Origin of the sequence: Veillonella sp. ZSJB6, from assembly GCF_051549505.1 — a bacterium.
Taxonomy (GTDB): domain Bacteria; phylum Bacillota; class Negativicutes; order Veillonellales; family Veillonellaceae; genus Veillonella.
Map to the genome: position 1 here is coordinate 57,672 of NZ_JBPUGE010000001.1, position 230,686 is coordinate 288,357.

212 protein-coding genes, 2 tRNA genes, 2 other RNA genes and 1 other annotated feature (1 of these 217 running past the window's edge) are annotated in these 230,686 nt (G+C 38.1%); of the genes, 197 read left to right on the top strand and 19 right to left on the bottom strand.

Annotated elements, in window-relative coordinates:
• Positions 1 to 24: 24 nt before the first annotated feature.
• The 67 genes from ACSV5T_RS00265 to ACSV5T_RS00595 all read left to right on the top strand — a co-directional run bounded on the left by ACSV5T_RS00265 (position 25) and on the right by ACSV5T_RS00595 (position 72,524).
• The gene (locus tag ACSV5T_RS00265; protein ID WP_370816177.1) at positions 25 to 588 is read left to right on the top strand and encodes a hypothetical protein; all 564 of its coding nucleotides are present in this window, start codon (positions 25 to 27) and stop codon (positions 586 to 588) included.
• 3 nt (positions 589 to 591) lie between these two features.
• Positions 592 to 1,797: an acetate/propionate family kinase gene (locus ACSV5T_RS00270; protein WP_119209371.1), complete on the top strand. Its 1,206-nt coding sequence runs from the start codon at positions 592 to 594 to the stop codon at positions 1,795 to 1,797.
• A gap of 151 nt (positions 1,798 to 1,948) precedes the next feature.
• Positions 1,949 to 2,572: a hypothetical protein gene (locus ACSV5T_RS00275; RefSeq protein WP_105089433.1), complete on the top strand. Its 624-nt coding sequence runs from the start codon at positions 1,949 to 1,951 to the stop codon at positions 2,570 to 2,572.
• Positions 2,573 to 2,686: 114 nt separating this feature from the next.
• Entirely contained in the window at positions 2,687 to 3,253 is a 567-nt protein-coding gene (locus tag ACSV5T_RS00280) for a Maf family protein (protein ID WP_316061835.1), read from the top strand.
• A gap of 177 nt (positions 3,254 to 3,430) precedes the next feature.
• Complete coding sequence (gene radC, locus ACSV5T_RS00285; protein ID WP_005386030.1) at positions 3,431 to 4,129, top strand: RadC family protein; 699 nt, start codon at positions 3,431 to 3,433, stop codon at positions 4,127 to 4,129.
• A 327-nt stretch (positions 4,130 to 4,456) separates the two neighbouring features.
• Positions 4,457 to 5,494, top strand: coding sequence for a rod shape-determining protein (locus ACSV5T_RS00290; protein ID WP_005386031.1), 1,038 nt, complete (start codon positions 4,457 to 4,459; stop codon positions 5,492 to 5,494).
• 1 nt (position 5,495) lies between these two features.
• Positions 5,496 to 6,413 carry a rod shape-determining protein MreC gene (mreC, locus tag ACSV5T_RS00295; protein WP_105089430.1) on the top strand — a complete coding sequence of 306 codons (918 nt, stop codon included), beginning with the start codon at positions 5,496 to 5,498 and terminating at the stop codon, positions 6,411 to 6,413.
• Positions 6,410 to 6,901, top strand: a complete 492-nt coding sequence (gene mreD, locus ACSV5T_RS00300) for a rod shape-determining protein MreD (protein WP_105085900.1) — start codon at positions 6,410 to 6,412, stop codon at positions 6,899 to 6,901. The genes mreC and mreD overlap by 4 nt, the downstream gene beginning before the upstream one ends.
• A gap of 23 nt (positions 6,902 to 6,924) precedes the next feature.
• The gene (gene mrdA / locus ACSV5T_RS00305) at positions 6,925 to 8,847 is read left to right on the top strand and encodes a penicillin-binding protein 2 (RefSeq protein ID WP_303930182.1); all 1,923 of its coding nucleotides are present in this window, start codon (positions 6,925 to 6,927) and stop codon (positions 8,845 to 8,847) included.
• Between the two features lies 1 nt (position 8,848).
• Positions 8,849 to 9,772, top strand: coding sequence for a P-loop NTPase (locus ACSV5T_RS00310; RefSeq protein WP_438319942.1), 924 nt, complete (start codon positions 8,849 to 8,851; stop codon positions 9,770 to 9,772).
• Positions 9,773 to 9,780: 8 nt separating this feature from the next.
• Complete coding sequence (rodA, locus tag ACSV5T_RS00315) at positions 9,781 to 10,884, top strand: rod shape-determining protein RodA (protein ID WP_438320219.1); 1,104 nt, start codon at positions 9,781 to 9,783, stop codon at positions 10,882 to 10,884.
• A gap of 57 nt (positions 10,885 to 10,941) precedes the next feature.
• Positions 10,942 to 12,825, top strand: a complete 1,884-nt coding sequence (locus ACSV5T_RS00320) for a TIGR03960 family B12-binding radical SAM protein (protein ID WP_298698180.1) — start codon at positions 10,942 to 10,944, stop codon at positions 12,823 to 12,825.
• The gene (locus ACSV5T_RS00325; protein WP_060923975.1) at positions 12,797 to 13,492 is read left to right on the top strand and encodes a TIGR03936 family radical SAM-associated protein; all 696 of its coding nucleotides are present in this window, start codon (positions 12,797 to 12,799) and stop codon (positions 13,490 to 13,492) included. The genes ACSV5T_RS00320 and ACSV5T_RS00325 overlap by 29 nt, the downstream gene beginning before the upstream one ends.
• 116 nt (positions 13,493 to 13,608) lie before the next feature.
• Complete coding sequence (locus ACSV5T_RS00330) at positions 13,609 to 15,036, top strand: Rne/Rng family ribonuclease (RefSeq protein ID WP_060923974.1); 1,428 nt, start codon at positions 13,609 to 13,611, stop codon at positions 15,034 to 15,036.
• Between the two features lie 26 nt (positions 15,037 to 15,062).
• Entirely contained in the window at positions 15,063 to 15,635 is a 573-nt protein-coding gene (locus ACSV5T_RS00335) for a manganese efflux pump MntP (protein ID WP_105094526.1), read from the top strand.
• Between the two features lie 204 nt (positions 15,636 to 15,839).
• Complete coding sequence (gene rplU / locus ACSV5T_RS00340) at positions 15,840 to 16,151, top strand: 50S ribosomal protein L21 (RefSeq protein WP_004698652.1); 312 nt, start codon at positions 15,840 to 15,842, stop codon at positions 16,149 to 16,151.
• A 2-nt stretch (positions 16,152 to 16,153) separates the two neighbouring features.
• Positions 16,154 to 16,468: a ribosomal-processing cysteine protease Prp gene (locus ACSV5T_RS00345; protein ID WP_438319945.1), complete on the top strand. Its 315-nt coding sequence runs from the start codon at positions 16,154 to 16,156 to the stop codon at positions 16,466 to 16,468.
• 12 nt (positions 16,469 to 16,480) lie between these two features.
• A complete protein-coding gene (rpmA, locus tag ACSV5T_RS00350) occupies positions 16,481 to 16,765 on the top strand; it encodes a 50S ribosomal protein L27 (protein ID WP_004696430.1) in 285 nt (94 codons plus the stop codon).
• Positions 16,766 to 16,978: 213 nt separating this feature from the next.
• Positions 16,979 to 17,635 (top strand): ABC transporter ATP-binding protein, encoded by a 657-nt coding sequence (locus tag ACSV5T_RS00355; protein WP_105085891.1) that lies wholly within the window; start codon positions 16,979 to 16,981, stop codon positions 17,633 to 17,635.
• A complete protein-coding gene (locus tag ACSV5T_RS00360) occupies positions 17,632 to 18,396 on the top strand; it encodes an ABC transporter permease (protein ID WP_105085890.1) in 765 nt (254 codons plus the stop codon). The genes ACSV5T_RS00355 and ACSV5T_RS00360 overlap by 4 nt, the downstream gene beginning before the upstream one ends.
• A 289-nt stretch (positions 18,397 to 18,685) precedes the next feature.
• Positions 18,686 to 20,104 carry a [FeFe] hydrogenase H-cluster radical SAM maturase HydG gene (hydG, locus tag ACSV5T_RS00365; protein WP_060923969.1) on the top strand — a complete coding sequence of 473 codons (1,419 nt, stop codon included), beginning with the start codon at positions 18,686 to 18,688 and terminating at the stop codon, positions 20,102 to 20,104.
• A 195-nt stretch (positions 20,105 to 20,299) separates the two neighbouring features.
• Positions 20,300 to 22,282, top strand: coding sequence for a single-stranded-DNA-specific exonuclease RecJ (recJ, locus tag ACSV5T_RS00370; RefSeq protein ID WP_438319946.1), 1,983 nt, complete (start codon positions 20,300 to 20,302; stop codon positions 22,280 to 22,282).
• A gap of 11 nt (positions 22,283 to 22,293) precedes the next feature.
• A complete protein-coding gene (locus ACSV5T_RS00375) occupies positions 22,294 to 24,534 on the top strand; it encodes a RelA/SpoT family protein (RefSeq protein WP_438319947.1) in 2,241 nt (746 codons plus the stop codon).
• Positions 24,534 to 25,169: an MBL fold metallo-hydrolase gene (locus ACSV5T_RS00380; protein ID WP_295868240.1), complete on the top strand. Its 636-nt coding sequence runs from the start codon at positions 24,534 to 24,536 to the stop codon at positions 25,167 to 25,169. Before ACSV5T_RS00375 ends, ACSV5T_RS00380 begins: the two co-directional genes overlap by 1 nt.
• A gap of 41 nt (positions 25,170 to 25,210) precedes the next feature.
• Entirely contained in the window at positions 25,211 to 25,702 is a 492-nt protein-coding gene (locus ACSV5T_RS00385) for a Fur family transcriptional regulator (protein ID WP_105089417.1), read from the top strand.
• Positions 25,695 to 27,122, top strand: coding sequence for a coproporphyrinogen dehydrogenase HemZ (gene hemZ, locus ACSV5T_RS00390; RefSeq protein ID WP_438319948.1), 1,428 nt, complete (start codon positions 25,695 to 25,697; stop codon positions 27,120 to 27,122). Before ACSV5T_RS00385 ends, hemZ begins: the two co-directional genes overlap by 8 nt.
• Complete coding sequence (hisS, locus tag ACSV5T_RS00395; protein ID WP_295804711.1) at positions 27,122 to 28,393, top strand: histidine--tRNA ligase; 1,272 nt, start codon at positions 27,122 to 27,124, stop codon at positions 28,391 to 28,393. Before hemZ ends, hisS begins: the two co-directional genes overlap by 1 nt.
• An 8-nt stretch (positions 28,394 to 28,401) precedes the next feature.
• Positions 28,402 to 30,207, top strand: a complete 1,806-nt coding sequence (gene aspS / locus ACSV5T_RS00400) for an aspartate--tRNA ligase (RefSeq protein ID WP_438320220.1) — start codon at positions 28,402 to 28,404, stop codon at positions 30,205 to 30,207.
• 80 nt (positions 30,208 to 30,287) lie between these two features.
• Positions 30,288 to 30,460, top strand: a non-coding RNA gene (gene ssrS, locus ACSV5T_RS00405) — 6S RNA.
• 176 nt (positions 30,461 to 30,636) lie between these two features.
• Complete coding sequence (locus ACSV5T_RS00410; protein WP_438319949.1) at positions 30,637 to 31,938, top strand: replication-associated recombination protein A; 1,302 nt, start codon at positions 30,637 to 30,639, stop codon at positions 31,936 to 31,938.
• 81 nt (positions 31,939 to 32,019) lie between these two features.
• Positions 32,020 to 34,764 carry a DNA translocase FtsK 4TM domain-containing protein gene (locus ACSV5T_RS00415; RefSeq protein ID WP_438319950.1) on the top strand — a complete coding sequence of 915 codons (2,745 nt, stop codon included), beginning with the start codon at positions 32,020 to 32,022 and terminating at the stop codon, positions 34,762 to 34,764.
• Positions 34,765 to 34,812: 48 nt separating this feature from the next.
• Positions 34,813 to 35,265 (top strand): helix-turn-helix domain-containing protein, encoded by a 453-nt coding sequence (locus ACSV5T_RS00420; protein WP_105089411.1) that lies wholly within the window; start codon positions 34,813 to 34,815, stop codon positions 35,263 to 35,265.
• 30 nt (positions 35,266 to 35,295) lie between these two features.
• The gene (locus tag ACSV5T_RS00425) at positions 35,296 to 37,254 is read left to right on the top strand and encodes a YgiQ family radical SAM protein (protein ID WP_295824171.1); all 1,959 of its coding nucleotides are present in this window, start codon (positions 35,296 to 35,298) and stop codon (positions 37,252 to 37,254) included.
• A gap of 61 nt (positions 37,255 to 37,315) precedes the next feature.
• The gene (locus tag ACSV5T_RS00430) at positions 37,316 to 38,353 is read left to right on the top strand and encodes an ABC transporter substrate-binding protein (protein ID WP_295824168.1); all 1,038 of its coding nucleotides are present in this window, start codon (positions 37,316 to 37,318) and stop codon (positions 38,351 to 38,353) included.
• A 64-nt stretch (positions 38,354 to 38,417) separates the two neighbouring features.
• Positions 38,418 to 39,764: a 30S ribosomal protein S12 methylthiotransferase RimO gene (gene rimO / locus ACSV5T_RS00435; protein WP_105089408.1), complete on the top strand. Its 1,347-nt coding sequence runs from the start codon at positions 38,418 to 38,420 to the stop codon at positions 39,762 to 39,764.
• Between the two features lie 37 nt (positions 39,765 to 39,801).
• Complete coding sequence (locus ACSV5T_RS00440) at positions 39,802 to 41,049, top strand: competence/damage-inducible protein A (RefSeq protein ID WP_438319951.1); 1,248 nt, start codon at positions 39,802 to 39,804, stop codon at positions 41,047 to 41,049.
• 4 nt (positions 41,050 to 41,053) lie between these two features.
• Positions 41,054 to 42,094 (top strand): recombinase RecA, encoded by a 1,041-nt coding sequence (gene recA / locus ACSV5T_RS00445; RefSeq protein WP_005386086.1) that lies wholly within the window; start codon positions 41,054 to 41,056, stop codon positions 42,092 to 42,094.
• A 2-nt stretch (positions 42,095 to 42,096) separates the two neighbouring features.
• A complete protein-coding gene (locus ACSV5T_RS00450; RefSeq protein WP_438319952.1) occupies positions 42,097 to 42,540 on the top strand; it encodes a regulatory protein RecX in 444 nt (147 codons plus the stop codon).
• A 176-nt stretch (positions 42,541 to 42,716) separates the two neighbouring features.
• A complete protein-coding gene (rny, locus tag ACSV5T_RS00455; RefSeq protein WP_255403550.1) occupies positions 42,717 to 44,261 on the top strand; it encodes a ribonuclease Y in 1,545 nt (514 codons plus the stop codon).
• A 251-nt stretch (positions 44,262 to 44,512) separates the two neighbouring features.
• Positions 44,513 to 46,285 carry a DNA primase gene (gene dnaG / locus ACSV5T_RS00460; RefSeq protein ID WP_295781662.1) on the top strand — a complete coding sequence of 591 codons (1,773 nt, stop codon included), beginning with the start codon at positions 44,513 to 44,515 and terminating at the stop codon, positions 46,283 to 46,285.
• A 23-nt stretch (positions 46,286 to 46,308) separates the two neighbouring features.
• Entirely contained in the window at positions 46,309 to 47,472 is a 1,164-nt protein-coding gene (gene rpoD, locus ACSV5T_RS00465; RefSeq protein ID WP_298695718.1) for an RNA polymerase sigma factor RpoD, read from the top strand.
• A 195-nt stretch (positions 47,473 to 47,667) separates the two neighbouring features.
• Positions 47,668 to 48,006, top strand: a complete 339-nt coding sequence (queD, locus tag ACSV5T_RS00470) for a 6-carboxytetrahydropterin synthase QueD (RefSeq protein WP_004696395.1) — start codon at positions 47,668 to 47,670, stop codon at positions 48,004 to 48,006.
• A complete protein-coding gene (locus ACSV5T_RS00475) occupies positions 47,993 to 48,736 on the top strand; it encodes a 4Fe-4S cluster-binding domain-containing protein (protein ID WP_438319953.1) in 744 nt (247 codons plus the stop codon). The genes queD and ACSV5T_RS00475 overlap by 14 nt, the downstream gene beginning before the upstream one ends.
• Positions 48,737 to 48,840: 104 nt before the next feature.
• Positions 48,841 to 49,404: a GTP cyclohydrolase I FolE gene (gene folE, locus ACSV5T_RS00480; RefSeq protein WP_005386093.1), complete on the top strand. Its 564-nt coding sequence runs from the start codon at positions 48,841 to 48,843 to the stop codon at positions 49,402 to 49,404.
• Positions 49,405 to 49,466: 62 nt separating this feature from the next.
• Positions 49,467 to 49,541, top strand: a tRNA-Ile gene (locus tag ACSV5T_RS00485).
• A gap of 172 nt (positions 49,542 to 49,713) precedes the next feature.
• The gene (locus ACSV5T_RS00490; RefSeq protein WP_438319954.1) at positions 49,714 to 50,445 is read left to right on the top strand and encodes a tRNA (adenine(22)-N(1))-methyltransferase; all 732 of its coding nucleotides are present in this window, start codon (positions 49,714 to 49,716) and stop codon (positions 50,443 to 50,445) included.
• Between the two features lie 15 nt (positions 50,446 to 50,460).
• Positions 50,461 to 51,564 (top strand): Nif3-like dinuclear metal center hexameric protein, encoded by a 1,104-nt coding sequence (locus tag ACSV5T_RS00495; protein WP_438319955.1) that lies wholly within the window; start codon positions 50,461 to 50,463, stop codon positions 51,562 to 51,564.
• Between the two features lie 50 nt (positions 51,565 to 51,614).
• Positions 51,615 to 51,965, top strand: an RNA gene (gene rnpB, locus ACSV5T_RS00500) — RNase P RNA component class A.
• Between the two features lie 57 nt (positions 51,966 to 52,022).
• Complete coding sequence (locus ACSV5T_RS00505) at positions 52,023 to 52,352, top strand: thioredoxin family protein (protein WP_005386100.1); 330 nt, start codon at positions 52,023 to 52,025, stop codon at positions 52,350 to 52,352.
• A gap of 277 nt (positions 52,353 to 52,629) precedes the next feature.
• Entirely contained in the window at positions 52,630 to 53,769 is a 1,140-nt protein-coding gene (locus ACSV5T_RS00510; protein WP_303938152.1) for a hydrogenase small subunit, read from the top strand.
• Positions 53,769 to 55,670, top strand: coding sequence for a nickel-dependent hydrogenase large subunit (locus tag ACSV5T_RS00515; RefSeq protein WP_438319956.1), 1,902 nt, complete (start codon positions 53,769 to 53,771; stop codon positions 55,668 to 55,670). Before ACSV5T_RS00510 ends, ACSV5T_RS00515 begins: the two co-directional genes overlap by 1 nt.
• Before the next feature lie 14 nt (positions 55,671 to 55,684).
• Positions 55,685 to 56,494 carry a Ni/Fe-hydrogenase, b-type cytochrome subunit gene (gene cybH / locus ACSV5T_RS00520; RefSeq protein ID WP_105089396.1) on the top strand — a complete coding sequence of 270 codons (810 nt, stop codon included), beginning with the start codon at positions 55,685 to 55,687 and terminating at the stop codon, positions 56,492 to 56,494.
• Positions 56,487 to 57,065: a HyaD/HybD family hydrogenase maturation endopeptidase gene (locus ACSV5T_RS00525; RefSeq protein ID WP_295820132.1), complete on the top strand. Its 579-nt coding sequence runs from the start codon at positions 56,487 to 56,489 to the stop codon at positions 57,063 to 57,065. The genes cybH and ACSV5T_RS00525 overlap by 8 nt, the downstream gene beginning before the upstream one ends.
• Positions 57,066 to 57,111: 46 nt before the next feature.
• A complete protein-coding gene (locus ACSV5T_RS00530; protein ID WP_295825490.1) occupies positions 57,112 to 57,489 on the top strand; it encodes a hydrogenase expression/formation C-terminal domain-containing protein in 378 nt (125 codons plus the stop codon).
• 523 nt (positions 57,490 to 58,012) lie between these two features.
• Entirely contained in the window at positions 58,013 to 59,023 is a 1,011-nt protein-coding gene (locus tag ACSV5T_RS00535) for a glycosyltransferase family 2 protein (protein ID WP_295825493.1), read from the top strand.
• Between the two features lie 83 nt (positions 59,024 to 59,106).
• Positions 59,107 to 59,916, top strand: a complete 810-nt coding sequence (locus ACSV5T_RS00540; protein WP_295805345.1) for a C40 family peptidase — start codon at positions 59,107 to 59,109, stop codon at positions 59,914 to 59,916.
• A gap of 216 nt (positions 59,917 to 60,132) precedes the next feature.
• Positions 60,133 to 62,748 (top strand): alanine--tRNA ligase, encoded by a 2,616-nt coding sequence (gene alaS / locus ACSV5T_RS00545; RefSeq protein ID WP_438319957.1) that lies wholly within the window; start codon positions 60,133 to 60,135, stop codon positions 62,746 to 62,748.
• Between the two features lie 154 nt (positions 62,749 to 62,902).
• The gene (locus tag ACSV5T_RS00550) at positions 62,903 to 63,163 is read left to right on the top strand and encodes an IreB family regulatory phosphoprotein (RefSeq protein ID WP_009351224.1); all 261 of its coding nucleotides are present in this window, start codon (positions 62,903 to 62,905) and stop codon (positions 63,161 to 63,163) included.
• Positions 63,163 to 63,582, top strand: coding sequence for a Holliday junction resolvase RuvX (gene ruvX, locus ACSV5T_RS00555; RefSeq protein ID WP_105085864.1), 420 nt, complete (start codon positions 63,163 to 63,165; stop codon positions 63,580 to 63,582). Before ACSV5T_RS00550 ends, ruvX begins: the two co-directional genes overlap by 1 nt.
• 26 nt (positions 63,583 to 63,608) lie before the next feature.
• On the top strand, positions 63,609 to 63,905 hold the full coding sequence (locus ACSV5T_RS00560; protein WP_105085863.1) for a DUF1292 domain-containing protein: 297 nt from the start codon (positions 63,609 to 63,611) through the stop codon (positions 63,903 to 63,905).
• Positions 63,906 to 64,075: 170 nt separating this feature from the next.
• Positions 64,076 to 65,482, top strand: coding sequence for an endolytic transglycosylase MltG (mltG, locus tag ACSV5T_RS00565; RefSeq protein ID WP_295794339.1), 1,407 nt, complete (start codon positions 64,076 to 64,078; stop codon positions 65,480 to 65,482).
• Positions 65,483 to 65,505: 23 nt separating this feature from the next.
• Positions 65,506 to 66,114 carry an O-methyltransferase gene (locus tag ACSV5T_RS00570; protein ID WP_024066665.1) on the top strand — a complete coding sequence of 203 codons (609 nt, stop codon included), beginning with the start codon at positions 65,506 to 65,508 and terminating at the stop codon, positions 66,112 to 66,114.
• On the top strand, positions 66,114 to 67,355 hold the full coding sequence (locus tag ACSV5T_RS00575) for a peptidase U32 family protein (RefSeq protein ID WP_005386127.1): 1,242 nt from the start codon (positions 66,114 to 66,116) through the stop codon (positions 67,353 to 67,355). The genes ACSV5T_RS00570 and ACSV5T_RS00575 overlap by 1 nt, the downstream gene beginning before the upstream one ends.
• A gap of 2 nt (positions 67,356 to 67,357) precedes the next feature.
• Positions 67,358 to 67,633 (top strand): DUF4911 domain-containing protein, encoded by a 276-nt coding sequence (locus ACSV5T_RS00580; RefSeq protein ID WP_438319960.1) that lies wholly within the window; start codon positions 67,358 to 67,360, stop codon positions 67,631 to 67,633.
• 10 nt (positions 67,634 to 67,643) lie between these two features.
• Positions 67,644 to 68,633 carry a hypothetical protein gene (locus ACSV5T_RS00585; RefSeq protein ID WP_438319962.1) on the top strand — a complete coding sequence of 330 codons (990 nt, stop codon included), beginning with the start codon at positions 67,644 to 67,646 and terminating at the stop codon, positions 68,631 to 68,633.
• Between the two features lie 247 nt (positions 68,634 to 68,880).
• Positions 68,881 to 69,112 (top strand) — a binding site (T-box leader).
• A gap of 74 nt (positions 69,113 to 69,186) precedes the next feature.
• Entirely contained in the window at positions 69,187 to 71,097 is a 1,911-nt protein-coding gene (thrS, locus tag ACSV5T_RS00590; protein WP_438319964.1) for a threonine--tRNA ligase, read from the top strand.
• A 221-nt stretch (positions 71,098 to 71,318) separates the two neighbouring features.
• Entirely contained in the window at positions 71,319 to 72,524 is a 1,206-nt protein-coding gene (locus ACSV5T_RS00595; RefSeq protein WP_005386135.1) for an MFS transporter, read from the top strand.
• A gap of 132 nt (positions 72,525 to 72,656) precedes the next feature.
• On the opposite strand, the gene ACSV5T_RS00600 is transcribed toward ACSV5T_RS00595, so the two are convergent.
• A complete protein-coding gene (locus ACSV5T_RS00600; protein ID WP_438319967.1) occupies positions 72,657 to 74,150 on the bottom strand; it encodes a DASS family sodium-coupled anion symporter in 1,494 nt (497 codons plus the stop codon).
• Positions 74,151 to 74,584: 434 nt separating this feature from the next.
• Between ACSV5T_RS00600 and infC the strand changes: the two genes are divergently transcribed.
• From infC to ACSV5T_RS00625, 5 genes are all read left to right on the top strand, one after another.
• The gene (gene infC / locus ACSV5T_RS00605; RefSeq protein WP_005386139.1) at positions 74,585 to 75,103 is read left to right on the top strand and encodes a translation initiation factor IF-3; all 519 of its coding nucleotides are present in this window, start codon (positions 74,585 to 74,587) and stop codon (positions 75,101 to 75,103) included.
• A 21-nt stretch (positions 75,104 to 75,124) separates the two neighbouring features.
• Positions 75,125 to 75,322 carry a 50S ribosomal protein L35 gene (gene rpmI / locus ACSV5T_RS00610; protein WP_004696338.1) on the top strand — a complete coding sequence of 66 codons (198 nt, stop codon included), beginning with the start codon at positions 75,125 to 75,127 and terminating at the stop codon, positions 75,320 to 75,322.
• A 46-nt stretch (positions 75,323 to 75,368) separates the two neighbouring features.
• Complete coding sequence (rplT, locus tag ACSV5T_RS00615; RefSeq protein WP_005376311.1) at positions 75,369 to 75,719, top strand: 50S ribosomal protein L20; 351 nt, start codon at positions 75,369 to 75,371, stop codon at positions 75,717 to 75,719.
• 122 nt (positions 75,720 to 75,841) lie between these two features.
• Positions 75,842 to 76,387: a hypothetical protein gene (locus tag ACSV5T_RS00620; protein ID WP_438319970.1), complete on the top strand. Its 546-nt coding sequence runs from the start codon at positions 75,842 to 75,844 to the stop codon at positions 76,385 to 76,387.
• 145 nt (positions 76,388 to 76,532) lie between these two features.
• Entirely contained in the window at positions 76,533 to 77,174 is a 642-nt protein-coding gene (locus ACSV5T_RS00625; RefSeq protein ID WP_438319972.1) for a DUF3298 domain-containing protein, read from the top strand.
• Positions 77,175 to 77,296: 122 nt separating this feature from the next.
• Here ACSV5T_RS00625 and ACSV5T_RS00630 read toward each other — a convergent pair whose 3' ends face one another.
• A complete protein-coding gene (locus ACSV5T_RS00630) occupies positions 77,297 to 77,563 on the bottom strand; it encodes a hypothetical protein (RefSeq protein WP_438319974.1) in 267 nt (88 codons plus the stop codon).
• Positions 77,564 to 77,674: 111 nt separating this feature from the next.
• Between ACSV5T_RS00630 and ACSV5T_RS00635 the strand changes: the two genes are divergently transcribed.
• Together ACSV5T_RS00635 and ACSV5T_RS00640 are read left to right on the top strand one after the other, a co-directional pair.
• Complete coding sequence (locus tag ACSV5T_RS00635) at positions 77,675 to 78,904, top strand: hypothetical protein (protein WP_438319976.1); 1,230 nt, start codon at positions 77,675 to 77,677, stop codon at positions 78,902 to 78,904.
• Positions 78,905 to 78,910: 6 nt separating this feature from the next.
• A complete protein-coding gene (locus ACSV5T_RS00640; RefSeq protein WP_438319977.1) occupies positions 78,911 to 79,270 on the top strand; it encodes an MmcQ/YjbR family DNA-binding protein in 360 nt (119 codons plus the stop codon).
• 86 nt (positions 79,271 to 79,356) lie between these two features.
• Here the strand turns inward: ACSV5T_RS00640 and ACSV5T_RS00645 are convergent, their stop codons facing one another.
• Positions 79,357 to 81,336, bottom strand: coding sequence for a DNA/RNA helicase domain-containing protein (locus ACSV5T_RS00645; RefSeq protein ID WP_438319978.1), 1,980 nt, complete (start codon positions 81,334 to 81,336; stop codon positions 79,357 to 79,359).
• A gap of 253 nt (positions 81,337 to 81,589) precedes the next feature.
• On the opposite strand from ACSV5T_RS00645, the gene ACSV5T_RS00650 reads away from it, so the two are divergent.
• The 3 genes from ACSV5T_RS00650 to ACSV5T_RS00660 all read left to right on the top strand — a co-directional run bounded on the left by ACSV5T_RS00650 (position 81,590) and on the right by ACSV5T_RS00660 (position 88,671).
• Complete coding sequence (locus ACSV5T_RS00650) at positions 81,590 to 82,438, top strand: Abi-alpha family protein (protein WP_438319979.1); 849 nt, start codon at positions 81,590 to 81,592, stop codon at positions 82,436 to 82,438.
• Between the two features lie 301 nt (positions 82,439 to 82,739).
• Positions 82,740 to 84,932 carry an SEC-C domain-containing protein gene (locus ACSV5T_RS00655; protein ID WP_438319980.1) on the top strand — a complete coding sequence of 731 codons (2,193 nt, stop codon included), beginning with the start codon at positions 82,740 to 82,742 and terminating at the stop codon, positions 84,930 to 84,932.
• A gap of 388 nt (positions 84,933 to 85,320) precedes the next feature.
• Positions 85,321 to 88,671, top strand: coding sequence for an AAA domain-containing protein (locus tag ACSV5T_RS00660; protein WP_438319981.1), 3,351 nt, complete (start codon positions 85,321 to 85,323; stop codon positions 88,669 to 88,671).
• Positions 88,672 to 88,947: 276 nt separating this feature from the next.
• On the opposite strand, the gene ACSV5T_RS00665 is transcribed toward ACSV5T_RS00660, so the two are convergent.
• Entirely contained in the window at positions 88,948 to 89,082 is a 135-nt protein-coding gene (locus tag ACSV5T_RS00665) for a hypothetical protein (RefSeq protein ID WP_438319982.1), read from the bottom strand.
• 175 nt (positions 89,083 to 89,257) lie between these two features.
• Here ACSV5T_RS00665 and ACSV5T_RS00670 point away from each other — a divergent pair, with 175 nt between their 5' ends.
• On the top strand, positions 89,258 to 90,469 hold the full coding sequence (locus ACSV5T_RS00670; protein WP_438319983.1) for a hypothetical protein: 1,212 nt from the start codon (positions 89,258 to 89,260) through the stop codon (positions 90,467 to 90,469).
• Positions 90,470 to 90,666: 197 nt separating this feature from the next.
• Here ACSV5T_RS00670 and ACSV5T_RS00675 read toward each other — a convergent pair whose 3' ends face one another.
• Positions 90,667 to 90,801: a hypothetical protein gene (locus ACSV5T_RS00675; protein WP_303931476.1), complete on the bottom strand. Its 135-nt coding sequence runs from the start codon at positions 90,799 to 90,801 to the stop codon at positions 90,667 to 90,669.
• A gap of 176 nt (positions 90,802 to 90,977) precedes the next feature.
• Here ACSV5T_RS00675 and ACSV5T_RS00680 point away from each other — a divergent pair, with 176 nt between their 5' ends.
• On the top strand, positions 90,978 to 91,574 hold the full coding sequence (locus ACSV5T_RS00680) for a hypothetical protein (protein WP_438319984.1): 597 nt from the start codon (positions 90,978 to 90,980) through the stop codon (positions 91,572 to 91,574).
• 117 nt (positions 91,575 to 91,691) lie between these two features.
• Here ACSV5T_RS00680 and ACSV5T_RS00685 read toward each other — a convergent pair whose 3' ends face one another.
• From ACSV5T_RS00685 to ACSV5T_RS00700, 4 genes are all read right to left on the bottom strand, one after another.
• The gene (locus ACSV5T_RS00685) at positions 91,692 to 92,303 is read right to left on the bottom strand and encodes an acetate uptake transporter (protein ID WP_438319985.1); all 612 of its coding nucleotides are present in this window, start codon (positions 92,301 to 92,303) and stop codon (positions 91,692 to 91,694) included.
• A gap of 338 nt (positions 92,304 to 92,641) precedes the next feature.
• Entirely contained in the window at positions 92,642 to 93,877 is a 1,236-nt protein-coding gene (locus ACSV5T_RS00690; protein WP_438319986.1) for a threonine/serine ThrE exporter family protein, read from the bottom strand.
• 14 nt (positions 93,878 to 93,891) lie between these two features.
• Complete coding sequence (locus tag ACSV5T_RS00695; protein WP_438319987.1) at positions 93,892 to 95,295, bottom strand: YkvI family membrane protein; 1,404 nt, start codon at positions 95,293 to 95,295, stop codon at positions 93,892 to 93,894.
• A 225-nt stretch (positions 95,296 to 95,520) separates the two neighbouring features.
• Positions 95,521 to 96,180 (bottom strand): HAD family hydrolase, encoded by a 660-nt coding sequence (locus ACSV5T_RS00700; protein ID WP_438319988.1) that lies wholly within the window; start codon positions 96,178 to 96,180, stop codon positions 95,521 to 95,523.
• Between the two features lie 124 nt (positions 96,181 to 96,304).
• On the opposite strand from ACSV5T_RS00700, the gene ACSV5T_RS00705 reads away from it, so the two are divergent.
• Together ACSV5T_RS00705 and ACSV5T_RS00710 are read left to right on the top strand one after the other, a co-directional pair.
• Positions 96,305 to 97,648 (top strand): hypothetical protein, encoded by a 1,344-nt coding sequence (locus ACSV5T_RS00705; protein WP_438319989.1) that lies wholly within the window; start codon positions 96,305 to 96,307, stop codon positions 97,646 to 97,648.
• Between the two features lies 1 nt (position 97,649).
• Positions 97,650 to 98,489: a hypothetical protein gene (locus ACSV5T_RS00710; protein WP_303929991.1), complete on the top strand. Its 840-nt coding sequence runs from the start codon at positions 97,650 to 97,652 to the stop codon at positions 98,487 to 98,489.
• 150 nt (positions 98,490 to 98,639) lie between these two features.
• On the opposite strand, the gene ACSV5T_RS00715 is transcribed toward ACSV5T_RS00710, so the two are convergent.
• Positions 98,640 to 99,947, bottom strand: a complete 1,308-nt coding sequence (locus ACSV5T_RS00715; protein WP_105089368.1) for an APC family permease — start codon at positions 99,945 to 99,947, stop codon at positions 98,640 to 98,642.
• A gap of 15 nt (positions 99,948 to 99,962) precedes the next feature.
• The gene (locus ACSV5T_RS00720) at positions 99,963 to 100,703 is read right to left on the bottom strand and encodes a gamma-glutamyl-gamma-aminobutyrate hydrolase family protein (RefSeq protein ID WP_438319992.1); all 741 of its coding nucleotides are present in this window, start codon (positions 100,701 to 100,703) and stop codon (positions 99,963 to 99,965) included.
• A gap of 238 nt (positions 100,704 to 100,941) precedes the next feature.
• On the opposite strand from ACSV5T_RS00720, the gene ACSV5T_RS00725 reads away from it, so the two are divergent.
• Both ACSV5T_RS00725 and ACSV5T_RS00730 read left to right on the top strand, forming a co-directional pair.
• The gene (locus ACSV5T_RS00725; RefSeq protein ID WP_438319994.1) at positions 100,942 to 101,979 is read left to right on the top strand and encodes an AEC family transporter; all 1,038 of its coding nucleotides are present in this window, start codon (positions 100,942 to 100,944) and stop codon (positions 101,977 to 101,979) included.
• Positions 101,980 to 102,251: 272 nt separating this feature from the next.
• The gene (locus ACSV5T_RS00730) at positions 102,252 to 103,589 is read left to right on the top strand and encodes a hypothetical protein (protein ID WP_438319995.1); all 1,338 of its coding nucleotides are present in this window, start codon (positions 102,252 to 102,254) and stop codon (positions 103,587 to 103,589) included.
• 115 nt (positions 103,590 to 103,704) lie between these two features.
• Here ACSV5T_RS00730 and ACSV5T_RS00735 read toward each other — a convergent pair whose 3' ends face one another.
• The 3 genes from ACSV5T_RS00735 to ACSV5T_RS00745 all read right to left on the bottom strand — a co-directional run bounded on the left by ACSV5T_RS00735 (position 103,705) and on the right by ACSV5T_RS00745 (position 107,345).
• The gene (locus ACSV5T_RS00735; protein ID WP_438319997.1) at positions 103,705 to 105,261 is read right to left on the bottom strand and encodes a putative polysaccharide biosynthesis protein; all 1,557 of its coding nucleotides are present in this window, start codon (positions 105,259 to 105,261) and stop codon (positions 103,705 to 103,707) included.
• Positions 105,262 to 105,264: 3 nt separating this feature from the next.
• Entirely contained in the window at positions 105,265 to 106,194 is a 930-nt protein-coding gene (fba, locus tag ACSV5T_RS00740; RefSeq protein ID WP_077708526.1) for a class II fructose-1,6-bisphosphate aldolase, read from the bottom strand.
• A 251-nt stretch (positions 106,195 to 106,445) separates the two neighbouring features.
• Positions 106,446 to 107,345: an RluA family pseudouridine synthase gene (locus ACSV5T_RS00745; protein ID WP_438319999.1), complete on the bottom strand. Its 900-nt coding sequence runs from the start codon at positions 107,343 to 107,345 to the stop codon at positions 106,446 to 106,448.
• A 205-nt stretch (positions 107,346 to 107,550) separates the two neighbouring features.
• On the opposite strand from ACSV5T_RS00745, the gene ACSV5T_RS00750 reads away from it, so the two are divergent.
• From ACSV5T_RS00750 to ACSV5T_RS00810, 13 genes are all read left to right on the top strand, one after another.
• Entirely contained in the window at positions 107,551 to 109,155 is a 1,605-nt protein-coding gene (locus ACSV5T_RS00750; protein WP_438320000.1) for a WG repeat-containing protein, read from the top strand.
• A gap of 152 nt (positions 109,156 to 109,307) precedes the next feature.
• Positions 109,308 to 110,036: a hypothetical protein gene (locus tag ACSV5T_RS00755; protein ID WP_438320001.1), complete on the top strand. Its 729-nt coding sequence runs from the start codon at positions 109,308 to 109,310 to the stop codon at positions 110,034 to 110,036.
• Between the two features lie 314 nt (positions 110,037 to 110,350).
• A complete protein-coding gene (locus ACSV5T_RS00760; RefSeq protein WP_004696277.1) occupies positions 110,351 to 110,845 on the top strand; it encodes a YajQ family cyclic di-GMP-binding protein in 495 nt (164 codons plus the stop codon).
• A gap of 72 nt (positions 110,846 to 110,917) precedes the next feature.
• A complete protein-coding gene (gene cbiD / locus ACSV5T_RS00765) occupies positions 110,918 to 112,036 on the top strand; it encodes a cobalt-precorrin-5B (C(1))-methyltransferase CbiD (protein WP_296007218.1) in 1,119 nt (372 codons plus the stop codon).
• The gene (gene cbiE / locus ACSV5T_RS00770; RefSeq protein ID WP_298632213.1) at positions 112,012 to 112,638 is read left to right on the top strand and encodes a precorrin-6y C5,15-methyltransferase (decarboxylating) subunit CbiE; all 627 of its coding nucleotides are present in this window, start codon (positions 112,012 to 112,014) and stop codon (positions 112,636 to 112,638) included. The genes cbiD and cbiE overlap by 25 nt, the downstream gene beginning before the upstream one ends.
• Positions 112,635 to 113,222: a precorrin-6Y C5,15-methyltransferase (decarboxylating) subunit CbiT gene (gene cbiT / locus ACSV5T_RS00775; protein WP_054748358.1), complete on the top strand. Its 588-nt coding sequence runs from the start codon at positions 112,635 to 112,637 to the stop codon at positions 113,220 to 113,222. The genes cbiE and cbiT overlap by 4 nt, the downstream gene beginning before the upstream one ends.
• 1 nt (position 113,223) lies before the next feature.
• Positions 113,224 to 113,985 (top strand): precorrin-4 C(11)-methyltransferase, encoded by a 762-nt coding sequence (cobM, locus tag ACSV5T_RS00780; protein ID WP_024064141.1) that lies wholly within the window; start codon positions 113,224 to 113,226, stop codon positions 113,983 to 113,985.
• 4 nt (positions 113,986 to 113,989) lie between these two features.
• The gene (locus ACSV5T_RS00785) at positions 113,990 to 115,135 is read left to right on the top strand and encodes a cobalt-precorrin 5A hydrolase (RefSeq protein ID WP_287514961.1); all 1,146 of its coding nucleotides are present in this window, start codon (positions 113,990 to 113,992) and stop codon (positions 115,133 to 115,135) included.
• A 29-nt stretch (positions 115,136 to 115,164) separates the two neighbouring features.
• Positions 115,165 to 115,854: a precorrin-3B C(17)-methyltransferase gene (gene cobJ, locus ACSV5T_RS00790; RefSeq protein ID WP_004696265.1), complete on the top strand. Its 690-nt coding sequence runs from the start codon at positions 115,165 to 115,167 to the stop codon at positions 115,852 to 115,854.
• Positions 115,851 to 116,639 (top strand): precorrin-6A reductase, encoded by a 789-nt coding sequence (gene cobK, locus ACSV5T_RS00795; protein WP_438320002.1) that lies wholly within the window; start codon positions 115,851 to 115,853, stop codon positions 116,637 to 116,639. The genes cobJ and cobK overlap by 4 nt, the downstream gene beginning before the upstream one ends.
• The gene (locus ACSV5T_RS00800) at positions 116,626 to 117,291 is read left to right on the top strand and encodes a precorrin-8X methylmutase (RefSeq protein ID WP_024045186.1); all 666 of its coding nucleotides are present in this window, start codon (positions 116,626 to 116,628) and stop codon (positions 117,289 to 117,291) included. The genes cobK and ACSV5T_RS00800 overlap by 14 nt, the downstream gene beginning before the upstream one ends.
• Positions 117,292 to 117,430: 139 nt before the next feature.
• The gene (locus tag ACSV5T_RS00805; protein ID WP_438320003.1) at positions 117,431 to 118,426 is read left to right on the top strand and encodes a FecCD family ABC transporter permease; all 996 of its coding nucleotides are present in this window, start codon (positions 117,431 to 117,433) and stop codon (positions 118,424 to 118,426) included.
• A complete protein-coding gene (locus tag ACSV5T_RS00810) occupies positions 118,426 to 119,208 on the top strand; it encodes an ABC transporter ATP-binding protein (protein ID WP_295822918.1) in 783 nt (260 codons plus the stop codon). Before ACSV5T_RS00805 ends, ACSV5T_RS00810 begins: the two co-directional genes overlap by 1 nt.
• 67 nt (positions 119,209 to 119,275) lie before the next feature.
• Here the strand turns inward: ACSV5T_RS00810 and ACSV5T_RS00815 are convergent, their stop codons facing one another.
• Positions 119,276 to 120,217 carry an ABC transporter substrate-binding protein gene (locus tag ACSV5T_RS00815; protein ID WP_298632221.1) on the bottom strand — a complete coding sequence of 314 codons (942 nt, stop codon included), beginning with the start codon at positions 120,215 to 120,217 and terminating at the stop codon, positions 119,276 to 119,278.
• A gap of 51 nt (positions 120,218 to 120,268) precedes the next feature.
• Positions 120,269 to 121,258, bottom strand: a complete 990-nt coding sequence (locus tag ACSV5T_RS00820) for a sirohydrochlorin cobaltochelatase (protein WP_295805181.1) — start codon at positions 121,256 to 121,258, stop codon at positions 120,269 to 120,271.
• Between the two features lie 434 nt (positions 121,259 to 121,692).
• Here ACSV5T_RS00820 and ACSV5T_RS00825 point away from each other — a divergent pair, with 434 nt between their 5' ends.
• The 29 genes from ACSV5T_RS00825 to ACSV5T_RS00965 all read left to right on the top strand — a co-directional run bounded on the left by ACSV5T_RS00825 (position 121,693) and on the right by ACSV5T_RS00965 (position 158,002).
• A complete protein-coding gene (locus ACSV5T_RS00825; protein WP_438320005.1) occupies positions 121,693 to 122,574 on the top strand; it encodes a sirohydrochlorin cobaltochelatase in 882 nt (293 codons plus the stop codon).
• Between the two features lie 207 nt (positions 122,575 to 122,781).
• Positions 122,782 to 123,636, top strand: coding sequence for a sirohydrochlorin cobaltochelatase (locus tag ACSV5T_RS00830; RefSeq protein ID WP_438320006.1), 855 nt, complete (start codon positions 122,782 to 122,784; stop codon positions 123,634 to 123,636).
• An 86-nt stretch (positions 123,637 to 123,722) separates the two neighbouring features.
• Positions 123,723 to 124,430: a precorrin-2 C(20)-methyltransferase gene (gene cobI, locus ACSV5T_RS00835; protein WP_105085826.1), complete on the top strand. Its 708-nt coding sequence runs from the start codon at positions 123,723 to 123,725 to the stop codon at positions 124,428 to 124,430.
• Between the two features lie 29 nt (positions 124,431 to 124,459).
• The gene (locus ACSV5T_RS00840; RefSeq protein ID WP_438320009.1) at positions 124,460 to 125,839 is read left to right on the top strand and encodes a cobyrinate a,c-diamide synthase; all 1,380 of its coding nucleotides are present in this window, start codon (positions 124,460 to 124,462) and stop codon (positions 125,837 to 125,839) included.
• A 2-nt stretch (positions 125,840 to 125,841) separates the two neighbouring features.
• Positions 125,842 to 126,384 carry a cob(I)yrinic acid a,c-diamide adenosyltransferase gene (gene cobO, locus ACSV5T_RS00845; RefSeq protein WP_438320010.1) on the top strand — a complete coding sequence of 181 codons (543 nt, stop codon included), beginning with the start codon at positions 125,842 to 125,844 and terminating at the stop codon, positions 126,382 to 126,384.
• Positions 126,385 to 126,532: 148 nt separating this feature from the next.
• Complete coding sequence (locus tag ACSV5T_RS00850) at positions 126,533 to 126,922, top strand: class II SORL domain-containing protein (RefSeq protein ID WP_438320011.1); 390 nt, start codon at positions 126,533 to 126,535, stop codon at positions 126,920 to 126,922.
• A gap of 221 nt (positions 126,923 to 127,143) precedes the next feature.
• Positions 127,144 to 128,373 (top strand): aspartate kinase, encoded by a 1,230-nt coding sequence (locus ACSV5T_RS00855; RefSeq protein ID WP_227720151.1) that lies wholly within the window; start codon positions 127,144 to 127,146, stop codon positions 128,371 to 128,373.
• 7 nt (positions 128,374 to 128,380) lie between these two features.
• Positions 128,381 to 128,698, top strand: coding sequence for a hypothetical protein (locus ACSV5T_RS00860; RefSeq protein ID WP_005386222.1), 318 nt, complete (start codon positions 128,381 to 128,383; stop codon positions 128,696 to 128,698).
• A gap of 139 nt (positions 128,699 to 128,837) precedes the next feature.
• Complete coding sequence (locus tag ACSV5T_RS00865) at positions 128,838 to 131,747, top strand: insulinase family protein (RefSeq protein WP_438320013.1); 2,910 nt, start codon at positions 128,838 to 128,840, stop codon at positions 131,745 to 131,747.
• Between the two features lie 110 nt (positions 131,748 to 131,857).
• Positions 131,858 to 132,823, top strand: a complete 966-nt coding sequence (gene gluQRS, locus ACSV5T_RS00870; RefSeq protein WP_438320014.1) for a tRNA glutamyl-Q(34) synthetase GluQRS — start codon at positions 131,858 to 131,860, stop codon at positions 132,821 to 132,823.
• Positions 132,824 to 132,951: 128 nt separating this feature from the next.
• On the top strand, positions 132,952 to 133,326 hold the full coding sequence (locus tag ACSV5T_RS00875) for a CoA-binding protein (protein WP_005386225.1): 375 nt from the start codon (positions 132,952 to 132,954) through the stop codon (positions 133,324 to 133,326).
• 9 nt (positions 133,327 to 133,335) lie between these two features.
• Positions 133,336 to 133,656, top strand: coding sequence for a thioredoxin (gene trxA, locus ACSV5T_RS00880; protein ID WP_438320016.1), 321 nt, complete (start codon positions 133,336 to 133,338; stop codon positions 133,654 to 133,656).
• Between the two features lie 379 nt (positions 133,657 to 134,035).
• A complete protein-coding gene (locus ACSV5T_RS00885) occupies positions 134,036 to 141,700 on the top strand; it encodes an ESPR-type extended signal peptide-containing protein (RefSeq protein WP_438320017.1) in 7,665 nt (2,554 codons plus the stop codon).
• Positions 141,701 to 142,083: 383 nt separating this feature from the next.
• A complete protein-coding gene (gene mraZ, locus ACSV5T_RS00890; RefSeq protein ID WP_438320018.1) occupies positions 142,084 to 142,515 on the top strand; it encodes a division/cell wall cluster transcriptional repressor MraZ in 432 nt (143 codons plus the stop codon).
• Between the two features lie 9 nt (positions 142,516 to 142,524).
• Entirely contained in the window at positions 142,525 to 143,457 is a 933-nt protein-coding gene (gene rsmH / locus ACSV5T_RS00895) for a 16S rRNA (cytosine(1402)-N(4))-methyltransferase RsmH (protein ID WP_227720166.1), read from the top strand.
• A 21-nt stretch (positions 143,458 to 143,478) separates the two neighbouring features.
• Positions 143,479 to 143,883 (top strand): cell division protein FtsL, encoded by a 405-nt coding sequence (gene ftsL, locus ACSV5T_RS00900; RefSeq protein WP_005386230.1) that lies wholly within the window; start codon positions 143,479 to 143,481, stop codon positions 143,881 to 143,883.
• Between the two features lie 55 nt (positions 143,884 to 143,938).
• A complete protein-coding gene (locus ACSV5T_RS00905) occupies positions 143,939 to 145,423 on the top strand; it encodes a UDP-N-acetylmuramoyl-L-alanyl-D-glutamate--2,6-diaminopimelate ligase (protein ID WP_438320020.1) in 1,485 nt (494 codons plus the stop codon).
• A 1-nt stretch (position 145,424) separates the two neighbouring features.
• A complete protein-coding gene (locus ACSV5T_RS00910) occupies positions 145,425 to 146,783 on the top strand; it encodes a UDP-N-acetylmuramoyl-tripeptide--D-alanyl-D-alanine ligase (protein WP_438320021.1) in 1,359 nt (452 codons plus the stop codon).
• A 58-nt stretch (positions 146,784 to 146,841) separates the two neighbouring features.
• A complete protein-coding gene (gene mraY, locus ACSV5T_RS00915) occupies positions 146,842 to 147,828 on the top strand; it encodes a phospho-N-acetylmuramoyl-pentapeptide-transferase (protein ID WP_438320022.1) in 987 nt (328 codons plus the stop codon).
• 84 nt (positions 147,829 to 147,912) lie between these two features.
• Complete coding sequence (gene murD, locus ACSV5T_RS00920; RefSeq protein WP_295867734.1) at positions 147,913 to 149,283, top strand: UDP-N-acetylmuramoyl-L-alanine--D-glutamate ligase; 1,371 nt, start codon at positions 147,913 to 147,915, stop codon at positions 149,281 to 149,283.
• Positions 149,283 to 150,392, top strand: coding sequence for an undecaprenyldiphospho-muramoylpentapeptide beta-N-acetylglucosaminyltransferase (gene murG / locus ACSV5T_RS00925; protein WP_295867732.1), 1,110 nt, complete (start codon positions 149,283 to 149,285; stop codon positions 150,390 to 150,392). Before murD ends, murG begins: the two co-directional genes overlap by 1 nt.
• A gap of 14 nt (positions 150,393 to 150,406) precedes the next feature.
• On the top strand, positions 150,407 to 151,789 hold the full coding sequence (gene murC, locus ACSV5T_RS00930; protein WP_295867730.1) for a UDP-N-acetylmuramate--L-alanine ligase: 1,383 nt from the start codon (positions 150,407 to 150,409) through the stop codon (positions 151,787 to 151,789).
• The gene (locus ACSV5T_RS00935; protein WP_295867728.1) at positions 151,786 to 152,718 is read left to right on the top strand and encodes a D-alanine--D-alanine ligase family protein; all 933 of its coding nucleotides are present in this window, start codon (positions 151,786 to 151,788) and stop codon (positions 152,716 to 152,718) included. The genes murC and ACSV5T_RS00935 overlap by 4 nt, the downstream gene beginning before the upstream one ends.
• Before the next feature lie 27 nt (positions 152,719 to 152,745).
• Positions 152,746 to 153,600: a cell division protein FtsQ/DivIB gene (locus ACSV5T_RS00940; RefSeq protein ID WP_438320024.1), complete on the top strand. Its 855-nt coding sequence runs from the start codon at positions 152,746 to 152,748 to the stop codon at positions 153,598 to 153,600.
• Between the two features lie 28 nt (positions 153,601 to 153,628).
• Positions 153,629 to 154,324: a DUF881 domain-containing protein gene (locus ACSV5T_RS00945; RefSeq protein WP_005386244.1), complete on the top strand. Its 696-nt coding sequence runs from the start codon at positions 153,629 to 153,631 to the stop codon at positions 154,322 to 154,324.
• Positions 154,321 to 154,665, top strand: coding sequence for a small basic family protein (locus ACSV5T_RS00950; RefSeq protein WP_005386246.1), 345 nt, complete (start codon positions 154,321 to 154,323; stop codon positions 154,663 to 154,665). The genes ACSV5T_RS00945 and ACSV5T_RS00950 overlap by 4 nt, the downstream gene beginning before the upstream one ends.
• 138 nt (positions 154,666 to 154,803) lie before the next feature.
• Positions 154,804 to 155,844: a cell division protein FtsZ gene (gene ftsZ / locus ACSV5T_RS00955; protein ID WP_295231840.1), complete on the top strand. Its 1,041-nt coding sequence runs from the start codon at positions 154,804 to 154,806 to the stop codon at positions 155,842 to 155,844.
• An 81-nt stretch (positions 155,845 to 155,925) separates the two neighbouring features.
• The gene (locus tag ACSV5T_RS00960; protein ID WP_295231837.1) at positions 155,926 to 156,495 is read left to right on the top strand and encodes a porin family protein; all 570 of its coding nucleotides are present in this window, start codon (positions 155,926 to 155,928) and stop codon (positions 156,493 to 156,495) included.
• 259 nt (positions 156,496 to 156,754) lie between these two features.
• Positions 156,755 to 158,002: an aminotransferase class I/II-fold pyridoxal phosphate-dependent enzyme gene (locus ACSV5T_RS00965; RefSeq protein ID WP_296006614.1), complete on the top strand. Its 1,248-nt coding sequence runs from the start codon at positions 156,755 to 156,757 to the stop codon at positions 158,000 to 158,002.
• Positions 158,003 to 158,154: 152 nt separating this feature from the next.
• Here ACSV5T_RS00965 and ACSV5T_RS00970 read toward each other — a convergent pair whose 3' ends face one another.
• Positions 158,155 to 158,424 carry a DUF896 domain-containing protein gene (locus ACSV5T_RS00970; protein WP_005386262.1) on the bottom strand — a complete coding sequence of 90 codons (270 nt, stop codon included), beginning with the start codon at positions 158,422 to 158,424 and terminating at the stop codon, positions 158,155 to 158,157.
• A 123-nt stretch (positions 158,425 to 158,547) separates the two neighbouring features.
• Here ACSV5T_RS00970 and nth point away from each other — a divergent pair, with 123 nt between their 5' ends.
• The 40 genes from nth to ACSV5T_RS01170 all read left to right on the top strand — a co-directional run bounded on the left by nth (position 158,548) and on the right by ACSV5T_RS01170 (position 197,983).
• The gene (nth, locus tag ACSV5T_RS00975; RefSeq protein ID WP_005386264.1) at positions 158,548 to 159,183 is read left to right on the top strand and encodes an endonuclease III; all 636 of its coding nucleotides are present in this window, start codon (positions 158,548 to 158,550) and stop codon (positions 159,181 to 159,183) included.
• A 1-nt stretch (position 159,184) separates the two neighbouring features.
• Positions 159,185 to 160,624, top strand: coding sequence for a hypothetical protein (locus ACSV5T_RS00980; RefSeq protein WP_295803931.1), 1,440 nt, complete (start codon positions 159,185 to 159,187; stop codon positions 160,622 to 160,624).
• 114 nt (positions 160,625 to 160,738) lie between these two features.
• Positions 160,739 to 161,008 carry a YdbC family protein gene (locus ACSV5T_RS00985; protein WP_005386267.1) on the top strand — a complete coding sequence of 90 codons (270 nt, stop codon included), beginning with the start codon at positions 160,739 to 160,741 and terminating at the stop codon, positions 161,006 to 161,008.
• A gap of 79 nt (positions 161,009 to 161,087) precedes the next feature.
• Positions 161,088 to 161,285 (top strand): 50S ribosomal protein L31, encoded by a 198-nt coding sequence (gene rpmE, locus ACSV5T_RS00990; RefSeq protein ID WP_004696185.1) that lies wholly within the window; start codon positions 161,088 to 161,090, stop codon positions 161,283 to 161,285.
• Positions 161,286 to 161,342: 57 nt separating this feature from the next.
• Positions 161,343 to 162,248 carry a DUF1385 domain-containing protein gene (locus tag ACSV5T_RS00995; protein ID WP_295803935.1) on the top strand — a complete coding sequence of 302 codons (906 nt, stop codon included), beginning with the start codon at positions 161,343 to 161,345 and terminating at the stop codon, positions 162,246 to 162,248.
• Between the two features lie 2 nt (positions 162,249 to 162,250).
• Positions 162,251 to 163,333, top strand: a complete 1,083-nt coding sequence (gene prfA, locus ACSV5T_RS01000; protein WP_005386269.1) for a peptide chain release factor 1 — start codon at positions 162,251 to 162,253, stop codon at positions 163,331 to 163,333.
• Positions 163,326 to 164,195 carry a peptide chain release factor N(5)-glutamine methyltransferase gene (prmC, locus tag ACSV5T_RS01005; protein WP_295231082.1) on the top strand — a complete coding sequence of 290 codons (870 nt, stop codon included), beginning with the start codon at positions 163,326 to 163,328 and terminating at the stop codon, positions 164,193 to 164,195. The genes prfA and prmC overlap by 8 nt, the downstream gene beginning before the upstream one ends.
• 1 nt (position 164,196) lies before the next feature.
• The gene (locus tag ACSV5T_RS01010; RefSeq protein ID WP_295869276.1) at positions 164,197 to 165,228 is read left to right on the top strand and encodes an L-threonylcarbamoyladenylate synthase; all 1,032 of its coding nucleotides are present in this window, start codon (positions 164,197 to 164,199) and stop codon (positions 165,226 to 165,228) included.
• Between the two features lie 112 nt (positions 165,229 to 165,340).
• Complete coding sequence (locus tag ACSV5T_RS01015) at positions 165,341 to 165,787, top strand: low molecular weight protein arginine phosphatase (RefSeq protein ID WP_295869279.1); 447 nt, start codon at positions 165,341 to 165,343, stop codon at positions 165,785 to 165,787.
• An 11-nt stretch (positions 165,788 to 165,798) separates the two neighbouring features.
• Positions 165,799 to 166,236 carry a ribose 5-phosphate isomerase B gene (gene rpiB / locus ACSV5T_RS01020; RefSeq protein WP_227720191.1) on the top strand — a complete coding sequence of 146 codons (438 nt, stop codon included), beginning with the start codon at positions 165,799 to 165,801 and terminating at the stop codon, positions 166,234 to 166,236.
• A 45-nt stretch (positions 166,237 to 166,281) separates the two neighbouring features.
• The gene (gene glyA, locus ACSV5T_RS01025) at positions 166,282 to 167,514 is read left to right on the top strand and encodes a serine hydroxymethyltransferase (RefSeq protein ID WP_105089322.1); all 1,233 of its coding nucleotides are present in this window, start codon (positions 166,282 to 166,284) and stop codon (positions 167,512 to 167,514) included.
• Between the two features lie 173 nt (positions 167,515 to 167,687).
• A complete protein-coding gene (upp, locus tag ACSV5T_RS01030; RefSeq protein ID WP_295231092.1) occupies positions 167,688 to 168,314 on the top strand; it encodes a uracil phosphoribosyltransferase in 627 nt (208 codons plus the stop codon).
• 209 nt (positions 168,315 to 168,523) lie between these two features.
• The gene (locus ACSV5T_RS01035; RefSeq protein ID WP_438320025.1) at positions 168,524 to 169,549 is read left to right on the top strand and encodes a sugar-binding transcriptional regulator; all 1,026 of its coding nucleotides are present in this window, start codon (positions 168,524 to 168,526) and stop codon (positions 169,547 to 169,549) included.
• Between the two features lie 58 nt (positions 169,550 to 169,607).
• Positions 169,608 to 170,618, top strand: a complete 1,011-nt coding sequence (gene gap / locus ACSV5T_RS01040; protein WP_005386278.1) for a type I glyceraldehyde-3-phosphate dehydrogenase — start codon at positions 169,608 to 169,610, stop codon at positions 170,616 to 170,618.
• Between the two features lie 14 nt (positions 170,619 to 170,632).
• On the top strand, positions 170,633 to 171,811 hold the full coding sequence (locus tag ACSV5T_RS01045; protein WP_438320026.1) for a phosphoglycerate kinase: 1,179 nt from the start codon (positions 170,633 to 170,635) through the stop codon (positions 171,809 to 171,811).
• Position 171,812: 1 nt separating this feature from the next.
• The gene (gene tpiA, locus ACSV5T_RS01050; RefSeq protein WP_005386282.1) at positions 171,813 to 172,583 is read left to right on the top strand and encodes a triose-phosphate isomerase; all 771 of its coding nucleotides are present in this window, start codon (positions 171,813 to 171,815) and stop codon (positions 172,581 to 172,583) included.
• A gap of 13 nt (positions 172,584 to 172,596) precedes the next feature.
• Positions 172,597 to 174,123 (top strand): 2,3-bisphosphoglycerate-independent phosphoglycerate mutase, encoded by a 1,527-nt coding sequence (gene gpmI / locus ACSV5T_RS01055; protein WP_438320027.1) that lies wholly within the window; start codon positions 172,597 to 172,599, stop codon positions 174,121 to 174,123.
• Between the two features lie 122 nt (positions 174,124 to 174,245).
• Positions 174,246 to 175,529: a phosphopyruvate hydratase gene (gene eno, locus ACSV5T_RS01060; protein ID WP_105089317.1), complete on the top strand. Its 1,284-nt coding sequence runs from the start codon at positions 174,246 to 174,248 to the stop codon at positions 175,527 to 175,529.
• A gap of 187 nt (positions 175,530 to 175,716) precedes the next feature.
• Positions 175,717 to 176,727, top strand: coding sequence for a GspE/PulE family protein (locus tag ACSV5T_RS01065; protein ID WP_438320029.1), 1,011 nt, complete (start codon positions 175,717 to 175,719; stop codon positions 176,725 to 176,727).
• The gene (locus ACSV5T_RS01070; RefSeq protein ID WP_295823849.1) at positions 176,711 to 177,730 is read left to right on the top strand and encodes a type IV pilus twitching motility protein PilT; all 1,020 of its coding nucleotides are present in this window, start codon (positions 176,711 to 176,713) and stop codon (positions 177,728 to 177,730) included. Before ACSV5T_RS01065 ends, ACSV5T_RS01070 begins: the two co-directional genes overlap by 17 nt.
• A gap of 8 nt (positions 177,731 to 177,738) precedes the next feature.
• A complete protein-coding gene (locus tag ACSV5T_RS01075) occupies positions 177,739 to 178,914 on the top strand; it encodes a type II secretion system F family protein (protein ID WP_438320030.1) in 1,176 nt (391 codons plus the stop codon).
• A gap of 52 nt (positions 178,915 to 178,966) precedes the next feature.
• Positions 178,967 to 179,413 (top strand): competence type IV pilus major pilin ComGC, encoded by a 447-nt coding sequence (locus ACSV5T_RS01080; protein ID WP_295231116.1) that lies wholly within the window; start codon positions 178,967 to 178,969, stop codon positions 179,411 to 179,413.
• A gap of 206 nt (positions 179,414 to 179,619) precedes the next feature.
• Complete coding sequence (locus ACSV5T_RS01085; protein ID WP_295212631.1) at positions 179,620 to 180,186, top strand: prepilin peptidase; 567 nt, start codon at positions 179,620 to 179,622, stop codon at positions 180,184 to 180,186.
• On the top strand, positions 180,141 to 180,602 hold the full coding sequence (locus ACSV5T_RS01090) for a hypothetical protein (RefSeq protein ID WP_119206198.1): 462 nt from the start codon (positions 180,141 to 180,143) through the stop codon (positions 180,600 to 180,602). The genes ACSV5T_RS01085 and ACSV5T_RS01090 overlap by 46 nt, the downstream gene beginning before the upstream one ends.
• A gap of 7 nt (positions 180,603 to 180,609) precedes the next feature.
• A complete protein-coding gene (locus ACSV5T_RS01095; RefSeq protein ID WP_438320031.1) occupies positions 180,610 to 180,966 on the top strand; it encodes a hypothetical protein in 357 nt (118 codons plus the stop codon).
• 29 nt (positions 180,967 to 180,995) lie between these two features.
• On the top strand, positions 180,996 to 181,538 hold the full coding sequence (locus ACSV5T_RS01100) for a hypothetical protein (RefSeq protein ID WP_438320032.1): 543 nt from the start codon (positions 180,996 to 180,998) through the stop codon (positions 181,536 to 181,538).
• A gap of 34 nt (positions 181,539 to 181,572) precedes the next feature.
• Positions 181,573 to 181,926 (top strand): hypothetical protein, encoded by a 354-nt coding sequence (locus ACSV5T_RS01105; protein ID WP_232013653.1) that lies wholly within the window; start codon positions 181,573 to 181,575, stop codon positions 181,924 to 181,926.
• A 9-nt stretch (positions 181,927 to 181,935) separates the two neighbouring features.
• Positions 181,936 to 182,790: a hypothetical protein gene (locus tag ACSV5T_RS01110; RefSeq protein ID WP_438320033.1), complete on the top strand. Its 855-nt coding sequence runs from the start codon at positions 181,936 to 181,938 to the stop codon at positions 182,788 to 182,790.
• Positions 182,774 to 183,364 carry a fimbrial assembly protein gene (locus tag ACSV5T_RS01115; protein ID WP_438320034.1) on the top strand — a complete coding sequence of 197 codons (591 nt, stop codon included), beginning with the start codon at positions 182,774 to 182,776 and terminating at the stop codon, positions 183,362 to 183,364. Before ACSV5T_RS01110 ends, ACSV5T_RS01115 begins: the two co-directional genes overlap by 17 nt.
• Positions 183,333 to 183,761: a hypothetical protein gene (locus ACSV5T_RS01120; protein WP_438320035.1), complete on the top strand. Its 429-nt coding sequence runs from the start codon at positions 183,333 to 183,335 to the stop codon at positions 183,759 to 183,761. The genes ACSV5T_RS01115 and ACSV5T_RS01120 overlap by 32 nt, the downstream gene beginning before the upstream one ends.
• Before the next feature lie 125 nt (positions 183,762 to 183,886).
• A complete protein-coding gene (locus ACSV5T_RS01125; RefSeq protein ID WP_438320037.1) occupies positions 183,887 to 184,801 on the top strand; it encodes a shikimate kinase in 915 nt (304 codons plus the stop codon).
• Positions 184,773 to 185,687, top strand: coding sequence for an ATP-dependent 6-phosphofructokinase (locus ACSV5T_RS01130; protein ID WP_438320221.1), 915 nt, complete (start codon positions 184,773 to 184,775; stop codon positions 185,685 to 185,687). The genes ACSV5T_RS01125 and ACSV5T_RS01130 overlap by 29 nt, the downstream gene beginning before the upstream one ends.
• A gap of 166 nt (positions 185,688 to 185,853) precedes the next feature.
• Positions 185,854 to 186,936 (top strand): efflux RND transporter periplasmic adaptor subunit, encoded by a 1,083-nt coding sequence (locus ACSV5T_RS01135; protein ID WP_005386310.1) that lies wholly within the window; start codon positions 185,854 to 185,856, stop codon positions 186,934 to 186,936.
• Between the two features lie 12 nt (positions 186,937 to 186,948).
• Complete coding sequence (locus tag ACSV5T_RS01140; RefSeq protein ID WP_303880328.1) at positions 186,949 to 187,671, top strand: ABC transporter ATP-binding protein; 723 nt, start codon at positions 186,949 to 186,951, stop codon at positions 187,669 to 187,671.
• A complete protein-coding gene (locus ACSV5T_RS01145; protein ID WP_295823976.1) occupies positions 187,664 to 188,875 on the top strand; it encodes an ABC transporter permease in 1,212 nt (403 codons plus the stop codon). Before ACSV5T_RS01140 ends, ACSV5T_RS01145 begins: the two co-directional genes overlap by 8 nt.
• A gap of 226 nt (positions 188,876 to 189,101) precedes the next feature.
• The gene (locus ACSV5T_RS01150; protein ID WP_295203159.1) at positions 189,102 to 189,566 is read left to right on the top strand and encodes a PaaI family thioesterase; all 465 of its coding nucleotides are present in this window, start codon (positions 189,102 to 189,104) and stop codon (positions 189,564 to 189,566) included.
• Between the two features lie 36 nt (positions 189,567 to 189,602).
• Positions 189,603 to 190,625 (top strand): phenylalanine--tRNA ligase subunit alpha, encoded by a 1,023-nt coding sequence (gene pheS, locus ACSV5T_RS01155; protein WP_438320038.1) that lies wholly within the window; start codon positions 189,603 to 189,605, stop codon positions 190,623 to 190,625.
• Positions 190,626 to 190,634: 9 nt separating this feature from the next.
• Positions 190,635 to 193,079: a phenylalanine--tRNA ligase subunit beta gene (gene pheT / locus ACSV5T_RS01160; RefSeq protein ID WP_438320039.1), complete on the top strand. Its 2,445-nt coding sequence runs from the start codon at positions 190,635 to 190,637 to the stop codon at positions 193,077 to 193,079.
• 88 nt (positions 193,080 to 193,167) lie between these two features.
• On the top strand, positions 193,168 to 195,591 hold the full coding sequence (locus ACSV5T_RS01165) for a DUF3656 domain-containing U32 family peptidase (RefSeq protein ID WP_438320040.1): 2,424 nt from the start codon (positions 193,168 to 193,170) through the stop codon (positions 195,589 to 195,591).
• A gap of 13 nt (positions 195,592 to 195,604) precedes the next feature.
• The gene (locus ACSV5T_RS01170) at positions 195,605 to 197,983 is read left to right on the top strand and encodes an endonuclease MutS2 (protein ID WP_438320041.1); all 2,379 of its coding nucleotides are present in this window, start codon (positions 195,605 to 195,607) and stop codon (positions 197,981 to 197,983) included.
• A gap of 182 nt (positions 197,984 to 198,165) precedes the next feature.
• Here the strand turns inward: ACSV5T_RS01170 and ACSV5T_RS01175 are convergent, their stop codons facing one another.
• The gene (locus tag ACSV5T_RS01175; protein ID WP_438320042.1) at positions 198,166 to 200,253 is read right to left on the bottom strand and encodes a transglycosylase domain-containing protein; all 2,088 of its coding nucleotides are present in this window, start codon (positions 200,251 to 200,253) and stop codon (positions 198,166 to 198,168) included.
• Between the two features lie 162 nt (positions 200,254 to 200,415).
• Here ACSV5T_RS01175 and tyrS point away from each other — a divergent pair, with 162 nt between their 5' ends.
• The 6 genes from tyrS (at position 200,416) to ACSV5T_RS01205 (ending at position 207,522) form a co-directional block, all read left to right on the top strand.
• Positions 200,416 to 201,624 (top strand): tyrosine--tRNA ligase, encoded by a 1,209-nt coding sequence (gene tyrS, locus ACSV5T_RS01180; RefSeq protein ID WP_295212656.1) that lies wholly within the window; start codon positions 200,416 to 200,418, stop codon positions 201,622 to 201,624.
• A gap of 251 nt (positions 201,625 to 201,875) precedes the next feature.
• Positions 201,876 to 202,517, top strand: coding sequence for an NUDIX hydrolase (locus tag ACSV5T_RS01185; protein WP_287500146.1), 642 nt, complete (start codon positions 201,876 to 201,878; stop codon positions 202,515 to 202,517).
• A gap of 77 nt (positions 202,518 to 202,594) precedes the next feature.
• Positions 202,595 to 204,976 (top strand): phosphoenolpyruvate synthase, encoded by a 2,382-nt coding sequence (gene ppsA / locus ACSV5T_RS01190; protein WP_438320044.1) that lies wholly within the window; start codon positions 202,595 to 202,597, stop codon positions 204,974 to 204,976.
• A 98-nt stretch (positions 204,977 to 205,074) separates the two neighbouring features.
• Positions 205,075 to 205,704 (top strand): helix-turn-helix transcriptional regulator, encoded by a 630-nt coding sequence (locus ACSV5T_RS01195; RefSeq protein ID WP_295203132.1) that lies wholly within the window; start codon positions 205,075 to 205,077, stop codon positions 205,702 to 205,704.
• Between the two features lie 10 nt (positions 205,705 to 205,714).
• Positions 205,715 to 206,536, top strand: coding sequence for a pyruvate, water dikinase regulatory protein (locus tag ACSV5T_RS01200; protein WP_105089295.1), 822 nt, complete (start codon positions 205,715 to 205,717; stop codon positions 206,534 to 206,536).
• Positions 206,533 to 207,522, top strand: coding sequence for a deoxyguanosinetriphosphate triphosphohydrolase (locus ACSV5T_RS01205; protein WP_438320045.1), 990 nt, complete (start codon positions 206,533 to 206,535; stop codon positions 207,520 to 207,522). The genes ACSV5T_RS01200 and ACSV5T_RS01205 overlap by 4 nt, the downstream gene beginning before the upstream one ends.
• 107 nt (positions 207,523 to 207,629) lie before the next feature.
• On the opposite strand, the gene rpmB is transcribed toward ACSV5T_RS01205, so the two are convergent.
• On the bottom strand, positions 207,630 to 207,818 hold the full coding sequence (gene rpmB / locus ACSV5T_RS01210) for a 50S ribosomal protein L28 (protein ID WP_005386334.1): 189 nt from the start codon (positions 207,816 to 207,818) through the stop codon (positions 207,630 to 207,632).
• A 223-nt stretch (positions 207,819 to 208,041) separates the two neighbouring features.
• Here rpmB and recG point away from each other — a divergent pair, with 223 nt between their 5' ends.
• The 26 genes from recG to ACSV5T_RS01340 form a co-directional block, all read left to right on the top strand.
• Complete coding sequence (recG, locus tag ACSV5T_RS01215) at positions 208,042 to 210,084, top strand: ATP-dependent DNA helicase RecG (RefSeq protein ID WP_438320046.1); 2,043 nt, start codon at positions 208,042 to 208,044, stop codon at positions 210,082 to 210,084.
• A 131-nt stretch (positions 210,085 to 210,215) separates the two neighbouring features.
• Entirely contained in the window at positions 210,216 to 210,401 is a 186-nt protein-coding gene (locus ACSV5T_RS01220) for a 4-oxalocrotonate tautomerase (RefSeq protein ID WP_105089292.1), read from the top strand.
• A 76-nt stretch (positions 210,402 to 210,477) separates the two neighbouring features.
• Positions 210,478 to 211,932, top strand: coding sequence for an IMP dehydrogenase (gene guaB / locus ACSV5T_RS01225; RefSeq protein ID WP_314050515.1), 1,455 nt, complete (start codon positions 210,478 to 210,480; stop codon positions 211,930 to 211,932).
• Positions 211,933 to 211,947: 15 nt separating this feature from the next.
• Entirely contained in the window at positions 211,948 to 212,670 is a 723-nt protein-coding gene (locus ACSV5T_RS01230; RefSeq protein WP_295820922.1) for a WecB/TagA/CpsF family glycosyltransferase, read from the top strand.
• Positions 212,671 to 212,684: 14 nt separating this feature from the next.
• Positions 212,685 to 213,326 carry a phosphatidylserine decarboxylase family protein gene (locus ACSV5T_RS01235; RefSeq protein WP_005386340.1) on the top strand — a complete coding sequence of 214 codons (642 nt, stop codon included), beginning with the start codon at positions 212,685 to 212,687 and terminating at the stop codon, positions 213,324 to 213,326.
• Positions 213,319 to 213,990 carry a CDP-diacylglycerol--serine O-phosphatidyltransferase gene (gene pssA, locus ACSV5T_RS01240; RefSeq protein ID WP_005386341.1) on the top strand — a complete coding sequence of 224 codons (672 nt, stop codon included), beginning with the start codon at positions 213,319 to 213,321 and terminating at the stop codon, positions 213,988 to 213,990. Before ACSV5T_RS01235 ends, pssA begins: the two co-directional genes overlap by 8 nt.
• Positions 213,991 to 214,009: 19 nt before the next feature.
• The gene (locus tag ACSV5T_RS01245; protein WP_005386342.1) at positions 214,010 to 215,272 is read left to right on the top strand and encodes a glycosyltransferase family 2 protein; all 1,263 of its coding nucleotides are present in this window, start codon (positions 214,010 to 214,012) and stop codon (positions 215,270 to 215,272) included.
• A gap of 17 nt (positions 215,273 to 215,289) precedes the next feature.
• A complete protein-coding gene (surE, locus tag ACSV5T_RS01250; protein ID WP_438320047.1) occupies positions 215,290 to 216,051 on the top strand; it encodes a 5'/3'-nucleotidase SurE in 762 nt (253 codons plus the stop codon).
• A 54-nt stretch (positions 216,052 to 216,105) separates the two neighbouring features.
• Positions 216,106 to 216,189, top strand: a tRNA-Leu gene (locus tag ACSV5T_RS01255).
• A gap of 102 nt (positions 216,190 to 216,291) precedes the next feature.
• Complete coding sequence (locus ACSV5T_RS01260) at positions 216,292 to 217,083, top strand: hypothetical protein (protein ID WP_438320048.1); 792 nt, start codon at positions 216,292 to 216,294, stop codon at positions 217,081 to 217,083.
• Between the two features lie 67 nt (positions 217,084 to 217,150).
• On the top strand, positions 217,151 to 217,522 hold the full coding sequence (gene acpS / locus ACSV5T_RS01265) for a holo-ACP synthase (protein ID WP_438320050.1): 372 nt from the start codon (positions 217,151 to 217,153) through the stop codon (positions 217,520 to 217,522).
• A 1-nt stretch (position 217,523) separates the two neighbouring features.
• Positions 217,524 to 219,095: an NAD(P)H-hydrate dehydratase gene (locus tag ACSV5T_RS01270; RefSeq protein ID WP_438320051.1), complete on the top strand. Its 1,572-nt coding sequence runs from the start codon at positions 217,524 to 217,526 to the stop codon at positions 219,093 to 219,095.
• A gap of 2 nt (positions 219,096 to 219,097) precedes the next feature.
• The gene (locus tag ACSV5T_RS01275) at positions 219,098 to 220,042 is read left to right on the top strand and encodes a ComEC/Rec2 family competence protein (RefSeq protein WP_438320052.1); all 945 of its coding nucleotides are present in this window, start codon (positions 219,098 to 219,100) and stop codon (positions 220,040 to 220,042) included.
• Between the two features lie 245 nt (positions 220,043 to 220,287).
• Positions 220,288 to 221,385: an N-acetylmuramoyl-L-alanine amidase family protein gene (locus tag ACSV5T_RS01280; RefSeq protein WP_370816068.1), complete on the top strand. Its 1,098-nt coding sequence runs from the start codon at positions 220,288 to 220,290 to the stop codon at positions 221,383 to 221,385.
• Between the two features lie 3 nt (positions 221,386 to 221,388).
• A complete protein-coding gene (locus ACSV5T_RS01285) occupies positions 221,389 to 221,949 on the top strand; it encodes a GerMN domain-containing protein (RefSeq protein WP_005386352.1) in 561 nt (186 codons plus the stop codon).
• 114 nt (positions 221,950 to 222,063) lie between these two features.
• Positions 222,064 to 223,044, top strand: coding sequence for a thiamine-phosphate kinase (thiL, locus tag ACSV5T_RS01290; RefSeq protein ID WP_438320054.1), 981 nt, complete (start codon positions 222,064 to 222,066; stop codon positions 223,042 to 223,044).
• Positions 223,034 to 223,528 (top strand): tRNA (adenosine(37)-N6)-threonylcarbamoyltransferase complex ATPase subunit type 1 TsaE, encoded by a 495-nt coding sequence (gene tsaE / locus ACSV5T_RS01295; protein WP_438320055.1) that lies wholly within the window; start codon positions 223,034 to 223,036, stop codon positions 223,526 to 223,528. Before thiL ends, tsaE begins: the two co-directional genes overlap by 11 nt.
• Positions 223,512 to 224,270, top strand: coding sequence for a tRNA (adenosine(37)-N6)-threonylcarbamoyltransferase complex dimerization subunit type 1 TsaB (tsaB, locus tag ACSV5T_RS01300; RefSeq protein ID WP_438320056.1), 759 nt, complete (start codon positions 223,512 to 223,514; stop codon positions 224,268 to 224,270). The genes tsaE and tsaB overlap by 17 nt, the downstream gene beginning before the upstream one ends.
• Positions 224,270 to 224,719, top strand: a complete 450-nt coding sequence (gene rimI, locus ACSV5T_RS01305; protein ID WP_303931868.1) for a ribosomal protein S18-alanine N-acetyltransferase — start codon at positions 224,270 to 224,272, stop codon at positions 224,717 to 224,719. The genes tsaB and rimI overlap by 1 nt, the downstream gene beginning before the upstream one ends.
• Positions 224,716 to 225,747 carry a tRNA (adenosine(37)-N6)-threonylcarbamoyltransferase complex transferase subunit TsaD gene (tsaD, locus tag ACSV5T_RS01310; RefSeq protein ID WP_438320057.1) on the top strand — a complete coding sequence of 344 codons (1,032 nt, stop codon included), beginning with the start codon at positions 224,716 to 224,718 and terminating at the stop codon, positions 225,745 to 225,747. Before rimI ends, tsaD begins: the two co-directional genes overlap by 4 nt.
• A gap of 2 nt (positions 225,748 to 225,749) precedes the next feature.
• Positions 225,750 to 227,138: a sensor histidine kinase gene (locus ACSV5T_RS01315; RefSeq protein WP_438320058.1), complete on the top strand. Its 1,389-nt coding sequence runs from the start codon at positions 225,750 to 225,752 to the stop codon at positions 227,136 to 227,138.
• Positions 227,139 to 227,705: an ANTAR domain-containing response regulator gene (locus tag ACSV5T_RS01320; RefSeq protein WP_370816060.1), complete on the top strand. Its 567-nt coding sequence runs from the start codon at positions 227,139 to 227,141 to the stop codon at positions 227,703 to 227,705.
• Between the two features lie 201 nt (positions 227,706 to 227,906).
• The gene (gene groES / locus ACSV5T_RS01325) at positions 227,907 to 228,188 is read left to right on the top strand and encodes a co-chaperone GroES (RefSeq protein ID WP_004696047.1); all 282 of its coding nucleotides are present in this window, start codon (positions 227,907 to 227,909) and stop codon (positions 228,186 to 228,188) included.
• Between the two features lie 110 nt (positions 228,189 to 228,298).
• Complete coding sequence (groL, locus tag ACSV5T_RS01330) at positions 228,299 to 229,924, top strand: chaperonin GroEL (RefSeq protein ID WP_105089275.1); 1,626 nt, start codon at positions 228,299 to 228,301, stop codon at positions 229,922 to 229,924.
• Positions 229,925 to 230,172: 248 nt separating this feature from the next.
• The gene (locus ACSV5T_RS01335) at positions 230,173 to 230,589 is read left to right on the top strand and encodes a DoxX family protein (protein ID WP_438320059.1); all 417 of its coding nucleotides are present in this window, start codon (positions 230,173 to 230,175) and stop codon (positions 230,587 to 230,589) included.
• Between the two features lie 58 nt (positions 230,590 to 230,647).
• Positions 230,648 to 230,686 carry the 5' end (the start) of a diaminopimelate decarboxylase family protein gene (locus ACSV5T_RS01340; RefSeq protein ID WP_438320060.1) on the top strand. Its footprint extends 1,218 nt past the window's final position, so only the first 39 of its 1,257 coding nucleotides appear in the window; its start codon is at positions 230,648 to 230,650; its stop codon lies off the right edge, out of view.

Sequence of the window (230,686 nt, forward strand, 5' to 3'; positions counted from 1 at the left end):
TGCTGAATTGATGTGAGGTATATGATGAAACAAAATTGGAAACGTACATTACAAGGGGCTCTGCTCGGTGCTGCGCTACTAGCAATGGCGGGATGTGGCTCTACAAATGTAATGGATACATATAGTTTTGGCCATCAAGTTATCCGTGTTGGTCAATCTGAAATTACCATTGCTTTACCTTATGAAATGGGTAAAAGTACAAAAAATATGTCTGATGATGGGTATCCTATTGATATTTATGGATCTGTTACAGAACATATGGTAATTGAGGTTGAGGCTTTGCGTGCTGGTGAAAACAAACCTTTGCCAACGGTAGATGAGTATGTTAACCGCAGCAAATCTGAGTTTACTAAAATTGGTGGCACCATCAAGGAAGAGTCTGTAGCTTTAGATGGCGCATCTGCTAAAAAGCTTGATGTGACCTATACGACTCAAGGGCAAACATTTAGATTTTCTCAATACGTATTCTTAGATCATGGCGTATTGTGGAATATAGTCTACCAATATCCTGAAAAGGATCAGGTAGGTGCTGATATCAGCAAAGAAATTCAAAACAAGATTCAAGTTACACAACAGAAAGAGGGTTAATCGATGAACGTATTAGTAGTTAACTGCGGTAGTTCTTCCTTGAAGTATCAATTACTTGATATGACAACTGAAACAGAATTGGCAAAAGGTCTTTTTGAGAAGATTGGTGATCAAGATGCTATCTTCACTCATAAACGTCCTAACGCTGACAAATTAGAACGCGTTGAACCAATTTTGAACCATAAAGAAGCTCTTCGCATTTTGCTTGATATTTTAGTTGATGCTGAATATGGTGTAATTAAGTCCATGGACGAAATCGACGCTGTTGGTCACCGTGTAGTACATGGCGGTGAAAAATTCGCTGACTCCGTATTGATCACTCCAGCTGTTATGGAAGCATTAGAAGAATGCTGCGCATTGGCTCCATTACATAACCCACCAAACATTCAAGGTATCGAAGCTTGCCAAGCTATCATGCCAAACGTACCACAAGTAGCTGTATTCGATACTGCATTCCACCAAACAATGCCTAAAGAAGCTTATATGTATGCGCTTCCTTACGAATACTATGAAGACTATGGTATCCGTCGTTATGGTTTCCATGGTACATCCCATAAATACGTTGCACAACGTTGCGCTGAATTGATGGGTAAACACATGTCTGACCTTCGTATCATCACATGTCACTTGGGTAATGGTTCTTCCGTTTCCGCTATTAAAGGTGGTCGTTCCATCGATACAACAATGGGCTTCACTCCATTGTCCGGTTTGATCATGGGTACTCGTACTGGTGATATTGACCCAGCTATCGTTCCATTCTTGATGAATAAAACTGGCATGAACTACGAAGAAGTAGACACTGTAATGAACAAAAAATCCGGTGTACTTGGTATTTCCGGCGTGTCCAATGACTTCCGTGTTATCGAAGAAGCAGCAGCTAATGGTAACAAACGTGCTCAATTAGCATTGAACATGTTCCATTACAAAGTTCGCCGCGTAATTGGTGCATTCGCAGCAGTTATGGGTGGTGTTGATGCTATCGTATTCACAGCTGGTATCGGTGAAAACGGTATCGGTAACCGTGATGCAATCTGCAACGGTTTAGAATACTTGGGTACTCGTATTGACTCTGAACGTAATAATATCCGCGGTAAAGAACAAGAAATCAGTGCTGAAGGCTCCAAAGTTAAAATCTTCGTAATCCCTACAAACGAAGAAATCATGATTGCTCGCGATACTCAACGTATTACAGCATCCTTGAAAAAATAATATAGTTCGTATCTGAACTAGGTGACTAATAGAGTCATAAAACCCCGTCTATATCTTAGGTATAGACGGGGTTTTTGTAGTTTTTATACCTAGAATACCTTATAATAGAATGTATAGTTATAAAGTAGTAGTTCTTTTAAAGGGGTAACACATGACAGTATTATATGAAGAAAAATCTCAACGTGCTAAAAGTGCAGAGTGGTTAGTATTATGTTTTGTCATTCTATTATTATGCGGTGTAGCATACACTACATATCGTAGCATTAATTTACATACTGTGCTAATAGCTGAATACTTTATTGAAATTATGGCCATAATCGTAATTGTGAAACAGGCGGTTAGCCGATATACCTATATTTTGACAGATACAAAGTTGGTCATTGAAGAATCTTCTATCTTTAGAAAACGCCATTTTGAAGTAGATTACGATATGATTGATGGGGTGTTTAAGTTTGAACGTGAATTATTGACGAATATTAAATATCGATATAAATACAGAAAATGTTCTACATCTGATCCACGTCCTATATGGTCTCTAGTGTATGCGATTGTAAAGGGTGATAAGGTCCAAAATGGTCGCCTTTTACTGAAAGCAGATGATAAATTCTTTGAAATCTTAGAAGAACATGTACCAGGGCGTATCCGTGTGCCGCAAGCAGACATTGTATTCTATGCTGCAGTGCGTGCTGATGCGGTAAAACACGGAGAAGATGTACAAGAGTACTATAAAAAGTTAACTACTCCTGAAAAGGATGGCCCAGATATTACTGTTTAGTTTACAAATATTCTGATTTATATTTTGTGATCTATATTTTCTGAGCTATGTTAGTTAGTCTTATTAATAAAATAGTTAAATTAACTAAAATTCTTATACCGTAAAGGAGTGCAAATGGCTGGATTATATTTGGCGAGCCAATCACCACGAAGAACTGAATTATTAACACAAGTTGGCATTGATCATATTGTCGTATCGAGCACCTATGAAGAGGCTAATACTGGATATGATGATCCCATTGAAATGGTAAAAGCACAGGCTTTAGGTAAAGCTCGTGCTGCTGTAGATGTCCCTGAAGGTAGTATTGTGTTAGGCGCAGATACGATTGTCGTGCTAGATAATCAAGTGTTAGGCAAACCTCATGATGCGGCTGAGGCCCGTCATATGCTAGAACGTTTATCAGGCCAAGTTCATTCTGTTATTACGGGAGTAGCCTTACTCATTAAAGATCAGGAAATAGTTTTTCATAATGAAACAAAGGTATATTTTAAAAAGTTAGCTCCTTTTGAAATTGAATCCTATATCGGTAGTGGTGAGCCTATGGATAAGGCTGGCGCCTATGGTATACAAGGTAAAGGTGCTTTATGGGTAGAAAAGATTGAAGGCTCTTATACCAATGTGGTGGGCTTGCCTGTTGAGCATGTGTATGATGAACTATGCAAGGCATTAGGCGCTAAATAATACTATCGCTTTGTAGCAATAATATTATAATTGGCTGTGCTGTGCTGTGCTGTGCTGTGCTGTGCTGTGCTGTGCTGTGCTGTGCTGTGCTGTGCTGTACAAGTAATATATAAAGAGAGTAGATGTGTTGGTTGCTTGATCGATAGATGGTGTTATCTATTTGAATGGAGAGATTCTATGGAAGTACCAACAGTAAGTGTAAAAGACATGTTGCCGTTTCAACGGCCGCGAGAGAAGTTTCTTACCCTAGGGCCATCCCATATGGCGATGGAGGAACTATTAGCTATTTTATTACGAACAGGGGTAAAGGGGCAGTCCGCCATTTCCTTAGCTAACGATATCGTACAATCCTTTGATGATGGCGTATATGGTTTAAATCGAATGACCGTTGAAGAACTCGTTAAAATCAAGGGTATTGGTACAGATAAAGCGGTGACCTTATGTGCAGCTCTTGAGATGGGGCGGCGCTTGGGAGAGCTTAAAATCAAGGAAACTTACGAAGATTTTTCACAGCCCTTTGTTATAGCCCAATATGTAATGGAGCGTTTGCGCCACGAAGAGGTAGAGCATGTGTGGGCGGCGATGTTGACGTCTCGAAATAAGTTAATTCAGTTAGAACATATTTCTAATGGAGGGTTAGTATCTAGCCTTGTAGAGCAGCGTGCTGTTTTTAAGAAGGCCATAGCGTGTAATGCGGCGGCCATTATTTTAATACATAATCATCCATCCGGCGATAGTCGTCCTAGTGATGAAGATATACGACTAACCAAGTTATTTGTCAGTGCAGGTCAGTTCATGGGGATACCTGTATTAGATCATATCGTCATTGGTGATAATGAATTCACTAGCCTTAGTGAAATCGGTAAACTCAGTTAAGTTATCCTTATATGATAAGGTTTAAAACCGTATAATTATGGCTTTATAGTTTGTTGTATCAGTAAATAAGCACTCATAATGATGCGTTCTTTATTATGTCTAGTAAATAGAGAATGCATCATGATATGGGTGCTTTTTCTATTTTATTCGACCTATAGGTGGCTTTGTAATGTATCACTTGTGAGTGTGTAAATTATGTATGACTTAAGGGTACTTGAATTATGCATTTTCTGTGCTTTTAACAATGGTAAAAGCCTTGATATTAATAGAAAAAGTCGCATTATATGTGGTAAAATGGAATGATGATGTAATGAAGGAGATTTTACTATGAGTTCCATTTTACCTACTCTAGGAAAAGATGTAAGTATAGATATTGGGTCCATACAGACGCGCCTCATGGGGGGGACGCGAGGAACCGTTATAAGCGAGCCATCTATTATAGCCACTGATACGAAACAAGAAAAAGTAGTAGCCGTTGGGGATGAAGCGGCTCGCCTTGTATTGCGTATGCCAGATATGTGGCGACCTTTGACACCGTTGAAAGATGGCTTTATTGTGGATTATCGTGTTATGCATACGATGCTTAACTATTTTCTGAATAAGGTATCTAATGCATTACGTCGTGCTCGAGTTCTTGTTGGTGTTCCATGCGGGATGACTGATGTTGAGCAAAGAGCGATGATGGATGCCGTTATTCAGGCGGGAGCCCGCGAAGTATTTCTTATTGAACGTCCTGTAGCTGCAGCTATTGGTTGCGGTGCACCTATCTTTGAAGCTCGTGGATCCATGGTCATTGATATTGGTGGTGGCACCGTAGATATGGGCATTGTTTCATTGGGCGGTATTGTAGATAGCAAAACTATACGCTTTGGTGGTTCAGATATCAATAATGCATTGCTCCGCTATGTACGCGAGTGTTTTGGGGTTATCGTTTCTGATGAAATTATAGAGGATATTAAACATACTGTAGGTACTGCTGTGGCACCACTAGAAGATGCGGAATATGCCTTTCAAGGCCGTGATATGATGAATGGTTTAGGTAGACGTTGTGTCATTCATCAGTCTGAAGTATACCAAGTTGTTAATGACTGTATCGGAGGCCTTTTGGATGAATTAAAACAAATGATTCGTTCCGCTGAACCTGAAATTGTAGCCGATATTATGCAATATGGAATCTACCTCACTGGTGGTACAGCGCAACTGTCTGGCTTGGCAGAGCGTATTGGTGGCGAATTAGGTGTGCCTGTACACGTTCCCGATGCACCTGAGACGAAAGTTGTTGTAGGCCTTAATGGGGCTTCATCGGACTTAGTGAGCTTATCGCGATTTATTGTAAATTCTAAAAATAGAAAGGGCCAAGACTAATATGATACAGTCAGATAAAAAGTTAATTATCGTCGTTGTTATTAGCTGTATCCTATTGGCTTTGCTCGGATTTGCATGGAAACAACGAACTAGTATTCCTTTTGTTACTGTTACTCTTGAAGGTATTACAACACCATTTGCCTATGGCTCTGCACGCTTACTTGACGGTGTGCAAACAGGTTTCACAGTGCTTAATAATGCTATTTCTGCAACGATTGAAAGTGATGAGGAAGCATCTCGTAAAGCTGCCTTAGAACAAAAGGTAGTTAACTATGATGAGGTAGTGGCAGAAAATATTCGACTTCGCCAGCTTCTTAACTATAAGAGTAGTCATCCAGAATTTTCCATGACATTGGCTGGTATTATTACAAAGGATTACGGTACATGGACAAATACTTTTACTATCGATAAGGGCAGTGAAGATGGGATGGCCGTTAATATGGCTGTCGTTGTACCAAGTGGGGTAGTTGGTTTTATTACCGATGTGTATCCTCATTCCTCTCGTGTGCAAACCATTCTTGACCCGCGTAGTGCAATCGGTGTTATCGTACAGCGTCCTGAATCCCGTTTATCTGGTGTTGTAAAGGGGGATGGAGATTCACCTCGTACACCATCAATGGTAAATATTGCCCGTGATGGCGATGTATTAGTAGGGGATAAATTAATAACCTCTGGGTACGGTGGTATCTATCCAAAAGGATTACCTGTTGGCAATGTACAGTCTATCGAAAATGATACAGAAGGCTTTGTTAAGAATGCCGTTATCACACCTAGTGTAGACTTTTACCGTTTGGAAGAGGTGTTTGTTCTTACATCATCTTCTGTTAGTGCACCACAAAAACCAGGGCTTGAGCCTAAGCTTGTACCTCAAACACAACGAGATCAAGTAGAAGGGGCAAAGGGGGCCGTTAAACCATGACGCGTCTAGCTTTAGTCCTCTGTGGATTCTTAATTTATTTTATACAGGCTCAATTATTGCCTGCTATTTTTCATACGAATTGGTTACCCAATTTAATCTTGACCATCATTGTTATGGTTACTCTTTTTAAAGGGCGTCGTATGGGAATAATGGCCGCTGTTATAGGTGGTATCGTCCATGATGTATTGATATCTAATTTCTTTGGGCTCCATTTATTCCCTTACGTTCTTGTGGTTTATCTATTATCCGCTGTAAAACATAGACTCTATGAAGAACGTTGGTATTGGTCTAGTGCTATTGTAGCGATATGTACCTTGCTAGATGGTTTTATCCGTAGCCTTATGATCTTGGCTAGTGGTGGGGATTTGCATATTGGCTTATATATGTGGCATATGGTTATACCTGTACTGTTTTGGAACGGCGTATTGGCCGCCATCGTACATGGCTTGTTGTGGCGTAAGGATGAACAACAAGATTATATTTGGTAATAATTTGGTAAGGGGGTGAAAGAGTGCTTGAAGGCCTCTATAAACGAAGAAAAACGAGTCGCTTTGATGTACTCTTTTACATTGTAGCGGGCATATTTATAGTGTTAGCATTGCGTTTGTTTATGCTACAAATCTTGGCTGGTGGCTATTATCAAGCCAAGGCGGAAGGCAACCGATTGCGCATGGTACCGATGACTGCAGCACGAGGTGTTATGTATGATCGTAATGGTCAAATTCTGGTAGGCTCTCGACCTGCCTATACTATATCTATCATGCCTACTGGAAAGGCTTTGGATGATGGTGAAGTTGCTAAATTAGCAGCTTTATTAAAAATGAAACCTGAAGATATTACAAAGAAGGTTAATGATCATAAGTATGGCTATGAGCCAATACGTATTGCTAATGATATTTCAATGGACGTAGTAACAACCATTGAAGAGCATCGACATGAATTACCAGGGGTAACCATTGATGTTGAGCCACTTCGATACTATCCATATGAAACGATGGCTTCTCAATTATTTGGTTATGTTGGTGAAGTGAGTGAAGAGGAATTAGAAGAGCTAAAACAGCAAGACCCTAATACACTGGTAAGTGGTGGTACTATTCTAGGTCGTTCTGGCCTTGAGAAATTATATGACTCTATCTTGCGTGGCACTGATGGTGGTAAGCAAGTTGAAGTCGATGCTACAGGTCGTCCTGTAGCTGAGGTAGATAGAAAGCATACAGTACCAGGATCTAATATTCATTTAACCATTGATGTAAACCTTCAAAAGGCTGCTGAAGAGGCTGTTAAGAACCAGCTTAATCAGTTGCGTGCTCAAGGTATTCCGGCACAAGGGGCAGCAGTGGTGGCTATGGATCCTAATACAGGGGCTATTTTAGCTATGGTCAGCGCTCCTGAATTCAATCCAAACTGGTTTGCGAAAGGCATTACAACGGCTCAATGGAATCAGTTAAACAATGATAAAAATCATCCATTTGATAATAAGGTTATTTCTGGTGAATATCCTCCAGGTTCACCGTTTAAGATTATTACTGGTACGGCCGCATTAGACCTTAAAAAGGTTACTCCTGAAGAGATGATCTTTGATAGTGGTAAGCACTGGTTGATCGATAAACGAAATGCGGAAGGTGAAGCATTAGGTTGGCTTAATTTTAATAAAGCACTTGCTAAGTCTGACAATGTTTACTTCTATGAAATGGGCAATCGTGTAGGCATAGAAAATCTCGATAAATATGCTGCGTATTTTGGCATAGGTGAAAAGACTGGTATTAATTTACCGGGTGAGGCCGCTGGCATTATGGCAAGCCCTGAGTATAAACGAAAAGTATATGATGAAGATTGGTACTTAGGGGAAACCTTTGATGCCGCAATTGGTCAATCTTTCACATTGGTTACGCCATTACAAATGGCGGTTATGCTCAGTGAAGTGGCTAATGGAGGCATTAAATATAGACCGTATGTGGTAAGCCGCATCGATAATAAAGATGGCACGCCAAAAGAAATTTTTGGACCTGATAAATTAGGAATTCTACCAGTTCCTAAGAATATTATGGATCTCATTCGAGAAGGCTTGCGTGATGTAACGAATGAGGGCGGTACAGCAGGGGATTTATTTAAAGGATTCCCTATAAATGTAGCGGGTAAAACTGGTACTGCGGAAAACGCACATGGCCGAGATCATGGCTGGTTCGTAGCCTATGCACCATATGATAAACCGCAAATTGTTGTGGTTGCACTCGTTGAACAAGGTAGCTTTGGTGCCGGTTCTGCAGGCCCAATCGTACGAGATGTGTTAGCGGCATATTTCAATGTACCGTTGAATAAAAAAACGAATGATACAAATACTAAAAGTAATAAAGATGCTGCCACTGTAGGCAATACGACGAATGGTCAAAAACCGGAGAAGGCAGTAACTAGTGGGCAACCAAGAAAGGATTAGTATGGGCGAAATCATTGGTGTTGTATCCGGCAAGGGTGGCGTAGGTAAAACGACTGTCACCGCATGCTTGGGTGTAGCCTTAAGTCATGCAGGGCACCGCGTATTGCTCTGTGATGGGGACTTTGGATTGCGCGATTTGGATCTTGTGTTAGGTGTAGCAGATGAAATCATCTATGATGCACTTGATGCGAGTGAAGATAAAGAATATACAGATGATGCTATTGTATCAATTGCAGAAAATCTAGATTTCTTACCGGCTAGTCAAAGTGCGCGTTGGGAAGATATAGGTCGTAAGAAGTATAAGAAATTAGTTCGTCGACTTTGTGATGTATATGACTATATTTTGATTGATGCTCCAGCCGGTATTGGTAAGGGCATAGAGTCTATTTTAGACTTAGTAAATCGCTGTATTGTTGTAACGCATCCGTTGTGGGTATCCTTACGTAATGGAGCGCGCATGATTCAAGTGTGTGAGGAACATAATATTCGCGATTTTGCTATTGCTTTTAATGCAGTACCTACAGATGGTGAAGACATAGACTTATACGATATGCTAGAAGTTCTTCGCGCCGAATATGTAGGGGCTATGATTCCTTATGATGAAGATGTGTTAACCTATACACAAGATGGACAGCTGTTAGATTTAGCTTCTCATGAATTCCGCAATGTATTAGCACCTCTTGTGGACTATGTTGTAACTGGGGATTGCTGGGAAGATTATGATGTACAAAAGCAATTTGATGCCTATGTAGCGAAGAAAAAGGCTGCTACAGAAAAACAAGGTACACCTACTCTTGCTGCAGCTGGTGAGTCTATCTTTGAAGACTCGAATAATGTTCTCTATATTAATCGCGGCGGTTGGACTACTCAGCGTTTATTAGTGCAAGGTAAGCAAAGCTTATGGCGCCGTCGTAAATTGAAATAGGTGATATGATGTGGCGGAAACTATGGAACGATAGCGACTGGGCTATTATCATATGTACTTTCTTACTTGTTTGTATTGGTTTAGCAGCCATTGGCAGTGCAACGCATGTTAATCAAGAGCCTATTGGATTTGGTAGTTTAGTAGTAAAACAACTCATATTTTTCCTAGCTAATGTAGCCGTTGTGATAGGCATGCAATTTCTTAACTACCATCGGTTAAAGGATTGGGGCAATATCATTTATGGCATTACCCTTTTGATGTTAATTGCCGTTATGGCCGTTGGTACATCTGCATTGGGTGCTCAACGGTGGATTCAACTGGGTCCTATTACCATTCAGCCATCAGAATTTTCTAAATTATTGATGATTATCTGTATGGCCAAAATGCTAGAGCCTCGTATTGGCAAGTTAGATACATTTAAGTCTTTAATATTGCCTGTATTATATGTTGGGGTACCTATTGGACTTGTATTTTTACAACCTGACCTAGGTACATCTCTTGTGTACATTGCCATTTTTGTGGGGATGTTATTTATCTCTGGCATTAAAACTAGACTCATAAAAATCATCGCAGGCACTGGTTTATTATTGATGCCGTTAGGCTGGTTTGTACTGAAAGAATACCAAAAACAACGTATTCTCGTATTTTTAAATCCAGATATTGATCCGTTTGGCTCTGGCTATCATATTATTCAATCTAAGATTGCCATTGGTTCAGGTTTGATTTTTGGCAAAGGTATCTTTAATGGCACACAAAGTCAGTTGAACTTCTTACCAGAAAACCATACGGACTTTATTTTCTCTGTTATTGGTGAAGAATTTGGCTTTGTAGGCTGTATTATCGTGTTGTTTTTGCTCTTTATGCTGATTTATCGCAGCATTAAAGTAGCATATATGTGTAATGATAATTTTGGTATGTTACTAGCTACAGGGATTGGCACCATGTTTACCTTTGAGGTACTCGTTAATGTAGGCATGACCATTGGTATTATGCCTGTTACAGGTATTCCATTGCCATTCCTTAGTTATGGTGTTAGTGCATTGACTACGAATATGTTGAGTATTGGTATTTTGTTAAATATCGCAATGCAACGGACAAAATATATTTTTTAAATAACCTATATATAGGATTGATTGTGAAAGAAGTCTTTCAGAAAAGACGGAGGATGTATGATTCAATTAGATACGTCATGGTTACAACATGTCCAAAAGCCTGCTCGTTATACGGGTGGCGAATATAACAGTATCGTAAAAGATCACAGTACTGTTGATGTAACAATGGCATTAGCTTTTCCAGATGTATACGAAGTGGCTATGAGCCATTTGGGCATCAAAATTTTATATGGTCTTGTAAACCGTCGTGAAGATGCAGCAGCGGAACGTGTGTTTGCTCCGTGGCATGATATGGAAGAGGAAATGCGCAAGCGCAACATTCCTTTATTCTCTTTGGAAACTCGTACGCCTATTAAAGACTTTGATGTACTAGCCTTTACGCTTCAATATGAGATGAGCTTTACTAATATTTTGAATATGCTCGATTTGGCTGGCATTCCTATGTACGCTAAAGATCGTGATATGGATTTCCCGTTACTCGTATGTGGTGGCCCATGTGCATTTAATGTAGAGCCTATTGCAGATTTCTTTGATATTGTATCTCTCGGTGAATCCGAAGAATGGGGCGATGAATTTATCGACCTCTATAAAGCTGAAAAAGCAAAAGGTTTCCCTGGTGGTAAAGAGGCGTTTTTGCGTAAAGTGGCTCAAATTCCTGGTACCTATTGTCCAGCGTTATACGATGTAGAATACACAGAACAAGGTGATTTTAAATCTATTACACCTCGCTTTGAAGAGGTACCGGCAGCTGTAGAGAAACGCATCGTAGAGGATGTAGAAAATGTATTTTATCCTACAAAACCTGTAGTGCCTTTCTTAGATATCGTGCATGACCGAGCAGTACTAGAATTATTCCGCGGCTGTACACGTGGTTGTCGTTTCTGCCAAGCGGGAATGCTATACCGCCCTGTTCGTGAAAAGACGCCAGAGCGTTTGCTTCAAATTGCTAAGGATACGATTGCTAACACTGGTTATAATGAAATCTCTTTGATGAGCTTAAGCTCTGCGGATTATTCTAAATTGCCAGAGCTGGTAGACATGCTCATGGAAGAGTTCAAAGACAAACAAGTGAGCGTAAGCTTGCCATCCTTGCGCATCGATAGTTTCTCCATCGATATTGCAAAAAAGGTGCAACAAGTACGTAAGAGTGGTCTTACTTTTGCTCCTGAAGCGGGTACACAGCGCATGCGCGATGTTATCAACAAAGGCGTTAGCGAAGAAGATTTATTGGCAGCGTGTACAAATGCCTTTAAATCTGGGTGGAATACAGTTAAACTGTACTTCATGATGGGCCTTCCTACTGAAACTGATGAAGACCTAGCAGGTATTGCTGATTTGGCGTACAAGGTGCTTGATTTACACCGTGATATTACGGGTAAACGCAATGGTTCTGTAACTGTGAGCGTATCCTTCTTTGTGCCAAAAACACATTCTCCATACCAATGGTATGGTCAACAAGATGTAGAGGAAATTCATCGTAAACAACGCTACTTAAAATCTCTCATCAATAATCGCAATATTTCTTATCATTACCATGATGGCTATACGGGCTACATGGAGGCTGCCTTTGCTCGTGGGGACCGTAGATTATCTGAAGTTCTTGTAAAAGCCTGGGAAGCAGGTTGTAAATTTGATGGTTGGACTGAGTTCTTCAACTATGAAACTTGGTTAAAAGCATTCGCTGACTGTGGTTTGGATCCTGCATATTTTGCACGTCGTACTCGTGATTTTGACGAACCATTACCTTGGGATCATTTGGATTGCACTGTAAGTAAAGCTTTCTTGAAACGAGAGTGGGAACAAGCGGTAGAGGCAAACTTAACAAGTGATTGCCGTCGCGGTCCATGTAAGGGCTGTAACGTATGTCCAGAGCTAAATACTGCAATTATTGACTATAAGGAGGGTGGCAGAGTTGAAAAAGTTACGTTTGGCCTTAAATAAAGGCGAAAAATTGCGATTCTTGTCGCACCTTGATTATGCACAAGCAGTAGAACGTATGATTCGCCGCGCAGAAATTAAAATGGCTTATTCTGAAGGCTTTAATCCACATATGAAAATTAGCTTTTCCTCTGCACTTGCCCTAGGTGTAACAGCGGCGGCTGAATATATCGATATGGATGTGCTAGAAGAGGACTCTTTAGAGTCTATTATGGAGCGTTTGAATCGCGTAGCACCGCCAGGTCTTGAGGTGCTAGGTGGCAAGGAAATGCCTGAAAAGGTTAAAAAGATGATGGCTATCTGTAACTTTGCTATTTATGAGGTAACAGGCCCTGTAACAGATGAAAACGCTGATTGGAATGCATTACTAAAACCTTTCAATGAAGCTACGGAGATTTCTTATGAAAAGGTAACGCCTAAGAAAACTCGCACTATTGATGTGAAAGAATTTGTAAAAGAACCTATCGTAGCATCTGTTAAGGACGGTATGGTAACCCTTACTATGGGCATTGGCATCTATCCGCAAGGTACAATCAAACCTAGCGAAGTGTGGAATCTTGGTAAAGACCAATATAATTGGCCTATTACAAGTGGCTATGAAATTCATCGTAAAGCGATTATGGTGGAAAATGAAGATGGTCGTTACACTCCATTGGAAATTAACTACTAATACTCGTTATATACATCTAAATTACTAATATCTTTACATAAATCATAAGCGATTTATATACGCTTTAGTGCTTTAAAAGAGCTATATATTTTAAATTGAACGAAGGGAGGGATAGGATGCATAAAATTTTGGTCAATGTTATGCGAGAAGAAATCCGCATGGCTGTTATCGACGAAGAAGGGCAGTTAGTAGACTTTGTCTTAGAGCGTACTGATGAGTCTCATATGGCAAATCATATGTATAAGGGCACTGTTAAGAACGTGTTAAATGGTATGCAAGCGGCCTTTGTTGATATAGGAGGCTCGCAAAATGCGTACTTGAACCTTCAACAGGGGAAAGAACAGAAAATCTTGCCACGCCTATCTGTAGGGCAACAAATTCTCGTACAAGTGGTAAAAGAGGAAATGCTTGGTAAAGGCGCTCGCGTTACAGCTGATGTGAGTTTGGCAGGACGTTTTATGGTGCTTTTACCATATTCTGAAGGCATGCATATTTCTAAGAAAATTACTGATGAAGCAGTACGTGCTAAATTACAAGAATTAGCAGCGCCTTATGTACAGGAAGGCTGTGGATTTATTATTCGTACCGCAGCTGCCAAGGCTAGTGCTGACGAAATCGGTCGTGATATGGAATATCTATGGCGTACATGGCAACATGTGTTAAAACGATTTAAGGTGGCTAAGAGTGGTACTGATCTCTATAGTGATGCGGATTTTTGGTTCCGCCTTGTGCGAGACTATGCGCATCGCAATGTAGAAGAGATTATTGTAGATTCTGATATGGGCGAGTCTCGATTGATGGACCTCTTAGGTCATGGGCCTACATCACAGCAAATTAAAGTGACACGTCACCGTGGTAGCACACCTATCTTTAAAGCTAATCATATTGAACCACAATTAGAAGATCTTATCTCTCGTGATATCAATCTACCTTCCGGTGGCTCTATCCGTATTGATCATACGGAGGCTCTCACCGTATTTGATGTAAACTCGGCTCATTACACAGGTAAGTCTAATAAGTTAGAAGATCTGGCTTTTACAGTCAATAAAGAGGCGGCAAAGGAAATTTGTCGACAATTGCGATTGCGCGATATTGGTGGTATTATCGTCGTCGATTTTATCGATATGAAGGATAAGTCCCATCAACAAGAGTTGTTAAAATTGTTGAGCGCACAGGCCAAGTTAGATAAGATGAAAACTGTAGTATGTGGTATTAGTTCGCTTGGTCTTGTGGAGATGACAAGAAAGCGTGCCCGTCAAGGTTTGCAAACTTTGATGTTTGATACATGTCCTCAATGTGGAGGCACTGGATACATGTTGTCAGGTAGAACTGTATACATGCAAATTATCCGTCGTATACGTGAGCTGTTTAAATCAGGTCGCATTAAATCTAATCTAGAAATCGAAGTACATCCAGAGGTAGCCCAATACTTAACTAAGGCTGTCCTTGAGGAGTTAGGCGATTCTATAGGGCGTAAGATTTCGATTGTAGTGAATTCACAAATTAGCCGAGAAGGATATTCTTTGATGGCAGTAGCAGAATAAGTAAGTAGTTTTTATAGGTGAGTTTCGTGTCTGTATTTGAAATTATATTAATTAGTATTGGTCTAGCCATGGATGCCTTTGGTGTATCGATTGGTAAAGGTTTATCAATGCCGGTAGGTGAAAATGGCCGAAAGGTTACATTGGCATTCTTATTTGGGTTATTCCAGTTTCTCATGCCTGTTATGGGCTGGCTTATTGGTCGCCAGTTTATCGATGTCATATCTGAATGGGATCATTGGATTATCTTTGGACTTCTGGGCTATTTAGGTGTTGCTATGATACGAGAAGGCCTTAGTGATGACGATGAAGATGATGATAAACAGTTTTTAGGCGCTTGGGAAATGATTATGCTTTCTGTCGCAACTAGCCTTGATGCGATGGCGGTTGGTTTAACCTTTGCTTTTCTACCTATTAATGTATGGGAAGCCTCTACTATGATAGGGGTAATTACCTTTGGTATTTCTCTTATTGGTGTGTACCTAGGCAAATTTATGGGCCAGTTCGTGGGAAAATATGCAGACATACTAGGTGGGGGTGTATTGATTCTCATCGGTACAAAAATACTTTTACAACACCTCGGTATTATTGGAGAATTTTAGAGGTTTGTATATATATGAAAGTATCATAAACTGAGCTATGTATGTTGAATTTTGTTTGACATAGATAGGTAAATACGATATACTATATCAGTATTAGTTCGGTTTACTGAACTTTGCAATCCGCGTGAAGCAGGTTTAAACGCCCGACCGAAGTTCGGGTCGGGATACCGAATTCAGCGAGTTCGATAACAAGGAGGTGTTCTCATGTACGCAATTATTAAAACTGGTGGTAAACAATATCGCGTTGCTGAAGGCGATGTAATTACTATCGAAAAATTGGAAGCAGCTGCTAACGAGTCCGTTACATTCGAAGAAGTTTTGACTGTAGTGAATGACGGCGACGTTAAAGTTGGCGCTCCTCTTGTAAACGGTGCAAAAGTTACAGGTACAGTTCTTGAGCATGGTAAAGGTAAAAAAATCTTAGTATTCAAATACAAAGCTAAATCCAACTACCGTCGTCGTCAAGGCCATCGTCAACCGTTCACAAAAGTTCGTATTGAATCTATCCAAGCTTAATTATGGTTTCTATTGAAATCCAGCGGAATAGTGATGGTCAAGTCATTGGTTGTCACCTATCCGGTCATGCAGGATATGATGAGCATGGCTTCGATATCGTATGTGCTGCAGTGTCTGCTTTAACGGCAACGGCAATGTTAGGACTTACCCAGATTGCTCAGCAAGAAGGGGAATATACGAATAGCGAAGGTCGATGTGATATGGTTCTCTCTGGTACAATTAACCAGAGTGGACAGGATATTCTGGGGACTATGATCCTTGGTTTAAAGGAAATTAGCCGTCAATATCCAGAGTTTGTCCAAATACACGAAATATAGGAGGTGAACTTAATGTTTACTTTTGATTTGCAATTGTTCGCACATAAAAAAGGTGTGTCCAGTACTCGTAATGGTCGTGACAGTGAATCTAAACGTCTTGGTGTTAAATGCCATGATGGTTCCATCGTAAAGAGCGGTAACATCATCGTTCGTCAACGTGGTACTCACTTCCACCCTGGTACTAACGTAGGTATCGGTAAAGATGACACTTTATTCGCACTTGTGCCTGGTAAAGTAGCATTCGAACGTGCTGGTCGTTACAACCGTAAAGTTAGCGTATACCCTGTAGAAGCTTAATTTTACAAAGACTATTAATCCCTAGTGGTTTTCCACTAGGGATTTTTTGCTTTCTGTAGTATGTGTCTGATAGATATATTATAATTAAGTTTAGCATTATCATATTGGCAATGATATCATAATTAGAATCATTATGCTTAAGAATACTAAATAACTAGCAACAGTGAGCCGATATTTTGCTTTTAATACACATATGACGAGATAGGGGGCTTTATGGCGCTGCTAGAATTATCAAATATATCTTATATTGTAAAAGACAAATCTATTATCAGTGATGTATCTTTATCGGTAAATCAAGGCGATTATATTACTATTGTAGGTCCTTCTGGAAGTGGTAAAAGTACACTTTTAAAATTATGTAGTGATCTGATTAGTCCTACATCGGGAACTATTACTTATAATGATCGTCCCTTAACGGCTATAGATCCTGAATCTTATCGTAGAGAGGTGGGCTACTGCTTTCAAAGACCTTATTTGTTTGCGAAAACAGTACGTCGTAATATTCTATTTCCTTATGATATTCGCGGTTTAAAACCGGATATGAGTCGTATAGAATATCTCTTTGATCTACTACATATGCCACTAAATTATATGGAGCGCGGTAATGATGAGTTGTCTGGTGGTGAAATGCAACGAATATGCCTTATTCGGAGCCTTATTTTTGAGCCTAAAGTGTTGCTTTTAGACGAGGTTACGTCTGCCTTAGATGCGACGAATACATCTATTGTAGAAAATGTTATTGATGAGCTTCATAAAAAGGGGATCACCATTATCTCCATTACTCATAATGAAGAGCAAAGCTTGCGTACTGCAAATCGCCGCATCACTATCGTAGACGGTCAATTAGCTAAAGAGGAGGTACTGATATGAGTCAGTTTCAAACTATATCTACTATATCGTTGTGCCTTGCATCAGTGCTAGTTATTATTAGTATGATTATGTCTTATCGACAAGAATTGAAGCTAGAAAAGGATATTTTCATCAGTGCTATACGTGCTACAGTTCAACTATTAGTCATCGGGTTTATTTTATCCTATATTTTTAGTACGGAAAGTCCAATATTTATTATTGGCTTACTTGGATTTATGGCTTTTAATGCCGCTTATAACTCAGCTAAACGAGGGCAAGGGATTCCGCATGCGTTATGGATTTCTTGGTTTGCTATCACCATTGGTGCATGGATAACCTTATCTATTTTATTGGTAACTGGCGTGCTTAGTTTTACTGCGTACCAATTGATTCCTGTTGGTGGTATGGTCATTAGTGGTGCTATGGTAGCCATTGGGCTTTGTTATCGTCAAATGCTATCAAATTTTGAATTGCGTAAACAAGAGGTGGAAATTAAATTAGCCTTGGGTAGTACACCTAAACAAGCTTCGAAAGCAATAGTTCGTGATGTTATAAAGACGGGTCTACAACCTACTGTAGATAGTGCCAAGACATTAGGTATCGTAGCGCTGCCGGGGATGATGACAGGCCTTATCCTAGCAGGCATGCCTCCATTAGAAGCTGTAAAATATCAAATGATCGTTACATTTATGTCGTTATCCACTATATCGATTGCTTGTTTTATTACCTGTCAGTTGTCTTATAGGACATTTTTTAATACTAGAAATCAATTATATAAGTAATTTCTATTAAAATCTTAATAGTAAATAAGGAATTAATTTAATTACATACATTTTAGTCATATTCGATATAGATAATCGATATAAATTAGAAATTCCCATACTATAAAGGTTGCTTCCTCTTATGAGGGAGTAACCTTTTATTATTGTGTGTCAAATTCCTATGTTTTTTAGTAGGAATAGTGGTATACTATGTACAGTATCAGTGAAATACCAGAAGACTGGTTGTCATATACTTTCATATACCTAAAGAGGGGTGGCATTGCCACTAGAAAGATTTGAGGTAAGTACTATGTATGATGTAAAATCTCCAAAGGCGGAGGAATTTATTTCCCATCAGGAAATCCTTGACACCCTTGCCTATGCAGAGGAAAACAAGGAAAATAGGGAGTTGTTAGATGCTATTTTAGCAAAAGCTGCTACATTTAAGGGGTTAAACCATAGAGAAGCAGCTGTTCTATTAGAATGTCCGTTGCCTGAATATAAGGAAAAGCTTTATGCGTTAGCTAAAGAAATCAAGAAAGCTATTTATGGTGATCGCATCGTTCTATTTGCACCATTATATTTGTCTAACTATTGTATTAATGGTTGTGTATACTGTCCGTACCACTCTAAAAATCGCGATATTAAACGTAAAAAGTTGACTCAAGACCAAATTAGAGAAGAGGTTATTGCCTTAGAAGCAATGGGGCATAAGCGCATTGTTATTGAGTCTGGTGAAGATCCTCTTAATAATCCTCTTGAATATATTTTGGAATCTATCAAGACTATTTACGGTATTAAAAATAAAAATGGCGAAATTCGCCGTGTAAACGTAAATATTGCAGCTTGTTCCGTTGAGGATTACAAGAAATTACATGAAGCTGGTATTGGTACATATACATTATTCCAAGAAACGTACAATAAAGAAAACTACGAAGCACTTCATCCAACAGGCCCTAAGAGCGACTACGCCTACCATACAGAGGCGATGGACCGCGCTATGCAAGGTGGCATTGATGATGTAGGTATCGGTGTTCTTTATGGCTTAGAACATTATAAATATGATTTTGTAGGTTTGTTGATGCATGCAGAGCATTTAGAAGCAGTATTTGGTGTAGGTCCACATACAATTTCTGTACCTCGTATTTGTCCAGCTGATGATATCGATGTAGATGATTTCAGTAATGCTGTACCTGACGATATATTTGAGAAAATCGTTGCTCTTATTCGTGTATCCACACCGTATACAGGTATGATTATGTCTACCCGTGAAAGTCAATCCATGCGTGAACGCGGATTGGCATTAGGTATCTCCCAAATTAGTGGTGGCTCTCGTACTAGCGTAGGTGGTTATAAAGAAGAAGAGAAACCAGAGGATAATTCGGCTCAATTTGATCGCAGTGACACACGTACATTAGATGAAATCGTAGATTGGTTACTAGATCTTGGATATGTGCCTAGTTTCTGTACTGCATGCTATCGAGCAGGTAGAACAGGGGACAGATTTATGGCCCTCGCTAAATCCGGCCAAATCCATAACTGTTGCCAACCTAATGCATTGATGACATTAAACGAATACATCATGGATTATGGTGACGAAAAAACTAAAGCTCATGGCGCTAAGGTTATTGAACAACAGTTAGAAAATATCAAAAATGATTTAGTTAAAGATAAAGCTAAAGCTTATATTGCACAGATGAAAGACGGCGAACGAGACTTCCGGTTCTAAGTAATTCACTGATCGTGAACCTCCTATTGATAATGGGAGGTTCTTTTTTGTTGAGAAAATGTCAAAAGTTAAATGAGAATAAAATATATAAAATGGTTTATTTTATTCGCTTTTTGATGTATAATAAATAAAAATGATAATGATAATACGTTGAATTATTATAATAATATTGATTATAAACTACTGAGGGATATGATGATTAAGAAAAAACGTTGGCGCATTTCTACAAGCGACAAAGAACAAGAAAATATCTTAATCCGTGAACTTGGTGTAAATCCTATTGTGGCAAAATTAATGGTAAATCGCCACATAGATGTTGACGAAGGGCGGAAGTTTTTACAAGGTTCTTTGTCAGATTTGTTAGATCCATTCACATTAAAAGATATGGATGTAGCTGTTTCGCTAGTTCAGGAGACAATTGAAAAGCATAAACCAATCGTTATTTATGGCGATTATGATGTAGACGGTATTACTGCAACATCTGTTCTATATCGATTTTTAAAGAAATTAGGTGCCGATGTTACCTATTACATACCAGAGCGTCAAAGCGAAGGTTATGGACTCAATTTAGAGGCTTTAGAGCACCTTATAGAGCGAGGGACGGCTCTAGTTATTACCGTAGACTGCGGTATTAGCTCTTACGATATTGTAGAGGCTGTACGTGACCGTATTGATATGATTATTACGGATCATCATACGGCACCAGATTTGATTCCACGAGCAAAGGCTGTTATTAACCACAAGCAGAAGGATTGTCCTTATAAGGATAAAAACTTGTCCGGCGTTGGGGTTGCCTTTAAATTATGCCAAGCCTTATGGCTTACAAAATATGGTGAATGGTATTTAGATGATTTAGATATTGTCGCATTAGGTACTGTGGCAGATGTAGTACCGTTAGTCGGTGAGAACCGCATCATTGTAAAAGCAGGCTTAGAGAAGATGAATAGTCATCCTAATTTAGGCATTAAAAAGCTTATCGATGTAGCAGGTCTCCATGAACGAACTATAACATCTGGACATATCGGTTTTACTTTGGCACCTCGCCTTAATGCAGCAGGTCGCGTAACGCATGCAACACGTGCTGTTGAGTTACTTGTTACCGATGATGCTGATACGGCAGAAGCTATTGCAGAGGAATTAAATGAAACTAACCGTGAACGCCAAGAACTGGAGCGGAATATTCATGAACTTGCTCGCATCGATGTGGCTAATCAAGGTCATAAAGCGGATTATGTAACGGTGGTGGCTGGTGAAGACTGGCATCCTGGTGTTATCGGTATCGTGGCTTCTCGTTTAGTTGAGGAGTTTTATAAACCAACCTTAGTCATCAGTATTCATGATGGCGTTGGTAAAGGGTCCTGCCGCAGTATTGATGGCTTTAATATCTACGATGCACTCAAGTCCTGTGAAGATGTGTTACTACAGTTTGGTGGTCATGCTGCAGCAGCAGGCTTTAGTATTGATGCAAGTCGTATAGATGAATTACGAGACCGCTTAACGGCGTATTGTAAAGAGCATGTAACACCGGAAGAATACATTCCTGTCGTTGCTATTGATGCGGAACTACCCGTTGATGATATCGATGTAGATATCATTGACCGCGTATCAGCCCTTGAACCGTATGGTATGGCTAATAGTACGCCGGTCTTTGCCGTTATGGAAGCAACGGTACAAGATATTATGCTTATGGGTCAGTTAAAAAATCATTGTAAGGTGATTTTAGAAACCTCAAGTGGCACGTTAGATGCCATTGCTTGGAATCGTCCAGATTTGTTTAAAACCATATTTGTTGGAACTGTGGTGAAAGTAGCATTTTCATTGCAAAAGAATGAATGGCAAGGGATGGTTTCTCCACAGCTTATGATCCAAGCTATTGAACCATTGAATGAAGAGCCTATTACACTTTCAACAGAAGGGCTTAGACAAATGTATGTCATAGTCAAACAAGCTATGCGTGGTCGTAGTCAATCGGTTTACAATGTGGAACAAGAAATTTTGCGCCGCAAGCCGGCAGATCAAAATAATCGTAGTGCCCTTACATCCTTAGATGTTTTTAAGGAGTTGGGCATCATCGAAGAATATACAAGTGATGATGGTCAATTAATGCTAAGATGGAATGCCGTTGAAGGAAAATTAGATCTTGTCACATCCGTAACATTTCTTACCTATAGTGTATAGGAGGTGACACCATGACAACTGTAAATGAAGAAGGTAAAGCTTTGGTTGAACAAGGTACATTCAACAAAGAAAAAGCTTTAGCTGAATTTATGGAATATATCCATACCTATTTAACAGATGATGAGTGTAACCAAGTATTGAAGGCTTTTGAACTTGCTGATAAGGCTCATGAAGGTCAATTAAGAGCTTCTGGTGAGCCATATATCATGCATCCACTAGCAGTAGCTGAAATTTTGGCACACTTACAAATCGACCATATTACGCTTATGGCTGCACTTATGCATGATGTAGTTGAAGATACATCGTATTCGAAGGAAGACTTAGAGAAAATGTTTGGCTCTGAGGTGGCTTTCCTCGTTGATGGTGTAACGAAATTAAACCAGTTTCAATATGAAACAAAAGAAGATCGCCAAATGGAAAATTATCGGAAGATGATTTTGGCTATGGCGAAGGATGTGCGCGTCGTTGTTATCAAATTGGGTGACCGCTTACATAATATGCGTACCTTAAAGCATATGCGTAGCGACAAACAAAAGCGTATTGCAAAGGAAACATTAGAAATCTTTGCTCCTCTAGCACATCGCCTTGGTATCTTCAATGTGAAATGGGAACTAGAAGATTTATCATTCCGCTATTTAGAGCCGGAAAAATATTATGATCTTGTAGATCAAATGAAACAAAAACGCCAAGCTCGTGAGGACATTGTAAATGATACGATGAGTCAACTCACTAAAGCTTTAGGAGAAGCTCATATTAAGGCCGATATCAAAGGTCGTCCAAAACACTTCTACAGTATTTACAAGAAGATGAAAAAGGACAACCGTGATTTATCTCAAATTTACGACTTGCTTGCTGTTCGCGTTATTGTTGATACAATTCCAGATTGCTATGCCGTACTAGGTATTGCGCATAGCTTGTGGAAACCATTGCCATATCGTTTCAAGGATTACATTTCCATGCCGAAATCTAATATGTATCAATCCTTGCATACAACGGTTATCGGTACCATGGGGCAACCTGTAGAAATCCAAATTCGTACATGGGAAATGCACCGTGTATCTGAGTATGGTGTTGCTGCTCATTGGCGCTATAAAGAAGGCAATAAAAATGGCGATAAGGATTTCGACCAAAAGGTTGCCTGGTTACGCCAAGTCCTTGAATGGCAAGATACAAGTAATCCAACAGAACTAGTTAATGCGTTAAAACTAGACGTTTTCTCTGGTGAGGTATTTGTATTCACACCAAAGGGCGATGTTGTTAAATTGCCTATCGGTTCGGTTCCACTTGATTTTGCGTACCGTGTTCATACCGATGTTGGTCATCGCTGTGTAGGGGCTAAGGTAAACGGTAAAATTGTACCGCTAGATTACACCTTACAAAATGGCGATATTGTAGATATTATTACATCTAAAACAGGTCGCCCAAGTCTTGATTGGCTTAATATCGTAGGCTCTTCTGAAAGTAAGAGCAAAATTCGCAACTGGTTCAAGCGTGAAAATAAAGCTGAAAATATTGAAAAAGGCCTAGAAGCACTTGAAAAAGAAGCAAAACGATTAAACTATAGTTGGAAAGAATTAATCGCTGATAATCGTCTCCAACAAGTTACAAAACAGCTGAAAGCAGGTACTGAAGAGGAAATGTTTGCTGCTTGTGGCTATGGTGGTATTCCTGTCAGCACTGTTCTCTTGCGGTTAATTGAACTTTATAAAAAATCTAAAGAAGCAGAAGAATCTAAGCGCAGCACTGAACAAATCATTGAGAAGTTAAAAGCTCAAGGGCCAAAAACGACCAAGAATGGTACGGGCGTTCTCGTAAAAGGGGAAGCTGGTGTCATGGTACGTATGGCGAAATGCTGTAGCCCAGTTCCTGGTGATGATATCATCGGATACATCACGCGTGGTCGTGGTGTATCTGTCCATCGCTCCGATTGTACGAGCCTTGGCCATACGCCAGAAGATTTAGAGCGTATGATTGAAGTTTCTTGGGATGGTTCCTCTGGTGAATCCTTCCATGTAGGCATCGATATTCAAGCATACGATCGAAATGGTCTGTTGATGGAGGTTATGGCAGTACTTTCAGAGTTAAAAATCACCATTACAAACATCAATGCTAAGGTTCAAGAAGATACTAAAACTGTAAGTATCAATGTTGTGGCCGATATCCGTGATATTTCACAACTTGATTTTGTTATGACTAAGTTGCGCCGTATTCGTGAAGTATATACAGTACAGCGTAGTAAAGGAGGGGCTTAATGAGTGAACAACAATTAGTGCTTATGCGCATGCCATTAGGTCCATTAGGGACTAATTGTTATGTTATTGGAGATAAAGCGGTAGGCGAAGCTTTCATTATTGATCCTGCTACTGCTGAAGTATTAGAGTCTCTAAAGAAGCACGACTTGAAACCAAAGGCGATTTTATTAACCCATGGTCATGGTGATCATATTGGTGGCGTTCAAGAGATTGTAGATACATATCATGTGCCTGTATATATTCAAAAGGGTGATATACCGTATCTGTCAGATCCTGAACTCAATCTCAGCGCTTATAGTAATCCAACACCAATCAAGGTAAAGGCTGACATTATCGAGGTTAAACAAGGTGACCACATTACCTGTGGTGCTATTGACCTTGAAGTGCTTGAAACACCGGGGCATACGCCAGGTGGGGTATGTTATTACATGGAAGGTCTTGTATTTGTAGGAGATACTCTCTTTAGAGATTCCGTAGGTCGTACAGATTTTCCAAATGGTTCTTATGAGACATTAATGGAATCCATTAAAACTCAGCTTTATAAATTGCCTGACAATACAATGGTATATCCTGGTCATGGACCAGAAACAAATATAGGTTATGAAAAACAATACAACCCATTCGTTGGGGCGTAGGTTTTATAAAACTTTTGTAAGAAGTAAAGGGGATAGTTATCATGAACACAACATTAGAGAAATTAAAAGAACGCATTAAAGATAAAAAATACAAATTGACTACACAACGTCAAACAATTTTACAAGCCTTCATCGATGCTGATGAAAATCATTTGAGCGCTGAAGACGTATATGTACTTGTAAAAGAAGTAGCTCCTGATATCGGCTTAGCTACTATTTACAGAACACTTGATCTATTCACTGAACTTGATTTGTTAAAACGTCTTGATTTCGGTGATGGTCGTAACCGTTACGAATTAAATGATGAAGAGTTCGCTCATTTCCATCATCATTTGATTTGTGTAAAATGTGGTAAAGTATCTGAGTTCGAAGACGATATGCTTGAAACATTAGAGTCCATCATCGCTAAAAAATTGAACTTCCGCACTATTGACCATCAATTGAAAGTATATGGGTACTGCAGCGATTGCCAAAATCATATGACTGAAGCAGAACTTGAAAAATTAGAACGTATGGCTCATCACCATGCTTAATGGATATCTATATACGGGGCCATTACCACTTGGCTCCGTAGTAGCCCATAACTGTGGTGCTGCTGGTTTATTCTCTGATAAAGTTAATCCAGAGGTTCTTCTAGAGGCTATAGAGGTAGACGGTTTATATCGTTTGACTGTAACCATTGGTGAGGTCGTAAAAACTTTTGACGGTGATATTTCATCTATGGGTCGTCGTCGAATTGGCCAAGCCTTATTGCGCTATCTGCGTGAATATCAAGGCTTGCCAGCCGATGCTCCATGGGGGACTATGGTCGGTGTGCGCCCTACAAAGCTATTACATAAATATATAGATACATATGGCTCTGTCCACGCAGCAACTCGTCACATTAGGGACGAGTTTTCTGTGTCTATGGAAAAGCTTACAACGTTGGGGGCCATCGGCGAGTATCAACGTCCATTTTTGGCTGATACAGACGATAAAAAGGTGAGTCTCTATTGTGGCATTCCTTTCTGTGATACGCGTTGTGTGTACTGCTCGTTTCCTTATGGTCTTTATCAGGATTACACTGATAAAAGTCAATTTTTAACAGCTTTAGGCCGTGATATGGATGATATGAAAGATATTGCTCAGTCTTATGGCTTAACGGTAGATACCCTCTATATGGGTGGCGGTACACCGACGGTATTAGGGAATGAAGACTTTCACCAAGTCCTAAAACAGTTATCTGTTTTAGTGCCGGAAGGACATGAGTTTACTGTAGAGGCGGGGCGTCCAGATTCTGTTAATCCTCGGAAGATACGATCTATGCTCGATTTTGGTGTAAATCGTATCAGTATTAATCCACAAACGATGCAAGACGATATTTTGCGGCGCATTGGGCGTGGACATAGTGCGCAGGATATTGATGAATTGTTACAATATGTAAAAGTTAATACACCATTTGCTGTAAATATGGATTTTATTGCAGGTTTACCGCATCAAACGATGCAAAACATGGTAGAGAATATAGATTACGTATGTCAAAATTTGCCGGAAAATGTTACAATTCATACGTTAGCATTAAAACGTGGTAGCCCATTGTATGATTTACATATGCAAGATGATATTCCTGAAGAACATCTCGTAGCAGAAATGGTACAATATGGTAAAGAGCGTCTTGAAGCAGCTGGCTATGTGCCATATTATCTATATCGCCAACAATATATGAGAGGGCAATTAGAGAATATTGGCTATACCTTGCCAGGTAAAGCGTGCGAATATAATATTCAGATCATGGAAGAGCGACAAAGTATTCTATCCATGGGACCTGGTAGCTCATCTAAGTGGATGCGCGCCCCTGAATATCGTCAATTGAAACAGCACATGCCAAAGGATGTTGATGTTTACCACGCAACGATAGATGCACTATTAGAGAAACGACATAGAATTTGTGAGAAATTTTGGGAGGTTGTGTAATGGCTATTAGAAAACCAAGAGGTACACAAGACTTTTTGCCAGAGCAAATGATAAATTGGCACTATATTGAACAACGTATGCGTGAAATTTGTAAAGTATACGGGTTCAATGAAATTCGCACACCTGCCTTTGAAGATACTAAATTATTCTTGCGCGGTATCGGTGAAACTACAGATGTAGTACAAAAGGAAATGTATACATTTACTACAGGCGATGATGGTGGCTCTAGCTTCACATTGCGTCCTGAAAATACGGCTTCTGCTGTACGTGCATACTTAGAAAATAAAGTATATGGTAAAGAAGGCCTTACAAAATGGTATTACATGGGACCTATGTTCCGTCATGATAAACCACAAGCAGGTCGTTACCGTCAATTCCATCAATTTGGTGCAGAGGTACTAGGCTCTCAATCTCCAGTGGTAGATAGTGAAGTTATCTGTATGGTTGTACAATTGTTGAAAGACTTTGGCCTTAAAGACCTTAATGTAGAGGTGAACTCTGTAGGTTGCCCAACATGCCGCCCTGTATATCGTGAAAAATTAATTGAATTCTTTGAACCTAAAAAAGAACAATTATGCAGTGATTGCCAAGAACGTTTATATAAAAATCCGTTGCGTATCTTGGATTGCAAAAATGAAACATGTAAATCTTTGTCCGTAGGTGCTCCTGAAATTCACGAACATTTATGTGAAGAGTGTCATGATCACTTCGAAGAATTGAAGACCTATTTAACGGCTGCTAATGTGCAATATACATTGAACCCTCGCCTTGTACGTGGTCTTGATTATTACACAAAGACAGCATTCGAAGTACAATACACTCCATTAGGCGCACAAAGTGCCGTAGCAGGTGGTGGTCGTTACGATGGCCTTGTAGAGGAACTTGATGGTCCTCATACGCCAGCAATTGGCTTTGCTATGGGCATGGAGCGTTTGCTATTAGCACTTGAAAAACAAAACTTATTGCCTGAACCATCTGTTGAACCATCTGCATTTGTAGTGGCTCTTGGTGATGCGGCTAAGGTAGAGGCTTTCAAAATTTGCCAAGCATTACATGATGCATATGTATCTGTTGAAATGGACGGACAGGGCAAGAGTATGAAGGCACAATTAAAATATGCTAACAAAATTAATGCAAAATATGTTATCATATTGGGTGATGATGAATTGGCTCGTGGGGAAGCCATAATCCGATTCATGGAAACTAGTGAACAAGAAACTGTACCACTTGATACAGTTTCTGAACGTATAACTTCTTTGGTGAAAGGATGACAATTAGAATGGAAACAATGCAAGGCTTACACCGTACGCACGGTTGTGGCACCATCTCTGAACAAGAGGTAGGTAAAGAGGTCGTATTATGTGGTTGGGTTGAACGCCGTCGTGACCACGGTGGTTTGATTTTCTTGGATCTACGCGATCGTTCTGGCGTAGTACAAGTGGTAGCGTCTCCAGATCATAACGTAGAATCTTTCCACAAAGCAGAGGATGTTCGTAATGAATATGTACTTTGTGTACGTGGTAAAATTACAAAACGTGATGAAGCCGCTATTAATCCAAACCTTCCTACAGGTGCATACGAAATGTTCTGTGAAGAGTTGCGCGTATTGAACTCCGCTAAAACTCCTCCATTCTATATTCAAGATGATATCGATGTAGATGAAAATATTCGTTTGAAATATCGTTACCTTGACTTGCGTCGTCCAGAAATGCAACGCAACTTGATTTTGCGTCACAAAGTAACGAAAGCAATGCGCGACTTCTTCGATAGCCGCGATTTCTTGGAAATTGAAACTCCAATGCTTACTAAATCTACACCAGAAGGCGCTCGTGACTATTTAGTACCTTCTCGTGTAAATGCTGGTACATTCTATGCATTGCCACAATCTCCACAAATTTTCAAACAAATCTTGATGGTTGCTGGTTATGAAAAATACTTCCAAATCGTTCGTTGCTTCCGCGATGAAGATTTGCGTGCAGACCGTCAACCTGAGTTCACTCAGCTCGACTTGGAAATGTCCTTCGTAGATGAAGAAGACATTTACTCTATGCTTGAAGAAATGATTGCTCATGTATTTAAAACTACATTGGGCAAAGAAATTCCATTGCCTATGCCTCGTATTACATGGGATGAAGCAATGGATAAATACGGTTCTGATAAACCAGACCTTCGCTTCGACATGGCCTTTACTGATGTAACTGATCTTGTTAAAGATACAGAATTTAAAGTATTCCGCTCTGTAATCGATAACGGTGGTGTAGTTAAAGGTATCGTTGTACCTGGCGATGCTGGTATTCCACGTCGTGAACTTGATGACCTCGTTGAATATGTAAACCGTTACGGTGCAAAAGGCCTTGCATGGGCTTGCTTCAATGAAGATGGTTCCATCAAGTCTCAAATCATGAAGTTCTTAGGTGAAGATACAATCCGCAATATCGGTGAAAAAATGGGCGCTAAAGGTGGCGACCTTGTATTGATGATTGCTGATAAACCTGCCACTGTGGCACGTGCATTAGGCGAATTGCGCCTTGAAATGGCACGCCGCATGAACATGATTGACCAAGATAAATTGGCATTCACATGGGTAACTGATTTCCCTATGTTTGAATATAACGAAGATGAAAAACGTTATGTTGCAATGCACCATCCGTTCACAATGCCTCGTCATGAAGATCTTGATAAATTGGAATCTGATCCTGGCAGCGTAAAAGCGATTGCTTACGACATGGTATTGAACGGTGTTGAAATCGGTGGCGGTTCCTTGCGTATTTACCAATCCGATGTACAAGAAAAAGTATTCAAAGCTATTGGTTTATCTGAAGAAGAAGCTAAATCTAAATTCGGCTTCATGCTTGATGCATTCCAATACGGTGCACCTCCTCATGCTGGTTGTGCATTCGGCCTTGATCGTCTTGTTATGTTGATGGCAAAACGTCAATCTATCCGCGACGTAATCGCATTCCCTAAAACTCAATCTGCTTCTGATATCATGAGCCAAGCTCCATCTGAAGTAGAACCTAAGCAATTAAAAGAGTTGCATATTAAACCAGATATCGAGGAAGAAGAAGAGCAATCTTTGGTGTAAAAACATAGGCAAGAATTGATTAAATTTGAAATGTCAAGACTTGTTAATTACGAATCTTTCTGATACTATTTATGTATAAGATATCCCTGCCATGTGCGTGTGATATCGCAGTTTTGAGCCAACACATTTACTTCGGGAGTCCGAACTCTCGTCTGAACGTTACGCCCTTACGGGACAACTGAAGGATGAGGAGGACACCCACCTGCCCTAAGCAGGATCAAAACGCGGTACATTACGGCATGGTGGGGCTTTTTTGCGTGTAAAAATGGTATGTAATGTCATATACTATATATAGAAAAGACCAGCCAATATCGTTATTATAGGCTATTGATCTATAAATTATATTCTTAATGAATACAATTTACTGGACTGTACGATTAATAAAACTTTAGAGTTAATAGATAAGATGTTATGGATTGAGGTGATAGAATGGATAGTTTATTTGATATGACGCCTACCAATACGTATGAACCGTTACCGGTGCGTATGCGTCCTACCACATTAGACCATTTATATGGTCAAGAAAAAGCGGTAGGGAAGGGGACTTTCTTGCGCGCCATGGTTGAAAAGGATACAATTCCATCTATGCTTTTTTATGGCCCTTGTGGAACGGGTAAAACTACACTGGCAGGTATTATTGCGAAGGTTAGCAATAGCCATTTTGTAAATTTAAATGCTACTAATGCGGGCATAAGTGAGCTGCGTAATATCATAGAGGATGCTCGTAAGCGGGTGCGATCTTTACAACAACGAACTATTTTATTCCTCGATGAAATTCATCGCTTTAATAAAAGCCAACAAGATGTGTTATTACCTTGTGTAGAGGATGGCACAATCATCCTTATTGGCGCTACCACAGAAAATCCATTTTTTGAGGTAAATAGACCTCTTTTATCTCGTCTAAGATTAATTACCTTAGAGGCACTTACACCAAAGGCTATAGGCCAAATTTTGCGCCGTGCTATTACAGATGAAGAGGTAGGCCTTGGTAAACGTCGTCTACAGGTGACAGATGAGGTTCTTGAAGATGTGGGGATTTTCGTCAATGGCGATGGGCGTATGGCGTTAAATATTTTAGAGCAAGCTGCAGCAATGGTACCCGATGAAGGGGCTATTACTATAGAGGTCCTTGAAAAGGTTGTAGGCCGCCGTATTTATACATACGACAAAAAAGGTGATAGCCACTATGATACAATCTCTGCGTTTATTAAAAGTATGCGTGGCTCTGATGTGCAAGCAACGATGCACTACTTGGCACGTATGATTGAAGCTGGCGAAGATCCTAACTTTATTGCTCGTCGTATCGTAATTTGTGCTGCTGAGGATGTAGGTCTAGCAGACCCTCAAGCTTTAATTCTCGCCAATGCAGCAGCTCAAGCTGCTCATATGGTAGGTTTCCCTGAAGCGCGCATTATATTATCTGAGGCGGCTTGCTATGTAGCCTTAGCGCCGAAAAGTAATTCTGCTTATATGGCAATCGATGCAGCTGTTGCCGATGTGCGTCATAAGGAATGTGGTCAGGTTCCAGATCATTTAAAAGATAGTCATTACAGTGGGGCTAGCAAACTAGGCCATGGGAACACCTATAAGTATGCTCATAACTATCCAAATGGCTATGTAAAGCAGCAGTATTTACCAACACCTCTTGTAGATGCTACATACTACAATGGTATTAAGCGAGGGAAAGAAGAACAGTTACTTCGTGACTGGGAGGAACGGCGTAAAAGCTAACTAAATACTTCGATATATGCTATAATATAATGATAAGTTAATTTACAGTAGTGTTATATAGTAAGGGGTTTGTATAGATTTATGGCAGAAGAAAAAACTTCCACCAAAAAACGCAATACACGACGAAAGCGAACAAGTACAAAACAACAAACTAAATCTCAAGGGTTTTCCTTGCGTAGCGAAGTTAAAGGTTTAATTGTAATTGCCTTTGCAGTTATTTCCTTGCTCGGGTTCTTTGGCTTTGAACTCGGTCTTGTAGGACAGATTTTAACAGGTATATTCCGTTATGGCTTTGGCCTAGGCGGTATTATTCCATGTCTTGGCGTTTTCTGGGTAGGCTGGCGATTATTATATAAGGGAACATTTATTTCCATTACTAAACGAGGCGTTGTAATGACCTTGTTCTTCCTATTTTTGCTAGCTCTCGTTCCATTGTGGCGCGTTCCTGAGGGGCAGGAACTCATCACAACACAATTGGCTAATCAAGGTGGTGTTGTAGGTGGCGCCATCGCTACATTCCTTCGCACATTATTAGGTGAACTAGGGGCTATCATTTTAGATGTGTTCTTATTACTTGCCTTTGGTATTCTAATTACCCGTTTATCCTTGCGCAGTGGCTTGCAAAAAGCGGCGGATAAAACTCAAGTAGGATTAGATGTAGCTAAAGAAGTGGCTGCTGAAAAGGTGGCTGTAGCTAAAGAAGTCTTTGAAGACTGGAACGAACAACGTAAAGAAGCAGCAGAGCAACGTAAAGCGTATAACAGGGAAAAGGATACACGCTTTGCTGATGCTGCCGATCAAGCGCTAGATGCATTGGAAAAACGCGGTATAACTGCTGATAGAGATAATTTTGAAACTAGTACACTTGTAGATAATGAACCTATGGTAGACACAGTGACAACTGTGGAAACACCAAAGGCTCCTACATCTTGGAAAGAATTAGCCGAGATAGAGGCCCGCAATCGAGCAGCGGAACAATTGGCGAATATTTCTGAAGCTTCTGGTGATGCTAAGTCTTATGATGCAGATGATTTCGATCAATTCTCTGATGCTAGTAGATCTACAGGTGATGATTATGTATATGTTCCAGATGAGGATTATACATATACTCCAGATGAAGGGTATACAGATGATTCTGAATCAGTAGACAATACTCATGTGGAACAGCCGGAGTTCACATATCAAAATACAACGATTGGTCCGTTGGAAACTAATCACGCTGCTATAGCTTCTGCTGTACCTGGAACAGGTGCTGCTGCAAGTTCTGTAAGTGCTGGTGCAGGTATGAATGGCATGAGCTTGCAAGTACCGTCTACCATTAGTACTACAGAAGATACAGCACAAGTGGCAGTGTCTAAAGAGGGTCAAATTCACCGTACCTATGATAGACCTTACCATTTCCCAAGCCTTGATATTTTGGCGAAAGGGAAGGGGAGTCAAAGCAATGGTGAAGAAGTAGCACAAAATGCAATGATGCTTGAAAATGTATTGAGTAACTTTGGCATTACTGCTAAGGTCGTTAATGCAACGCAAGGCCCAACTGTTACACGTTATGAAATTGAACCTGCACCAGGTGTGAAGGTTAGCCGAATCGTTAATTTAACAGATGATATTGCCCTTAATTTAGCGGCTCAACATATTCGTATGGAGGCGCCAATTCCTGGTAAATCCGCTATTGGTATTGAGGTTCCTAATAAGACAACAGAGGCTGTACATTTGCGCGATGTTCTTGATTGCAGTGACTTCAAGGATGCTCGTGGTGGCATTCCAGTTGGTCTTGGTAAGGATATTGCAGGTAAACCTGTTATTACTGACCTTGCGAAGATGCCTCACTTGCTCGTAGCAGGTACTACGGGTTCTGGTAAGTCTGTATGTGTTAACACATTGATTTCCAGTATTCTATTTAGTCGTAAACCAGAAGAGGTCAAGTTATTATTAATCGACCCTAAGATGGTTGAATTGTCTATTTATAACGGCATTCCTCATTTGATGGCGCCAGTTGTAACAGACATGAAAAAAGCAGCTGCTGTATTGCGTTGGGCCGTTCGTGAAATGGAGGCTCGTTATAAAGCCTTTGCAGCGTCTGGTAAACGCGATATTAAGAGCTATAATGAAGCGCATCCTAAGGCGGCTATGCCATTAATCGTACTGATTATTGACGAGTTAGCTGACCTTATGATGACAGCTCCTGATGATATTGAAGAATCTATTAGCCGCTTAGCACAAATGGCGCGTGCTGCGGGTATTCATATGGTACTTGCTACACAACGTCCATCTGTTAATGTTATTACTGGTTCTATTAAGGCCAATGTACCGAGCCGTATTTCCTTTGCCGTAGGTTCTCAAATTGATTCCCGTACTATCCTCGATATGGCAGGGGCAGAAAAATTACTTGGTAAAGGTGATATGTTGTTTGCTCCAATCGGGGCGAATAAACCAATTCGTGTACAAGGTGCATTCATCTCTGATGATGAAGTGGAACATCTTGTGGAATTTGTAAAAGCTCAACGAGAACCAGAATATGATGATACTGTTACGCAAGAGGCTGAAAAGGAAACAGAAAAAGAATCATCTGAAGAAAATGATATTTACCGCGATGAATTATTAGAACGTGCTGTTAATCTCGTTATGGAATCTGGTCAAGCATCTGTATCTATGTTACAGCGTCGATTCCGCATAGGTTACACTCGTGCGGCTCGCCTAGTAGATACGATGGAAGATCTTAAAATTGTTGGTCCTAGTATGGGCAGTAAGGCTCGAGAAATTTTGATGAGCCCTGAACAAGCTAAGGCGCGATATTTCTCAGACTCCAATGATGAGCAATAATTAAATGATTACGATATGAGTAGTATGTAGAGTTAGAAAGGAACGAAAATGGCTGAATTAGGCGAAGAATTACGACGTGAACGGGTAAGACGTAATTTAACCTTTAAAGATGTGGAGCAAGTACTGCACATTAAAACAACCTATTTAGAAGCTATCGAAGATGGTAAGTATGACATCATTCCTGGTCAGGTCTACGTAAAAGGCTTTATTCGTAATTACGGTAATTATTTAGATCTTGATGGTGATCGCTTGGTGAAAGCTTATCAAAGTCAGGTAGGTGATATAGATACCTTTTCTTTGCGTTCTGTTACACGGCAGAAAGCGCAAGCGACACCAAATTTGGTGCAAAGTGAATTCGTTGAATATCAAACATCTAAAAAGCGCATGTCCTTAGAAACGCGTCAACGTAAACGTCAACGTTCTATTGTACAGGAACGCATTATTTTAGGCATAATTTTGTTCTGTATGGCATTATTTTTACTTTGGTTATTCCTTTTCTGATAAAAGGAAAGAAAGGCATTTACTCAATCGATGGATAGATTTTTAGTAACAGAACCTTCGGATATGAAGGAACGTGGCTGGGCCGAATTAGACTTTGTCCTCATCAGTGGGGACGCCTATGTAGACCATCCGTCCTTTGCTCCTGCCGTTATCGGCAGGTACCTAGAGTCCAAAGGCTATCGTGTAGGCATTATAGATCAACCAGATTGGAATGATGTAGAGGCTTTCAAAAAACTAGGTAAACCGCGTCTAGCGTCCCTTGTTACAGCAGGAAATTTAGACTCAATGCTCAATAAATTTACGGCCGCAAAGAAGATTCGCCGTCAAGATGATTATTCTCCCGGTGGTGAATCTGGTCATCGTCCAGATCGGGCTACCTTGGTATATGCGAACCGCATGAAAGAGGCATATAGTGATGTACCGCTTATTATCGGTGGTATAGAGGCATCCTTGCGTCGCTTTGGTCATTATGATTATTGGTCAGATACGGTACGTCGCTCTATCTTAGTTGATTCTAAGGCCGATGTACTTGTTTATGGTATGGGTGAACTTCAAATTGTGGAATTAGCAGATGCGTTAGATCAAGGTCGCTTTAAAGAGTCCTTGCCATCTATTCGCGGTATTTGTTACATGGCAAAGGAAATTCCTACTATAGACTATGTTGAATGCCCGTCTTTTGAGGAAATTAAAACCGATAAGATGGCCTTTGCTGATGCATTCCGTATTCAATATGATGAACAAGACCCATTTTATGGTCGTATGGTGGTCCAAAAGCATGGGGACAGATATCTTATTCAAAATACGCCTGCTTTGCCTTTGACACAGGAGGAAATGGATGGTGTATATAACTTGCCATATACACGTAAGTGGCATCCTAAATACGATGATAAAGGTGGCGTACCAGCGTTAAGTGAAGTACAATTTAGCCTTGTTAGTCAACGCGGATGTTTTGGTAGCTGTTCATTCTGTGCCATTACCAATCATCAAGGTCGCATCATCCAAAATCGTAGTCATGAGTCTTTAATCGACGAAGCTCAAACTATGATTGAGATGGACAATTTTAAGGGCTATATTCACGATGTTGGGGGCCCTACGGCAAACTTCCGTCATTTAGCATGTGATAAACAAGCTGTATATGGCGCTTGTAAAGGTCGTACATGTGCGGCTCCAGAGCCTTGTGAAAATCTTAATACAAATCACGATGATTATATTGCATTACTCCGTAAATTACGTAAGCTAAAAGGGGTCAAAAAGGTATTTGTTCGCTCTGGTTTGCGCTATGACTATGTTCTAGCAGATAACAATAAAGACTTCGTACGAGAGCTGTGTGAGTTTCACGTTAGTGGCCAATTGAAGGTAGCACCAGAACACGTATCTAAACGGGTTACAAATATGATGGGGAAAGCTGGTAAGGAAGAGTTTCTCACGTTCAAATCTTGGTTTGAAGAGGCTAATAAAAAGCTTGGTAAGAAGCAATATTTAGTGCCATACTTTATGAGTTCTCATCCTGGTTGTGCCTTGGAGGATGCTATTGAATTAGCAGAGTTCTTGCGTGATCAACATATGTATCCGGAACAAGTACAGGATTTTATTCCTACACCAGGCAGCCTATCGACTTGTATGTATTATACGGGTATTAATCCTCTAGATGGAAAGCCCGTATATGTAGCAAAAAAAGGTAGAGATAAAGCTAAGCAACGTGCTTTAATGCAATATAAAAATATTGAAAATTATGATCTTGTAAAAGAAGCACTCATTGAAGCTAATCGGCGTGATTTAATTGGATTTGGACCAGAATGTTTGATTCCACCACGCCCAATTGGTCGCAATAGTAATCGTACTGGTACGGGCGGTGGAAACCGCAATAGTGTACAAGCTAATAATCGTCGCAGCGGACGTCAGTCCGGTGAGCAGCGTAGTAAGGGAAGATCATCTCGCAGTGGTATGACTAAAAGTCGTCCCTCTAACAAAAGCCGTGGTGGTCGTTAATTATAGAGATTAGTTTTACGAGTCTCATTTGGGGATACTTTATGTCTTATAGGAGGCATATATGAAACGATGGATTGCTCCGGGCATTTTAGCCCTTTTTGTGGTAGGAATGTTGACCTATGGCGTAAACTTTTACCATCAAGAACAATTGGAACATGCAAAAGAGCCAGTTCGTGGTGAGATTACAGTTTATACAGACTTACCAAATAATATAACTACATTGCTTGCTGATCGTTATGAAGATGAGAAGAATGTAAAAGTTACCGTTATGCCTCTTACAGAGGAGCAAATGGCGCAACGTTCGGCCTCAAATGTAGCTGATACATCTGGTGATATTGTACTTACCTCTGAGGATAACCTTGTTGTAGGTGCTAATACTGGAAAATATGCACCTATCGTTAATGAGAAAATTGACGAGGTTCGTGACAATCTAAAGGATACAAATGGATATTGGGTAGGTCTTTGGTATGATCCTATCGTATTTGTTCAAAATGATACCTTCTACAATGGGATAGGTAAATATATTACTACTTGGGATACATTGGGCAAACAAGGTGATTGGTCTATTGTGATGACCGATTTTGTAGCATCCCAAAATGCAGCTAATTTGTTATATAACATGGTGGAATATAGAGGCGAGCCTGAGGCACTGAACTATTTATATAGCTTAAAGCCACATATAATACAACATGCTAAGTTCTTGTCTACCCCAGTTCGTTTAACAGCGCTTGGGGAGTCTAATATCGGCATTGGTAATTTATCTGATGCGGCCCAATATACGCGTCATGGATATCCAATTAAGGTCATTTATCCAACAGATGGGACCTCTTATTATGTAACTGGGGCGGCCGTATTAAAAAATTCAAAACATAAAGCAGATAGCGTCGAATTTATTAATTGGTTGTTGTCTACAAAGACTGCAAAGTATATGGTTGAAAATAACTTCACCTATATATTTACAAACCCAGAAATGGATGAGCCAAAAGACTCATTGGGACATGAGCTAATTTTATGGCCTGTAAATGGCGGTTACACCATTGATGGTAAAAAATTATTACTAAATCACTGGGTTAGCCAAGTGCGTTTCCGTAAGGAATAACTCAGTTATATAGATCCTATTAAGGTAGTAAATTGAAAATAATCTTGTTAAGAAAGGATATAGAATGGGTAAGAAATTAGGATATGTTAGCCTAGGTTGTGCTAAAAACTTAGTAGATACAGAGGTAATGTTAGGCTTATTGAAAGATAATGGCTATACGATTACAGAGGACCTAAGCGAAGCAGATCTTATCGTCGTAAATACCTGTACTTTTATTGAGAAAGCCAAAGCGGAGTCTATCAATACCATTCTTGAGGTAGCTCAATATAAAGAAGATGGTACATGTAAAGGCCTTATTGTAGCAGGTTGCTTAAGTCAGCAATATCAGGATGAGCTATTCAAAGAAATTCCTGAAATTGATGCTTTGATTGGTACAGGTGCATGGGACCAAATCATGGTAGCTGTTGATGCTATTGAGCATGGCAATCGTAGTTGTATCATGGAAAATATTACAAATATCTATGATGAACGCATGCCTCGTATTCAAACAACACCTCGTTACAGTGCGTATGTAAAAATTGCGGAAGGCTGTAACAATGGTTGTACCTTCTGCATTATTCCAAAGGTGCGCGGTGCATTCCGCAGTCGTACTATCGAATCTATTAAGGCTGAAGTGGAACGATTAGCTGCAGCAGGTGTTAAGGAAGTTGTTCTTATTGCTCAGGATACAACTAGTTATGGTATTGACCTTAACGATGGCAAGCCATTGTTGACTACATTGCTTAAGGAGTTAACTACGGTAGAAGGCATCGAATGGATTCGCATGTTATACCTATATCCAACATTCTTCTCCGATGAATTGTTAGATCTTATCGTTAATGAGCCAAAACTTTGTAAATATGTAGATATCCCATTACAACATGTTAATAACGATATTTTAAAACAAATGAATCGTCGAGATGATCGCAATGATATTGAACGGTTGCTTAAGAAAATTAGAAATGCTCCTACACATATTACGTTGCGTACATCTATTATCGTTGGCTTCCCTGGTGAAACAGATGAGCAATTTGAGGAACTTTGCGACTTTGTAAAAGAAATCAAATTTGATAATATGGGCGTATTTACTTATTCTCAAGAGGAAGGTACACCAGCTGGTGCGCGTGAAGACCAAGTGCCAGAAGAGGTAAAAGAAGACCGTTATCATATTCTCATGTCCATCCAAGCCGCTATTTCTGAAGAAAATAACCGCGATTTAGAAGGTACTATTGACTATGCAATGGTAGAAGAAATCGAGGAAGGTGAGAATGGTACATTACTCGCTAAAGGACGCTTAAAATCTCAAGCACCTGATGTAGACGGTAATATGTACATTGAAGACTGCGGAGAAGAGATTCAACCTGGAGATATTCTTAAGGTACAAGTAGAGCAGGGCTTTGCTTACGACGTAGTAGCTACGGTTGTAGAATAAAACACAGCTCGATACATTCGATTGTGGAGGTGATCTGATGATTGTAGAACTCATTTCTACAGGTTCAGAGTTATTGCTAGGTGATACAGTTAACACTAATGTATCTTGGTTAGCACAAGAATTAAATAAATTAGGATATACTATTGCTCATCAATCTGTCGTAGGGGATAATCCAAAGCGTATGGCTGAAGTTTTTCAGTTAGCTAGCTCTCGGGCAGATATTGTTATTAGTACTGGTGGGCTTGGCCCGACACAGGGCGATATTACACGGAATGTATTGGCCGATTCTGTGGGCCGAAAGATTATATTTAATCAAGAGGCGATGGATGAGGTTGAAAGATTTTTCCAACGTGTAAAACGTACTGTGCCTGATGCAAGTCGTCGAGAAGCACAATTGCCAGAAGGTGCAAAGGTACTACATAATCCAGTGGGTGTAGCGCCAGGTGTTGTCGTTGAAGATGGAGATACTACATATATTCTTTTGCCAGGACCTCCTGGTGAAATGAAGGGAATGTTCCAAGATAGTGTAGTTCCCTATTTGAATGATCGCTTTGGTTCACAAGGTGTGGTTACCTCTTATCGATATGGTGTATATGATATTCGCGAAATCGATTTGGAAAATACCTTAATGGATCTCATTAAGAATCAATCAAATCCGACTATAGCGCTATTAATCAAAAAAGGCTATATTGAGGTGCGCATTACGGCTAAGGCTGATACCTTAGAGGCCGCACATGAGCTTCTCAATCCTTGGGATGCTATCATTCGAGAACGGTTAGGCTCTCGGGTAGGTCGCGATTTATCTATTTCCATGGAGGAAACTCTGGGTCGTGCTTTACTAGAGGAACATAGTACGATTAGTACTGCTGAATCTTGTACTTCTGGCTTAGTCGGTAAGTTATTGACTAATGTCAGTGGTAGCAGTGAATACTACATGGGCGGTGTTATCTCCTATAGCAATGATGTCAAACATCGTGTATTAGGGGTACCTCAAGATATGTTAGATACCTATGGGGCCGTTAGTGAGCAAGTTGCTAAGGCTATGGCTGAGGGGGCACGAACTGTTGGTCAAACAACATATGCCGTTTCTACAACCGGTATAGCTGGTCCTGGCGGTGGTAGTCCTGAAAAGCCAGTTGGTCTTGTATGGTTTGGGGTTACTGGACCTTATGGGACTGTGGCTCATAAGGCTAATTTAATTGGTAATCGTGAAGATATTAGACAAAGTGCAGCAGAACTAGCACTTTACTATGTTTATACTTATATAACAGAAAAGGGGAAATAAAAGAATGGCTGTAGATGGCAGACAAGCAGCGTTGGATAACGCGTTAAAACAAATTGAAAAAGACTTTGGTAAAGGCGCTATTATGCGTCTTGGTGAAGCAGCAGATCGCATGAACGTAGAGGTTATCTCCTCTGGTTCTCTTGCAATCGATATCGCTGTTGGCGTAGGTGGGTTCCCTCGTGGCCGTGTAATTGAAATCTACGGTCCAGAATCCTCTGGTAAAACAACAGTAGCTCTTCACGCTGTAGCAGAAGCGCAAAAACAAGGTGGGATTGCAGCTTTTATTGATGCGGAGCATGCGATGGATCCTGTATATGCTCGTAATTTGGGCGTAGATATCAATAACTTGTTGATTTCTCAACCAGATAATGGTGAACAAGCTCTTGAAATTACAGAAGCCCTTGTTCGCAGTGGTGCTGTAGATATCGTCGTAGTTGACTCCGTTGCAGCCTTGGTTCCTAAAGCAGAAATCGACGGTGAAATGGGCGATGCTCATGTAGGTCTCCAAGCTCGTTTGATGAGTAAAGCATTGCGTAAATTGACTGGTATCATCAGCAAATCTAAAACTGTTGTTATCTTTATCAACCAATTGCGTGAAAAAGTAGGCGTAATGTTTGGTAATCCTGAAACTACAACAGGTGGTCGTGCGTTGAAATTCTATTCCTCCGTACGTCTTGATGTTCGTAAGGGTGAATTAATTAAAGCTAATAACGAAAATGTTGGTGCTCGCACTAAAGTTAAAGTTGTTAAGAATAAAGTAGCACCTCCATTCAAAACAGCTGAGTTTGATTTGATGTACGGTGAAGGTATCTCCAAAGCTGGTACACTTATCGATATTGGCACAAATATGGAAATCATCAATAAATCTGGTGCATGGTATTCCTATAATGGTGAACGCATGGGCCAAGGTAAAGAAGCAGCTAAACAATATTTGTTAGATAATCCACAAATCGCTGATGAAATCGATCGTATTATTCGCGATACATTAGCTGTTGGTACAGAAGAAATTGATGTAATCGGTGAAGAAGTAACTGAAGAAGTATAATCATGAGTGACGAAACGATGCAAGCTGCTATGGATCAAGCGTATCGCTTCCTGGCTCAACGATTTCTTAGTTCCTATGAACTGACACAAAAAATGAGACGTAAACAAATCGAGGACCCAATCATTGAGCGGGTCCTTGAACGCCTTAGAGACTATGATTACATCAATGATGAGCGCTTATCTGAGCAAGTATTGGCGTACTTGATGAAAGAACAAAAATACGGTGCGTATATGATTAAGCAAAAGATGAAGCTGCGCGGTCTTATAGTGCCTCAGGAAATTTCTAATTATGATGAAGTGAAAGCCGCTTATCGCGTAGTAGAGAAAAAATTTGGCTCCATTCTCAATGAAGAAGACACTCCTCGTGTAAAAGTATTTAATTTTCTCAAATATAGAGGATTTTCAACGAGCACTATCCAAGTTGTATGCAATGATTTTTATGAATAGATAGTGCTTTTTAAGAGGCCTTACTAGGCTTGTAAAATCTTGACAGAAAGGGCTTTCAAGTCTAAAATTAATAATAGCCTTATTTATTTATATGATGATATGGCTAAATGATAATTTTAATGCATGAAGGGCATAAAAAGGAGCATGAAAGCTCAATTTTGAGAATTTAAGAGGAGGTGAGACTGATTTTAGAGTATAGTCTAATTGCAGTGGTAATGGTACTGATTGGACTAGGGGTAGGCTATTTTTTAAGAAAAAATATTGCTGAAGGAAAACTGAATCAAGCTGAGCAAGAGGCTGCACGTATCATCGCTAATGGTGAACGCACAGCTGAGTCTAAAAAGAAAGAAGCTTTATTAGAAGCGAAAGAAGAAATTCATAAGCTCCGTTCTGATGTAGAACGAGAAAATAAAGATCGCCGTTCTGAACTTCAACGTATGGAACGTCGTATTCTTCAAAAAGAAGAATCTTTGGATAAAAAATTAGACAATATTGAGCACAAAGAGGAAGCTTTACATCGCAAAGAAGCTGACTTAGCCCAAAGCCGTGAAAAAATTGAAGCTTTGTATGAAAAACAAATGGCAGAATTGGAACGTATTTCTGGTATGACATTTGAAGAAGCTAAGAATATCTTGTTAACGAATGTGGAACAAGAAATTCGTCATGAAACGGCGATTATGGTTAAGGAAATGGAGCAGCAAGCTAAGGATGACGCGGAGAAAAAAGCAAAAGAAATTATCTCCTCTGCTATCCAACGTTGCGCAGCTGACCATGTAGCGGAGACTACCGTATCCGTAGTGGCATTGCCTAATGATGAAATGAAGGGTCGCATTATCGGTCGTGAAGGCCGTAATATTCGTGCACTCGAAACATTAACAGGTATTGACTTGATTATCGATGACACACCAGAAGCAGTTATTCTTTCCGGCTTCGATCCAATTCGTCGTGAAGTGGCTCGTATTGCTTTGGAAAAATTGATTGTAGACGGTCGTATCCATCCAGCTCGTATTGAAGAAATGGTTGGTAAAGCTCGTAAAGAGGTTGACCAAACTATTAAAGAAGCTGGTGAACAAGCAACATTTGAAGCTGATGTTCATGGCTTACATCCTGAAATTGTAAAGATTTTAGGTCGTTTGAAATATCGTACTAGTTACGGTCAAAACGTTTTGAAACATTCTATTGAAGTATCTCATTTAGCAGGTTTGATGGCAGCTGAACTAGGCTGTGATGTAACATTGGCTAAACGAGGTGGTTTGATCCATGATATTGGTAAAGCATTGGACCGTGAACTTGAGGGTTCTCATGTTCAAATCGGTGTTGATGTGGCTCGTAAATATCGTGAAAGCGCAGCAGTAATTAACTGCATTGGCGCTCATCATGGTGATGAAGAGTTCCAATCTGTAGAAGCTGTATTAGTTGCAGCTGCTGATGCTATCTCTGCGGCTCGTCCTGGAGCACGTCGAGAAACATTAGAAAACTACTTGAAACGTTTATCTAAATTGGAAGAAATCGCTGAATCCTTCGAAGGCGTTGAAAAATGCTTTGCTATTCAAGCAGGTCGTGAGATTCGCGTTGTAGTAAAACCGGATAAGATTGATGAAGCTGAGTCTACATTACTCGTTCGGAATATCGTAAAACGCATCGAGTCTGAACTCGAATATCCAGGCCAAATTAAGGTCGTAATTATTCGTGAAACTCGCGTTGTGGATTACGCAAAATAATATGCTATAAGCGATAAGTATAGGCTGCAATGATTTCATTGCAGCCTATTATTATCAAATATTATTCGCAGACTATTAAAAGATACGGCGTATAGGAATCACCATGTATTGATCCTAAATAGATGGTGATTCCTATGATTCGTATCAGTTACTCAATCGGTCGACTTGATAATTGATTAAATTACTTTACAAATAGAGGATTTTTTATTTGTATATCGAATTAATATATATAAGGGAAGGAGGCGTTGGCTATGAGCCGATATTTTGAAAATGAATTGATTGAACAAATCAAAGATGCAAATGATATTGTATCTGTAATATCTGAGCATGTAGCCTTAAAGAAACGGGGCAAGAACTATTGGGGTTGTTGTCCATTTCATAATGAAAAGACGCCGTCCTTTAGTGTTGCCCCTGAAAAGGGCTTTTATTATTGTTTTGGCTGTCATGCATCGGGAAATGTCATTAAATTCCTTATGGAGCTTGAGCATTTAAGCTTTGTTGAGGTCTTAGAGCGCCTTGCTAATCGCGCTAATATTCCATTGCCAGAGGCTAAGCTTTCACCAGAACAACGAGCTCGAGACGAACGACGGAAAAAACTATATGAAGCGTCAGAACTAGCGGCTACATTTTTCCATAACTGCCTTACTCAAACATCGATTGGTAAGGTTGGCCTTGATTACTTAAAAAAACGGGGCCTTACAAAAGAGACGATTGAAAAATTTAAATTAGGCTTTGCACCAGATGGTTGGGATAAGTTGTATCGCGCCTTTCACGAACGGGGCATTGATGACTCAATTCTCTTGGAGCTAAATTTAGTTCGTAAGAACCAAAAGGGACAGTTTTACGATTTCTTTAGAAACCGTATTATGTTCCCCATTATGGATGGTAAAGGTCGTGTAGTTGCCTTTGGTGGACGTGTCATGGATGACAGTACGCCCAAATATTTGAACTCACCAGAATCAGCCATCTTTGAAAAGGGGAAACTATTGTTTGCCTTTGATAAGGCTTATAAATCCATTCGTCAAGAACGACAAGCAATCCTTGTGGAAGGGTACATGGACGTTATCTCTGCCCATAACCATGGTGTTACTAATGTGGTAGCATCTTTGGGGACAGCTTATACACGAGACCATGGGCATATCTTGATGAGGCAAGCCGATGAAATTGTGCTGGCCTATGATATGGATGGAGCAGGTCGTCAAGCGGCGGCTAGAGCTATAGAATTATTGCAAAATACGGACTTCAAGGTGCGTGTCCTCGCTATGCCAGATGGCAAAGATCCAGATGATTATGTACGTAATCATGGAGGACAAGCATTTAAAGATTTAGTGGCTAAAGCGGTTAAGCCTCTTGATTATTTATTGAGTGAATCCTTAATTAAACACGATACAAATGATACGGAAGGGAAGCAAGCTGTTTTGGCTGATGTATTCCCGTATATTGCTAATATAGATAGTCAAACACAACGGGATGATGCATTAAAAACATTGGCATTACCTTTGTGGCTTGATAATAGTAGTATCTTTAGATATTTCAGAGACTATGTAAAAAAAGGACAAATTGAATTAGTGGATACTGCATCTGCACCTTTGCCAACACAGGATTTACCTAAAGGTGATGCAGAGAAATTATTGTCCTTAGCCTTTACAGATGGTGAAGTGTTACAACATATGATGAGCTACTTGCCATTAGAGGACTTTGAAAAAATTGAATATCGCGGTATAATAGAAAAGATATTCACCTTATTTAAACAAGAAGGTCGTCTAGATGATACTACCATTCAGTCTGTTTTATCCCCATCGGAGTATGATATTTACTCTAGATTGGTTGTTATGAGTGACGATGAATATAAGGTGCAAGTGCCTGGATTAATCCGCAAGATAAGGCTTCATTCATTGCGTGAACAGTATAAAGCGCATTCAATTATGGCGGATCAACTAAAACGGGCAGGAGATTCGACATTTATTAGCGAATTACATAAGTGTCAGGAAATACAGAACTTAATTAGAGAATGGTCTAAGTAATATAATGTAAAAAGGAGAGCGCTGTGGCTAAGAAAGTACAAAAAAGTCAAATAGAGGAGATTGTTGAACAACTTCTTGAAAAAGGCCGAAAAACCGGCGTGTTGACACAATCAGAGATTTCAGATGCTCTTCATGAGCAGACTGATCTTACTGCAGAACAATTAGATGATATTTATACTACATTTGGTAAGTTAAATATTGAAGTCGTGGCTGATATCGACGGTGAGGACGCTGATGCTAATCCAATAGAGCCAGAAGAAGAGGATGAAGAGGATACTTCTAGTGAAAAGAATATCTCCATCGATTTAAGTGTAGACTCTGGCGTTAACATTGATGATCCAGTACGTATGTACCTCAAAGAAATCGGTCGTGTTCCATTGCTTTCCGCTGATGAGGAAATTGTTTTAGCTAAGCAAATTGAAGCTGGCGCAGCAGAAGATGCTACATATAAAGACATTCAACTTGCCAAAAAGGCTAAGAAAAAATTGGTAGATGCTAACTTGCGCCTAGTAGTAAGTATTGCAAAACGCTATGTAGGTCGTGGTATGTTATTCTTGGACTTGATTCAAGAAGGTAACTTGGGCCTTATTAAAGCTGTAGATAAGTTCGACTATACAAAGGGTTATAAATTCTCCACATATGCTACATGGTGGATTCGTCAAGCCATTACTCGTGCTATTGCGGACCAAGCTCGTACAATTCGTATTCCAGTACATATGGTAGAAACAATCAATAAATTGATTCGTATTTCCCGACAATTGTTGCAAGATAAAGGTCGTGAACCATTACCAGAGGAAATTGCAGAAGGTATGGGGATTACGGTAGAGCGTGTGCGTGAAATTCAAAAAATCGCACAAGAACCAGTATCATTGGAAACTCCAATTGGTGAAGAGGAAGACTCTCACTTAGGAGACTTCATTGAAGACCAAGATGCTATTGCTCCAGATGATGCAGCTAGCTACATCTTATTACAAGAACAAATTGAAGATGTATTTACATGCTTAACTGACCGTGAGCAACAAGTATTGATCTTGCGCTTTGGTTTGAAAGATGGTAAACCACGTACATTGGAAGAAGTAGGTCAACATTTCAATGTAACCCGTGAACGTATCCGTCAAATCGAAGGTAAAGCGCTTACTAAATTGCGCAATCGTGGTAAACGGGATAAAATTAAAGACTTCTTATAAGATATTGAATCTCTTAAGGGTTGTAATACAGTGCTATTGTGCTGTGTTGCAACCCTTTTGTGATATAATTAAAGATAGTAAACGTAAGTGATAAACGTAAGTGATAAAAGTACGTTAAAGCCTTTTAATGTAATACATAGCAAATTTTAAAGTGCATATAATATATTAAAGTTCATATAATATTTAGGAGATATAATGTTTACAGTTACAAAACGATTAGAGGTGAGTGCGTCTCACCAATTGAAATTAGATTATCCAAGCAAATGTCAAAATCTACATGGGCATAATTGGATTATTACGGTTCATGCTCGTTCTGAAGAGTTAGATCATAATGGCATGGTAATCGACTTTACCATTATTAAAGAAAAAATACATGGCCGCTTAGATCATCGCCACATCAATGATGTATTAGGCGATATCAATCCTACTGCTGAAAACATGGCAAAATGGATTGCTGATGAGTTGGGCCCTAAATGTTTCAAGGTAGAGGTTCAAGAGTCTGAAGGGAACACAGCTATTTATGAACGTGATTGAAATCTTCGCTTCTATTGATGGTGAAGGAAGTCGGCAAGGGCTATTAACCACATTCTTACGCCTTCATGATTGCAATATACGCTGTTCATATTGTGATACTACCTATAGTTATGGCATTGATAGTACTTTCACAGACATGACCGTCCGAGAGGTCGCTAATGCTATTGAAAGTTTAGGCAATCATCGAATTACCATTACGGGTGGTGAGCCACTATTACAAGAAGCTGCTGTAGTGGAGCTAATTGATGAATTAAATCGTCGTAAATCTGTTAAAGTAGAGGATAAACCGTGTGCTGATAAACAATCGACTACGAAAAATAACGTATCTGAAGATGCTCAAGACGTATTAGATGGTGAAAGTCCCTACGATTTCAATATTGAAACAAATGGTACGATTATACCGAGCTTTCACCGAGAAAATGTGTGGTTTACCTACGATTATAAAACACCATCCTCTTTAGCTGAGGAATCTATGAATTTAGATATATTCAAAGTTTCTAGGGAACATGATTTAATTAAATTTGTAGTAGGTTCCGTAGAGGATTTAGACTGTATGCGTCGTATGATTAATCAATATCCTACAAAGGCTCAAATCTATGTATCGCCAGTGTGGGGAAAAATAGAGGCAGCTGACATTATTGATTATATGAAAGAGCATAATCTACAAAATGTACGATTCCAATTACAGATTCATAAATTTGTATGGGATCCTGATGCGAAAGGTGTATAGTATAGTTAGGGTGTAGGTAGAGTATCGAATGTAGAGTATCGAGTGTTTTCTAATGCAGTATGATATATTATGATATGATGACACCTTGATATAAAGGGGAACATATGGATACAGAAAAAATAGAATCACTTGTATATCAATTGCTAGAAGCCTTGGGGGAGGACCCTAATCGTGAAGGTTTAGTAGAAACGCCTAAACGCGTTGCTCAAATGATGGCAGAGGTATACGAAGGGATTCAGTATACGAATGCTGAGATTGCAGAGATGTATGGTAAGACCTTTGAAGTTGATACAAATCAAATGGTTGTAGTAAAGGATATTACGTGTTTTTCCCATTGCGAACACCATATGGCTTTGATGTATGATATGAGTATTAGTATTGGCTATATTCCTAAAGGTCGTGTTATTGGCTTATCTAAAATACCTCGCATTGCTGAAATGTGTTGCAAACGATTGCAATTACAAGAAAAAATTGGAGAAGATATAGCTGAAGTTATTTCACTAGCTACAGGGTCAGAGGATGTTATTGTTCATATTACATCTTCTCATAGTTGTATGAGTGCGAGAGGGATTAAATCTACAGATAGCCAGACTACTACATTAGCTACAAAGGGCGTATTTAACGAAGATAATATGATTCACCGTTTTATGTTGATGAAACAGTCGTAGACCAGATATCTTGACTAATAGTTAGGCTATTCGGTATAATTAATGAGCTAGAAACTAACTGTGGGCCTATAGCTCAGGGGTAGAGCAACCGGCTCATAACCGGTCGGTCCCTGGTTCGATCCCAGGTGGGCCCACCAATTATGTTGATATCTACCGTCCTTGAGATTTCAAGGGCGGTTATTTTTATATGTAATCCATTTATTTCTTAGATACAATAGTCATTACTAAGATGGATAGTAGATGATATTCTAGAGTATCCATTGTCTGATTTATGAGTTTCCTAAGAGATAAATAACAAATAGAGGAATTATGGAACCTAGACCTATGATGGATCGCTTAGAGGCGGTTTTTTCGATTGTGCCAAAGGCTCGTGCAATAGCTGATATTGGTACTGATCATGGATATTTAGCAGTAGAACTTATCAACCGTAATCGTGCTGACTTTGTTATAGCCGGTGATGTACATAAGGGACCTTTAGAATCTGCAAAAGAATATGTTAAGTCCCGAGGACTTGAGTCTAAGGTAGATTGCCGTTTAGGGGATGGCCTCAAGGTTACCGAGAAGGGCGAGTTAAGTGGTGCTATTTGCTGTGGTATGGGTGGCTTCTTGATGCGCGATATCGTAGAAGAAGGGCCTGAACCGTTGGAATTCTACGTATTACAACCACAGAATGGGCAAAAAGAATTGCGTCAGTATATGGTGCAAAAAGGCTATGTTATTGTTCTTGAAATTATTGTTGAAGATACTGGTAAATTATATACTGCGTTTTTAGCGATTCGCGAGGATTGCCTGGAAAACTATACGGGCACAGCAAATCATGAAAATGTGTATGCCGCATTGCCTGAAGAATCCTTGCTATGGTCAGTAGGAGCTCTTTTAGAACAAGAACGTCCACCTCTTTGGAATAAATATATTGAGTATTTGATATATCAACGACAATGTGCCTTAGATGGTATGACAGAGAAATTGAGTCATACTGATAAATATCGGGATTTAGAGCGCGAAGTCGAATTTCTTCGCAGCCTTTTAGAAAGTAGATAGAAAGAAGTGAGTTTTATGACAACTGTTCAACAAGTCATTACCTTAATGGAACAATTAGCACCTCGATCTTATGCCGAATCTTGGGATAATGTAGGCCTAATGGTAGGCGACAGAAACGCTATGGTTACAGGTGTATTAACTACATTAGATGTAACAGAGGAAACCATTTCGTATGCCATTGAACATGACTGTAATTTGATTGTTAGTCATCATCCTTTAATTTTTAAAGGATTAAAACAATTATCTTGTGATACGACTCAAGGTCGCATGATTCATAAATTGATTCAACATAAGATTGCCGTATACAGTGCCCATACGAATCTTGATATTGCACCTGGTGGCTTAAACGATATGTTGGCAGAACGATTAGGTCTTATAGATGTTAAGGGTTTTATCAAAACTGGTGAAGATGCACTATATAAAATAACTACATTTGTGCCTGAAAATGCAGCTGATGCGGTTCGTCATGCTATGGGGGCTGCTGGTGCTGGCAAAATTGGTAACTATGAGTACTGTAGCTTTAGTATTCATGGTGAAGGTCGCTTTATTGGTAACGAAGATTCGAATCCTGTTATCGGTGAAGCCGGTGCTTTAACGGTAGCATCTGAGGTACAAGTGAATGCTGTCGTTGATGGTACACATTTAAGTCAAGTTGTAGAGTCGATGAAAGAAGCTCATCCTTATGAAGAGGTGGCTTATGAAGTAGTATCCTTGGTTGAGCCAAAAGGTTCGATTCAATATTTAGGTCGTATTGGTCGTTTGCCAAATGCACTCAATTTAGATACACTCCGTGAATGGGTTCAGGAAGCATTGCCAGAGGCTAATATTCGTTTTGCTGGAGTAGCTCCCAAAGAAATACAATCTATAGCACTCTGCTCTGGTGCTGGCGCAGAATTTATTAAGGATGCAGCTCGGCTACATGTGGATGCATATATTACAGGTGATGTGAAATATCATGATGCACAATTGGCCAAAGAGCTGGGATTGCTCGTAGTTGATGCGGGGCATTTTGGCACAGAATCTATAGTTTCTGAGGGTTTATGTGACTATTTACTTAGTAAAAAACTACCTGTTCCTGTGAAAGCTTTTATAGAACAGAATGATTTCTTTTTCTTATAATATTGCATTTTCTTGCAACAAATAGGCTAGCTATGATAAACTGAATTGAAGCAAGTATGAAAGACGGTTGCGAGTCCATAGGACTCGAGGAAAGTCCGAGCTCCATAGGGCAGGATGCCAGATAACGTCTGGCGAGGGTAACCTTAGGGAAAGTGCCATAGAAAAGGAAACCGCCACGTCAGTGGTAAGGGTGGAAAGGTGAGGTAAGAGCTCACCAGCAGTCTGGTAACAGGCTGGCTCGGTAAACCCCATCCGGAGCAAGACCGAATAGGGAAGGGTTAAGGGTGGTCCCGCCTACCTTCCGGGTTGTGTCGCTCGAGCGTGCAGGCGACTGTACGCCTAGAAAGATAATCGTCACCGCGCAAGCGGAACAGAACTCGGCTTATTGATTGCTTGCTTCCATATTTAAGATATAATTTATAGTATATAAGATTGTAGATCTTTGTTAGGAGAACTTCATGGCAATTACAGCGATTACTAGTGTACAAGAATTTGATGAAAAAGTACTTGGCTCTAAAGGTTTAGCTATTGTTGATTTCTGGGCTGCCTGGTGCGAACCTTGCACTGTTATGCGTCCAGAGGTAGAAGCTGTAGCAGAACGTTTGAAAGGACAAGTAGAGTTTTTTAGCGTTGATGCAGAAGATAAAAATCTTCGTGGCGTTTTGTTGAAAGAAGACATCGATGGTATTCCATCCATGGTGTTCTATCGCGATGGCAAAATGCTTGATTCCCTTGTAGGTTACAAGAAAGCTGATGTGCTTGAGTCTCTAATCAAGGAAGTTATCTAATTTAGTGATAATTGAAATTTTTAACAATATCATATAATACAAGGCTGTATACAAGTTAAATAAATTTTCTTGTATACAGTTTTTTTGTTTAAAATCTGTAGTTTTAACATTTATTAAGTGATATAATAAAGTTGTAAGAATATGATTATTATCATAATAGCTATGATATATTGAATGGTAAAATTAATTATCATAGTATGATTATTATCATAATAGTTGTAGTTTATTAAGTAATATTGATATATTGCGCAAAGTTGTTGTAAGGAGGCTATATTCCGTGAAGAATCGTATAAACAGTTTATGGACACTCTTCCAAGAGCGACGTTTGAGTCGACGCACATTTATGAAATCCTGTGTAGCACTCACCGCTATTCTCGGTTTGCCACCAACGATGTTAGATACCGTTGTTAAGGCAGCTGAAACAACTGAATTGCCTACGGTAATTTGGTTACATGGTCATGAATGTACTGGTTGTAGTGAATCATTCATTCGTTCATCTTCTCCATTTACATCCGATGTAATTTTGAACATGATTTCTCTTGAATATGATGATACTTTGTCGGCTGCATCTGGTGCACCATTAGAAGAACATTTAGAGAAAATCATTAAAGAAAAAGCAGGCAAATATATTTTGGCTGTTGAAGGTGGCGTACCACTTGATGAAGATGGTGTCTACTGTACAGTAGGAGGACGTACATTTAAAGAGTCCTTAATAGAAGCCGCTAAAGGTGCAGCAGCAATCATTGAATATGGTTCTTGCGCATCTTGGGGTGGTATTCAAGCGGCTAAACCGAATCCAACAAATACAGTATCTGTATCTTCTGTTGTATCTGGTAAGCCTATTATCAAAGTTCCTGGATGTCCTCCAATTCCAGAGGTTATGACTGGTGTAATTATGCATTATGCATTATTCGGCCAAATCCCACCTCTTGATTCTCAAGGTCGTCCTAAACAATTTTATGGCAATCGTATTCACGATACATGCTATCGTCGTGCCTTCTTTGACTCTGGTCTATTCGTTGAAAAATTTGACGATGATGCATCCAAATCTGGTTGGTGCTTGTACAAGGTAGGTTGTCGTGGACCTCAAACATATAATTCTTGTGGTAACTTGCGTTGGTGGAATGGTTTATCCTACCCAATTCAATCCGGTCACGGCTGTATTGGCTGCTCTGAAAAGGGCTTCTGGGATAATGACGTATTCTATAAACGTTTACCAGATATTCCATTGGCTAATACCATCACAACTGCTGATACAATCGGTACCGTAGCTGCTGTTGGTGCCACTGCAGCTGTTATTGTTCATGGTGCTGCAACTCTTACGCGTAATAAAATTCTTGATATGAAAGAAGAAAAACGCTTAAAAGAAGAAGGCTTATGGGATGAAAAGAAACATAATAATGGAGGAGGTCACTAATGAAACGCGTAGTAGTAGATCCGATTTCCCGTATTGAAGGTCATTTACGGGTAGAAATAAAAGTTGATGAAGCCAGTGGTAAGGTAGAGGACGCATTGTCTTCTGGTACTGCTTGGCGGGGTATCGAACTTGTTGCTAAAGATCGCGATCCTCGTGACCTTTGGGCTTTCGTACAACGTATTTGTGGCGTATGTACTACAACACATGCGTTGGCAGCGTTACGTGCTGTAGAGGATGCACTTGGCATTACTATTCCTAAAAATGCAAACTATATTCGTAACATCATGCATAGTTCTTTAGATGTACATGACCATATCGTACATTTCTATCACTTACATGCTCTTGACTGGGTTAGCCCAGTAGCAGCTCTTAGTGCAGATCCAGCTAAAACTGCACAATTACAAAATGATGTATTAGCTACTTATAATGTAAGTGGTTTGGCGCCAGCTGAAACTGCGTCTAAAGACTCTGCATATCCTAAAGAGTTCCCTAAAGCTACCACTGCCTATTTTGCAGCTGTACAACAAAAGGTTAAGAAAATCGTAGAATCTGGTCAATTAGGCATCTTCTCCGCTCAATGGTGGGATCATCCTGATTATAATTTATTGCCACCAGAGGTTCATTTGATGGCCGTATCCCATTACTTGAATATTCTTGACCGTCAACGTGATATCGTAATTCCTCACGTTGTATTTGGTGGTAAAAACCCTCATCCGCACTATGTTGTAGGTGGCATGCCATGTTCTATTTCTATGAATGATATGAATGCGCCTATTAATACACAACGTCTTGCTGCGGTAGAAGAATCTATTGCATTGGCTAAAGATTTGGTAAATAATTTCTACGTGCCAGATCTATTAGCTATCGGCAAAATGTATGTAGAAAAAGGCATGATTGATGGCGGTGGCCTTGCGAAAAAACGCGTTATGTCCTACGGTGACTATCCAGATGATACATATTCTGGCATTTCTAATGGTGACTACCATAAAAAATGTGTGGTTCGTTCTAATGGCGTAGTTGAAAACTTTGCATTAGGCGTAGATAAAGCTACATTTATTCCATTAGAAGGTAAAGACTTCATGGATCCTCAATACCTCAGTGAAGAGGTTGATCACTCCTGGTTCACATATCCGGATGGTAAAAGCTCTCTTCATCCTATCGAAGGTGTTACAGATCCTAAGTTTACAGGCCCTAAATCTGGTACAAAAGAAAAATGGGAATTCCTTGATGAAGATAAAAAATATTCTTGGATTAAATCCCCAACTTTCAAAGGCAAAACTGCAGAAGTTGGCCCATTAGCAAAATATATCGTTGTATATACAAAAGTAAAACAAGGTATCATTAAAGATCCAACTTGGGCAGAATCCATGATTGTTCGTCAAATCGATACAGTATCTCAAGTACTTGGCGTTCCTGCTCACGTATGGATGACTACAATGGTTGGTCGTACAGCATGTCGTGGCCTTGATGCACAAGTAGCAGCAAATATGAGTCAATACTTCTTTGATAAACTCGTTGCTAACATAAAAAATGGTGACACTACTGTAGCTGATATGACTAAATTTGAGCCAAATACATGGGATAAAGATGCTAAAGGTGTTGGCCTTGTAGATGCTCCTCGTGGTGGTTTGGGTCACTGGATTCATATTAAAGATGGTCGCTCTGCAAACTATCAATGTATCGTACCATCTACATGGAATGCATGTCCTAAGACTGCAGCTAACGAACATGGTGCCTACGAAGACTCCATGATTGATACACATGTAAAAATTGCAGATAAACCACTTGAAATCTTGAAGGTAATTCACTCCTTCGACCCATGTCTCGCATGTGCAACCCATTTATACAATAAAAAAGGCGAAAAAATTGTTTCCGTCAATACAGATGCATTGTGTAAATAAAGGGTGGTGGGCTTATGTTAATACATACTGACAAAAAGGCGTATGTCGTATTTAGTTTATGGCTGCGCATATTCCACTGGACTATGGTGCTTAGTGTAACGGCTTTATTCTGGACTGGCCTATATATTGGTGATCCAGGATTTGCAGCTATTACAGGTAATCCAGAACCAACCTTTGCAATTGACGGCTGGTTCTCTATGGAAACTATGCGTCGTATCCATTTCATTGCGGGTGTTATCTTAACATTCTCCTTTATCTTCCGATTTGCTGGTGCTCTTTGGAATCGAGGAGACAGATTATTACCTAAATTCCGTCAAAAACGGTATTGGTACGGTCTTAAAGAAACTACATTGCACTATTTGATGATTCCTCAAAAGCATGAACATCATTGGCTTCGTAACTCCTTAGCGAGAACTGCGTACATGATGGTGTACATTATGTTCTTCTTTGAAATCTTAACGGGTTTTGCCATGTTTTCAATGGTTAATCCTAATGGTATTTTAGGAACTTTATTTGCTCCAGTTGTTACATTATTTGGTGGTGAATACAAGGTTCATATTATCCATCACTATATTGCTTGGGGCTTCTTGTTCTTTACTATCGTTCATGTGTACATGGCATTCCGAGAAGACGTTATGGAAGAATCTGGCGAAGTATCTGCTATGGTTTCTGGTATGAAGTATTATGCGCATGACCCAATCGATATTGAAGACCTCAATGGCAAACGCCGTCGTGGTGAACGTATCGATAAACCATCTGGTACAACATATCGTCCAAGTGATCCTAACGATCCTAGAGAAAGAGAATTACAAGAAAATGACTAATACAAGTACTGAAATCATCAGTGGCTTGGAACAATACGCGGACTCAGAGGGTCCGCGTATTGATTTAAATAGCCTTTATGATGATGGTAATAATGAAATCGTCCTACTCGGTGTAGGTAATATATTACTTACTGACGAGGGGTTAGGGGTTCATGTAGTAAAAGAGTTGAAAGAGTCTTTCACATTTACACCGTCTATTTCTATTATTGATGGTGGAACGATGGGAATGGAACTGCTTACGTATATGCGTGGTATGAAGAAAATTCTTCTCGTAGACGCTATCAATGGTGGGGAAGCTCCAGGAACTATATATGAGTTCCCTCATAAGGAATTAGAACAATATTTTACAGAACATATTTCTGTACACGAAGTAGGAATGCAAGATATTTTACGTATCCGCGCCATTCAAGAAGACCCCTTAGAGGATGCAGTCGTTATTGGGGTGGAACCAGAATCGTTAGAGATTGGTTTTGAACCTAGTGCACCTGTACAACGAGCTTTACCAGAGGTGAAAGAGCGTGTACTCAATGTGTTACGAGAATGGGGTGTAACTGCAGAACCTAACACTTAAACTAATCGGTTTATAGGATGTAAATTTATCTCTAATAGGAGTATTTATGATTGAGAATTATGGTAATGTTCGCGCTGTGTTAAATGAGTTGCGTTTAGCACTTAAAAATTTGCGTGAAACAGGTGAGACTTATTCTATTTATATAGAGAAAACAGGTCTTTCAGAAGAAGAGCAAGTGGAGGTATTAGAAACACTTGGTCGTGGTCATATTACGATTAACTTCAATGAAACAGATCAGCCTGTAGAGTGGTATGAATCTCAATTCTCTGGAATTTGGATTGGCACCTTTAAAAATGGCCGAGATGATTCGATTTTGCACACTGTAGAGGTTGCTAAGTATCCAGTCGTAGCTGGTGCATATGAAGAGGATATGGAACTAGCAGAGGCGGATTTACAATCTTGGATTGATGCTGCTGGCCTATAATATAAGAGACCCTTATCAGGGTCTCTTTCTTCTCTGTAGGAGAATATTTTGGTGATTTAGTTAGTTAGAATCATTAAATTAGCTTTGTTTTTTATAATGTTAGTATTTTATTCATATTTTGAGTATATATAATTGGTTTGTATATAGAAAAATTTGTAAAATTACGATGGGTTTTATGAAAATAAAATGAAATCAGTCGAATTTCTTGTATTTGGTTCAGAAAATATATTTGATTTTTTGATTAATTGTTGGTTTAGCTAGTTAATAACAGAATTTATTATCTTTTTACTAATATAAATTTATTTTATAATACTGTTTGTTAAGTAGTTTCATATATAAAATGATATTTTACTTATTTGATATACTTATATATAAGGTAAATGAAGAGAAAAAGCGGTAGAGTGCGAAGAAATCGCTTATTTACTGAATTTGTAGATATAAATTCGCCTATTGTTAACCTTGATGATTTGCCTTAATTTACTAATTAACTTAAAATATGTGAGTAAAATACTTTGGAGGATTTATGTTACTTTCTATTGTAGTGCCTGTATATAACGAAGAAGAGAACATAGCGAATTTTTATAAAGCTGTAACTGATGTTATGTCAGGACTCACGTACGATTATGAAATAATCTTCGTAGACGACGGTTCTAGTGATTCGTCATCTATGATATTGCGTGAAATTGCTTACAATGATAAACATGTCAAAGTGTTATTGCTTGCTCGTAATTTTGGGCATCAGACTGCGCTTACTTGTGGTCTTGATTATGCTCATGGAGATGCAGTTATTACAATGGACGGTGACATGCAGCATCCACCAGCTTTGATTCCTGAACTTGTTCGGTTGTGGGAATCGGGGTATGATGTGGTGCGCACCATACGCGATTCAACTGAAGATGCTAGTTGGGCTAAATCTTTCACGTCTAAGTATTATTACAAACTAATGAACAAAATGGCTGATGTTCCTATTGTTGAAGGTGGATCTGATTTCCGTCTCATGAATAGTAAAGCATTGGGCACGTTGAAACGGTTTAGAGAACATGGTCGTTTCTTACGCGGTATTGTCGGTGCCTTAGGGTATAGACAAGCTGAGTTGCACTTCGTAGCGCCACCTCGTTTTGCAGGGGTCTCAAAGTTTAGTGTGCGTAAAATGATACGATTTGCTCTCGATGGGGTAACCGCCTTTTCAAGAGTTCCTTTACGGGCTGCTTTGTACGTCGGTGTACTATGTGGTGGGTTGAGCTTCTTGCTTATATTGCACCTCTTGTATGTATATCTTACGGGTCAAGCCTTGAATGGATGGACTACCTTGGGCGTATCAATTTTGTTCATTGGTGGGATTCAACTCGTCGGACTGGGAATTATTGGCGAGTATGTAGGTCGTATTTTTGAAGAGGTGAAGCAACGGCCTTTGTATTGGGTTAAGTCAGCTATAAACTTTGATGAGCATGAAGAGGCTCCATTACTTGGACCTAGTAGTGCAGATGTGTTTATGGCACCTGAGACTTATACTAACAAAAGCAAAGAAGACTAGCTGTATTTGTGAATGCAAATAAATAGACGGTTAGTATATTTTGAATAAATAACTTACTTTAAAAGTTTTTGGAAAGGAAGCATATGAAGTCAAAATATAGTAAGGTTAAAATAACGGCATTAACATTAACTTTTGTGTGTGCCACAACAGCCATGGTAGGTGCAACAACATTACAATATGGTGATAAGGGCAAAAGTGTTACAGCGGTTCAACAACAACTAATCAAACACGGTTATAATGCTACAGATAAAAATGGTGTATATGGTAAAGAAACGAAATGGGCAGTTCGTCTGTTCCAACAAGATCGTGGTTTACCAGTGGACGGTATCGTAGGTCCTGCTACGTATAATGCGTTGATGAGTGCTCCTCGTTCTACGAAGGCAGTATTGACTCAAAATGCGGCGACTAAAGCAGTGGCGACGAAATCCGCTTTCACAAACAGCAATGCGACGTCTCGTCGTATCGCAGGTCAATCCATTACTGGCAAAAATATTAAATTAAATAATATTACGAAGAGTGAAACACCAAATAGCATCCATGCTATCTTGGCAGAAGCGGACAAATACCGCGGTGTACCATATGTATTTGGCGGTACTACTCCAAGTGGTTTTGACTGCTCTGGTTACGTTAAATATGTATTTGCGAAACAAGGTATCTCTTTACCACGTTTGGCAGATGAACAATATAACGTAGGTGTTGAAGTTTCTCGTGCAAACTTGAAAGCCGGGGATTTGGTATTCTTTGAAACATATGAACCAGGTCCGTCTCACTCCGGTATTTATATTGGTGATGGCAAGTTCATCAGCGCCACTTCCAGTCGTGGTGTAGCAGTAGCAGATCTTGATACTGGCTATTGGGGTGAACGCTATATCGGCGCAAAACGCGTTATCTAAGCTAATATATAACTAGCTTTAAAAGAGGCTATACGAATCAATTATGTTCTGTTGATTTGTATAACCTCTTTTTCGTTTATGTAAAACTTGAATTTTATCCTAACTTTTTCTTGCTGTAAAAGTAGAGGAACTCCGCATGACTTCAATGTTTTTGATAGATTTTATATTGTTTTTACGTTATAATGAAGAGTAAATAATTTTAGGAGGAATATACACATGAAGGGTAATGAACTGCGTCAAGCATACTTGCAGTTTTTTGAAAGCAAAGGACATTTAAAATTAGATAGTTTTTCTCTTATACCAGAAAACGATCCATCTCTATTATTGATTGGGGCAGGTATGGCGCCATTGAAGCCTTTCTTTACAGGTAAATTGGTACCTCCTTGTCATCGTATTACAACAAGCCAAAAATGTATGCGTACAGGTGACCTTGAAAACGTAGGTCGCACAGCTCGTCACCATACATTCTTTGAAATGCTTGGTAACTTCTCCTTCGGTGATTACTTCAAAAAAGAAGCGATTCACTGGGCATGGGAGTTCTTAACTGAAGTTATTAAACTCGATAAAAATAGATTATATGTAACTGTATATCCAGATGACCAAGAAGCTTATGATACTTGGCATAATGATTGTGGTGTAGAAGAAAGCCACATTACACGTCTTGAAGATAACTTCTGGGAAATTGGTGAAGGTCCATGCGGTCCTGACAGTGAAATCTTCTTCGACCAAGGTCCTGAACATGGTTGTGATGATCCTAACTGTGCACCAGGTTGTGATTGCGATCGCTATCTTGAAATCTGGAACTTAGTATTTACACAATTTAATAAAATGCCAGATGGTTCCTACGAACCATTACAACATAAAAACATCGATACTGGCGCTGGTCTTGAACGATTGGCTTCCGTATTACAAGGTTGTAAAACAAACTTTGAAACAGATTTAATTTTCCCAATCATCGAAGCGACTGCAAAACGCGCTGGTGTTAAGTATAACGAAGATCCAAACACCGATGTTTCTTTGAAGGTTATTGCTGACCACGCTCGTGCTGTTACTGCATTGATCTCCGATGGCGTATTGCCATCTAACGAAGGTCGTGGTTACGTATTACGTCGTATTTTACGTCGTGCTGTACGTCATGGCCGTTTACTTGGTATTGAGGGTATCTTCTTAACACCACTTATTGATGTAGTCGTAGACATTCTTGGCCCTGGTATTAAATCCATCGCAGAAAAACAAGACTTCGTTAAACGTGTTGTACAAAATGAAGAAGAACGCTTCAACCAAACATTGGAACAAGGTCTTGAGTTATTAAATTCCTTGATTGATACACTTGCAGCTGAAAAAGCTACTGTAGTTCCTGGCACAGAAGTATTTAAACTATATGATACATATGGATTCCCTTGGGAATTAACAGAAGAAATTGCTTCTGAACGCGGCTTTACAATCGACCATGAAGGTTTTGAAGCAGCTATGAAGGAACAACGTGAACGCGCTCGTGAAGCTCGTGTAAAAGAAGATGCGAAGGTAGCAACACCAGACATTACGTTCTTGAAAGACGAAGAACTTGTTGAAGATGAAGCAGAAACTGTATCCTCCGTATTGATGCTTGGTAAGGGTTCTGAACGCTTGCAAACAGCAGCTGATGGCGATGAAATTACTGTTATCGTACGCACTACTCCATTCCATGCTGAAGGGGGCGGTCAATTAGGTGATACAGGCTTTATCGTTGGCCCAATGGGTAAGGTAGAGGTTCATAATACAAAACGTTTACCTGAAGGCACTGTATATCATATTGGTACTGTTGTAGAAGGTTCTATCTCTGAAGGTGATGATGTAACACTTGAAGTGGATACAAATCGTCGCGCAGCAATGGCCCGCAACCATACAGCAACACACTTGCTACATGCAGCATTGAAAAAGGTTCTTGGCGAGCATGTTAACCAAGCTGGTTCTCTAGTAACTCCGGATTACTTGCGCTTTGACTTCACTCATTTCTCCCCTGTAACACAAGAGGAACTTGATCAAATCGAAGCTCTTGTAAATGAAGAGATTTTAAAAGCTACAGACCTAGCTATTGCTGAAATGTCCATGGACGAAGCAAAAGCGAAAGGTGCGATGGCACTCTTTGGTGATAAATATGGCGATGTAGTTCGCGTTGTAGAGGTTCCTGGCTTCTCCGTTGAATTATGTGGTGGTTCTCATGTAGGCAATACAGCTTTCATCAGTTCCTTCCGCTTAACATCAGAAGCAGGTATCGGTTCTGGCGTACGTCGTATTGAAGCGATTACAGGACGTGCAGCTCTTGATGCAGCAAAACATGATCGTTTAACTATCGAACGTATGGCAGGGGAACTTAAAACTAAAGCGCCTCAAGTAGAAGAACGCTTACATCAAGTATTGGCAGAAGCAAAAGAAACTGCTAAAGAATTAGAACAAATTCGTAAAGAGGTTTCTGCAGCTGGTGCCGCTGATATCATTGCTGGTAAGGTTATGATTGGCGACGTAGCATTTGTAGCGGCTTCTGTAAAAGCTTCCTCTGTTGATGAATTACGTGATTTAGCTGATATGGGCCTTGATAAATTAGATGGTTCTGGCGTAGTGCTCGTAGGTGCTGCTATGGGTGATGACAAGGTTAACTTTGTATGTAAAGTATCCAAAGATGTAGTAGCTAAAGGTGCTAAAGCAGGTAATATCGTAAAAGCAGCAGCTCAAGTAGCTGGTGGTAATGGCGGTGGCCGTCCAGATATGGCTCAAGCAGGCGGTAAAGAACCAGCTAAATTGATGGATGCATTAAAAGCTGGTGGTGAAGCTTTAACATCTATGTTACAATAGGCATATAATTTTATAATTATACTTGTATCTGTTATAGAAAAATTTTATAATGCATAAAAAGTTACTGACTTTGTAGCTTTAATTCAAGTATAATAGGAGGCGAGGTTTCACTTTTACAGTGAAACCTGCCAATGTAATAAAAAGGAGGGATACGATGAAGGTTTCTGATGAAACTATGTTATTCCGTAAAGTAGACGATGAACCGATGACAGCTGAAGAGGTTCTCACTCGCGTTTATCAATCTATTCAAGAAAAAGGTTACAATCCAATCAATCAAATTTTAGGTTATCTAATCTCTGGTGATCCAGCGTACATTACAAGCTATAATAATGCGCGTTCTGATATCCGTCGTTTAGAGCGGGATGACTTGATTGAGGAATTGTTGAAAGAATACGCAAAGGCAAAACAACTATAATGAGAATTATGTCATTAGATGTGGGCAGCCGTACTATCGGTATTGCCTGTAGTGATGCACTGCTCATGACCGCACAAGGTATTGAAACCATTCGTAGAACATCTCTTGAAAAAGACTTTAACCGCTTGCAAGAACTCATTACTGAATATGAAGTACATGAACTTGTAGTAGGTATGCCGAAAAATATGAATGGTACAAAAGGTGAACGGGCTGAAAAGACCGAAGAATTTGTTGAAAAGATGAAGGAAGTCATCGATTTACCTGTTACATATTGGGATGAGCGGTTATCTACCGTTATGGCTGAACGCCAACTCATTGCAGCTGACGTGAGTCGTAAAAAACGTAAGTCCGTTATTGATAAAATGGCAGCGGTTGTAATTTTGCAAGGATATTTAGATCGCTTGCAGTTTAATAAATAAGTATTTTTTCTTAAGGAGGGTTTCCGATGGTTGACCAAAATTTTGAAGGCGAAGTATATTACTTGGAATTCGAAGATGAAAATGGTAACAAACAGTACTTCACAGAGGACATTATTTTAAGTCATGAAGGCCAAGAATATGCTGTTCTTGTACATGTACAAGATGAAGAGGCTGACCATGAAGGTCAAGATGATACATACATGATCTTGGCTCGCATCGAAAAAAATGAAGAAGGCGTAGAAGAATACGTACCTTTAGATGAAGATGATGAAAACTTTGAAACTCTAGTAAAATTGTATGAAGAAATGGAAGATGGCGAATAGTCGTATTCTTTATAAATATAGCGTGTTGTCTTTGGGCAATACGCTATTTTTATTTGCTATTTATTAAGGGGCCTATAATATGATAATGTCCTTTTATATAGGGGAAATATGGACTTTATGGTATAATAAGATGATAAATACTGTTATGTTACAGAAAGGAACTCAACGTCGTGAGAAAAGCCTTAAGATATATTTTAATCCTTATTATTGTAGGCGTATTAATCATCGCCGGTGGTTTGGGAGCGATTTATTTAGTGCCAAACACCTTTGCTCAAGATGATGGTACACAAGTACTTGTCATCGAAAAAGGGCAGACTGGCACTGAAATTGCAGACATGCTCTATGAACGAGGTCTTATTCGTTCCACACAAGGCTTTAAGCTTTGGTTATATTTGAGCGGCACCAATGATAAACTTCAAACTGGTCACTACCAAATTCCTAACAAGGTAACTGTGCGCGAACTCATTTCTTTATTACAAGAAGGTCATGTAGAATCTATTCGTGTTACAATTCCTGAAGGATACACAGTTGGTGATATTGCTATCGTTCTTGAAAAAAATCAAATTATGAAGGCAAAGGATTTCTTAGCAGAAGCAAAGACCTTTGTACCATATCCATATATGAAAGGTACAAGACCTGCTACATATCCGGTAGAGGGCTTCTTATTCCCAAGTACTTATGAAATTCCAGTAGGTGCAACGCCACGTGAAGTGATTCAAATGATGGCTGACGAAATGAATCGTTACCTCACACCGGCTGTGAAGAAACAAATTCAAGCTCAACACATGAGTATTCATGACTTTGTAACATTGGCATCCATTGTTGAACGTGAATCTTTATTTGATGCAGATCGTCCAACAATTGCAGGGGTATTTAAAAAACGGTTAGCCCATGGTATTCCATTGCAATCTGATGCGACAATTTCCTATGTACTTGGTTATGCAAAAGAAGATGTAACTATTGGTGATACGCAATTACAAAGCCCGTATAATACATACGTATCTAAAGGCTTGCCACCTGGTCCAATTGCGAACCCTGGTAAAAAAGCATTAGATGCAGTCTTGCATTCTGAAGATACAGATTATTTATACTTTGTAGCAGATAAAGATGGACATAACCACTTCTCTAAAACATATGAAGAACATTTAGCGGAAGTTCATAAAATCTATGGTAATGATACGGCTACATCCTCTAATACAGGGGCCGCAGTACAAGCTGGTCCTAACTATGACGTGGCTGTGGCAACGACAGAGCCTAACTACAATTACAGCTCTGAAGAAGCGGTGGAAGCAGATTCTCAATATGTTAATGTGGAACCTACGTACAAATATACACCAACAACGGTTCCAGCTGCTGAAATTCCAGCACCAACACCAGCTCCACAAGCACCAGCTCAATCTGCACCAGCAACTCAATCATCTAGTTCTAACTCTTATGTGCCAACTACAACACCTGCTCCAGAATCTATGCAAAATGTTGTACCAAGTACACAACAAGTACCTCATATTGAAGTAAAGCCAGCTGAATCTGTGGATCGTTCTACGTTGGTGGTTCCTAGTGGTAATAGCAATAAATAATGTAGGAGATTGAATCTACTTTCATGACATTAAATGATATTTTAAATGAACAGCGTATTTACGCGATGATTAATGATGTACCGATTCTACGAGAATCTGAGGTTCATCTCTTTGAAGAATTAATAGGTTTGTACCGGCCCACCTCTGTGTTAGAGGTGGGCACCGCCATTGGTTACTCTGCTTTGTTGATGGCTCCGCTACTCGATAAAGAAGAAGGGCATATTACATCTATTGAATTAGATGATGTGCGTCACGAAATGGCGAAATATTATATTAACCAATCCGATTATGCCGATAAAATTACATTACTGAAAGGTGATGCGTCTCAAGTCTTAACGGAACTCACTGGTGAATATGATCTAGTGTTTTTAGATGGGCCAAAAGGGCAATACCTAAAACAGTTAGAACTTATTTTACCTCATGTGAAAGAAGGTGGCGTTATCCTGGCGGATAATGTACTTTTTAGAGGCTATGTAAGGGGCGATAAGGAGCCGCCAAAACGGTTCAAAACTATCGTAAAACGGTTAAAAGAATACTTAACGTATGTTGAAAATAAAGAATTGTTTAACACCACCATCTATCCAATGGGTGATGGTATGAGTGTGAGTGTGTGGAAAGGGCACAACAAATAATGGCAGAACATTTTATGGAATTGCTTTGTCCAGCCGGTAATATGGACAAGCTCAAAATGGCGATTCGCTATGGTGCGGATGCTGTATATTGTGCAGGCAAACGTTTTGGTTTGCGTGCAGGTAACTCTAATTTCTCCGACGAGGAATTAAAGGAAGCTGTAGAATTTGTACATGCTCATGGTAAGAAAATCCATGTAACATGTAATATCATTCCTCACAATGAGGACTTTGAAGGCTTAGAGGATTATTTGAAATTCCTTGAAAGTATCGGCGTTGATGCAATTATTGTTGCCGATATGGGGATCTTTAGCCTTGCTAAACGTGTGGCTCCAGGCCTTGAGCTTCACGTAAGTACACAAGCATCTACAACAAACTGGCATACAGTGCAAATGTGGAAAGAACTGGGTGCTACACGCGTCGTAGCAGCTCGCGAAGTATCCTTAGCAGACCTTAAAGAAATGAAGGATAATGTAGATATCGAAATCGAATCCTTCGTACATGGCTCCATGTGTATTTCTTACTCTGGTCGTTGTCTATTGTCTAACTACATGACAGGCAACCGTGATGCGAACCGCGGTCAATGTTCTCAATCTTGCCGTTGGAAATATTCCCTTGTTGAATCTAATCGTCCTGGTGAATACTACCCAATTGAAGAAGATGAGCATGGTACATATATCTTTAACTCTAAAGACTTGTGCTTGATTCACCGTATTCCAGATCTCTATGAAGCTGGTATCGACAGTCTTAAAATCGAAGGCCGTATGAAATCCGTTCACTACTGTGCAACAGTAGCAAAGGTTTATCGTACAGCTATCGATACATACCTTAAAGAAGGTAAAGATTGGTATGTTCGTCCAGAATGGATTGCAGAATTAGAAAAGATTTCTCACCGTCCATATACTGATGGCTTTGCAGAAGGCCGTCCTGACGAAACTGCTCAAAACTATGGTAAATCTACAAATACGCAAAGCCATGATTTCATCGGTTTAGTTTTGGGTTATAACGAAGAAGAAAAATACGTTGATCTTGAACAACGTAATAACTTTAAGGTAGGCGATAAAGTAGAATTCTGCCAACCTAAGGGTGAGCTTGTTGAGACTGTAATTGAAAAAATGACAGATGAAGATGGTAACCCAATCGATGTAGCACCACATGCCCAAATGAAAGTGCGCATTTACATGGATACACCACTTGAACCGTACTCCATGATGCGTCGTGAGTGCAAACCTAAAGCGGAGTAATTATGCGTGGTACACCATTAGAACCGAGTAAATCTATCGGTGCATTTCCCGATGTACCAGATCTAGAGACCTTTGGAGAAGAAGCGTATGTGTTCTTTCATCTTGAGCCGAAGCATACAAACTATATCAATCGCATCATTGAAGGCTATGAATATTTAGGTGTTATGACATCTGTAGATACGAGTGGGCGGTGCATGTTGCGCTGTACACCATCTACAAAGCCATTAGCCATTGAAGTATTAACTAGCTTATCTGATTATGTCACTATAGAGAAATGAGAGTATATCTATGAAACAATCTATTTTGAAACGTGCATTATTAACAGCTTGCCTTAGTGTATCTATGGTGGGTGTAGCTATGGCGGGCCCTGTAGGTCCTGTTATCATCCCTCAAGCAGGGGATGTAGTAGTCATCAACCATGGTCCTGATATGACCTTCACTGGTAATATCAACTTTGATGTGGAAAGTCAAACTAATAACAACTTACAAATTGGTTCCTCTGTGATCCCTAATGTAGTATATGGTGCTGCTTTCAATAAAACTGGTGCACCAGATACAATTATCCCAGCTCAAACTTATGTGTATGTAGGTACAAAAGATGGAGCGAATGCTTTCACAGAAGCTAGCGACGCCGACAAAAAAGGGGCTAACTGGAATGTAGAAACGTTGAAAAAAACTAAGTCTGGTGATGTACAATTGGCAAGCCGTGGCATTCCTGAAAAGCCATTGGCAAACCAAGTAGCTACTATTAAAGACTCCATTATGCTTAGCGCTGTAGACCTCAGTACAACAGAGGTAGGCCGCAACAGCAAGGGCGTTCTATATATGACGGTTCCTAAAGAGTTGAAATTGACTGCGGACACAGGCATTCCTGAAGACGTAAGGGAAACAATGCCAGCTATGTTCCGTGGTAAAATGGGTGATTCCCTCATGGTAAACCTCATGCCACTAAATGATGATGAAAAACAACAATTAGCGGCTAACCCACACAATGCAAATGCAATCGTATTTAACCGTGGCATGAGCATGGCTAAAATGATTGGTTCCTCTGCACGTACAAGCAAAGTGTACACATACATGAAAGACCACTATTTGAACCTTGTTATTGTAGCAAAAGATTACGATGATAATGGTGCTCGTGGTAGCGGTGTTATGATGGTGTCTAAACAAGATAACTCTAATGATGTACTCTTAACACTCTACAAAGGCCCAGATCTTTCTAATAGCAAATTAGAAAAAGTAATTGGTGCTATGTTGTCTACAAACTTCAAACGCTAATAATCTAGCTCATGTACAGTGAGCTGTAGTATAGCTACATTGCTTAGCGTATATATGATAATCTTAATAAACGGCTCGAGTTTGATATGTACCCCTTTTAATGGACAACCCGTAAAGGGGTACATATCAGTTATATCGGGCCGTTTTTATATGGTGTGTTTAAAGGCGTTTCTTTAATTTATAGATTTTGTGAAATTTACTATTGAACTGTATTGAATTTTTTAATTCCCTGTGATACTATAATCTAGTAAAAGTTATGCAAAGGACATGATTCTCATATCCCTGTGTACCAGAGAGAGGCAGATGCTGGAAATGCCTTACACATATATCAGAGTTACCCCCTTTAAACTGATTTGTCGAACCTAAGTAGGCAAATACGGTCGCCACCGTTATCGGGCTTAATGAAGTGAATTACTATACACATATATTCGTATAGGTAGTTAACTAGGGTGGAACCGCGAATGATCTTCGTCCCTTGTTTTGTAGGGATAGAGGGTCTTTTTTTATTACCAAAATCCAGTCTATCCTAGATAATAAATTGGAGGAAAGAAAAATGGCAGATGTAAAAATCATTTTACCTGATGGTAGTGCAAAGGAATACGCTGCTGGCACTACTCTTGGGGAAGCAGTAAAACAATTATCTAACAGCTTGGCTAAAAAAGTACTAGCTGCTAATGTAAATGGTGAATTAACAGACCTTCGTGAAGAACTCGTAGATGGTTCTGAAGTAGCTTTCTTAACATTCGAAGAAGATGGCGGTAAACATACTTTGCGCCATACAGCTTCTCATATTTTGGCACAAGCGGTTAAACGCTTATGGCCTGAAGCTAAATTGGCTATCGGTCCTGCTATCGATAAAGGTTTCTACTATGATATCGATATGGAACATACTTTGACTCCTGAAGATTTGGGTAAAATCGAAAAGGAAATGAGCCGTATTGTAAAAGAAAACTTGCCTATCACTAAATCTGTAATGTCTCGTCAAGAAGCTATCGAGTTCTTCAAATCTAAAAATGAAGACTACAAGGTAGAATTGATCGAAGATCTTCCTGAAGATGCTGTTATCTCTTGCTATGCGCAAGGTGACTTCATCGATCTTTGTGCAGGTCCTCACGTAGCATCCACTGGTAAGGTGAAAGCTTTCAAATTACAAAGCATTGCAGGTGCATACTGGCGCGGCGATGAAAAGAACAAAATGTTGCAACGTATTTACGGTACAGCATTTGAAAAGAAAGAAGAACTTGATGCATACCTTCACTTACTTGAAGAAGCAGCTAAACGCGACCATCGTAAACTTGGTAAAGAACTAGGCTTGTTCGTTATCAAAGAAGAAGGTCCTGGCTTCCCATTCTTCTTACCAAAAGGTATGGCACTTCGCAACGAATTGGAAAACTTCTGGCGTGAAGTTCACCATGAATTTGATTATGAAGAAATTCGCACACCAATCATCTTAAATAAACAATTGTGGGAAACATCTGGTCACTGGTTCCATTACCGTGAAAATATGTACACTACAATTATTGATGATGAAGAATATGCAATTAAACCAATGAACTGCCCAGGCGGTATCTTGGTTTACCAAAACGAAATGCATTCCTACCGTGACTTCCCATTGCGTTATGCTGAACTTGGTCTAGTTCACCGTCATGAATTATCCGGTGCTTTACACGGCTTATTCCGTGTACGTGCATTTACTCAAGATGATGCTCACGTATTCATGTTGCCAGATCAAATGCAATCTGAATTGATGAAAGTTATCGAATTGTTCGATCGCATTTATAGCCAATTCGGCTTGAAATACCATGTAGAATTGTCTACTAAACCAGACAATGCAATGGGTGATGATGCAATCTGGGAAGCAGCTACAGAAGCATTGCGCAATGCCATTGAAGCAAAAGGTATTCCTTATGTAATCAACCCTGGCGATGGTGCATTCTACGGTCCTAAACTTGACTACCATATCGAAGACTCCTTAGGTCGTACATGGCAATGTGGTACTATCCAATTGGATATGAACTTGCCTGAACGTTTCCAAATTGAATATGTTGGTGAAGATGGTCAAAAACATCGTCCTATCATGATTCACCGTGCATGCTTCGGCTCCATGGAACGTTTCATTGGCATCTTAACTGAACACTATGCAGGCGCATTCCCAACTTGGATGGCTCCTGTACAAGTTAAAATCTTGCCTATCTCTGAAAAACATGTTGAATATGCTAAAGAATTGGCAAAACAAATGCACCATGACTATGTACGTGTAGAAGTGGATGATCGTAGCGAAAAAATCGGTTACAAAATCCGTCAAGCACAAATGGCAAAAGTTCCTTACATGCTTGTTGTAGGTGATAAAGAGGTTGAAGAAGGTACAGTTAACGTTCGTAAACACGGTGGTGACGAATTAGGTTCCGTACCATTTGAAGAATTCTTCAATTCCATTAAAATTGAAATCAAAGAACGTAACTAATTGACTAATATGACTCATCCATCAATATAGATGATGCGGTTATGATAAGTTATTATATTTAATTGGTTATAATCTAATCTCTTATATGTGTTAAAATAAACATATATAAATTTAGCCCCCATATACTAAGCCTTTCATTAGACTTAAGTCTAGGAGTTGGCCATTTGTATAGTGGGGGCTATCTCTTTAATTGTTACCTGTGAGTAGCGAAAGGAAATATTATGAAAGAAGTAAATTCATACGGCTGGAAAGCAGTCATTGGGTCCTCTATTGGTTATGCAATGGATGGTTTTGATCTCTTGATTTTAGGCTTTATGCTAACCTTAATTTCTGGAGATTTAGGATTAACTACAGGTCAAGCCGGTTCTCTTGTAACGTGGACCTTGGTAGGTGCCGTACTAGGTGGCTTTATCTTTGGTACCTTGTCCGATAAGTTTGGTCGTGTTCGCGTATTGACTTGGACTATCGTACTTTTTGCGGTATTTACAGGTCTCTGTGCCTTTGCTCAAGGCTATTGGGATCTTCTTATTTACCGTACAATCGCTGGTATTGGTTTAGGTGGTGAATTTGGGATTGGCATGGCTTTAGCTGCTGAAGCTTGGCCTGCTAAACACCGTGCAAAAGCAACAAGTTATGTTGCCCTTGGTTGGCAATTAGGCGTATTAGCGGCCGCTTTGTTAACACCGTTACTCATTCCTATTATTGGGTGGCGTGGCATGTTTATGGTCGGTATTATTCCTGCCTTGGTTGCTTGGGTATTCCGAGCTAAACTACATGAACCAGAAATCTTTGTACAAAGTAAAGAATCTAAGGAACATTCACATACTAACTCTTTCAAGTTATTAGTAAAAGATGTAAGAACAACAAAGACATCTATTGGTGTTGCTATTTTAACATCAGTTCAAAACTTTGGTTATTATGGTATTATGATTTGGTTACCTAATTTCTTAAGTAAGCAATTAGGTTTCTCCCTTACAAAATCCGGTTTATGGACAGCTGTTACTGTATGTGGCATGATGGTTGGTATTTGGCTATTTGGACGCTTGGCAGATAAAATCGGTCGTAAACCTACATTTATTCTATTCCAAGTATGTGCTGTAGCATCTATTTTGATTTACTCTCAACTATCTGATCCAACAGCTATGCTATTTGCTGGGGCAATTTTAGGGGCCTCTGTAAATGGTATGATGGGTGGTTATGGTGCCTTAATGGCAGAAGCCTACCCAACAACTGCTCGTGCAACAGCTCAAAACGTACTATTTAACATAGGCCGTGCTGTAGGCGGCTTTAGCCCAATGGTAGTAGGCATGATCATCTCTATGTACTCCTACCAAGTAGCAATTGCATTCCTAGCTATTATCTACGTACTTGATATTCTAGCAACTGTATTCTTAATTCCTGAACTTAAAGGTAAAGAATTAGAATAATGTATTGAATTAATTTAGAGTAAATATATTGTGCTCTTTAGGTTATTAATCAATTGAAAATAGTGAATTTAAAAGGCTCTGTCTTATGACAGAGCCTTTTGGTTTATATATAATTTTTATGAAAGTACAGTATTAGGCGATACCAATCCAGTGCCAGTATGTTAGTGCAAATACGAGCATCATTACATAGCCGATGATGGTCAATGGAATGCCTGTAGTCATAAATGTTTTTACGTCGAATGTGTCTGTACCGTAAGCCACCATACCTTGTGGTGAGTTTACTGGTAATACTAGACCGAAGCAGATAGCGTATTGCATGAGCATGGTTACGCCGATTGGGTTAAGACCTTCTGCATTGTGACCTACTACGATGGATATTACGATAGGAATCATAGCAGAGGAGAGGGCTGTAGCAGAGGCAAAGCCTAGGTGAATGACAATGAGGAAGGCAGCCATTACAGCAATTAAGATAAATACGCTGGCACTTTCAAGGGAGAAAGCATTTACGAATACTTGAGCAAGCCAAGTAGCTGCTTTTGTTTTAAGCAATACAGAGCCAAGACCAATACCAGCACCAAACATAACGATGGAACCCCAGTCGATGTTTGGCTGTGCAAATTTCCAGTCCATAATACCAATTTTAGGGAAGAAAAATAATGCAATGGCAACAATTGTTGTAGTTGTTGTGTCGATGGAATGGAGCTTGCCACCGGTAGCCCATAATGCGAGTAGACCAATAGAGATACATAATAGTTTCTTTTCGTCAGTACTCATAGGGCCGATTTCTTGGCGCATTTTAGCGAGCTGTACATCGCCACCTACAAGCTCTTTGAACTCAGGCTTAATTAATACTTGTGTTAAGAAGTAGGCGATGATGACCATAATAATAGAGAATGGAGCTGCTGCAGTTAGCCAATCTATCCAACTGATGGATGTATTCATCTGAGTTTGTATAAAGCCTACGGCTACAAGATTTTGTGCAGCAGCCGTTTGGATCATAATATTCCAAAATGTATCGGCCTGTACAGCACCTACCATGAGGAGAGCTGCTACGCGGCTTTTACGTTCAATACCCAAGTTCTCAACAATACCAATGATAATCGGTGCTAAACAGGCAATACGCGCTGTTGCACTTGGTACGAAGAAGGCGAGGATAAGACCTGTAATAATAACACCTAAATAAATCCGGCTAACCTTAGTGCCAACGCTAGATAGTACTAACATGGCGATACGTCGATCTAAACCTGTTTTACGCATGGCTACGGAGATAAACATAGCAGCGCCTACGAGGATCATAGCCGGTGAAGAATAACCAGAAATGATGAGCTTTAATGCATTGGCTGTGCCCATCGCCTTAGCAGGTGCTTCTGGATGCGGTGAGAACCCTAAAAGTAGCGCTGTAAGCGCTGTAATCATGGTAGCACTTACTGGATAGGAAACAGCTGATGTCATCCATAGGATGATAGCAAAGGCGAGAACCCCGATCATACGATGACCACCGGTAGATAATGTTTCAGGTGTAGGCAATAATAAAATAGCACCTAAAACAATAAAGGATAAAATAAGTCCAATATTTTGAGCAGTTGTACGTGACTTTTGTGGAGGGGCAGTGGTTGTTACACTCATAATAAAACTCCTTTCTATTTGTGTAATACCTATTACTATATAATACTAAATAAGGTGAACTATATAAGCTAGACTATGCTATAAGGTACACTATATAAGATAGTCTATGCTATGAATATTATTGTATCGTACTTTCTATAGAATTTGTTATTTAAATTATAAGAATATTGTATACATAAAGGGGGATAGGTGTCAGTAAGGATACCTATATACAGAACTTGTAATGTTTGTTATACTATAAGAGTTGTGATAACAAATTTATTGTTGAAAGCTCAATATTATTGTTGACTTTCACCATTCGATTTGTTATTATAATTAAGTAATTTATGAAGCAGAGGCCATCCGCCACTCACCTAATACCAAGAAGTATGAGGTTAATATAGAGAACTCTATTCGGATGGTGTTTGCCGTCCGTTTTTTTTATTCTCTTGGAGGTGAACGCTATTAGCAAGGATACACCACGCATTAATGAAGAGATTCGTGCTCGTGAACTTCGTGTCGTAGGTCCTGAAAACGAACAAATCGGCATCATGTCTGGCCGTGAGGCGTTGGCATTGGCTGAAGAAAAGCATCTTGATCTTGTGGAAATTGCACCTAACGCTAAACCACCAGTAGCTCGCATTATGAACTACGGTAAATATCGTTATGAACAACAAAAACGCGAGAAAGAAGCGAAGAAGAAACAAAAAATCGTAACTTTAAAAGAAGTTAAGTTACGTCCACATATTGAAGACCATGACTTTTACGTAAAAATGAAAAACGCATCCAAATTCTTGGGTGAAGGTAACAAAGTAAAAGTAACTATCATGTTCCGCGGTCGTGAACTTTCACATCCAGAACTAGGTATGGCAGTGTTGACACGTTTCGCTGAAGAACTCAAAGAAACAGCGTCTATTGAAAAAGCAGCTAAATTAGAAGGTCGTAACATGACCATGATTTTAGTAAGTAAATAATGTTTTGGGAGGATTATAATTATGCCAAAAATTAAAACTCGTCGCGCAGCGGCTAAACGTTTCGCAGTAACTGGTACTGGTGAATTCAAGCGTGCAAAAGCTTTCAAAAGCCACATTCTTGAGAAAAAATCTCCAGCTCGTAAACGTAATTTGCGTAAAGCTACATTGGTTGCAAAAGCTGACCACAAACGCGTAGCTAAATGCTTACCATACGCTTAATCGTTAACTATTAGATCGATACATCGTAATTTAGGAGGAATATACAATGGCAAGAGTGAAAAAAGGCGTTACAGCTCATGCACGTCATAAAAAGATTTTAAAATTAGCTAAAGGTTACCGTGGCACACGTTCCCGTTTATTCAAAAAAGCTAACGAAACAGTAATGAAAGCGTTGTACTACGCTCGTCGTGACCGTCGTGCGAAAAAACGCGAATTCCGTCAATTGTGGATCGCTCGTATCAACGCAGCGGCTCGCATCAATGGCACAACTTACAGCCGTTTCATCGCTGGTTTGACTAAAGCAGGCGTTGAAGTTAACCGTAAAATGTTGGCTGACTTGGCAGTTAACGATGCAGCAGCATTCGCTAAACTTGTTGAAGTAGCTAAAAACGCTTAATAGCATAACAATACAGACTAAGGACTCTCGTTGGAGAGTCCTTTTTTGTATGGTGAAAGTATGATATATTGAAAATACATATTGTGTTGTGTAAAAAAGGGTGCATAGAGGAGGCGTAGGCAATGGAACAGTTATCTTATCTGTTGATACCCTTAGGACTTTGTTTGTTCTATTTAGGTATTAAAAATACGATTCGTTTTGGTAGAGCCAAGATGCTCTATGAAATGCCTTATGAAAATAAAGAAGGAACCTTTACTTTAGAGCGAGCCGGTATGTATGGCCTATGGCTTAGTGGAAAAATGTTTACAAAGGCGCCTATTGGTGAATTTGGGTTTAATATAGTTGATGAAAAGACGGGAAGATCGATTCCTTTAACTTTATCTATTATGCGTGCACGGGTTAATGGTATTACTCATTCAAGAATGGAACTATATACCTTTGATGCGGTACCAGGCACCTATAGACTGTCTATTACAGAGGATCCATTTGTATTAGATGCAGTTATGAAAAAAGTAGGGGATAAGGTGATTAAAGGAGATATTAATTATAACCAATTCACTATACAAATCTATACACATACATCCTTTGTTTTAATGTTTATATCAATTTGGATGATTGTACTTGGGCTTATTATCGCAGTATTAGGAGGCATTCTGCCCAATATTTAATGTGAAAGACTAGATAGTCTTGTTATTTTATATAGTGAATAAATTATCAGAAAAGTGAAATATAAAAAGAGGAGTTTTATCATAGCTTGTAGAACTAACACAGTAATGAACCTATTTAAGGTGTTTGTTAAAAGGAGACAGTATTATGGGAATCTTTAAAAAGCTATGTATGACCTCTATGTTGGGTGTTATGTTGGCAGTACCTACCTATGCAACCGTTGTTACAGGTAGCCAATCCGATGTAAACATGGAATTAAAATATCCATTGGTATATACCAATAATATGTTTGCACAAAAAGCGATTAATACAGATATTGCTAACTATGTTTTATATGCTAAATCAATCTATTACGATCAACATGCGTACCAAGTAAAACAAAATTATAAAGTTACCTATGAAGATGCTCAAGTAGTATCTATTTTGTTAACTACCTATCATTATCACGCTGGTAGTGCACATGGTATGTATAACACTAAAGGCTTAGTATATAACAAGATTACGGGCCAACGAATTCCACTATATAACTATGTAAAAATTGCTAATCCGCAACAAATAGAGAGAGGCATTAATTCTGGTATATTGCGCTTCTATAGTGAAGGTCATAAAAAAGCAGACCTACTACCTAACTGGAATGTAGAATATGTTTCTGATAACTACTACTTGAAAGGTAAAGGCGTTATAGGCCTTGTATATCAACCATATGAATTGGGACCATACTCTTATGGGAATACATTCGTTGAATTCTCACCAAAATCTATTGAATACTTTAACAGAATGAACTCCTGATAAAAGTATGTTGCCATATTGATCCTAACTGTATTTTGATGAATTAAATAGTATTCTTATAATATATGACAAAAGCCTATAGTACATTTTTAGTACTATAGGCTTTTAGTATACTTACCAAATTATCTTCTATATCCGCCGCATCCTCTAGCATTAGAGTTTTGACCACAATAGCTTTGGCTAGTATTGTTACAAGCAGTGTTGTTATTACAGTTGTATTGTGTGTTTGTATTACAAGTGTATTGAGTATCTGCATTACAATTATATTGAGCATTGGTATTGCAATTTGTTTGTGATCCATTACATACATAATCATAAGCAAATCCAGTAGATACAGCAGCAGTCACGGTTAACAATGTCATGACAATTATACGTTTTGTAAATTTCATAGATATCATCTCCTTGTTCCTATACATATATTATACTACTATGAGTCAAACAAAATATGATATTCTATATATATAATATTGAAGAGACATTATGTGAAAGGATGAGAGTTTATGATGAAACGTGCGTTAATGGCTGCACTATGTTTTAGTTTTGTGACATTAGGTAGCCAAGCAATTGATATTAATATACCAGGTGCAGATCCTACAATTTCAAAGGATGCCTATCAAAACTATCGGAAGGTAGATACGACCGCGAAGAAAATGGAAGCCGATGTGGGCGATAAGGTGAGGGCTAAATATGCAACTAATATGCCTAAAAAATGGACGATAGATGAGTTAGTATATTTAACGCAAGAATTAAATCATTCAGTTAACTTCTCATCTTCTGTTTTTATTCTTAAAGATAATGGAGCTAATCTAAAATTTACTCTTCCTGAGGGGACTCAGTTTGGTAAAACCATTAAGGGAGACCCATTAACTACAGAGATCAAGCACGGAAACTTTCTTTTGATTGATGGAAATCTAAATTATAACATTCGCAAAGAAAATCAAAGCACACCTACAGGTAATTCATTTTCCTATCCGACTGTTAAAAATGCAACATGGGAGATTAGCCCCACAAAAACTGGTTCATTAGAGGGAGCTATTAATTTTAAAGTTAAGGCAGAGCCTTCAGTTTCGTATCGGATTGCTTTTGATTTGACTAAAAAGAAAGAAGTGGAGCTGTTGAAAACACATGAACAAGAATATGTATATAAACAGCTCATGTCTCCTTTGGTTAATTATGTGTTGCCGTCTATTGAGCTAGCTAAGCAATTACTTTCAAAAACTAAACCTATCACAATTAATGGATTTACATTCCAAACGTTGAAATCTAGTGATTTAACGTATAACGGTCCTGATAATGATGCTATTTACATTTATGATGGTAAAAGCTATCGTGAAGGCATTATGGTACGAGAATTAAAGCCCAAAGAATTAGCTAAACCACATACAATAAATGCTAAATTGATACAATACTTTGCTATGTATAAGCCTTACTCTGAGTATAGACCGATTCAATATGCAACTGTTTGGAATGATGCTACCCCGGCTATTTATATGGAAGTAGAACGATCCACATCAAAAATGTATATTCAATCATTATATGATGATAAGTACTTGTATACGCACTTTATCATGGCAGATTTAGATTATAAAGTACCGTCAAAAGACTTGCGTGATGTGGTCCAATACGTAGATAATGCAAATGATAAAGACAAATACTCAAAAAGTTTAGCAGGTATGTCAGCTGTACCAAAAGGTGTATTTGATATGACTTTATTTCCCAAAAAGCAGTAAATAATTATGAAACGCAATGACCTCATTAAATATGTACAACAAGAATACATCTGTGATATTGATTATCCATGGGAAAAATACCCTGACTATGTGATAATCCGATGTAGAGATAATCAAAAATGGTTTGCAGGTATCTTTACTATTAAAGGCTATCAAGTAGGTTTAGATACAAATGAATCTATGGATGTGGTTAACCTAAAATGTGAACCTGATTTAATTCCTACCCTAATTCGTGAAAGCGGAATTTACCCTGCATATCATATGAATAAACAACACTGGATCTCGGTGGATATAGAAAGATATGAAGATATAGAGAAACTTAAAATGCTAGTGGATATGAGCTATCAGTTGGTGGGGAAGAAGTAACTCGTTAATGTATGTAGATTAAATTTGTTTTAAATATAAGAGAGCCAGTAGTGCTATAGAAATAGCACTACTGGCTCTCTGTTTTGTTATTTATCTAGCTTGAGATTAAGTTTATCTATATTCGAATTTGTTTTATCTGCCGCTAGTGGTTGTTCTGATAGAACAACTTGAGGTTCGTTGTAAGTATAGCTTAATTGATGATTATATGCTAGTTTAAAATAGTTAGATAGCTCTTTATTTGTACAGTAAATATAACAGCCCTTTTGGCCTCGTGTCATTAATGTTCGGTAGGTATTTTTCACAATCTCATTAGCAATACGTTGTGCTTCTTCAGGATTTTCCTTTAAAAGTTTTTTGATACCTTTGATAGATTGATCTGTTTTAGCACGTTTATTAATATCTACGATGAGTTTGCCATTTTTATAACGTAAATCATCACCAATAATCACACCTACGTATTCAAATTCAAGGCCTTGAGTAGTATGAATACATCCTGCTTCATTGATAGAATCAGGATCGATAGCATATGTATCAGAGTTACCTAGATTCCAACTGATTCCAAAATTATGTTCTGGTATTTGGATATCTTTTATAAGCGATGTCATTCGACCCTCTTTAGGCCAGTCCCAACAATAACCTGCTAGAACTCGAGATTTATTGTTTATTTCATTTTTGGCTTTTATAGCATCATACATTTCATGAGGGTTATCAAAGATTTTAAAATCATAATCTCCTTCAAATCCGTCGTAGTTAGCTGTTTCTGCAATTTGTAGTACATTATCAATCCATGCTAAATAGCCATCTGAGCCATTACAACGGAATTGAGATTCTAGGACACCTTCATATATTAGTGAATTTTGCTCTTGTGCAAAGTTTCTGATTTTATCAATTGTACCAGCATCATTAAAGGTAACACGTTGGTTTCTATCGATAAAGAATACACTAAAAATAGAGGCATTAATGATTTCTTTGATTTGATCTTCACCTTGGTTTTGGAACATACCAGATTTTTTACGTAATCGATGGGCCTCGTCTACAATTGCAATTTGAAGTTCGTTCTTTTTCCTTGTATGGAAAGTACCACTACTTTGAAATAGTGCTTTAATTTCAGATTTTTTATAACCTTGTTGTAGCATGGCACTATATACATTTCGTGGAGCAGCATTTGAAGTAATATACTGTGCCATATAACCATTATGGATACATTCAGCTAATAAGTTGATTGCAACTACACTTTTACCAGTACCAGGGCCACCACGAACTATATATACTGTTTTTTGATTATTTTTAATAGCATCAAGTGCCGCTTTTTTTATTTGTTCAAACTCAACCTTTTGGTCATCAATAAGAACAAACTCCTTATTGCCTTTTAGCATATTTAAAATAGAATCTTGAAGTGATTTTGATGGTCTCAACTTACCATGTTCAATGGACTCCATGATATTTGTAGTATCAGGCTTTGGAATATAGGTTTTGATAAAGTTACGTAAGCTATCCATTTGGCCTAGTGTGAACATCGGAGAGATATTTAAGATATCATTATAGATAGGATCACGGAGCTCAGGGGAGATACTTTCATCAAAATTATGTAAAAAAGCACATGGGTGTAACTTAATAGGTCGATTCTGCACATCCTCATTGAAGTTTTCAATAAGACTACAATAGGACCAAGCTTGATAAGAAGGGTGGGTTACTTCACGGATTCCACCGCCAAGGTAGGTTGATACAATATTATCTTTATCTGTTACCTTGAAAGCTTCGCCCCATTGTTTAAGCTCAACAATAACTACATGTTCTTTATCTTGTTGATCTAATCCTGTAATAATAAAGTCCACTCGTTTTTGAGTATTTGGAACAATATATTCGATGGCAACACCAGCTAAGTCCGGTATAGCAAAATCACGCATAACATTAGCCATATAAGATAAAGAAGTTTGCCATGAATGAATTTCAGATTCGCCAACACGACGATATTTTTCTGTTAACGTTTGATGTAACTTTTTTACCAAGACACCTTGCTCAAAATCTTGGATAAAAGATTGCTTTGTGGAAGAGTAGATAATCATATATTTATCCCAATTAAAAATGAAGGAAAATTCATGAAATTTGTTGAATAATATTATTATAACATTAGAGGTAGGTGAAATTGAAACTCTAGGATTGTTTAATAAATAATCTTGCCTGGTATTTTTCTTTGAGTTTATATGTGAGAGTAGTAGTATTTTTTAGTAAGGGACAAAATTCATAATTTTATGTAGTAAGAAATATCTGTAAGACTTAAATTTAAATATTAATTGACATTATGTGGGAGGTCTTTTTATGAATGATGTTTTAAGCATTATTAACTCCATTTCAACAGCTTTACCTGATAGTACTACTGTTGCGGCAGCATTTGGGGGAAAAAAACTATATGATGATTTTGCAAGTCCCACTATTAAAGAAGCAGGAGTCTTAGGGGCAAAAATTTTTAAGGCCTTAACTTTTAGTGCTGATTTATGGTCTCAAAAAAGAATTGATAAATTAACTACTTTGCAAGATGAGGTGGCAGAAAACTTAAAAGATTTTCCAGAAGATAGAATTGTTGATGTAGCACCAGACTATATTGTTGGTCCTGCTATTAATGCTTATATGTATTCCATGAGTAATCAAGAGTTAAAATCTATGTACTCTAAACTTATTTCTAAATCACTATTAAAAGAAAATACTACTATTATTCATCCTGCAATGACCTATATTATTCAAAATCTAATGCCGACGGAAGCACTATTATTAAAATATTTATATTTAACAAAGAAGGTATCTATACCTTTAATGAAAACGACATGGAGAGTAAAAGAAGAAGCACAAGGATATATTACTTCACTAAAAGATATATATATTCAACCCCATCAAAGTGAAATAAAAGAAGACAATAGTGAGATAGAATTTAGTGATTTCATGAAAGGTTCTCCAGCGACAATTTCTAATCTTGTTCGCTTGGGGATTTTAGAGATTAGTTATATAGAATTTTTAACTGATAATAAGCATTATGAGCGTATAGAGCAGTTACCCGAATATGTGTCTGATAAAGAGTATTGTGAAAGTAAAAATTTAATATTTGCACCTGAAAAAGGTGTTGCGAAAATTACAGCTTTAGGATTAGATTTTATGAAAGTTTGTATTGAATAGTGTAGGCATTTCTTATATTTTTTATAAAATTAATTAACGATAAAGTGTTCGTTATTCTTAAATGATACTATTGGAAGAAACATTTGATACACCTAACTTTATAAAGGTACATAAGTACTAAAATCAGTTTAAATGATAACTATTTAGTGAATACCTCAATATCAGAACAGTTTGTTAGGTAAGATATAAATTATAGGTTATCCATAAAAGTCTATTTTAGAGATGCTAATAAAATTGCCGATAGAAACACTTTTAAAATTTGTTGCGTAATTATATATTTTTTTGTAAAAGGATAATAAGTATGCTAAATGATAAGATTGTAAATAAAGAATTTAAAGTGTCTGATGCTACATTAGAAATAGAACGTGAGATTAACGAATTAATTTCTGAATTACTTAAATTATTATCATTGTATAAGCCAGAAGTAATATTAAAAAAATTTAGTGAAGAAGAAATCGGTAGATTATTTAGAAATAAAATACAGGGAATTTGGGATTCAAATGAATTACACCGATATACTGAGTATATACAAAGCCTATTGGTGTCAACTTCATTGAAATTTGAAAATTTAGAGTTAGAAGAAGATAGCTTTAAAAATCTAAAAAATCATCTTGATCGAATTTTTGAATTAACTGATACGTATTGGTTTACATTTAAGACAAGTGATAGCCATCTAGAAAAGGATTCAACTCTTTCTTTAGATATTATTGAAGCACAATTTATGTATCATGTTAGAGGTGATAGATATCCTGTGTTAGATAAGGAATATTTGCAATTATTATTAGAGGCACATGAAGATATGTTTAAAGAGCTATTTCAGATGTCAGTTGAATCAATTATTAGTGGATTTGAAGCCTTAAAAAAATCACTATATGATGATTTTAACCGTATTCCTATCGAAATGCTTAAGGAGTGGAAACGATTTAAAGATTTAAGTAAAAAGAAACAATTGGAATATTTTGAAAAAAAAGATTCAAATGAGGAGATTATTCGTATTAGTGAGTTATTAGGTGGTTTTAAAAGATTTGAGGTTAAATCAACAACTAATTGGACAGATTTATTTGTAAATTCTTTAGCTTTTAATTTGTCTGAAGATAATAAATTTGCTAATCATACTCGTTATAAATATTGGCCTATAGTTGACCTACCAATTAAACAGAGACCTTTTATTATTTTAAATGATATAGTATATTGTTTCGATTATTATTCATTTGTAGATAATTTTTATAGAGCCTTACAAAAAATGGTGAAAAGAATTAAACCTGAATACAAATGGTCAGATGTACAAATGTATGCTAGTGAATCTGCTATAGTTAAAGTCTTTAAAGAAATTTTACCTGCTTGTAGTATATATCAATCTAATTATTATAGATCTACCGATTGTAATGATTATGTCGAAAATGATGTATTAATTCTTTATAATGATATTGGCTTTATAATAGAGGTTAAAGCAGGGAGTTTTGTTTACACGGCTCCATTTGAAGACTTTTCACAACATATAGAGTCTTACAAAAGTTTACTAGAAAAGGCATCTAAACAAGCATCGAGAATGCAAAATTATATAGGTGAATTACCTTGTAGGAATATAAAGGTAACAAATAGCGATCATAGTAATGTGATTGACATTAATCTTAGTAGGATTAAAAAACTGTATAAAATAGCTGTAACAGTAGAGCAAATGACTACTATGACTGCTAAAAGTGATAAAGTAGCTTTTTTACAAAATATGAAAGATATATGGTGTATTTCAATAGTAGACCTATTAACAATAAAACATATAATTAAATCACCATGTGTATTTTTAGATTTTATCCAAAATAGATTTATTGCATTAAAAAATGATTCTTTATATTTTAATGATGAATTAGATCATCTTGAAGCTTATATGATGAATTCAAACTATAATAAAAGATTATTGTTAAATGGTGGAAAAACCAAAGTTATGGCTATTAACGGACATAAAAATATTGATCAATATATGATGTTTTTAAATGAAAATTTTCCACAAAAGATAGATAAGGGGTTTAATTTTCCTAATATTTATAGAGAAATATTAAATGTTGAGACTGGAATTGTAAGTGATAATAAACTTTGTGTTTTACGCTATATATTATCTTTTTCTAGAGAACATAGAAATTTATTAGGAAGAGCCTATATGTATATTAAAAGAGAGAATTTATGGAATAAACTTTGTTATATTGAGGGGTTAAATTTAAAAGTTATCTTACAAATGAATGGAAATGTCAATTTAGTAGGATTTGAAAATCGTTGGGGCTTTAATAATAATAGAATTTTAGAAATTGAATGTGATAAATTAGGTAATATAGTAGATTATAATTGTTATTCATCCAATTCCACTATTGATGTAGAAGTTTCTCATATTATAACAAATGAAGATTTAATAAATATTAACGGTTCTACAAGTGAAAGAAATGATTATTGTCCATGTGGTAGTAGTAAAAAATATAAAAAATGTTGTGGTCGATTTGCATAAAACTAAATACCAAATTATATCGATATGGTTTAATAAGTTTAATTATTTAGAATTTCTTTATTATCGTATGCATCACAATGTTAGCTAAGAAAATAATTAGTAATTTATAAAGGCAAAATTTATTCTTATAATGACTTACTTAGCCATAGTTTTACAATAAATGCTAACATCGTGGATGTTAAAATCCTAGAAGCTTATTTTATAATATCTATTAATGATTTGAGCATTCCTAATAATGTGTATGAAGTGTATAATACAGAGGGGCAACAAGAGGCATCTACTGTTGTATTAATCTACGATAGTAGGAGCCTTTTTAATTGGTTTTCATGAAAACTCTTTATTCTACTTGTATAATACTTCCATTAGTCTAATGAGAGGGTAGATATAGATGAGAGATACTGCAAAACAAATTATAAATTACTGGTACACACTTGAATGCTTGCAACCGAAAGATGTTCCACCATATAAAGCGATCTCAAATCGCAATTATGATGAACTCATAGTTCATATTGAGAATAAGACTAATACTAGTAAAACCACTATTTACCAACAGTCTGTAATAAAAAACTGTTGGAAAAATCCAAATTCACGTGTTTCTACGTATGTAGTCCCATTGCCAAATTATTCTTATAATTACTCTATTATCGATAGGATTAAGTGTTTCAAAGATGAAAAAGACTACGTGTTAGATGATGAACATGCTGTTCTTTTGGGGGTAGTCAAAGGGACTGAAGTATTAGAAGCTTTTATTGATAAATTAGAAATTGAATATCCGGAAAAGCCATATCACGGGAATGTATATAGTGCATCGTTTGTCGTTGATTCAAATGGATACTATAAAAAGGGGAGCCTTCAAATTGCTCCGTTTATTTGGGTGATTTATCAGATGATGTGTCAGCCTGATATAGAGTTTAAAGATATTAAGCTTGATGGTTGGGATGAGGTTGTTAAAGACATCGAGAATAGTTTTAATCTTCCTGAGGAAAAGGTGTCGCTTGATAAGGCTGCACGTGAGATCAATGCGTATCTACAAGAGAATATCTTAAAGCCTATGGGGGTTAACCTATTCCGTGCTGGCGATATTTATGGATACTGTGGCTTTACGGCAGAGGAGATTCAGCTTGTTAAGGCTGAGACAATGCCTATTAATGATTTAAAATCTAGCTTTTTCCTTGATGATCTACAGTTAGTATTACATCATATTGATACATTAAAGGATAATGATAAGGTATTGTCTTATATCAATAGTCTTAATCAAGAAATTGAGCATTATGATTTGTTGAAAGATACAGATCAAATGCGTAAGTGGTATAATCCGAAGGTTTTACCATATGGTAGATGGCCTTCAAAGTTTAATTTATCCTTTATGCAGCAAATTGCTGTTAATATTGCTAAGGAGAACCCTAAAGATATCTTTTCTGTTAATGGACCTCCTGGTACAGGCAAAACTACATTATTAAAAGATATAATTGCTAATAATATTGTTGAACGTGCTGCTAAGTTTTGTGAAAGCAATCATTTAAACGATATATTCGAAAAGGTTGTGGGTCAAGATGGAAAATCCTTTTACTATACTATACCTAGTGATATTGCCATATATGGTATGTTGGTGCTTTCATCAAACAACAAGGCTGTTGAAAATATTACCTTAGAATTACCGAATATCTCTTCTGTGGAAGAGGGAACCAATGGCTCTACCTTGTTTAATCCTGATTCGAGTAATCAACAGGTTGATTTATCTTACTTTACTGAGGATAAGAATTATGAATATGTTAAATCTAATGAGGTATATTTTACGTTTTTAGCTGATCGTTTAGCAAAGAGTAATGAACAATGGGGATTAATTTCTGCTAGACTTGGTAAGAAAGCTAACATTACTAACTTTATGTCTGTATTAAATGTATTATCTTCAGATATGTCCTCTATTATGCGTATACCTAATGTTCAAGATGCTTTTGAAAGTGCTAAAAAACAGTTTCAGGAACAATATGACCTTGTAAAAGCATTATTTAGTTATGTAACAACATATGAAGATAATATTAAATTAGTTCAGGAGCTAAAATTTAGAATTGATGAATTACAAGAGGAAATTCATACAATCGATGAAGAATTAAGTGAATATGATACCTTAGACGATGATTTATTGAAGTTGATTGAGCATAAAAATAATATTGAGACTAAATTAATAGAGTATAATGCTAAACGCTCTATTTTTGATAAGCTGTGGCACGCTACTAATTGGTCTATTTTAAAAGCTATGGGTAACCCTACATTGTTATCGGTAATTGAAGAGGAGACTACAAAGCTTCATACTGTTAAAGACCAATTGTCTGCATTACATCAGTTAGTCAATGAGCGCGAATCCATAATTAATACGAAAGATGGCCTATTATCTGATATTAAAAATCTTGATGCTACTGTTCAAGGTGTAGAGAAAACACAGCAAGAGATTTTAGGTACATTAAAATCTAGTGGTAAAGATACGATATATTGCTTTGATGATATAGCATCAAAGTTAATGTCATCTGATGAGGACCGCTCAGAGGCACACACTGCGTTCTTATATGTGTGTAACTATTTAAATGAAAGTAGAGAACGCTTATTGTATGATGCCTTACAAGTACAAAAGACTATCGTTATGAGTGATGCTTTTAGAAACAATATGCAATTACTATGTAAGTATTGGGGTTCATTAAATGAAAAGAAAAATTTACAGAAAAACTTTGACCTTGATGTGATTTTCCCTGCATTACTTAATTCCTTGATGATTGCCGTGCCTGTTATTTCTTCTACTTTTGCTGCTGTGGAGAGATTCTTGATTAACTGTAAATCTGAAAGCTCGTTAGGTACCATCATTATTGATGAGGCAGGACAAGCGTCACCTCATATGCTTGTAGGGGCATTGTTCCGCGCACAAAAGGCAATAGTAGTTGGTGATCCAAAACAGATTGAACCTGTACAAACTGTGCAGGACTTGTTTGTAGAAAGAATTGGTGGCGAAGGTATTGGTAAATATCGGAGTAAAGAACTATCTGTACAAAGCTTAGCTGATGCACAAAATCCATTTGCAGGCATTATCAAAAACCTTGATGGGTCTGAGTCGTGGGTAGGGTGTCCGCTTGTTATTCATAGACGTTGTAAAGATCCAATGTTTACAGTTGCCAATGAGTTATCTTATGGTGGATTTATGATTAATAAGACCATAAATCTCAAAGATCCTATTGAGCCATACAAAGAGAGCTGCTGGATAACATATGATGCAAGTAATATTGGTTCAAGCACTGGTAAAGATAGATATATACAAATACAAGGTCAAATTGCATTTGAATTAATTCAAAAGTTACGAGCAAGAAATACTAAGTTTAAAGATATCTTTATTATTACACCATTTACTACTGTTTCGTATGGTTTTAAAAAGTATATGGAATCCATTAGTGATGATATTGTCAACTGGACAGATAAAGATAATAAGAGCAGTTGGTTAAAGGATAATATCGGGACTGTTCATACCTTCCAAGGTAAAGAAGCTAAAGTAGTTATTTATATGCTGGGCTGCCAAAGTGATGGTTCTGCTAATGGCGCAATTAAATGGGTTAATGCAAATAATGTAAATGTAGCTTTTACAAGAGCAAAAGAATATGTATATGTTATTGGTGATGCTACTAAATGGGCGGAACTCAATAAAAATCTTGCATTCGCACAACGGTACCTGCCTATATATAATCTAGAGGATATTTAAGTTAACAAATTTTGCCCTCTATTATAAATCGTTAGATTGTTGGATGCTGCATAATATATCTGTAAAGACTAAATACCACAAAGGTTTATATAAACAAAATAGGGAATGAAATCTTTAGATTTCTTTCCCTATTTAGATATGATATAATTTATATTAAAGTGATGTATAAATGGTTTGGTCGCCAGACTTCGCTTCTAGATTTATTGAATTGAAGAAACGGTCTGACTTCTATATCGGGCCTTTTTTTCATACCACGATTAGAAAGCTAGCTTTCAGCTAGAGGTCAATCACTTTGCTGCCATGATAATGGTCGCTACAAGTATACCAAAGGAAATCATTAACGATAACACTTTGAATGTACTCATATTGATCACCGCCAATCTCTAGAAGATTAGCAAAGGCTGGACCCATTTAGAGGCCTCAAGTTCAATATAGTGCTGTCAATTATAAAAGTAAAGAGATAAGAGGTTCCTAATAATCACCTAGGTGACTATTAGGAACCTCTTTCATTTTGTAATTATTTTCATCGATATCTTTATATTATGTTACAATACAATTAATATCACTATTTTATGGAGAGATGTATATGTTAAAACGATTATTACTAAGTGCTGTAATATTAAGTGCTGTTAGTGTATCTAGTTATGCTATTGATGTGAATATTCCTGGTGCAGATCCAAGTATTGCTAAGGATGTGTATGTACAGGGGGTATATAGTACTGAAAATATTAAGAATGCTTATGATGTAGAAACTAGAAGGATAATAGATTCGACTATATCGAAAAAGGGAGTATCTAAAGGGTTTGGTACTGCTGTTAATGATGATGAAGTTGAATCCTTTAAAAATGATTTATACTCTATCAAGCGTCGTCAATTTGACAGTAATACAATTGTGAATTTACATAATAATGATGGTGGACTATCGGTTACATTTCCATTTAGCGCAATACAGAAAGAGGCTATAACTGATTTTCCTAATTCAAATGCTCATTATTTAGTAGAATCACCTATGATTGCTGCAGGTATTATTGAAAATAAAACACCAAATACTACCGATAAAACAGATGTAGCTTTTAAATATGACGGCCTTAGTAAAGGTTATTTGAGAAAGACCACCCTTAGCGGAGCTATTGAGATGGATATTATTGGTTTAAAATTTGAGCTGAGTAAATATCCAAATCAAGAGTATTTTGTTGTCCTTTATCCGCGTGCAACGGAGCTTGTCACATCCAATGATATTAATACAATAATGGCTAATTATGTAGTACCATCAATCTATTCGCTTCAAGATCTAGATGATTATAGCAAGGTTGAGACATATAAAACATATTCCTTCAGGGTACCAAAAACAGCTGTAAAAGCAAAGAATATAAATGAAAAATTGGATGGAGTAACTTTTACAATTGATAAAGATATAAATCAACAAATTCGCATTGAACCTAATTATGAATCTGAAAAAGGTATATTTAGTACAATTAATGAGATTCGTATATTAAATAAGATTGATAATAAGTCTGCAGAGTTGTTTGGTGTATCTGGGGCTAAAATGATAACAAAGGGATTCCATACTTATGTGTGGAATGATGGCATACCAGGGTTATTACTAGATCTTGAACTAGATAATCAACAAGGTATGTTGATGTTTATTACATATGATGAAAGCCATAAGTATGTAAACACAATACAATACCCGTTAAATAATGGGGTATATAGTAAAGCTCAGTTACGTAAATTAATTACTGATGTAAAATTATCGGGTACAGGGAATATGTATAAAGGAGATGTTTGGATTATTTAACAATCTCTTTTAACAACAAAACAGGGAAAGAAATCCTTAGATTCCTTTCCCTGTTTAGATATGATATAATTTATATCAAAGTGAGGCATAAATGGTTTCGACGCCAGACTTCGCTTCTAAAGTAAAAAATTGAAGAAACGGTCTGACTTTCAATGTCGGGCCTTTTTTCATGCCACGATTAGAAAGCTAGCTTTTAGCTAGAGGTCAATCACTTTGCTGCCATGATAATGGTCGCCACAAGTATGCCAAAGGAAATCATGAGTGATAACACTTTGAATGTACTCATATTGATCACCGCCAATCTCTAGATGATTAGCAAAGGCTGGACCCATTTAGAGGCCTCAAGTTCAATATAGATGTGTAAATAATAAAAGTAAATAGATTAGAGGTTCCTAATAGTCACCTAGGTGACCAATAGGAACCTCTTTCGTTTTGTAATTACTTTCATAAAAACAAAGTGACTATGTTACAATACAATTAATATTAGTGTTTAGTGGGGGAGATATTTATGAAACGTTGTATTACATTACTAAGTTTAGGTTTGTGTTTAGCTGGGTCGATGTTTTCACACGCTAACGATATTAGACCTCTCATACATGTTACAAATGTACATAATGGCCAATATGATGAGGCGTTAGATGCAATTACAGATACCAAGTTTTATGGACCGTATCAATTCCGAGTATTAAAAGAAGCGGTAGAAACAAAAGGTGAAACAAAGGATATAGACGGGAGGGTGTTTAGAACCTCTGAAGATGTCTTTATGCATGTTAAAGCTAGATCTATTGATAATACAAGTACCTCTTTAGATAAAGAAATTGAAAATATTGTTAAAGATAGAACGGTTCCTGAACCTACTGTAAAGATGGTATTGCCTATTAAGTATGATGTAATAGAGGTCAATAATGATGGTGTGCGCAGTTTACTAGCCGAATTTATGTATGGCTGGCCACTACATAATAGGACAGACATGGTATTAGTTACTGATTATGAGGATACTCGTTACTATTATAAGTTGCAGTTTTATAGAGACAAGTTACCAAATGGTGTTCGCATTGAGCAGTTGCGCCAAATGATTATGGATGCGCAGTTTAGTTATAAATAAGTGATATCGGATTAGAATAATAAAGTAATCATACATAAAAGAGGTTCCTAATTGTCACCGTAGTGACGCATAGGAACCTCTTTTATCGGGCAAGTAATTTATATAGTTATTAAACTATTACAGAATGCTTTTACCCATAGGGAATACAGTTTTGCCGAATACTTTATTAACAAGTACAGCACCGGAACCGTAGAAGCCCAATAAGGAGATGAATAATTCAGACCATGCTGCAAGAGCAAAGAAGCCTGTTTTGCCGCCTAAGAATAGGTCTGTTGCTAGGCCGAAGAATAGGAAGCAGATAAGTAGCATAATAGCGAATACAACTTTGTTTGTTTTCAAAGATGCAATAGTACCAAAGATAGAGAAGATTAAGAAGCCCACAAATGCGAATGCCAATTGTGTTACATCGAAACCTTTTTGAATTTCAGCCCCGAAGGAGCCCATTTGGATCAACCAAACGCCAGCCATTGCAGACCAGAATAAACCGTATGCACCGAATACAACAGATCCGAACGGATTATTTTTCTTGAAATCAAAATAGCTTGCAATTAATTGGGCCAAAGAACCTAATAAAACAGCCCAAGGTATAATAACAGATGTTGTTGGGCCAGACCAGCCTACGCGGGACGTGGATACCACAAAACATACAATAGCTAAACCTAGTAGACCAAGACCTGTAGGATCTGCTACATTTTCACTCATTTCAACTTTTCTTTCTTCGTTTTCCATTTGTTCCTCATTTCTCCGTGGGGGACAACTAACTACAACCATACAGTAAATAGTCACATGATTTTATGCTGTCATCTCCTGTTTAATACACTAGCTATCGAATTGACAGCGTACCTATGTGAAAGTACTGCCTCATAAATGTAACATATATCACATTTTTAAGACAATAGATTTGGAATAATATCTATGCGTAAAAAGTATAACGTGAAAATTGAAATAAAGTTAAGAAAATAAAAGAAAAACCGCGAAAAATGAGGAGTCTAATATTTTAATTCCCATTTTTCTACGGTTTTAAATCTAAAATCGATTGATTTATATGTATTTGTTATAGGTTAATATTACTTACCAGTAAATAATCTTTTAATTAAATCTGGTTTCATATGTTGTACAATTACAATTGATATAGCAATTGTAAAAGCTATTAAAAAAGATTCTTTTGCGAAGCTAATGGAAATAGTTTCTTGTCCCATTAACATATAATAAATGGAGCGATAAAAACTAAGTCCTGGTAATAAAGGGAACAAGCTAGTCATTAGGAAGACTATAGCAGGGCATTTTCTTTTAACTGCCAGTACTCTTGAAGAAATGGTAATGATAAAACCACTGATGAATATGGAGAGCATAACATTAGACTGTAGTGAAGATAATGTTAAGAACAAGAACCATGAGATGAATCCTAATATTGTACAATCGATAAAATGTTGTTTAGCTACACGGAATAAGATTGCAAATGCTGTAGTACCAATACCAGCCATTATACTACGCATAAACATAGAGGTTAAGGAATTAGTATCTAAATTAGAGGTATAAAGAGGAATCATTTGTGTATTAAATAGTAATGATTGAACGGTTGCAACCCCTACAGCCATTGAGATACAGGTAAGCAACGCGCCCATCATAAGGGTTATTCCTGTATTATAATTATTCTGGCTATACTCTCTAATAGCATTGACGAAAGGAACTCCGGGAACAATGTCAATCATGGCTCCTAGTAATATAACTGATAGGTTGGAGCCTAATTCAAAGTGGATAAAGAGATTACCCAATAAGGCTATTAGAATACTGCCTAAAATAGTAATCAATACATCAGATCTAAGTATGCGTTTAATGGTACACAAATAGATACCTAGTACCAAACCTATAATACCGGCAATTATAGAGTCTGTTATAGAGCTACCAATTGCATAGCTAAAGCCTGAAGCTCCTAACGTATAAGCTGCTAATCTCCAAAAAATAGAATAGTCTGACATGGTATCAATTTGATTAAGTTCACTTATAATCTCCTCAATAGTAATATTTTTTTGTGTTATACGTCGGGAGAGGGCGTTAACAGATTCAATTTTACTGAGGTTAATATCGACTTCAGGAACGTTATAAATACGAGTAATTTCAGTTCCATCAGCTTTTTTCGCAGTTGCAAAAATACCTCTATTGGATACATAGGCTTCTAAATCTTTAAAATCCATAGCTCGTGCTATGTAGTTCATAGTATCCTCTGTACGACTGATTTCAGCACCACTACTAAGAAGTATTTTCCCAGCTTTTAATATAATTTCTAATTCTACACTGGTCATTATTTCCTCATTACTCATTTTATCGTATTGTTATTTTTATTAGACTCTTTTGTTAATTTACTTTTAGGTGAATCAGCTTGTTTTGAGTCTTGCTGTTCTTGTAGACTATTGATATTTTCATGCATTAATTCTTCATCTATTGTGAGATGCTCTTCTACATAGTCTTTTAAGTCTTCAACCGTTTCTGTATTTGAAAGTATCTCTTTTGCTACATCATGAATATCTTCTTTTAGTGCTTTTGTATCTGCTTGACTAATATCACCTAATGTATGGAATAGTTCACGTTCTTCTTCTGATAGTGTTTTGTGAGGACTATGTTTTTTTAGTGATAAATGAAGCATTTTTCTTCGGAATAGTGTTTCCATGATAATGTCTTTACGATCACGAAGCCATCCATAAATAAGAATAAGTAGTAGTAATATTCCCATATAACCGAGAATCGGATAGAGGATAGCAATTAAAGCTTTAAAACCAAAGAAGCTACAAATATATCCTAAGGTTACTACAGCAATAATAATAGTTCGCATTCGTTTAATACTGCCGTTAGCAAAACGTCGAGCAATAGAATAAAAAAGAGAGAATGCAGTGTTAAAAATAAGTGAGAAGACTGTGATGGCATATATGAATGCTAGCCACGGGTGAATTTGATTAGCAATAGCAAGAATTGGTAAATCTGCATCTTTTATTGTATCTAGATTGGCAAAAATAGAGACAGCAGCTATAAAAACGACTAATCCGACTAATATGCCACCACGAGTACCACCTTTTTCAGCAATACCAATACGAACAACAGAACCACCCAAAATAAAGGCCATAGAAACAGCTGTCATAGCACATAGAGAATAATAATTAATGACAGAGAGCCATACATTGCTTGTAGCTGGTTTGATTGTGCGGGCTATAGTATCTAACGCAGTCCAATCATGACTTTTACCAATAAAAGAGTAACCTGTAATGATGAATATCATTACAATCATAATAGGTGTAAAAACACCTAGAACACTGGTAATTTTATCAAAGTCCATAAATGATACGACCATAATTAAAAGTGAGCAAATTAATCCGCCAGTCCAAAAAGGAAGTCCAAATTGTTGTTCTAAGTTTGATCCTGCACCGGCTATCATAACGAAACCCATAATAAAACTACCAGCGATTAAAACAAAATCAAGTATTCTTGTAATAATTGGATGAGAAATCTGTGCAAAAACTTCTTCGTGGTTGTCTGCACGATAATAGCATCCCAAAGTGAGCATAATTTTACCGAACACAGCATTTAATAGACCTAGTAATAGAACTCCAATGAGACCAATTTGACCAAAGCTAATAAAATACTGTAAAAGGTCTTGTCCGCTAGAGAGACCAGCACCAACTATAACACCTATATAGGCAAATGCAATTTTCCATGATTGATGTATCATATGTTCCTCCTTTCAAATATATTATTCAACATAATTTATAATTATATCATAAATTTAAATATCATACAATTAGATTGAGAGATGTGAATGAGTGCGCCCTAGATGAGTATTGGGGTTACAAGGGGTATAGAATATAAAAAATAGCATCAAAGATAATAATATCTATAAATTAGATATTATTAGTAGATCTATAGTTAAGGTCTTATCTTTGGTGCTAATTTCTCTTTATTTATTAAGTTTTTCTATAATCGTAGTAACATCCTCTGCTTTGCGGGCAATGTGTGTTACACCTAGTTCTTGGTGGAGAGATTCTTCTCTAAAGCCCCAGGTAACACCGATGCAAAGTAGACCAGAGTTTTCTGCAGTAGCTACGTCAACTTCAGAGTCACCTACATAAATAGATTCTTCTGGTGTAGAGCCTAGTTCTTTTAATGCTTGGAGTACCATATCTGGTGCTGGTTTACGTTGTAAGCCTGGTCTTTCACCGATGGCAACAGGTAAGCGATCACCAAAGTACTCTTTATTAAGTGGTGTTACACCTTCTTGGATTTTATTAGATACGATAGCTAATTTATAACCTTGCTCACGCAATACATCAAGCATATCTAGAATGCCTGGGTAGGGAGCAGTTGTATCTTTTAGATGCTCACCATAGTAAGCTTTGAATTCTTCAATGTATGGCTCTAATTCGTTATCTGCTACAGAACTTGGTAAACATTGACGCATTAAATAAGTTACTGCATTACCGAGTGCTGCTTTTACCTCTGCTAGAGATTTTTCAGGGAAGTTATGTGTACGTAGTACATGATTTACAGCATTAGCTAAATCTGTAGCTGTATCGAGTAATGTGCCGTCGCAATCAAAAACGATGGTTGTATATTTCATAGGGACCTCCAAATGTAATTATTAACTATTCTATTATATGACAGACGGAGAAAATTTTCATAAAAAATTAGACTATGTTACAATTAACGTACTATAGTTGAGAGCTTTGAAACTGGAGAGGTATATGATTCGTAAAACAATAGTATTTTCAATATATATCAGCTTAATTACTACTTTAGTAGGGGCTGTTGATGTTAATATTCCTGGTGCTGATCATAGAATTCCTATAAATGCTTATGAAAGTTATATACATAGTGATTCTTCAATTAAAAGCATACAAGAAGGAGCATTAAGAGACTTTCAAAAAAGCAAAGAGTATGATAAAACTAAGCAACTGTACATAGAAAATGGCCTGTCTGAAAAAGAGGCTGAAACAGTTATTCGACAAAGCTATGTAGGTCCCCTTAATCTGTATGAGGGGCAAACAGAGGTTATTGATCATAGTGGCAAGGGGATTCGTTTCCTTGTACCTTATATGAGTTATTATAAGGTACAGAAGCATAATATGACTGATAAATATATAGGGTATGAACTTTTCTCTCATAATATGACAACAGGCTTAATTGTTGAAAATAAGCAGAATTGGCAAAGTTCTGATTATATGGGAAAGCCATTTAATTCGATTACGGAAGAGGATTTACGTAAAGATTATAAACGACCTACAAACATAAAAGAGTTTGAATCGATTTCTTATAAACCAGAAGATATCCACGGAGCGAGTTTTTCGTATATTGGTTTAACTGATAGTTACTGGGATTCTTTGTATGCCGAAATTAAGAAAAATAATAAAGATCAATTTTACTCTAATTTAAGCTTTGCTTTTGATAATGATTCGACGATTCGATATCATGTAGGTATAACTGAAGCTAAGCGAGATATGGGGCAGGTAATTAGTCCTATACTGGTTAATTATGTGTTACCATCTATAAAACCACTAACAGATAGCAATGTATATTCTCATACAACAAAAATAGACGGTGAAAATTTTATTTATCGTATTCTTAATGATGCAAAAGTTAGTGCTACTTTTGCCGATTTTAAAAGTGGTTTATTTTATAAAAGTCCTTCTGGTATAACACAAACTATCTTTATAGATTTCATAGCTAAGGAACGGGGAACTGATTCTATTGCGCTAGCCAGCTTTATGGATGAGGTGATTATGAATGCAGTTCAATTCCCTGAAGGCTATGTCCATTTCTCTAAACGCATTGTATGGAATGATGGTGTACCAGGTATTCTAGTGGAACAAGAGAAAGCTAATAAAGAGGGGAGAATGATATTTTATATTCAGGACGGAACAACAGCTTTAACTAGTATATTGAGTTATAATAGAAATATGTCTTATACTAAAGAACAACTTCGTAATATGATAACTGATGTTAAGTTAGTTACTATTCCTGAGAAATTCAAGGGTAATGTTGATCTTGCTAATATTGATGATATAGTAAAAAAAGATTTGGAGAAGTAGTATGACTGAAATACAAGCTCTTTTATTGATAAAATCTATTCTTGAATCCGCAGATATTCACGGTATTGAACATATTTTAAGTGAAGATTGTGAGTACATGTCCACAGGTCGTGGTATTATTGGGCGCAATCGAAATGAAAGTATTGAGTTTTTATCCTCTATGACTGAGTCTATTAAGGCCGATAATGTGCCTGTTACGTGCAAGGTCATGCATATTACCGATGTGTACGAGGAGGATGCACTATTCCATGAGGGCCGTCACGGTTTAACAGTTTCTTATGAAAGCGGCGATAATTATGTGTACATGATTTTTGTAGACGTAAATGATGAAGGTCTTGTAGACCGTATCGTTTCTAGCCAAGAAAATTATAGCATTGAGTATGATGATCTTCGCTTTGGTGACGATGAAAGTGAATATGCTTTTATTTCTGCACCAACTACTGTTAAAGATTGGATTACAGCCCTAAGCATGTGGCTTGAAACTGCGAATGTCGATGTAGATGATTTCTATCAATATATCGATGAAGACACGCGCGTTGTATTCCAAAAGGGTGATTCTGAATCTATAACTCTGGAAAGCGGCCTTGATGTAGAGGATTACTTTGATCAATTAATGAACCAACACTTTGATGCAGTGCCTCATATCATTCGCGATGAAGAAGATGGTCTTATTTTAACCTATGGTCCTATGAGTGCTATTGCCACACTCAATGAAGAAGGTGCACTAGCACTTATCAGTATCTATATCGACACACGAGATGAAGACGAAGCTACTGATGAAGTTGGCTACATCGAAGAGGACTTAACGAAGGACACTATTATAGAAGAGGATCTATATTAGTCGATACTACTTTTTTGATAGATCTAATTTAATTACGATTAATAGATAAAATAAAAACTACCAGTTAAACATATATCTTTTAAACAGACCTTCTACTATGGAAGGATAAGCCACTAGATATTATGAATAACTGGTAGTTTTTTGTATTATTTACATTTCGTCATTGTCTTTAATAAGTCCAGCTTTTTTCTTTTTCCAGTAGGAGTAGTAGAATGGCAAGATTATGATGCAGCCGCCTAGACCCCAAAGTAATTGGTTGGTTTGAGCTTGGGCGAGCATCCATAAAGATGTGCCGATAGCGATGACTGGGATTAAATAGCCCCCAGGGATTGTGTAAGACCGAGCTTTGTCTGCCCATTTACGACGGAAGATAATAACAGCCAAACATGTTGGTAGGTATTGTGTAAAACGAGAAACCGCACTGATGGCTGCCAGAGTTGTAAAGGAACCAGACCATGCAAGTAATACACTGGCAATGGCAGTAACAATCGCTGCTACATATGGTGCATTGTAACGATTACGTTTTGCTAAAGCACTTGGTAGCATGCCATCTTCAGCCATGGATGTAGCCACACGAGGAGCATAGTAAGCTTCCGCAAAGTTGATACCACCCATAGAGATTAAGGTACCTACTAATACGATATACATACCAACAGGACCAACGATCACATTGAATGCATCTTGTACTGGAGCCTTAGTATTTGCTAAATCTGTACCAAGTACACCAATAGATACGGCAAGGATTGCCATATAAAGGACAGATACGAGAAGCATACACATGATAATAGCACGTGGTAAATTCTTTTTAGGATTTTTCATATCCTCTGCAGCAATGGCAATAACTTCAAATCCTGTATAGGCAAAGAATAGAAGAACCGCAGCTTGCGCAAATGATCCATCTACATATACATCTTGAGGGAAGACTGGTGTAAAGTTCGCTCCATTAATAAAGAAGATACCAATTGCAATGAATAGAGCAAGAGGGACTAATTTAGAAATAGTGATTAAGTTGTTAACGAATTTAGATACGTTAACACCAAAGATGTTTACAATGGTAAGACCTACAATCAAGATGAATGAAATGACATCCTTGGCAAAATCACCACTTAACGCTGGTACAGCAGCACCTAATGCGGTAGCAAAGCCAACGGCCATGGCTGCCCAGGCAATAACGGTTACAATCCATTTTAAAACGCCTACTTCAAAGGCCCAAAAGTCACCTAATGCGTGTTTTGCATATAGATAAGGGCCACCATTACGTGTAAATAGGCTAGCTGCCTCTGCAAAGCAAAGGGCGATACAGCCTGCAATAACAGCGTCAAATAGCAGGACGCCTAAACTAGCTGAACCAATTATAGAATACGCTTTATTTGGTAGTAGGAAAATACCTGTCCCTACAATACCATTGATGCCTAGGAGTACAATACTCCAGAAGCCAAATTTTCCTGTTTCTTTCATAATAAAACCTTCCTACTATTTAGTTATATTTTCTTGAGCTGCTGTTACAAAGGCAGCAAATAAACGCTTTGCATTCTCATCAGTTTCAGACATCATTTCTGGATGGAATTGGCATGCTACTAACCAAGGATAGGAAGAGTCCTCTAATGCCTCTACAGTACCATCCTTAGCTCTAGCTACTACTTGTAAACCTTTACCAACATGCTTTACTGTTTGATGATGATGAGAATTTGTAATCCATGTAGAGCGGCCAATTGCACTAGCTAATTTTGATTCAAACTCAATGTCTACTGTATGAGTCCCAAGAGAAGGTGTTTGGTTTTGTGAATGTTTAATCGTACAGTTTTCGTCATACTTCAAATCTTGGTATAGAGTGCCACCACGATATACATTTAAAATTTGAATGCCTCGGCAGATACAAAAGATAGGAATTTGTTTTTCTTCCGCTGCTTTCAGTAATGCAAAATCGAATTGATCTCGTTCTGGAAATACGTCGCCCAAGCCTTGTAATGGTTCCTCACCGTAATTTAGTGGAGATACATCATGGCCACCAGATAATAATAGGGCATCTAGTTTTGCTACTGTTTCGCGAGCCACGTCAAGATTTTTAGTGAATGGAATAATTACTGGAATGCCACCAGCTTCCTCAATAGAACGTGGATAGTCTTGATTTACGTAGGAACGCAATAAATCTACGTAAGCACCACTAGTATCCCGTAAGATATTGCCCGATACACCAATGAATGGTTTTGTCATAATATCACCTCATATGTGTAAAAATTTGTACAATTAGTATAGTTTAAGTATATCAAATATTCGTGAATAAATAATACTACTATTGTAATTAATTATAAAACTTATACATTCTAAAATATGTTAACATTGTTACATTTTCTGGAATTCATATTAGTTTTATAGGGATAATTATATTTGTATATGTTTTATTAAAAACATGGTATGATAGATTACGAATAAACTGTACGGGAGGTTTACTATGGTCTTTCTTACATCCTTACAGAGCATTATACCAATTGTACTGCTTATATCGTTGGGATATATATTAAAAGGGCGAGGAATGTTTCACCCTATATTTAGTGGTAATCTATCTAGATTTATCATGTCTGTTGCGTTACCAGCCGGTGTATTCGTATCTGTATTGCATCATCTACATACATCGGATTTATGGGATCTTCGATATGGAATGCTAGCCGTTACATTAACCTATGTAATTGCGTATATCGTTGCTTTTATCATGATGAAAGTACTGAAAGTACCTCGAGGTAGGCGTGGTATTTTTATAAATATGGTAGTTAATGATAACTGCTTATTTATTGGATTGCCAGTGCAAATCGCCCTCTTTGGTCAAGATGCTCTACCATATTTCTTGTTATATTATATCGGTAACACTATTTCAGTATGGATGGTAGGGGTATTCCTTATAGAATTAGATCCACTGCCTAATGTCGAATTAAGTTTTAGTAATAATAAATCTGATAGTATAAGGAATAGCACAATAGCTACAGAAACAAAGCGTAAGAAGTTTAAATTTGATTTGAAGAAGTTATTACCTCCACCATTGTTAGGGTTCTTTGTAGCATTGATATTCTTATTCTTTGAAATTCCGTTAGCACCAATTTTGCATACTACATTAAATTACTTAGGTGATATGGTAACACCATTATCTTTGATTTATATTGGTATTGTACTTCATGATGCAGGGCTTCAAAGTATGAGACTTAATAAGGATTCCATTGGTGGAATCATAGGTCGTTTTGTAATTTCACCGATTATCATGTTCTGTGTCATTATGGGCTTGCAATATGGAGCCGGTATCGTCCTAGAACCAATAGCAATCATTACCTTTGTTGTGCAATCGGCGGGTCCCGTTATTGCGGTATTACCAATCGTAGCCAATGAATCGAAATCTGACTTGCCATTTGCTACAGGGCTTGTCATGATTAGTACAATACTATTTGTGGTAGCTATACCAATTATTATGGAAATCCTAACTATGATAGGCATAACTACATAAAATAAGGAGAAGGTTAAATTCCTTCTCCTTATTTTTATGATACTGTGTATGGTTAATGTATTACCTCATCTATATAAAACTTTGTACCTGCAATATTGATACAAGTATAAAGAGTTTATATTCTGTAAGAAGTTTAACAACTCTTCTACACTCTATGATTAGCTGTATCAAATAATATATTTATAATAAAATTTTAAATAAAATTGATAAAAAATTAATAATTAGATATAATATTTGTTAAATTGAGAGCTAGTATATAGAGGAGAGTATTTATGAATTGGAAACGAGTAATAACGTTAGGTCTTTTAGGTATTACATTAGGTGTGGGACCGTCTTATGGGATTGATATTAATATTCCAGGTGCTTTTCCTCCTGCACCAGAAGATGCATATCAGCATTATCGGATAGATCCTAAAGTAACGCGCTTAATGGATCAGAGTATAGAAAAAGAAATACCTGCTATTCGAGCAAAAGACCCTAATTATGATAAGTCAAAGTTAGAGTCTGATATTTATGCTACTAAAGAATTAAATAATGCGATTATGTATTCACGGACAGTTTTAATTTTACGTGATAATGGGACAGATATAAAATTTACAGCTCCTTATGAAAGTGGTATAGGAATTGCAAGGTTAGATAATACAAAAGATGTCGTTAGAATGGGACGTATTTTTTCTCGAATTGCTCAATTAGGCTATGAAGTTCGCCCTCAACCAAAGGGTAATCTTTGGGAGAATACCAATATTGAATACAGTAAGCTAAATAGTGATATATTGCGTAAAGAATTTGAAGGGAGCAAAGGAGATATACGTCCTGATGGTTCTAAGATGTTAGGTAGTGGCACTTTTGCATATAAAGGCATCGAGAAGGCAACTTGGGATGTAATCAAATATGATTCAGATAATATAATAGGTACATTAAATTTTACACTCCCTACATCACCTACTAGAAGTTATCACATAGGCTATCAGATGAGTGGTCGTTTAAATCATAATGTTTTGAAAGATAATGAACAAGAAATCATGAATTCAACTATGGCACCATTAGTTAATACTATTTTGCCTTCTATCAAACCTGCATCAGCTATTTTAGAAAATACGACTCCAGTTAGTGTAGAAAACTTTACTTTCCAAGTATTTAAAAATAGTAAGCATATTGGTCGTGAGACTCTTAAGAATGGTGGCTATAAGATAAATTATTCTTCTGGAAATATAAAAGAAGAGATCATTGTTACTCCTTTGTCATCTGTAGATAACGTGAAAAAGCAAAATGTTTTATTTAACTATTTAAATGATTTTGTTTATACTGAATCGTTAAGTAAAAGGAAACCAATTCAATCGGCTACCGTTTGGAATGATGCTACACCAGGTGTGTATTTAGAGGTTGAAGGAGATAAATACACATTGTTTACTATGACTGTATATGACGACAATTATCGTTATACATATATGGTAAAGAAACCACACGATATTCATGTAAGTAATTATAAAATTAGAGATATGATACAATATGTGGATAATAAGAGAAATAAAACAAACTATAATAAGATAAAACTAGGTTTAGGTGTACCACCTGATGTTTTTGGTGATACAAAAATTTTCAATAAATAGTATCTATATAGGTAGTATAAAAAGAGGACTGGCTTAAATATGAACTGCACCCCAAAAATTGGACACAATTTTGGGAGGTGCAGTTCAATAAGTCAGTCCTCTTGGTTTTATATAATTATCTAAAGAATCTACCAATGAGTGGCATGCTTGCGCCATCGTTTTTATTAAGTCCTTTTAGAAGAACCATGATAATAACGTAGAGCAATAAGCCTTCGATACCTGTGAGTATGAAGTTAACCCACATTGGTAAGATATCTGTTAAGTAGTGGTAACTCATAAAGATGAGTATACCCATGACACCGGCACTGACCACATTTTTCCATAGAAGGGAAATATCGAGGAAGTAGCCTGTGTATTTTTTGATGTAAAATAAGTTGAGTAACGCTGCAAAACCAATATCAGCAACGGTTGCCCAAGCGGCACCGCCGATACCAAGCCATGGGATAGCCGTTAATGTCCAGTTAAGGATGACTTTGATTACTAACGCAATACCCATATTAATTACAGGAATACGCGGCTTGTTAAGACCTTGTAAGATACCTGTTGTTACTTGGTGTACACCAAGGAAGAAGATAGAGAACGCAGTGATTTGTGTAGCTAATTCTGCCTTAGGTGCATTATAAATCAAGGTAACTGTTGGGGCAGCTAAGACATATAATAGTACCGTAAATGGTACAGTAGCCATAAATGTCAATCTCATGGAGCCAGAGGTACGTTCATAAATACCTTGATGATCGCGTTTTGCAAAGGCATGAGAGATAGCTGGTACAATGCTTGTTGCTAGGGCCGCTGTAATAATGGTAGCTAAGTTGATGAGTGGCACTGCCATACCTGTAAGATAACCGAACAGTTCTGTTACTTCATTCATCGGGAAACCAGCATCTAAGAGTCGACGTGGTACGATGAGCAAATCGAGGTTGGCTGTCAATGGCAACATGATACTTGCTAAGGAAATTGGAATAGACAATGTTAAGAGTCGTGACAAAATTTCTTTAGCTGATTCACGAGGACCATCGTAGCTTTCACCAGTACTACTAGCCTTAGGCAATTTATAATAGTAGTACAAGAGCACTAGAAAGGCACCAAAGGCACCGACACCAGCACCTAAGCTAGCACCACCTGCAGCAGCCGGTAGACCATAAGGTAACAAGATTGCCGCAGCACCGAGCATGACGATAACACGTAATAGTTGTTCTACGATTTGGCTGACCGCCGTTGGCGTCATCATTTCATAGCCTTGGATATACCCGCGGAAGCAGGAAATCCACGTTACAAAGAATACTGCCGGAGCGAGCGCGATGATAGAGTAGTAGGCACGGCTTTCAGCAATGAGACCACTAGAGATCAACCAATCTGCACCAAAGTACATGGCAAGACTGGCGATAAAGCCTGTAATGGTTAACATTGTAAAAGATATATTGAATACTCTCTTAGCACCACCAAAGTCGTGTAAGGCTAATCGTTCTGCCGTCAAAATAGAGATGGCAATCGGCACACCTGCGCTCGAAATTTGTAATAGTAACAAATAGATAGGAAAGGCCATCTGGTAGATACCGATGCCTTCACCACCCAAGATACGGGATAGAAGAATCCAGTTAATACTACCGATGGCTTTCACTACGAAACCGGCAATGGTTAAAATTAAGGTTCCTTTTAAAAATCCACTAGCCATTGATTATAGTTTGTTGGAAGAACCCAATACATTTTTAATTTTGTGAGCTACCATGCCTTTAATAGCATCACGAGCAGGTCCTAAGTATTTACGAGGGTCAAATTCGGATGGATTTTGAGCCAAGTATTCACGTACAGATGCAGTCATTGCAAGGCGAAGGTCTGTATCGATGTTGATTTTGCAAACTGCCATTTGAGCTGCTTTGCGAAGCATTTCTTCAGGTACGCCTTGTGCACCAGGAATGTTGCCACCAAATTCGTTACATTTTGCTACGAATTCAGGCAATACGGAGGATGCGCCATGCAATACGATAGGGAAGTTAGGCAACAATTCGCCAACTTTTTTCAAACGGTCAAAGTCAAGGTAAGGGTCGCCTTTGAATTTATAAGCACCGTGGCTAGTACCAATAGCAATTGCTAAGGAGTCTACGCCTGTAAGATGTACGAATTCAGCAGCTTGTTCTGGATCAGTGAAGCGAGCATCTGCATCGGATACGTTTACATCATCTTCAACGCCAGCCAAACGGCCCAATTCTGCTTCTACTACAACGCCATGAGCGTGAGCATATTCAACAACTTGTTTAGTAATTTTTACGTTTTCATCGAAGTCATGGTGAGATGCGTCGATCATAACGGATGTGAAACCACCATCTACACAGTCTTTACAGATTTCGAAGGAATCGCCGTGATCAAGGTGAAGAGCGATAGGTAAATTGCTATCTTCAAGAGCTGCTTCTACGAGTTTTACAAGGTAAATATGTTTAGCATATTTACGAGCACCTGCAGATACTTGCAAGATAAGAGGGGATTGTTCCTCTTTGGCTGCATCTACGATACCTTGTACGATTTCCATGTTGTTTACATTGAAAGCGCCAACAGCATAGCCGCCTTCATAGGCTTTTTTGAACATTTCTGTAGTAGTAACTAATGGCATGTTGTCCTCCTTGGCCATAGGGCCTGTCATATCATGTTATTAATACTGTGACTGCTAGTCTTTCTAGCGCATATGAGCTAGATGAAATACTAGTGTATTGCAATCATATATCAATTCAAGTTAAGTATATCAAGAAACACTATAAAGGGCCAATATTTTTTGTATAACTTATGCATAAATTTCGTCTAATTTTATGGCCCATGTGGGCTAATTTTTATGTATCGGTATTAATTTACCAGAAATACATTAGCTTAATTGGTGAGTAATGACTCCATATCCGATGGTATTGATGCCTGTAATTCTAGCCATTCATCCGTCATGGGATGGTAAAAGCTAACGCGCGATGCATGGAGTGCTTGACGTTGAATATATTGTAAGTGGCCACCATATAGGTCATCGCCAGCAAGTGGATATCCTAGTTGAGATAGATGGACCCGAATTTGATGCGTTCGACCTGTATGTAATAAACATTGCACATGGGTAAAGCATTGCTCAATCTTATTCTTTACAATGGTATTACTCTCAATGACAGTTATATCTGTATGAGCAGGCTTACCTTCATTCGTGCAGCAACGCTCGATAATACTACCTGATTTACGTCCTATAGGCCACTGTACGCTTATGTGATTAGTAGGTAATTGACCTTCTACTATAGCGTCGTAGTTTTTATGGAAATGAGTACGCTTTTTATCGAAAGCATGTTGGACTATAGAGGTTTTGGCGATGATAACAATTCCAGAGGTGTCTTTATCTAATCGATGGACAGGATGGAAATCATAATGCTGATTTGTCTCTTGGTAGTAATGTAGAACGCCGTTTGCTAAGGTATGATCTCGTACCGTTGAGGTGGGATGCATCAGAATACCTGCCTCTTTATTGATGACTAAAATATATTCATCTTCGTATACGATATCGAGGTCCATAGGGCTTAAACTAAACTCTTGTTCAGGGGTTAATTTCATAACGAGATGGTCACCTCCATGTACGAGGGTATTCCACGTTGCTGTATTTCCATTGACTGTTATAATGCCGTCATTTCGCAAACGCCGTCGCATACGTTGGGAAATATGCTGTTGTTTTATAATATGATTCATAGATTGGGTATGTACGTTGGAATCTACAATCAAGTCGATAATAGTTGCTGTTTTCATACATAGTATTATATCAAATAAATAATGGATGAAGAATTTTTCATAATTCGTTGTCTTTATAGAGTGCATATAGTATAATTTTTATTAATGTTTTTTATATATTTTTTATGTATTGGTGTTTTATTTATTTGAATGCTTTGGCAGTTCAATTTCTTAAAATCATATATTGATGAGTATATGGTTTGCTTTGTAAAAGGAGAGGTTTATGAAACTGAATAAGAAATCCTTATTAGTCGCTTGTGTGTTGGCGGCTATGTCTACAAGTGCTTTCGCAGCAACTACAACAACATCTACTAGCAGTAAAACTGTGACAAATCAAGATACACCGACATCTGCAAGTACGCGTGTAACTAGTGAGAAACATACAACAGCAACATCCTCTACTTCAGTTTCAACTATGGAAAAATCTAAAGCTAAATCTAGCGGTGTATCCGTATCGGTTGGTGCTGGACGCATGGCGGATTATGTTGTTGTGCCAATTCTTTCTGCTCAGCATCACCCTCCAGCGGCTCTTAAATCGATACAAGCAGTAATTGACAATGATAACTTTATTAAGTTGGGTCAATTGGCAACAGTAAAACAAAAAGGGAAATGGGGCGTAGTCGGTACAGACGGTAAAGTTTTGCTTGAACCACAGTATTTAGATATTGATCCATCATTATCTGCTGATGGTACATATTTTGCATATACTAAAAAAACATTAGAACATATTAACATTGATGGTTCTGTGATTTCTAGTGGTGTTGACACTTATGGTGAGCATGATAAAGATATTTTGGCACGTCGCGAAATGGTAAAAAATTTATCCAATGGCGATGTTAAAATAAACTCTATTTCTTATCCAAGTGATTCTTATACAGCCGTTTCTGTAAAAAATAAATGGGGTTTTGTAGATGCTTCTAACAAAACGGTGATTGAGCCACAATTTAAGGAAGTGTATACAAAATTTAGTGAAGATCGTGCCTTTGTAAAAAGCGCTAAAGGTAAAACTATAGCTATTGATGGTAGCGGCAATCCAATTTTTGAATCTCCTACAGACGATATTGATGAATTTAAGAATGGATTGGCCGAATATCGACGTCATATTAGTAAGTTTAATTTAGGTGGATTTTTAAGCATGGCTGTAGGCATAGGTTTAAGCAGTCAAGGTGGGATTTATTATGGTGATGCTTGGAACCCAGTTTATGATGGTGTAAAACGTGGTTATTTGGACCGCAGTGGCAATATCATCATTGATAGCAAGAATGATGCCGTATGGCCAATGACAGCTTATGGTACACTTGTTAAAAATCAAGGTAAATTAGGATTTATGAATCGTAATGGTGAGTATATTATTCAACCTGGTAATTATGATGCAGGGGAAATGGATACTATTAATGCTTTGTTAGTACTCATCAATAAAGATAATGGAAAAGCTGGTATTTTTAATTTAGAAACAGGAAAACAAGTTAATCCATTTGTATATGATTCAATTAATTTTGTAAGTGCTACTCGGATGGTGGCTACAAAAGGTGAAAGTAAATACTTAATTGATATGCAATCCGGTAATATTGTATTTACAACAACTAAGGATATGACAATAGATGTATTTGGTGGGGCCTATGCTTGGGTTCATAAAGGTTCTAACGATTATCAATTAATTGATGAGAGTGGTAAAGTTTTATTCCATGATAAGAATAAGTTGATTAGTAAAACTGTACCATTTAGACATGGTTATGGCGCAGTGAAGTCTAATGGAAAATGGGGTGTAATGAACTCCAACGGTGAATGGGTTGTTCAACCAATGTATGATGCAGTTAATGTGCTATAAATCGTATTTGGTCAAAATTTTCTATGTTTAATCTTTTGCGCTATTTGCTACGAACTCATAACAAATATTATAACTAAAATAATTGGTTCATTAAAAATTCATGATATGGTATACTGAGCCTATAATGTATAGTTATATGTTTTTATTTGTTTTTGGGGGTACATATGAAATCTTCTAAAGCACTTTTAAAATTATTGGTTGTTGGTTGTATTGGTTTGGGTTGCTTAATGCCGACAGTTGCGCATGGAGAAAATATTACAGGACAAGCTGCAGGGGAGAACTCTGTTGTAAAAACAGAGATGCCATCAGGTGTTAATCGTATTCAACTGTTAAAAAATGAAGATTCATCTTCAACTGTACGCACAAGTTCTATTATTAATGGTCATGCTTATATTCCTAAGGATACAAAGATTGAATTAGAATTAATTACTCCAATTAGTTCCAAACGAAGTAAAGAGGGGAATACTTTTAGATTAAAAACATTAGAAAATCTTCTTATAAATAATGTTGTAGTAATTCCAGCAAATCAAGAAGTACTGGGAACAATTACAAAGTCTAGAAAAAACGGTATGTTTGGCCGCAAAGGTAGATTAGAATTTAGCATAAATGAAATTAAAACTGTTAATGGAGTTACAGTTCCTCTCGATGCCCAAGTAAAAGGTAAAGGTCATTCTGATAATGGTGCTGTAGCTGTGGCTGCTGCTGTTAGCCTAGTTGGTGGCTTATTTATGAAGGGGACAAACATTTACTATGAACCAGGCCAAAAGTTTGTTGCTGTGGTAGCTGCTGATACAGATTTAAATACAACAGTAGAAGATCTTCCAAATGCTATGAACCCAAGTAAACCATCTGGACAAAATATTGTGTTGCCAACAAGATAGATTAAGATTCATATGAAAATATTATAGTGATTAAATATCCGGTATCGATAGATTGTATCTGTTGGGTACCGGATATTTTGTTTTTTGAAATAGCTAATACTTACTTTTCTTTATAGTCTGAATAATCCTTCTATGATTAATAATAGTTATAATTAAAAAAATCGATTTACCTAGAAAATAAGCGTGTTATAAGGTATAATTATAGAGATATATTCCGATTTGGTGTACATTTACACTTTCACTTGGAATATGAGGATGATGAAAGTAATGCTATGAACCCCATGCCCAACGGGTTCAGGTGTAGGAGGTATAAAATGGCTAAAGATTGTTCCTTTGACGTTGTGTCCGAAGTGGATATGCAGGAAGTAGATAATGCGGTAAACCAAGCGAAAAAAGAGATTGGTACTCGTTATGATTTCCGTGGCTCCAAAGCGGAAATTAGTCTTGAAGGTGACACTATCAAAATCATCGGTGATGATGAATATAAATTGAATGCCATTATCGATGTTTTAAAAGGCAAAATGGTTAAACGTAATGTAGCAATTAAAAATCTTGACTACGGTAAGGTTGAACCAGCAGCTGGTGCCACAGTTCGCCAAATCATTACTATTAAAAAAGGCATTACTAAAGAAAATGCTAAAGAAGTAGTAAAAGCAATCAAAAACATGAAAATTAAGGTACAAGCATCTATCCAAGAGGATCAAGTGCGCGTATCTGGTAAGGACAAAGACGATTTGCAAGCCGTTATTCAAATGTTAAAACAATTGGATATTCCTGTAGAATTGCAATTCGTTAACTTCCGTTCCTAATAATATATGTCCATAAAGATAGGGTTAGTTTGATTTCATAGGATCGCTAACCCTATCGGTGTAGGAGGCCTTATGAGAGTAGAGGACATGAAGGGTGGCTATACCACAGGTTCATGTGCTACGGCAGGTATGAAAGCTGGTTTGTTGGCCCTCTTAGATAAGAACATCGTGGACCAAGTGGTCATTGAGAATCCTCAAGGTCAGTACATTGAGGTGCCTATTAAAGCCGTAGAGGTACTATCTGATACAGAGGCTAAGGTGACCGTTATGAAAGACGGCGGCGATGATCCGGATGTAACCCATGGCAATGATGTGGAGACGACAGTGACACTTGATGATACTGGTGAACTACGATTCCGAGCAGGCTTTGGCGTTGGGACGGTAACTAAACCGGGCCTTGCTATGCCGCCAGGAGAACCAGCCATCAATCCAGGACCTCGAGCGATGATGAAAATCGTCTTTGACGAGCATTGTGTGCATGGTCAAGGTGTAACGGTAACGGTGAGCGTGCCAAATGGTATGGTTTTAGCTAAGAAAACCTTAAATCATACACTCGGTATCGAAGGTGGTATTTCTATTATTGGAACCACTGGTATCGTTAAGCCCATGAGTGAAGAAGGATTCAAAAACTCGTTGGTGCCTCAGTTGAAAGTTATGAAAGCCAATGGCTGTGAAACGGCTGTTCTCGTGCCAGGCCGTATTGGTCAGGATCTTGCGGAGCAAGTTCTGGGTATTCATAAGAACCAAATGGCAGAAACGAGTAATTTTATCGGCTTTATGCTCGAAAAAGCCGTTGAAATTGGCTTCAAGCGTATCTTGATCATCGGTCATATTGGTAAGCTAATCAAATTAGCTAGTGGTAGTTTCCACACCCACAATCGCATGAGTGATGGCCGCATGGAAAGTATCGTAGCTTATGCTGCTTTAGAAGGGGCATCCCAAGCGGTGTGTGAAGAGTTATTTAATTGCCAAACCACAGAGTCTACGTTCCCTATTTTGGAGCGCGAAGGACTGAATGGTGTATACCAACGCGTTGTAGATCGTGCATCTTTGCGTAGTGAGCGATATATTGCTAACGAGGCAGAGGTAGGTATCATTATTACCACTTTAAAAGGTGAGATTTTGGCAATGGATAAGCATGCTAAAGAGATAGGAGAGCTTGAACAATGGCACATACCTTGTATATCGTAGGCATTGGTCCAGGTAATCCTGATTATGTGGTACCTAAAGGCCTTAATTTAATTAAACATGCTACAGTATTGGTCGGTAGCGAACGGTCCTTAGAGGACTTTCAAGAGCCTGGCCAAATTACATATCCTGTAACAGGTAAGCTTAGCCTGCTAGCTGAGCAAATTGAGCGTGAGCTCAACCATCATGACGTTGTCGTTATGGTAAGTGGTGATACAGGCTACTATAGCTTGTTGCCATATTTAAAGAAGAAATTCCCTGCCAATCCTATTGAGGTTGTGCCAGGCATTAGTTCTATGACCTTTGCCTTTGCTCGACTCAATGAGGTGTGGCATGATGCGGATTTAATGAGCTTTCACGGTCGCCAACCAGCGCCTGAAAAACTCGTGTATGAAGCAGGTAAAAAGATGGGGTTCTTGACGGATCCTGAATATAATCCAGCGCATATTGCGCGTATTTTAATAGATGCAGGTTGGCCAAAAGAAACGAGAGCAGCAGCCCTTGAGCGCTTGAGCTATGATGATGAAAAAATTGTAGACTCCACGCTAGAGGTATTAACTGAGCTTGAAGGCTTTGGTCATTCTGTAATGGTGGTATTAGGATGAGACATTTTTTCGGAATTCCTGATGAGGAATTTATCCGCGGCGACGTGCCGATGACGAAATGCGAGATTCGCAAAGCCGTTATGAACGAGGCACGCATCGAGGAGGATAGCATTGTCCTTGACGTTGGTGCTGGTACAGGCTCTATTTCTATTGAAGCAGCCTTAGCAGCTCCTAAAGGGCATGTATATGCGATTGAGCGCTTTGATAAAGGCATCGACCTTATCAATGAAAACATGAAGAAATTCAATGTAAATAATATGACAGTTATTAAGTCCAAAGCTCCTGAAGGTATGGAAGAATTACCTGAGCTTGATGCGGTTATTATCGGCGGTAGCGCTGGCGGTATGACAGGCATTATGGACGAGGCACAACGTCTATTAAAAATTGGTGGCCGTTTAGTTGTAACTGCTGTAACAATGGAAACTGGTTATACAATCCTTAAAGAGTTGAAAGGTCGTCCTTTCACCTATGAAGGTTACCAAATGTCCATTAGCCGTTACCGCAAGGCTGGTCCCTATCATTTGTTAGACCCATTGAGTCCAATTTTCATTGTATCTGCAACGCGTATCGCAGAAGGAGAGTAATATGGTTGACGTACATATCGTAGGCGCAGGCCCTGGAGATCCCGAGTTAATTACTCGCAAAGGGTATCGTTTAGTGCAAGAGGCAGACGTTGTTATTTACGCTGGCTCCTTGGTAAACCCTGCCATTTTAGAGGCTTGTAAACCAAGCTGTGAAATTCATAACAGTGCTACTATGAACCTTGATGAGGTGTTAGCTGTTATGAAAGCTTCTGTTGAGGCTGGTAAAAGTGTAGTTCGTCTTCACACAGGTGACCCTGCTATTTACGGTGCTATTCAAGAACAAATGGATGCACTCGCTGGCATGGGCATTTCTTATGAAGTCGTACCAGGCGTAAGTTCTTTCCTTGCTACAGCAGCAGCTTTGAAACAAGAATATACATTGCCAAATGTATCTCAAACAGTAATTATTACGCGTATGGAAGGCCGTACACCAATGCCTCCAAAGGAAAAATTGCGCATGTTAGCAGCTCATGAAGCGACAATGTGTATTTTCCTTAGCGTTCAAATGTTAGATAAAGTAGTGGCTGAACTTATCGAAGGCGGTTATGACAAAACGACTCCAGTGGCTATCGTGGTAAAAGCGTCTTGGCCAGACCAACGCATTATCCGCGGCACATTGGAAACTATTGCGGACATCGTAGCAAAAGAAGGCGTATTGCGCCAAGCTATGATCGTAGTAAGCCATGTATTAGATAGTGAATACGAATTATCTAAACTCTACGACAAAGGCTTTGCTCACATGTACCGCAGTGCTAAGGACTAGTATGATGAAAGAACTAGAAACTGTTGCATCTACGACTGGAGCTAAGAAGAATAGAACGGCTATTCTCTCTGTATCTGAACGAGGTGCAAAGCTAGGTCAACGCATCAAGTCTTTGGTGGCTCCCCATGCGGATTGCTTTGAAAAGGAAAACCGTCCCTCCGGTGGTGAGGCTATTTATTTCGATTCCCTCAAAAATCATATTGGACAGATTTTCAAGGATTACGACCAAGTACTGTGTATTATGGCACTTGGTATTGTAGTGCGCATGATCGCACCATATATTGAGCATAAATCAAAGGATCCTGCAGTAGTCGTAATGGACGAAGTAGGACATCATGTGATTAGCTTATTGTCTGGTCACCTTGGGGGCGCCAACGAATGGACGCAGTCCATTTCGCTGGCCATCGATGCGGACCCTGTTATTACAACTGCTACGGATGTAAACGGGTTGCCAGCGCCTGACGTGTTGGCGCGCCACGAGCATCTGTTGGTAGATGATTTTCAAACCTTAATCAATGTGAACTCTGCCATCGTTGGGGGAGAACAGGTTGATTATTATATCGATGCAAGCTTACCAAATGCTGAGCATTTAGAGAAAGCGGCGAAAGCTCATATTGGTGAACATGGTGTGGTTCATGTTGTTTCTTTGAATCAACTAGAGTCTATTCCATGTAAGAATGAAAGCACTGAGGACGGTGCTTCTCGCGTAGTCATTACGGACAAAGTAATTACCGAGTATGGACATCAATTGATTTTGCGCCCTCGTACGTATACGATGGGCATTGGCTGTCGCCGAGATACGCCGAAGGAATTAATTCTTGATGCCATACAACAGTCGCTAGCAGCACATAAGCTTTCACCAAAGAGCCTTGTAACGGCTGCATCGGTCATCGTTAAACAAGATGAAGTAGGCCTCTTAGAGGCCATGCAAATTATGGGGTGGCCTATCGTGTTCTATACACAGGACGAGATGGCACCACTTATTAAAGAAGAAGATTTAAAAGAATCTAATTTTGTAAAAGGAACTATAGGAGTAGGAAACGTATGCGAGACAACGGCATTACTAGCGGCCAAGAGCCGAACACTAATACAGCACAAAACAATTTATCCCAAAACAACGGTAGCCATTGCACAGGTAACATCAAAGTAATCGGCATTGGCCCTGGCGATGAAGAGTTTATGACACCTCAAGCGCGCGAAGCTATCTTAGCAGCTGACCGCGTGGTAGGTTATTTGACATACCTTGACTTGATTAAAGACCTCATCGAAGGTAAAGAAACTGTAGGTACTGCAATGATGCAAGAAGTAGATCGTTGTCAACAAGCAGTTGATTTAGCAGTAGAAGGTCATCAAGTAGTTGTAGTATCCTCTGGTGACTCTGGCGTATACGGTATGGCAGGTCTTGTGTTGGAGCTTGCTAATAAAGTACCAGCAGAAAAACGTCCTTCCGTAGATATCGTACCTGGCCTTAGTGCTGTAAACGTTGCAGCATCCGTATTAGGTGCACCATTGATGCATGACTTTGCAGTTATTTCCTTGAGCGACTTGATGACGCCATGGGATCTTATCAAAAAACGTGCAGACCTTTGTGCACAAGGTGATATGGTTATCTCTTTGTACAACCCACGCAGTAAAAAACGTGTTACACATTTAGATGAAGTTCGCGAAATCGTTCTTAAATACCGCGACCCTAAAACACCTGTTGGAATCGTGCAAAAAGCAGGTCGCCCAGGTCAACATATGGTAATCTCTGATCTTGAAAACTTCACAAATGAAGAAGTAGATATGCAAACACTTGTTATCATCGGTAACAGCCAAACCTATGTTGAAAATGGTCGCATGATTACACCTCGAGGCTACAAATTATGATTTGGGTCATTGCCGGCACTTTGGATGGTCGTACCTTAGCGGTAGAAATCCAAAAACGAACTGGCGAAGATGTGCTTGTTACGGTTGTAAGTCAATATGGTGCAGAGCTTGCTGCTCATAAAGGTATTAGCGTACATACGGGCCGTCTTGACCAAGAGGCTATGCAAGACTTAATTAAGAAGCACAATGTGCGCCTATTAATCGATGCAAGCCATCCGTATGCTGCTATCGTTACGGCTACGGCTCAAGAGGCAGCAAAAGCTAAAGGTATTCCTTTTGTTCGTTTCGAACGTAAAGAGGTACCATTGCCAGATTATGATAAATTGCATATCGTAGTGGACGAAGTAGAAGCAGCTAATCTAGCAGGTAAATTAGCGAAGGAAAATAATAGCCATGTGTATTTGACTACAGGCAGTAAAACAATGCACATCTTTGCTAAATCTGAAGCCTTGCAAGATTGCGAAGTATGGACCCGCATTTTACCTACTGCAGAGGTGTTACAAATGATGGAAGACCTCAATGTAAGTCCAAAACGCATTGTCGCTGTACAAGGTCCATTCTCTTACGATATGAACCGCATCATGTTCCACGATACAAAGGCTAGCGTTGTAGTTATGAAAAACTCTGGCCTTGTGGGTGGTGCTGATACAAAATTACAAGCCGCTATGGATCTTGGAATCCATGTTATTGTTATCGATCGTCCACGTGTTAAAATTGAAAGTCACGTGGTGTCATCTAATGATGAATTTTTCAAATTATGGGAGGACACTAATGGATTACGTTAAAAATCCTAAAGCCATTGAAGATAAAAGTATGGAAATCATTTACGATTATGTAAAAGATTTGGGTTTAACAGATGATGAAGTACGCGTAGTATCTCGTACTGTTCATGCGTCTGGCGACGTTGAATACGCTCAACTCGTAAAAATGAGCCCTGATGCTGTTCAAAAAGGTATCGAAGCATTAGATAATGGTGCAGATATTTATACAGATGTGGAAATGGTTCGCACAGGTATTTCTAAACCAGCTCTTAAAATTCGCGGCAACGAAGTACATTGCTTAATTAAAGATGAAAATGTAGCTAAAATGGCTAAAGAATTAGGCGTAACACGTTCCATCGCAGCTATGCGTACATTTGGCAAACAATTAGAAGGCCAAATCGTTGCTATTGGTAATGCGCCAACTGCATTGTACGAAGTATTGCGTTTAGCTCTTGAAGAAGGCGTTAAACCAGCTCTTATCATTGGTATCCCTGTAGGCTTCGTAGGTGCTGCAGAATCCAAAGATTATTTGATGGAAGTATCCCCAGTTCCTTACATCACTGTAAAAGGTAACAAAGGTGGTAGCCCAATTGCTGCTTCCGTATGTAATGCATTGCTTTACACAGACGTAAAACGCAATGACATGCTCTTCGTAGAAGGCAAAGAGTCTAAATAATACAAAACCCGAATCGTATTTTTGTAGTTCTGCGATTCGGGTTTTACTGTATATATTTTTCACAATAATTGCTAAACATAGTCAAATATAATGTATTAGATCTCTTATAATGTAGTTAATTTTTGAGAGGGGGGTTCATATGGCATCAAGTAATGAACGAAAATTATTTCGCGTATCAGTGATTTGTATCTTAATCATCGCCGTTATTACGAGCATGATTATATCTCTTATTTGGGGATCAACACCCGTATCATTAGCTGAGATTTGGCATACATTATGGTCTAGTGAGCTAACTGATACATCTTCACAAATTATTTGGAATATTCGATTGCCTCGCAATATTGTAGCTGCGTTAGTGGGGGCTTGTCTAGCTGTATCTGGTGCGATTTTACAAGCAGTTATGAAAAATCCCCTAGCAGATCCACAGATTGTAGGGGTATCCTCTGGTGCTGGATTAGCTGGTGTTATCATATTTATTTTATTTCCTGGGTATGACCATATAGTTCCGTTGGTAGCCTTTTTAGGTGCTATGGCTGCGGCGATGATGGTATATGCTCTTGCTTGGAAGAATGGTGTACGCCCAAGCCGTATCATCTTGGCTGGTGTTGCAGTGGCTGCTTTTTTAGGCTCTGGTATTTCTGCACTACTTGTATTCTATGGAGATCGTGTGCAAGGAGCCTTACTTTGGATGGTTGGGGGACTGGCTGCACGCAGTTGGCCTCAAGTAGAGGTTCTGTTCCCATACGCTATAGTAGGTCTTATTTTTGCTTGCTTAGGAGCTAAACGACTTACCATTTTAAGTTTAGGTGACGAAACAGCAAAGGGATTAGGCCTTAAGGTAGAGCAAACGCGGTTTGTTATGACTGCTGTTGCGGCTCTATTGGCAGCAGGCGCCGTTAGTATTGCGGGCTTGATTGGTTTTGTAGGCCTCGTAATCCCTCATATGTTGCGTTTAATCATCGGTAATGATTATGCGTATTTACTTCCTGGCTCCGCATTATTAGGTGCACTTGTCCTCGTTGTTAGCGATACGGTAGGGCGTGTTATGTGGAGCCCAATCGAGGTACCGGTTGGCATTATTATGGCATTCTTTGGGGCGCCATTCTTCTTATATTTATTGAGGAGGGATAACTAATGAATACGGCTATTGATGTAAAACAGTTATCCGTAACTCTCGGTGAGCGTCATATTTTACATGATATTAATGTATCGGTTCCTGTTGGTAAAATAACGACCTTAATAGGGCCTAATGGTTGTGGTAAAAGTACACTCTTACGTTCTATGATTGGATATATTCATAGTCCTCGTGAATGTGTGACTATTTTAGGTAAACCATTACAGTCGTATTCACAAAATGAATTGGCACGTCAAATGGCGTTTCTGCCACAAGTGCCTAATATGCCAAAGGATATGACCGTAGAAGAATTGGTATATTGTGGACGGTATCCATACCAAAATTGGTGGAAAAACACGGCTAAAGAAGATCGTGAAATCGTTGACTATGCGTTACATATCACGAAAACGAATCATTTGAGAGAACAATTAATCCCATCCCTATCTGGTGGCGAACGGCAACGCGTTTGGATTGCTATGGCACTAGCACAGCAACCAAAATTATTAGTCTTAGACGAACCAACAACGTATTTAGATATTAATCACCAATTAGAAATTATGGAGTTATTGAAACGCTTAAATAAGGAACAAAATTTAACCGTTCTCATGGTACTTCACGAACTAACACAGGCGGTTCAATATTCACATCATATGGCTGTTATAAAAGAAGGGTATTTAGTAACGTCAGGAGAAACAAATAAAATAATATCGGATGAGTTGTTTAGAGATGTTTTCTCTGTAGATGTACAACTTGATACATTTGATAATAAAAGATATGTGCGCGTAAAAGGATTAGTTGAGTAGCTTGATATTAATAAAAAAGAGGGCATTCCCTATTTGGGGGATGCCCTCTTTCGCATGATGCAATATGTTAGAATGTAACATTAATACCATAGGCTTCTTTAACTAAACGTGCCATAGCTTCTGGTGTTTGTAGACCTGGGTTTAATAGGAATAGTTTAGATGGTAAATATATTACGCGGTTATTTTGTACAGCTTTTAAATTAGCCCATGCAGGATTATCTGTCATAGCTTGTTTCATAGCTTTTGTAATTTCTTCTTCTTTACCCATTGTAACAACGAAGATAATATCAGGATTATCTGCCGTCAATGTTTCAAGAGAGTAAGGGACAGTTTTATCCTTGGTTGTACCCTCTAGGTGGGAGGCAACAACATTTGTCATACCTAGTTCTTTGACCATAGATGCAGTTACCGCTTCGTCGGTTTCGGCTGTCACACCTTTACCGGTAGCACGTAATACAGCCACACGTGCAGGTTGTTGGTTTTTAATAGCATCTTTTACCTTTTGAATGTTGCTTTCATAGGTTGCAATAACGGATTTAGCCTTATCTTGATGGTTTGTTAACTCACCAAGGAATGTTAGCATTGGTACATTATCCTTGATGCCATCGTAATTAAAAAGCACTGCTGGAATATTGTTAGATTGTAATTGGGATTCATATTTTTTATGTTGATTTACTAAACCCAATACCACATCTGGCTTCAAGCCTAATAGTTGTTCCATGTTGATATTAGCCGTTTGACCTAATGCAGGTAATGCTTCTAAATCTGGAGCTAATTTATCTGTTGTGCTAGCACGGGAGATAGCCTTGCCATCCACTGCGTATAGCATGGACAATACAGAGTTTGAAAGAACAGCGATGCGTTGCGGATCCTTTGGTACAGTGTAGGTTTCACCATTAAAGGTAAGTTCCTTCGTAGTAGCAGAAGAGCTGGATGTGGATTTACCACACCCAGCTATTGCTAGTACAACCATGACCAAAGCTAGACTACAGAGTAGTAATTTTTTCATGATGTACTCCTATGTACGTTATATAACGATACTAGTTAAATTGTAGATTGATTATTTTTGTAATGCGTCCCAAGATTCGTTAGCACGTTCAACGAATAAGTTACGGATGTTAGGGTTTTCACCTAAGCCATGGATGTAAGTGTCAACTTTGAAGCCTTCTTTTTGAAGGATGGATTTATGGGAATCTGGTTCGGCACCAGCCATGTCGTTGTTTGCATGGTCGCCAGCAACCATCATGAATGGCATCAATGTAACATGTTTAATACCATGTAATTTCAATTGAGGGATAACTTGTTCAAGATTTGGAGTACCTTCTACTGTGTAGATAAATACATTTTTCATACCAAGAGTATGGATACGGTCTTGAATTACAGAATAATAAGCATTGGAAGGATCTGGAGTACCATGAGCCATGATAAGAAGAGCGTCTTCTTTGCCTAATTTAGGGAATTGAGATTGAACAGCTTTTAATGTTTCAATAACTTGGTCAGTTTGGTTTTCTTGACCCATCCAGTACATAAGAGATGTACCAAGTGTCATTTTTTTGAAATTATCTTTGTACAAATTATATACTGCTGCATCGTAGTTGTATTCCATACCAGGGATTACATCAAGGGATGCTAATGCAACGCGAGTGTAACCGTCTTTTTTGAGTTCAGCCAAAGCTTCTTCAGGAGTTGGGTAAGTAATACCTTCTTTTTGTTGGATACGATCACGAATGATATGGCTTGTGAAAGCTGTAACTACTTTTGTGTTTGGATGAGCTGCTTTAATAGCATCTACAGTTGCATCGATTGTTTTCGCACGAGTATCTTTATAAGTTGTACCAAAGCTCATAACAACGATAGCATCTTTGTTTGGCAAGTTTTGTAAAGCTTCAGTATTGTGTGTACGAACACCAATTGCAGCAGCTTCTTTCAATGCTGGAGTAGGATCTTTTACTTCATCATTTAATTGGTATGCTGCATGAGATACAACAGGGGCACCAACGGATACTGCAAGACCTAGAATAGCGGATGCTAATGCTAATTGTTTTTTCATTTTAATACTCCTATCCATAACTTAACTACAAGTCTATGCAATGATCTATGTAATCTGGATAATTTTATATAAAAGATATAGTTTATAGATTACTATAGATATATTGCATATATATAACCTTAAGCCAATCGTAACAAAGGAACATAGGGGTGTCAATAAACCCCATACCCCTAGAAGTATAGGAAAATTAAGGGTTTTTAAGCAATTTATGTGATGAATATAGTATAGTATTAGCTTTTATAATTATATTCTTTTTGGTTATAAGGATATGAATATGTGAATACATGAGTAGTTGTATTCCTTATTAAATGAAAATTTTGATATTATTTCTCATTGACTTATATTCGTGAATCTTGTACTATTATTACATAGTAGTTGATAACAATTTTCAGTTATGAAAATTGTATCATGTATGAGCGATATGGAGGTCACATATGAAAGGCATAATTATTGCATCCTTTGGATCAATTTATCAAGATGCTGTGGAGAAATCCATCGGCAGTATAGAGAAAAAAGTACGTTCCATGTATAGCGATATGGAGGTACGTCGTGTATTTTTATCTGATGCATTAGTAGAGAAGTGGAATGAGAAGTATGATGATAAGATTTCTTCTTTCACAGAGGCTATGCAGGATTTTGCTCGCATGGGCATCGATGAGGTATACATTCAACCTGTAACATTGGTAGCAGATCAGTGTTACCAACAAATGCGTAAACAAGCATTAAAGTTTTTACATAGCAATGAATATGGTTTCATACAAGTGAATATTGGTAAACCATTGCTTACATCATTAGGGGTAAAGAATTATGCCGATGATTATGAAGCTACATTAGAAAGCATTGTGCGTCATGTTAATACAAAGGCACTTAATAAATCTGTAGTACTCATGGCAAATGGTCAAAACCAATTAGAGTTTAGTACATTGCAATTGAAAGCTATGTATGGTGCAGCGCCAAATGTAGTAGTATTTACTACAAACGGTTTCCCTACATTTAAACAAGCGCTTACATTATTAGACCGTATGGGCCATAAAGATTTACTAGTAGTACCATTAGCTCTCATTGGTTCTACACATTTGATGGACTACCTTGGCGGTGACCGCTCTGATTCCATTTATGCATTGCTTGCTGAAGAAGGATACAATGTAGATATTTGGAATGAAGGCCTTGGTGAAAATCCTTATGTACAAGATTTATTCTTGAAACATTTAGGTCAAGCGATTCGCATGTCCGACAGGAAGCGTCCCATGCCCCGTGAATCTGTAAAACCTGTTATGACGAACTCTCGCATGGAAGTGCAAGGTATGATTTCTTAATTTAATCTCTCACATAATTAGACATACATCTCATCACACTCCTTTACATAAGTAAAAGTCCTCCTTGTTGGAAATCCAATGGGGAGGATTTTTACTTTTACTATGAAAGATATTTATAATATCTATTTTATACGTCCCATGGTATGCCCCTAACGTGTCGTCTATGGTATGATTAAGATACATTATTAAATAGATAAGGAGACTTCCATGAAACAAGCTATTTTAGTTGTTGCCTTTGGGTCCACTGTTGACAGTGCTCGTGAACATAATATTGACTCCGCTGTGGAGTATATCCGTAAATCCTATCCAGAGTATACGGTAGAATTAGCATTTTCCTCTCGTATCATCGTTAAGCGGTTGCGTGAACGAGGGGTTGAGATTCCTACTGAGCAAGGTGCATTAGAAAAACTTATTCAAGAAGGCTATACACATATTTATGTGCAACCCCTACATTTTACAGGTGGTGAAGAGTTTGATAAGTTGAAAAATAATATTCTCGCTCATGAAGGGGAGGGCCAACTGGAAGTGTTGCGCGTAGGTAGACCTCTCGTATACTACATGGGCCAAGAAGAGCATCCTGATGATTATCAAATCTTGATTGATCGTTTTATTAAGCCACTCAATATTTCCAAAGATGATGGTTTATTATTGGTCGGTCATGGTGGCCTTGGTTCTGGCAATTCTTCATATGGTAATTTACAGTTTAAATTAATTCGTGATGGTCTTACGAATGTGCGTGTTGCAGTACTAGAAAATGCACCATATGTGGCAGATGTAGCTATGCCTTGGGAATGGCTTGATGGCAAACGGCCAAACACAATTTATGTGCATCCATTATTATTGGTACTTGGGGATCATGCACAAAATGATCTCTTTGGTGATGAAGAAGATAGCGTTGTCAATGAACTTGCCGAAGCAGGTTATGAAGTTAAACCAATTCATAGTGCCCTTGGTGAATATGAATCGATTCACGATATCTTCCGTCAACATGTGCAGGATTGTATCGATGATTTGTATGGTAAACGTAGTCCACATCGCCCTGCAATTCCAAATATTAAATAGTATCTTTGTATATCTTGTATAAATTAGTTATAATAAAAGATATGAAATTTATAAATAGATTGTAACTATAAGAATAGGAGAACCCCATGAAAGGTAAATTATATGGCATTGGCGTAGGCCCTGGTGATTCTGAATTGATGACTGTGAAAGCTGCTCGCATCGTAGGTGAAGCGGATATTATCATCACACCAAAAACAGAAAAGAAAGATGGTTCTGTAGCACTTAATATTGCGTCCCCATACATTCAAGAACATACAGAAATCGTTCCTGTAGTATTCCCAATGGTATTGGACGATGCAACACAAGAGGAAGGCTGGCAAGAAGCAAAACGCATTATCTTGTCCTACTTAGATCAAGGTAAAAGCGTTGTATTCTTAACATTGGGCGATCCTATGTTCTACAGTACATACATGTATGTATATCGCTTGATCGAAAATACAGGCCATGAAATCGAAACAATTCCTGGCGTTACTGCATTCTGTGCTATTGGTTCTCACCTTGGCTATCCAATCGTAGAGAAAGAAGAAGTACTAGCTATCGTTCCTGCGACAGCACCAAAAGAAAAAATCGATGCTGTATTGGCTGTAGCTGATGATGCGGTAATCATGAAAGTATATAAAAACTTTGATGAAGTACAAGAAACATTGCTTAAACATAACATGGCAGATGATGCGGTTATGATTAGCCGTGTAGGTTTGCCTGATGAGCAAGTATATGTTGGTTTAGACAATATGCCAAAAGATACTAAACTCAACTACTTATCTACAATCCTTGCAAAACGTAAGGACCGTTAACAAACACGTCGTATTACGAGGTAATATCTATGAACACAGTACAGATTCCACGTGTTGTCATTGCAGGCACAAACTCTGGTGTAGGTAAAACAACAATCGTAGCGGGCTTATTGGCTGCTTATGCAAATGGTGGACGTACGGTGCAATCCTTTAAAGTGGGCCCGGATTATATTGATCCGGGCTTTCATAAAATTGCATCCGGCCGTGACAGCTATAATTTAGATACGTGGCTCGTGCCACCTCACAAATTAAATCCCTTCTTTGCTACTATGGCAAATGGTGTAGACCTTGCTATTATCGAAGGTGTTATGGGCTTGTATGATGGTGGACGAGAAGGCGTTAGTTCCACTGCCCAAATTGCTAAGCAATTGAATGCTCCCGTTGTGCTTGTTATCGATTGTAAGGCGATGGGTGAAAGCGCAGCAGCCATTGCTAAAGGATTTCGTGATTATGACTCAGAGGTAAACTTTGGTGGTGTCATTCTTAACCGCTTAGGCTCTGCTAATCATGAGCGCATGGTTCGTGAAGGCATGGCCAAGATTGGCGTTCCGGTTATTGGTGCTATTTATCGCGATGACCGTATGCACTCTCCGGAACGTCATTTAGGCCTCACACCGGTTACCGAAATTGATCCAACAGAGGCTATAAATACGATTCGTGAAGCTGTTGAAAAAATGGTTAAGCTCGATCAATTATTAGAGATTGCATCTAGTGCACCAAGTATTGAGTTACCAGATGCAGTTGATCCTAAGTCTGTTGAAAAGCGTGTAAAAATCGGTGTAGCTTATGATGAGGCGTTCTCTTTCTACTATCCAGCAAGTTTAGCCGCCTTAGAGGAAAAAGGTGCTGAAATCGTATACTTTAGCCCGCTTAATGACTTTGAAGTTCCTGATGTGGACGGCCTAGTATTTGGCGGTGGATTCCCTGAAATGTTCTTGTTCCAACTCTCCAGTAACGAGTCGATGAAGGAGTCTATTCGACAAGCCAATGAAAAAGGTATGCCTATTTATGCTGAATGTGGTGGCCTTATGTATTTATGTGAAAGTATCCACGATTTTGAGGGTACCGTATATGATACGGTAGGTATTGTACCGGCTAATTGCATTATGCAACAAAAGCTACAAAAAGTAGGGTATGTTACGGCTACAGCTAAGCGAGATACCTTGTTAGGAGCTGCTGATACATCTCTTCGTGGTCATGAGTTCCATTTCTCTACTATGGAGCCAACTGTAGAGAATTTCCCTTGGGCATTCCACTTAGAAGGGGGCCGTAAACCTCAATCCTATGATGGAGGCTTTGCCACAGACAATGTATTAGCATCGTATTTACATTTGAACTTTGCTGGTTCTGATGAAGGAGCGCAACATTTTATTGATATATGTGCTAAGTATAAAGCTAAAAGGAGCTAATTATGAGTGAACGAGGCTTAATTTTAGTTAATACCGGCAATGGTAAAGGTAAAACAACAGCAGCATTAGGTGTTGCATTACGCGCTGTTGGCCAAGGCCTTAAGGTTTTAATCTTACAATTTATCAAAAGTGGTAATGGCTATGGCGAACTAGTAGGTCTTGCTAAATTAGGGGACCAAGTAGAAATTCGTTCCATGGGTAAGGGATTTATTTACTATAAACGAGATGAAGTAGGCGAGGCTGAATTGGCACGTCACAAAGAGGCAGCTCAAGAGGCTTGGCACACATTAGTGGAAGAAGTAAATTCAGATCGATGGGACCTCATCATTATGGATGAAATCAATAATGCCATTAATTATGAGCTTATTGATGTAAATTCTGTAGTAAATATGCTGAAGTATAAACCCGAGCGCTTACACGTTATTTTAACGGGCCGTTATGCTAAACCTGAAATCATTGATGTGGCGGATACGGTAACAGAAATGAAGGTAGTAAAGCATGCTTATGAAAAGGGTATTAAGGCTGCTAAAGGCATAGAGTTTTAACTTATACGTTATAGGAATAATTAAATCTAAAATTTTCGAAAAAGTTCTTGCTAAAACTATATCGAAAATGTATAATATAGTCATAAGCACAAGGTGCTAAATATTCTTGACATTAAGTATGTATATAAGACTAACCAGGAGGTTAACTATGGCTGTACATGATTACATTAAATCCGGCGATTTCGCTACTGAAAAACACGTTCCTGTTATTGAAACTGTTGACACTGTAAAAGCAGGTGAAACTTTCCACGTAACATTGTCCGTTGGTAAAGACATCGCACATCCTAACACTGTAGAACATCACATTGAATGGATCAAATTGTACTTCGTAGCTGAAGGTACTCAATTGCCATTCGAAGTTGGTGAAATTTCCTTCAACGTACATGGTGACGGCGCAACTGCAAACGATGGCCCTGTACACGCAATCTCTGAAGGTTCTTTGGCAGTTTCCTTGAACAAATCTGGTAAATTGATTGCTGTATCCTACTGCAACATCCACGGTTTGTGGGAATCCGAAAAAGAAATCACAGTTGCTTAATTAACTTAATCAACTAATAAAGACCAGCCTTAGGGCTGGTCTTTTTGTATGTAAATTGTAAGGATAACTGAAATAATCACACTAAAATTATGTCCGCACTCAAAAGAATTTTGTTTTTATATAGTGGATAAAATGCCTTATATCCCTTTACAGTGCTATTTGTTTATGGTAAAGTATATGCATATTGATTTTTAGTAGAATAAGTTAAATGAGGGATTATTGTGGCCTTAATCGTTAAAAAGTTTGGTGGCAGTTCCGTAGCTACACCAGAAAAAATATTTAATATTGTTGATCGCGTCCTTCGTGAGAAGAAAGAAGACGATAAAATCGTTATTGTTGTATCTGCTATGGGCGATACAACAGATGACTTAGTAGCATTAGCTAAAGAGGTAACATCTAAGCCTTATGGCCGTGAAATGGACCGCTTATTATCTACAGGTGAGCAAGTAACAATTGCATTAATGGCGATGGCTTTCAACGAACGTGGTCATAAAGCGATGTCCTTAACAGGTGACCAAGCAGGTATTACAAGTAGTGATACATTTAATAAAGGCCGTATTTTGGGCGTTGATCCAAATCGCGTGTTTGAAGCTTTGGATGAAGGTAATATCGTAGTTGTGGCAGGTTTCCAAGGTATTACTGAATATGGTGACATGGTTACTTTAGGTCGTGGTGGCTCCGATACAACTGCTGTTGCATTGGCAGGTGCTATGAAAGCTGATGTGTGTGAAATCTTCACAGATGTTGAAGGTGTTTACTCTACAGACCCTCGCGTTGCAAAAGAGGCTTTCAAATTAGAAGAAGTAACATATGGCGAAATGCTTGAGATGGCACGTCTTGGTGCAGGTGTAATGCAACCTCGCGCCGTAGAAATGGGTTTCCGTTATGGTGTACCTATTCACGTACGTTCAACATTTAGTGACAAAACAGGTACTATTATTCGGGAGGATTATACTGTGGAAGCAAATAAACACGTAATTACTGGCGTAGCTGACGATACTAATACAGCAAAAGTAGCCCTTGTAGGCGTTGAAAATAAACCAGGTGTGGCAGCAACTGTATTTAAAGCATTGGCTGCAAAAAATGTGGACGTTGATATGATTGTTCAATCTATCCGTGCCGTAGGTGAACCTAAAACTGACCTTATCTTCACAGTAGCTATGGATGATGTTGTACTAGCTCGTGAAGTATTAGCAGAATTACAAAAAACTGTTGATATCGAAGCTGTAAACATCGACGAAAAAATGGCAAAGGTTTCTATCATTGGTGCAGGTATGTTAGGTCAACCAGGCGTAGCTGCTCAAATGTTTGATATCTTGAGCCAAGAAGGCATCAATATTGAAATCATTTCTACTTCTGAAATTAGTATTTCCTGTCTCGTTGCTGAAAATCGCGTTAAAGATGCTGTTCGTGTAATTCACAACGGCTTATTGTTAGACCAAAGAGGTTAATCAATCTATGGATAGTCTACGTAGTTTTATGGATGAAATGCTTAATGACCAAGGTCGTAAGGAAGGTTTCATTAGCGATCTACTAGGAAATCTTAAAAATCAGCCTATTCCAACATTGGAGCAAGCTCAAACCGGTTATACTACTGTAAGTAATTTACACGGTATTTTCTATGATTATGATAAGGCCGAAGTTACTATTTCTTATAAGGTGGTACCTGATATGTACCCACCTTATACATTGAGCTTTGTACAATTCCAAGCAGTGCTAGAAGGCTTATTAACCTTGCGCCGCAATCAAAAGTGGCAAATGCAACATAATAAATAAAATGAACCCCATGGGCTGTATGCCTGTGGGGTTTTGTATTTCGATAATTATTCTTAACATCTATATATAGGGTCGTCGATATGTTATAATAAATTGTTAGCATGAAATTAGTTATATTTATATAGAAAGAAGGGACAGCATGGAAATAAATAAGGTTTATTCTGGCTTTCGCCTTGACCGCATTGAGCGCATTGATGAGATCAATGGTACCGCTTATGAAATGAAGCACGAAAAATCTGGTGCTCGTTTAATTTATATTGATTCACCAGATTCTAATAAAGTATTCAATATTGCATTTAGAACAACACCTCACAATAGTACCGGTGTGGCACATATTATGGAGCACTCCGTTCTATGTGGTTCTCGAAAATTCCCATTGAAAGAGCCCTTTGTTGAACTTGTAAAAGGTTCTTTAAACACGTTCCTAAACGCTATGACATATCCGGATAAAACGATGTATCCTGTAGCGAGTAAGAACGATAAAGACTTCCATAATTTGATGGACGTATATCTTGATGCTGTATTCTACCCACGTGTTCGTGAAGATGCAGAAATCGTAATGCAAGAGGGTTGGCATTATGAGCTCGAAAATGCAGACGATGAACTTACCTACAAAGGTGTTGTATTCAATGAGATGAAGGGTGTTTACTCATCTCCTGACTCTGTATTAGAACGCCAAATGATGCGTGAGCTTTTCCCAGATACAACTTATGGTGTTGATTCTGGTGGGGATCCTGATTATATTACAGACTTAACATATGAAGAATTCCAAGAGTTCTACCGTGTTCATTATCATCCATCCAATAGTTATATCTTCTTGTATGGTGATATGAATATTGAAGAACAATTAGCATTCTTGAATGATGAGTACTTAAGTCATTTTGATGCTATTGACGTTCATACGGAGGTAGCTCTACAAGCTCCATTTACAGAAGGTAAAGTAGTGAGCTATCCATATAGCGTAGGTTCTGAGGAGCCAACAGATAATCGTACATTGCATTCCTTTGCGTATGTATTGCCTGATGTAACACCTGAACATAGCTTAGCCTTTGAAGTGTTAACACATGCTTTATTAACATCTCCTGCAGCACCTCTTAAACAGGCGTTGGTAAAAGCTGGTATCGGGTCTGACATTAGTGGCTACTATTTAGATAGCATTCGTCAACCTATGTGGACAGTACAAGCTACAGGTTCAAACTTAGATAAACAAGCTGACTTGCAACGTATTGTAGAATCCACATTACAAGAGTTATGTGATAAAGGCTTAGATAAAGAGTTATTAGAAGCTTCTTTAAATAGCATTGAATTTGCTCTTCGTGAAAGTGATTTTGGGGGTCGTCCTATCGGTTTAGCCTATATTATTCGTATGATGGATAATTGGTTATATGATAATGATCCATTGGAATTATTACACTATGAAGAGGCATTAACTAATATTCGAAAGGGCTTAGCAGGTACATACTTCGAAGATTTAATTCGTCATTCTATCTTGAATAACAACCATAAAGTTCTTGTTTCTATTTATCCTGAACGTGGTCTTCAAGAGCGTAAAGATGCAGAGGTTAAAGAGCATTTAGCTAATGTAAAAGCTAATATGACCTCTGAAGAAATCGAAGCAATTGTAGAACAAACTAAACGCCTAAAAATTCGTCAAGAAACACCAGATAGTGATGAAGCTCTAGCGTCTATTCCTTTGCTCGAGTTGTCTGATTTAAATCCTAATATTGAAGCTGTAGAACGCCGTGAAAGTAAAATTGGCAATACTACAGTTCATTTTGTACCTACTTTTACAAAAGGTATCAATTATGTAGGATTGTATTTTAAATTGAACTGCCTCACTGAGGAGGAACTATTCTACGCTGATATTTTAAGTGATATTCTTGGTCGTATTGATACATCTGAACGCGGTTATGAAGCACTGGCTAAAGATATTAATATGAATTTAGGGGGATTGAGTTCGGATATTACGGCCATCAGCAAAGATGGTAAGCGTGATGAATTTACGCCTCTTATGATTGTACGTGCGAAAGCATTACATTCTAAATTACCTGATTTATGTCGCTTGATTAATGAAGTAGTTCAAAAAGCAGATTATAGCGATGATCAACGTTTGACTGAACTTGTTCAAGAAAGTAAAGCCATTTGGGATAATGAAGCATTCCGCCGTGGTAATTCCATCGTAAGTCAACGCGTTATGGCTCAAGTTTCTGCAGTTGGCAAGTTTAGAGATAATGGTAATTTAGGATATTATCAAAAAATTAGTGAACTAGCATCTAATCCTGCAGCATTGCCATTATTACCAGAAAAATTAGCTGAAGTAGCTCGTAAAATTTTCCGCGCTAACAATGTAGATATTATGTTTGTTGGTGAAGAAGGTGAATTAGAAGCCTTTGAAAACCTAATGAAACCTTTTGTTGAAACTTGGGATACTACAGAATTAAGTAATGATGTATTACAAATCACTCGTCTATCTGGCAATGATGGTATTGTTACTGCTGGTAAGGTTCAATACGTAGCACAAGGTGGTAATTTTATCGATCATGGTTTCAAACATGTTGGTCCAATGAGTGTTCTAGAAACGATTTTACGTTATGAATACCTTTGGATTCGTATTCGTGTACAAGGTGGCGCTTACGGAGCATTTGCTAATTTCTATGATGATGGCAATATGATTTTCTGCAGTTATCGTGATCCTAACTTGTTAGAAACTTTGAATGTATATAAAGAGTTGCCTCAATACCTTCGTGACTTCACATTGACTGATCGTGAAATGCGTAAGTATATTATCGGTACTATGAGTTCTTTAGACTTGCCAATGACACCTGCATTGCGTGGACCTCGTGCAATGGGGATGTACTTCAGCGGTGCTAAATTAGAGGACAAAGTAGAGTTCCGTAAACAAGTAATCGCATGTAAGCCAGAAGATATTGTTGCATTAGCAGATGTGGTAGAACCTGTATTGAATGATAATCATATTTGTACAATGGGTAACGAACAAAAGATTAAAGATGCTGGTAATGTGTTTGATAACATTGTGTCTTTAGGATAAATAAGTTTATATCAATAAATGATATAACTTTAGTTTGACATATCTTCGGATGTATAAGTGGCATATTCATAATGGATATGCCACTTGTTTTCTGCTATAGGAGAGTTCTAATGAAAGGTAGATTTGCGCCTAGTCCAACAGGATATATTCATCTAGGTAACGTGTGGATAGCACTTTTATCATATATCTCCACACGCCAACAAAAAGGAACGTATGTTGTACGTATGGAGGATATAGACCTACAACGGTCAAAACGAGAACTAGGGGAAGCTTTACTAGATGATTTGGAATGGCTTGGCTTTGAATGGGATGAAGGTCCTCGTGTAGGTGGACCAGAAGTATCCTATTGGCAAAGTGAAAGACAAACATATTATGCAGACATATTAGAATATCTCGCATTAGAAAAACTAATTTACCCTTGCTTTTGTAATAGAGCGCGACTACAATCTATAGCTTCTGCACCTCATGTAGGCGAAGTGGTGCATCGTTATGATGGAAAATGTCGACATTTACGTGATTTTGAAATACAAGAGTTATGTAATAGCAAAGAACCATCCTTGCGCCTTGCTATAGATTCTTGTGATCTTGAGTTTGATGATCGATGGCAAGGTAAGCAGCATATTCATTTGGAAGGTGAACTAGATGATTATGTATTACGTCGTGGTGATGGTATGTACGCATATAATTTGGCAGTCGTATTAGATGATATAGCTATGGGAATAACTGAAGTGATTCGAGGCGATGATTTACTCGATACAACGGGACAGCAATTATATTTGTATAATACATTACAACAATGCTATCCCCATAAGAATATAGTGGTTCCTAAGTATGGTCATGCCCCACTTTTGGTAGATACAGATGGCCATAGACTTTCTAAACGCCAAAAGAGTATTACAATCCGTGAATTACGAGAACAGCAATGGTCAGCATCTAGAATTTTAGGAGAGTTAGCTGTTGCAGGCGGGCTTATAGATGGTGCTATGTATAGTCATCCACAAATAAGCCTTTCTGATTTAATTCATTTAGACCTATCGGTTCCTAGTTTGAGGCAAAAAACAATTGTCATTGAATGATAATAGATACATTGATTTTAGTTCTGAAATGTTTGCTAAAAGCGTATAATTCTTTAACTATAAAATTCGATACATTACATTGACAAAATTCGATATTTATTTATAATAGTATATAAGAGGTGGTTGAAATGACAATTCAACAAGCTTTAGATCAAAAGGTGTGGGCCGTTATTGGAGCCACTGATAAAACCGAAAAGTTCGGCTATAAGATTTATAAATGTCTTAAAGATCACGGATATGAAGTATATCCAGTTAATCCTAATGTTGCAGAAGTAGATGGAGACAAATGTTACTCTAGTCTTTCTGCACTTCCTGTTGTACCAGCTGTTGTGGATTTTGTTGTACCAGAATCAGCGGGTTTAGCTGCACTTGATGAATGCAAAGAACTTGGCATTTCAACTGTGTGGTTACAACCAGGAGCGGATAAACCATCTGTTGTTGAAAAAGCACATGCTTTAAACTTGCATGTCATTCAAGATTGTGTATTAGTTCAATTACCGTAGGAGGGTATAATGAGCGAATTAAAAGAATTAAAAACTGCTGAATATCAAAATTTAGTAAATCAAGGTGGCGTTACTGTTATTGATTTCTGGGCTCCATGGTGCGGTTATTGCGTACGTATGATGCCAATCATCGAAGAAATTGCAGGTGAGCTTGAAGGTAAAGCTAACTTTGTAAAAGTAAATGCTGATGAAGAACCAGAATTAGCACGTAATTTACAAGTTGAAGTATTACCTACATTTGTTATCTTAAAAGATGGCGAAGTAGTAGACCGTAAAATTGGCTTCTTGCCAAAAGGCGATCTTCAAGGTGCTATTGAATCTAAATTCTAATAATCGGAATAAATCTATATAGATAGAGTAAAAAAGACCTCATCAATGTATGTTGAATACATTGATGAGGTTTTTTTCATATTTTCTATAGAAGCAAATAAAAAGTATCGTATAAATATAAAATTATTTTAAAATATAAAATTTCATTTTACATAATTCAATATTATTAATAACTCAGTATTTAAGCGGATTAAGATAAGTTTTTAAATGAGTAAGAAATGAAACATAAGTTTAACTTATTAATTTTTTTATGGAAGTTTAAAATAATATATGGTAGTATTATGTTAAATATTGTGAATATTTAGTGAAAAAGAGTGCAATATTTGATTTATTTCTTCATTGTGGGGTGAGAGCCACAAATGTTGGGAGGGAACTTAATATGAATAAGGTATTCAAAGTTGTATGGAGTGCAACTAAGCACGCTTACGTTGTAACGTCTGAGTTGGCTAAGTCACATCAAAAATCTGCAACTACAATTGTAGCTGCAGTTATTTTGGCGGCTAGCTTTTCTGGAGGTGTTGCTAATGCATCCAGCCCTGAGGATTGGGCTAGAGCTGATCTTATTGGTAGCCAAAGATGGTTAACACCAGATCAAAATGCTTGGGGTCATATGCAAGATCAACATCAAGTTGATCCACAACAATTAGACCAACAGCAACAGCAACAACAACAGCAGCAACAACAACAATGGCAACAACAAGAGCCACAGCAACAACAATGGCAACAACAAGTGCCACAACAACAGCAGCAACAACAAATCCCTAAAAAAGGCGGTTCCACTGGTAATACCGTAATTAATAACTACTATACAGTTGTAACTACTGATGTTGAAAATGTTAAGAAAAATACACATAACATTAACGTTGTAAATAAAAAGGTAGATATCAATACTACTAATATTAATACTGTTAATAATAAGGTTGAGAGTGTAAAAACTGACATTAATAAAATCAATGCTAATATTACAAATATCAACGCTAAAGTTGATAAAAATAGCAAAGATATTGAAGGATTAAAAGGCAAAGTCGGCACTCAAATCACTAACATTCAACAAGATATCACAAATATTAACAATAATATTGACGCTAAATTTACTAAAATTAACAACGATATTGATGTAAAAATCGATAATAAAATTACTAACATTACAAATAATGTTGTTAATAATGTAAATACTAACATTGATGCTAGTGTAAAAAAACATATTGAAGCTAATAATACCAATATTATTAATCAAGTAAATCAAAATATTAATACTGCAGTTCAAAATAATAACACTACAATTTTGAACAAAGTTGATGAGAAGATTGAAAATAACAACACTACTATTATTAATAATGTTAATAAAGATGTAGATGTTAAGATTAATGATATTAAAACAAATATCAATAATACGAAAAATGAGTTGAACACTAACATTTCTAATGTTAAAAATGAACTCAATCAAAATATCAACAACGTTGATATTAAAGTTAACAACAATAAAAAAGCAATTGATAATTTAACTGTTAATGTTAACAATAATAGTAAATCTATTGCTGATTTAACTGCTAAAGTTGAAAAAAACACACAAAATATTGATGCTAATAATACTTTCATCATGGAAAACCGTAGATTTATCGGTGATAACAAAAAAGCTATCAACGATAACAAAAAAGCCATTGATGAATTGAAAGGTAAAGTTGGCACAACAATCAATAATATTAACACTACAATTGATAATAAGATTAATGAAAATAACACTAAGATTATCAACGAAGTTAATCACAATGTAGATGTTAAAATCAACGATAGCAAAACTAACATTATCAGTGAAGTTAACAAAACAATTAATTCTAAAATTGAAGCTAACAACACAACTATTATTAATAAAGTAAATAATGATGTTGATACTAAGATCAATGCCGTTAAAACTGATATTACAAATATTAATAATACTGTAAATAATGTAAGTGCAAAAGTTGATGCTAATACTACTAACATTACTAATAACACTACAAATATTAACAAAAATGCGACTGCAATTACTGAATTAAACACTAAAGTTGATAATCAAGGTAAAGTTTTAGTTAATCATGAAGGTCGCATCCAGGCGCTTGAACAAGACAATAAAACTATTAAAACTGACGTAGCTAATACTCAAAATCAAGTTAATATCAATACTAAAGATATTGCTGACTTGAAAGGTAAAGTTGGTCAAAATATCGGTAATGTTCAAGGAGATATTAAAGATATTAAAAACAATATCGCTAATATCAATACTAAAGTTGAAGCTAATACAGTAGCTATTAACAAAGTTGATGTAAAAGTTGACGGTGTTAAAGGTGATTTAAATGGTCTTAAAGACCGTGTAGATCGTCATGATCAAAGTTTAGAATTCTTGCATGACAATATCATAGATAACTCTACACGTATTTCTGTAGTAGAAGATGGTGTTAAAGCTAACCAAAAAGCTATCGATGAATTAAAAGGTCATGTTGGCACACAAATCACAAATATCGAAAATACAATTACTAATAAAATCAACGCAAATAACACAGTAATTAACAAAAATATCGATACTAAGATTGAAGCTAACAACACTACAATTCTTAACAAAGTAGATAATAATATCGATGTTAAGATTAACTCCAATAACATCAAAATTGATCAAAAAATTGATGGTGTTAAAGGTAACTTAAAAGATCTTGAAGCTAAAGTTGACAAAAATACAAAAGACATCAACGTAGCTGGTACAATTGCTATTGAAAACCGCAAATTCATCGGCGACAATAAAAAAGCTATTGATGAATTAAAAGGTCATGTTGGCAATCAAATCACTAATATCGAAAATACAATTACTAATAAAATCAACGAAAACAATACAGTAATTAATAAAACTATCGATAATAAGATTGAAACTAACAACACTACTATTATCAATAAAGTAGATAACAATATTGATGCTAAGATCAATGCTAATAACACTACAATCATTAACAAAGTTGATAAAAACATTGATGTGAAAATCAACGAAAATAACACACAAATTAACAATACAATCAACAAAAAAATTGGTGATGTAAATGTTAAGATTGATGGCGTTAAAGGTGATTTGGATGGACTTAAAGGTCGTGTAGATCGTCATGATCAACGTTTAGACTACTTACACGGTAATATTGTAGATAACTCTACACGTATTTCTGTAGTAGAAGATGGTGTTAAAGCTAATGCAAAAGACATCAATGTAGTTGGCAATATTGCTTTGGAAAATCGTCAATTCATCGGCAACAACAAAGCTGCTATTGATAAAAACACTAAAGCAATTGATGAATTAAAAGGTCAAGTTGGCACTACAATTAAAAATATCGAAACTACAATTAATAACAAGATTACAGAAAATAATGTAACTATTAATAAAAATATCGATACTAAGATTGAAGCTAACAACACTGTTATCAACCAAAACATTGATAATAAAATTAACAGCAACAACACAACAATCATTAACAAAGTTGATAAAAATATTGATGTAAAAATCAATGAAAACAACAAACAAATCAACAACACAATCAATACTAAGATTGGTGATGTAAATGTTAAGATTGATGGTGTTAAAGGTGACTTAAATGGCCTTAAAGGTGATTTAGAGGGCCTTAAAGGTCGTGTAGATCGTCATGATGAACGTTTAGACTACTTACAAGGTAACATTGTTGATCACTCCGCACGTATCTCCGCAGTAGAAGATGGTGTAAAAGCTAATGCAAAAGATATTAATGTAGTTGGTACAATTGCAATGGAAAACCGTCAATTCATTGGCGATAATAAAGTTGCAATTGCAAACAACACTAAAAATATCAACATCAATGCTAAAGCTATTGATGAGTTAAAAGGTCAAGTAGGTCAATCTTCTACAGTTATCAACGATATTAAGAAACAAATTACTAATATCAACGGTAAAGTAGAAAACAACACTACAAATATTGCGAATAACACAACTAATATTGCTAAAAATACTACAGCAATTAACAACGTAAACGTTAAAGTTGATGCTAATACTAATGCTATCGTAGACAATAGCAAACGTATCGATGCAACTAATGTGAAAGTAGATGCTAACACTACTAACATTACTAACAATACAACAGCAATCAATAACGTAAATGTTAAAGTTGATGCTAATGCTAAGGCTACTGTAGATAATAGCAAACGTATTGATGCAACTAATGTGAAAGTAGATGCTAACACAACTAACATTGCTAACAATACAACTGCGATCAACAATGTAAACGTTAAAGTTGATGGTGTTAAAGGTGATGTAGCTGGTCTTACTAAACGTGTAGAACAAAACGAAAAAGACATCAACGTAGCTGGTACAATTGCAATGGAAAACCGTAAATTCATTGGCGATAACAAAGCTGCTATTGCAAATAACACTACAAAAATCAATGTTAATGCAAAAGCAATTGATGAATTAAAAGGTCAAGTAGGTAAATCTTCTACAGTGATCAATGATATTAAAAACCAAATTACTAATATCAATGGTAAAGTAGAAAATAATACCACTAACATCGCTAACAATGCTACAAACATTCAAGCTAATGTAGTGGCAATTGCTGACAATAGCAAACGTATTACTGAAAATACTACAAACATCGCAAACAATACTACAAACATTGCTAATAACACTACAGCTATTAACAATGTAAATGTAAAAGTTGATGGTGTTAAAGGTGACTTGAATGGTCTTACTAAACGTGTAGAACAAAACGAAAAAGACATCAACGTAGCTGGTACAATTGCAATTGAAAACCGTAAATTCATTGGCGACAATAAAAAAGCTATCGATGAATTAAAAGGTCAAGTTGGTAATACAGTTAAGAATATCGAAACTACTATTAATAACAAAATCACTGAAAACAATGTAGTTATTAATAAAAATATCGATGCTAAGATTGAAGCTAACAATACTGTAATTAATCAAAATATCACAAATGCAATTACTGAAAACAACAAGGAAATTAACAATACAATTAACAAGGTAAATGTTAAAGTTGACGGTGTTAAAGGTGACTTAAATGGTCTTACAAAACGTGTAGACCAAAACGAAAAAGATATCAATGTAGCTGGTACAATTGCTATCGAAAACCGTACTTTGATTGGCAATAACAAAGCTGCTATCGACAAGAATGCAAAAGCTATTGCTGAATTGAACGGTAAAGTTGGTACTACTATCACTAATATCGAATCTACTATTAATAACAAGATTGAAGCTAATAATACTACAATCCTTAATAAAGTAGATCAAAATATTGATACTAAGATTACTGCTAATAACACTGTAATTAACCAAAACATTGCTAATGCAATCAATGAAAATAACACAACAATCATTAACAAAGTTGATAAAAACATTGATGTGAAAATCAATGAAAACAATAAGCAAATCAACAACACAATCAATACTAAGATTGGTGATGTAAATGTTAAGATTGATGGCGTTAAAGGTGATATAGCTGGTCTTACTGCACGTGTAGATCGTCATGATCAACGCTTAGATTACTTACAAGGTAACATTGTAGATAACTCTACACGTATTAGCGCTAATGAAGATGCTATTAAAGCATTAAAAGGCCAAGTTGGTACAACAGTTACTAATGTTGAAAACACAATCAATGCTAAGATTGAAGCTAACAACACAGTAATTAGAAAAGATATCAACACTGCTATTACTAATAACAACACTGTTATTAACAAAAATATTGCAAATGCTATTAGCGAAAACAACACAACAATCATTAATAAAGTTGATCAAAATATTGATGCTAAGATTGCTGAAAACAATACAGTAATTAACAACACAATTAACAGCAAAGTTAATGAAGTAAATGTTAAGGTTGATGCTAACGCAAAAGCAATTGTTGATAATAGCAAAGCTATTACTGACATTAAAGCTAATGTGACAAATATCAGCAATAAAGTAGATGTTAACACTGCAGATATCAAAGCTATCCGCACAGATGTAACTAACAATACTACTAACATTGCTAATAACACAGCAGCTATTGCTAATGTAAGCAAACAAGTTAAAAATAACACAACTACCATTTCTAACAATGCAACAGCTATTGCAAACATTAGTAAACAAGTTGCTGGTAACACAGCTAACATAACTGATGTAACTGCTAAAGTAAATGCTAATACTGGTCGTATTGAATCTAATACAACTGCTATTAACAACTTAACTGGTAAAGTTGATGCTAACTCTCAAGCTATCGAATCCTTGAAAGGTCAAGTTGGTAAAGGCAATACTACAATTGTTAATGTAGCTCAAAAAGTAGAAAATATTACTCAAAACATTAACGCTCAAAATAGCAACATCCAAGCTAATACTGTAAACATTCAAAATAATACTTCCAATATTAATAACATTAAAGCTAATGTTGTTAACGTTGAAAAGAATGTAAACAATATTAAAGCTGATGTAACAGTAGTAAAAGCTGATATCACAAACATCAATGCTAAAGTTGATCAAAAAATCAATATTGTGAACAACAATATTACTAACGTTAAAAACGATGTGAAGAATATTGATGCTAAAGTTACAAATATTGATAACAAAGTTACAAATATTGATAACAAAGTTACTAATATTAACAATAAAGTAACTAATATTGATACTAAAGTTAATGATATTGACGTAAAAGTTAATAACCAAAATACTGTAATCAACAATATCAAAACTGATGTATCTGGCTTGAAAGATCAAGTTGGCAAAAATACTGAAGCAATTAAGAACTTACAAAATGTAAGCGCTGATGTAAACAAAGTGAAAGAACAAGTTAATGCTAATACTCAAAAAGCAAATGCTAACGAAGAACGCATTAAAAATGTTCAAAGCCAAGTTTCTGTTAATACTGAAGCAATCAAACATAATACTGAAAACATCAATATTAACAAAGCAGCGATCAAACAAAATGCTGAAGCAATTCAAAATACTAATGTAACTGTACAAAAAGTAATCAACAAAGTTGATGAACATAGCAAAGTTATTAACGACGTATCTAAACAAGTTAATACTAATACAACTAATATTGCTAATATCAATAATGTTGTTAACCAAAATACAACTAATATTACAAACGTAACTAACCAAGTTAATGCAAATACAAGCAATATTAGCAAAGTATCTAGCCAAGTTAATACAAATACTACAAACATCAACACTCTAAATGCTAAAGTAGATACTAATGTTACCAATATCACTAAGGTAGATAATCGTGTAACTGCAGTAGCCAACCAAGTTAATGAAAATGCACAATTAACAAAAGCTGTTGGTACTCTAGCACTAGAAAATCATGAAAAAGTTAGTGTACTAGGTTTACAAGTAAACAAAAATACACAAGACATTGCTGATGTAAACACTAAAGTTGATGAAAACGTTACATTAACTAAAAACATTGGTGCTATTGCATTAGAAAATAATGAAAAAGTTAATGTATTGGGCTTACAAGTAAATAAAAATACTCAAGATATCAGTACATTAGCAGAAGCTGCAAATTACAGCTTGAAAGCTTCTAACATTGCATTACAAGATCATGCAACTCTTGTTCAACACGATGCTCAAATCGCAGAAAACTCTCGCCGCATTAGCAGTGTAGAACGCGATGTTAAAGTAGTGGGTGCTAATGCAGCAGCATTGGCAGCATTGAAACCTATCGAATACCACGAAGGTCAAAAAGCTCAAATCATGGCAGCAGTTGGTACTTACAAAGGTAAAACATCTACTGCATTGGGTGTAGCTCATTATGCAAATCCTGATTTGTTAATCCATGCTGGTGCAGCTTATGGTGGTGACCATAGCGTAATGGCAAATGCTGGTGTAACAATCGGTATCGGTAATGCTCCTACAGCTCCTAAAGCATCCCCAGCAACTGTAAAAGTTCTTGAAGATAAAGTGGCTGATTTACAAGCTCAAAATAAAGAAATCCGTGATCTTCTTGATAAAGTGCTTGCACAACAACCACAACAAGCTTCAAAAGCAGCTGTAAAAACAACTAAATAATTAGCCTCCCAATTGATAGATTAATTCTTTGATCTATCGCAGGTATAGAAACCGCGTAACAGAAATGTTACGCGGTTTTCTTTTTTGTGGGGATTCTGCCCATTATGAAACGTAGTAAGGATGTTACCCGTTAAGGAACTGATCTAACTATCTTCTATTAAGATGTTATTTTATGCTGTTGTGGTAGATAGTGGGTTTTAAGAGTTAGTTTTTATTTTATAGTCGAACATATGTATTGTAGAAAAGAGGAGAAAAATAGAGGTTGAATAAGAAAAATATAAAAAAGTGGGATAAAAATGGATTTTTTATTGTGATTGGTGGGGAATTGTGGTAGAATTTACCATATAGTGGTGGATAAGGAATGGTAAAGGGCGGTGATACGTATGTTCATGGGAGAATATAATCACACCATTGATACAAAAGGGCGGATGATTATACCCGCGAAAATACGTGAACAACTAGGCGAAGTATGCATTGTTACTAAGGGCCTAGATAACTGCTTAGCTATTTACACCGAAGAAGCGTGGAAGAAAATTTCTGGAGCTTTACAATCACAATCCTCCACTAAAGCTAGCGTACGTGCCTTAAAACGTTTTGTTTTTGGTAGTGCCGCTGAGCTTGAATATGATAAACAAGGTCGTGTCCTCATTCCTGTACCACTACGTGAATATGCGAGCCTTGATAAACAGGCCGTTATTGTCGGTGCTGGGGATCACGTTGAAATTTGGAGCCGCGAAAAATATGATTACTATGATGATCAAGTGGCTGAAAGTATGGAAGAACTTGTCGAAGGTCTAGAAGGGATTATGTTATAGGAGGCTATGATGGAATTTAATCATACCAGCGTACTTTTACGCGAAACGGTGGACTCCGTCGTAACTAATCCAAAAGGCATCTATGTGGACTGTACTCTGGGCGGTGCAGGACATGCCCATGCTGTGGGCGAGATGCTAGACCCAGAAGGCATGATTATAGGGTTGGATCAAGATGAAGATGCGTTGAGCGTAGCTCGACAGCGTTTATCTGATTTAACATGTCAGGTATTAACAATACCGACGAACTTTTCTAACTTAAAAGAAGCCCTCCATAATGAGGGTATCTATGAAGTAGATGGATTTATCTTTGATCTTGGCGTATCTAGCTATCAACTGGATACACCGGAGCGTGGCTTTTCATATATGAATGATGGCCCACTCGATATGCGTATGGATAAGGACGCACCATTAACCGCAGAAGAGGTTGTTAATGAATATGATGCTGAAGCATTATTGCAAATTATCCGCGACTATGGGGAAGAGCGATGGGCTAAGCGCATTGTTGAATTTATTATTAATGCACGTCAAGAAAAACGAATTACCACTACTGGTGAGTTAGTTAGAATTATTAAGCAAGCAATACCTGCGAAGGCGCGTCAAGATGGACCGCATCCGGCAAAACGGACGTTCCAAGCCATTCGCATTGAAGTAAATAGAGAATTAGCTATCTTGCATGATAGTTTTGTAGATGCTGTATCCATGTTGAAACCAAAGGGGAAAATTGGGGTTATCACATTCCACTCCTTGGAAGATCGAATTACAAAACAAACTTTCAAAGAGTTGAGTACAGCGTGTATATGTCCTCCAGAATTGCCGATGTGCGTATGTAACCACAAGGCAGTTGTGAAGGCGAAGAATAAGGCTATAGAGCCGAGTGCAGGGGAGATTGAGGTTAATCCGAGGGCTAGAAGTGCAAAGTTACGCGTAGCCGTCAAGTTGTAGAATTGGAAGGGGTTAGTGTTTATGTTAGCGAGAAAGGCTGTTGTAGGCCAAGTTAAAAGCGATGTGTTGGTCGCTTCACAAGGGAGAAAACGTAGTGCAAATGTGGCTCTAGATTTGAGCCCTATGATGTGGCAGGTTGTATATGGTATTGCTGCATTGGTTGCATTTTTGCTTATCATGATGGTTATGAATGCGTACAGCACAAAATTAGGCTACGAAGTAGTTAAAACACAGCAAGCTGTAGTACAATTAACAAAGGATAATGATGCGTTGGATGTTGAAGTGGCTTCTTTGAAGTCTCCTGTTCGTATTCAACAAATCGCAGAACAACAACTAGGGATGGTTTTGCCTGATTCTTTTGTTTATAGTACAAAAAGCGCTGTTACTGAACGTACTGTACAAGAGAAACAGCAAATTATAGACTAGCAGGCAAAGCAGCTCGTATTGGGCTGCTTTCCTTTGCGTGTAAAGGAGATTGTATATGAAACAATTACAAGATATAGTAAAAACTTTGCAAACACCACATGTAGAAGGCAATACAGCTGTTGAGGTATTAGATATTACGGCTGATTCTCGTGCAGTAAAAGCAGGTAGCTTATTTATTGCGTTAGATGGTGCCACTGTAGATGGTCATAATTATGTAAATAAAGCCGTAGAAGCTGGTGCTGTAGCAGTACTTGTATCTAAACCAGTAGAGGTAAGTGGTGATGTTTGTGTTATCACTGTAGAGGACACTCGTAAAGCTATGATGGCATGTGTGCCGTATTTCTTTGATTATCCAGCAAATTCTATGCGTATGATTGGCGTTACTGGTACGAATGGTAAAACGACTACAACGCATATGATTCGTCATATTTTGAAAGCTCAAGGTCATAAAGTGGGCGTTATTGGTACTGTTCATATTATGATTGGTGATACAACATATCCAATTCATAATACGACACCTGATGTAGTGGATTTGCAACATATTCTTCATCAAATGGTAGAGGAAGGTGTTACACATTGCGTGATGGAAGTTTCTTCACACGCATTGGCGTTGGGGCGAGTTTCTGGTGTTGAATATGATACAGCGGTATTTACAAACTTAACACAAGATCATTTGGACTTTCACAAGACCTTTGAAAATTATTTGGCAGCTAAGTGTAAATTATTTGAACAAGTTAGCGCACCTAACCAAACTAAATCTGGTAAAGGGACTATCATTAATATCGATGACGAATATGGTCATCGTGTAATTGAGAAAACAACGGCACCTATCATTACTTACAGTATTGATGGCAAAGGTACGTTGAATGCTCATGATGTAGAAATGACACCTAAGTCTAGCCGTTATACTGTCTCTTATGATGGCCATGACTATACAGTAGCTATGAATACCACAGGTCTATTTAATGTGTATAACACATTAGCAGCTATCGGTGCTTGTTTGTTAGAAGGTATCTCCATGGGAGATATCGATAAAGCATTGAAAACATTTAGCGCTGTGCCTGGCCGTTTTGAGCTCATTGAAGAAGGTCAACCATTTGCTGTGGTTGTAGATTATGCACATACACCAGATGGGCTAGAAAATATTCTACAAACTGCAAAGGCTATTCAAGAAAATCGCATTATTGTAGTCTTTGGTTGTGGTGGTGACCGAGATGCGACAAAACGCCCTATCATGGGTCGTATTGCTGCACAATATGGTGATGTAGTATATGTAACATCTGATAATCCTCGTACAGAGGATCCTGTACAAATTGTGAAAGATGTAGAAGTAGGCGTTAAAGAAGGCCTTCGTGAAGGCTCTCATTATGAAGTAATCGTTGATCGTCGGGAAGCGATTCAACATGCAATACAAAATGCAAAACCTGGGGATATTGTACTAATTGCTGGTAAGGGGCATGAGGATTACCAAATCTTAAAGGATAAAACGATTCATTTTGATGATCGTGAAGAGGCGCGAGCAGCCCTCAAGGAGATCTAATATGGCAGAATTTACATTGTCTCAAGTGGTAGAAGCCACAGAAGGGACGAGTACACATACCGAAAATATTAAGTTCTTAGATGTATCTACTGATACAAGAACGATTGAATCAGGCTTTTTGTTTGTAGCCTTAAAAGGTGATACCTTTGATGGTCATGATTTCATCAACACGGCCATTGAAAAGGGCGCTACAGGTGCAATCGTAGAAAAAGGTCGTGCCGTAGAAGGTATTGTTTGTATTGAGGTAGAAAATACCTTGGTAGCATACCAAAACTTGGCACGTTATCATCGCCGTCGCTTTGATATTCCTGTAGTGGCTATTACTGGTTCTTCTGGTAAAACTACAACAAAGGAAATGGTAGCTGCTGTACTCGGCACCGAATTTAATGTTTTGAAAACTGAGAAAAACTTTAACAATGAAATTGGTTTGCCAAAAACATTGTTGCGTTTAACTGCAGAACATCAAGCTTGTGTTGTTGAAATGGGCATGCGTGGCCTTGGTCAAATCGAGGAGCTTGCGTTGATTGCAGAACCAACTATGGGTATTATTACCAATGTTGGTACTAGCCATATTGAGCTATTAGGTTCTCGTGAAGCCATCGCACAAGCTAAAGGTGAGTTAATTTGTTGCTTGCCTGAAAATAGTGTGGCTATTCTCAATGAAGATGATCCATATGTTAAAGCTATGGATAGCCTTGCTAAAGGTAAAACGATTACCTATGGTATCGAACGTAATGCCACATGTATTGGCAGTCATTTGCGTTATAAAAAAGATGGTATTAAATTTACATGCAAATGTTATGACGAAGTATTTGATATCTTCTTGCCTATGATTGGTGAACACAATGTATATGACGCATTGGCAGCAATCGTAGCTGGTCGTGTGCTAGGCATTAAGTCCAATACGATCCGTAAGGGCTTAAGCGAATTTACAGGTACTCCTATGCGCCAAGAAATCGTACCATTTGAAGATATTGTTATCTTAAATGACGCGTATAATGCAAATCCTTCTTCTATGGCTGAAGCGATAAAAGCTTTGGGTCAGCTAGAAGGTAAACGTAAAATTGCTATGCTTGGTGATATGCTTGAACTTGGTGATTATACTGAACAAGCGCATCGTGAAATTGGTCAATTGCTTGCTGAAGAAGGTTATAGTGTTGTCTTCACATTCGGTGATGCTGCTGCCTTTATAGCTAAAGAAGCTAAAAAAGCAGGCTTAACTACATTCCGTTGTAATAGCCATTTGGAAATGGTCAATGCATATAGTGATATTCGTGAAAAAGGGGATGTTATCCTAGTCAAAGGCTCCCGTGGTTTGCGGATGGAACGAGTTGTTGAAGAATTGAAAGATCGTGAATAAAAGGTTACGGCTAGTTATATCTAGCCGTCATCTGTTTATTAATGAGTAGAGGATTCGTATGATATATCACATTCTATTAGCCTTCGTAGTAACCTTTATTATTACGGTAGTGCTAGGTAAATTTGCTATTCCTATGTTGCGTTCTTTGCACGCACAACAAAGTATTCGTGAAGAAGGTCCAGAAAGTCATCAAGCGAAAGCTGGTACACCAACAATGGGTGGCGCTTTTATGATTGTAGCCCTCGTCATTGGGGTTGCTTTATTTGCACCGTGGAATGTGGGTACTGGTATGTTATTGTTCCTCACATTAGGACATTGTTTATTGGGCTTCTTTGATGATTTTGTAAAAGCTGTAAAAAAACGTAATCTTGGTTTGACAGCTAAGCAAAAATTACTAGGTCAATTTATTTTGGCTGCCATATTCTGTTACTGTATTACTGAAATTATGGTTATTCCTACCACATTGTGGATTCCTGTAGCAGATATTCACCTTCAATTAGGTTGGGCTTATTATGTATTGGCATTTTTAATTATCGTAGGTGCTACGAATGCCGTAAATCTTACAGATGGTCTTGATGGTTTAGCTAGTGGTACATCTGCTGTAGCTGCCATTGCCTTTTCCGTTATCGGCCTTATGGCTGCATCCACAACAAATTCTATTGGCGCTGAAAGCGTTGCTTACTATGGGGCCATTGTAGCCGCTGTATGCCTTGGTTTCTTGGTATACAATGTAAACCCTGCAAAAGTATTTATGGGGGATACAGGTTCTTTAGCATTAGGTGGTGCTTTTGCGGCGATGGCGATTCTTACAAAAACAGAGTTGTTACTCGTTGTCATTGGCGGTATTTTTGTTATGGAAGCGTTATCCGTTATTATTCAAGTTATTTCCTTTAAAACTCGTGGTGTACGAGTGTTTAAAATGAGCCCTATTCACCATCATTTTGAGTTGTCTGGTTGGGCTGAACAAACTGTTGTTAATCGCTTCTGGTTTGGTGGTGCTGTATTAGCTGTTATTGGTGTCATTTTAGCGACTATAACTTTGTAAGATAATACTTAACGGAAGCCGCAAATAATGGTATGCTTATAAGATAGGAATACATTATTTTTGTTGATAATTTAGGTGATACAGATGGAATACGGAGACAAACATATACTTGTTCTGGGCGCTGGTGCCAGCGGTATAGGCGCATCTTGGGTGTTAGCTCAAGTTGGGGCCCATGTAGTATTAAATGATTATAAGCCTGTTACACTGCCTGCAGATGAGGAAAAAAGACTAGTATCAGCGGGTGTAGATATTATTACAGGTCGACAAGATGAATCCTTGCTTGATGGCGTGGATCGTATTGTTATTTCTCCAGGTATTTCTCTAGATATTCCCATTGTAAAAGCTGCTCGAGCGCGTGGGATTGATGTAGTTAGTGAAGTTGAAGTAGCTTATGAGTTATCTAAATCTCCAATTGTAGCTGTTACAGGTACAAATGGTAAGACTACAACTACAACATTATTAACTAAGGTATTGGAAGGAACTGGAAAACCAGTTCGCGTTGGTGGTAATATAGGGGATTCCCTCAGTGAAGTTGCCTATTCCATGCCAGCAGATGGTTTCTTGGTAGCTGAACTATCTAGCTATCAATTAGAAACAATTAAGCATTTTAGACCGATTGGTGCTATTATGCTCAATATTACACCCGATCATTTAGCTCGTCACAAGACGATGGAAAATTATATTGCTGCAAAGGAACGAATCTTTGAAAATCAATTAAGTACAGATTTTATGGTGCTTAATATTGATGATCCAATTGTGGCAGATATGGAACATCGTGTGCCTAGCCATATCCTTAAAATTAGTCAACATCAAGTGGTACCAAATGGTGCCTACTATGATAAAGGGCAATGTTATGTAACAAAGGATGGTAAGGCAACGCCTGTTATTGGAAGCGATGATATCCATATTCCAGGTAGTCATAATATTGAAAATATTTTAACTGTTATCGCTTTAACCTATGCGTTAGGTGTGCCCGTAGAAACTATCCATCGCATTATTAGCGAGTTCCATGGTGTTGAACATCGATTAGAACGAGTTAAAACGATTGATGGCGTTACATTCTATAATGACTCTAAAGCTACTAATGTTGACTCTGTTGTAAAAGCATTAGAATCCTTTGATCAATCAGTTATTTTATTAGCTGGTGGTCATGATAAAATGACTCCATTAGAAGATTTTATGCAGCTTGTTAAAGATCATACAAAAGCTGTTATCTTTATGGGTGAAGCGGCGGACCGATTTGAAGCTGCTGCAAAAGAGGCTGGCGTTCATCCTATGTACAGAGCTTCATCCATGAAAGATGCTGTTGAACAAGGTTATAAATTGGCTGACCAAGGTGATATTGTATTATTATCACCAGCTTGTTCAAGCTTTGATTGGTACAGCTGTTTTGAAGAACGTGGCGATGATTTTAAAAATTGTGTTCATATGTTGCAAGAAGGGAGACACCATTAATGAAACGTATCATTATTTCAGGTGGTGGCACCGGTGGACATATATATCCAGCAATAACTATATATAAGGAAATTATGAAGCAGAACCCTGATGCACAGGTTTTATATGTAGGAACTGAAAAGGGCTTAGAGGCAACTTTAGTGCCTAAAGAAGGCATTGAGTTTACTACATTACCTGTACAAGGTTTGCAACGTAAATTATCTCTTGGTACGTTAGTGACGTTAGGTAAGACGGCTTTCTCTCTTGTGAAAGCCAATACAATCATTTCTAACTTTAAGCCGGATGTAGTTATTGGTACTGGTGGTTATGTCTGTGGTCCTATTCTTATGGCTGCAGCATTGCGCAACATTCCAACATTGATACAGGAACAAAATGTCATTGCAGGTATTACAAATAAAATTCTAAGCCGTTTTGTTGATGTAGTAGCCGTGGGCTACAAGGATGCAGAAGCATCTTTTTCAAAGGCAAAACGCGTAGTGTATACTGGTAACCCAGTACGCCCTGATGTATTAGTCGATACTAGAGCTGATGGACGTAATTATTTTAATTTAAGTGATGACACGTTTACAGTTCTCATAGCAGGTGGTTCTCGGGGGGCGCGAACTATCAATAATGCTATGATTGATGTACATAAGCATTTTCAAGGAATAAAAGGAATCAAATTAATCCATATTACAGGGGACGGAGAATACAAATCTGTGTTATCTCAGCTTGGTATTACCGATGGTGATGGTTTAGGTGATTCTTCAGTGATTCTGCCATATCTACATGATATGCCAAAAGCTTTGGCAGCAGCTGATTTAGCAGTCTTTAGATCTGGTGCTATCGGTCTTGCTGAGCTGGCGGTTCGTGGTATTCCATCTGTGTTGGTACCATATCCATATGCAGCGGAAGATCATCAAACATATAATGCCCGTATCTTTGTTCAAGAAGGGGCTGCTCATATGATCGTTGATCAAATGTTAAGTGCTCATGATTTGATAGGGGAAATTGAAATGTTTATGGCTAATCGTGATTTATTGTCACAAATGGGAGAACGAGCATTGCAATTAGGTAAACCAAATGCGGCTCATGATATTGCAAAATTAGCATTATCTATTGCAAAGTAACAAGGAGAGGTTTTATGTTAGACGGTATTCATAAGATTCACCTTATTGGTATAGGTGGGTCTGGCATGCGTGCTATAGCGAATATTTTAATTCAAAAAGGTTATGATGTATCTGGTTCAGATGTAACTGAATCTGCAGTTATTGAAAAGTTTAGAAGTATGGGCGCTACCGTTCATATTGGTCATAATAAAGAGTATGTAAATGGCGTTGATGCTGTAGTGCGTTCTACAGCTATTCGTGAAGATAATCCTGAAATTGTAGCGGCAAAAGAACAAGGCATTACAATTTTGCATCGTTCCGATATTGTAAAAGCTGTGTTAGACGTAACAGATGGCATTGCAGTAGCCGGCGCACACGGTAAAACTTCTACTACTTCGATGATTGGTCAAATTTTAGTAGAAGCAGATGCTGATCCAACAGTTATTATTGGCGGTGAAGTAGATTATTTAAAAGGCAGTAGTTGCCTTGGTAAAGGCCACTTTTCTGTAGTAGAAGCAGATGAAAGTGATGGGTCTTTCTTGAAACTACGTCCACACACTATTGTTATTACTAATATTGAAGATGATCATATGGATCATTACAAAACAATGGATAATTTGCTAAATGCATTCTGTGAGTTTGTTGAAACCTTACCAGAATCTGGCAAAGCGATCGTATGTGGTGATAATGAAAATATTCGCTACGTTATGAGTCGTGTAAATCGTAACTTCATTACATATGGCTTAAGCGATAATAATGACTATGTAGCTAAAAATATTCATTATGTAGATTCTACATTGGTTTATGATGTATATCATAAGGGTGTAAATATTGAGCGTATTCGCTTGCGTGTTCCTGGTGAACATAATGTATTGAACTCCTTGGCTGCCTTTATTGTGGCTCATGATTGCTGCGGTGTGGAAACACGTATCATTACTAAGGGCTTAGGTAAATTTATCGGTGCAAAACGCCGTTTTGAAACGAAAGGTCATGTAGCCGGTGTATGGGTTGTTGATGACTATGCTCATCATCCTACAGAGATTAAAGCTACGTTGAAAGCTGCAAAAGAGTTAGAAAAACATCGTGTTATCTGTGTATTCCAACCACATCGCTTTACTCGCACTAGCCTGCTAAAGGATGAATTTGCCACTGCTTTCACAAGCGCTGATGAAGTATATATGACAGATATCTATAGCTCTGGTGAAGATCCAATCCCTGGTATTGATGGCAATACAATTCCAAATGCCATTAAAGCGGCCACAGGTCAAGATGTACATTATGTACAGTCTGTTGATGATTTGCCTGAAGTATTATCAAAAGTAGTAAGACCTAATGACTTGGTTATCACCATGGGTGCAGGTTCTATTAATCAATATGGACCAAAATTATTAGCTATATTGGAGGAAGGCTTACAATGAAAGATAAAAAAATAATCGTATTGATGGGTGGTCCTTCCAAAGAGGCGGAAGTATCTCGCCGCACTGGTGCTGCTATTGCGGAAGCACTTGAAAGCAAAGGTTATAGTGCCCAAACATTAGAACTTAATCCACGTACTGTTTTAAAAGATATTGAAGCCCTCGGTGGTGAAGTAGTATTTAATGCCATTCACGGCCGTTATGGTGAAGACGGTGCATTACAAGGCTTATTAGAAATGGCTGAAATTCCATACACTGGGTCCGGTATCATGGCTCATGCAGTAGGGATGAATAAAAAAGTAAGTAAAGATGTGTTTAAAGGTGCCAATATTCCTACGGCGGCTTCCGAGTCCTTCAATGGTAATCTTGAATCTGCAGAGACTATTATTGAACATATCCGCAAAGATTTTACAATTCCAGTAGTTGTAAAATCTGCCACTCAAGGTTCTAGTATTGGGGTTACTATCGTCCGCGATGAAGCTCAGTTGGCAGAGGCTGTAACGGAAGCTCTTAAATATGACCCTATTCTCGTGGTAGAACAATTCCTTGATGGTCGTGAATTTACCGTATCTGTTTTAGATGGCAAAGCTTTGTCTGTTATTGAAATTCGTCCACATTCTGGTGAATATGACTACAAGAGTAAGTATACTGTAGGTGCTACAGAGTATTTAGTGCCAGCACCTATTAGTGAAGAAATGACTGCTGAAATGCAACGCATTGGGGAACTTGTGTATCGCGAAGTACAAGGCAGTGGGGTCATTCGTGTTGATGTTATGACAGATCATGCCGATAAGATGTATGTTCTTGAATATAACACTGTGCCTGGTATGACAGCAACGTCTTTAGTACCAAAAGCAGCTAAAGAAATGGGAATCGACTTCCCAACATTATGTGAAAAAATTCTATTAACAGCTAGTATAGGGAAATTTTAAGGGCTAATAGAAGATAAGGAGTTAACTATGGATGATAAGCAAAACCATCCATCCAACTCTGGGGAGATGCAGTCTTCTACACCTGTTCGTGATGAACGGGCTGTATTTAGAAAACGAGTGTTAAAAATCGGTGGTGCAGTTACTCTCGTGTTGGTGGGGTTGTTTACACTACCTATTCCTTTTGGATCCTTAAAAGTTACTGGATCGGATAAGGTAACTGTACAAGATGTAATGGTAGCAGGTGATATACATGAACCTGTTAATATATTGCAAATTAGTACAGAAAAATTAAAAACTAGATTGTCGAAAGACTTACGTGTTGAAGAGGCCCAAATTAGCTATCAGTTGCCACTTACAATGGTGGTAAATGTGGTGGAACGCAAGGCTGTTGCAGTTGTACCAGCTCAATTTGGATACTTGACCCTTGATGGTAAAGGTCAAGTGATTGCATCTGAGTCTGCTATTCAAGATACATCGGTGCCTATGATTTCTGGTGTGAAAGCTGGAAACATACTCTTAGGAGATACGGTAGTAGATAAGCCGATATTGGCTGCTCTTGAATACTTGAACTCACTTGATGAGGAGACATTCAAGAATATTGCAGAGGTTAATATCGGAGATCCTGATGCAATAATGGCATATACTGTTTCAGGTGTACAGATTCGACTGGGAGATGGCAAAGACTTAGCCAAAAAAGCAGAGCTAACTCAGTCGATGTTACAAGATATTAAAAAGACTCATGGTAATGTACAGTATATAGATGTAAATGTTTCGTCACCGTACATTAAAACCGATGTGATGCCAGAAGGCAAAAAACATCAAAATGGAGCACCGACTACAGAAAATTCATCTACTAAGAAAGATGAGACAAAAACAAGATAAATTAGGTCATGTTGAAAATAAAAGGTAGATGATTGTCGTGAGACACGAACGGTGGGCAATTGCCATAGTCAGCTGTATATTAGGGTTTATGGTTGTAACCCAATATAAGATGACGCAAGATAATATAGAAGAAAATATTCGCTTACAACGGGCTGGTGATTTAGCAGTACAATTGCGAGAGGCCCAGAGTGAACGGGATGCTTTATTAAAGCAAATTGAATCACTAAAAAAATCTGGTGCTAATGGTGACGGTAAAGCTGATGAACAGCTCATGATGAAAGCGGCATTAACAAATGTTAAAGGTCCAGGTGTTAGCGTGTTGATTGAAGATAGCTTAAAGCCTGTTCAAAGTGGTGAAAATCCTAATTTGTATGTAATTCATGATGAAGATATTCTTAGGATTGTCAATGAATTACGTGCTGGTGGGGCTGAAGCAATCGCTATTAATGATCAACGCCTTATAGGAACGTCTGAAATACGATGTTCAGGACCAACTATTACTGTAAATGGTAAGGTCTTTGGTGCTCCTTTTACGGTAAAAGCTATTGGAGATCCAAAGACATTAAATTCGGCGTTAACTATGCGTGGTGGTGTAGTAGATTCGCTTAAACATTGGGGTATAAAGGTAACTATAAAGCAAGAAGAGGATGTTGCTATTCCTGCTTTCACAGGTACCTTTAGAGAGGAACATATGAAGCCTAATGAGTTAGGAGGTAAAGAATGAACATCTATATCTTTGCCATCATTGGCCTAATCATAGGGGCTATCTTAGGATGGATAGCACCACTTCATATCCCTGCTAGTTACTCGAACTATACATCAGTAGCTGTCCTAGCAGCATTAGATGCCGTATTTGGCGGCAGTCGCGCAGCACTAGAAAGAACCTTTGATCTTAGTAACTTTGTAATTGGGTTCTTTTCAAATATGGTGTTAGCTGTTATTCTTGTATATGTTGGTGATTTAATAGGCATTAATTTATACTATGTGGCCCTCATTGGGTTTGGGTTACGTGTGTTTATTAATGTAGGCGCTATACGCAAGATAATTATGACTAAGCGGTTCTAATAAATCACATTCTATATAGTGGAAAGTTTTTAAATTTTAGTGTAAAATAAATGTAATTGTTATAAGATAGTCAGTATATAAATCGATACATTGGGACGTATATTGATACAATAGATAACGATAAGAGGAGGAAGTTCAATGTCTGATTTTGCAAATATTAAAGTTATCGGTGTTGGTGGCGGCGGTAATAACGCTGTAAATCGCATGGTAGATAGCGATCTTAAAGGTGTTCAATTTTTGTCTGCTAATACAGAAAGCCAAGTACTTGAATTGTCTAAAGCGGATGTAACAATTCAAATCGGTGAAAAAGTTACTAAAGGTCTTGGCGCAGGCGCTAACCCACAAATCGGTGAAGAAGCAGCTCAAGAAAGCCGTGAAGAAATCATTAAAGCCCTTGAAGGTGCTGATATGGTATTCGTAACTGCTGGTATGGGCGGTGGTACTGGTACTGGTGCTGCCCCAATCGTAGCTGAATGTGCTAAAGAAATCGGTGCATTAACAGTAGGCGTTGTAACTAAACCTTTCGCATTTGAAGGTAAACGTCGTCGTGCACAAGCAGAAAAAGGCATTGAGTTCTTGACTCAAAAAGTTGATACAATCATCGTTATTCCTAATGACAAATTGTTACAAGTAGTAGATAAAAAATGTTCTTTGAGCGACGCATTCCGCACAGCTGATGACGTTCTTCGTCAAGGTATCAAAGGCATTTCCGATTTGATCCAAGTTCCTGGTTTAATCAACCTTGACTTTGCAGATGTTAAAACTATCATGACTGAACAAGGCGAAGCTTTGATGGGTATTGGTATTGGCGAAGGTGAAAACCGTGCTGCAGACGCTGCTAAAATGGCTATCAATAGCCCATTGTTGGAAACTTCCATTGATGGTGCTAAAGGCATCTTGCTTAACATTTCTGGTAGTGCAAACTTGAGCTTGTTTGAAATCAACGAAGCAGCTGAAATCATTTCTGAAGCAGCCGATCCTGATGCAAATATCATCTTCGGTTCTGTTATCGATGAAAGCTTGGGCGATAAAGTTCAAATTACTGTTGTTGCAACTGGCTTTAATTCTAATGCAAAAAGCGTTCCAGAATTCGGTAAAACAACTACTACATCTCGTCCAGCATCCACTACAACAACAAACAGTGGTATCCCTGATATCCCTGTATTCATGAAACGCTAATTTATAGAGTGTATAATCAAAACATTCGTAAATAAGTAACTTAGTAAGACATATCTTGAGATATGTGTATAGGAGGTACAAATGAAGAAATTAGTATTATTAACTCTAGCAGCTACAGTTGTAGCAGGTAGCGCATTCGCAGCAGCACCTGTAACAAAAATTAGCGACGGTTCCACTAAAGTACAAGCTGATTATGCATTTAAACAACATGTATCTAAAGGTGGCGGCAATAGCAACGATGGTTTTGGTGTATCTTTGCAACACGACCTTTCCAATAAAACAGCTGTACAATATTCCTATGATAAATTGAATGCAAAAAATGGCGACATTAAAGATCATCAATTAGCATTAGTTTATAAAGTGCATCCAAACGTAAACGTATATGGTGCTGGTACTGCAATTCGTACAAATGATACTGAATTAGGTTTCCAAGCAGGTGTTATTGGTCATGTACCATTGACAGAAAAAGTTAACGGCTTTGCTAAAGCTGGTTGGGGTAATGATATTAAGCAAACTTACCAAGTAGGTGCTCAATATGAAGTTCGCCCTGATGTAGACTTGAACGTATACTATGGCTATGATAAATATAGCGTAAATAACAACGATAAAACTGCAAAAGGTTTACACGCTGGTGTAGGCTACTCCTTCTAAGGATAACAAAGACCACTCTAACGAGTGGTCTTTTTTTGTACGTTTATAAAAATAGATATCTGTAGGGATGTTATTTATAAATATATTTTGTATAGGATATTGTATATATCCTATATACCTTAATTTTATAATAAATCAGCTTATAATCAGTATTGTTTCTTATGTATACAATATATTTTCTAAATACTCATTGTATAATTAAATAAGTTTAGGTATGATAAATATGTAATAATTCATTTTAGATAGGATGGTGTAAGTTATGACAAGTGTTGCTGCAAAGCATGCAAAAGGGAAAAAACTTAAAGATGTAATCTTTGTAACTGCTGGCCAAGCCCAAGCTGATGCTAAAGAAAATGGTCGTGAGAACGTTGTTAACGGTACATTAGGTGCGATTCATGATGAAGATGGTAAATTAGTATTCCTTAAAACCGTTAAAGATGAATATTTAAGTCTTCCTGACTCTGAACATATTGGCTATGCACCGATCGCAGGTGTACCTGAGTTCCTTGCTGCTGCAGAGAAAGAATGCTTTGGACAATCTCGTCCAGAAGGTCATATCCGTAGTATCGCTACTGCAGGTGGTACTGGCGGTATTCATCACTTAGTTCATAACTACACAGAACCTGGTGATGAAGTGTTGACTGCTGATTGGTACTGGGGTGCCTATCGAGTAATTTGCAGTGATGTAGGTCGTACACTTGTTACGTATTCTTTATTTGATGAACATAATAACTTTAACCATGAAGCGTTCCAAAATCGTGTAAATGAATTAGCTGCTAAACAAACAAATGTGGTAATTTTGTTTAATACACCTGGTAATAACCCAACAGGCTACTCAATTGAGGATAAAGACTGGGAATCCATTCTTAACTTCTTAAAAGAACTCGTTGCTATTGGTCGCAATAATGTGATCATCGGTATTGATGTGGCTTACCTTGATTATTCTGGTGAAAAAGAAGAGGTTCGCGCATTCTTTAGTAAATTTAGTCATTTGCCAAAAGAAATCCTTACATGTGTTTGCTATAGCTTGTCTAAAGGCTTCACTATGTATGGTCAACGTGTAGGGGCTTTGATTGGTATTTCTGATGACGAAGAAATTGCTGATGAATTCTTAGAAATCAACAAATCTACTAGCCGTGCTACATGGTCTAATATTTGTCGTCCAGCAATGCGTACAATGGCTAATATTGTGGCTGATCCAGCTAAGTTTAAAGAATATGAAGCTGAACGCAATAGCTACTATCAATTGATTCGCGATCGTGCTGATATCTTCAAACAAGAGGCTGCACAAGTTGGCCTTCCAATGTTACCATACCGTGGCGGTTTCTTCATTACAATTCCTACAGATTCTGCTAATGCTATCTGTGAAGAATTGAAGAAAGAGCATATTTATGTTATTGCTCTAGCTAACGGTATTCGCGTTGCAGCATGTGGCATTCCTAAATTCCAAATGACAGGCCTTGCTGAAAAAATTTATAATGCTATGAAACGTCTTGGCAAATTATAATGCATAAGTTTTACTAATATTAAAGTCCGCTTGATAAGTATATCAAGCGGACTTTTTTGTAATTATTAGAAAAGCGTACGCATATTTTATGTATCATTTATGCGTACGCTTTATTTTATATATCTTTATATATCTTTATATATCTTTATATATTAATGAATATCTTTATGTTCTTTAATATCTTGGTCAGCTTCCTTAGCTAAATTTTCTAGAGCTCGTTTTGGAGCAGTTCGTTCACCGGTTTCTGGATCTACAAATTCAACGCGATCTAAAGTATCTGTAATTTGACCTCGAATGAATGATAAGTAGATTTCATAAAGTTCTTTTTTTTCTGCTAACTCCTCTGGTGTGAGTGGTTGTCCAGATTTTTTCTTTGCTGCTAGTTCATTTATGCGCTTTAATGTATCGTTAATATTACTCATATTGACCTCCTGTATTCTATATTAGAATAACATGATTTATTATAACATAGAACTAAATGAATACGTATGGTAAGATATAAGTTGTACGCGTCTGTACTTTCACAAGTGAGAAAGGAGAGCTGTATGCGTGTAACAAAAGCGATAAAGGCAGAGCAATTGAAATTATTGCAAGAGCATTATTTTGATGCAAAACCTGCCCTTGAGTATACAAATGAATTTGAATTATTAGTAGCCGTTGTTTTATCTGCACAATGTACGGATGAAAGGGTTAATATTGTTACGAAACGATTGTTCCCTGAATTAAATCATCCTGCTAAAATGCTTGAAATAGGGGTTACAAAACTAGAAACTCTTATTAAAGATTGCGGTCTTTATAAGTCTAAAGCGAAAAACTTAATTGCTACCTGTCAAATCTTGGTAGAGCAATATCATGGTGAGGTACCACGTGAATTTGATCAACTGGTAGAATTACCTGGTGTTGGTCGTAAAACGGCTAACGTAGTTGTGTCCGTATTGTTCGGTACACCTGCCATTGCGGTAGATACCCACGTATTCCGTGTAGCTAATCGATTAAAACTAGGTATTGCTAAAACTCCAGAAGAGATGGAGAAGAAATTGCAAAAGGCTATCCCTAAAGAGGATTGGGCTGCTGCTCATCACTGGTTGATTTATCATGGCCGTAAATTATGTAAGGCTCGTAAGCCTTTATGTGAAGAATGTTTTTTAAATCATGTATGCCCTTCGGCGGGAAAGGTTTAATATGAAAGTAAATAACGAAGAATTTATTGCCCTTTGTGCGACTCATGGCATTGAGGGAATTGATATTGTAAATGAGTTAATGCGTTTTAAAGTACTAGATCAATTGATTTCTAGTAATGCTAGCTCCCGTGAGTGGGGCGTAACAGCAGATGATTTATATGCGTTAGCAGAAAAATCCACAGTAGAATCTTTTGGTCCTGTTCCATATGGTTTGAATACATTCCAAGCTCTATATGGTCCATCCTTTAGGGTTGAATTATTTGATTTCATTAGCGATACAGGCATTTTAGATGGTCTAGATGTAGGTACTATTTGGGAAACTCCTGTTCGTGAAAGTATTGAAGCTCATAGCAAAACGGGAGAACTCGTTTTATATGCTTATGTAGAAGAATATGCAGGTATGGTTGAAGAGATTCTTCAATCTTATGAAGATAAAAAAGTCGTTCTTTATACGGCGTCTCCTGTGTGTTATAGCATTTTGACACGTTTATATCCAATGGCACAAATTATTAATCAGTGGCCTCATCGTAGCTATTTTGACCATATCTTTACAGGTACGGTTGGCATGTTCCAATCCTCTGAAGATATTGTGGAAGAAGTGGCAAATGGATTACATAATCTTGTTCCAGAAGGAACTGCACAATTATTCTTGCCTGCAACAATGGCACAAAACCAATTGGGCTTAAATAATATGGCGTTGCAATTCTTCTTGAATCAAAAGCGTGTAGAAGCTATTCGTGAATGGACTCCATTAGGGGCTTACGAAATTGTATATGGTAAATACGATGTTAAAAAGATGCGTGTTGGCTTGCGTGAACGCGTAGGAGATGAGTGGAAAACAATTAACTATATTCCATTGCCTCATGGCGTATTTGCTCAATTACCAGTATTCACAGTATTAAATTATGGCTTGTCTTTACGGTCTATTTTGTTGCCAGGTGGTCAAACTGATGTAGCCTTAGGTCAAGATGGTATTTACTGTATCGACAGCCGTGTTTCTGAACTAGGTCGTAATGCTCTCATTGAAAGTGGCGCATATTTCCTTACATTTAAACGTTATGCGGATCATGTAGATGTAGATATTACTACAGAGGTACCAGCAGAGGATATTTACTGGATGTTCCCAGATGCTGAATTGGCATATATGTGGTATACATACTTCTGTAGTACTACTGGACAAACATTGATCCAAGAAATTTCCATGCTTGTTCAAACAGATGAATCCTTCGGCTATATGCTTAGCAGCGTGCGCCGCCGCGTATTAGATGTTAATAATGAAGCCCAATTAATTTCATCTGTACAGGCTGCTGATGAAGCCTATATCAAGGCTGTTACAGAAGCAACTACAAACTGGAAATCTACGGTAGATGAATTAGGTGCTCAAGTAATGCCTCCTACTACATCTATAGATATTGAAGACTATAGCGATTATAAAAACTAATTGTAAAAGTCCGATATTTAGTTTAAAATATATCGTATCCTAAAAAATATGAACTACTAAATATAGTAGGTATGAACCATACTACACAGATGTGTAAGAAAGGAGGACTGACTCATGGCAGTTATTAATTTTGAAATCTTCAAAGTTATCGGTACTTTATCTGAAGATAAAGACGGTTGGAAAAAACAATTAACATGTACTAGCTGGGGCAAATATAATCCTAAGTTTGACCTTCGCGCTTGGGATAGTGAATATACAAGCATGAAGAAAGGTATTACCCTTTCTTTAGAGGAGCTCATCGCATTGCGTGATATCCTTAATGAAAGTGACTTAGAGACCATTCTAGCTGAGTCTATTGAAGAAAAACAAGCATCCAAGGAATAGTATTGGCAACTTGCATTTGTACAAGTGTCATGCTATAATCTATAAGAATAATATTGATTGTCGGAAAGAGGTGTATAGAATGAAACAAGGTATTCATCCAGACTATAAAGAAGCTACAGTAACTTGCGGTTGTGGCAACACATTCAAAACTGGCTCTGTAAAAGAAGACCTTCGTGTAGACGTTTGCTCCAAATGCCATCCGTTCTTCACTGGTCAACAACGCGCAGCTCAAGCTCGTGGTCGTATTGAACAATTTAACAAACGTTACGGCAAATAATTTGTCATGTAATGTAGCATCTATGGGCAGGGCTATGAGCTCTGCCTCTATTTGTTTATGAGAGGAGCTCTTGTGAACACAGAACGTATTAAAAAGTTTGTCGGTGGACAAGCTGTGATCGAAGGTGTCATGATGAGGGGCCCTGGCGTTACAGCAACAGCTGTACGAGAGCCAGTAGGAACCATTGTAGTTCAAAAAGAGCCTACAAAATCTATTGCTGACACATATCCAATTTTGAAAAAACCATTTCTTCGGGGCTGTGTAGCCCTTTATGAATCCCTCGTAATTGGCATGAAGGCCTTGTCCTTCTCTGCTAAGGCCGCTGGTGATGAAGAGGAAGAAATGTCTAATAGTGAAATTGCCATTACTATGGTTATTTCCACCATCTTTGCGATAGCTGTATTTTTGGCATTGCCTACATTTATCGTGAAATTTATTCCTGGTGTACAGGATAATCATGTTGTATTAAATCTCATTGAAGGTGTCATTCGTTTAGTTCTTTTCCTACTTTATATTTGGGGGATTGGACTTACAAAGGATATTCAACGAGTTTTCCAATATCATGGGGCAGAGCATAAAACGATTCATACTTATGAATTAGACTTGCCTCTCACTGTAGAAAACGTTCGCAAACAAAGTCGCTTACATCCGCGATGTGGCACAAATTTCTTACTTATCGTTATGGTTGTAAGTATTTTTGTATTTGCTTTTTTAGGTTGGCCTAATTTGTTAGAACGTATCGTAAGCCGCGTACTTCTTATGCCCGTAGTGGCAGGTATTGCGTACGAGGTTATTCGTCTTGCTGGTCGTAGTGAGCATTCCTTGGTGCAAGCTCTTATTAAACCTGGTCTTGCATTACAATACATGACCACACGTGAACCAGAAGATGATCAAATTGAAGTAGCTATACGTGCTCTTGAAGAGGTTCGCCCTCCTGAGAGTGATGCTTATGAAGAGGAATAAACATGCTAGTAGATAAATTACAAGTTATTGAAGATAAATTTATGGACCTGGAGCAGCGCATCAGTGACCCTGAAGTGATTGCGCGCCAAGATGAGTGGCGTAAATTAACACGTCAACATGCTCAATTATCTGAAACAGTTGAAACATTCCGTACTTATAAAAAAGTATTAGCTGGTATTGATGAAGCTATGGAAGTTATTGAAGATAAATCCATGGATGAAGAATTCCGCGAAATGGCACAAGAGGAATTGAAAGAGCTAAAACCTCAAAAAGAGGAATTAGAAGAGAAATTACAAATTCTTTTATTGCCTAAAGATCCTAATGACGATAAAAACATCATCATCGAAATTCGCGGTGGTGCTGGCGGTGATGAAGCAGCATTGTTCGCAGGCGACTTGTTCCGCATGTACACAAAATATGCGGAAAGCCAAGGCTGGCGTTGTGAGATTATCGATGCTAATGAACCTGAACTTGGTGGCTTTAAAGAGGTTATTTTCTCTGTAGATGGTGAAAATGTATATTCTAAGATGAAATTTGAATCTGGTGTACATCGTGTACAACGTGTACCTGCTACAGAAACACAAGGCCGTGTTCATACGTCTACCGTTACTGTGGCTGTATTACCAGAGATGGAAGATGTTGATATTGAAGTTAATGAAAAAGACTTGAAAATCGACACTTATCGTGCTAGTGGTGCGGGCGGTCAGCATATCAATAAAACAGAATCTGCTGTTCGTATTACACACTTACCTTCTGGTATCGTTGTTGCATGCCAAGACCAACGTTCTCAATTACAAAACCGTGAAAAAGCTATGCGTGTATTGCGTGCTAAATTGCAAGACCAAGCTGAACAAGAGGCTATTTCTAGCATGGCAGCAGACCGTAAGAGCCAAGTTGGTACTGGTGACCGTAGTGAACGTATTCGTACTTATAACTATCCTCAAGGCCGCGTCACAGACCATCGTATTAATTTAACATTGTATAAATTAGATGCTATTTTAAATGGCGATCTAGATGAAATCATTCAAGCCTTAAATGCTGCTGACCAAGCGGCAAAAATGCAGGAGGCTAATACAAATGTATAAGGAGATTTGGACAATCGGTCGTATTCTCCAGTGGACAGAGCAGTACTTTCAAAACAAGGAGATGGATACACCTCGACTTGATGGGGAAGTACTGCTTTCTCACGTTTTAGGCAAGGATCGTATTTATCTATATACCCATTATGACCAACCGCTTATTCAAGAGGAACTAGATGCCTTTAGACCACTCGTTCAAGAACGGGCTAAGGGGCATTGTGTAGCGGCCATAATTGGGGAAAAGGACTTTATGGGATTGACCTTTAAGGTTAATGATAAGGTGTTGATTCCACGACCTGATACAGAAACCTTAATTGAGCATGTATTAGGTACGTACGCAAAAGATAGTGAGGTACGTATTCTTGATGTATGTACGGGCCCTGGTACGATATTACTCAGTCTATTACACTATTTGCCGAATGCGTGTGGTGTAGGTCTTGAAATATCTACGGATGCCTTGACAGTGGCTGAGGAAAATAGTGAAAGATTTAGCTTAAATGATCGTGTTCAATTGTTAGAGTCTGATATGTTTTCTGCCTTAGATGGTAATGCTGAAAAGTTTGACCTCATCGTATCGAATCCACCATATATCCGTACAGGGGATGCTAAATTATTATCTCAGGATGTATTAAATGAGCCTCAAATTGCCTTGTTTGGTGGTGAAGATGGATTAGAATTCTATCGTATTTTAGCTAAAGAGTGCGGCACATATTTAAAACCACAAGGTCGTATAGCCTTTGAAATAGGTTACGATCAAGCAGAAGAGGTAAAGGCTTTATTAAAAGAAGCTGGTCATTACTCCAACATTCAATGTATCGCTGATCTTGGTGGTAATAACCGTGTTGTAACCGCAGTATATGAGGGATAATATGGATACTCAAATTATTACAAATCCATCAGAACAAGAACTAGATATGCTTGCCAGTGCATTGCGTAATGGTGAATTGGTGTCCATTCCCACAGAAACTGTATATGGACTCGGTGCTAATGGACTTGATCCAGAGGCGATGGATAAAATCTATGCTGCCAAAGGTCGTCCTTCAGATAATCCATTGATTTTACATGTTCCTAATAGTGAAAGTATAAAACCTTTGGTAACAGAGGTTTCAAATACAGCACAACTATTAATGGATACGTTTTGGCCAGGGCCATTAACGATTACATTGCCTAAATCTGATTTAGTGCCAGATCGTGCTACTGGTGGATTACCTCGCGTGGCATTGCGTTGCCCTGATCATAAGGTATGCCGTGCATTATTAGAACGCGCTGGTGTACCTGTAGCGGCTCCTAGTGCAAATATATCTGGTCGTCCAAGTCCTACAACGGCACAAGATGTTTACCATGATATGAATGGCCGTATTTCCTACATTTTAGATGCTGGTCCATGTACGATTGGTGTAGAGTCAACTGTAGTGGAAGTACATGATGATAAGGTCATTATATTGAGACCGGGCGGAATTACAAAAGCTCAACTTGAAAATGTTGTGGCTACTGTTGAGTATGATACTGCTCTAGTTAATGCTACCACTAAGCCTAAGGCTCCTGGTATGAAGTATACGCATTATGCGCCTGATGCACCTATGACAGTTGTTGTAGGTAATCCAGAGGTCATAGCATCTACGTTTAAGGAGCTTTCAGAAGGTATAGAAGGTCCTATCGGTTGTTTGGTCAGTCATGAAACGTATGATCTGATTAAAGGGGATACACGCTTTATGTGTCATTGTTTTGGTCATTATGGTGATGCCTTATCATTAGGCCATGATTTTTACAAAAGCCTATTACATTTTAACGAAAATCATGTTACCTTAATCTTAGCAGAAGGTGTTAATGATGATGGTTTTGGCGTTGCTATTATGAATCGTATGGAAAAGGCATCTAGTCACCATATCATTTATAAGTAAATTTACTAGCATAAAAATGTCCACTGATAATAGAAATATGTCTTTACATATTGGATGAATTTGCTATAATGTATAAAGTAATCACAAAATGTGATTAAGTAAGGATGTTATTATGAATATTTTATTTGTGTGTACCGGTAATACTTGCCGTAGCCCTATGGCTGAAGGTATTACACGGGCCCTTGTAGCGGAGCAACATAAGGATGTGACGACTGTATCAGCTGGTCTATTTGCCGCATATGGAGCAAAGCCAACTGAACAAGCCGTTGAAGCTATCCGTTCCATTGCAGATATTTCTGATCATGAATCGAGACCATTGACGATGGAACTCGTGAATGCAGCAGATCTTATCATTGGTATGACGAAGGATCACAAATCTGTACTACTTCGCCAATTCCCGTTTGAGGAAGGAAAAATTAAAACGATTTCCGAGTGGGGTGGTCAAGATGGTGATGTGACGGACCCATATGGATCTGATCAAACCGTATATAATCAATGTGCGGAACAAATTTATCACTTAGTAGAGGCCGGTCTTAGCTCAGTGCCTCAGAAGGCGTAGGAGATGAAATTATGAAAGTTGCAATCGGTTGTGATCATGGCGGATTACATTTAAAAGCATCCGTTAAGGAATTATTAAATGCATTGGGACATGAAGTAGAGGATTTTGGCTGTCATACAGCTGATTCTTGCGATTATCCTGATATTGCTGTACCTGTGGCAAATGCAGTCGTATCTGGTCAAGCAGACAGAGGTATTTTGATTTGTGGTACTGGTATTGGTATCGGTATTGCAGCAAATAAGATTGCTGGTATTCGCGCTGCTCTTTGTCATGATACATTCTCTGCTCATGCATGTCGTGAACATAATGACGCTAATATTCTCACAATGGGGGAACGCGTTATTGGTCCTGGCCTAGCTAACGATATTGTAGCCATCTTCATGGAAACAGAGTTCGAAGGTGGTCGTCATGCACGCCGGGTAGAGAAAATTAAAGCACTAGAGAAGTAATACATCATTACCTATATATATTCGTTTTGCACGAGGAGGATACTCATGAGTTTCTTAGAAAAACAAGACCCTAATATTCAAGCTGTTATCAATCAAGAATTAGCACGCCAACGCGATAAATTAGAAATGATCGCTTCTGAAAACTTTGTTTCTCAAGCAGTAATGGAAGCTCAAGGTAGCGTATTGACTAACAAATATGCAGAAGGGTATCCTGGTAAACGTTATTATGGCGGTTGTGAAAATGTTGATGTTATCGAAACATTAGCTATTGAACGTGCAAAACGCTTGTTCGGTGCAGAACATGCAAACGTACAACCTCACTCTGGTTCTCAAGCAAACTTTGGCGTGTATTTCGCATTATTACAACCAGGCGACACTATTGTGGGTATGAACTTGTCCCATGGTGGTCACTTAACTCATGGTTCTCCAGTTAACGTATCTGGTACATATTTCAACGTAGTACCTTACGGTGTAGATGCAGAAACTCAACAAATCGATTATGATGAGTTCCGTAAAATCGTATTAGAAGCTAAACCTAAATTAATCATTGCTGGTGGTAGTGCTTATAGCCGTCAAATCGACTTCAAAAAAATGGCTGATGTAGCTCATGAAGTTGATGCTATCTTCATGGTAGATATGGCTCACTTTGCTGGTCTTGTAGCAGCAGGTTTACATCCAAACCCAGTAGAATATGCTGATATCGTTACTACTACAACTCATAAAACATTGCGTGGTCCTCGTGGCGGCATGATTCTTTGCAAAGAAAAATATGCTAAAGCAATCGATAAAGCAATCTTCCCTGGTATTCAAGGTGGCCCATTGATGCATGTTATCGCTGCTAAAGCTGTTGCATTTGGTGAAGCATTACAACCAGAGTTCAAAGTATATGCACAACAAGTTATCGATAATGCAAAAGCATTGGCTGCTGCATTGCAAGAAAAAGGCTTAACAATCGTATCTGGTGGTACAGATACTCACGTTATGTTGGTAGACGTACGCAATACTGGTTTAACAGGTAAAGAAGCAGAACATTTACTTGATGAAGTAGGTATTACTTGTAATAAAAATACAATTCCATTCGATCCTGCTAGTCCATTTGTAACAAGCGGTATCCGTCTTGGTACACCAGCGCTTACAACACGTGGCTTACAAGTAAAAGATATGGAAGAAATTGCAGATATCATTGCAACTGTACTTAAAAATCCTGAAGATAAAGCAGTTCATGAAGAAGCAAGCAAACGCGTAGCAGCACTTTGTGAAGCGTATCCATTGTACTAATCTTTGGATTAATCCATTAGACTTACATAAGGCTTAAATACAATAAAAGGGATGTGTATTATCACATCCCTTTTAATATTTTTATGGCATGATTTATGATTCTGTGATAGAGTAATTATGAAAGTTATATGGATACCAATAGGGTACGTATATTGTATTATAGGAGGACAGTCATGAAAGTTAATGTTATGACACATCCATTGATTCAACACAAAGTTACATTGATGCGCGATGTAGAAACAGGCTCTAAAGATTTCAGACAATTACTGGATGAAATTACGATGTTGATGGGCTATGAAATTACACGTAGCTTACCATTAGAGGATGTAGAGGTTCAAACACCTTTAACTAAAATGACTGGCAAACGTATTGCAGGTAAAAAATTGGGTATTATTCCAATTCTTCGTGCTGGTCTAGGTATGGTAAATGGTATGCTTAACTTGATTCCAACTGCAAAGGTTGGTCATATCGGCTTATATCGTGATCCAGAAACATTAAAACCAGTAGAATACTACTGCAAGTTACCTTCTGACGTAGGTGAACGCGACTTCATCGTAACAGACCCAATGCTCGCTACTGGTGGTAGTGCGGCAGCAGCTATTACCTTGCTAAAAGAAAAAGGCGCTAAAAACATTAAATTAATGTGTCTTGTTGCGGCTCCTGAAGGTGTGGAAGCAGTAAATAAGGAACATCCTGAAGTTCCTATTTACGTAGCGGCTCTTGATGAAAAACTTAATGATCATGGTTACATTTTGCCTGGTTTAGGCGATGCTGGTGACCGTATCTTCGGTACAAAATAAAATAAACATATACAAACGACATAATTTAGGTACAAAGTTGTATAAAATCCCTAAATTATGTCGTTTTCTACGTATAAAGTCTTGAATAAAATCTACATAGGGTATACAATACAAATGTAAAAGTATTTTTTTATTTTAGGTGGGACGAATTTTGTTCACATGGGACGAAAAACGATTCATACAATCCCAACGGGTAAAGGAGGGACCCGATGAACGAGTTTCTAATGATATGTGAACGTATTGTTCCTGAAATCGTTAGTGTATTAAAGGAGCGATACAAAATATTAAACCACCTAGTTTATGAAGAGCCTATAGGCCGTAGAACATTAGCTACTGCAACGGACCTTCCAGAGCGAACCGTACGAAGTCATATTGAGCTAATGCGTGCTAATGGTCTTGTAGACATTTATAAACCAGGGATTTTTCTCACTGATGAGGGACATTCAATTGTTCCAAAGTTGCGAAATTTTTTAAATGAATTAGATCGTATTAACGAGCTAGAACATCGATTGACTGAAGCACTTCATATCGATAGGGTTATCATCACTCCTACAGAAGGAACGTTGATGGTAAAAAAACTAGGCTTTGCAGCAGCAAAGTTATTACAGGAATTATTAGAACCGGACTCTGTAGTTGCCATCAGTGGTGGTAGTACAATGGCTGCAGTAGCTGAGGAAATGCCTGTATTACCATTTAATCCTATTGTTGTACCGGCCCGTGGTGGCGTTGGTGAGGTTGTAGAGTATCAAGCTAACGTAATTGCTTCGGTGCTTGCTGAACGTCTTCGCGGTACCTATAAAATGCTCCATTTGCCTGATGGACTTTCACAAGACTCATTGCATATGCTCATGACTTGCGAACCTCAAATCAAGGAAATTGGTGATCTTATTAGTAGGACTGACGTACTCTTGTTTGGTATTGGTACAGCTATGAGAATGGCGGATCAACGCCATATAGCTGATGATGTGCGTAAGCAGTTAGTAGATAATCATGCTGTTGGCGAAGCTCTTGGTCAATATTGCGATATAGATGGTAAGTTGATTTATTCCACTAATAATATTGGTTTATCACTTCCAGATGTTGCAAAAATTCCAAATGTGATTGCTGTGGCTGGTGGACAAGATAAATCGAGTGCTATTATAGGTGTTATGAGAGCTTGTCAAAAAGGCATACTAATCATCGATGAGCAAGCTGCAGAAGGCATGCGTCAATTGTTACAAATTTCAGCATTATAAATGAAGTTAGTAGTTAAATATTTTGTTAGAATATTTTTGTTATTAGGAGGATCTAACAATGGCAGTAAAAGTTGGTATTAACGGTTTTGGTCGTATTGGTAAATGTGTAGTACGTGCAGCGATTAATAATCCTGACGTAGAAGTTGTAGCAATCAATGCTACTGGCGATAATGAAGGTACTGCATTATTGTTAAAATATGACTCTGTTCATGGCACAATTCCTAATGAAGTAACATTTGATGATGACAATATCTATGTTGACGGTAAAAAAATCCGCGTATTCCATGACCGCGATGCTTCTAAATTGCCTTGGTCTGAAGAAGGCGTTGAAATCGTTATGGAATGTACTGGTAAATACCGTGATGCAGAAGAAGCAAAAGTTCATTTGAATCAACCTACAGTAAAAAAAGTATTGATTTCTGCACCTGGTAAAAACGAAGACTTAACTATGGTTATGGGCGTTAACCAAGATATGTATGATCCTGCAAAACATCACATTATCTCTAATGCATCTTGTACAACAAACTGCTTGGCTCCATTTGCTAAAGTTTTATGCGATGAATTCGGTATCAAACGTGGTATGATGACTACAATTCATTCCTATACAAATGACCAAAAAATTCTTGATGCACGTCATAAAGACCCTCGTCGTGCTCGTGCAGCAGCAATGTCTATCATTCCTACAACAACTGGTGCAGCCAAAGCGGTTGCAAAAGTATTGCCTCAATTAAAAGGTAAATTAGACGGTTTCGCATTGCGCGTTCCTACTCCGGACGTATCTGCTACAGATCTTGTTTGCGAACTTGAAAAACCAGCTACTAAAGAAGAAATCAACGAAGCATTCCGCAAAGCAGCAGCTGGCGAATTAAAAGGTATTCTTGGTGTATCCGATGTACCATTGGTATCTTGTGATTTCAGCTCTGATCCTCGCAGCTCCATTGTTGATGCTGATTTAACAATGGTTATGGATGGCAACATGGTAAAAGTTGTTTCTTGGTATGATAACGAATGGGGTTACTCCGAACGTCTTATCGATATGGCAGCATTCGTAGCAAGCAAAGGCTTATAATCCGGGAGGCTTTGATGAAACTAACAATCGATGGTTTACAAGTAGACAACAAAACAGTATTTGTTCGTGTTGATTTTAATGTTCCTATGAAAGACGGTGTCATCACTGATGACACTCGTATTCGTAGTGCCTTACCTACTATCAATTATTTAATTGAAAAAGGGGCAAAGGTTATTCTTGCTTCTCATTTTGGTCGTCCAAAAGGGGAACGCAAACCGGAAATGTCTTTAGCACCATGTGCAAAACATTTATCTGAGCTTATCAATAAACCAGTAGCATTCGTAGATGACTGCATTGGCCCTAAGGTTGAAGAAGCTGTAAAAGCATTACAACCTGGCGATGTATTGATGCTTGAAAACTTGCGTTACCACAATGAAGAAACTAAAAATGATCCTGAGTTTGCTAAACAATTAGCATCTCTTGCTGATGTAGCCATCAACGATGCGTTTGGTGTTTCTCACCGTAATGCAGCGTCCGTAGTTGGTATTGCTGATTATATTCCGATGGCAGCAGGCTTCTTGCTCAAAAAAGAAATTGATGCATTAAGTGCAGCGGTTGTACATCCTAAAACACCTATGGCAGCTATCATCGGTGGTGCTAAGGTAACAGATAAAATTTCTGTAATTTCTAATTTATTACCTAAAGTTGATGTCATGATTATCGGCGGCGGTATGGCTAACGCTTTCATTAAAGCACAAGGCTGTAACATTGGTAGCTCCTTATTCGAAGAAGGCCAAGAAGCTATCGCTACAGATCTTGTTATGGAAGCACGTGTAGCAGGGGCTAAATTATTGACTCCAATTGATGCAGTAGTAGCTGATGCTTTCAGCAACGATGCTAATACTAAAATCGTTGACGTTGAAAATATTGAAGATGGTTGGATGGTTCTAGATATTGGCCCTAAAACACGTGAGCTATATGTAGAAGCATTGGCGCCAATGAAGACTATTATTTGGAATGGTCCTATGGGCGTATTTGAAATGGAAAACTTTGCAGCTGGTACAAATGCGGTAGCAAAAGCTGTAGCTGAATCCGATGCGATGACTATCGTTGGTGGTGGTGACTCTGTAGCGGCTATTGAAAAAAGTGGCTTAGCAGACAAGATTAGCCATATCTCCACAGGTGGTGGCGCATCCTTGGAATTCTTAGAAGGTAAAATCCTACCAGGTATTGCTGCATTGTCTGAGGCATAATATGAGAAAACCCATTATTGCAGGAAATTGGAAAATGAATGGCACCATTGCGTCTGGATCTATCCTGATCGAAGCGTTTAACAGCGTGTTACAAGATATGGAATTATCCTGTGATGTAGTTGTTTGCCCGCCTTTCACAGCTATTGAACGTGCTGTAGCATTAACACGCGATACAGCTATTGCAGTAGGCGCACAAACCATGGATTATCATGATGCTGGTGCATTTACTGGTGAAATTTCACCACTTATGCTTACAGAGGTAGGCGTCAATTATGTTATCATTGGTCACTCTGAACGCCGTGAATATTATGGTGAAACAGATGAGACTGTAAATGCAAAAATTAAAAGTGCATTCCACCATAATTTGACACCTATTGTCTGTGTTGGTGAAAGTTTAGAACAACGTGAGTCCGGTCATACTCTTGACTGGATTACGTCTCAACTTAAAGGTGCTTTGGTTGATGTTCCGAAGGAACAAGTTAGCCAATTGATTGTTGCGTACGAACCAATTTGGGCTATCGGTACAGGAAAAACAGCAACTGCTGATCAAGCTGAAGAGGTATGTAAAGAAATTCGCGATTACATACGTTCTTTATACGATGATGAGACTGCTGATGCTGTGCGCATCCAATATGGTGGTAGTGTTAAATCTGAAAATGCTCTCGAAATCCTAGGAGAACCTAATATTGATGGAGCACTCGTAGGTGGTGCATCTTTAGTAGTTGATGAATTTATTGATATTATTAAAGCGGCGAATCAAATAGGCGCTTAATATGAGGTTAAAAATGGCTAAATTAAAGGCTCCCGTAATGCTAGTCATCTTAGATGGCTTTGGCATGGGAGATCAATCAGATACAACCAATGCTGTAGTACAGGCGAAGCCGCACTGTTTTAATCAATTATGGGATACGTATCCACATACAACATTAGAAGCATCAGGACTAGCGGTAGGCCTTCCAGAAGGCCAAATGGGGAATTCTGAGGTTGGCCATTTAAACCTGGGCTCTGGTCGCATTGTGTACCAAGATTTAACTCGTATTACTAAAGACGTTGAGTCTGGTGAGTTTTATAATCACCCTGTTATAAAGGAACTATATGAAGTAGGCAAAAAACAAAGCTTACATCTTATCGGCCTAGTTTCTGATGGTAATGTGCATTGCTCCTTAGAACATATCAAGGCTGTTATTAAAGGCGCTCATGACAATGGTATTGAACATGTATATGTACATGCATTGCTCGATGGTCGTGATGTAGCACCTCAATGTGCACAAGTTTATATCAAAGATTTAGAAGCATATATGGTAGAGCTAAACTGTGGTAAAATTGCCACCGTAAGTGGTCGCTATTATGCAATGGATCGGGATAATCGTTGGGACCGTGTGGAACTTGCTTACAACGCTATTGTACATGGTCAAGGTGAAAGTGCCGCATCAGCTTGTGAAGCGGTACAACAATCCTATGATAAGGATGCAGCTGATGAGTTTGTACTTCCTACAGTGATTGACGCTGAAGGAACTATCAAGAATGGTGACGCTGTTATCTTCTGTAACTTCCGTCCAGACCGTGGGCGTGAACTTACAAAAGCTTTAGTGTTGCCAGAATTTGATGGCTTTAACCGTGAACCATTATCCTTGTATATGGCGACTATGACCAAATATGAAGATGGATTGCCAGTACATATTGTGTACGAAAAAGACATCTTGTCAGAAACATTGGGCGAAGTACTCAGTGTAGGTGGCTATCGTCAATTGCGTATTGCCGAAACAGAGAAATATGCCCATGTGACGTATTTCTTCAACGGCGGTAAAGAGGAACCATTTGAAGGCGAGGACCGTGTCCTTGTAAAATCACCTCAAGTGGCAACCTATGATTTACAACCTGAGATGAGCGCTTATGAAGTAACTGATAAGGTTGTACAAGCTATTCAAGATGAAACATATGACATGATTATCTTGAACTTTGCAAACCCAGATATGGTCGGTCATACAGGTAGCTTTGAAGCAGCTGTTAAAGCAGTGCAAGCGGTAGATACTTGTTTAGGTCGTATCGTAGAGGCTATACGCAACAAAAATGGTCATTTGTTGATTACCGCAGACCATGGTAATGCAGAGCTTATGGTTAACCATGAAACAGGTAAGGTGCATACGGCACATACAACGAACTTGGTACCGTTAATTTTAATGAGTGATACTCTAAAATCGGCTACATTAGAATCTGGTAAATTATGTGATATTGCTCCCACATTATTAGACTTGGCTGGCATAGATCAACCAAAATCTATGACTGGTCATAGTTTGGTAAAAAAAGCATAATGTAGAGATTTTAGCTTTCACTATATTTATAGTTAATTAGAGTGATAAGCCTATATGGTTTAGCTCAATATATAATGATTGTCGTATGACAGTCATTCCATTAGATTTTATGAGGTGAAGAAATGGCAGTAATTGAACAAGTCATTGCAAGAGAAATTTTAGATTCCCGTGGTAACCCAACTGTTGAAGTTGAAGTATGTTTAGAAGATGGCACTATTGCTACTGCTGCGGTTCCATCCGGTGCTTCCACAGGTAAGTTTGAAGCTGTAGAATTACGTGATGGTGATAAATCCCGTTACTCTGGTAAAGGTGTATTAACAGCTATCGACAATGTAAATGCTAAAATCGGTCCTGCCATTATAGGTTATGATGCGACTGAACAAGTAGCAATCGATAACTTGATGTTGAAATTAGATGGTACAGACAATAAATCTAACCTTGGTGCTAATGCAATTCTTGGTGTTTCCATGGCTGTAGCTCGTGCAGCAGCTGAATCTTTAGATTTGCCATTATTTGCATACCTTGGCGGTTTCAACGCAAAAGAATTACCAGTTCCTATGATGAACATCTTGAACGGTGGCGCACATGCGGATAATAACGTAGATATTCAAGAATTCATGATCATGCCTGTAGGCGCGACTTCCTTCGCAGAAGCTCTTCGCAGCTGTGCAGAAGTATATCATACATTGAAATCTGTACTTCATGATAAAGGCCTTAGCACTGCCGTAGGTGATGAAGGTGGTTTCGCACCAAACTTGGCATCTAACGAAGAAGCACTAGAAGTCATTTGTGAAGCTATTAAAGCAGCTGGTTATGAACCTGGTAAAGACTTCAAATTAGCTCTTGATTCTGCATCTTCCGAATTCTATGAAGATGGTAAATACAATCTAGCTGGTGAAGGCAAAGTTAAAACAGCTGCTGAAATGGTAGAGTTCTACGAATACCTAGTAGGTAAATACCCAATCGTATCCATCGAAGATGGTCTTGCTGAAGAAGATTGGGATGGCTGGAAATTGTTGACAGAACGCCTTGGCGATCGCGTACAACTTGTTGGTGATGATTTATTCGTAACTAACACAAAACGTTTGGCTCGCGGTATTGAGCTTGGTGTAGGTAACTCCATTCTTGTAAAAGTTAACCAAATCGGCACTTTAACAGAAGCATTCGACGCTATGGAGCTTGCTAAACGCGCTGGCTATACATGTGTAGTATCTCACCGCTCTGGTGAAACAGAGGATACATTTATCGCTGATATTGCGGTAGCTGTAAATGCCGGTCAAATTAAGACAGGTGCACCTGCTCGTTCTGAACGTGTAGCAAAATATAACCAATTGCTTCGCATTGAAGAAATGTTATACGAAACAGCTCAATATAAAGGTAATGACGTTTTCTATAATTTAAAATAAGATATGTTATATCTAATAGTCCAATAAGGGCGCCCTTCGGGGCGCCTTTTTTGTATGCCTAAAATAAAAAAGTTTTCGCTTCGTGGATTTTCAAATATAAAAGAGGAATTAAAGATGTGATGTCGAACCATATAACGCCATACGCTAGTGTGAGGTAAAAACATACCGCAAGGTATAGGAGGTGACCATGTATGTAGATGTAACATTAGACGATATTATTCTATATGCATTAGAGCATCATGTCAGCGATATTCACTTTGATCCAACTAAAAGTGGTGTACAAATTAGATTACGACAAGATGGATTATTACGGACGCATATGACTGTATCAAACGAAGAGGCAGATCTTATTATTAACCGTATCAAGGTATGTAGTACATTAGATATTAGTGAAAAGAGATTGCCTCAAGATGGTCGTTGGGCTTGGAGTCATAAGGATACATCTGTAACGATGCGCGTATCTACCTTGCCCAGTTTATATGGAGAAACTTTAGTGTGTCGACTTATGGGAAATGAAGGTAGTCATAAGGATCTAAAAGCGTTAGGTATGCGTGCAGATATTTTTGATCATATTGAAGGGCTATTAAAACGTCCTTATGGATTGTTACTTATCTGTGGACCTACGGGAAGTGGGAAGACTGCTACTTTATATGCGATGCTCCGCATGTTGAATTTAGAGGAAACAAAGCTAATTTGCCTTGAGGATCCTGTAGAGGCTGAAATAAAAGGAGCCATTCAAATTGGTATTAACGAAAAAATCGGTTTTACCTTTGCAAAAGGGTTAAGATCTGTACTGCGTCAAGATCCAGATACGATTATGATCGGTGAGATTCGTGATAAGGAGACGGCAGAGCTGGCTGTTAAATCAGCATTAACTGGACATCGCGTATTATCCACCATTCATACTAATACAGCTATAGGCGTTGTAACGAGGCTCATGGATATGGGGGTAGAACCGTATTTAATACGGGCTACCTTGATGGGGGCTATTGCGCAGCGTCTAGTTAGAAAATTTGATGGTACATCGTATCACGGGCGGACGGCTCTGTTTGAATATTTAGAAATACCTACAAATTCAGCCCAGTGGGATCAATTAGAGGCACATGTATTACTGTCCTTAGAAGATTCCGCCCGTGAAGCCGTAGCTCAACATGTTACATCGATAGAGGAGGTGCATCGTTGTGGACTCATGCTGTAATAGTGAAAGTTTAGAAACCATTGTTGAAGAGGCAATACACTTATCATCCACAGATATTCATCTACAATGTGGTGAGCCTATCTATTTGAGACATGGTGATGGATTAAAGGCCACTCAATTTGTATGTACCACTACGTTGATTGAAGATATTTTGCGACGTTGTGGTATAGCATCGTATGAATGGCAATCTATTGATGAAGCTTGTTCCTGTTGTGGTGTACGTATTCGTGTTCATCTGTATCGAGCTAATCAAACTATATGTGGCACACTTCGCTTATTGTGTCATCAACAACTTAAACTGGATGATAATAGTGAAGGTCAACTCCTACAAAAATTATGTGAATCTCATGATGGTTTATTGCTCGTCTGTGGCCCTACAGGCAGTGGTAAAAGTTTTACCTTAGCTTGCTGTATTGATTATATAAATCAAACAATGGAGCGTCACATCATCACCTTAGAAGACCCCATCGAATTTGAGTTTAAACCTAAGAAATCGTTAATTCATCAACGCCAATTAGGTGCAGATATTAAGTCTATGTCTGATGGTATTCGAGATGCATTGAGGGAGGATCCAGATGTCATTATGGTAGGAGAACTCCGAGATCGAGAAACCTTAGAGGCTGCTCTTCATGCAGCCGAAACAGGTCATCTTGTGATGGCAACCATGCATACACAGCGGGCTGTAATGGCTGTTCACCGTATGATTTCACTATTCCCTGGTGAACAACAAGAGGAGGTGCGTAGTCAAATATCTCAAGTACTACGTGCCGTTATATGTCAACGGCTCCTTCGATGGAATAAAAAGTTCATTACCATTCGGGATATTTTGCTAAACACGCATGCGGTAGCGAATTTGATACGTACTCGTAAGGAACCACAAATCATTTCTATTCAAGAAACACAACTACCTATGAAAACACTAGAGATGGCCGTACGAGATGCGAAGGTACAATATGGCTCTCAGCAACAACTACATACATTATTGGATCAACAATTATCGTAGGTGAAGGTATGGAGGCTTATGAATATGTCGTAAAAGATGAGAATAATGAAACGATCAAAGGTTTAATATGGGCGGATTCAGAACAGGAGGTCGGCACACGGTTAAAACGAGATGGCTATAAGATTTATAAAATCACTTTACAAGTACATAAGAAGAAACATAAGTGGAATCATACTATGGTGGTAGATGTAACCTATCAATTAGGACTACTCATCGAATCTGGTGTACCGTTACGGCGAGCATTACAGTTACTATGTCAAGGGAAAAGAGGTCTTTTGTATACAGCCTTATATGAATCGATTGAGCGTGGTCAAACGTTGTCTCAAGCATTGCGAAGTGAAGGTTGTCCTGCCATTGCACTGGCTTTACTAGAAAGTGGAGAGGCTGCAGGTACATTAGGAGAAAGCTTGCAATATATATCACGTCATTATGATTGGGAACGACAGCTACGGCAAAAGGTTATCAGTGCTATTTCCTATCCATTATTTTTACTTGTATTAATGAATATCTTTTTTCTTGTTACCATCTTGTTTATTATTCCATCCTTTGAAAAGGTTTTTACTACCATGCATATTACATTACCAGTGATGACGCGAGCCCTCTTTGCATTAGGACAAGGGTTAAAGAATCATCCCATAGTAGTTGTTATTCTGCATTGTGTAGTCCTAGGGGCAATGGTCTTTGCATATCATCAACATAGTATAAAACGCAAAGTACATCGTTGGCTTTGGCAGTTGGCTCACCGATACCAATGGATGACCTGCATTTACTATACAAGTATGTTAAAAGTTTGGGCGCTTTTGTTAGATTCTGGAATTTCTATTATTCACACTATGAATATTACAAGACCTTTATGGGGCAATATGTATGGTGCCGAATGTAGTGAAATGGTAGAGGAAAAATTATTATCAGGCCACTCTTTTGAAGAGAGTCTGAGAACGGAGAATATTGGAAATTCCTTTATATGGCAAATGATCTCTATTGGAGAAGAAAGTGGAGAACTCGTAAAGATGTTAGAACATTGTGGACATTATTATGAATCTATACTTTCAAAATATATTGCCCGTCTTGAGAGACTATTAGAACCGATATTACTGACTTTGATGGGAATCGGTGTAGCCGTTTTGGTTGTATCTGTTATGTATCCGTTGTTTACGTCTATTGCTAAATTGGGAGGGCAGTAGGCATTGTTATCAAGCTATTTTACAGGATTAATAATGATAAAAGGAGGATATTATGAGTTCTGTTATGCACCTAGTTCATGGATTAAATCATAGATTAGAAATATGTGGTCAATGGATTGTAGAACATCTACAAATTAATCATGTTCGAGAAAACCTTAAAAAATCGAGAAAAGGTGGATTTACTCTTGTAGAATTAATGGTTGTCGTTGCAGTTATTGCCATATTAGCGGCCATTGCGATGCCACAATTTCTATCGGCTGCTGATAGAGCGCGAACTGCGAAGGAAACAGCTGATATTCAAATTATTAAAAATGCAACACAGCTCTATATGATTGACAAGAATGTAGATACACCGCCAACTGTAGAAAATCTATATAAAGAAGGCTATCTTACAGAACATGTTAAAACTGCAAAAGATAAAGAATATACCATTACTTATGAAGCGGTTAATGGTGGTACTGCGAAGGCAGTTGTAGTTAAAGCCCCTGATGCACCTTAATCGTAATTGATATCTAGTATTTAGTACTTAATATTTAATACTTAATAGTTATTATTTAATATTTAAGTCTTAATAGTTAATGTGCATGGATTGATGATTGGAATGTAAATTTATATTTGCATTTACATATGTAGTTATATTAATAGCTATACAGTAGTTATATTTACATTAATATATGTACAGTTGATTTTATGGAAGGAAAAGGTATGAAAGGGACTCATTATGTTATAGCACTGATCGTGTATTTAGCATCCATTGTATTGCCTATTATACTTTCATCACGAGCAATATCCTTTATTCACGTTGCTTTGTATGCTGTATTTTCACTCATCATCATAGCAGGTGCTACCATCGATATGCATTACTATATATTGCCTGATGAAGGGGCGTTAGTGCTTGTTTTAGGTGGTATAGTGTATAGCCTTATAAATGATAAGTCTATGCTTATAACGATTATAAGTGTTATGAGTGTAGGTGCTATTACATATGGACTTCGTCTTATGAGTCATAAAGGCTTTGGACTAGGCGATGTGAAATGGTTTTCTGCTATTGCCATGTGGCTTACGCCGTGGGAGATTGTATGCTTCTTTTACGTAGCCTTTTGTGTTGGTTCTCTCTATCTCTTACTAACAAGCTATCGTAATCGATACATTCCATTTGGTCCCTTTCTATGCTTTGGTGGTTGGTGTGCCTTACATGGCGGATCCTATATGGAGGTGTTGTACCAATGGTTAAGGCACAACCTATACATCATCAATACGGTTCTTTGTTAGCTGAGTGGATTATTGCAATTAGCTTATTTTTACTTCTTATTTCTATGTCTTTGCCCATTGTAACAACGCCTAGCCGCTATACTCTAAATGGAAGTACTGAAGAAGTAGTATATATGTTAAAAAAGGTTCAACTTTGGTCTATGCTTGGGCATAAGTCTAATGGAAAAGGGCGTATGTTATTCATATTAAATAAAGACAGCTATACCTTAGAGGAGGATGCTCATCATCATACAGTTAATATATCCTTACCTGCAGGGATTGAAAATGTACAACCCTTAACGGTTATCTCTTTTTCTTCTCTAGGATTACCTTATGATGGAACGGAACTTATTTTACGGGATCGAGAAAGTGGTGAGAGAAATCGTATATGGATATCTGTACAAACGGGACGTATTCGATGGGAAGAAGTACACTAAGGGCTTTATGTATGGAGATGCCCTAGTATCAACAGCTATTATTATGTTTATCTTGCCTGTTATATTATCTGTATTTTGGATGGCTACCTTAACAATCTATAAGGCTTACTATTGGGATCATATATTACAAGATACCATAACATATGTAGAAGAAAGTAAGTCTACGTATTATCAAACGGGACATATTCAAGAAGGTATACATAACTCTCAATTTATTATGAGTCCCAGTGAATCGATTACATATAAATCACATGTAGAGCCTATCGTAGAAAATGGCATTGTCCTACAACGATTAACTGTGCAGGCCATAGATAATAAATCTGTTGTGTATACCTTATCTCTCGACTTGGAGGAAATACGGTGAGGACTCATGATGCACAAAGAGGTTTTATTTTGTATTCCACACTCATCAGTATAACTATTTCTACCATCGTTTTAACGTTATTGTTAGGTATAGTTTTTTATGGGGTTATGTGGAATGCAAAATTTGTAGATAGCGTTTCTATGATGGAGGATGGTCGTTATACGCGGCGCATGGTGGTAGCTCAAATCATATGGAATCCTGTACCGATAACGGTAGAGGATCGAAATAGTACCTTATATATTCACGACACTAAGCGGACTACACTAACATTACAACGCCATGCTTTGTATAGAAAGCTTACAGATGGCAGTTTACAACCTGTTAGCGGCAGCCGTATTATCGGCACAAAGGATAAACGAAATGTTGGGTACACACAAGAACATCCATTTAGTATGGATGAGAGCGGAGCAGTCCATATGCGTTGGTATATTACAAATCGATTTACTAGTGATAAACAATATACTACTGGATATGGAGGCTTAGCTATATATGAAGTCGCCATAGGTCAAAGTAGTATATATGATTGGTATAAAGATAATGAGGAAACAAGTCATGAACATGGGAGCCCATAATGCTGGGTTTATTACATATGTAGCCATATTTACAATGTCCTTTCTATTAGTATTGGCCTTTATGGGACTGCGTATTGGTCAAATTTGTGAAAGTAATGCAGTAGATGAATTGCATTTAGAAGAGGCTCATTATGCAGCGCAAAGTGGAGCACATTGGTTTGTAGGCTACTGTAAGGCTGGTAATACATGGGATTTTCAGGAAAAGCTAATTGTAGCTGATGATGCGGATGTAGAAATTACCATTGAGGCCGATCCATCCCGTGACAATCCTCGTCACGTTATGAGTTATGGAAAATTGAAACATCAGGAAATAGTAAGTCGTGTACATATGTATGTGACAGTAGATACAGATCATACTATGCATGTTATGAAGATAAAACCATATTGAGGTGAATCTATGAAACGGAAAAAGAAAATACATACTGGTGTATGTATTACAGATGAACGTATTGTATGTGTAACAGCTCATGTAGAAAATAAAACGATGGTCATTACCGATGCACTAGAAATGAAACGCAGTGCATCTATAGATGAGGATGTTAGAAAATTTATAGAAATGTATGATTTAGATGATGGAGCTTACAGCATGGTAGCCAATATTGATACACAAATGCATGTAGCGCCTTATGATCCTCACGATTTTGATATGAAAGAGTTCATCAAATGGAATGTAGAGGATTACTTTACCTTTGATGGCGACAGTTTCCAAATGGATGCATGTCGTCGAGAATATCCAAGACATAATTACCATATGTTTATGGTTGCTGTAGAGCGTCATTCATTAGAACTTTTAAAACAAGGTATACGCGATACCTATGCACCGGTGGATGTAATCGATTTCTGGCCTATTCCTATTTGTTACAGCTTGATGCGGCGTAGTGGTACCGTGACCGGTGTTGTAGAAAAGGATAATCTACATTTATGGCTATGGTGGAATGATATATGTATTCAAGAACGGATTGTTCCTATTAGTAGCAGTGATGTATCAGAAGCTATGGAGGTGCTAGAAGCTAGACTGCAAGAATTTGGTGTAGATGAAATACAAGGGATTAAGCTGTACGGATTAGACCGATTAACCGAAGAAGAACAGAAGGATATGGAAGCTATTATCTCTATATATGGAGAAACAGAGTATATTCCTTTATTATTCTTAGGACGTGGTCGTAATCGATGTAAACAAGGACAATTAGATTGGGATATGGCCATTGGTATGGCCGCAAGGGGGCTTAAATGGATTGGCTTGGGATGGTAGATATATTAATCTAATGCCTCGATCGTTACGTTGGCATAGTTTATGGCATAAATATCGTTATTATCTATATGGTATGAGTATTATATACGGAATAGTAGGATTAATAGCAATTGGTTGTTGCTTGTCGAACTATGAACAATATAAGACTGAAAAGTCAGAACTATTAACGCTATTGGAAAATTCGCAGTATCAGTCAATTGGGAAACAGTATGAGGATATAGTATCAGTTAAAAATAAAATACTTAAGAATAGTTCGGGGAAAAATAAAAAACCTATTTTTCAAAATACTATCGTTTTATATGTCCTTGATTTAGCTATGGAGCAAGGAATTAGTTTACAACACCTTAACATAAAGGATGAACATATTAGTGTAGATGGTATAGGCCATAGTGATGAAGCATGCCGTAAATTTATAGCTAGTCTTCAACAAAGGTTAATTGGAATGGATTGTCATGGAACAGTTAAAGCAGATCAAGGTATATATACATTCCATATGGAAGGATCTAAAGGAGAGCACAACACATCCAGTAGAGAAGATAGTAATGATCATACTAGTGTGGGGTATCATCATTAGTATTTCACTATATGGGTATATTAACTTAAATCACAAAGCGACTCATTTGAAAGAACGACAAGAAAACTATGTTATCCAAATGCAGGCTGAGTCAGATTATATCGCATCTAAGGAAGCGAAATTAATAGCGTCTTTTACAGAAAACAAGCTATCGAACACGAGTTCTAATACTAGTATTTTTGAGTCTTTGCAAGGAGAACCATTAATGATTGTTAGTACTGATGAGCATGAAGGTGTTTTAGAATTAAATTTATTAGGAAGTACAGAACGTCTTATCAACTGGGTTAATACTGTTGAAGCAAAAGACCCTTCACGCCGTATAGAAATAGAGGACATAGAACGAAAAGGCAATGTTGTGTATGTACATTGTGCAGTAAAACCGACTATGAGATCTTAATATATATTCTTTTATAGTAATATTAATAGAGACAGATTATAGATTGTTATCCTATAGTCTGTCTTTGTTTTTATTGCATTTTATAGTACAATGAAGGATATGAAATAATAAGGGGCACATAACAGATGATAATAAAACGAAATATTATGCTCATCGGTTCTATGGGGAGTGGCAAAAGCCATTTCGGTCGTAATCTTGCGGAACGCAAGGGGTGGCAATTTGTAGATACCGATCGCGTATTAGAAGGTCGTTTTGGGTTGCCTATTGCTGAAATATTCAAGAAAATTGGGGAAAAAGCATTCCGCCGTGCAGAAATGGATGTACTGAAAAAGGTTTGCTTATATCACGAAGCAGTCATCTCCGTAGGTGGTAATTTTCCCATTGAACATCGCACATTAAAGGTATTGAAGAAATATTCTTATATCATTGGTATCCGAGCTGCACAATTTCGCATTGTCAGTCGTGTGAATCGCCGTATTGGGAAACGGCCAACCATGGATTATAACAATGTTCATGCCTTTGTACATGCTATGATACAATCCTGGAAACCGGTGTATAAGCAGTGTGATTTTGTACTAGATACAACAAATGGTCGGACCTATGATTTTATGCAACATATTGAGGATGAGTTAGTAACCTCAGGTGTTCAATTTAAAGCAAGACGTCAACCCAATGATACGGAAAATAGAGATGGTAAACAGTCATCTCAAGAATCACAATTTAATAATTCTCTAAGAAACAAATTTGATAATCATGAATTATCTAAAACACAACACTTTAATAAAAGGATTTCTAATGATACGGAAACCAAGCAGATAGTCTTGAAAAAAGAACTTTCTGATAAGGTGGCATCTTATAGAGCGGGTAATGATAAACGTCGCAAACATAAGAAATCTAATCAAGCAATTACAGGACATAAGACAGAAACTATATCCAAACAACGTACACCACAAGGGGGTAATGGATATGAGAAGAATCGCAATACTAACAAGCGGCGGAGACGCACCTGGAATGAACGCCGTCATAAGAGCGCTAACTAGAAAAGCCATTCATGAAGGCTTTGAAGTTTTCGGTATTGAACGTGGCTATTTAGGTATTATGGAAGAACAATTTGTTCCTTTAGCAAACCGTTCTGTAGGTGGCATTATTACTCAAGGCGGTACCATGCTAAAAACAGCTCGTTTTCCTGAGTTTCAAAATGAAGATGTTCAGCGTAAAGCTTACGATATTTTGAAAGCCCATAGCATTGACCACCTTATTGTTATCGGTGGCGATGGTTCTATGCGAGGCGCTACGAGTTTAGCTAAGCTTGGTATGTCTACCATGACGATTCCCTGTACTATAGATAATGATATGGGCGGCACTCAATATACGATAGGCTTTGATACGGCGCTCAATACTGTAGTTGATGCGGTTGGAAGAATTCGTGATACATCTAATTCCCATGAACGGGTAGCCATTGTAGAGGTAATGGGTCGTAAAGCAGGTCATATTGCACTTAAAGCTGGCCTTGCCTGTGGTGCTGAAATTGTACTCGTTCCTGAAAATCCTATGCCTTTACATGAGGTCTGTCGTCATTTAAAGGAAACACAGATTCGGGGTAAAGAATATAGTGTGATACTCGTTGCTGAAGGTGCATATAATAGTGGAGAAGTAAAATCCTTCATTAAGGAGCATACGGAATTTGATCCAAGTTTGACTGTATTAGGATATTTACAACGCGGTGGCGGTCCTTCTGCATTCGATGCTATTTTAGCGGCACGTATGAGTGAAACTTGTATTGAGTTATTGATGAATGGTACAGATAATCGACTAATTGGATATATTGATGGTCACATTCGTGCTATTTCCTATCAAGAGGCTGAAAGTCTTTTATTTCCTATTAATGAAAAGGATTATACATTATTATCCATTTTAAGCAGTTAAAAATATAATGACCCGCAAGGGTCATTTTCTTTTATCATCAATTATTCATTAATGAAATTATATTGCATAAAAGTAATTGGTACTGTATAATTTAAAAATACTAATAGTATTGTTAGGAACGATACATGTTGTGCCAATATCTTCGTTTTAATATAAGGAGATTATAATGAAAGAATTTTTGCAAAAGCATCGTAAACGCATTATTGCAGGTGCTGTTGTTCTTTGTGTTCTTGGTGGTGGTACATACTACTACATGCATAGCGAAGGTTCTAAGCAAACACAAAACTTATATACTACTGGTAAGGTAGAAAAGGGTGATGTAAAAACTAGTATTAGTGCAACTGGTACTATTAACCCTGTCAATTATGTAGACGTTTCTACGAATGTGGCTGGTAAGCTTGAAAAAGTCTTAGTAAAAGAGAATGATCAAGTTACAGCTGGTCAAGTTATTGCTTATATTGATACACGTCAATTGCAAGCCTCTGCAGATGATGCACGAGCTGCATTAGCTAAGGCAGAACTTGATATGAATCGTTATAAAGCATTAGCAGACCAAAATGCTATCGCTCAACAAACTTATGATGATTCTGTAACATCTTATGAACGTGCAAAATCTACGTATGACCGGGCAGCAGCAGATTTAAGCGATGCTACAATTACAGCACCAATGTCTGGCACTGTTATAGGCACACCATTGAAAGCTGGTCAAACTATCAGTACTGGTATTTCTACACAAATGATTATCGCTACGATTGCAGATTTAAGTGACTTAGAAATTTACTTAACTGTAGATGAAACAGATATTGGTAGTATCAAACAAGGTGCTAAAGTAGAATTTACTGTAGACTCTAAACCAGGTGAAACTTTCACAGGTTACGTATCTGAAATCGCAAAGGGTACAAAAGGTAACATGGGCGCTACAAGCAACAGTGTTGTTTACTATACTGTAAAGGTTCAAATTCCTGAAAATATTTCCAACAACTTCTTACCATCTATGACGGCTCGTGCAACCATCTTTGGTGAAGATATTAAAAATACATTAGTAGTACCTCTTACGGCAGTGCGTACAGATAAGCAAGGTGAATACGTATATGTTATTAAAGATGGTCAACCAGTACGTACAGCTGTTTCTACAGGTGTAACTGGGGATACTAATGTACAAATTTTAAAAGGTTTATCTGAAGGTGATGAAATCATCGTAAGCGGTGATGTAACGGCACCTAAGAATAATAACCGTGGACCATTCTAATAGTAGGTGAATATGAATCAAGCAGTAATCGATATACAAGGGATTACAAAGACCTATGTAAATGGTAAATTATCGGTGCCTGTTTTACATGGTATTGATTTACAGGTCAATAAAGGCGAATTCGTATCTATTATGGGTCCTTCCGGTTCTGGTAAGTCTACCTTTATGAACATTCTTGGCTGTTTAGACAGACCAACGACAGGTTCATACCGCCTTAATGGCGATGAGGTAGCTACCTTATCCGATGATGAATTGGCCTTTGTGCGAAATAAACAAATAGGCTTTGTATTCCAAAGTTTCAACTTATTAACAAAATTAACAGCCTTAGAAAATGTAGCGCTCCCTATGATTTATGCAGGGATGGATAAAAAATCACGTAATGAACGAGCTGCTGTACTATTATCTTCTGTTGGTCTTGGTGACCGTATGGATCACTTGCCATCTGAGTTGTCTGGCGGTCAGCGTCAACGTGTTGCCATTGCTCGTGCACTGGCTAATAACCCTGCTATCATAATGGCCGATGAACCGACAGGTAATCTTGACTCCAAGTCGACTATTGATGTTATGAATATTTTTAGAGGCCTTTACGATGAAGGGCGAACAATAATCCTTGTTACTCATGAACCAGAAATTGCAACCTATGCAAGTCGCAATGTAGTATTGCGTGATGGTTTAATTGTAGAGGATTCCCAAAATCTAAATATGACGCCTGTACAGGAGGTGCCACATGTATAAAGAGAGTTTCTTGATGGCATGGGCATCCCTCATTGCTAATAAAATGCGATCCATTTTGACCATGTTAGGCATCATTATCGGTGTAGCTGCCGTAATTGCCTTAGTATCTATTGGTAATGGTGTAAAGCAAGATATCCAAAATTCTATTTCTAGTTTAGGTTCTAACCTATTGATGGTTATGCCTGGTGCACCTCGTACACCGGGGGTTCGACCTTCTGCAGGATCTATGAAGTCTTTAAAGGTTTCTGACTATGAAGCTATTTCAAAGTTAGATGGTGTTAAAGCGGCTAGTCCTATGACAAATGGCTCGTATGTAGTTATTTATCAAAATAAGAACTGGACTACTTCAGTATCTGGTGTTAGCTATAACTATTTAGATGTAAACAATTGGTCTATGAAATCTGGTCGATTCTTGTCTGAAAAGAATGTACAGAATCGTGAACGCGTTGCAGTCGTAGGTAAAACAGTTGTTAAGAATCTATTTGGTGATGAAGATCCAGTAGGTGCTGAAATTCGTGTCAAAAATATTCCATTCCGTATCATTGGTGTTCTTAATAGTAAGGGCAGTGGTGCTATGGGTAATGACCAAGATGATATGGTAATTATTCCATATACTACAGCTATGGAACGGGTAGAAGGTGTTGATTATCTCCGGATGATCTACGTGGTAGGTAAGGATGAAAACGGTATCGATCGTTTACAATCCGATATTGAAAACCTATTGCGTGTACGACATGGTATTAAAGATACAAACCTTGATGATTTCAATATCCAAAACATGAACTCTATCATGGAAACTATGGAGGAAACAACAGGTACGTTAACATTATTCTTAGGTGCTGTAGCAGCTATTTCTCTTGTGGTCGGTGGTATTGGCATTATGAATATTATGCTCGTATCCGTAACTGAACGGACAAGAGAGATTGGGATACGTAAAGCGCTGGGTGCTACTTATAGTGTTATCGTTACACAGTTCCTTATCGAAGCTGTTGTTATCAGTTTGATGGGGGGCATAATAGGGATTATACTCGGCATAGGCTCATCTAAGCTGATTGGCATGGCTTCGGGCATGAGTACAGTTATATCTATACCAACGATTGGAATGTCCTTTGCCTTCTCTATGGCAATAGGTTTGATCTTTGGTATTTATCCAGCCCGTAAAGCGGCTAAACTTAATCCAATTGATGCATTACATTATGAATAATCCTTAGTTGTAGATGCGTTTTTTTAAGAACATACTACATAATTAGATAGAGTTATTCGCATATGGTGCGTTGCATGATACAATATGTATGATGTAACGCACCATTTTTATGTTTGTATTGAGTTTTTTTGCAAGAACGCTCTAAATCATTTCATGCAAGTATTTGGAAATAGAAGGGGATTAAGTTTAGTTAATCTATGTGTCAGTATATTGAATGGAGAACCATATGGCTACAACATTGTTAGAATATTTCAACGAATTACGAGATCAAAATCCATTTTCTTGGGTAAAAGATTCTGAAATTACTGCTGTTGAACCTGGTCATGCGGAAATGACCTTGCAAACTAATGAGACAGAGTACTGTAATTTTAGAGGGGACTTGCATGGCGCTGTTTGTATTGGTTTAGCAGATAGTGTGATGGGAACAGCTTGTTTTACATTGGGCAAATCTGTGAGCACTATTGATCTTAATGGTAACTATGTGAAAGCTGTTAAAGGCGGTACGGTATTGCGTGGTGTAGCTAATGTAGAGCATAGTGGTAAAACAACCATGGTTGCCACAGCTCGTATTTATAATGAATTAGGTGAACTAGTTCATTTAGCACGTGGTACATTTTTTGTACTAGAAGAGAAGCCATTACCTGAATTACCATGGCGTTTTATTGAAGAAGACAACCCTGATTTGGTATAATATAGTTTAGACTTTTAAATATAGGAGGATGCTTTAATGGAACAAGAATTACAACGTCTTAAGGCAGAAGCCCTTGAGGCCATCAAAGGCGCTGCTGATCAACAAGCGTTGCAAGATATACGTGTAAAATATCTAGGTAAAAAAGGTGAGGTAACAGCATTACTAAAAGGTCTTGGTAAATTATCTCCTGAAGAACGCCCTAAGGCTGGTGCTCTTGTTAATGCGGTTCGCGAAGCATTAGAGGCTGAACTTGAGGCAGTAAAAACTCGTATGGAAACAGAAGAGTTGAATGCTCGTTTAGAACAAGAACGCATCGATATTACATTGCCAGGTCGTGCAGTAAAATCTGGTCATATTCATCCATTGACAAAGGTTAATGAAATGATTGAAGATTTCTTCATGAAAATGGGTTATACCGTTGAAGAAGGTCCAGAAATTGAACAGGATTACTTTAACTTTGAATGTTTGAACTTACCTAAAGATCATCCTGCACGTGATATGCAAGATTCCTTCTATATTACAGAAAACTTCTTATTGCGTACCCATACATCTCCAGTACAAGCTCGTACAATGCAACGACATGAACCTAATAGTCCAATCCGCATGATTGCGCCTGGTAAGGTTTACCGTTGGGACTATGATGCGACTCACTCCCCAGTATTCCATCAAGTGGAAGGTCTCATCATCGACGAACATATTACATTTGCTGATTTGAAAGGTACATTAGAGTCCTTCTTACGTCACATGTATGGTGATGACACAAAGGTACGTTTCCGCACAAGCTTCTTCCCATTCACAGAGCCATCTGCAGAAGTAGATATTTCATGTGTAATGTGTGGTGGTGAAGGTTGCCGTGTATGCTCTCATACAGGTTGGCTTGAAATTTTGGGTTGCGGTATGGTTCATCCTGATGTATTGCGCATTAATGGGTACGATCCTGAAAAGGTTAAAGGCTTTGCCTTTGGCATGGGCGTAGAACGTATTGCTATGCTTTTATACGGCATTAACGATTTACGTCTATTCTTTGAAGATGATGTACGATTCTTGGAACAATTTTAGGAGGAACTCATGAAAGCAAGTTTACAGTGGATGAACGAATACGTGCCTGTGGATATGAATCGTCCTGCTCAAGAATTGGCCGATGAATTAACACAAGCTGGTATTCCTGTAGAAGATGTCATTGCTATGGATAATGGCATTAAGAAAATTTATACTGGTAAAATCGTGGAGATTACAAAACATCCAGATGCAGATAAATTACAAGTATGCCAAGTTGAATGCCTTACAGAAGAAGGTGAACCTGTTACAAAACAAATCGTAACAGCTGCTACCAATGTTGCAGTAGGCCAAATCGTGCCTGTGGCGTATCATAAATCTCGCTTAGCTGATGGCACAGAGATTAAAAAAGGTAAATTGCGCGGTGTAGTTTCTGAAGGCATGTTCTGCTCCGTTGCAGAATTTGGCATTTCTAGTGATTTAGTATTGCCTGAAGAAGCTCAAGGCATTTATATTTTCCCTGAAAATACACCAATTGGTCTTGATGTAAAAGACGTTTTAGGCTTAAATGATACAGTGTATGAATTTGAATTGACTGCTAACCGAGCAGATTGCTTCTCCATGGTTGGTTTATCCCGTGAATTCGGTATTATGACAAACCAAAAAGCTTTATTCCCTGTTATCATGGTTAACGAAAATGGCGAGTCTATTGAAGGAAAAGCATCTGTATCCATTGAAGCGGATGATCTTTGTACTCGTTTTACTGCTCGCGTAGTAACTGATATTAAGGTTGAGCCATCCCCATTGTGGATACAAAACCGTTTGCGTAACAGTGGCATTCGTCCTATCAATAACGTAGTAGACGTTACAAACTATGTTATGTTAGAACTTGGTCAACCTATGCATGCCTATGATTATGACCATGTAAAAGGTCATCAATTGGTGGCAAGACGCGCTAAAAATGGTGAAGTTCTTGTTACACTTGATGGTTCTGAACGCGAATTGAATGACTCCATGCTCATCATTGCCGATGCAGAACGTCCAGTAGGTGTAGCTGGTATCATGGGTGGCTTTGATAGTGAAGTGACAAATGAAACGACTACCGTTTTGTTCGAAGCTGCCGTATTCAATGGTCCATCCATTCGTCGTACAGCTAAAGCTCTTGGCATGCGTTCCGAAGCATCTGGTCGTTTCGAACGTGGTGTAAATCATAAATACACTGCTTATGCTATCGACAGAGCAGCTCAATTATTACAACAAATCTGCCCTACTTGTAAAGTTGATGTAGGCGTTATCGATGTATATAAAAATCCTGTAGAACAACATACTGTTACTTTTACAGCAGAACAAATTAACGATTACTTGGGCACAAACATTGAAAAAGACGAAATGGTTCGTATTTTGACTGCCCTTGAGTTCGTTGTAACTGAAGATGGCGATAAATTGTCTGCTCTCGTTCCAACATGGCGTGGCGACGTAACAGTGATGCCTGATATCGCTGAAGAAGTGGCTCGTATTTACAACTATGATAATATTAAGCCTACAATTCCGGTTGCCGTATTATCCTCTGGTGGCATGACACCTAAGAAAGCTCTTACTAAAGAGGTAACTCATGCATTGGCTAAATTGGGTATGACTCAAATCATTACATTTAGCTTCATGCATAAAGATGGTCTTACTAACATGATGCTTCCTGAAGGGGATAGCCGTTATACTGCCATTCCAATCTTGAACCCTATTTCCGAAGAATTCCCTTATATGCGTACTACATTGGTGCCAGCTGTTATCGAAGCTGCGAAACGCAATATTGCGCAACAAAATAAGGATCTTTGGTTGTTTGAAACAGCGAATGTATATGAACCAAAAGCATTGCCTTTGACAGAGGTACCTCATGAACGCCCTATGGCTTGTGGTATCTTGATGGGCAAGGCAAACCAAGCTGGTTGGAATCAAGCAGAACGCACTACAGATTTCTATGATGTAAAAGGCATTGTAGATGCGTTGTTAGCTGAACTAGGCGTTACAAGTTATGAAATCAATCGTGGCACTGAGCCATATTTCCATCCAGGTGTAAGTGCTCAATACGTTGTTGATGGTAAAATGATTGCTCAATATGGTGAATTACACCCACAAGTGAGCAAAAACTTTGATTTACCAGGCAAAGTATATATGTTTGAAATCGATTTGGAAGCCGTATTATCCTTAACGATTCCAGCATTCCGTTATACATCCTTCAGTAAATTCCCAGGCACTAGCCGTGACCTTGCTATCGTTGCACCAGTGTCCGTATCTAGTGGCGAAATTTTATCTATCATCAAAGAGCATGGTGGAGAATATTTAGAAAGTGCATCTATCTTCGACGTTTATGAAGGTGAACATATTGAAGCTGGTTACCGCAGCCTTGCATACAACTTACAATTCCACTCTATGGAAGGTACTTTGAATGATGAGGATATTGATGGTAATATTCAAGCTATTATCGATGCATTAGCAGAAATTAACTGCAAATTACGTTAATTTTAAGCAGTATATTGAAAGGGTTTACCGTATGGTAAACCCTTTTAGTACTATAGTTATACCTTTAGTTAGGTAGAAAGGATTGTCCATGGAATTATTGGCTCCTGCCGGTACGATGGAAAACTTTATAGCCGCTTTAGAATCTGGAGCTGATGCCATTTATCTTGGTGGTAAAGGCTTTAATGCCCGTGCTCATGCAGCAAACTTTGGCATTGAAGAATTAGCAGAGGCCATTCGATTGGCCCATATTCTAGATGTGTCCGTATATGTAACGGTAAATATTCTCATAGGCGATTCCGAATTAAAGGATCTCGAGGCGTATTTAAAGGACTTAGAGCGCATCGGTGTGGATGCTATTATCGTTCAAGATTTAGCGGTTGCTAAACTGGCGCAACGTGTGGCTCCTAAATTGCACTTGCATGGCAGTACGCAAATGACGGCTGCTACGCTAGATGCTGTGCGTTTTTATGAAAGCCTCGGCTTTACCCGTGTTGTATTAGCCCGTGAATTAAGCCTTGCAGAAATTGAACATATTTGTAAAAATTGTACAGCTGAAATCGAAGTCTTCGTACACGGCGCCTTGTGCGTATGTTATTCTGGTCAATGCTTAATGAGTTCTTTCATCGGTGGTCGCAGTGGCAACCGTGGTGCTTGTGCACAACCTTGCCGCTTGCCTTATGAGCTATTGGATTCATCAGGCACTAGCTTATTGCCAAAACACGAAGCCTATCTATTGAGTCCAAAGGATCTTAACTATAGTGAACATATGAATGAACTTGTGGCGGCTGGAGTTACGTCCTTTAAAGTAGAAGGACGTATGAAAAAGGTTTCCTATGTGCGTCAAGTTATTGGAACCTATCGTCATATTTTAGATACGGCTCATATGGACTCTTCTGATGCCGATGCATTGGCTTCAGGCTTTAATCGTGGGTTCTCTACAGATTATTTAACTGACCATGTTGGGAAATCCATGATGACTGTGGTAGCCCCTAATAATCAAGGGAAATTGATCGGCAAAGCAGAGGTCAAAAAGGGACAAGTTCATTTGTACCTAACAGAACCGATTGAAAAAGGATCCCTCTTAAAGGTCATGCAAAACTCTGGTAGTATTACGTACTATCAAATCGATCAGAATTGGTCCTTAGTAAATGAAAAGCATTTTGTAGGTAAACCTGATGAAGGCTTTGCAGCAGGACAAGTGTTCTTGGCATCTACGCCAAAGTCTCAAAAGCAACGAGGTTTACAAGATTTTAGTGCTAAGTTAGAGGTACATGGGTATCTATCTATTAATACAGACCGAGAACAGCTTTGTACAGATCTTACCTTTGTATTAAACGACGGTCGTACGGTCACAGTATCTAATGAGTTTGAACCGGTTTATGCTAATAATAAACCGACTACATTAGAGAAGGTTACAGACCAAGTAGGTAGATTAGGTAATACATTATTTACTCTAGCTTCTATGTCTATTCCCGAAGGGCCCTATATGTGGCCTGCTAGTGTTTTGAATGCATTGCGTCGCGATGCAGTGGAGGCCTTAGAAACTCTGTTAATTACAGATCATGAAAAAGCTTGGGCAGAACTTGCCGTAGAACCCCAAGATATGGCATCCTTAGTAGCTAAGGATACGATTCAGTACACAGAACCTATGGTGAGTGCTCGCGTTGATGAATTAGATTCTGTAAAAGCTGCTATTGACGGGGGCGCTAAGAAGATTATCTTCGGTGGTGACCGTTTACAACGTAAGCCTTATGAACTTAGCATCTACGAACAGGTAGCTAAGCTTTGCAAAGACCATAATGTACTTTGTGTATTTGCTACCCCTCGGGTTGTGAAAGATGATGAAGTAAAGGCGTATATGAATACCCTTAAGGCCATAGTTGAGGCGAAACCAGATAGCATTTCTATTCACGTCCCTCAAGCCTTATTGTGGCTTCGTGACTTAGGGTATACAGGTGCTATTGAAGCTGATACAGGTCTTAACATATTTAATGGCTCTGCATTACAAGTATGGGAAGATTTACATATGAGTAGCGTAGCACCATCTTTAGAGTTAACCTTGGCACAACTTGTTAACTTGCAAAAATCTACTAAATTGCCATTAGAAATAATGGTACATGGTTATACGGAAATGATGATTTCTGAATACTGTGCCATCGCTAGCTTTGTAGGGACAGGTAAAAAAGAAAACTGTCCTATGCCGTGCGTAACAGAAGATTACGCATTAAAGGACCGTAAAGGGGAAGTGTTTCCACTACGCACTGATCCATATTGCCGCATGCATATCATGAATAGTCATGAAATGGACATGCGTGCCTACGTACCAGAGTTACATCGAAAAGGGCTACATATATTGCGTATCGATGGTAGACATATGGATCCACATCGTTTGCGTACAATCGTAGCAGATTATGTATCCATTCAAAATGGAACAAAAGAGGCTCCGCCTAAAAGTGTAGGTAAAGATGATACACCTATTACAAGGGGCCACTATTTTAGAGGTATTTTATAAAAGAGGTAGTACATTGTTTAACGAAGATGTATTAGACTTTCACCATATAAAAGAACAATTAAAACAGCACTGTAGTTCTACCATTGCTAAAGAGTTAGCTATGCATATTGAACCCATGACGGATGCTAAAGCTATTCAAGAGAACCTTGATGAAACAGCAGAAGCCATGCGTTCTTTGCAAACTGAGGTAGAACAACCGTTAGGCGGTACGCGAGATATTCGTGAATCCTGTAAAAAGAGTCGTAAAGATTTTGTTCTTACTCGTGAAGCATTGTGGGATATATATTTGACCATTGGTGCTTATAAGCGTATGACAAAGTTCTTTAGAACAAAATATATGGAGTATCCATTGCTATCCCTATGGGTACAGGATATGCCGAATACAGATCGTATTGAAAACCGTTTTAAACGCGTCTTTGATGAAAAAGGGGAATTGCTTGATACAGCATCTCCTAAGTTGGCGAGCCTTAGAAATACGATTATTAAAACTCGTGAAAAGATTAAAAACGATATTCAAGCTATTTTGCACGACAAGGATAATCAAAAGTATTTCCAAGAAGCAATTATTACGCAGCGTAATAATCGCTATGTAATCCCTGTAAAACAGGAATATCGCCAATATTTTGATGGTCTTATTCACGACCGTTCTGCAACGGGTCAAACCTTATATATTGAACCGATGCGCTTGGTGAATCTAAATAATGAATTACAAGAGGCATTAATTGGTGAAGAGCAAGAGGTATTGCGTATTTACCGCGAATTATCAGCCCTTGTAAAACAACATAGCAATGATTTGATGGATGCTTGTGAAAAGGTATCACACATCGAATTTGTATATGGTAAGGCGAGCCTTGCTATTTCCTATAAGGGTGTACCAGCAATCTTGAGTACTGATAGAACAGTTAATCTCATGAGAGCTCGTCATCCATTAATTCCACCAAATGTAGTAGTGCCTACAAACATTCAATTGGGCACATCATATCGTATTTTATTAATCACTGGTTCTAATACTGGTGGTAAAACAGTATCACTTAAAACATTGGGATTATTGAGTTTAATGAACCAATGTGGTTTATTTATTCCTGCTGATCACGGCTCTATGTTGCCTATATTCCATAATATCTTTGCCGATATTGGGGACGAGCAAAGTATTGAAGCTAGCTTAAGTACGTTCTCCGCTCATATGACACAAGTTATTTCTATCATTAAACATTGTGGTCCAAATGATTTGGTATTACTCGATGAGCTTGGATCTGGTACTGATCCAGAGGAAGGGAGTGCTTTAGCGGTATCTATCCTTGAATTCTTCCGTAAAAAGGGAGCGCTTATGATGGTAAGTACTCATTATAATGAGCTTAAAAACTATGCATACCATACAGAAGGAATCGAAAACGGCCATGTAGAATTTGATGAGCGTACCTTAAAGCCAACGTATCGACTTCATATTGGCGTAGCAGGTAGTAGCCATGCATTGAGTATTGCGGCCCGCTTAGGTTTACCAAAAGATATCGTAACGCGCGCTGCAGAGTATAAATCTCAATTTGGTAGCCATGAAATGGAAGAAGTTCTTTCAGATTTGAATGAGCAACTTCGTAAGGCATCTGAACGGGAAAGAGCCTTAAAGAAAGAGCTTGATGAAACACGTCGCATGCGTGGTCAATTAGAGAAGGAAAAGAAACAGTTTAACGAAAAGCGTAAACAAATCTTAGCCAAAGCTCAAGCTGATGCAGAGTCTATGAAACGTAGCTTACGCGTCGAAGGGGAAGCGATAATCAAGCAATTAAAATCGCAATTCTCTGAAACAAATAAGGATAAGCTTCAATCTGCAATTAATGCAGCACGTAAAGGTATCTTTAATGTACATATACCAGAATCCCCAGTAGATGATGATCGTAAATCTTTGACTGCAGATGCTATTAAGGTAGGCCAAGCTGTATATGTTACATCTTTGCGCTCATTGGGTACCGTATTAGCTATCAATGGCAATCGTGTGAATGTAGATATTAATGGACTAACAGCTACTGTAAAGGTTAGCGAATTACAATCTACTACACGTGAAGAAGGAAATAAGCTTGCACGGGAACAAAAAGCAGCTATGCCTAAGACTAGAAAACGTATGGGTGGCTCTGCCGTACAACGTCAAAAAGAGGTTCGTACTGAAATCAATATTCTTGGACAAACGGTAGATGAAGCGACAGTTTCTGTTGGTAGATTTATTGACCAAGCTTTACTTGGTGGTGTTAATCAAGTGCGCATTATTCATGGTAAGGGGACTGGCGCATTACGAGAAGGTGTGCATCAATATTTACGTACCTTACCGCATGTAGCACACTTTGAAACAGCAGGCTATGACGAAGGTGGAGCAGGAGCTACCAATGTAGTTCTGAAATAAAGCTACTCAATAGTGATATAGTTATATATAATACAGTAAATTATTATCGTATATCGAATTGGTTATGGGGTATAGCCATAAACATATATATAAATAGAAAAGGTAGTAAGTTCTTTGAACTTACTACCTTTTTTACATAAAAAAGGAGCGGAACAGATGTTCCGCTCCTTTAGAGTATTAGATTAACGATCTTTTTTACTAGACTTTTTGCTTTTAGATGAATTAGATTTTTGTTCAGTCGCATCATCTTTTGAGCCACTGTCATCTTTTACAGCTTCATCTTTTGATTTGTCTTTATCGTCTTTTTTATCTGCTTTCTCGTCTTTTTTATCATCTTTTTTAGGCTGTGCTTTTGCAGGGTTATAATAACCTTCAGAGACAGCCGCTTGAGCACTAGCAGGTACATTAAAGTCAGAAGCAGGGGTATTAGCTAATGCGGCCGACATAAATTGTCTCCACATTACTGCCGGCGTTGAACCACCGGTAATACCTAATGTTTCAGATCCGTAGTCATCGCCTATCCAAACCGCAGCAACTAAATCAGGTGTATATCCAACGAACCAAGCATCTTTTTCATCATCTGTTGTACCTGTTTTACCAGCTGCAGGTCTACCGATAGCAGCATTGCCACCAGTACCACCATTGATAACAGATTCTAACATATCTGTGATGATAGCCGCATCTTTTTCTTCAACGACGCGTTTTTCTTGGATGGAATTTTCTTCCACCACTTGTCCGTTGCGATCCACAATTTTTATGATTGCTGTAGGTTGAACCTTGACGCCACCATTAGCCAGTACACCATAGGCTTCTGCCATTTCTAATGGTGAAACACCATGAGTTAAACCACCAAGTGCTGTTGATAAGTTGTTATCTTCATCAGTTAAGGTAGTAATACCCATCTTTTTAGCTAAGTCGATAATCTTAGACATGCCCACTTCATCAGCAATTTTTACAGCTGGTACGTTACGAGAATGTTGTAATGCATAACGGTAAGTAATATTGCCTTCATAGTTTCGTTCATAGTTTTGAGGACGCCATCCATTAAAATCAACAGGACTGTCATCAACAATGGAACCTGGAGTTTTACCAGATTGAATAGCAGCTAAGTAAACAAATGGTTTCATAGCAGAGCCTGGTTGACGTTCCGCTTGTGATGCACGGTTAAAGGCATCATCTCCACGACCACCGACCATGGCAACAATATAACCGTTATGTGGATTCATTGCTACAATAGCACCTTGTGGTTGGTGTAGACCATTTTGGTCAGTATACATAGTTGGTAGGTTTTGCATTGCTGCAACTGCAGCATTTTGAGCATCCATATCGAGAGTTGTATAAATTTTTAAACCATCTTTATAGATTGCATCGTCGCCATATTTTTCAGAAACTTGTGCAATAACATAGTTAATGAAGTAAGATGCATTAGATTTTTCATGCGTTTGTTCTTGCTTTGCCACTAAGCCTAAATCTGCTTGACGTGCTTGATCAGCTTGCTCTTGTGTAATGTAACCGTATTTAACCATTTGGCCTAATACAACAGCTTGACGTTTTTTACTAGCTTCCAAATCATTGAATGGAGAGTAGTAGTTAGGACTTTGTGGTAAGCCTGCAATGAGTGCTGCTTGAGCTAGCGTTAATTGGCTAGCATCCTTACCAAAGTATACATGAGCTGCAGATTGTACACCGTATGCACCTTGGCCAAAGTAAATTTGGTTCATGTACATTTCAAGGATTTCATCCTTAGTGTAATGTTGTTCAATTTTAAGTGCTAGCAATGCTTCAGAAATTTTACGTTTAAATGTTCTGTCTTGAGATAAGAATGCATTACGCGCTAACTGTTGAGTGATTGTAGAACCACCTTCAGATACGCCACTATGAACAATGTTAACCCATACAGCACGCAAGATACCAACAGGGTCGATACCGTGATGGGAATAGAAGCGAGAGTCCTCAGTAGCAACAAAGGCATTTTGTAAATCCTTTGGTACATCTTTTAAAGGTACTGGTAATCTATTCTCTGTGGAATGAACCGTTGTGATGAGATTACCATGGACATCGTAAATTTGAGACGATGCAGAAGGACGTACATTGGATACATCTGGTAGGTTAGACAGTGTAGCACTGATGAAACCACAGCCACCTCCGGCTACGATGAGTATAAGGAGAAGGGCACAAATCCAAAATAGACGCTTCGGACTTGTCTTCTTCGGTGTAGCGCCGCTACCATTAGAACGGCGGCTGCTTCTCGCATTTGAGTTATTACTCATAGAGTCACCTCTTTTTTCTTTTGTTAGTAAATATAACGTAAATTCTATTACGCAGTTATAAATATTATATCATATATGGCTTAAAACCAATACTATATATATAATTGTGAAAGTTTTTAGATAATGGTATACTAAAACAATAGTATTTCGAGGAGGATTATCATGGTTAGTGCTCAAGAACAAGTGCGCCAAATTAAACACGGCGTAGCAGATTTAATTAATGAACAAGATCTTGTAAAGAAAATAGAAAAATCTATTAAGGAAAATAAACCTTTAGTTGTAAAATTAGGTTTGGACCCAACAGCGCCAGATATTCATTTAGGCCATACAGTACCACTTCGTAAACTACGTTTGTTCCAAGAATTTGGTCATCAAGTAGTGATCGTTATCGGCGGTTTCACTGCGCGTATTGGTGATCCTACTGGTAAAAGTGTAACTCGTCCACCACTTACAAAAGAAGAAGTATTGAAAAATGCTGAAACCTATAAAACACAAATCTTCAAAGTGTTAGATCCTGAAAAAACGATCGTCCGCGACAATAGTGAATGGCTAGAATCTATGAACTTTGCGGATGTTCTACGTTTGGCAAGCTCTTATACTGTAGCACGTATGATGGAACGCGATGATTTCAATAAACGCTTTAAAGAAGGTCGTGCTATTGGTGTTCATGAGTTTATGTATCCATTGATGCAAGGTCAAGATTCTGTAGCATTACATGCTGACGTTGAATTTGGTGGTACAGACCAAACTTTCAACTTGTTAATGGGCCGTCATTTACAAGAATTAGAAGGTCAAGAACCTCAAGTTGTTATCACAATGCCATTGCTTGAAGGCCTTGACGGTGTTCAAAAAATGAGTAAATCTTTAGGCAACTACATCGGTATCGATGAAGAACCTAAAGAAATGTACGGTAAAGCAATGTCTATTCCTGATGAATTGATGATGCGCTACTTCATGCTCGTTACAGATATGCCAATTGAAGAACAAGAGGACATGGAAAAACGTCTTGAAAGTGGTGAATTACATCCACGTGATGCTAAAATGCAATTAGCTCGTACCATCGTTCGTTTGTACCATGGTGAAGAGGCTGCTCTTGAAGCTGAAGAAGAATTCAAACGCGTATTCCAACAACGCGCGTTGCCTACAGATATTCCTGAATACGCTATGGATGCGCCAACAGAACCAATCTTTGTACCACAATTCTGTACAGATGCTGGTTTGACTGCTTCTAATGGTGAAGCACGTCGCTCCATTAAAGCCGGTGCTTTCAAAGTAAACGGTGAAAAATATACAGAAGAAAACCTTACCCTTGAAGACGGCATGATCGTTCAAGTTGGTAAACGTAAATTTGTAAAAATTAAATTTAACTAATATAAAACTGTGATGAGATAGAAACCTCATCACAGTTTTTTTATGTCTATTTGGTCTATAAGATTATTTATCTACTAAATCTGTTGTTTGTAAAGCAAAAAATGACTTACAAGTTCATGTATAATGAAAGTAAAATATAAATTCAAATTTAAATACAGATACAAATATAGATACAAATATAAAATACAAATTTGACACATAAAAGATTTATATAGATATCGTATAGTATCTATAAAGTAAGAGGACCATATATGGACAAAGAACTAAGCAACTTTTTAGAACAACGAGAACATACTGTTCTTACCGATATTGATGTTATAACTGCGGCAGTAGCTGTACCATTATTAGAAATCGATGGGGAAGATCATGTAGTATTTACTGTGCGCAGTAATAAGCTACGCCGTCAACCAGGTGAAATCAGTTTTCCTGGTGGACATTGTGAGCTTAATGATAAAAGTGGTGCTCATGCTGCCATGCGTGAATGCTCTGAGGAACTGGGTATCGATTTAGATCAAATTGAACTTCTGGGCAATTTAGACTGCTTAGTATCTGCGATAGGTGTCAAGCTATATGCCGTAGCCGTGCGCCTACATACAAGCGATTTGAAACCAAATCCAGACGAAGTAGGAGAGGTATTCACCGTTCCATTACAATATCTATTAGACATGGAACCAACGGTAGGTCATCTAGACATTGGGACAAAACCATTAAAAGACTTTCCGTTCCATTTGTTAGAAGGTTACAACATTGACTGGAAAATCAGACAAAACTACTCTGTTTATTTCTATCCTTATAAACAATACACCATATGGGGGCTAACTGGGCGAGTACTGAAGAACTTTTTAGATATATATAGGGAGATAGATTTGCATAATAATCCTCATATAAATTGACAGATTGTAAATTAAGGTATACTATTTATGTGTAAAAGGTTTAATGTGTTGCACTAATTAATCTAGGAGGTTCTCACATGAATCGCGAAACAGCATACGTACTTTGGTTTGATGAATTACGACGTGAAGATGTTAATTTAGTTGGTGGTAAGTCTTCTTCCTTAGGGGAATTGACGTCCTCCACTAATGTACCTGTACCTTATGGCTTTGCTACAACTGCTCATGGTTATCGTGAGTTTATGAAAGCAACAGGTTTGGAAGATAAAATCCGCGCTGAACTTGATGCGTTAGATGATGTAGAAAATTCTGCATTATTGCGTGAAGTATGTGCTAAAATTCGCCGTATGATTTGTGAAGAAGAAATGCCTAAAGAATTGGCAGATGCTATCCGTCATGCGTATGAAGAACTTGGTAAGAAAGTAAACGAAGAAAATCCATTCGTAGCAGTTCGTTCTAGTGCAACAGCAGAAGACTTGCCAGATGCAAGCTTCGCAGGCCAACAAGATACATATTTAAATGTACGTGGTGCTGACGTTATCATTGAAAAAGTAAAAGAATGTTATGCATCTACTTTCACAGATCGTGCAACATACTACCGTGTAAAACAAGGCTTCGATCATATGACAGTAGCATTGAGTGCAGCTGTTCAAATGATGGTATTCTCTAAAGCGGCTGGCGTAATGTTTACTGTTGACCTTGTAACAGGCAATGATAACAATATTCTTATCGAAGGTTCTTGGGGCCTTGGTGAATACGTTGTACAAGGTACAGTTACACCAGATAATTTCCATGTAGATAAAGCAAAAATGGAAATTACAGACCGCATGATTAATGACAAACATATCCGTTTAGTTCGTAAAGCTGACGGTGACTGTGTTGAAGAAGTTGTTCCAGCAGATGAAGCTAAACAACAAGTAATTACAGATGCTCAAGTGTTAGAGCTTGCTGAATATGCAAAAGCAATCGAAAAACATTATGGTTGCTACATGGATATGGAATGGGGCGTAGATGAACGAGATGGTAGAATTTGGATTTTACAAGCTCGTCCAGAAACAGTTTGGTCCCGTAAAGAAAAAACAGAAGTATCTGAAAAACCTAGCACATTAGATGCAGGTAATCGCGATATTATCGTAAAAGGTTTGCCAGCATCCCCTGGTAATGCAGCTGGTAAAGCTCATGTTATCATCAATCCTGAGGATATTGATGAGTTTAAAGAAGGAGAAATCCTTGTCACAGCTATGACAGCTCCTGACTGGGTGCCAGCGATGAAAAAAGCGAAAGCCATCGTTACAGATGCAGGTGGTATGACATGCCATGCATCCATCGTTAGCCGTGAACTTGGAATTCCTTGTATCGTAGGTACTAAGAGCCGTAGCCATGAAGCAACTACATCCATTAAAGATGGTCAAATGATTACAGTAGATGCTACAAATGGTATCGTATATGATGGCGTGTTAGAAGATATCGTTAAAAAGCCAGAAGCACAAGCTACTGCAAATGTTGTTGCTGAATCTGTTCCTGTAACAGGTACTAAGATTTACATGAACTTAGGCGATCCTGACTTGGCTGAAAAACATGGCGTATTGCCTTGCGATGGTATCGGTCTCATGCGTGAAGAGTTCATTTGGACTACTTTCATTCATGAACATCCATTGCACCTTATCGAAACAGGCCGTAGTGATTTTGCTGTAAATACATTGGCAGAAGGTATGCGTAAGGTATGCCAAGCTTTGGCTCCTCGCCAAGTTGTAGTTCGTTTGAGCGATTTCAAATCTAGTGAATACCGTGACCTTAAAGGTGGCGACAAATACGAACCACATGAATCTAGCGCATTACTTGGCTGGCGTGGCGCTTCTCGTTACTACGATCCTAAATACACACCTGCTTTCAAATTAGAATTAGAAGCAATTAAAAAAGTACGTAACGAATTTGGCTTCAAAAACTTACAAGTTATGATTCCATTCTGCCGTACTGTAGAGGAAGCTGAACTGGTAACTAATTTGATGGCTCAAGAAGGCCTTGTACGCGGTAAAGATTTCAAAATTTGGCTCATGGCTGAAATTCCAGCAAATATTATCTTAGCTGATCAATTCAATAAATATGTAGATGGTTATTCCATTGGTTCTAACGATTTGACAATGCTTGTTCTCGGTTGTGACCGCGATAACGAAACAGTTCAACATATTTACGATGAACGTAATTTAGCTGTTCGTAGAGCGATTCGTCATCTTATCGAAGTGGCACATAAAGATGGTAAAACTGTATCCATCTGTGGCCAAGCACCAAGTGTATACCCTGAACTTTGCGAATTCCTTGTGAAGAGCGGTATCGACTCCATTTCTGTTAATCCAGATGCAGTTGTAAGCACTAAGAAAATGGTGGCTCAAATCGAACAAAGAATTATGCTCGATGCTATGACTGGTCGTGGTCGTCAAGAATCTGACGAACTAAATTGGTAATAATATAGTTATGGTAAAAGAGGAGGCCCGTAGGTCTCCTCTTTTTCTGAATGGTAACTTAGGATATAATACAAACAGAGATGAAAGGGGGTTACCGTGTGAAACTGTCGAAACGACAAGAACAAATTGCTCAAATCGTTCGTGAAGAAGGACCTGTTACAGGTAGTGCTATTGCTGAACATTTAGAGGTTACGCGATCTGCATTGCGTTCAGATTTGTCTGTTTTAACTATGCTAGGTGTCTTAGATGCACGCCCTAATGTAGGCTACTACTATGTGGGGCTTTCAAAAGAAACACAAACAGCGGAGCGATTAAAGTCATTTCTGGTAAGTGATGTATTATCCCAAGCAGTCGTAGTCAATGGGGATACAAGTTTGTATGACACGATTGTTACTATATTTACTGAGGATGTAGGTACCATTTTAGTGTGTGACGATTCCTATTTAGTAGGTGTCGTATCCCGTAAGGACTTGTTGCGCGCCTCTATGGGGCAAACAGATTCGCACACCATGCCTATATCTATGATTATGACCCCTGTAAGCAAGGTTATAACTGTGGAGCCTACAGATACATTGGTAGAGGCTGCTCAGAAGATGATAGATTATGAGGTAGATTGTTTACCTGTCGTCGTTCGCGAGGATGTGGAAAACAAGAAACGTTTAAAGGTTGTAGGCCGCGTATCTAAAACGACGGTAACAAAAGTATTTTTAGAATGTAGCATACATTGAGGTTGATAGAATGGCAGAAAAAATTATTTATGCGATATCGGACTCCCTTGGGGAGACTGCAGAGGCTGTAGCAAGGGCTACGGCGAGTCAATATGATAAAGAACAAATTGAAATTGTTCGCATTCCATATATTGATAGTGAAAGCCAAATTGATGAAATTATAGCAGATGCAAAACGTGGTAATCATGTTATTTGTCATACCATCGTATCTGAATCTTTGCGCAAATATCTTCATGAAAAAGTAGCAGAATATAACATTCCTGCTGTAGATATTATGGGTCCAGTTCTCGATGCAGTAGGTACAGTAGCATCTACAAAGCCTCGTATGACTGCGGGTATGGTTCATAAACTAGACCAAGAATATTTCAAAAAGGTTGAAGCTATTGAGTTCGCCGTGAAATATGATGATGGTAAAAATCCATCTGGCTTTGAAAAGGCAGACGTAGTCATCATTGGTGTATCTAGAACAAGTAAGACCCCATTGTCCATGTTCTTGGCATACAAAAAAATTAAAGCTGCCAACTTGCCACTAGTGCCAGAGGTACCATTGCCAGAGGAATTATTTAAAATTCCAGCTAAGAAAATCGTGGGCCTTATTATCGACCCATTTAAGTTAAATAATATTCGTAGTGAACGGTTACGCGCTATCGGTTTAGAGGACGAAGCAAATTATGCTTCTATTGAGCGTATTCAATCCGAACTAGAATACGCGAAAGCTATTATGCGTCGTTTGCATTGCCAAGTGTTAGATGTTTCCAATAAATCTATTGAAGAAACAGCGTCTCTTGTTATGCAACTCATCGATCGAAACCGCGCCTCGGAGGGTAAATGAATATACGGGAACAAATAGAGGAGAGGGAGGCGTTACTCCTTTCTCCTTATGCTGCTAAAAGCCGCGATGCAATCCGTGATATTGAGGAAACTCCCGATCCACTTAGAACTGCCTTTCAGCGAGATCGGGATCGCATAATTCATAGTAAATGTTTTAGACGGTTAAAGCACAAGACACAAGTTTATATTGCGCCAGGTGACCATTATCGTACGCGTATGACTCACACCCTTGAGGTAGGTCAGATTGGTCGTACAGTGGCTCGTGCATTGCGACTCAATGAGGATTTGGTAGAAGCTATTGCCATGGGGCATGATGTGGGACATACACCATTTGGTCATGTTGGGGAATATGCGTTACGTGATATGGTAGGTCATTTCAATCATAATGAACAAAGTTTGCGCATGGTTGAAGTGTTGGAAAAACATGGTGAACATCAAGGACTTAATTTAACGACTGCTGTGCGCGATGGTATTCTAGGTCATACAGGGGCTACAATTCCAGTTACCTTAGAAGGACAAATTATTCGTATCGTCGACCGCATTGCCTATTTATGTCACGATTTTGATGATGCACAGCGTGCCGGCATGTTAACGGCTGAGGAATTACCGTTTGAAGTGCGTGAACACTTTGGTATGACTCCTTCTAGCATGATTACAGCCATGGTTGAAGATATGGTGCGCGAATCTTTAGATAAGCCTGTTATTTCTATGTCCTCCGATATAGAGATGACCATGAATCTATTCCGTCAATTTATGTTTAAAAATGTCTATTTGGCGCCAGCTTTAATTCCTGATCGAAATAAGGCATCTCATGTGGTGAAAAACTTATTTACTCACTTTATGGAACATCCTGACGATATGGAGGGCTGTGAAAGTAATCGTGAGTTTTACTCCACTCGTGATGTAGTGGATTATGTGGCAGGCTTAACCGATCAATATGCTATTAAGTTGTTTAAACAGTACTATATTCCAAATATTACCTTGTAAGATTTTTAGTAATAGGAACATAGATAACAAAAAAAGCAGTTAGTTCAAATGAACTAACTGCTTTTTTTGGGGCTCTAGAACCCCAAAGAGTACATGTACTTTTTATTTTACGCGCGTGTAATTTTATTAGAACGAAGGCAGCGAGTGCATACGTTAACTTTTTTAGTAGCACCGTCTACAACCGCCCGTACTCTTTGAATGTTCGGTTTCCAAGTTTTTCTTGTGCGAATGTGAGAGTGACTCACGTTCATACCGCTAGATGTGGATTTGCCACATACTTCGCAAAGGTTTGCCATAGTTTCCACCTCCAAGCTTAATCTATAACATAACAAAAGTATATTATCATAAAGACATAGTTAAAGCAAGTGTTTTTATCGTACATATTGCTCTTTTTATGAAATATACTACAATATAAGGTATACTATATATCATATTCTATGATATGAAGGGGCTTTTACACAAGGATATACAGAAATTGGATATATCCTCAGTGTTTATCGTATATTTAAAGGAGTTTCTATGGATGAACGGTTAACGACCATTAAAGGGATTGGTCCTGGTCGGGAGAAACAATTGCATAAGCTAGGGATTACGAATGTAACATCATTGTTGACATATTTCCCTCGGAGCTATGAAGACCGCCGTACAATTTATAGAATTGGTGAATTAAAGTCAGGTATGACCGGTGGCGTAGTAGGCAATGTTATAGCTGTTCAAGAAAAACGCCCTCGACCTAGATTGTCTATATTAGAGGTGGTCATTGCAGATGGTACTGGTCCACTAAAGATTGTATTATTTAACCAAGGGTATAAAAAGAACTTTTATAAAAAAGGGCAGCGTCTATATGCATATGGCAAAGCAGAATTTCAATATGGGTCTATGCAAATGAATACGCCCCAAATAGAAAGTTTAGGAGATGGTGGAGAGCCTGATCGTGGCATTGTTCCTATTTATGCCTTGGCTGATGGAGTGTCTCAATTTGTGGTGCGCTCATCAGTACGCAATTGGTTTGCCGCTAATCATGAATTGCAAGAGATTTTGCCTACTGAGGTTCGTGAATCACATCAATACATGAGTCGCTATGATGCATTTAAAATGATGCATTTCCCTGATTCTTCAGAGCGATATGAAGAAGCGCGTCATCAATTGGCCTATGAAGAGTTATTTGTCATGCAATCTGGATTGGCCTTGTTGCGGAATAAAGAGCAGTGTCATAAAGGACCTAAGATGGGACCTAATGGGGACTTAATGGCTCAGTGTATAGAAAACTTACCGTTCTCCTTAACAGGTGATCAACAGCGTGCATTAGAGGACATTCGCATCGATATGGAAGATGAACGTCCTATGCAACGATTATTACAAGGTGATGTAGGTTCTGGTAAAACTGTTGTAGCTACATTGAGTTTATTGAAGGCCATCGAAAATGGTTACCAAGGAGCGTTAATGGCTCCTACAGAAATCTTAGCTGCCCAGCACTATGAAGGTATAACAGAGGTGTGCGGTAACTTAGGTATTACTATAGAGTTATTAACTGGTTCTACTACAAAAAAAGAAAAAGAGCGTATCTATGAAGGCTTAGCTGACGGATCAATTAATATGATCATCGGCACTCATGCGCTTATTCAAGAGGGTGTTAACTTCCATAATTTAGGTCTTGTAATTATCGACGAACAACATCGCTTTGGCGTAGAACAACGGGCACGATTACAACAAAAGGGTACATACCCACATGTACTCATTATGACAGCTACACCAATTCCACGGACCATGACCTTATCTGTGTATGGTGATCTTGCTGTATCCTTGATTAAAGAAATGCCACCTGGACGTAAGCCGGTTAAAACATATGCTGTAGATAGCTCATATAAAGAACGATTAAGAAACTTCTTCGGCAAAGAAATGGCAGAAGGACGTCAAGTTTACGTAGTATGTCCTCTAGTAGAAGAGTCTGAAAAATTAGACTTACAGGCAGCAGAAGAACTGTATTTAGAATTAAAAGAGTACTTTTACAAGGCCTATGAAGTTGGCCTTGTACATGGTCGCATGAAACCAAGTGAAAAGGATGAAGTGATGAATGCCTTCCATAAGGGAGAGATTTCATTACTCGTTTCTACTACCGTTATCGAAGTTGGTGTCAATGTGCCTAATGCGACTATTATGTGTATAGAAGGGGCCGAGCGATTTGGTTTATCACAACTGCACCAGTTGCGTGGCCGTGTAGGTCGTGGATCTCATCAATCCTATTGTATTCTTGTAAGTGATTCAAAAAATGATGTGAGCCAAGAGCGTTTGAAATTGATGGAGCAGACACAGGATGGTTTTGAACTTGCCGAACAAGACTTATTATTGCGTGGGTCTGGTCAATTATTTGGCTTAGCCCAATCAGGATTACCTGATTTGCGAGTTGCCAATATTATTAAAGATATTGAAATATTAGTACAGGCTCGCAAGGATGTATTAGATTTTGCAAGCCAACATGGAATGGAAAAACTTGAATCTGTAATGAAAGAAGAATTAGAAAAAAGATTTGGTGAAAAATTTCTTAGAATATTGTATAATTAAGAGGTAGGAATAATAAGTACATAAGTAGCGATAATATTAGATTTTATCTGGGTTTTTCCCTTGTGTATCTGTTCCTCATACCGTATAATAGAACAAACAAATTTATTTCATTTTCATCTATGGAGGTCAATATGCCACTTATTCATGTAGAGCTCGTTGAAGGGCGCACAAAAGAACAAAAAAAACAATTAGGTGAAGCTATCACTAAAGCTGCGGTTGATATCGTTAATGTACCTGCTGACGCAGTAAAAGTTATCTTCGTAGATATGAAAAAAGATGATTATATGGAAGGCGGCATTTTGCGGTCTGAACGCTAAGCTACGACTGACCGCCTAGTCCAATGTGGACTAGGCGGGTCGTAGTTTTGTTTTATTATACGGAAAGGAATTAAATATGAGAGACGATAAATTCGGTATGCGTGGACTAACTTTTGATGATGTTTTATTAGTACCAGCAGCTTCTGATGTGCTACCACATCAAGTAGAGTTAAAAACTCAATTAACTCGTGACATTACGTTAAATATCCCTATGATTAGTTCTGGGATGGATACAGTTACTGAATCCCGTATGGCTATTGCTATGGCTCGTGAAGGTGGCCTTGGTGTTATCCATAAAAATATGTCTATTGAAGAACAAGCTCATGAAGTTGATAAGGTAAAACGCTCTGAACATGGTGTTATCGTTGATCCTATTTTCTTAAGCCCTCAAAATTTACTATCTGATGCAGCAGAAATTATGGGAAAATATAAAATTTCTGGTGTACCTATCACAGAACATGGTAAACTAGTAGGGATCATTACAAATCGCGATATGCGTTTTGAAACTGATTTAACTCGCCAAATCGGAGACTGCATGACAAAGGATTCCCTTGTTACTGCACCAGAAGGTACTTCTCTTGAAGAGGCAAAAGCAATTTTAAGTGAACATCGTATTGAAAAATTACCTCTCGTAGATGGCGATGGAAACTTAAAAGGTTTAATTACTATAAAAGATATTGAAAAAGCGACAAAATATCCAAATGCTGCCAAGGATAGCAGCGGTCGATTATTAGTAGGTGCTGCTGTTGGTGTATCTAAAGATTTATATGATCGTCTTGATGCACTTGTATCTGCTAAGGCTGACGTAATCATTGTAGATACAGCACATGGTCATTCTGCAGGTGTACTTCGTACATTGAAAGAAATTAAACAAGCTTATCCTCATATTCCTGTTATTGCAGGTAATGTGGCGACTGCAGCTGGTACAGAGGCTCTTATTGAAGCCGGTGCAGATGCTGTTAAGGTTGGTATTGGACCTGGCTCTATTTGTACAACGCGCGTTATTGCAGGTATTGGGGTACCTCAAATCACTGCAGTATATGAGTCTGCTCAAGTAGGTCGTCGCTATGGAATTCCTATCATCGCTGATGGGGGCATTAAATATTCTGGCGATATTGCCAAAGCTATTGCGGCTGGTGCCAATGTAGTTATGATGGGTAATATTTTAGCTGGTACTGATGAAAGCCCAGGAGAAACAGTGATTTACCAAGGTCGTTCCTATAAAGTATACCGTGGCATGGGTAGCTTAGGAGCTATGAAGCTTGGTAGTAAAGATCGATATTTCCAAACAGAAGCTAAGAAATTAGTTCCTGAAGGTATTGAAGGTCGTGTACCTTATAAAGGTATGTTGGCTGATACAATTTTCCAAATGGTTGGTGGTTTGCGTGCAAGTATGGGGTATTGCGGATGTCATAACATCCAAGAAATGATTGAAAATACTCAATTCATTCAAATTACAGCGGCTGGTTTAAAAGAAAGTCATCCGCATGATGTAAGCATTACCGTTGAAGCACCAAATTATAGTGGTTGATAATGGAGTATTACATTGAATAAACGTATTTCTGTTTTATCTGTGCCTATCGATTGTGTAACAATGGATGAGGCAGTCCAACGTATTTTGCAATTAACTGAAGAGCCGGGGCTACATTTAGTAGCCACGGCTAATGCAGAAATGGTTATGTTGGCAAATGAAAATCCTACATTGCACACCATATTGAATAATGCTAGTCTCGTCGTTCCTGACGGGGCTGGCATTTTGTGGGCTGCAGAGCGTAAAGGCGAACATGTGCCCGAACGCGTAACGGGGGTAGACGTAACAAAACGATTATTTAAAGTTGCGGCTGACCAGCAAATTCCTGTATACTGCTTAGGGGCAGCACCTGGTGTTGCTCAACGAGCAATTGATAATTTATCTGCCCAAGTTGGACCATTAAATATTGCAGGGATTCATGATGGATTCTTCGATAGCACAGAGGAACAAGAAATCGTTAAAGCTATTGGGGAGTCTAAGGCAAAATTAGTGTTTGTTGCCTTAGGCGTACCAAAGCAAGAACAATGGATTTCAGAAAAATTGAGTCACCTTGATGGCGTTGTTGCCATTGGTATTGGTGGTTCCTTTGACGTTTTGGCAGGTAATATTCCTCGGGCCCCAGAATGGATGCAACGGAATCGTCTCGAATGGTTGTATCGATTATATTTAGAACCTCAACGGATTGGCCGCATGTTGGCTATTCCTAAGTTTATGTGGACCGTTATTAGAAATAAATAGAGGAGTGTTGAATCGTGCCTACAGGACCAATAATTAAGGAAGGGTTTCCACTGATAGGGGCTATGCTCATTATCACTGTGGTGTTAGGATTTTTAGGACATTATGTAATTGCGATTATTTCATTTATTTTGGCATTATTTTTCGTCAATTTTTTTAGAAATCCTAAACGTGTAATCCCTCAAGATCCAGATTTAATTTTATCTCCAGCAGATGGTAAAATTATGGATATTTCTGATGTATACGAAGATATTTACTTACATAAAGAATGTAAAAAAGTAACTATTTTCTTATCTGTTTTCGACGTACATGCCAATCGTGCGCCTATTGACGGTAAAATTACATACCGTCATTACACAATGGGCAGTTTCTTGCCTGCTTTTAAAGATGATGTAGGCTTTGAAAATGAACGTCATACTATTTGTATTGAAAATGATCGCACTTCCGTATTGGTAACACAAATTGCGGGTCTTTTAGCACGTCGTATCGTATCTTGGACGGATCTTGATAGCGTTCTTGAACGCGGTCAATTGTACGGGATGATTAAATTCGGCTCTTGTACAGAGATCTATATGGACAAGGATGTAGAGTTGTTCGTGGAAAAAGGTCAACATATTACAGGTGGTGACACTGTTATCGGGAGGTTACGTCATGAATAAGTCTATTATTCCAAATTTATTTACTAGTGCTAATTTAGCGTTCGGTGTTCTAGGCATCACATTCTCTGCTACAGGGAATACCTTCTATGCAGCTATTTGTGTACTACTATCCTTAGTTGCTGATGGTTTAGATGGTCGTGTAGCGAGAGCATTAGGTGTAGCAGGTCCTATGGGGCGTGAATTAGACTCTTTATCTGATGTTGTAGGCTTTGGTGTGGCACCGGCTTATATGCTATATATGAAAGAGCTATACGGTTTAGGTTGGATTGCCTATGTTCCTTTACTAGCATTTGCTGTATTAGGTGCATTCCGTCTTGCTCGCTTTAACATCAAAACTGAAGAAGTTCATGGTTACTTTGAAGGTTTGCCAATTCCAGCAGCAGGTTGCTTGGCAGCTACTTACGTATTGTGTGGCGTAGAAGTACCTCAATTTGTACTAGTAGTTTGTATGATTGGTGTAGGCTTCTTAATGGTTAGTGAAGTAAAATATCCAGATTTCAAAGGTAAATCTGCGGTAAATATTAATAAACTTTCCATTGTACTTACTGCCATTTTTGTTATAGCTTGTCTCGTGTATGATTGGCATACATGGGCAGTGATGATCTTTGCTGGCTATGTAGTGTTTGGCCTTATTAATGGCGCTTTAAACATGGTGCGTAAATAAGTGTGTGGAGGAGAATAGTATGAATTACCTACTGGATCTGATTTTGATCCCTATGCAGGTAATAATCGTAATTTATACGGTTTATTATTTTGTACTCGCCGTAATCGGTATGTGGCGGTCTAGAGTACATAAAAACTATACCCCAAAAAATTCCTTTGCTATTGTTGTGTGTGCTCATAATGAGGAAGCTGTAGTCGGTGAATTAGTAAAAAATTTACGAAGTCTAGATTATCCAGATGAGCTGTACGATATCTTTGTTGTAGCTGATAACTGTACAGACAAGACTGCTGAGGTAGCAAGAGCTGCTGGTGCTAATGTGCATGAACGTTTCAATAAAGAAGAAGTAGGTAAAGGCTATGCTATGGGGTGGATGTTTGATCGCGTGGAGCAAATGGATCGGAAATATGATGCATTTCTTATCTTTGACGCCGATAATTTAGTACATCCACAATTCATGTTGGAAATGAATGATCATCTTGAAAAAGGTGAATCTGTTATTCAAGGTTACTTAAATTCTAAAAACCCTACGGACTCATGGGTAGCGGGTACGTTCTCTATCGCATTTTGGATGGTTAACCACATGTGGCATTTAGCAAAATACCGCGTTGGTTTATCTACAGCGTTAGGCGGTACTGGTATGTGTATACGTACATCTATTATCCGTGAATATGGTTGGGATTGTAATAGCTTGACGGAGGATATGGAATTCTCCATGAAGTTGTTAACTCATGGTATTCGCACGTGTTGGGCTCATGATGCCATCGTATACGACGAAAAGGTTACAACCATGATGGCGTCTTGTAAACAGCGTTTACGTTGGGCACAAGGTCAATTTGACTGTGCAGGCCGCTACATTCCAAAGTTGTTTGCCACAGGTATTAAAACAGGCAATATTATGATTTTGGATGGTATTTTCCAAGTGAGTCAACCATATTTCCTATTGTTGACTACTGTGTACTTGGTATTGTCTTATATCAATGCATACACACCAATCTATACAAACATTTTGTATCAAATTTTACCGATGTCTGTATGGACCATCATTGGGGTGGGTCAATATTTATTCCCACTTATCGTATTATTGAAGATTAAGGTACCACCAAAGATTTGGTTCTACTATTTACTATATCCATTGTTTGTATACTCTTGGATTCCTGTAAATATTTTAGGTTGGTTCCGCCGTCATAATAAGGTGTGGTCTCATACAGTTCATACGCGAGCTGTTGGCTTAAATGACGTTAAATTGACCCGTATGGGAAACATGAATAAGAATAAAAAATAGAATCTGTAGGAGTGACTATGCATATTTTAATGTGTAATGATGATGGTATTTTAGCAGATGGTTTACGCCGTCTTGCATCGTACTTAAGTCAATATTATCGAATTACCGTTGTAGCACCTGCAAATGAGCAAAGTGCTAAATCCCATGCATTGACGACTGAGATTCCTTTAAAATTAGATGCGTACAATGGCGAGGATGAAAATCCTCGCCTTTATGCTCTAACGGGAACTCCTTCTGATTGCATGAAGTTTGGTCTTAGTTATTTATTGAGTGATGATATGCCTGATCTTGTGATTTCAGGTATTAATCATGGTTTTAATTTGGGATCGGATGTATTGTATTCCGGTACGGTGTCTGCTGCCATGGAAAGTTGTTTTTACGGCATTCCAGGGTTAGCATTATCTGTTGAACGGTATTCTCCTGAACGAGGGGATGAAATGCATCCCTTTATACATGAATTAATTGAAAAGATTTATGTTAAAGGTCAATTTGATGGCTTATTAAATATAAACTTCCCATTGCGTGGCGCATGTGATTGGGATCATTTTAAAATGGTTAGTCAAGGTTTACAAACCTATAGTAATATTATCGATGCTCGTATTAACTCAAGAGGGCAAGATTATTACTGGTTAGCAGGTGAGCTTGATTATGGTGCTGAAAGTGTCCCTACCGATGTGGAGTATGCTCGCAAGGGCTATATAACAGGGGTAGCACTTACGTGGAAGCAGCAATGTGATGTAGGTATGGAAGCCGTTAAAAATATTTTAGATAAAATATAAAAAATATGTTGACATTGTTTTGGGATATCTGTATAATAACAAATGTTCCGAGACGCCGGAGTGGCGGAATGGCAGACGCACTTGACTCAAAATCAAGCGGGTAACACCGTGTGGGTTCAAGTCCCACCTCCGGCACCAACTTTAGGCGGTAAGACTTTTGTCTTACCGCCTATTTTTTATATATTTATATTTGTGAATTAATATACAGTTATATACATTTTATTTGCTTGAGGTGAAAGTATGGATCAAGGTGTAATCGAATATATTGCTAATGTCTTTGACATACCAAAGCTAGCACAACCTGTCAGTGCAGTTCAAATGCCTTTACCGTTAACACGGTTAGCTGAGATACCCTTAGATAGTTCTGTTAATCAATGCCAAGGCTTTTGTTATAACTCTAAAAAAGATGTATTTGTTCTTGCCTGTATAAACTCAGATAATACAAAGCAAATTATTTATGAAATAAATCCAACAACGTTACAAGTTGTTGCTAAGTATGAATATAGTCAAAAACGTTTATTAGGCCATATGAATACGTTGACCTATAATCCGAATAATAATCGTTACTATACAACCAACGCTGTTGTAGATGGATATATCGTTACACCTATTGAAGCTGATAGCATGATTGTAGAGGCACCTATTAAATTGAAAGAAAAGGTATTTAACTTTGCCTTTGATAAAGAGCGCAACGAATATGTATCGATTGTGCCTTTAACAAATTCTCATCGTACAATTAATTATTACGATGCTGATTTTAACCGAATTCGTAGCTTTACAATTGATGCAGAGCATACTGATTTAAATAATAATGGCGCCTATGCAGCAAATGGTAACACTATATTTACAACCTTAACAACCTTTGTTTCTGTTGATGATGAAGGTGTTGTTAAGAATATAATTCCTTATACATCAGGTATGGAAGTAGAAGATATGGATTATCGTAATGGTCAAATGTATGTGGCCGTTAATCGCAAGGGAAAGGTTGAAATTTATAGCTTACCTACATTACCATTTTCAGTAAATGCCTAGATTTTATCTATGTTTTATCCACTTTAAGAGTGTATAATATAAATGATGGGGTAATTTAGGAGTTATTATGAAATTAGGGAATGATATTATTGAAATTGACCGTATCCGTTGTGCTATAGAAAAATCTAAACCATTTCGTGATCGCGTCTATACGTCTCATGAGATTGATTACTGTGAAAGCAGAAAAAAAGGGCGTTATGAGTCTTATGCTGGCATATATGCTGCTAAAGAGGCTTTCATTAAAGCATTAGGAACGGGAATGCGTCATGGTTCATGGCAAGATATAGAAATTTATCATGATGAATTGGGGGCGCCCTTAATTCGTCTACAAGATACTTTCAAAGAAATCTATGAAACATTAGGTTATATTGATATACATGTGTCGATTAGCCATTGCAAAGAATATGCAATGAGCACGGTTATACTTGAAGGAGCATAAGATGCAAATATTAACAACTGAAGATGCTCGATATATAGATCAAGAGGTACCTAAGCAGTTAGGTGTTTCTTTGGAAATTCTAATGGAAAATGCAGGACGTGGCATTGTAGATGCTTTATGGGGACAATATGACTTATTTTCCTTAGATCATGCACGTTCTATCAATAGTTTTGTGCTATTTATCTGTGGTACAGGAAATAATGGGGCAGATGGTCTGGTAGCCGCTCGTCATCTATTAGAACAAGGCGTACCTGTACAAATTGTACTGGTAGGTGATACGAGCAAGTGTAGTGACCTCTTTGCAGTACAACTTGAAAGATGTGAAGCAATGGGTTGTATCATTGATATGTATGATGAATTCAATGATTGGTCCAATGTGGCTATCGCTGTAGAAGGTATTATGGGCACAGGTTTAACAGGCCGATTGCGGGATTTAACCATCGATGTTTTGCATGATATTGATACTATGCGTAGTCAATATAATTTTGATTTGTGGGCTATTGATGTACCGGCAGGGCTAGATGCTTCTTCTGGTCAAATTTCAGAGGGAACATTGACTTATGATTATACGGTTACCTTTGGAGCTATTAAACAAGGCTTATTATTATATCCTGGTAAGGCCATAGGGGGCACCGCTATTGTTGCACCGCTAGGCGCACCTTGGCAATACGTATTAGTTGATCGAGATAGTACTATAACTATTGATTCGGATTTAGCAGAAACGCTAATTAATTATCGCGTTCCCGTGGCTCATAAAGGTATAAATGGGAATACATTAATCGTCGGTGGGTCTAGTGATATGGTGGGAGCCCCTATGTTGGCCGCAGAAGCTGCTGTTCACAGTGGATCCGGTAAGGTTACATTAGGCGTTCCAGATACAATTAAACAAGTTGTTCAAGGTCGTATCATACCGGAAGTAATGGTAACATCTATCGATGAAAATGAATCCCTTTATGACGGACGTCAAGTAGTTGCTATTGGTCCTGGTTTGGGGCGCACTACAGATATTCAAGATGTAGTAAATCAAGCTATAAATTCCTGTGAAGGCGCTCTCGTCATTGATGCAGATGCGTTATATGCATTGGGGCATGTAGGGGCTGTAGATAAAGATGCTTTGCGCGATGGCCATATTGAGTCCGTATATAAGGTACAAAAAAATCTGCCATACTGTGTAATGACGCCTCATTTAGGTGAATTTAGTAGACTTATAGATTTGCCAATAAAATGGATTGAACGTCATTATATTACACTGGCTCGAGCATTTGCTAAGGCTCATCAAGTAGTGTTAGTACTTAAGGGAATTCCTTCTGTTGTGGCACTACCTGATGGTACGGTATATGTTAATACTATCGGAAATGCTGGTATGGGAACTGGCGGAATGGGGGATGTATTAACAGGTATTATTGCAGGTTTTATTAGCCAAGGTTATTCCTTACAAGATGGTGCAATTTTAGGTGTCTATGTACATAGCCGCAGTGCAGATATACTAAGTGATACTAAAACTTGGGGGTATACACCTAGTGATGTAAGTACATCGATAGGTTGTGTCATTAGTGAATTATTGGGAGAATAAGAATGACAAATAAAATACAGCGATTTATAGCCTTTTTGTTAGTGTTATGTATTCCAATCTTTGCTATTGCGGGATGCACGAATAAAGATGTAGCTAATGCAGCATCTCAGAATAGCACTAGTGTAAATGAAGGCTATTCCATTGATACGAAACAAACGAATCCTAAAGGTCATCTAGATGTATATATGCTAGATATTGGTCAAGGCGATGCCATATTGCTCAAGGTTGGCGATGAATATAGTATGATCGATACAGGTGATATAGAGCATCGTGAGAACATTGTGGCACAGTTAAAATCTATGGGTGTTACAAAGCTAAAAAATGTAATTATCACACATCCTCATGCTGATCATATGGGTGGTTTCTATGCCATCGCAAAAGCTATGCCTATTGAACATGTGTATGATGATGGTATTTCTGTTGATAATAATATGTATAAAACCTATGAAAAATGGATTGATAAAAATAAAATCCAACGATCTACATTGCGTAGTGGTGATGTAGTGGATTTTGGTCATGGAGCGGTATTTGTTGTATATGCACCTTGGACTGAACCTTTAACAGATAAAAAAGGAGCGCCAGATCTTAATAATAACTCTATTGTAGGTAAATTAATTTTTGGTAAATTCTCTATGCTCTTTACTGGTGATGCAGAATTACAAGAAGAGAAAAAACTCATAAAAGAGCAGAACTCTAGACTGTTTGCCCGTGTTCTTAAGGTAGGTCACCACGGTTCTCGCACAAGTAGCTCTGAAGATTTTTTGAAATCTATTAAACCAGAAAGTGCATTAATTTCAAATGGCATGTATAATAGTTATGGTCATCCTCACGATGTAACATTACGTCGTTTGCAGGAGAACAATATTGCCATTTACCGTACAGATACGATGGGACGTATTCACATTAGTACGGATGGGAATGAATGGCAAATTACAACTGAACGTTAGCGTCGATTGCATAGCACAAAAAATAATTTTAAGCAACTAATTTTTGTGTGTACTGTATAAAGACTTTATATAGTAATATGTATAATCGGCATACTAATCTTCATGTTTGTATGAAATAATCTATCTATAATCTAACATTAGTTTATGGATAGATTGGAACGATGAGACTTTGATTCACAAAGATATCATCGACTCATCTCTATGGTTTGGACACTACGTATGTCAGTTAGATTGGAGTGAATGTATTGCGTAAACTATTTTTTATGTGCCTTGCTCTCTTGATGGCGATACCACTATTCTTGACTCAAGCAAAGGCAGCTAATCTTGAAGATGCTCGATGGGTGACACGAACTGATGCACCGGTACCATATGTTCGTATGGTTATGGATTTGTCAGCACCGGTAAAAGCGTCTGCATCGATTAGCAAAGATGGGAAAACGACGACTGTTACCTTAAAGAACACAAAGCTAAAAACTGCTAAAGCGAATATCAATATGGACTCTAGCATAGCTAGTTCTGCTAGACTCACAGAAGATGGCAGAGATGTGAAGGTAACAATCAAGACACCTTCATCTATCGATACGAGTGATGTAAAGGTATTTTCCCTAAAGAAAGATACGGTTAATCAGAAACCGTATCGCATCGTTGTAGATGTACAGAAAAAAGGTGTGGCACCTAAACCTGCTTATTATGGCAAACGTCCATCTCCTTCTGCACATCCTGCGAAAAATATGCCAACAGGATCCGGTAATTATTCTATTAGCGGTGGTCTATCTGGTAAAACGATTACGATTGACCCAGGTCATGGTGGTAGTGACTCTGGTGCCGTTGGGCCGCATGGTGTACAAGAGAAAAATATTACACTACCGATTTCTATGTACTTGAAAAAAGCTTTAGAAAATCGTGGCGCTAAAGTACTTATGACTCGTACTACAGACGTAGACGTATACGGTCCTAATGCAAGTGGTGTTGATGAATTGGGTGCTCGTGTTAACGTAGCAAACCGTAGCAATTCTGATGCGCTCATCAGCGTGCATATTAACGCATTCAACAACCCAAGTGTTGGTGGTATTGCAACATACTACTATAGTAAAACAGGCAATGATGCTCGATTAGCACAAAAGGTACAATCTCAAATTGCTAGCGTTCCAGGTTTCAATGGTGACCGTGGCATTCAAGAAGGTAACTTATATGTGTTGAGACATTCTAACATGCCTGCAGTTCTTGTAGAGCTTGGTTTTATTTCCAACCCTAATGAAGAACGTGTATTGCAATCTCCTCAAACACAAGAAGACTTTGCAAATCGCATTGCCAATGGTATTGCTAGTTACTTTGGAGGTTAATCGATGAAATTACGTAAACAAGTTCTGTCGATCCTCTGCGTAGGTTTGCTTGCATTTGCAGCGGGTTGTACACCTAATCAAGCACCTACAACAGGTAAAAGTGAACCTGTGCAAGAGACGAAAGTCAATAAGGATGCAGAAACAACAAAAACATCTCAAGAAATGGTTAAGATGGCCTTCTTTGTTCCAACAGAGGATGGCTCAGGGGTAAAACAATCAACCGTTGAGATGGAGGCGGACAAAGTAACGCCTAAAGCTGCTCTTCTAGCGATGTTAAAAGCTGATAGAGCACAAAAATATCCAGTATTCTCCAAGGATATTAAAATTACATCCGTTACTGTAAAGGACGGCATTGCTTCTGTAGAAGTGAATGACGCTTTCGTAAAAGGTAATGGTGGGGACTTAACTGTTAAATTACAAATGGCTGCCATTGTAAATACATTGACATCCTTTGATAATATTAATGGTGTTCTCTTCGTTAGCAATGGTAAAAAGGTACCTACTGTAGGTTCCTTTGATACGAAAGATCCTGTTAAACGGATGACAAACCTAATTAAAAAATAATTAAGTTAGGCTCATTGATAGCAGATAGTTGATATATCAACTATCTGCTATTTTTGTTGTCTTTTATATATGTTACAATACAATATGTATACTAATCGGAAGCCAGGTGATGAGATGCAATTAAAAGATGTAGGGGAATTTAATTTCATTCGCCACATTCAAGATAATACGATACATGATTTAAGTACTGTGATTACAGGAATTGGTGATGATTGTGCTGTATATAGTGCTAAGGAAGAAACAGATCAATTAATTAGCACTGATACGATGGTGGAAGGGGTTCACTTTAGCTTTCACTATATGAAGCCCTATGATGTAGGCTATCGTCTCATGACGGCCAATTTGAGTGATATTGCTGCTATGGGTGGTACTCCTCGTCAAATTGTGCTATCTGTGGCGGCACCTGAATATGTTGATACGGCTATTCTTGATGAAGTTTATAGAGGCATTAAAGATCAATGCGCAAAATATCATCTTAATATACTTGGTGGGGATACGGTGCGTACGGAAGGACCCATGGTATGGACCGTTACAATTATCGGAGATGTCCCTAAAGGAACTGCTATTATGCGTAGCGGTGCGCAAGTAGGTGATATTGTGGGCATTACAAATTACGTAGGTTATGCTGCTACAGGTTTGGGCGCTTTATCATATAATTTAGATGGTTATCATATGACCAAGATTGGTCATCAACGTCCAGATCCACAAATAGAATTGGGCCAACAGTTGAGACAATTAGGTATTCATAGTATGAATGATATTAGTGATGGTCTCGGTAGTGAATTAAATGAAATTGCATCGGCTAGCAATGTATCGATTGTTATTGAGGAAAAAGCTATTCCACTACATGAGGAGACTTATGAATTAGCTAAGTATTTGCAGACTAATCCAGTGGATTATGCATTGTATGGTGGTGAAGACTTTCAACTAGTATTTACGGCTCCTAAATCATTATTTTCTAAATTAGAGAATTTAGCAGGCATTACAATAATTGGTGAAGTTGTATCTGGACCAGCTCAGGTGCAGATGGTAACACCGGATAAAACGATTAAGACCATAGAAGCGAAAGGATATAATCATTTTCATGAATCATAAGGTGCAGGTTCAATTAGAGACTCATACAGTCGAAGATACACAACAATTTGGACAATTATTAGGCAAATGGGTCAAACAAAGTGGGGACCCTTTATGTATTGCCTTAATTGGTGATTTGGGGACCGGAAAAACACATCTATCCCAAGGCATTGCGAAAGGCTTTGGCGTTACAGAGGAGATTACTAGCCCTACGTTTGCTATCATGAATACTTACGATGTTGATAGAACACATTTATATCATTTTGATGTATATCGGTTGGATGATATAAGTGAGCTAGAAAATATTGGCTTTTACGAATATACAGAGGACTGTGTATCCATTGTGGAGTGGGCTGATAAATTTTCTGATGAATTACCAGATGAAACATTATGGATATATTTAACTCGTATTGATAATACAAGCCGATCCATTACGTTAAGTAGTGATTATCTTACAAAAGATGATTTAGTAGATATAGGAGGCCCATATGTGGTTGGGAATTGAGACAAGTTCGCTCGTATCGAGTGTGGCCTTAATGGATGAAACAAACTTGATTGGTGAACTAACCATTCAAGCGGGATTAACTCATTCTGAGCAGCTAATACCTCACATCGACATGTTGTTGCGAGCCTCACAAGTAAAAAAGAATGAACTAAAAGGTATTATAGTTAGCATTGGTCCTGGTTCATTTACGGGATTGCGTATAGGTATGGGGACTGCAAAAGCTATAGCTTATGCCTTACAAATTCCATTGTACGGTGTGATGACCATGGATAGTTTGGCTTATAATGTTTCATATACAAATAGAACTATCTGTACTGTAATAGATGCTCAGAAAAAGCATGTATATGCAGGTCTATATCGATATGAAAACAATGAGCTAGTATGTAAAGAGGAACCGTTTGTTATTGCGGTTAGTGATTTATTAGAAAAGTTCCGAGAAACTAAGGAAGAGGTCTTATTCTTAGGTGATGGTATCAAGCGTATTGAAAAGCTTTTAGACGAAAACGATACTAATTTGACTATTCTAGATATTTCACAACGCATTCCAAAAGCCAGTTCTTTACTTTTAGCGGGACGCGACTTAGTTATCCGTGAAGAAATATGTGATCCAATGGATATGGTTCCTTATTATATCCGTCGCTCTGAAGCAGAGGTTTTATGGGAGGAACGACATAAGGATAATCCAGACATGTTAAACCAAAATCCTACAGTTGTTGTTACCGAAGCGGCAGGAGCAGAATAATGGAGATTCGGTTAGCTACGGTAGATGATGCTCAAGCCATTTATGAGATAGAGCAACAGTCCTTTTCTGTTCCATGGAGCTTGGAATCTGTACTTGCTGAACTTGAAGGGGCCGATAATAAGCTATATATGGTTATTTGTGAAGGAAATCATATTGTGGGTTATGCTGGTGCTTGGCTTGTATACGATGAAGGACAAATCACGAATATTGCTATTTTACCTTCCGCTCGTGGTAAGGGATATGGCTCAAAACTTACTAAAGAATTAATAGATGAATGTTTGAATAGAGGGATGCATGAAATCTTCTTGGAGGTACGCATATCTAATTTACCTGCCTTGGCAATGTATAGAAATCTAGGATTTACTGTTAAAGGAATTCGCAAAGATTATTATTCGGAGCCAAAAGAGGATGCTTATATTATGTCTCTCGTTTCAGAGGAAATAGAATGAGTATATACACATTAGCCTTGGAAAGTAGTTGTGATGAAACATCTGCATCCGTCCTAAAGGATGGGCGTACTGTTTTATCTAATGTAATTTCTAGCCAAGTGCCTATTCATAGAAAATTTGGTGGTGTTGTACCAGAGATCGCATCACGCCATCATATTGAACAAGTTATACCGGTTATAGATCAAGCATTGCGCGATGCAAATGTAACCTTACAAGACATCGATCATATTGGCGTTACCTATGGTCCAGGACTTGTAGGGGCATTATTGGTTGGTGTAGCTGCTGCAAAGGGGTTATCCTTTGCTACAGGTATTCCTTTGGTACCAGTTCATCATATGGAAGGTCATATTTTTGCTAATTTCTTAGCCAATCCAGAATTGGAACCTCCATTTTTGAGCCTCGTTGTATCTGGTGGTCATACCATGTTAGTGCATGTAAAAGGCTATGAAGAGTTTGATATCCTTGGACAAACTCGGGATGACGCAGCAGGGGAAGCATTTGATAAAATTGCTCGCGTTATGGGGTTCCTTTACCCAGGTGGCCCTCATATCGATGCTTTAGCTCTTGAAGGGAATCCAGATGCTATTGAATTTCCAAAGGCTTTGAGTGAGCCCGGTAATTTTGAATTTAGTTTTAGTGGCTTAAAATCTGCTGTGTTAAACTATTTAAATAGTAAGCAGCAAAAGAATGAACCGATAAATCAAGCAGACGTTGCAGCATCCTTCCAAAAGGCGATTGTAGATGTATTAGTTGAGAAAACACGAGATGCAGCGCATACATTGGGGGAAACTCGTATTACCATAGCTGGTGGCGTTTCTGCTAATAAAGGTTTACAAACAGCATTACAAAAGATGTGCGAAAAAGAAGGATTTACCTATTACAAGCCTCATAAAATTTTGTCCACTGATAATGCAGCGATGATTGGTTGTCGCGCTTATTATATGGCCCAAGCCGGTAAATTCGCAGATTTAACATTGAATGCAAAACCAAGTGTTGAAATTGGTCATGTATCTTGGAAAGAGGATTAATCGTGGATATCGGTCAAGATATTTTAAATACAACACCATTAGGTCCATTACAAACCTCATTATTAGAGCATATTAGTAAACTTATATCCTTTGGCGAGTCATTGACCCGTCAAAGGATACAGATTTTTACACCCCTTCTAGAGTCCTCACAAGGTACTATGCATCATCGTGCCGATATGCTGTGTATTGAACGAAGTGACCAAGGTGTTATTACTCGACAGTTAAAAGGGAATAATACATGGCATTCTATGATGGAAAATGGACAACCGCTTATTGGGGTAGAACATGATCAACGACAACATGTTTTTCCTGTTGTAGATAATGGTGGTCGTATTATTGGGGGCATAGCTTTTACCGTGTCTCCGTCTATTAAGATAGAGCAATATGAGCAAGAATATACCTTGTCAGATACGATGCAACGGCTCATGCTGACTGCTACGGATGAGCAAATACAATCGTATGAACCAATCTCATATTTTGACGGTTTAATTATTTTTGATGATTCTCATAGAATTCTGTATGGTAATGAGGCGGCTGTACAACTAGTAGATTTGCTAGGATTTGACCGACGACTTGTGGGCTCGTCGATTTATAGCAGTACCTTAAAAGTTTCAGCCATCCAACAAGTGTTAGATGATAGAACGATATACACTAGTGAAGAAATCTATCAAGATATGGTCATTCGTCAACATATGATTCCTATTGCTATGGGCCGTAATGAAACACGTTGTTTCCTCGTGCTTCACGATTGTACCCGTGAAAGTAAGCAGCAACAAGAATTGCTGGTAAAGAACTCGATTATTAAAGAGGTTCACCATCGTGTAAAAAACAATTTACAAACGGTAGCTGGATTGTTGCGTATGGAGGCTAGACGTTCTAGCTTACCTGAGGTTAAACAAGCCTTGCAAGAGGGAATAAATCGTATTGAAAGTATGGCATTAGTTCACGATATTGTATCCCATTATGACGAGGATTATATAGGTATCCGATCAATTTATGACGAGCTTTGTCGCTTATTGCGTATGAGTATGGTTCAACAAGACCAAGATGTTACCTTTACTTACAGTGGAGAGGATATGTTGATTTCCTCTCATATGGCAAGTTATGTATCCCTCATAATTAATGAGCTAATTACCAATAGCCTTGAACATGGCTTAGATGGTAAAAATGGAGAGATTCGTTTAGCTCTTACAGAGTTAGATGAATATATTGTATTAGCTTTTTCTGATACGGGGAAAGGGTTACCTCCAGAGTTTTCTATTAACTCCAATAAGCGCTTAGGACTAACTATCATTAATAATTTGGTTACCCATGAGTTAAAAGGTAAATTATCTGTAGAAAATACAGATGTTGGTGTACTCGTAACAATACATATGAAGAAGGAGAAGTAAATGCGCGTTTTAATAGTGGATGATGAATCCCTTATACGTATGGATCTACGCGATATTATTGAATCCTGTGGTCATGAAGTTGTAGCAGAAGGCACTAATGGGGTAGAAGCCATTAAACTTTGTAAAGAATATAAGCCTGATATTGTTCTTATGGATGTAAAAATGCCGGAATTAGATGGCATCGAAGCAGCACGTCAAATTGGCTTTCACCATGAAGCACCAGTCGTACTATTAACAAGTTATAGTCAACAGGATTTAATTAATAAGGCTAGAGAATCTGGCGTTTATGGCTATTTAATAAAACCTGTACGTGAAGAGCAATTGGTTCCCACCTTAGAAATGGCCTTAGGCCGTTATCATAGTGATGCGCAGCTTCGCGAAAAAATGGCTGAATTAGAACAGTCATTAGAAGATCGTAAAATCATTCAAAAGGGGACCGGTATATTGATGGATTTATACTCTATATCTGAAGAGGAAGCGTATAATCGCATTCGTGCCCTAAGTATGAAGAAACGAGATAGTATTGTTAATATCTGTAAAGCATTAATAAATCAAGTTTCTAAATAGATGAAAAGACTAGTATAAGGATAAAACTTATACTAGTTTTTTTTGTGTCTAATATCAAATAAAAACTAAAAAGTCAAAAAATCAAAATTTCTGCTTGCATTTATTTTGACATCGGTTATAATAATACATGTGATTAGCACTCGGTAACTTAGAGTGCTAATAAATTGTAAATAATAACTAGTAAATAAGGAGTGACATCATATGTTAAAACCATTGGCTGACCGCGTTCTTATCCGTTTAGAAGCAAAAGAAGAAAAAACTAAAAGTGGTATTTTCCTTCCTGATACAGCAAAAGAAAAACCTCAAGAAGGTGTAGTAGTAGCTGTAGGTGCTGGTAAAGTTTATGACAATGGTCAACGTGTAGCTCCAGAAGTTAAAGTTGGCGATACTGTTATGTTCGCAAAATATGCTGGTAGCGAATTAGAAATCGATGGCGCTACTCACTTGATCATTAGCGAACGCGATATTTTGGCAGTATTATAATAGCTGATTAATAGCTTTCACGGCTATACATATTAATGATACATTCTATATTGCCTTAGGGCATATATTTCTATACATTGGATAGTGTTACTATCTAGGAGGTAATACATATGGCAAAAGAAATCTTGTTTAATGAAGAAGCTCGTCGCGCTTTAGGTCGTGGCGTTGATCAATTGGCAAATGCTGTAAAAGTTACATTAGGACCAAAAGGCCGTAATGTTGTATTGGATAAAAAATTCGGTTCTCCAACAATCACAAACGATGGTGTAACAATTGCTCGTGATATCGAACTTCCAGATCCATTTGAAAACATGGGTGCTCAATTAGTTAAAGAAGTTGCTACTAAAACTAATGACGTAGCAGGTGACGGTACTACTACTGCAACTGTATTGGCACAAGCTATGATTCAAGAAGGTATGCGCAACGTAGCAGCTGGTGCTAACCCAATGATCTTGAAAAAAGGTATTGAAACAGCAGTAAAAACTTTGGTAGAAGAAATTAAAAAACGCTCCATTAAAGTTTCTGGTAAAGCTGAAATCGCACAAGTTGCTAGCGTATCTGCAGCTGATGAAGAAATTGGTGGCTTGATTGCTGAAGCTATGGAAAAAGTTGGTAACGACGGCGTTATCACTGTTGAAGAATCCAAAGGCTTGCAAACTGCATTAAACGTAGTAGAAGGTATGCAATTTGACCGCGGTTACATTTCCCCTTACATGGTAACTGATCCTGATCGTATGGAAGCAGTTATGGATAATCCATACATCTTGATCACTGACCGTAAAATCAGTGCTATCGCTGATATGTTGCCAACACTTGAAAAAGTGGTAAAAGTAGGTAAAGAACTTCTTATCATTGCTGAAGATGTAGAAGGTGAAGCATTGGCTACATTGGTAGTAAACCGCTTACGTGGTACATTCAAAGCTGTAGCAGTTAAAGCTCCTGGCTTCGGTGACCGTCGTAAAGCTATGCTTGAAGATATCGCTATCTTGACTGGTGGTACTGTAATTACTGAAGATATGGGTCGTAAACTTGATTCCGTAGAACTTACTGACCTTGGTACGGCTCGTCAAGTTCGCATTACTAAAGATGAAACTACAATCATCGATGGTGTAGGCGATAAAGATGTAATTGCTAAACGCGTTAGCCAAATCCGTGCACAAGTGGAAGAAACAACTTCTGAATTCGACCGTGAAAAATTACAAGAACGTCTTGCTAAATTGTCCGGTGGTGTTGCAGTTATCGAAGTAGGTGCTGCTACAGAAGTTGAAATGAAAGATAAAAAACTTCGTATCGAAGACGCATTGAACGCAACTCGCGCTGCTGTTGAAGAAGGTATCGTAGCTGGTGGTGGTACTACATTCATCGACATCATCCCTGCATTGAACACATTGGAAGCTACTGGTGATGTTCAAACAGGTATCAATCTTGTTAAACGTGCAGTAGAAGAACCTCTTCGTCAAATAGCTTACAATGCTGGTCTTGAAGGCTCCGTTGTAGTTGAAAAAGTTAAAAATACTGAAGCTGGCGTTGGTTTCAATGCTTTAACTGAAGAATACATCGATATGGTAAAAGCTGGTATCGTGGATCCTGCAAAAGTTACACGTTCTGCTCTTCAAAATGCTGCATCCATTGCATCTCTTGTATTGACTACTGAAACAATCGTAGCTGACAAAGTAGAAGAAAATGCTGCAGTTCCTGCAATGCCTCCAATGGGTGGCATGGGCGGTATGATGTAATCAACTGCTTAGTGCATAATCTATAAGATTTAGAATAATCCTAATGAATTAGGAACTATATGTTCACTTTTTCATTAGGATTATTTTTGTATGTAGATTATCAAATCGATAAAATTGATTTTGTATACAACATATGTTATAATTCTATAGAATTTAATATTGAGTCTAGTTTGACACAGTAGTTACTGACCTTTATAATATGGTTATCGAATTATTTCGATGTTATTTAACCTGAAAGAAGGATTACTATGTTGAGCTTTATTTTTAAAAGTAAACCTAATTATGTTAATTTTGGCCTCTTAGTTTATCGTTTGGCACTTGGTATTTCCATGTTTTATCATGGATATTTAAAGTATTTGAGCGGTGCTGAAGGCCTTTATAAAGTTGGAGCTATGTTGGCACCATTAGGTGTACCTGGTGGTTATGAAATATTAGGTACTATGGCAGCATATGCTGAAATGATAGGCGGCGTACTTATAGCAATTGGTCTATTTACACGGATTGGATCTTTGTTACTCATAGGTACATTAGTAATAGCAACGATATTAAATCTTAGTGGTAGTTTCTTTAGTTGGGACTATCCATCTCAAATGGGATTTGGTGCTCTTATGTTGTTCTTTGCAGGTGCAGGTCGCTATAGCCTAGATAAAGCTTTATTTAAATAATAATTAGGATAATAGACTCGTCGATTGATGAGTCTTTTATTTGTGTAGCGAGGTTATTATGAATACAAAAACAGTTCCGTTTACAGCTGAACAATTA

Bases quoted from the DNA above. Each gene is read 5' to 3' on its own strand.
- ACSV5T_RS00375 (WP_438319947.1), top strand. From the start codon at position 22,294: ATGACAACTGTAAATGAAGAAGGTAAAGCTTTGGTTGAACAAGGTACA.
- ACSV5T_RS00985 (WP_005386267.1), top strand. From the start codon at position 160,739: ATGGCAGTTATTAATTTTGAAATCTTCAAAGTTATCGGTACTTTATCT.
- glyA (WP_105089322.1), top strand. From the start codon at position 166,282: ATGAGTTTCTTAGAAAAACAAGACCCTAATATTCAAGCTGTTATCAAT.
- ACSV5T_RS00330 (WP_060923974.1), top strand. From the start codon at position 13,609: ATGCATAAAATTTTGGTCAATGTTATGCGAGAAGAAATCCGCATGGCT.
- ACSV5T_RS00725 (WP_438319994.1), top strand. From the start codon at position 100,942: ATGGTCTTTCTTACATCCTTACAGAGCATTATACCAATTGTACTGCTT.
- ACSV5T_RS00320 (WP_298698180.1), top strand. From the start codon at position 10,942: ATGATTCAATTAGATACGTCATGGTTACAACATGTCCAAAAGCCTGCT.
- ACSV5T_RS01045 (WP_438320026.1), top strand. From the start codon at position 170,633: ATGAAACTAACAATCGATGGTTTACAAGTAGACAACAAAACAGTATTT.
- cobM (WP_024064141.1), top strand. From the start codon at position 113,224: ATGGTTGACGTACATATCGTAGGCGCAGGCCCTGGAGATCCCGAGTTA.
- rpmA (WP_004696430.1), top strand. From the start codon at position 16,481: ATGTTTACTTTTGATTTGCAATTGTTCGCACATAAAAAAGGTGTGTCC.
- ACSV5T_RS00645 (WP_438319978.1), bottom strand. From the start codon at position 81,336: ATGATTATCTACTCTTCCACAAAGCAATCTTTTATCCAAGATTTTGAG.
- ACSV5T_RS00650 (WP_438319979.1), top strand. From the start codon at position 81,590: ATGAATGATGTTTTAAGCATTATTAACTCCATTTCAACAGCTTTACCT.
- mraY (WP_438320022.1), top strand. From the start codon at position 146,842: ATGATATATCACATTCTATTAGCCTTCGTAGTAACCTTTATTATTACG.
- fba (WP_077708526.1), bottom strand. From the start codon at position 106,194: ATGCCATTAGTTACTACTACAGAAATGTTCAAAAAAGCCTATGAAGGC.
- ACSV5T_RS00580 (WP_438319960.1), top strand. From the start codon at position 67,358: ATGCGTGGTACACCATTAGAACCGAGTAAATCTATCGGTGCATTTCCC.
- ACSV5T_RS00575 (WP_005386127.1), top strand. From the start codon at position 66,114: ATGGCAGAACATTTTATGGAATTGCTTTGTCCAGCCGGTAATATGGAC.
- hisS (WP_295804711.1), top strand. From the start codon at position 27,122: ATGGCTATTAGAAAACCAAGAGGTACACAAGACTTTTTGCCAGAGCAA.
- tpiA (WP_005386282.1), top strand. From the start codon at position 171,813: ATGAGAAAACCCATTATTGCAGGAAATTGGAAAATGAATGGCACCATT.
- nth (WP_005386264.1), top strand. From the start codon at position 158,548: ATGCGTGTAACAAAAGCGATAAAGGCAGAGCAATTGAAATTATTGCAA.
- ACSV5T_RS00620 (WP_438319970.1), top strand. From the start codon at position 75,842: ATGGAACAGTTATCTTATCTGTTGATACCCTTAGGACTTTGTTTGTTC.
- cobJ (WP_004696265.1), top strand. From the start codon at position 115,165: ATGACACCTCAAGCGCGCGAAGCTATCTTAGCAGCTGACCGCGTGGTA.
- ACSV5T_RS00700 (WP_438319988.1), bottom strand. From the start codon at position 96,180: ATGAAATATACAACCATCGTTTTTGATTGCGACGGCACATTACTCGAT.
- ACSV5T_RS01095 (WP_438320031.1), top strand. From the start codon at position 180,610: ATGTATGGAGATGCCCTAGTATCAACAGCTATTATTATGTTTATCTTG.
- ACSV5T_RS00820 (WP_295805181.1), bottom strand. From the start codon at position 121,258: ATGAAAAAACAATTAGCATTAGCATCCGCTATTCTAGGTCTTGCAGTA.
- ppsA (WP_438320044.1), top strand. From the start codon at position 202,595: ATGAATCGCGAAACAGCATACGTACTTTGGTTTGATGAATTACGACGT.
- ACSV5T_RS01075 (WP_438320030.1), top strand. From the start codon at position 177,739: ATGGAGGCTTATGAATATGTCGTAAAAGATGAGAATAATGAAACGATC.
- hemZ (WP_438319948.1), top strand. From the start codon at position 25,695: ATGCTTAATGGATATCTATATACGGGGCCATTACCACTTGGCTCCGTA.
- murD (WP_295867734.1), top strand. From the start codon at position 147,913: ATGGAATACGGAGACAAACATATACTTGTTCTGGGCGCTGGTGCCAGC.
- ACSV5T_RS01015 (WP_295869279.1), top strand. From the start codon at position 165,341: ATGAATATTTTATTTGTGTGTACCGGTAATACTTGCCGTAGCCCTATG.
- ACSV5T_RS00980 (WP_295803931.1), top strand. From the start codon at position 159,185: ATGAAAGTAAATAACGAAGAATTTATTGCCCTTTGTGCGACTCATGGC.
- ACSV5T_RS00875 (WP_005386225.1), top strand. From the start codon at position 132,952: ATGACAATTCAACAAGCTTTAGATCAAAAGGTGTGGGCCGTTATTGGA.
- ACSV5T_RS00805 (WP_438320003.1), top strand. From the start codon at position 117,431: ATGGCATCAAGTAATGAACGAAAATTATTTCGCGTATCAGTGATTTGT.
- cobI (WP_105085826.1), top strand. From the start codon at position 123,723: ATGAAAGGTAAATTATATGGCATTGGCGTAGGCCCTGGTGATTCTGAA.
- dnaG (WP_295781662.1), top strand. From the start codon at position 44,513: ATGAGCCGATATTTTGAAAATGAATTGATTGAACAAATCAAAGATGCA.
- ACSV5T_RS00345 (WP_438319945.1), top strand. From the start codon at position 16,154: ATGGTTTCTATTGAAATCCAGCGGAATAGTGATGGTCAAGTCATTGGT.
- ACSV5T_RS00635 (WP_438319976.1), top strand. From the start codon at position 77,675: ATGATGAAACGTGCGTTAATGGCTGCACTATGTTTTAGTTTTGTGACA.
- ACSV5T_RS00265 (WP_370816177.1), top strand. From the start codon at position 25: ATGAAACAAAATTGGAAACGTACATTACAAGGGGCTCTGCTCGGTGCT.
- ACSV5T_RS01125 (WP_438320037.1), top strand. From the start codon at position 183,887: ATGATAATAAAACGAAATATTATGCTCATCGGTTCTATGGGGAGTGGC.
- ACSV5T_RS00810 (WP_295822918.1), top strand. From the start codon at position 118,426: ATGAATACGGCTATTGATGTAAAACAGTTATCCGTAACTCTCGGTGAG.
- ACSV5T_RS01010 (WP_295869276.1), top strand. From the start codon at position 164,197: ATGGATACTCAAATTATTACAAATCCATCAGAACAAGAACTAGATATG.
- ACSV5T_RS00885 (WP_438320017.1), top strand. From the start codon at position 134,036: ATGAATAAGGTATTCAAAGTTGTATGGAGTGCAACTAAGCACGCTTAC.
- ACSV5T_RS00275 (WP_105089433.1), top strand. From the start codon at position 1,949: ATGACAGTATTATATGAAGAAAAATCTCAACGTGCTAAAAGTGCAGAG.
- cobK (WP_438320002.1), top strand. From the start codon at position 115,851: ATGATTTGGGTCATTGCCGGCACTTTGGATGGTCGTACCTTAGCGGTA.
- thiL (WP_438320054.1), top strand. From the start codon at position 222,064: ATGCAATTAAAAGATGTAGGGGAATTTAATTTCATTCGCCACATTCAA.
- rpiB (WP_227720191.1), top strand. From the start codon at position 165,799: ATGAAAGTTGCAATCGGTTGTGATCATGGCGGATTACATTTAAAAGCA.
- ACSV5T_RS01150 (WP_295203159.1), top strand. From the start codon at position 189,102: ATGGCTACAACATTGTTAGAATATTTCAACGAATTACGAGATCAAAAT.
- ACSV5T_RS00600 (WP_438319967.1), bottom strand. From the start codon at position 74,150: ATGAGTGTAACAACCACTGCCCCTCCACAAAAGTCACGTACAACTGCT.
- alaS (WP_438319957.1), top strand. From the start codon at position 60,133: ATGAAGGGTAATGAACTGCGTCAAGCATACTTGCAGTTTTTTGAAAGC.
- rsmH (WP_227720166.1), top strand. From the start codon at position 142,525: ATGGAATTTAATCATACCAGCGTACTTTTACGCGAAACGGTGGACTCC.
- ACSV5T_RS01120 (WP_438320035.1), top strand. From the start codon at position 183,333: ATGATCATACTAGTGTGGGGTATCATCATTAGTATTTCACTATATGGG.
- ACSV5T_RS01220 (WP_105089292.1), top strand. From the start codon at position 210,216: ATGCCACTTATTCATGTAGAGCTCGTTGAAGGGCGCACAAAAGAACAA.
- ACSV5T_RS00675 (WP_303931476.1), bottom strand. From the start codon at position 90,801: ATGGGTCCAGCCTTTGCTAATCATCTAGAGATTGGCGGTGATCAATAT.
- ACSV5T_RS00965 (WP_296006614.1), top strand. From the start codon at position 156,755: ATGACAAGTGTTGCTGCAAAGCATGCAAAAGGGAAAAAACTTAAAGAT.
- ACSV5T_RS01085 (WP_295212631.1), top strand. From the start codon at position 179,620: ATGAAAGGGACTCATTATGTTATAGCACTGATCGTGTATTTAGCATCC.
- ACSV5T_RS00280 (WP_316061835.1), top strand. From the start codon at position 2,687: ATGGCTGGATTATATTTGGCGAGCCAATCACCACGAAGAACTGAATTA.
- ACSV5T_RS00865 (WP_438320013.1), top strand. From the start codon at position 128,838: ATGGAAATAAATAAGGTTTATTCTGGCTTTCGCCTTGACCGCATTGAG.
- ACSV5T_RS00745 (WP_438319999.1), bottom strand. From the start codon at position 107,345: ATGAAAACAGCAACTATTATCGACTTGATTGTAGATTCCAACGTACAT.
- ACSV5T_RS00420 (WP_105089411.1), top strand. From the start codon at position 34,813: ATGGCTGAATTAGGCGAAGAATTACGACGTGAACGGGTAAGACGTAAT.
- ACSV5T_RS01065 (WP_438320029.1), top strand. From the start codon at position 175,717: ATGTATGTAGATGTAACATTAGACGATATTATTCTATATGCATTAGAG.
- pssA (WP_005386341.1), top strand. From the start codon at position 213,319: ATGAATAAGTCTATTATTCCAAATTTATTTACTAGTGCTAATTTAGCG.
- tyrS (WP_295212656.1), top strand. From the start codon at position 200,416: ATGGTTAGTGCTCAAGAACAAGTGCGCCAAATTAAACACGGCGTAGCA.
- pheT (WP_438320039.1), top strand. From the start codon at position 190,635: ATGAAAGCAAGTTTACAGTGGATGAACGAATACGTGCCTGTGGATATG.
- ACSV5T_RS00960 (WP_295231837.1), top strand. From the start codon at position 155,926: ATGAAGAAATTAGTATTATTAACTCTAGCAGCTACAGTTGTAGCAGGT.
- ACSV5T_RS00840 (WP_438320009.1), top strand. From the start codon at position 124,460: ATGAACACAGTACAGATTCCACGTGTTGTCATTGCAGGCACAAACTCT.
- rimO (WP_105089408.1), top strand. From the start codon at position 38,418: ATGGGTAAGAAATTAGGATATGTTAGCCTAGGTTGTGCTAAAAACTTA.
- groES (WP_004696047.1), top strand. From the start codon at position 227,907: ATGTTAAAACCATTGGCTGACCGCGTTCTTATCCGTTTAGAAGCAAAA.
- ACSV5T_RS01245 (WP_005386342.1), top strand. From the start codon at position 214,010: ATGAATTACCTACTGGATCTGATTTTGATCCCTATGCAGGTAATAATC.
- folE (WP_005386093.1), top strand. From the start codon at position 48,841: ATGGATACAGAAAAAATAGAATCACTTGTATATCAATTGCTAGAAGCC.
- ACSV5T_RS00380 (WP_295868240.1), top strand. From the start codon at position 24,534: ATGAGTGAACAACAATTAGTGCTTATGCGCATGCCATTAGGTCCATTA.
- ACSV5T_RS01110 (WP_438320033.1), top strand. From the start codon at position 181,936: ATGAAACGGAAAAAGAAAATACATACTGGTGTATGTATTACAGATGAA.
- ACSV5T_RS00515 (WP_438319956.1), top strand. From the start codon at position 53,769: ATGAAACGCGTAGTAGTAGATCCGATTTCCCGTATTGAAGGTCATTTA.
- ACSV5T_RS01135 (WP_005386310.1), top strand. From the start codon at position 185,854: ATGAAAGAATTTTTGCAAAAGCATCGTAAACGCATTATTGCAGGTGCT.
- ACSV5T_RS00495 (WP_438319955.1), top strand. From the start codon at position 50,461: ATGACAACTGTTCAACAAGTCATTACCTTAATGGAACAATTAGCACCT.
- ACSV5T_RS01175 (WP_438320042.1), bottom strand. From the start codon at position 200,253: ATGAGTAATAACTCAAATGCGAGAAGCAGCCGCCGTTCTAATGGTAGC.
- surE (WP_438320047.1), top strand. From the start codon at position 215,290: ATGCATATTTTAATGTGTAATGATGATGGTATTTTAGCAGATGGTTTA.
- ACSV5T_RS00705 (WP_438319989.1), top strand. From the start codon at position 96,305: ATGATTCGTAAAACAATAGTATTTTCAATATATATCAGCTTAATTACT.
- ACSV5T_RS01260 (WP_438320048.1), top strand. From the start codon at position 216,292: ATGGATCAAGGTGTAATCGAATATATTGCTAATGTCTTTGACATACCA.
- ACSV5T_RS00785 (WP_287514961.1), top strand. From the start codon at position 113,990: ATGAAAGAACTAGAAACTGTTGCATCTACGACTGGAGCTAAGAAGAAT.
- ACSV5T_RS00710 (WP_303929991.1), top strand. From the start codon at position 97,650: ATGACTGAAATACAAGCTCTTTTATTGATAAAATCTATTCTTGAATCC.
- ACSV5T_RS00430 (WP_295824168.1), top strand. From the start codon at position 37,316: ATGAAACGATGGATTGCTCCGGGCATTTTAGCCCTTTTTGTGGTAGGA.
- ACSV5T_RS01105 (WP_232013653.1), top strand. From the start codon at position 181,573: ATGTCCTTTCTATTAGTATTGGCCTTTATGGGACTGCGTATTGGTCAA.
- ACSV5T_RS00935 (WP_295867728.1), top strand. From the start codon at position 151,786: ATGAAAGATAAAAAAATAATCGTATTGATGGGTGGTCCTTCCAAAGAG.
- ACSV5T_RS00970 (WP_005386262.1), bottom strand. From the start codon at position 158,424: ATGAGTAATATTAACGATACATTAAAGCGCATAAATGAACTAGCAGCA.
- ruvX (WP_105085864.1), top strand. From the start codon at position 63,163: ATGAGAATTATGTCATTAGATGTGGGCAGCCGTACTATCGGTATTGCC.
- acpS (WP_438320050.1), top strand. From the start codon at position 217,151: ATGAAATTAGGGAATGATATTATTGAAATTGACCGTATCCGTTGTGCT.
- rimI (WP_303931868.1), top strand. From the start codon at position 224,270: ATGGAGATTCGGTTAGCTACGGTAGATGATGCTCAAGCCATTTATGAG.
- ACSV5T_RS00550 (WP_009351224.1), top strand. From the start codon at position 62,903: ATGAAGGTTTCTGATGAAACTATGTTATTCCGTAAAGTAGACGATGAA.
- ACSV5T_RS00950 (WP_005386246.1), top strand. From the start codon at position 154,321: ATGAACATCTATATCTTTGCCATCATTGGCCTAATCATAGGGGCTATC.
- ACSV5T_RS00720 (WP_438319992.1), bottom strand. From the start codon at position 100,703: ATGACAAAACCATTCATTGGTGTATCGGGCAATATCTTACGGGATACT.
- ACSV5T_RS01140 (WP_303880328.1), top strand. From the start codon at position 186,949: ATGAATCAAGCAGTAATCGATATACAAGGGATTACAAAGACCTATGTA.
- ACSV5T_RS00625 (WP_438319972.1), top strand. From the start codon at position 76,533: ATGGGAATCTTTAAAAAGCTATGTATGACCTCTATGTTGGGTGTTATG.
- ACSV5T_RS00860 (WP_005386222.1), top strand. From the start codon at position 128,381: ATGGATAGTCTACGTAGTTTTATGGATGAAATGCTTAATGACCAAGGT.
- ACSV5T_RS00665 (WP_438319982.1), bottom strand. From the start codon at position 89,082: ATGGGTCCAGCCTTTGCTAATCTTCTAGAGATTGGCGGTGATCAATAT.
- ACSV5T_RS00585 (WP_438319962.1), top strand. From the start codon at position 67,644: ATGAAACAATCTATTTTGAAACGTGCATTATTAACAGCTTGCCTTAGT.
- ACSV5T_RS00690 (WP_438319986.1), bottom strand. From the start codon at position 93,877: ATGACCAGTGTAGAATTAGAAATTATATTAAAAGCTGGGAAAATACTT.
- rplT (WP_005376311.1), top strand. From the start codon at position 75,369: ATGGCAAGAGTGAAAAAAGGCGTTACAGCTCATGCACGTCATAAAAAG.
- ACSV5T_RS00490 (WP_438319954.1), top strand. From the start codon at position 49,714: ATGGAACCTAGACCTATGATGGATCGCTTAGAGGCGGTTTTTTCGATT.
- ACSV5T_RS00450 (WP_438319952.1), top strand. From the start codon at position 42,097: ATGAGTGACGAAACGATGCAAGCTGCTATGGATCAAGCGTATCGCTTC.
- ACSV5T_RS00290 (WP_005386031.1), top strand. From the start codon at position 4,457: ATGAGTTCCATTTTACCTACTCTAGGAAAAGATGTAAGTATAGATATT.
- rpmB (WP_005386334.1), bottom strand. From the start codon at position 207,818: ATGGCAAACCTTTGCGAAGTATGTGGCAAATCCACATCTAGCGGTATG.
- mreC (WP_105089430.1), top strand. From the start codon at position 5,496: ATGATACAGTCAGATAAAAAGTTAATTATCGTCGTTGTTATTAGCTGT.
- groL (WP_105089275.1), top strand. From the start codon at position 228,299: ATGGCAAAAGAAATCTTGTTTAATGAAGAAGCTCGTCGCGCTTTAGGT.
- eno (WP_105089317.1), top strand. From the start codon at position 174,246: ATGGCAGTAATTGAACAAGTCATTGCAAGAGAAATTTTAGATTCCCGT.
- ACSV5T_RS01130 (WP_438320221.1), top strand. From the start codon at position 184,773: ATGAACGCCGTCATAAGAGCGCTAACTAGAAAAGCCATTCATGAAGGC.
- ACSV5T_RS01205 (WP_438320045.1), top strand. From the start codon at position 206,533: ATGAATATACGGGAACAAATAGAGGAGAGGGAGGCGTTACTCCTTTCT.
- ACSV5T_RS00830 (WP_438320006.1), top strand. From the start codon at position 122,782: ATGAAACAAGCTATTTTAGTTGTTGCCTTTGGGTCCACTGTTGACAGT.
- gluQRS (WP_438320014.1), top strand. From the start codon at position 131,858: ATGAAAGGTAGATTTGCGCCTAGTCCAACAGGATATATTCATCTAGGT.
- ACSV5T_RS00850 (WP_438320011.1), top strand. From the start codon at position 126,533: ATGGCTGTACATGATTACATTAAATCCGGCGATTTCGCTACTGAAAAA.
- cybH (WP_105089396.1), top strand. From the start codon at position 55,685: ATGTTAATACATACTGACAAAAAGGCGTATGTCGTATTTAGTTTATGG.
- hydG (WP_060923969.1), top strand. From the start codon at position 18,686: ATGTATGATGTAAAATCTCCAAAGGCGGAGGAATTTATTTCCCATCAG.
- ACSV5T_RS00440 (WP_438319951.1), top strand. From the start codon at position 39,802: ATGATTGTAGAACTCATTTCTACAGGTTCAGAGTTATTGCTAGGTGAT.
- ACSV5T_RS00475 (WP_438319953.1), top strand. From the start codon at position 47,993: ATGAACGTGATTGAAATCTTCGCTTCTATTGATGGTGAAGGAAGTCGG.
- ACSV5T_RS00735 (WP_438319997.1), bottom strand. From the start codon at position 105,261: ATGGCTAGTGGATTTTTAAAAGGAACCTTAATTTTAACCATTGCCGGT.
- cobO (WP_438320010.1), top strand. From the start codon at position 125,842: ATGAGTGAACGAGGCTTAATTTTAGTTAATACCGGCAATGGTAAAGGT.
- thrS (WP_438319964.1), top strand. From the start codon at position 69,187: ATGGCAGATGTAAAAATCATTTTACCTGATGGTAGTGCAAAGGAATAC.
- ACSV5T_RS00415 (WP_438319950.1), top strand. From the start codon at position 32,020: ATGGCAGAAGAAAAAACTTCCACCAAAAAACGCAATACACGACGAAAG.
- ACSV5T_RS01080 (WP_295231116.1), top strand. From the start codon at position 178,967: ATGAGTTCTGTTATGCACCTAGTTCATGGATTAAATCATAGATTAGAA.
- ACSV5T_RS00685 (WP_438319985.1), bottom strand. From the start codon at position 92,303: ATGGAAAACGAAGAAAGAAAAGTTGAAATGAGTGAAAATGTAGCAGAT.
- ACSV5T_RS00825 (WP_438320005.1), top strand. From the start codon at position 121,693: ATGAAAGGCATAATTATTGCATCCTTTGGATCAATTTATCAAGATGCT.
- ACSV5T_RS00750 (WP_438320000.1), top strand. From the start codon at position 107,551: ATGAAACTGAATAAGAAATCCTTATTAGTCGCTTGTGTGTTGGCGGCT.
- ACSV5T_RS00715 (WP_105089368.1), bottom strand. From the start codon at position 99,947: ATGAAAGAAACAGGAAAATTTGGCTTCTGGAGTATTGTACTCCTAGGC.
- ACSV5T_RS01335 (WP_438320059.1), top strand. From the start codon at position 230,173: ATGTTGAGCTTTATTTTTAAAAGTAAACCTAATTATGTTAATTTTGGC.
- recJ (WP_438319946.1), top strand. From the start codon at position 20,300: ATGATTAAGAAAAAACGTTGGCGCATTTCTACAAGCGACAAAGAACAA.
- cbiT (WP_054748358.1), top strand. From the start codon at position 112,635: ATGAGACATTTTTTCGGAATTCCTGATGAGGAATTTATCCGCGGCGAC.
- ACSV5T_RS00905 (WP_438320020.1), top strand. From the start codon at position 143,939: ATGAAACAATTACAAGATATAGTAAAAACTTTGCAAACACCACATGTA.
- ACSV5T_RS00425 (WP_295824171.1), top strand. From the start codon at position 35,296: ATGGATAGATTTTTAGTAACAGAACCTTCGGATATGAAGGAACGTGGC.
- ACSV5T_RS00640 (WP_438319977.1), top strand. From the start codon at position 78,911: ATGAAACGCAATGACCTCATTAAATATGTACAACAAGAATACATCTGT.
- gpmI (WP_438320027.1), top strand. From the start codon at position 172,597: ATGGCTAAATTAAAGGCTCCCGTAATGCTAGTCATCTTAGATGGCTTT.
- ACSV5T_RS00995 (WP_295803935.1), top strand. From the start codon at position 161,343: ATGAGAGGAGCTCTTGTGAACACAGAACGTATTAAAAAGTTTGTCGGT.
- rplU (WP_004698652.1), top strand. From the start codon at position 15,840: ATGTACGCAATTATTAAAACTGGTGGTAAACAATATCGCGTTGCTGAA.
- ACSV5T_RS00525 (WP_295820132.1), top strand. From the start codon at position 56,487: ATGACTAATACAAGTACTGAAATCATCAGTGGCTTGGAACAATACGCG.
- ACSV5T_RS00655 (WP_438319980.1), top strand. From the start codon at position 82,740: ATGCTAAATGATAAGATTGTAAATAAAGAATTTAAAGTGTCTGATGCT.
- rodA (WP_438320219.1), top strand. From the start codon at position 9,781: ATGTGGCGGAAACTATGGAACGATAGCGACTGGGCTATTATCATATGT.
- tsaE (WP_438320055.1), top strand. From the start codon at position 223,034: ATGAATCATAAGGTGCAGGTTCAATTAGAGACTCATACAGTCGAAGAT.
- mreD (WP_105085900.1), top strand. From the start codon at position 6,410: ATGACGCGTCTAGCTTTAGTCCTCTGTGGATTCTTAATTTATTTTATA.
- ACSV5T_RS00695 (WP_438319987.1), bottom strand. From the start codon at position 95,295: ATGATACATCAATCATGGAAAATTGCATTTGCCTATATAGGTGTTATA.
- ACSV5T_RS00630 (WP_438319974.1), bottom strand. From the start codon at position 77,563: ATGAAATTTACAAAACGTATAATTGTCATGACATTGTTAACCGTGACT.
- ftsL (WP_005386230.1), top strand. From the start codon at position 143,479: ATGTTAGCGAGAAAGGCTGTTGTAGGCCAAGTTAAAAGCGATGTGTTG.
- ACSV5T_RS01145 (WP_295823976.1), top strand. From the start codon at position 187,664: ATGTATAAAGAGAGTTTCTTGATGGCATGGGCATCCCTCATTGCTAAT.
- ACSV5T_RS01320 (WP_370816060.1), top strand. From the start codon at position 227,139: ATGCGCGTTTTAATAGTGGATGATGAATCCCTTATACGTATGGATCTA.
- ACSV5T_RS01285 (WP_005386352.1), top strand. From the start codon at position 221,389: ATGAAATTACGTAAACAAGTTCTGTCGATCCTCTGCGTAGGTTTGCTT.
- ACSV5T_RS00360 (WP_105085890.1), top strand. From the start codon at position 17,632: ATGAGTCAGTTTCAAACTATATCTACTATATCGTTGTGCCTTGCATCA.
- murG (WP_295867732.1), top strand. From the start codon at position 149,283: ATGAAACGTATCATTATTTCAGGTGGTGGCACCGGTGGACATATATAT.
- ACSV5T_RS00660 (WP_438319981.1), top strand. From the start codon at position 85,321: ATGAGAGATACTGCAAAACAAATTATAAATTACTGGTACACACTTGAA.
- cbiD (WP_296007218.1), top strand. From the start codon at position 110,918: ATGAGAGTAGAGGACATGAAGGGTGGCTATACCACAGGTTCATGTGCT.
- ACSV5T_RS00385 (WP_105089417.1), top strand. From the start codon at position 25,211: ATGAACACAACATTAGAGAAATTAAAAGAACGCATTAAAGATAAAAAA.
- ACSV5T_RS00910 (WP_438320021.1), top strand. From the start codon at position 145,425: ATGGCAGAATTTACATTGTCTCAAGTGGTAGAAGCCACAGAAGGGACG.
- cbiE (WP_298632213.1), top strand. From the start codon at position 112,012: ATGGCACATACCTTGTATATCGTAGGCATTGGTCCAGGTAATCCTGAT.
- prfA (WP_005386269.1), top strand. From the start codon at position 162,251: ATGCTAGTAGATAAATTACAAGTTATTGAAGATAAATTTATGGACCTG.
- ACSV5T_RS00945 (WP_005386244.1), top strand. From the start codon at position 153,629: ATGATTGTCGTGAGACACGAACGGTGGGCAATTGCCATAGTCAGCTGT.
- ACSV5T_RS00535 (WP_295825493.1), top strand. From the start codon at position 58,013: ATGTTACTTTCTATTGTAGTGCCTGTATATAACGAAGAAGAGAACATA.
- ACSV5T_RS00940 (WP_438320024.1), top strand. From the start codon at position 152,746: ATGGATGATAAGCAAAACCATCCATCCAACTCTGGGGAGATGCAGTCT.
- ACSV5T_RS01275 (WP_438320052.1), top strand. From the start codon at position 219,098: ATGACAAATAAAATACAGCGATTTATAGCCTTTTTGTTAGTGTTATGT.
- ACSV5T_RS00560 (WP_105085863.1), top strand. From the start codon at position 63,609: ATGGTTGACCAAAATTTTGAAGGCGAAGTATATTACTTGGAATTCGAA.
- upp (WP_295231092.1), top strand. From the start codon at position 167,688: ATGAAAGTTAATGTTATGACACATCCATTGATTCAACACAAAGTTACA.
- prmC (WP_295231082.1), top strand. From the start codon at position 163,326: ATGTATAAGGAGATTTGGACAATCGGTCGTATTCTCCAGTGGACAGAG.
- ftsZ (WP_295231840.1), top strand. From the start codon at position 154,804: ATGTCTGATTTTGCAAATATTAAAGTTATCGGTGTTGGTGGCGGCGGT.
- ACSV5T_RS00540 (WP_295805345.1), top strand. From the start codon at position 59,107: ATGAAGTCAAAATATAGTAAGGTTAAAATAACGGCATTAACATTAACT.
- aspS (WP_438320220.1), top strand. From the start codon at position 28,402: ATGGAAACAATGCAAGGCTTACACCGTACGCACGGTTGTGGCACCATC.
- ACSV5T_RS01165 (WP_438320040.1), top strand. From the start codon at position 193,168: ATGGAATTATTGGCTCCTGCCGGTACGATGGAAAACTTTATAGCCGCT.
- ACSV5T_RS00505 (WP_005386100.1), top strand. From the start codon at position 52,023: ATGGCAATTACAGCGATTACTAGTGTACAAGAATTTGATGAAAAAGTA.
- ACSV5T_RS00730 (WP_438319995.1), top strand. From the start codon at position 102,252: ATGAATTGGAAACGAGTAATAACGTTAGGTCTTTTAGGTATTACATTA.
- queD (WP_004696395.1), top strand. From the start codon at position 47,668: ATGTTTACAGTTACAAAACGATTAGAGGTGAGTGCGTCTCACCAATTG.
- ACSV5T_RS00355 (WP_105085891.1), top strand. From the start codon at position 16,979: ATGGCGCTGCTAGAATTATCAAATATATCTTATATTGTAAAAGACAAA.
- ACSV5T_RS00800 (WP_024045186.1), top strand. From the start codon at position 116,626: ATGGATTACGTTAAAAATCCTAAAGCCATTGAAGATAAAAGTATGGAA.
- rpmI (WP_004696338.1), top strand. From the start codon at position 75,125: ATGCCAAAAATTAAAACTCGTCGCGCAGCGGCTAAACGTTTCGCAGTA.
- ACSV5T_RS01270 (WP_438320051.1), top strand. From the start codon at position 217,524: ATGCAAATATTAACAACTGAAGATGCTCGATATATAGATCAAGAGGTA.
- mraZ (WP_438320018.1), top strand. From the start codon at position 142,084: ATGTTCATGGGAGAATATAATCACACCATTGATACAAAAGGGCGGATG.
- ACSV5T_RS01090 (WP_119206198.1), top strand. From the start codon at position 180,141: ATGGTTAAGGCACAACCTATACATCATCAATACGGTTCTTTGTTAGCT.
- gap (WP_005386278.1), top strand. From the start codon at position 169,608: ATGGCAGTAAAAGTTGGTATTAACGGTTTTGGTCGTATTGGTAAATGT.
- ACSV5T_RS00410 (WP_438319949.1), top strand. From the start codon at position 30,637: ATGGATAGTTTATTTGATATGACGCCTACCAATACGTATGAACCGTTA.
- ACSV5T_RS01035 (WP_438320025.1), top strand. From the start codon at position 168,524: ATGAACGAGTTTCTAATGATATGTGAACGTATTGTTCCTGAAATCGTT.
- ACSV5T_RS00595 (WP_005386135.1), top strand. From the start codon at position 71,319: ATGAAAGAAGTAAATTCATACGGCTGGAAAGCAGTCATTGGGTCCTCT.
- ACSV5T_RS01200 (WP_105089295.1), top strand. From the start codon at position 205,715: ATGGCAGAAAAAATTATTTATGCGATATCGGACTCCCTTGGGGAGACT.
- tsaD (WP_438320057.1), top strand. From the start codon at position 224,716: ATGAGTATATACACATTAGCCTTGGAAAGTAGTTGTGATGAAACATCT.
- guaB (WP_314050515.1), top strand. From the start codon at position 210,478: ATGAGAGACGATAAATTCGGTATGCGTGGACTAACTTTTGATGATGTT.
- trxA (WP_438320016.1), top strand. From the start codon at position 133,336: ATGAGCGAATTAAAAGAATTAAAAACTGCTGAATATCAAAATTTAGTA.
- ACSV5T_RS01185 (WP_287500146.1), top strand. From the start codon at position 201,876: ATGGACAAAGAACTAAGCAACTTTTTAGAACAACGAGAACATACTGTT.
- ACSV5T_RS00760 (WP_004696277.1), top strand. From the start codon at position 110,351: ATGGCTAAAGATTGTTCCTTTGACGTTGTGTCCGAAGTGGATATGCAG.
- ACSV5T_RS00270 (WP_119209371.1), top strand. From the start codon at position 592: ATGAACGTATTAGTAGTTAACTGCGGTAGTTCTTCCTTGAAGTATCAA.
- radC (WP_005386030.1), top strand. From the start codon at position 3,431: ATGGAAGTACCAACAGTAAGTGTAAAAGACATGTTGCCGTTTCAACGG.
- ACSV5T_RS00670 (WP_438319983.1), top strand. From the start codon at position 89,258: ATGTTAAAACGATTATTACTAAGTGCTGTAATATTAAGTGCTGTTAGT.
- recG (WP_438320046.1), top strand. From the start codon at position 208,042: ATGGATGAACGGTTAACGACCATTAAAGGGATTGGTCCTGGTCGGGAG.
- recA (WP_005386086.1), top strand. From the start codon at position 41,054: ATGGCTGTAGATGGCAGACAAGCAGCGTTGGATAACGCGTTAAAACAA.
- tsaB (WP_438320056.1), top strand. From the start codon at position 223,512: ATGTGGTTGGGAATTGAGACAAGTTCGCTCGTATCGAGTGTGGCCTTA.
- murC (WP_295867730.1), top strand. From the start codon at position 150,407: ATGTTAGACGGTATTCATAAGATTCACCTTATTGGTATAGGTGGGTCT.
- pheS (WP_438320038.1), top strand. From the start codon at position 189,603: ATGGAACAAGAATTACAACGTCTTAAGGCAGAAGCCCTTGAGGCCATC.
- ACSV5T_RS00815 (WP_298632221.1), bottom strand. From the start codon at position 120,217: ATGAAAAAATTACTACTCTGTAGTCTAGCTTTGGTCATGGTTGTACTA.
- ACSV5T_RS00310 (WP_438319942.1), top strand. From the start codon at position 8,849: ATGGGCGAAATCATTGGTGTTGTATCCGGCAAGGGTGGCGTAGGTAAA.
- ACSV5T_RS00680 (WP_438319984.1), top strand. From the start codon at position 90,978: ATGAAACGTTGTATTACATTACTAAGTTTAGGTTTGTGTTTAGCTGGG.
- ACSV5T_RS00530 (WP_295825490.1), top strand. From the start codon at position 57,112: ATGATTGAGAATTATGGTAATGTTCGCGCTGTGTTAAATGAGTTGCGT.
- rpmE (WP_004696185.1), top strand. From the start codon at position 161,088: ATGAAACAAGGTATTCATCCAGACTATAAAGAAGCTACAGTAACTTGC.
- ACSV5T_RS00570 (WP_024066665.1), top strand. From the start codon at position 65,506: ATGACATTAAATGATATTTTAAATGAACAGCGTATTTACGCGATGATT.